The organism is Hellea balneolensis DSM 19091, assembly GCF_000428525.1.
In the GTDB taxonomy this organism is placed as follows: Bacteria; Pseudomonadota; Alphaproteobacteria; order Caulobacterales; family Maricaulaceae; genus Hellea; species Hellea balneolensis.
In genome coordinates this window covers 805,247-1,035,932 of the sequence record NZ_AUAC01000002.1, presented here as the reverse complement: position 1 = coordinate 1,035,932, position 230,686 = coordinate 805,247, and the positions used below count along the sequence as shown (strand labels likewise).

Annotated in this window: 216 protein-coding genes and 2 tRNA genes (2 of these 218 cut by a window edge); 117 read left to right on the top strand and 101 right to left on the bottom strand. The window is 48.8% G+C overall.

Annotation, left to right across the window (positions count from 1 at the left end):
* A protein-coding gene (locus F569_RS0105095; protein WP_026941322.1) for a sarcosine oxidase subunit alpha family protein crosses the window boundary here: on the top strand, nucleotides 1-1,385 show its end. The gene continues 1,576 nt to the left of window position 1, outside the view; only the last 1,385 of its 2,961 coding nucleotides appear in the window; the start codon falls outside the window, past its left edge; it ends in the stop codon at nucleotides 1,383-1,385.
* A complete protein-coding gene (locus F569_RS0105090; protein ID WP_034387229.1) occupies nucleotides 1,375-1,920 on the top strand; it encodes a sarcosine oxidase subunit gamma in 546 nt (181 codons plus the stop codon). Before F569_RS0105095 ends, F569_RS0105090 begins: the two co-directional genes overlap by 11 nt.
* A 25-nt stretch (nucleotides 1,921-1,945) precedes the next feature.
* Here F569_RS0105090 and F569_RS0105085 read toward each other — a convergent pair whose 3' ends face one another.
* The 5 genes from F569_RS0105085 to F569_RS16580 are packed head-to-tail and all read right to left on the bottom strand — an operon-like array spanning nucleotide 1,946 to nucleotide 6,211.
* Nucleotides 1,946-2,671: an SDR family NAD(P)-dependent oxidoreductase gene (locus F569_RS0105085; RefSeq protein ID WP_034387227.1), complete on the bottom strand. Its 726-nt coding sequence runs from the start codon at nucleotides 2,669-2,671 to the stop codon at nucleotides 1,946-1,948.
* Between the two features lie 7 nt (nucleotides 2,672-2,678).
* Complete coding sequence (locus F569_RS0105080; RefSeq protein ID WP_026941319.1) at nucleotides 2,679-3,422, bottom strand: SDR family NAD(P)-dependent oxidoreductase; 744 nt, start codon at nucleotides 3,420-3,422, stop codon at nucleotides 2,679-2,681.
* Nucleotides 3,415-4,257, bottom strand: coding sequence for a fumarylacetoacetate hydrolase family protein (locus F569_RS0105075; protein ID WP_026941318.1), 843 nt, complete (start codon nucleotides 4,255-4,257; stop codon nucleotides 3,415-3,417). The genes F569_RS0105080 and F569_RS0105075 overlap by 8 nt, the downstream gene beginning before the upstream one ends.
* Nucleotides 4,254-5,216, bottom strand: a complete 963-nt coding sequence (locus tag F569_RS0105070; RefSeq protein WP_026941317.1) for an NAD-dependent epimerase/dehydratase family protein — start codon at nucleotides 5,214-5,216, stop codon at nucleotides 4,254-4,256. The genes F569_RS0105075 and F569_RS0105070 overlap by 4 nt, the downstream gene beginning before the upstream one ends.
* A complete protein-coding gene (locus F569_RS16580; protein ID WP_233353597.1) occupies nucleotides 5,216-6,211 on the bottom strand; it encodes a hypothetical protein in 996 nt (331 codons plus the stop codon). Before F569_RS16580 ends, F569_RS0105070 begins: the two co-directional genes overlap by 1 nt.
* A 210-nt stretch (nucleotides 6,212-6,421) precedes the next feature.
* On the opposite strand from F569_RS16580, the gene F569_RS0105060 reads away from it, so the two are divergent.
* On the top strand, nucleotides 6,422-8,029 hold the full coding sequence (locus tag F569_RS0105060) for a BCCT family transporter (RefSeq protein WP_051279337.1): 1,608 nt from the start codon (nucleotides 6,422-6,424) through the stop codon (nucleotides 8,027-8,029).
* A 24-nt stretch (nucleotides 8,030-8,053) separates the two neighbouring features.
* Here F569_RS0105060 and F569_RS0105055 read toward each other — a convergent pair whose 3' ends face one another.
* Nucleotides 8,054-9,160, bottom strand: coding sequence for a dimethylsulfoniopropionate demethylase (locus tag F569_RS0105055; RefSeq protein WP_026941315.1), 1,107 nt, complete (start codon nucleotides 9,158-9,160; stop codon nucleotides 8,054-8,056).
* 140 nt (nucleotides 9,161-9,300) lie between these two features.
* Entirely contained in the window at nucleotides 9,301-10,650 is a 1,350-nt protein-coding gene (locus tag F569_RS0105050) for an NAD(P)/FAD-dependent oxidoreductase (RefSeq protein WP_026941314.1), read from the bottom strand.
* Nucleotides 10,651-10,860: 210 nt separating this feature from the next.
* On the opposite strand from F569_RS0105050, the gene F569_RS0105045 reads away from it, so the two are divergent.
* From F569_RS0105045 to F569_RS0105015, 7 genes are all read left to right on the top strand, one after another.
* On the top strand, nucleotides 10,861-11,823 hold the full coding sequence (locus F569_RS0105045) for a LysR family transcriptional regulator (RefSeq protein WP_034387223.1): 963 nt from the start codon (nucleotides 10,861-10,863) through the stop codon (nucleotides 11,821-11,823).
* A gap of 94 nt (nucleotides 11,824-11,917) precedes the next feature.
* A complete protein-coding gene (locus F569_RS0105040) occupies nucleotides 11,918-13,054 on the top strand; it encodes an aromatic ring-hydroxylating oxygenase subunit alpha (protein WP_026941312.1) in 1,137 nt (378 codons plus the stop codon).
* A gap of 70 nt (nucleotides 13,055-13,124) precedes the next feature.
* Nucleotides 13,125-13,604: an NADH-quinone oxidoreductase subunit NuoE family protein gene (locus tag F569_RS16575; RefSeq protein WP_034387221.1), complete on the top strand. Its 480-nt coding sequence runs from the start codon at nucleotides 13,125-13,127 to the stop codon at nucleotides 13,602-13,604.
* Nucleotides 13,601-15,145 (top strand): formate dehydrogenase beta subunit, encoded by a 1,545-nt coding sequence (locus F569_RS0105030; RefSeq protein WP_026941311.1) that lies wholly within the window; start codon nucleotides 13,601-13,603, stop codon nucleotides 15,143-15,145. The genes F569_RS16575 and F569_RS0105030 overlap by 4 nt, the downstream gene beginning before the upstream one ends.
* A gap of 4 nt (nucleotides 15,146-15,149) precedes the next feature.
* A complete protein-coding gene (fdhF, locus tag F569_RS0105025; protein ID WP_026941310.1) occupies nucleotides 15,150-17,987 on the top strand; it encodes a formate dehydrogenase subunit alpha in 2,838 nt (945 codons plus the stop codon).
* On the top strand, nucleotides 17,988-18,779 hold the full coding sequence (fdhD, locus tag F569_RS0105020) for a formate dehydrogenase accessory sulfurtransferase FdhD (protein ID WP_084168798.1): 792 nt from the start codon (nucleotides 17,988-17,990) through the stop codon (nucleotides 18,777-18,779). It begins immediately after the preceding gene.
* 121 nt (nucleotides 18,780-18,900) lie between these two features.
* Nucleotides 18,901-20,142, top strand: a complete 1,242-nt coding sequence (locus F569_RS0105015) for an MFS transporter (RefSeq protein ID WP_026941308.1) — start codon at nucleotides 18,901-18,903, stop codon at nucleotides 20,140-20,142.
* Here F569_RS0105015 and F569_RS0105010 read toward each other — a convergent pair.
* Both F569_RS0105010 and F569_RS0105005 read right to left on the bottom strand, forming a co-directional pair.
* Complete coding sequence (locus F569_RS0105010; protein WP_026941307.1) at nucleotides 20,137-21,096, bottom strand: GlxA family transcriptional regulator; 960 nt, start codon at nucleotides 21,094-21,096, stop codon at nucleotides 20,137-20,139. The two genes, F569_RS0105015 and F569_RS0105010, sit on opposite strands and share 6 nt — an antisense overlap.
* Before the next feature lie 42 nt (nucleotides 21,097-21,138).
* Nucleotides 21,139-22,488 carry a M24 family metallopeptidase gene (locus F569_RS0105005; protein WP_084168796.1) on the bottom strand — a complete coding sequence of 450 codons (1,350 nt, stop codon included), beginning with the start codon at nucleotides 22,486-22,488 and terminating at the stop codon, nucleotides 21,139-21,141.
* A 230-nt stretch (nucleotides 22,489-22,718) separates the two neighbouring features.
* Between F569_RS0105005 and F569_RS0104995 the strand changes: the two genes are divergently transcribed.
* Genes F569_RS0104995 through F569_RS0104960 form a run of 8 tightly spaced genes read left to right on the top strand, consistent with a single transcriptional unit; the run spans nucleotide 22,719 to nucleotide 30,136 of the window.
* Nucleotides 22,719-24,419, top strand: a complete 1,701-nt coding sequence (locus F569_RS0104995) for a formate--tetrahydrofolate ligase (protein WP_026941304.1) — start codon at nucleotides 22,719-22,721, stop codon at nucleotides 24,417-24,419.
* 25 nt (nucleotides 24,420-24,444) lie between these two features.
* The gene (locus tag F569_RS0104990; RefSeq protein ID WP_026941303.1) at nucleotides 24,445-25,134 is read left to right on the top strand and encodes a corrinoid protein; all 690 of its coding nucleotides are present in this window, start codon (nucleotides 24,445-24,447) and stop codon (nucleotides 25,132-25,134) included.
* A 6-nt stretch (nucleotides 25,135-25,140) separates the two neighbouring features.
* Entirely contained in the window at nucleotides 25,141-25,776 is a 636-nt protein-coding gene (locus F569_RS0104985; RefSeq protein WP_026941302.1) for a DUF1638 domain-containing protein, read from the top strand.
* Nucleotides 25,769-26,227: a methylenetetrahydrofolate reductase C-terminal domain-containing protein gene (locus F569_RS0104980; RefSeq protein ID WP_026941301.1), complete on the top strand. Its 459-nt coding sequence runs from the start codon at nucleotides 25,769-25,771 to the stop codon at nucleotides 26,225-26,227. The genes F569_RS0104985 and F569_RS0104980 overlap by 8 nt, the downstream gene beginning before the upstream one ends.
* Nucleotides 26,224-27,240 (top strand): methylenetetrahydrofolate reductase, encoded by a 1,017-nt coding sequence (locus F569_RS16570; protein WP_051279335.1) that lies wholly within the window; start codon nucleotides 26,224-26,226, stop codon nucleotides 27,238-27,240. Before F569_RS0104980 ends, F569_RS16570 begins: the two co-directional genes overlap by 4 nt.
* 9 nt (nucleotides 27,241-27,249) lie before the next feature.
* Nucleotides 27,250-28,155, top strand: coding sequence for a methyltetrahydrofolate--corrinoid methyltransferase (locus F569_RS0104970; protein WP_026941300.1), 906 nt, complete (start codon nucleotides 27,250-27,252; stop codon nucleotides 28,153-28,155).
* Entirely contained in the window at nucleotides 28,046-28,561 is a 516-nt protein-coding gene (locus tag F569_RS19960; RefSeq protein ID WP_084168794.1) for a GFA family protein, read from the top strand. The genes F569_RS0104970 and F569_RS19960 overlap by 110 nt, the downstream gene beginning before the upstream one ends.
* Before the next feature lie 39 nt (nucleotides 28,562-28,600).
* Nucleotides 28,601-30,136: a trimethylamine methyltransferase family protein gene (locus F569_RS0104960; protein ID WP_026941299.1), complete on the top strand. Its 1,536-nt coding sequence runs from the start codon at nucleotides 28,601-28,603 to the stop codon at nucleotides 30,134-30,136.
* Here the strand turns inward: F569_RS0104960 and F569_RS0104955 are convergent.
* The 4 genes from F569_RS0104955 to F569_RS0104940 are packed head-to-tail and all read right to left on the bottom strand — an operon-like array spanning nucleotide 30,129 to nucleotide 35,044.
* Nucleotides 30,129-30,698, bottom strand: coding sequence for a sarcosine oxidase subunit gamma (locus F569_RS0104955; protein ID WP_026941298.1), 570 nt, complete (start codon nucleotides 30,696-30,698; stop codon nucleotides 30,129-30,131). The genes F569_RS0104960 and F569_RS0104955 overlap by 8 nt on opposite strands.
* Nucleotides 30,691-33,519, bottom strand: a complete 2,829-nt coding sequence (locus F569_RS0104950; protein WP_026941297.1) for a 2Fe-2S iron-sulfur cluster-binding protein — start codon at nucleotides 33,517-33,519, stop codon at nucleotides 30,691-30,693. Before F569_RS0104950 ends, F569_RS0104955 begins: the two co-directional genes overlap by 8 nt.
* On the bottom strand, nucleotides 33,516-33,794 hold the full coding sequence (locus F569_RS0104945; protein ID WP_026941296.1) for a sarcosine oxidase subunit delta: 279 nt from the start codon (nucleotides 33,792-33,794) through the stop codon (nucleotides 33,516-33,518). The genes F569_RS0104950 and F569_RS0104945 overlap by 4 nt, the downstream gene beginning before the upstream one ends.
* Complete coding sequence (locus F569_RS0104940; RefSeq protein ID WP_026941295.1) at nucleotides 33,794-35,044, bottom strand: sarcosine oxidase subunit beta family protein; 1,251 nt, start codon at nucleotides 35,042-35,044, stop codon at nucleotides 33,794-33,796. Before F569_RS0104940 ends, F569_RS0104945 begins: the two co-directional genes overlap by 1 nt.
* A gap of 123 nt (nucleotides 35,045-35,167) precedes the next feature.
* Here F569_RS0104940 and F569_RS0104935 point away from each other — a divergent pair, with 123 nt between their 5' ends.
* The 4 genes from F569_RS0104935 to F569_RS0104920 are packed head-to-tail and all read left to right on the top strand — an operon-like array spanning nucleotide 35,168 to nucleotide 41,163.
* Entirely contained in the window at nucleotides 35,168-36,457 is a 1,290-nt protein-coding gene (locus tag F569_RS0104935) for an O-acetylhomoserine aminocarboxypropyltransferase/cysteine synthase family protein (protein ID WP_026941294.1), read from the top strand.
* Complete coding sequence (locus F569_RS0104930) at nucleotides 36,457-37,257, top strand: alpha/beta fold hydrolase (RefSeq protein ID WP_026941293.1); 801 nt, start codon at nucleotides 36,457-36,459, stop codon at nucleotides 37,255-37,257. The genes F569_RS0104935 and F569_RS0104930 overlap by 1 nt, the downstream gene beginning before the upstream one ends.
* A gap of 1 nt (nucleotide 37,258) precedes the next feature.
* Nucleotides 37,259-39,547, top strand: a complete 2,289-nt coding sequence (locus F569_RS0104925) for a 3-hydroxyacyl-CoA dehydrogenase/enoyl-CoA hydratase family protein (RefSeq protein ID WP_026941292.1) — start codon at nucleotides 37,259-37,261, stop codon at nucleotides 39,545-39,547.
* Nucleotides 39,547-41,163, top strand: coding sequence for a long-chain-fatty-acid--CoA ligase (locus F569_RS0104920; protein ID WP_026941291.1), 1,617 nt, complete (start codon nucleotides 39,547-39,549; stop codon nucleotides 41,161-41,163). The genes F569_RS0104925 and F569_RS0104920 overlap by 1 nt, the downstream gene beginning before the upstream one ends.
* Here the strand turns inward: F569_RS0104920 and F569_RS0104915 are convergent.
* Both F569_RS0104915 and F569_RS16560 read right to left on the bottom strand, forming a co-directional pair.
* Nucleotides 41,153-41,722: an HD domain-containing protein gene (locus tag F569_RS0104915; RefSeq protein WP_026941290.1), complete on the bottom strand. Its 570-nt coding sequence runs from the start codon at nucleotides 41,720-41,722 to the stop codon at nucleotides 41,153-41,155. The two genes, F569_RS0104920 and F569_RS0104915, sit on opposite strands and share 11 nt — an antisense overlap.
* Nucleotides 41,723-42,856, bottom strand: coding sequence for a TauD/TfdA family dioxygenase (locus F569_RS16560; RefSeq protein WP_051279331.1), 1,134 nt, complete (start codon nucleotides 42,854-42,856; stop codon nucleotides 41,723-41,725).
* A 130-nt stretch (nucleotides 42,857-42,986) separates the two neighbouring features.
* Here F569_RS16560 and F569_RS0104905 point away from each other — a divergent pair, with 130 nt between their 5' ends.
* The 3 genes from F569_RS0104905 to F569_RS0104895 all read left to right on the top strand — a co-directional run bounded on the left by F569_RS0104905 (nucleotide 42,987) and on the right by F569_RS0104895 (nucleotide 45,093).
* A complete protein-coding gene (locus F569_RS0104905; RefSeq protein WP_026941289.1) occupies nucleotides 42,987-43,901 on the top strand; it encodes an aminotransferase class IV in 915 nt (304 codons plus the stop codon).
* Nucleotides 43,898-44,611, top strand: a complete 714-nt coding sequence (locus F569_RS0104900; RefSeq protein WP_233353596.1) for a sulfotransferase-like domain-containing protein — start codon at nucleotides 43,898-43,900, stop codon at nucleotides 44,609-44,611. The genes F569_RS0104905 and F569_RS0104900 overlap by 4 nt, the downstream gene beginning before the upstream one ends.
* A 62-nt stretch (nucleotides 44,612-44,673) precedes the next feature.
* Nucleotides 44,674-45,093: a hypothetical protein gene (locus F569_RS0104895; RefSeq protein WP_026941287.1), complete on the top strand. Its 420-nt coding sequence runs from the start codon at nucleotides 44,674-44,676 to the stop codon at nucleotides 45,091-45,093.
* On the opposite strand, the gene F569_RS0104890 is transcribed toward F569_RS0104895, so the two are convergent.
* The 8 genes from F569_RS0104890 to ubiB are packed head-to-tail and all read right to left on the bottom strand — an operon-like array spanning nucleotide 45,090 to nucleotide 52,483.
* On the bottom strand, nucleotides 45,090-45,827 hold the full coding sequence (locus F569_RS0104890; protein WP_026941286.1) for a HesA/MoeB/ThiF family protein: 738 nt from the start codon (nucleotides 45,825-45,827) through the stop codon (nucleotides 45,090-45,092). The genes F569_RS0104895 and F569_RS0104890 overlap by 4 nt on opposite strands.
* Nucleotides 45,828-46,766, bottom strand: a complete 939-nt coding sequence (gene cysK, locus F569_RS0104885; RefSeq protein ID WP_026941285.1) for a cysteine synthase A — start codon at nucleotides 46,764-46,766, stop codon at nucleotides 45,828-45,830.
* 9 nt (nucleotides 46,767-46,775) lie between these two features.
* A complete protein-coding gene (kynA, locus tag F569_RS0104880) occupies nucleotides 46,776-47,570 on the bottom strand; it encodes a tryptophan 2,3-dioxygenase (RefSeq protein WP_026941284.1) in 795 nt (264 codons plus the stop codon).
* Nucleotides 47,567-48,547, bottom strand: a complete 981-nt coding sequence (locus F569_RS0104875; RefSeq protein WP_084168789.1) for a glycoside hydrolase family 5 protein — start codon at nucleotides 48,545-48,547, stop codon at nucleotides 47,567-47,569. The genes kynA and F569_RS0104875 overlap by 4 nt, the downstream gene beginning before the upstream one ends.
* Before the next feature lie 2 nt (nucleotides 48,548-48,549).
* A complete protein-coding gene (gene dut, locus F569_RS0104870; RefSeq protein WP_026941282.1) occupies nucleotides 48,550-49,011 on the bottom strand; it encodes a dUTP diphosphatase in 462 nt (153 codons plus the stop codon).
* Between the two features lie 3 nt (nucleotides 49,012-49,014).
* A complete protein-coding gene (locus F569_RS0104865) occupies nucleotides 49,015-49,695 on the bottom strand; it encodes a hypothetical protein (protein WP_154813641.1) in 681 nt (226 codons plus the stop codon).
* A gap of 8 nt (nucleotides 49,696-49,703) precedes the next feature.
* A complete protein-coding gene (coaBC, locus tag F569_RS0104860) occupies nucleotides 49,704-50,942 on the bottom strand; it encodes a bifunctional phosphopantothenoylcysteine decarboxylase/phosphopantothenate--cysteine ligase CoaBC (protein ID WP_051279329.1) in 1,239 nt (412 codons plus the stop codon).
* Nucleotides 50,921-52,483, bottom strand: a complete 1,563-nt coding sequence (gene ubiB / locus F569_RS16555) for a 2-polyprenylphenol 6-hydroxylase (RefSeq protein WP_233353594.1) — start codon at nucleotides 52,481-52,483, stop codon at nucleotides 50,921-50,923. The genes coaBC and ubiB overlap by 22 nt, the downstream gene beginning before the upstream one ends.
* Before the next feature lie 182 nt (nucleotides 52,484-52,665).
* Here ubiB and F569_RS0104850 point away from each other — a divergent pair, with 182 nt between their 5' ends.
* The gene (locus tag F569_RS0104850) at nucleotides 52,666-54,030 is read left to right on the top strand and encodes an aldehyde dehydrogenase family protein (RefSeq protein ID WP_026941279.1); all 1,365 of its coding nucleotides are present in this window, start codon (nucleotides 52,666-52,668) and stop codon (nucleotides 54,028-54,030) included.
* Here the strand turns inward: F569_RS0104850 and F569_RS0104845 are convergent.
* A complete protein-coding gene (locus F569_RS0104845; protein WP_026941278.1) occupies nucleotides 54,027-54,962 on the bottom strand; it encodes a GDP-L-fucose synthase family protein in 936 nt (311 codons plus the stop codon). The genes F569_RS0104850 and F569_RS0104845 overlap by 4 nt on opposite strands.
* A complete protein-coding gene (gene gmd, locus F569_RS0104840; RefSeq protein ID WP_026941277.1) occupies nucleotides 54,959-56,011 on the bottom strand; it encodes a GDP-mannose 4,6-dehydratase in 1,053 nt (350 codons plus the stop codon). Before gmd ends, F569_RS0104845 begins: the two co-directional genes overlap by 4 nt.
* A 300-nt stretch (nucleotides 56,012-56,311) precedes the next feature.
* On the opposite strand from gmd, the gene glmM reads away from it, so the two are divergent.
* Both glmM and F569_RS16550 read left to right on the top strand, forming a co-directional pair.
* Nucleotides 56,312-57,664, top strand: a complete 1,353-nt coding sequence (gene glmM, locus F569_RS0104835; RefSeq protein ID WP_026941276.1) for a phosphoglucosamine mutase — start codon at nucleotides 56,312-56,314, stop codon at nucleotides 57,662-57,664.
* Between the two features lie 100 nt (nucleotides 57,665-57,764).
* Nucleotides 57,765-60,203: a sensor histidine kinase gene (locus F569_RS16550; RefSeq protein WP_233353592.1), complete on the top strand. Its 2,439-nt coding sequence runs from the start codon at nucleotides 57,765-57,767 to the stop codon at nucleotides 60,201-60,203.
* A 3-nt stretch (nucleotides 60,204-60,206) separates the two neighbouring features.
* On the opposite strand, the gene F569_RS0104825 is transcribed toward F569_RS16550, so the two are convergent.
* Complete coding sequence (locus tag F569_RS0104825) at nucleotides 60,207-60,524, bottom strand: 2Fe-2S iron-sulfur cluster-binding protein (protein ID WP_026941275.1); 318 nt, start codon at nucleotides 60,522-60,524, stop codon at nucleotides 60,207-60,209.
* Between the two features lie 68 nt (nucleotides 60,525-60,592).
* Between F569_RS0104825 and tsaE the strand changes: the two genes are divergently transcribed.
* Genes tsaE through trxA form a run of 6 tightly spaced genes read left to right on the top strand, consistent with a single transcriptional unit; the run spans nucleotide 60,593 to nucleotide 69,621 of the window.
* On the top strand, nucleotides 60,593-61,027 hold the full coding sequence (gene tsaE, locus F569_RS0104820) for a tRNA (adenosine(37)-N6)-threonylcarbamoyltransferase complex ATPase subunit type 1 TsaE (RefSeq protein ID WP_051279327.1): 435 nt from the start codon (nucleotides 60,593-60,595) through the stop codon (nucleotides 61,025-61,027).
* A complete protein-coding gene (locus tag F569_RS0104815) occupies nucleotides 61,024-62,103 on the top strand; it encodes an aminoglycoside phosphotransferase family protein (protein ID WP_026941273.1) in 1,080 nt (359 codons plus the stop codon). Before tsaE ends, F569_RS0104815 begins: the two co-directional genes overlap by 4 nt.
* Nucleotides 62,100-62,810, top strand: a complete 711-nt coding sequence (locus F569_RS0104810; RefSeq protein WP_026941272.1) for a nucleotidyltransferase family protein — start codon at nucleotides 62,100-62,102, stop codon at nucleotides 62,808-62,810. Before F569_RS0104815 ends, F569_RS0104810 begins: the two co-directional genes overlap by 4 nt.
* The gene (locus F569_RS0104805; protein ID WP_026941271.1) at nucleotides 62,803-65,799 is read left to right on the top strand and encodes a PD-(D/E)XK nuclease family protein; all 2,997 of its coding nucleotides are present in this window, start codon (nucleotides 62,803-62,805) and stop codon (nucleotides 65,797-65,799) included. The genes F569_RS0104810 and F569_RS0104805 overlap by 8 nt, the downstream gene beginning before the upstream one ends.
* Entirely contained in the window at nucleotides 65,726-69,244 is a 3,519-nt protein-coding gene (addA, locus tag F569_RS0104800; RefSeq protein WP_051279325.1) for a double-strand break repair helicase AddA, read from the top strand. Before F569_RS0104805 ends, addA begins: the two co-directional genes overlap by 74 nt.
* 32 nt (nucleotides 69,245-69,276) lie before the next feature.
* On the top strand, nucleotides 69,277-69,621 hold the full coding sequence (gene trxA / locus F569_RS0104795) for a thioredoxin (protein WP_026941269.1): 345 nt from the start codon (nucleotides 69,277-69,279) through the stop codon (nucleotides 69,619-69,621).
* Between the two features lie 44 nt (nucleotides 69,622-69,665).
* Here trxA and F569_RS0104790 read toward each other — a convergent pair whose 3' ends face one another.
* The 4 genes from F569_RS0104790 to accD form a co-directional block, all read right to left on the bottom strand.
* The gene (locus F569_RS0104790; RefSeq protein WP_026941268.1) at nucleotides 69,666-70,292 is read right to left on the bottom strand and encodes a hypothetical protein; all 627 of its coding nucleotides are present in this window, start codon (nucleotides 70,290-70,292) and stop codon (nucleotides 69,666-69,668) included.
* The gene (locus tag F569_RS0104785; RefSeq protein WP_154813640.1) at nucleotides 70,289-70,927 is read right to left on the bottom strand and encodes a hypothetical protein; all 639 of its coding nucleotides are present in this window, start codon (nucleotides 70,925-70,927) and stop codon (nucleotides 70,289-70,291) included. The genes F569_RS0104790 and F569_RS0104785 overlap by 4 nt, the downstream gene beginning before the upstream one ends.
* A gap of 80 nt (nucleotides 70,928-71,007) precedes the next feature.
* The gene (locus F569_RS0104780) at nucleotides 71,008-72,318 is read right to left on the bottom strand and encodes a bifunctional folylpolyglutamate synthase/dihydrofolate synthase (RefSeq protein ID WP_026941266.1); all 1,311 of its coding nucleotides are present in this window, start codon (nucleotides 72,316-72,318) and stop codon (nucleotides 71,008-71,010) included.
* Nucleotides 72,311-73,183 carry an acetyl-CoA carboxylase, carboxyltransferase subunit beta gene (gene accD, locus F569_RS16545; protein WP_034387211.1) on the bottom strand — a complete coding sequence of 291 codons (873 nt, stop codon included), beginning with the start codon at nucleotides 73,181-73,183 and terminating at the stop codon, nucleotides 72,311-72,313. Before accD ends, F569_RS0104780 begins: the two co-directional genes overlap by 8 nt.
* A gap of 154 nt (nucleotides 73,184-73,337) precedes the next feature.
* Between accD and F569_RS0104770 the strand changes: the two genes are divergently transcribed.
* The gene (locus F569_RS0104770) at nucleotides 73,338-73,592 is read left to right on the top strand and encodes a GlsB/YeaQ/YmgE family stress response membrane protein (RefSeq protein WP_026941265.1); all 255 of its coding nucleotides are present in this window, start codon (nucleotides 73,338-73,340) and stop codon (nucleotides 73,590-73,592) included.
* A gap of 16 nt (nucleotides 73,593-73,608) precedes the next feature.
* Here the strand turns inward: F569_RS0104770 and F569_RS16540 are convergent, their stop codons facing one another.
* Genes F569_RS16540 through F569_RS0104750 form a run of 4 tightly spaced genes read right to left on the bottom strand, consistent with a single transcriptional unit; the run spans nucleotide 73,609 to nucleotide 76,890 of the window.
* A complete protein-coding gene (locus tag F569_RS16540; protein WP_026941264.1) occupies nucleotides 73,609-74,070 on the bottom strand; it encodes a hypothetical protein in 462 nt (153 codons plus the stop codon).
* A complete protein-coding gene (locus F569_RS16535) occupies nucleotides 74,067-74,429 on the bottom strand; it encodes a cytochrome c-type biogenesis protein (RefSeq protein WP_233353591.1) in 363 nt (120 codons plus the stop codon). Before F569_RS16535 ends, F569_RS16540 begins: the two co-directional genes overlap by 4 nt.
* A gap of 17 nt (nucleotides 74,430-74,446) precedes the next feature.
* Complete coding sequence (locus F569_RS0104755) at nucleotides 74,447-74,971, bottom strand: DsbE family thiol:disulfide interchange protein (protein WP_026941263.1); 525 nt, start codon at nucleotides 74,969-74,971, stop codon at nucleotides 74,447-74,449.
* The gene (locus F569_RS0104750) at nucleotides 74,971-76,890 is read right to left on the bottom strand and encodes a heme lyase CcmF/NrfE family subunit (RefSeq protein WP_026941262.1); all 1,920 of its coding nucleotides are present in this window, start codon (nucleotides 76,888-76,890) and stop codon (nucleotides 74,971-74,973) included. Before F569_RS0104750 ends, F569_RS0104755 begins: the two co-directional genes overlap by 1 nt.
* Before the next feature lie 86 nt (nucleotides 76,891-76,976).
* On the opposite strand from F569_RS0104750, the gene rfbA reads away from it, so the two are divergent.
* Nucleotides 76,977-77,861 (top strand): glucose-1-phosphate thymidylyltransferase RfbA, encoded by an 885-nt coding sequence (gene rfbA, locus F569_RS0104745; protein WP_026941261.1) that lies wholly within the window; start codon nucleotides 76,977-76,979, stop codon nucleotides 77,859-77,861.
* Between the two features lie 9 nt (nucleotides 77,862-77,870).
* On the opposite strand, the gene F569_RS0104740 is transcribed toward rfbA, so the two are convergent.
* Nucleotides 77,871-78,173 carry a YggT family protein gene (locus tag F569_RS0104740; protein WP_026941260.1) on the bottom strand — a complete coding sequence of 101 codons (303 nt, stop codon included), beginning with the start codon at nucleotides 78,171-78,173 and terminating at the stop codon, nucleotides 77,871-77,873.
* Between the two features lie 208 nt (nucleotides 78,174-78,381).
* On the opposite strand from F569_RS0104740, the gene F569_RS0104735 reads away from it, so the two are divergent.
* The 6 genes from F569_RS0104735 (at nucleotide 78,382) to F569_RS16520 (ending at nucleotide 83,145) form a co-directional block, all read left to right on the top strand.
* The gene (locus tag F569_RS0104735; RefSeq protein WP_026941259.1) at nucleotides 78,382-79,086 is read left to right on the top strand and encodes a response regulator transcription factor; all 705 of its coding nucleotides are present in this window, start codon (nucleotides 78,382-78,384) and stop codon (nucleotides 79,084-79,086) included.
* The gene (locus tag F569_RS16530; protein WP_051279321.1) at nucleotides 79,055-80,809 is read left to right on the top strand and encodes an ATP-binding protein; all 1,755 of its coding nucleotides are present in this window, start codon (nucleotides 79,055-79,057) and stop codon (nucleotides 80,807-80,809) included. Before F569_RS0104735 ends, F569_RS16530 begins: the two co-directional genes overlap by 32 nt.
* A 77-nt stretch (nucleotides 80,810-80,886) precedes the next feature.
* A complete protein-coding gene (locus F569_RS0104725; RefSeq protein WP_026941258.1) occupies nucleotides 80,887-81,291 on the top strand; it encodes a PTS sugar transporter subunit IIA in 405 nt (134 codons plus the stop codon).
* Nucleotides 81,288-81,578, top strand: a complete 291-nt coding sequence (locus F569_RS0104720; protein WP_026941257.1) for an HPr family phosphocarrier protein — start codon at nucleotides 81,288-81,290, stop codon at nucleotides 81,576-81,578. The genes F569_RS0104725 and F569_RS0104720 overlap by 4 nt, the downstream gene beginning before the upstream one ends.
* A complete protein-coding gene (locus F569_RS16525) occupies nucleotides 81,575-81,988 on the top strand; it encodes an energy transducer TonB (RefSeq protein WP_051279319.1) in 414 nt (137 codons plus the stop codon). Before F569_RS0104720 ends, F569_RS16525 begins: the two co-directional genes overlap by 4 nt.
* 80 nt (nucleotides 81,989-82,068) lie before the next feature.
* Complete coding sequence (locus F569_RS16520; RefSeq protein WP_051279317.1) at nucleotides 82,069-83,145, top strand: mannose-1-phosphate guanylyltransferase/mannose-6-phosphate isomerase; 1,077 nt, start codon at nucleotides 82,069-82,071, stop codon at nucleotides 83,143-83,145.
* Here the strand turns inward: F569_RS16520 and F569_RS0104705 are convergent, their stop codons facing one another.
* From F569_RS0104705 to F569_RS0104660, 10 genes are all read right to left on the bottom strand, one after another.
* The gene (locus F569_RS0104705; protein WP_026941256.1) at nucleotides 83,146-83,820 is read right to left on the bottom strand and encodes a DUF1523 family protein; all 675 of its coding nucleotides are present in this window, start codon (nucleotides 83,818-83,820) and stop codon (nucleotides 83,146-83,148) included.
* Nucleotides 83,821-83,831: 11 nt separating this feature from the next.
* Entirely contained in the window at nucleotides 83,832-84,098 is a 267-nt protein-coding gene (locus tag F569_RS0104700; protein WP_026941255.1) for a hypothetical protein, read from the bottom strand.
* On the bottom strand, nucleotides 84,095-85,606 hold the full coding sequence (locus tag F569_RS0104695) for a DUF6638 family protein (RefSeq protein ID WP_026941254.1): 1,512 nt from the start codon (nucleotides 85,604-85,606) through the stop codon (nucleotides 84,095-84,097). The genes F569_RS0104700 and F569_RS0104695 overlap by 4 nt, the downstream gene beginning before the upstream one ends.
* On the bottom strand, nucleotides 85,603-86,367 hold the full coding sequence (locus tag F569_RS0104690; RefSeq protein WP_026941253.1) for a hypothetical protein: 765 nt from the start codon (nucleotides 86,365-86,367) through the stop codon (nucleotides 85,603-85,605). The genes F569_RS0104695 and F569_RS0104690 overlap by 4 nt, the downstream gene beginning before the upstream one ends.
* 2 nt (nucleotides 86,368-86,369) lie before the next feature.
* Complete coding sequence (locus tag F569_RS0104685) at nucleotides 86,370-88,313, bottom strand: ATP-binding protein (protein ID WP_034387205.1); 1,944 nt, start codon at nucleotides 88,311-88,313, stop codon at nucleotides 86,370-86,372.
* 24 nt (nucleotides 88,314-88,337) lie between these two features.
* The gene (locus F569_RS0104680) at nucleotides 88,338-89,462 is read right to left on the bottom strand and encodes a hypothetical protein (protein ID WP_026941251.1); all 1,125 of its coding nucleotides are present in this window, start codon (nucleotides 89,460-89,462) and stop codon (nucleotides 88,338-88,340) included.
* A 10-nt stretch (nucleotides 89,463-89,472) separates the two neighbouring features.
* A complete protein-coding gene (locus F569_RS0104675) occupies nucleotides 89,473-90,561 on the bottom strand; it encodes a hypothetical protein (protein ID WP_026941250.1) in 1,089 nt (362 codons plus the stop codon).
* A 109-nt stretch (nucleotides 90,562-90,670) separates the two neighbouring features.
* Entirely contained in the window at nucleotides 90,671-92,059 is a 1,389-nt protein-coding gene (locus tag F569_RS0104670; protein WP_026941249.1) for an FAD-binding oxidoreductase, read from the bottom strand.
* A gap of 1 nt (nucleotide 92,060) precedes the next feature.
* A complete protein-coding gene (locus F569_RS16515; RefSeq protein ID WP_051279315.1) occupies nucleotides 92,061-92,630 on the bottom strand; it encodes an L-threonylcarbamoyladenylate synthase in 570 nt (189 codons plus the stop codon).
* A complete protein-coding gene (locus F569_RS0104660) occupies nucleotides 92,627-93,232 on the bottom strand; it encodes a YceI family protein (RefSeq protein ID WP_026941248.1) in 606 nt (201 codons plus the stop codon). Before F569_RS0104660 ends, F569_RS16515 begins: the two co-directional genes overlap by 4 nt.
* A gap of 73 nt (nucleotides 93,233-93,305) precedes the next feature.
* On the opposite strand from F569_RS0104660, the gene lepB reads away from it, so the two are divergent.
* Nucleotides 93,306-94,082, top strand: a complete 777-nt coding sequence (gene lepB / locus F569_RS0104655) for a signal peptidase I (RefSeq protein ID WP_051279312.1) — start codon at nucleotides 93,306-93,308, stop codon at nucleotides 94,080-94,082.
* On the opposite strand, the gene F569_RS16510 is transcribed toward lepB, so the two are convergent.
* Nucleotides 94,079-94,702, bottom strand: a complete 624-nt coding sequence (locus tag F569_RS16510) for a YceI family protein (RefSeq protein WP_051279310.1) — start codon at nucleotides 94,700-94,702, stop codon at nucleotides 94,079-94,081. The genes lepB and F569_RS16510 overlap by 4 nt on opposite strands.
* Nucleotides 94,703-94,825: 123 nt before the next feature.
* On the opposite strand from F569_RS16510, the gene F569_RS0104645 reads away from it, so the two are divergent.
* Genes F569_RS0104645 through mtgA form a run of 5 tightly spaced genes read left to right on the top strand, consistent with a single transcriptional unit; the run spans nucleotide 94,826 to nucleotide 97,986 of the window.
* Entirely contained in the window at nucleotides 94,826-95,194 is a 369-nt protein-coding gene (locus F569_RS0104645; RefSeq protein WP_026941246.1) for a DUF6249 domain-containing protein, read from the top strand.
* Nucleotides 95,195-95,197: 3 nt separating this feature from the next.
* On the top strand, nucleotides 95,198-95,686 hold the full coding sequence (locus F569_RS16505) for an RNA polymerase sigma factor (RefSeq protein WP_084168783.1): 489 nt from the start codon (nucleotides 95,198-95,200) through the stop codon (nucleotides 95,684-95,686).
* Entirely contained in the window at nucleotides 95,686-96,039 is a 354-nt protein-coding gene (locus F569_RS0104635) for a hypothetical protein (protein WP_026941245.1), read from the top strand. Before F569_RS16505 ends, F569_RS0104635 begins: the two co-directional genes overlap by 1 nt.
* Nucleotides 96,040-96,050: 11 nt before the next feature.
* Nucleotides 96,051-96,863 (top strand): PPK2 family polyphosphate kinase, encoded by an 813-nt coding sequence (locus F569_RS0104630; protein ID WP_026941244.1) that lies wholly within the window; start codon nucleotides 96,051-96,053, stop codon nucleotides 96,861-96,863.
* Between the two features lie 34 nt (nucleotides 96,864-96,897).
* Nucleotides 96,898-97,986: a monofunctional biosynthetic peptidoglycan transglycosylase gene (gene mtgA, locus F569_RS19310; protein ID WP_154813638.1), complete on the top strand. Its 1,089-nt coding sequence runs from the start codon at nucleotides 96,898-96,900 to the stop codon at nucleotides 97,984-97,986.
* Here mtgA and F569_RS0104620 read toward each other — a convergent pair.
* Nucleotides 97,983-99,176, bottom strand: coding sequence for an amino acid aminotransferase (locus tag F569_RS0104620; protein WP_026941243.1), 1,194 nt, complete (start codon nucleotides 99,174-99,176; stop codon nucleotides 97,983-97,985). The genes mtgA and F569_RS0104620 overlap by 4 nt on opposite strands.
* Nucleotides 99,177-99,312: 136 nt before the next feature.
* Here F569_RS0104620 and F569_RS0104615 point away from each other — a divergent pair, with 136 nt between their 5' ends.
* The 5 genes from F569_RS0104615 to F569_RS0104595 all read left to right on the top strand — a co-directional run bounded on the left by F569_RS0104615 (nucleotide 99,313) and on the right by F569_RS0104595 (nucleotide 104,532).
* Nucleotides 99,313-100,401 carry an alpha/beta hydrolase gene (locus tag F569_RS0104615; RefSeq protein ID WP_026941242.1) on the top strand — a complete coding sequence of 363 codons (1,089 nt, stop codon included), beginning with the start codon at nucleotides 99,313-99,315 and terminating at the stop codon, nucleotides 100,399-100,401.
* 161 nt (nucleotides 100,402-100,562) lie between these two features.
* Complete coding sequence (locus F569_RS18780; RefSeq protein WP_051279306.1) at nucleotides 100,563-101,228, top strand: glycine zipper 2TM domain-containing protein; 666 nt, start codon at nucleotides 100,563-100,565, stop codon at nucleotides 101,226-101,228.
* A 243-nt stretch (nucleotides 101,229-101,471) separates the two neighbouring features.
* Nucleotides 101,472-102,926 (top strand): hypothetical protein, encoded by a 1,455-nt coding sequence (locus F569_RS19485; protein ID WP_154813637.1) that lies wholly within the window; start codon nucleotides 101,472-101,474, stop codon nucleotides 102,924-102,926.
* A gap of 158 nt (nucleotides 102,927-103,084) precedes the next feature.
* A complete protein-coding gene (locus F569_RS18770; RefSeq protein ID WP_026941241.1) occupies nucleotides 103,085-103,672 on the top strand; it encodes a glycine zipper 2TM domain-containing protein in 588 nt (195 codons plus the stop codon).
* Between the two features lie 125 nt (nucleotides 103,673-103,797).
* Nucleotides 103,798-104,532 carry a hypothetical protein gene (locus F569_RS0104595; RefSeq protein WP_026941240.1) on the top strand — a complete coding sequence of 245 codons (735 nt, stop codon included), beginning with the start codon at nucleotides 103,798-103,800 and terminating at the stop codon, nucleotides 104,530-104,532.
* Nucleotide 104,533: 1 nt separating this feature from the next.
* Here F569_RS0104595 and F569_RS0104590 read toward each other — a convergent pair whose 3' ends face one another.
* The 6 genes from F569_RS0104590 to F569_RS0104565 are packed head-to-tail and all read right to left on the bottom strand — an operon-like array spanning nucleotide 104,534 to nucleotide 109,572.
* Nucleotides 104,534-105,256, bottom strand: coding sequence for a TlyA family RNA methyltransferase (locus F569_RS0104590; RefSeq protein WP_034387201.1), 723 nt, complete (start codon nucleotides 105,254-105,256; stop codon nucleotides 104,534-104,536).
* Nucleotides 105,253-105,903 carry a DUF6946 family protein gene (locus tag F569_RS16480; protein WP_051279302.1) on the bottom strand — a complete coding sequence of 217 codons (651 nt, stop codon included), beginning with the start codon at nucleotides 105,901-105,903 and terminating at the stop codon, nucleotides 105,253-105,255. The genes F569_RS0104590 and F569_RS16480 overlap by 4 nt, the downstream gene beginning before the upstream one ends.
* A gap of 1 nt (nucleotide 105,904) precedes the next feature.
* Nucleotides 105,905-107,815 carry a 1-deoxy-D-xylulose-5-phosphate synthase gene (gene dxs, locus F569_RS0104580; protein WP_026941238.1) on the bottom strand — a complete coding sequence of 637 codons (1,911 nt, stop codon included), beginning with the start codon at nucleotides 107,813-107,815 and terminating at the stop codon, nucleotides 105,905-105,907.
* Between the two features lie 27 nt (nucleotides 107,816-107,842).
* Nucleotides 107,843-108,757: a polyprenyl synthetase family protein gene (locus tag F569_RS0104575; protein ID WP_026941237.1), complete on the bottom strand. Its 915-nt coding sequence runs from the start codon at nucleotides 108,755-108,757 to the stop codon at nucleotides 107,843-107,845.
* A complete protein-coding gene (locus tag F569_RS0104570; protein WP_026941236.1) occupies nucleotides 108,747-108,986 on the bottom strand; it encodes an exodeoxyribonuclease VII small subunit in 240 nt (79 codons plus the stop codon). The genes F569_RS0104575 and F569_RS0104570 overlap by 11 nt, the downstream gene beginning before the upstream one ends.
* Before the next feature lies 1 nt (nucleotide 108,987).
* Complete coding sequence (locus F569_RS0104565) at nucleotides 108,988-109,572, bottom strand: histidine phosphatase family protein (RefSeq protein ID WP_026941235.1); 585 nt, start codon at nucleotides 109,570-109,572, stop codon at nucleotides 108,988-108,990.
* A gap of 78 nt (nucleotides 109,573-109,650) precedes the next feature.
* On the opposite strand from F569_RS0104565, the gene F569_RS18765 reads away from it, so the two are divergent.
* A complete protein-coding gene (locus tag F569_RS18765) occupies nucleotides 109,651-110,025 on the top strand; it encodes a lecithin retinol acyltransferase family protein (RefSeq protein ID WP_051279300.1) in 375 nt (124 codons plus the stop codon).
* 161 nt (nucleotides 110,026-110,186) lie between these two features.
* Nucleotides 110,187-111,551, top strand: a complete 1,365-nt coding sequence (locus F569_RS0104555; protein ID WP_026941234.1) for a pilus assembly protein TadG-related protein — start codon at nucleotides 110,187-110,189, stop codon at nucleotides 111,549-111,551.
* Nucleotides 111,552-111,555: 4 nt separating this feature from the next.
* Here the strand turns inward: F569_RS0104555 and F569_RS0104550 are convergent, their stop codons facing one another.
* On the bottom strand, nucleotides 111,556-113,358 hold the full coding sequence (locus F569_RS0104550) for an ABC-F family ATP-binding cassette domain-containing protein (RefSeq protein WP_026941233.1): 1,803 nt from the start codon (nucleotides 113,356-113,358) through the stop codon (nucleotides 111,556-111,558).
* Between the two features lie 226 nt (nucleotides 113,359-113,584).
* Between F569_RS0104550 and F569_RS0104545 the strand changes: the two genes are divergently transcribed.
* The 10 genes from F569_RS0104545 to F569_RS16460 all read left to right on the top strand — a co-directional run bounded on the left by F569_RS0104545 (nucleotide 113,585) and on the right by F569_RS16460 (nucleotide 128,710).
* Complete coding sequence (locus F569_RS0104545; RefSeq protein WP_026941232.1) at nucleotides 113,585-114,913, top strand: ABC1 kinase family protein; 1,329 nt, start codon at nucleotides 113,585-113,587, stop codon at nucleotides 114,911-114,913.
* Nucleotides 114,914-115,040: 127 nt separating this feature from the next.
* Entirely contained in the window at nucleotides 115,041-116,735 is a 1,695-nt protein-coding gene (locus F569_RS0104540) for a hypothetical protein (protein WP_026941231.1), read from the top strand.
* A gap of 271 nt (nucleotides 116,736-117,006) precedes the next feature.
* On the top strand, nucleotides 117,007-118,848 hold the full coding sequence (locus F569_RS0104535; RefSeq protein WP_233353590.1) for a long-chain-acyl-CoA synthetase: 1,842 nt from the start codon (nucleotides 117,007-117,009) through the stop codon (nucleotides 118,846-118,848).
* The gene (locus tag F569_RS0104530; protein ID WP_154813636.1) at nucleotides 118,842-119,387 is read left to right on the top strand and encodes a DUF924 family protein; all 546 of its coding nucleotides are present in this window, start codon (nucleotides 118,842-118,844) and stop codon (nucleotides 119,385-119,387) included. The genes F569_RS0104535 and F569_RS0104530 overlap by 7 nt, the downstream gene beginning before the upstream one ends.
* A gap of 63 nt (nucleotides 119,388-119,450) precedes the next feature.
* A complete protein-coding gene (locus tag F569_RS19480; RefSeq protein ID WP_051279298.1) occupies nucleotides 119,451-120,404 on the top strand; it encodes an alpha/beta hydrolase in 954 nt (317 codons plus the stop codon).
* 6 nt (nucleotides 120,405-120,410) lie between these two features.
* Nucleotides 120,411-121,757 carry a protein adenylyltransferase SelO family protein gene (locus F569_RS19475; RefSeq protein WP_026941228.1) on the top strand — a complete coding sequence of 449 codons (1,347 nt, stop codon included), beginning with the start codon at nucleotides 120,411-120,413 and terminating at the stop codon, nucleotides 121,755-121,757.
* A gap of 64 nt (nucleotides 121,758-121,821) precedes the next feature.
* Nucleotides 121,822-122,544 carry a YceI family protein gene (locus F569_RS19290; protein ID WP_162143739.1) on the top strand — a complete coding sequence of 241 codons (723 nt, stop codon included), beginning with the start codon at nucleotides 121,822-121,824 and terminating at the stop codon, nucleotides 122,542-122,544.
* Nucleotides 122,545-123,108 carry a cytochrome b gene (locus F569_RS0104510; protein WP_026941226.1) on the top strand — a complete coding sequence of 188 codons (564 nt, stop codon included), beginning with the start codon at nucleotides 122,545-122,547 and terminating at the stop codon, nucleotides 123,106-123,108.
* Nucleotides 123,109-123,277: 169 nt separating this feature from the next.
* The gene (locus F569_RS18760; RefSeq protein WP_051279296.1) at nucleotides 123,278-127,648 is read left to right on the top strand and encodes a M10 family metallopeptidase; all 4,371 of its coding nucleotides are present in this window, start codon (nucleotides 123,278-123,280) and stop codon (nucleotides 127,646-127,648) included.
* Nucleotides 127,649-127,771: 123 nt separating this feature from the next.
* Nucleotides 127,772-128,710: an ATP-grasp domain-containing protein gene (locus tag F569_RS16460; protein ID WP_162143738.1), complete on the top strand. Its 939-nt coding sequence runs from the start codon at nucleotides 127,772-127,774 to the stop codon at nucleotides 128,708-128,710.
* On the opposite strand, the gene F569_RS0104495 is transcribed toward F569_RS16460, so the two are convergent.
* The 4 genes from F569_RS0104495 to F569_RS0104480 all read right to left on the bottom strand — a co-directional run bounded on the left by F569_RS0104495 (nucleotide 128,700) and on the right by F569_RS0104480 (nucleotide 134,147).
* On the bottom strand, nucleotides 128,700-129,188 hold the full coding sequence (locus tag F569_RS0104495; RefSeq protein WP_026941225.1) for a MaoC family dehydratase: 489 nt from the start codon (nucleotides 129,186-129,188) through the stop codon (nucleotides 128,700-128,702). The two genes, F569_RS16460 and F569_RS0104495, sit on opposite strands and share 11 nt — an antisense overlap.
* Nucleotides 129,188-130,357 carry an isovaleryl-CoA dehydrogenase gene (locus F569_RS0104490; RefSeq protein ID WP_034387197.1) on the bottom strand — a complete coding sequence of 390 codons (1,170 nt, stop codon included), beginning with the start codon at nucleotides 130,355-130,357 and terminating at the stop codon, nucleotides 129,188-129,190. The genes F569_RS0104495 and F569_RS0104490 overlap by 1 nt, the downstream gene beginning before the upstream one ends.
* 161 nt (nucleotides 130,358-130,518) lie before the next feature.
* Nucleotides 130,519-132,555, bottom strand: coding sequence for an ATP-binding protein (locus tag F569_RS0104485; RefSeq protein WP_026941223.1), 2,037 nt, complete (start codon nucleotides 132,553-132,555; stop codon nucleotides 130,519-130,521).
* 2 nt (nucleotides 132,556-132,557) lie between these two features.
* On the bottom strand, nucleotides 132,558-134,147 hold the full coding sequence (locus F569_RS0104480) for a carboxyl transferase domain-containing protein (protein ID WP_026941222.1): 1,590 nt from the start codon (nucleotides 134,145-134,147) through the stop codon (nucleotides 132,558-132,560).
* Between the two features lie 86 nt (nucleotides 134,148-134,233).
* Here F569_RS0104480 and F569_RS16455 point away from each other — a divergent pair, with 86 nt between their 5' ends.
* The 4 genes from F569_RS16455 to F569_RS0104460 are packed head-to-tail and all read left to right on the top strand — an operon-like array spanning nucleotide 134,234 to nucleotide 137,357.
* Nucleotides 134,234-134,830, top strand: coding sequence for a TetR/AcrR family transcriptional regulator (locus tag F569_RS16455; RefSeq protein ID WP_051279292.1), 597 nt, complete (start codon nucleotides 134,234-134,236; stop codon nucleotides 134,828-134,830).
* A 2-nt stretch (nucleotides 134,831-134,832) separates the two neighbouring features.
* Nucleotides 134,833-135,531, top strand: a complete 699-nt coding sequence (locus tag F569_RS0104470; protein WP_026941221.1) for a CoA transferase subunit A — start codon at nucleotides 134,833-134,835, stop codon at nucleotides 135,529-135,531.
* On the top strand, nucleotides 135,531-136,169 hold the full coding sequence (locus F569_RS0104465) for a CoA transferase subunit B (protein ID WP_026941220.1): 639 nt from the start codon (nucleotides 135,531-135,533) through the stop codon (nucleotides 136,167-136,169). Before F569_RS0104470 ends, F569_RS0104465 begins: the two co-directional genes overlap by 1 nt.
* A 9-nt stretch (nucleotides 136,170-136,178) precedes the next feature.
* Nucleotides 136,179-137,357 carry a thiolase family protein gene (locus F569_RS0104460; RefSeq protein WP_026941219.1) on the top strand — a complete coding sequence of 393 codons (1,179 nt, stop codon included), beginning with the start codon at nucleotides 136,179-136,181 and terminating at the stop codon, nucleotides 137,355-137,357.
* Nucleotides 137,358-137,367: 10 nt separating this feature from the next.
* Here F569_RS0104460 and F569_RS16450 read toward each other — a convergent pair whose 3' ends face one another.
* The gene (locus tag F569_RS16450; protein WP_051279290.1) at nucleotides 137,368-137,814 is read right to left on the bottom strand and encodes a MarR family winged helix-turn-helix transcriptional regulator; all 447 of its coding nucleotides are present in this window, start codon (nucleotides 137,812-137,814) and stop codon (nucleotides 137,368-137,370) included.
* 843 nt (nucleotides 137,815-138,657) lie between these two features.
* Between F569_RS16450 and F569_RS0104445 the strand changes: the two genes are divergently transcribed.
* The gene (locus tag F569_RS0104445) at nucleotides 138,658-139,092 is read left to right on the top strand and encodes an endonuclease domain-containing protein (RefSeq protein ID WP_233353589.1); all 435 of its coding nucleotides are present in this window, start codon (nucleotides 138,658-138,660) and stop codon (nucleotides 139,090-139,092) included.
* A gap of 257 nt (nucleotides 139,093-139,349) precedes the next feature.
* Here F569_RS0104445 and F569_RS0104440 read toward each other — a convergent pair whose 3' ends face one another.
* The 3 genes from F569_RS0104440 to gap are packed head-to-tail and all read right to left on the bottom strand — an operon-like array spanning nucleotide 139,350 to nucleotide 142,606.
* A complete protein-coding gene (locus F569_RS0104440; protein WP_026941217.1) occupies nucleotides 139,350-140,390 on the bottom strand; it encodes a class I fructose-bisphosphate aldolase in 1,041 nt (346 codons plus the stop codon).
* An 8-nt stretch (nucleotides 140,391-140,398) separates the two neighbouring features.
* Nucleotides 140,399-141,589 (bottom strand): phosphoglycerate kinase, encoded by a 1,191-nt coding sequence (locus F569_RS0104435; RefSeq protein WP_026941216.1) that lies wholly within the window; start codon nucleotides 141,587-141,589, stop codon nucleotides 140,399-140,401.
* The gene (gene gap, locus F569_RS0104430; protein ID WP_026941215.1) at nucleotides 141,590-142,606 is read right to left on the bottom strand and encodes a type I glyceraldehyde-3-phosphate dehydrogenase; all 1,017 of its coding nucleotides are present in this window, start codon (nucleotides 142,604-142,606) and stop codon (nucleotides 141,590-141,592) included.
* A 150-nt stretch (nucleotides 142,607-142,756) separates the two neighbouring features.
* Here gap and F569_RS18755 point away from each other — a divergent pair, with 150 nt between their 5' ends.
* Nucleotides 142,757-143,053 (top strand): DUF4164 family protein, encoded by a 297-nt coding sequence (locus F569_RS18755; protein WP_051279288.1) that lies wholly within the window; start codon nucleotides 142,757-142,759, stop codon nucleotides 143,051-143,053.
* Between the two features lie 2 nt (nucleotides 143,054-143,055).
* Entirely contained in the window at nucleotides 143,056-143,421 is a 366-nt protein-coding gene (locus F569_RS0104415; RefSeq protein ID WP_026941214.1) for a cell division protein ZapA, read from the top strand.
* Nucleotides 143,422-143,682: 261 nt separating this feature from the next.
* Here F569_RS0104415 and F569_RS0104410 read toward each other — a convergent pair whose 3' ends face one another.
* Nucleotides 143,683-144,555 (bottom strand): LysR family transcriptional regulator, encoded by an 873-nt coding sequence (locus tag F569_RS0104410; protein ID WP_026941213.1) that lies wholly within the window; start codon nucleotides 144,553-144,555, stop codon nucleotides 143,683-143,685.
* Between the two features lie 104 nt (nucleotides 144,556-144,659).
* On the opposite strand from F569_RS0104410, the gene F569_RS0104405 reads away from it, so the two are divergent.
* The 3 genes from F569_RS0104405 (at nucleotide 144,660) to F569_RS0104395 (ending at nucleotide 147,420) form a co-directional block, all read left to right on the top strand.
* Nucleotides 144,660-145,532 carry a nuclear transport factor 2 family protein gene (locus F569_RS0104405; protein ID WP_026941212.1) on the top strand — a complete coding sequence of 291 codons (873 nt, stop codon included), beginning with the start codon at nucleotides 144,660-144,662 and terminating at the stop codon, nucleotides 145,530-145,532.
* 30 nt (nucleotides 145,533-145,562) lie between these two features.
* On the top strand, nucleotides 145,563-146,108 hold the full coding sequence (locus F569_RS0104400; RefSeq protein WP_233353588.1) for a nuclear transport factor 2 family protein: 546 nt from the start codon (nucleotides 145,563-145,565) through the stop codon (nucleotides 146,106-146,108).
* 244 nt (nucleotides 146,109-146,352) lie between these two features.
* Nucleotides 146,353-147,420 (top strand): MBL fold metallo-hydrolase, encoded by a 1,068-nt coding sequence (locus tag F569_RS0104395; protein ID WP_026941210.1) that lies wholly within the window; start codon nucleotides 146,353-146,355, stop codon nucleotides 147,418-147,420.
* A gap of 9 nt (nucleotides 147,421-147,429) precedes the next feature.
* On the opposite strand, the gene F569_RS16440 is transcribed toward F569_RS0104395, so the two are convergent.
* Nucleotides 147,430-148,836, bottom strand: coding sequence for a DUF2254 domain-containing protein (locus F569_RS16440; protein WP_051279286.1), 1,407 nt, complete (start codon nucleotides 148,834-148,836; stop codon nucleotides 147,430-147,432).
* A 53-nt stretch (nucleotides 148,837-148,889) separates the two neighbouring features.
* On the bottom strand, nucleotides 148,890-150,875 hold the full coding sequence (locus tag F569_RS0104385) for an alkyl/aryl-sulfatase (protein ID WP_026941209.1): 1,986 nt from the start codon (nucleotides 150,873-150,875) through the stop codon (nucleotides 148,890-148,892).
* Nucleotides 150,876-150,971: 96 nt separating this feature from the next.
* Between F569_RS0104385 and F569_RS16435 the strand changes: the two genes are divergently transcribed.
* The 6 genes from F569_RS16435 to F569_RS0104355 all read left to right on the top strand — a co-directional run bounded on the left by F569_RS16435 (nucleotide 150,972) and on the right by F569_RS0104355 (nucleotide 155,545).
* Nucleotides 150,972-151,532: a 5-formyltetrahydrofolate cyclo-ligase gene (locus tag F569_RS16435; protein ID WP_084168770.1), complete on the top strand. Its 561-nt coding sequence runs from the start codon at nucleotides 150,972-150,974 to the stop codon at nucleotides 151,530-151,532.
* A complete protein-coding gene (locus F569_RS0104375) occupies nucleotides 151,533-152,351 on the top strand; it encodes a TIGR00282 family metallophosphoesterase (protein WP_026941208.1) in 819 nt (272 codons plus the stop codon). It abuts the gene before it with no gap.
* 68 nt (nucleotides 152,352-152,419) lie between these two features.
* Nucleotides 152,420-153,211 carry a hypothetical protein gene (locus tag F569_RS0104370; protein WP_026941207.1) on the top strand — a complete coding sequence of 264 codons (792 nt, stop codon included), beginning with the start codon at nucleotides 152,420-152,422 and terminating at the stop codon, nucleotides 153,209-153,211.
* 58 nt (nucleotides 153,212-153,269) lie between these two features.
* Nucleotides 153,270-153,746 carry a CreA family protein gene (locus tag F569_RS0104365; RefSeq protein WP_026941206.1) on the top strand — a complete coding sequence of 159 codons (477 nt, stop codon included), beginning with the start codon at nucleotides 153,270-153,272 and terminating at the stop codon, nucleotides 153,744-153,746.
* A gap of 88 nt (nucleotides 153,747-153,834) precedes the next feature.
* Nucleotides 153,835-154,989 (top strand): pyridoxal phosphate-dependent aminotransferase, encoded by a 1,155-nt coding sequence (locus F569_RS0104360; RefSeq protein ID WP_084168847.1) that lies wholly within the window; start codon nucleotides 153,835-153,837, stop codon nucleotides 154,987-154,989.
* Between the two features lie 88 nt (nucleotides 154,990-155,077).
* Nucleotides 155,078-155,545 (top strand): Dps family protein, encoded by a 468-nt coding sequence (locus F569_RS0104355; RefSeq protein WP_026941204.1) that lies wholly within the window; start codon nucleotides 155,078-155,080, stop codon nucleotides 155,543-155,545.
* 40 nt (nucleotides 155,546-155,585) lie between these two features.
* Here the strand turns inward: F569_RS0104355 and F569_RS16430 are convergent, their stop codons facing one another.
* The 3 genes from F569_RS16430 to trxB all read right to left on the bottom strand — a co-directional run bounded on the left by F569_RS16430 (nucleotide 155,586) and on the right by trxB (nucleotide 160,237).
* Nucleotides 155,586-158,069: a PAS domain-containing hybrid sensor histidine kinase/response regulator gene (locus tag F569_RS16430; RefSeq protein WP_051279284.1), complete on the bottom strand. Its 2,484-nt coding sequence runs from the start codon at nucleotides 158,067-158,069 to the stop codon at nucleotides 155,586-155,588.
* A gap of 292 nt (nucleotides 158,070-158,361) precedes the next feature.
* Nucleotides 158,362-159,264 (bottom strand): LysR family transcriptional regulator, encoded by a 903-nt coding sequence (locus tag F569_RS0104345; RefSeq protein WP_034387194.1) that lies wholly within the window; start codon nucleotides 159,262-159,264, stop codon nucleotides 158,362-158,364.
* Between the two features lie 10 nt (nucleotides 159,265-159,274).
* Nucleotides 159,275-160,237 carry a thioredoxin-disulfide reductase gene (trxB, locus tag F569_RS0104340; RefSeq protein WP_026941202.1) on the bottom strand — a complete coding sequence of 321 codons (963 nt, stop codon included), beginning with the start codon at nucleotides 160,235-160,237 and terminating at the stop codon, nucleotides 159,275-159,277.
* 110 nt (nucleotides 160,238-160,347) lie between these two features.
* Here trxB and F569_RS16425 point away from each other — a divergent pair, with 110 nt between their 5' ends.
* Nucleotides 160,348-161,256, top strand: a complete 909-nt coding sequence (locus F569_RS16425) for a ThuA domain-containing protein (protein ID WP_051279281.1) — start codon at nucleotides 160,348-160,350, stop codon at nucleotides 161,254-161,256.
* On the opposite strand, the gene F569_RS0104330 is transcribed toward F569_RS16425, so the two are convergent.
* Nucleotides 161,249-162,229 (bottom strand): mitochondrial fission ELM1 family protein, encoded by a 981-nt coding sequence (locus F569_RS0104330; RefSeq protein ID WP_026941201.1) that lies wholly within the window; start codon nucleotides 162,227-162,229, stop codon nucleotides 161,249-161,251. The two genes, F569_RS16425 and F569_RS0104330, sit on opposite strands and share 8 nt — an antisense overlap.
* Nucleotides 162,230-162,703: a transcription elongation factor GreA gene (greA, locus tag F569_RS0104325; protein ID WP_026941200.1), complete on the bottom strand. Its 474-nt coding sequence runs from the start codon at nucleotides 162,701-162,703 to the stop codon at nucleotides 162,230-162,232. It lies immediately after the preceding gene.
* 293 nt (nucleotides 162,704-162,996) lie between these two features.
* On the opposite strand from greA, the gene F569_RS0104320 reads away from it, so the two are divergent.
* Entirely contained in the window at nucleotides 162,997-164,037 is a 1,041-nt protein-coding gene (locus F569_RS0104320; protein ID WP_026941199.1) for a TadE/TadG family type IV pilus assembly protein, read from the top strand.
* 2 nt (nucleotides 164,038-164,039) lie between these two features.
* Here the strand turns inward: F569_RS0104320 and carB are convergent, their stop codons facing one another.
* Nucleotides 164,040-167,336 carry a carbamoyl-phosphate synthase large subunit gene (gene carB / locus F569_RS0104315; RefSeq protein ID WP_026941198.1) on the bottom strand — a complete coding sequence of 1,099 codons (3,297 nt, stop codon included), beginning with the start codon at nucleotides 167,334-167,336 and terminating at the stop codon, nucleotides 164,040-164,042.
* 148 nt (nucleotides 167,337-167,484) lie between these two features.
* Between carB and F569_RS0104310 the strand changes: the two genes are divergently transcribed.
* From F569_RS0104310 to F569_RS0104295, 4 genes are all read left to right on the top strand, one after another.
* Nucleotides 167,485-168,345, top strand: a complete 861-nt coding sequence (locus tag F569_RS0104310; RefSeq protein WP_084168766.1) for a M48 family metallopeptidase — start codon at nucleotides 167,485-167,487, stop codon at nucleotides 168,343-168,345.
* Nucleotides 168,346-168,362: 17 nt separating this feature from the next.
* Entirely contained in the window at nucleotides 168,363-169,391 is a 1,029-nt protein-coding gene (locus F569_RS0104305; RefSeq protein WP_026941196.1) for an NAD-dependent epimerase/dehydratase family protein, read from the top strand.
* A gap of 79 nt (nucleotides 169,392-169,470) precedes the next feature.
* Entirely contained in the window at nucleotides 169,471-169,764 is a 294-nt protein-coding gene (locus tag F569_RS0104300; RefSeq protein ID WP_051279280.1) for a hypothetical protein, read from the top strand.
* Nucleotides 169,761-170,138, top strand: coding sequence for a type II toxin-antitoxin system death-on-curing family toxin (locus F569_RS0104295; RefSeq protein ID WP_026941194.1), 378 nt, complete (start codon nucleotides 169,761-169,763; stop codon nucleotides 170,136-170,138). Before F569_RS0104300 ends, F569_RS0104295 begins: the two co-directional genes overlap by 4 nt.
* Here the strand turns inward: F569_RS0104295 and carA are convergent.
* Nucleotides 170,135-171,313 (bottom strand): glutamine-hydrolyzing carbamoyl-phosphate synthase small subunit, encoded by a 1,179-nt coding sequence (carA, locus tag F569_RS0104290; RefSeq protein ID WP_026941193.1) that lies wholly within the window; start codon nucleotides 171,311-171,313, stop codon nucleotides 170,135-170,137. The two genes, F569_RS0104295 and carA, sit on opposite strands and share 4 nt — an antisense overlap.
* 219 nt (nucleotides 171,314-171,532) lie before the next feature.
* Between carA and F569_RS0104285 the strand changes: the two genes are divergently transcribed.
* Together F569_RS0104285 and F569_RS0104280 are read left to right on the top strand one after the other, a co-directional pair.
* Nucleotides 171,533-171,994: a GatB/YqeY domain-containing protein gene (locus tag F569_RS0104285; RefSeq protein WP_026941192.1), complete on the top strand. Its 462-nt coding sequence runs from the start codon at nucleotides 171,533-171,535 to the stop codon at nucleotides 171,992-171,994.
* A gap of 61 nt (nucleotides 171,995-172,055) precedes the next feature.
* Nucleotides 172,056-173,258, top strand: coding sequence for an endonuclease/exonuclease/phosphatase family protein (locus F569_RS0104280; RefSeq protein ID WP_026941191.1), 1,203 nt, complete (start codon nucleotides 172,056-172,058; stop codon nucleotides 173,256-173,258).
* Here F569_RS0104280 and clpB read toward each other — a convergent pair.
* Nucleotides 173,255-175,831 (bottom strand): ATP-dependent chaperone ClpB, encoded by a 2,577-nt coding sequence (gene clpB, locus F569_RS0104275; protein WP_026941190.1) that lies wholly within the window; start codon nucleotides 175,829-175,831, stop codon nucleotides 173,255-173,257. The genes F569_RS0104280 and clpB overlap by 4 nt on opposite strands.
* A 127-nt stretch (nucleotides 175,832-175,958) precedes the next feature.
* A complete protein-coding gene (locus F569_RS18750; protein WP_051279278.1) occupies nucleotides 175,959-176,705 on the bottom strand; it encodes a class I SAM-dependent methyltransferase in 747 nt (248 codons plus the stop codon).
* 120 nt (nucleotides 176,706-176,825) lie between these two features.
* Between F569_RS18750 and dnaG the strand changes: the two genes are divergently transcribed.
* From dnaG to F569_RS0104250, 4 genes are all read left to right on the top strand, one after another.
* Nucleotides 176,826-178,646 carry a DNA primase gene (gene dnaG, locus F569_RS0104265; RefSeq protein WP_026941189.1) on the top strand — a complete coding sequence of 607 codons (1,821 nt, stop codon included), beginning with the start codon at nucleotides 176,826-176,828 and terminating at the stop codon, nucleotides 178,644-178,646.
* Between the two features lie 284 nt (nucleotides 178,647-178,930).
* Nucleotides 178,931-180,880, top strand: a complete 1,950-nt coding sequence (rpoD, locus tag F569_RS16415) for an RNA polymerase sigma factor RpoD (RefSeq protein ID WP_233353608.1) — start codon at nucleotides 178,931-178,933, stop codon at nucleotides 180,878-180,880.
* On the top strand, nucleotides 180,881-181,435 hold the full coding sequence (locus tag F569_RS0104255) for a hypothetical protein (RefSeq protein WP_026941188.1): 555 nt from the start codon (nucleotides 180,881-180,883) through the stop codon (nucleotides 181,433-181,435).
* A 77-nt stretch (nucleotides 181,436-181,512) separates the two neighbouring features.
* The gene (locus F569_RS0104250; RefSeq protein WP_233353587.1) at nucleotides 181,513-182,175 is read left to right on the top strand and encodes a DUF2161 domain-containing phosphodiesterase; all 663 of its coding nucleotides are present in this window, start codon (nucleotides 181,513-181,515) and stop codon (nucleotides 182,173-182,175) included.
* Here the strand turns inward: F569_RS0104250 and F569_RS0104245 are convergent.
* From F569_RS0104245 to F569_RS0104225, 5 genes are all read right to left on the bottom strand, one after another.
* A complete protein-coding gene (locus F569_RS0104245) occupies nucleotides 182,172-183,578 on the bottom strand; it encodes a hypothetical protein (protein WP_026941186.1) in 1,407 nt (468 codons plus the stop codon). The genes F569_RS0104250 and F569_RS0104245 overlap by 4 nt on opposite strands.
* A gap of 28 nt (nucleotides 183,579-183,606) precedes the next feature.
* A complete protein-coding gene (locus F569_RS0104240; protein ID WP_026941185.1) occupies nucleotides 183,607-186,474 on the bottom strand; it encodes a M16 family metallopeptidase in 2,868 nt (955 codons plus the stop codon).
* Between the two features lie 78 nt (nucleotides 186,475-186,552).
* A complete protein-coding gene (locus tag F569_RS0104235) occupies nucleotides 186,553-187,041 on the bottom strand; it encodes an asparaginase domain-containing protein (protein WP_026941184.1) in 489 nt (162 codons plus the stop codon).
* A 17-nt stretch (nucleotides 187,042-187,058) separates the two neighbouring features.
* Nucleotides 187,059-187,775 (bottom strand): SIMPL domain-containing protein, encoded by a 717-nt coding sequence (locus F569_RS0104230; RefSeq protein WP_026941183.1) that lies wholly within the window; start codon nucleotides 187,773-187,775, stop codon nucleotides 187,059-187,061.
* A 25-nt stretch (nucleotides 187,776-187,800) separates the two neighbouring features.
* Nucleotides 187,801-188,691, bottom strand: coding sequence for an acyl-CoA thioesterase (locus tag F569_RS0104225; RefSeq protein WP_026941182.1), 891 nt, complete (start codon nucleotides 188,689-188,691; stop codon nucleotides 187,801-187,803).
* 83 nt (nucleotides 188,692-188,774) lie between these two features.
* Here F569_RS0104225 and F569_RS0104220 point away from each other — a divergent pair, with 83 nt between their 5' ends.
* Entirely contained in the window at nucleotides 188,775-190,289 is a 1,515-nt protein-coding gene (locus F569_RS0104220) for an acyl-CoA carboxylase subunit beta (RefSeq protein WP_034387189.1), read from the top strand.
* Between the two features lie 3 nt (nucleotides 190,290-190,292).
* On the opposite strand, the gene F569_RS0104215 is transcribed toward F569_RS0104220, so the two are convergent.
* Together F569_RS0104215 and glpK are read right to left on the bottom strand one after the other, a co-directional pair.
* Nucleotides 190,293-190,369 (bottom strand) — tRNA-Ile (locus tag F569_RS0104215).
* Nucleotides 190,370-190,426: 57 nt separating this feature from the next.
* On the bottom strand, nucleotides 190,427-191,905 hold the full coding sequence (glpK, locus tag F569_RS0104210) for a glycerol kinase GlpK (RefSeq protein WP_026941180.1): 1,479 nt from the start codon (nucleotides 191,903-191,905) through the stop codon (nucleotides 190,427-190,429).
* Between the two features lie 70 nt (nucleotides 191,906-191,975).
* On the opposite strand from glpK, the gene glpD reads away from it, so the two are divergent.
* Both glpD and F569_RS0104200 read left to right on the top strand, forming a co-directional pair.
* Complete coding sequence (glpD, locus tag F569_RS0104205) at nucleotides 191,976-193,466, top strand: glycerol-3-phosphate dehydrogenase (protein ID WP_034387668.1); 1,491 nt, start codon at nucleotides 191,976-191,978, stop codon at nucleotides 193,464-193,466.
* Between the two features lie 3 nt (nucleotides 193,467-193,469).
* On the top strand, nucleotides 193,470-194,222 hold the full coding sequence (locus tag F569_RS0104200) for a sterol desaturase family protein (RefSeq protein WP_034387187.1): 753 nt from the start codon (nucleotides 193,470-193,472) through the stop codon (nucleotides 194,220-194,222).
* A gap of 21 nt (nucleotides 194,223-194,243) precedes the next feature.
* Here F569_RS0104200 and F569_RS19285 read toward each other — a convergent pair whose 3' ends face one another.
* The 3 genes from F569_RS19285 to uvrB all read right to left on the bottom strand — a co-directional run bounded on the left by F569_RS19285 (nucleotide 194,244) and on the right by uvrB (nucleotide 197,383).
* Nucleotides 194,244-194,660 carry a GIY-YIG nuclease family protein gene (locus F569_RS19285; protein WP_154813634.1) on the bottom strand — a complete coding sequence of 139 codons (417 nt, stop codon included), beginning with the start codon at nucleotides 194,658-194,660 and terminating at the stop codon, nucleotides 194,244-194,246.
* A 225-nt stretch (nucleotides 194,661-194,885) separates the two neighbouring features.
* Nucleotides 194,886-195,260: a hypothetical protein gene (locus F569_RS0104190; RefSeq protein WP_026941177.1), complete on the bottom strand. Its 375-nt coding sequence runs from the start codon at nucleotides 195,258-195,260 to the stop codon at nucleotides 194,886-194,888.
* The gene (uvrB, locus tag F569_RS0104185; RefSeq protein ID WP_026941176.1) at nucleotides 195,257-197,383 is read right to left on the bottom strand and encodes an excinuclease ABC subunit UvrB; all 2,127 of its coding nucleotides are present in this window, start codon (nucleotides 197,381-197,383) and stop codon (nucleotides 195,257-195,259) included. The genes F569_RS0104190 and uvrB overlap by 4 nt, the downstream gene beginning before the upstream one ends.
* A 75-nt stretch (nucleotides 197,384-197,458) precedes the next feature.
* On the opposite strand from uvrB, the gene F569_RS0104180 reads away from it, so the two are divergent.
* Nucleotides 197,459-198,019, top strand: coding sequence for a hypothetical protein (locus F569_RS0104180; RefSeq protein ID WP_154813633.1), 561 nt, complete (start codon nucleotides 197,459-197,461; stop codon nucleotides 198,017-198,019).
* A gap of 5 nt (nucleotides 198,020-198,024) precedes the next feature.
* On the opposite strand, the gene F569_RS0104175 is transcribed toward F569_RS0104180, so the two are convergent.
* The gene (locus F569_RS0104175) at nucleotides 198,025-198,630 is read right to left on the bottom strand and encodes a ribonuclease HII (protein WP_034387185.1); all 606 of its coding nucleotides are present in this window, start codon (nucleotides 198,628-198,630) and stop codon (nucleotides 198,025-198,027) included.
* A 102-nt stretch (nucleotides 198,631-198,732) separates the two neighbouring features.
* Between F569_RS0104175 and F569_RS0104170 the strand changes: the two genes are divergently transcribed.
* The 3 genes from F569_RS0104170 (at nucleotide 198,733) to F569_RS0104160 (ending at nucleotide 200,450) form a co-directional block, all read left to right on the top strand.
* A complete protein-coding gene (locus F569_RS0104170) occupies nucleotides 198,733-199,107 on the top strand; it encodes a hypothetical protein (protein ID WP_026941173.1) in 375 nt (124 codons plus the stop codon).
* An 84-nt stretch (nucleotides 199,108-199,191) separates the two neighbouring features.
* On the top strand, nucleotides 199,192-199,869 hold the full coding sequence (locus tag F569_RS0104165) for a glycosyltransferase (RefSeq protein ID WP_026941172.1): 678 nt from the start codon (nucleotides 199,192-199,194) through the stop codon (nucleotides 199,867-199,869).
* The gene (locus tag F569_RS0104160; RefSeq protein WP_026941171.1) at nucleotides 199,866-200,450 is read left to right on the top strand and encodes a TIGR04282 family arsenosugar biosynthesis glycosyltransferase; all 585 of its coding nucleotides are present in this window, start codon (nucleotides 199,866-199,868) and stop codon (nucleotides 200,448-200,450) included. The genes F569_RS0104165 and F569_RS0104160 overlap by 4 nt, the downstream gene beginning before the upstream one ends.
* On the opposite strand, the gene bla is transcribed toward F569_RS0104160, so the two are convergent.
* The gene (gene bla / locus F569_RS16405) at nucleotides 200,404-201,231 is read right to left on the bottom strand and encodes a subclass B1 metallo-beta-lactamase (RefSeq protein WP_051279273.1); all 828 of its coding nucleotides are present in this window, start codon (nucleotides 201,229-201,231) and stop codon (nucleotides 200,404-200,406) included. The genes F569_RS0104160 and bla overlap by 47 nt on opposite strands.
* Before the next feature lie 132 nt (nucleotides 201,232-201,363).
* Here bla and ahr point away from each other — a divergent pair, with 132 nt between their 5' ends.
* On the top strand, nucleotides 201,364-202,368 hold the full coding sequence (gene ahr, locus F569_RS0104150) for an NADPH-dependent aldehyde reductase Ahr (protein WP_026941170.1): 1,005 nt from the start codon (nucleotides 201,364-201,366) through the stop codon (nucleotides 202,366-202,368).
* Here ahr and F569_RS16400 read toward each other — a convergent pair.
* From F569_RS16400 to radA, 4 genes are read right to left on the bottom strand one after another with little or no spacing between them, the layout of a single operon-like run.
* The gene (locus F569_RS16400; protein WP_034387182.1) at nucleotides 202,365-203,096 is read right to left on the bottom strand and encodes an SDR family NAD(P)-dependent oxidoreductase; all 732 of its coding nucleotides are present in this window, start codon (nucleotides 203,094-203,096) and stop codon (nucleotides 202,365-202,367) included. The two genes, ahr and F569_RS16400, sit on opposite strands and share 4 nt — an antisense overlap.
* A gap of 5 nt (nucleotides 203,097-203,101) precedes the next feature.
* A complete protein-coding gene (purF, locus tag F569_RS0104140; protein ID WP_051279271.1) occupies nucleotides 203,102-204,586 on the bottom strand; it encodes an amidophosphoribosyltransferase in 1,485 nt (494 codons plus the stop codon).
* Nucleotides 204,586-205,269 (bottom strand): CvpA family protein, encoded by a 684-nt coding sequence (locus F569_RS0104135; RefSeq protein WP_026941168.1) that lies wholly within the window; start codon nucleotides 205,267-205,269, stop codon nucleotides 204,586-204,588. Before F569_RS0104135 ends, purF begins: the two co-directional genes overlap by 1 nt.
* A 17-nt stretch (nucleotides 205,270-205,286) precedes the next feature.
* On the bottom strand, nucleotides 205,287-206,711 hold the full coding sequence (gene radA, locus F569_RS16395; RefSeq protein WP_051279269.1) for a DNA repair protein RadA: 1,425 nt from the start codon (nucleotides 206,709-206,711) through the stop codon (nucleotides 205,287-205,289).
* Nucleotides 206,712-207,048: 337 nt separating this feature from the next.
* Here radA and F569_RS0104125 point away from each other — a divergent pair, with 337 nt between their 5' ends.
* The 5 genes from F569_RS0104125 (at nucleotide 207,049) to F569_RS0104105 (ending at nucleotide 211,410) form a co-directional block, all read left to right on the top strand.
* Complete coding sequence (locus tag F569_RS0104125) at nucleotides 207,049-207,546, top strand: MarR family winged helix-turn-helix transcriptional regulator (protein WP_026941167.1); 498 nt, start codon at nucleotides 207,049-207,051, stop codon at nucleotides 207,544-207,546.
* Between the two features lie 191 nt (nucleotides 207,547-207,737).
* Nucleotides 207,738-208,463, top strand: coding sequence for a response regulator transcription factor (locus F569_RS20005; protein ID WP_051279267.1), 726 nt, complete (start codon nucleotides 207,738-207,740; stop codon nucleotides 208,461-208,463).
* A gap of 412 nt (nucleotides 208,464-208,875) precedes the next feature.
* The gene (locus F569_RS0104115; RefSeq protein WP_026941166.1) at nucleotides 208,876-209,643 is read left to right on the top strand and encodes a sulfite exporter TauE/SafE family protein; all 768 of its coding nucleotides are present in this window, start codon (nucleotides 208,876-208,878) and stop codon (nucleotides 209,641-209,643) included.
* A gap of 71 nt (nucleotides 209,644-209,714) precedes the next feature.
* The gene (locus tag F569_RS0104110) at nucleotides 209,715-210,914 is read left to right on the top strand and encodes an FAD-dependent monooxygenase (RefSeq protein ID WP_026941165.1); all 1,200 of its coding nucleotides are present in this window, start codon (nucleotides 209,715-209,717) and stop codon (nucleotides 210,912-210,914) included.
* A 148-nt stretch (nucleotides 210,915-211,062) separates the two neighbouring features.
* Nucleotides 211,063-211,410, top strand: coding sequence for a hypothetical protein (locus F569_RS0104105; RefSeq protein ID WP_154813632.1), 348 nt, complete (start codon nucleotides 211,063-211,065; stop codon nucleotides 211,408-211,410).
* Here the strand turns inward: F569_RS0104105 and F569_RS0104100 are convergent.
* The 5 genes from F569_RS0104100 to F569_RS0104080 form a co-directional block, all read right to left on the bottom strand.
* The gene (locus F569_RS0104100) at nucleotides 211,397-212,659 is read right to left on the bottom strand and encodes an ABC transporter permease (protein WP_026941163.1); all 1,263 of its coding nucleotides are present in this window, start codon (nucleotides 212,657-212,659) and stop codon (nucleotides 211,397-211,399) included. The two genes, F569_RS0104105 and F569_RS0104100, sit on opposite strands and share 14 nt — an antisense overlap.
* Nucleotides 212,660-212,664: 5 nt before the next feature.
* A complete protein-coding gene (locus tag F569_RS0104095) occupies nucleotides 212,665-213,366 on the bottom strand; it encodes an ABC transporter ATP-binding protein (RefSeq protein WP_026941162.1) in 702 nt (233 codons plus the stop codon).
* Nucleotides 213,356-214,006 carry a DUF3299 domain-containing protein gene (locus F569_RS18740; RefSeq protein WP_051279265.1) on the bottom strand — a complete coding sequence of 217 codons (651 nt, stop codon included), beginning with the start codon at nucleotides 214,004-214,006 and terminating at the stop codon, nucleotides 213,356-213,358. The genes F569_RS0104095 and F569_RS18740 overlap by 11 nt, the downstream gene beginning before the upstream one ends.
* Nucleotides 214,003-214,785: a DUF2796 domain-containing protein gene (locus F569_RS0104085; RefSeq protein WP_026941161.1), complete on the bottom strand. Its 783-nt coding sequence runs from the start codon at nucleotides 214,783-214,785 to the stop codon at nucleotides 214,003-214,005. The genes F569_RS18740 and F569_RS0104085 overlap by 4 nt, the downstream gene beginning before the upstream one ends.
* 236 nt (nucleotides 214,786-215,021) lie before the next feature.
* Nucleotides 215,022-215,097 (bottom strand) — tRNA-Asn (locus F569_RS0104080).
* A gap of 282 nt (nucleotides 215,098-215,379) precedes the next feature.
* Here F569_RS0104080 and F569_RS0104075 point away from each other — a divergent pair.
* Together F569_RS0104075 and F569_RS0104070 are read left to right on the top strand one after the other, a co-directional pair.
* Nucleotides 215,380-215,715: a DUF962 domain-containing protein gene (locus F569_RS0104075; RefSeq protein WP_026941160.1), complete on the top strand. Its 336-nt coding sequence runs from the start codon at nucleotides 215,380-215,382 to the stop codon at nucleotides 215,713-215,715.
* Between the two features lie 131 nt (nucleotides 215,716-215,846).
* Nucleotides 215,847-216,698 carry a hypothetical protein gene (locus F569_RS0104070; protein ID WP_154813631.1) on the top strand — a complete coding sequence of 284 codons (852 nt, stop codon included), beginning with the start codon at nucleotides 215,847-215,849 and terminating at the stop codon, nucleotides 216,696-216,698.
* Nucleotides 216,699-216,724: 26 nt separating this feature from the next.
* On the opposite strand, the gene F569_RS0104065 is transcribed toward F569_RS0104070, so the two are convergent.
* Both F569_RS0104065 and F569_RS19470 read right to left on the bottom strand, forming a co-directional pair.
* Complete coding sequence (locus F569_RS0104065) at nucleotides 216,725-218,140, bottom strand: TldD/PmbA family protein (RefSeq protein ID WP_026941158.1); 1,416 nt, start codon at nucleotides 218,138-218,140, stop codon at nucleotides 216,725-216,727.
* A gap of 1 nt (nucleotide 218,141) precedes the next feature.
* Nucleotides 218,142-218,291: a hypothetical protein gene (locus tag F569_RS19470; RefSeq protein WP_154813630.1), complete on the bottom strand. Its 150-nt coding sequence runs from the start codon at nucleotides 218,289-218,291 to the stop codon at nucleotides 218,142-218,144.
* A gap of 22 nt (nucleotides 218,292-218,313) precedes the next feature.
* On the opposite strand from F569_RS19470, the gene coxB reads away from it, so the two are divergent.
* The 3 genes from coxB to cyoE are packed head-to-tail and all read left to right on the top strand — an operon-like array spanning nucleotide 218,314 to nucleotide 221,778.
* Entirely contained in the window at nucleotides 218,314-219,150 is an 837-nt protein-coding gene (gene coxB, locus F569_RS16380) for a cytochrome c oxidase subunit II (protein ID WP_051279263.1), read from the top strand.
* 10 nt (nucleotides 219,151-219,160) lie between these two features.
* Complete coding sequence (ctaD, locus tag F569_RS0104050; RefSeq protein WP_026941157.1) at nucleotides 219,161-220,789, top strand: cytochrome c oxidase subunit I; 1,629 nt, start codon at nucleotides 219,161-219,163, stop codon at nucleotides 220,787-220,789.
* Nucleotides 220,790-220,815: 26 nt separating this feature from the next.
* Nucleotides 220,816-221,778, top strand: coding sequence for a heme o synthase (cyoE, locus tag F569_RS0104045; RefSeq protein WP_026941156.1), 963 nt, complete (start codon nucleotides 220,816-220,818; stop codon nucleotides 221,776-221,778).
* Here the strand turns inward: cyoE and F569_RS0104040 are convergent.
* On the bottom strand, nucleotides 221,775-223,610 hold the full coding sequence (locus F569_RS0104040; RefSeq protein WP_026941155.1) for a DUF885 domain-containing protein: 1,836 nt from the start codon (nucleotides 223,608-223,610) through the stop codon (nucleotides 221,775-221,777). The genes cyoE and F569_RS0104040 overlap by 4 nt on opposite strands.
* Before the next feature lie 209 nt (nucleotides 223,611-223,819).
* Here F569_RS0104040 and F569_RS0104030 point away from each other — a divergent pair, with 209 nt between their 5' ends.
* From F569_RS0104030 to F569_RS0104005, 6 genes are all read left to right on the top strand, one after another.
* Nucleotides 223,820-224,989, top strand: coding sequence for a tetratricopeptide repeat protein (locus tag F569_RS0104030; protein ID WP_026941154.1), 1,170 nt, complete (start codon nucleotides 223,820-223,822; stop codon nucleotides 224,987-224,989).
* Nucleotides 224,990-225,780: 791 nt separating this feature from the next.
* Nucleotides 225,781-225,951 carry a hypothetical protein gene (locus F569_RS19690; RefSeq protein WP_169697917.1) on the top strand — a complete coding sequence of 57 codons (171 nt, stop codon included), beginning with the start codon at nucleotides 225,781-225,783 and terminating at the stop codon, nucleotides 225,949-225,951.
* A complete protein-coding gene (locus tag F569_RS0104020; protein ID WP_034387180.1) occupies nucleotides 225,935-226,522 on the top strand; it encodes a cytochrome c oxidase assembly protein in 588 nt (195 codons plus the stop codon). Before F569_RS19690 ends, F569_RS0104020 begins: the two co-directional genes overlap by 17 nt.
* Before the next feature lie 152 nt (nucleotides 226,523-226,674).
* On the top strand, nucleotides 226,675-227,643 hold the full coding sequence (locus F569_RS0104015) for a cytochrome c oxidase subunit 3 (protein ID WP_026941152.1): 969 nt from the start codon (nucleotides 226,675-226,677) through the stop codon (nucleotides 227,641-227,643).
* A gap of 66 nt (nucleotides 227,644-227,709) precedes the next feature.
* Nucleotides 227,710-228,429 (top strand): SURF1 family protein, encoded by a 720-nt coding sequence (locus F569_RS0104010; protein ID WP_026941151.1) that lies wholly within the window; start codon nucleotides 227,710-227,712, stop codon nucleotides 228,427-228,429.
* On the top strand, nucleotides 228,426-228,998 hold the full coding sequence (locus F569_RS0104005) for a GNAT family N-acetyltransferase (RefSeq protein ID WP_051279261.1): 573 nt from the start codon (nucleotides 228,426-228,428) through the stop codon (nucleotides 228,996-228,998). The genes F569_RS0104010 and F569_RS0104005 overlap by 4 nt, the downstream gene beginning before the upstream one ends.
* Here F569_RS0104005 and F569_RS16375 read toward each other — a convergent pair.
* The 3 genes in view from F569_RS16375 to F569_RS0103990 are tightly spaced (at most 56 nt apart) and all read right to left on the bottom strand, a layout consistent with a single transcriptional unit that may run on beyond the window.
* Nucleotides 228,995-230,002: an alpha/beta hydrolase gene (locus F569_RS16375; RefSeq protein ID WP_051279259.1), complete on the bottom strand. Its 1,008-nt coding sequence runs from the start codon at nucleotides 230,000-230,002 to the stop codon at nucleotides 228,995-228,997. The genes F569_RS0104005 and F569_RS16375 overlap by 4 nt on opposite strands.
* A gap of 56 nt (nucleotides 230,003-230,058) precedes the next feature.
* Complete coding sequence (locus tag F569_RS18735; protein ID WP_051279257.1) at nucleotides 230,059-230,565, bottom strand: hypothetical protein; 507 nt, start codon at nucleotides 230,563-230,565, stop codon at nucleotides 230,059-230,061.
* A gap of 25 nt (nucleotides 230,566-230,590) precedes the next feature.
* Nucleotides 230,591-230,686, bottom strand: partial view of a YqgE/AlgH family protein gene (locus tag F569_RS0103990; protein ID WP_026941149.1) — the final stretch only. The gene runs 489 nt beyond the window's last position; 96 of the gene's 585 nt are visible here — the last part of the coding sequence; the start codon falls outside the window, past its right edge; the stop codon is at nucleotides 230,591-230,593.

Below are 230,686 nucleotides of genomic sequence, written 5' to 3'. Positions count from 1 at the left end.
TTAAATCTATCGAACATGTCAAGCGATACACGACGAATGGTATGGCGACTGACCAAGGTAAAACTTCCAATCTCAACGCTTTAGAAATCGCGTCTAAGGCAGTCGGTAAGCCGATTGAAAAAGTGGGCCTGACGACGTTTCGTCCGCCCTATACGCCGACAACATTTGGAACCTTCACAGGTTACCGTGATAATGAATTATTTGATCCCACGCGCAAGACACCGATTGACCCTTGGGCCGAAGCAAACGGAGCAGCTTTTGAGCCGGTCGGCCATTGGCGGCGAGCTTGGTATTTTCCAAAGGATGGCGAGGATATGCACGCCGCCGTCGCGCGGGAATGCAAAGCGACGCGCGAAAGCCTCGGGATTTTTGATGCCTCTACTTTAGGTAAGATTGAGGTTGTGGGCCCTGATGCGGCTAAATTTATGAATCTGATGTACACGAATCCATGGAGCAAGCTTCCAGCTCTTGGATGTCGTTATGGGCTGATGTGCCGAGAAGACGGTTATATATATGATGACGGTGTGGTTGGCCGCATGGCCGAAGATCGTTTTCATGTGACAACAACAACGGGCGGAGCGCCGCGTGTCTATCGCCATATGGAAGATTATCTCCAGACAGAGTTTCCTGAGCTTGATGTTTGGTTGACCTCGACGACGGAGCAGTGGGCTGTCATTGCGATTAACGGGCCTAACGCGCGAAAGCTCATTGAACCTTTCGTTGAAGGCATTGATCTGTCTCCTGAGGCTTTCCCGCATATGACATTGCGCGAAGGGAAGATTTGCGGTGTGCCCACGCGCCTCTTCCGCGTAAGCTTTACGGGCGAGCTTGGATTTGAAATCAATATTCCTGCTCATTATGGGCGTTTGGTTTGGGAAAATCTGTTCGAAGCGGGACAGCAATATAATATCTGTCCATACGGCACGGAAACCATGCATGTGCTGCGTGCGGAAAAAGGTTTCATTATTGTCGGGCAAGATACTGACGGAACAGTCACGGCACATGATGCAGGCATGTCTTGGGCAGTCTCTAAAAAGAAAAGAGATTTTGTCGGTAAACGATCACTCGCGCGCCCTGATTTGGTCGCGAAGGGACGAAAACAGCTCATCGGGCTTTTAACTGAAAATCCGAATGAGGTACTAGAAGAGGGCGCGCAAATTGTTGACGATCCCAATCAAGCTATTCCAATGGATATGCTAGGCCATGTGACGTCAAGCTATTGGAGTGAGCCTTTGGGCCGTTCAATTGCAATGGCGGTGGTGCGGGATGGTTTTGACCGTATGGACGAGACACTGAGTATTCCGATGCCGGGCAAAGTCATAAAGGCCAAAGTGGTAAAGCCGGTCTTTTATGATCCAAAGGGTGAGAGATTAAATGTCGTTTGATCAAGCCATTGATATCCCTGAAATTTTTGATGCAGATGATCTTCGTGTCACTCTGCTCAAGGAGAAAGCGCGCTATAGTTTGCGTCTCAAATCCCAAGATGTGACAGCCATTAAGAAAGCTAGTGGGTTAAAGCTTCCGGCCAAAATTATGGGATCCACACGGACTAAAGATATCATATGCGCCAAGCTCGGACCCGATGAATGGATCGTTATTGCTGATCCGACGCAAAAGGTAAAACTCGATAAGACTTTAGCAAAAGTCTCAAAAGAGTTTACCTGCAGCATTACGGAGATTTCGCACCGCAATGTTGGGTTTGAGATTTCAGGATCAGAGGCCGCACAGCTTATCAATGTGGGGTGTCCTATGGATTTGTCGTTAGATAAATTTCCCGTAGGAAAAGCCGTGCGCACCTTATTTGAGAGCGCCTCAATCCTGCTTATCCGCACTGACGAGCACAGCTTTCATCTTGAATGTTGGCGATCCTTTGGCCCTTACTTAAGGGACTTTTTCGCTAGGGTGATTAGCACGCGTTAATTAAGCTTTTGGCTTGGAGGCATTTTTAAACTGCCGTATAGCCGCCATCAACGGACAGAATAGTTCCTGTAATATGTCGTTCTTGGGCTAGAAATAATATAGCGCGGGCGACTTCTTGAGGTTCTGCGACACTTCCGATGGGAATACTGTCCTCATTACGCTCGACAACAGTCTCGGCTTGCTTTGGGTCGCTGTGTTTTGAAAACAACATGGGCGAGTTTATCGCGCCGGGAGCGACAGCATTGACTGTAATCTTGCGGGGGGCCAATTCAAGCGCCATTGATCGCGTCAATTGATCCAATGCGCCTTTGGAGGCGCAATAGGCGGCAAGTCCAGCAGCTCCGACCTGTCCGCAAGTTGAAGAAACGTTGATAATCGCGCCACCATCCATATTTTGACGCGCAAATTCACGGCTGAAATAAAACGGGCCGTTTACATTTACATCCATCACAAATTGCCAATCATCATCCTGCGTATCCCGAGCATCGCCGCGATGAATAGCCCCGGCATTATTGATAAGTATGTCAACTTTTCCGGCTTGCTTAAAAGCTCCAATGGCCGTTTGAGAATCTCTGACATCACCTGCAAAATAGGCATGGCCTGTGCTTTTTAGCTTGGCCTCCGTTCGCCCTACCAAAAATATCTTAGCGCCTTTTTCTGAAAATAGGCGAGCACATTCCAGCCCTACGCCGCTGCCACCTCCTGTGATGAGCACAGTTTTACCATCTAAACTTCGAGGATCGCCGGCCATCGTAATCCTATAATTTGGGAAGGGGGAGTTTTGCCATGCGGCCCCCCGCAACAATAATTTCCTGACCTGTTATGAAGCCAGCTTGCGGGCTTGCTAAATACAGGGCGGTATTGGCGATATCCTCTGGCAAGCCCAAGCGGCCAACGGGGTGAAGACTTTTAATTTCATCATCCACTTTCGCGCGGTTAGGATATTGATTGAGAAATTTTTCATTAAAAGGCGTATTGATCCAACCTGGCGCAATGGCGTTGCAACGAATACCGTGCGGCCCATATTCCAAGGCTGTGTTATGCGTGAAACTCGCAACAGCGCCTTTAGATGCGCCGTAAACACTGTGCTGTGGATTAGCACCCAAGCCTTCAATTGAGCTTATATTCACGATGGCAGGGCTTTCAGAAATTCCATTTGTCATAATCGAGAAGGCATGTTTTGTCATGAGAAAGACGCCTTTGACATTGATGTCCATCACGCGGTCCCATTGCTCTGTGGACATATCTTGAATGGGAACTTCGATACAGATCCCTGCATTATTGACAAGGACATCAAGCCGTCCAAAGTCTGACTCTATATGCGCCATTAAGCTTTTTACGCTAAATTCATCTGCGACATTAGTTTCGTGGAATATAAAATCACTATTTGTAGGTGGCTGTATATCAGCAATTATGACTTGCGCGCCTTCTGCGGCAAAGCCTTCGGCAATAGCCAAGCCTATATTTTGCGACCCCCCTGTGACGACAACGACTCTAGGCATAAGGGATGATCTTACTTTTTTGAGAGCCCAGACCTGCTATGGTGGGTTCCATAATATCGCCGGGTTTCATATAGAGTTGCGGTTTCATACCATATCCCACGCCGGGCGGCGTTCCCGTGAACATGATATCTCCAGCTTCCCAGCGAACATATTGCGAGATGTTTGAAACAAGTTCTGCAATGGTAAAAACCATATCACCCGTATTACTACTCTGGCGCCTTTCGCCGTTTATTTTGATCGAAATATCGAGATCATTCGGGTTTGGCACGTCTTCTTTGGTGACAAGCCAGGGGCCTATCGGTTTGAGCGTATCTGCGCTCTTACCCTTCGTCCATTGAGTGCCGCGTTCGAGTTGAAATTGCCGTTCTGAGACATCATTCCCTACGCAGTACCCCGCGACATGATCCATCGCGTCTTCGGCGGAAATATAGCTACCGCCTTTGCCCAGAACCACGACAAGCTCCGCTTCCCAATCTAGCTCGGTTGCGCCGCGCGGGATAATCACATCATCATAGGGGCCGTTAATGGCTGTTCGTGACGTTAGCATAAACATCGGTTCGCTGGGTGTTTCAAGCCCAGCTTCTTGGGCATGTTTGCCATAAGTAAGAGCGCAGCCAATAATTTTGCCGACATTCCCTATAGGCGGACCAAGGCGTGTTGAAGGATCAATAACAGGTAAGCCGGAAACATCTATTCCCGCCAGTAGTGTTTCGGCGGCACCTACAGTCTCTCCAGTCCAGTCGCTGACAAACGATGAAATATCTCGCCAAATATTTTCGCAGTCTATAACCCCGGGGTTTTCATTGCCCTTGGTTCCGAACCGAATAAGTTTCATATATTTTTCCCAATCAGTTGTGCAGCGCGTTCTGGCGTTAAAATATGTTTAGCGCGAGCCTTTTTAAAAACATCCAGAGTTTGCGCAATACCATCCCGCATAGACCTGTAAGGTACGACTTTAAGCAGAGCGTCCAAACGGCCATCATCCGGTGCGTGGGGGAAAGGCAGGGGGGCGCCTGTTAAGTGAATATCAGCGCCCTCAATTTGTTGTTTTATATCTATGAGCACATCCGCAATGTCCGCTTCAGTACCTTGCATGTCAAAGACTAAAGCATCTTCTATATCTAGTGAAATACCGGCAACAAATCTATCTGCCGCGTCTTCAACATGCACAAAGGCAACGGGCCCTGAAAAGGGTATAGTATAGCTTTGCTCAAACAGGGCGGCCAATATGGCCATGGTCGGCGCGGCGCTCATGCCTTGATCACGGCCTGGGCCGTAAATAACGCCAGGTCTTATGCAAAGACTGGGGACCTGCCAGTCCTGCCAATAGACCGCAGCCATTTGTTCACCGCAAACCTTATGTGCGCCGTAAAGCGTTGCCAAAAAGTCATTATCCCCCATGGCCGGGGACGCAATCGAGCTGGCATAAGTTATCCGCTTTATACCGAATTTTCTTGCCGCTTCAAAGATATGTGTGGTGCCGACGACATTGACTTTCACGCTTGTAATTGGATCCGCTTTGCAAAAAGGGACTTGCAGCGCCGCTAAATGGATGATGGCCGAGACATTATGTTTTTCAATCACGGTACAAAGACGTTCATAATCCGTAATATCACCCACTTCCCAGGTTACAGAGGCGGCATCGTCCATAATCAAATCAAGACGTTCACGATTATCCGTTAGATCAAAGACAATAGGTCTCGCGCCTTGCTCCATTAGTTTTTTAACGGCCCATGCCCCGATGCAACCTGCGGCTCCAGTTACGAGGACTGATTTGTTTGCAAGATCTGCCATTAGCTGCGCGGCCCCGCCATAGAGTTTCTGAATTTGAGAAGAGGCGCTAATGCGTCATCAAGCTGTTTGGTGAGGGCTTCAGGATCATCATGCAGACTTACTGACTTAACAAGCTCCTCAAGCCTTGCTGAGGCTCGCCATGCTTCATGGCGCGTTAATTCAGCGGGTAAGCCCGGATCATCCCAACCCAGCATATTAACAGAATTAGTGGCATCATCAGCCGTGGACGGCGTAACCACAAATGAAGGTATCATTGTAATGCGTTCCGCTTTTTGCTTGAGTCGGCAGGCGCGGTGAAAAATCATATTGCCTTGTTGCATGAATCCATAGCCCGCAGCTGGAAAAGGGACTGTGATCGTGCGGTCTGGCGGGAGTTCAGTATCAAGCCCTTCCTCTCCTTCAATGCCTAGTAATCTCTGCCCTTCCATTTTAGTGCCGTGAAAATATTGAAACTCCCCACCTTCAAGCAGTTGTGGATCGGATATCATCATCACAATATCAAAAGCGACGGAGTCAACGTGCCATGTGTCCACGGCTTTACGGATATCTTTAGGGGCATAATTCACGCCGCAAGCTACAGCCGGAACAGAGTGCCTTGCCAAGTGAACCCCTGCCATATTCGATAGATAGTCTGCAAGTTCTGGGCTATCACAAAAATCTTTGATAAATTGCGATCTATATCCGGCGCCGCGCACATAAGACCCAAGCCTGTTAAGGCCGGTCCCAATACTTACATTGCGGTTATCATACATGGTCATGCAGATTTCATGCATGGCCGCCACACCTTCGCGAGATAATATTCTAAAGGCAGTTGAAACACCAAAATCAGATGGGCAGGCTTTAACCTCTACTTCTGAATATCCAAGCTCGCCCAGAGTTGTGATCTTTTCAACAGGGCCCAAGGCAAGATGTTTGCTTGCCTCAAAAACCGGCTCTTTGCCTAGCTTGATATAGCTTGGTGGGCGTTGGTCTGGAAAAGGCAGTGTTGCAGTCATATGGCTAACTTACTTATTAAAAATATTCTGTCTTTGTTTCGCTGCGCATTCATAAGGTCAATGATTGAATTTCTATCATTAGCGAGCTTAATACTTGCATTTAAAACCGTGATTTAACAGCTCTCTTCTGTGTCTTTGCCCTTTTACCGTGGAAATCATTTGATGCGGCTCTGTGAGTCCCTCATAGATGTGCAAAAATAAAGGGAAGACATGTCCAATATCGACGAGAACGCTGCCAATGAAAGCCTCAGTCTAAAGACGGCCAGTTCCGGTTTTTATGCCGGCTTTAATCCCGTTGTTGCGATGGGGTCTAAAGCTCTGATTGGTCTTTTAATAGTCTGGGCAGGCCTGTTCCCTTCCGAAGCGGGTGCTGTGTTATTGAAAATCCAAAACTGGACGACTTCGGCGTTTGGCGGGTGGTATGTTTGGGTCACGGCTTTTTACGCGATCGTGTCTTTGGGAATAGCTTTCTGGCCCAAATCAGGCCGTATCAAGCTCGGTAAGCCAGATGAAAAGCCAGAGTTTTCCCGCTTCTCTTGGTTCTCAATGATGTTTGGCGCGGGGATTGGCGTGGGTATGCTTACCTATTCCACCGCAGAACCTATTTTTCATTTTGCCAATAATCCGGATGTTATTAAAGGTCTATCAGATGGGCAGAGTGCAAACAATGTGCGTAATGCCTATAAATGGGCAATGCTGCATTACGGCATAACCCCGTGGGCGTGTTACGGCATTGTCGGTATGGCGCTAGGTTATTTTGCTTATAATCGCAATCTACCTCTTTCTTTTCGCTCGTCCTTAAAACCGCTTTTCGGTAAAAAAATGGAAGGCGGGCTCGGCAATATAGTGGATATAGTCGCAATCCTCGCAACAGTTATCGGCGTGAGCGTTACGATTGGTTATGGCGTGTCTCAATTCGCGTCAGGTGTTTTTAACATAACAGGTTTTGAATGGATCAGCGCAGAGAACGGCAAGCCGACGCTGACGGCTCAGCTTTTAGCGCTACTTTTGATAATTGGCGCCTCTATATTCTCAGCAATTTCCGGCGTCGATAAAGGCATCAAATGGCTGTCCAATATCAATATGGGATTATCCTTTTTCTTACTTGCCTTCTTCGCTGTTTTCGGAGCTACGGTTTTTGCTTTTAAGCAGTTTTTTGTAACGCTCTGGGATTATTTCCTTGCGCTTCCAGCAATGTCTTTCACAGTTTGGCCCGAGGGTGAGCTCGCGAATTGGCAAGGGGCTTGGACAATTTTTTACTGGGCGTGGTGGATTGCCTTTGCGCCATTCGTGGGCTTCTTCCTAGCGCGGGTTTCGCGCGGACGGACGATACGCGAATATGTCTTAGGCGCAATGTTCGTGCCCGCGGCCATGGGGCTCGTCTGGTTTACATTGGTCGGCGGCACAGCGATTGATCTTGAACTGTCAGGCATTGCGCAAGGCAGTATTGTCAATGCTGATATTTCAGCCCAACTTTTCCAAACTATAAACCTTATCCTCACGCCGCTTATGGCCAAGATAATGTCTTTTGTGATTGTGATTTTACTGTTGACCTATCTCGTGACCTCAGCGGACTCGGCTATTCTTGTGATAAACACAATTACCTCTGCCGGAAACCGTGCGCGAGCTCATACGAAGCATATCATTATTTGGGGCGTAATTTATATTGCAGTTGTTGCGGCCTTACTCACGGCAGGTGGTATGGATGCATTGCGATCAGCGATGATCGTCGGGGCCTTACCCTTCTCAGTCGTCACAGCCCTGATGGCCATCTCCTTGATGAAAGCTTTGCTTGCGGTGCCTAAAGATAAAGCCTGAGTTTTGAGCTAAGCATAACTTAGCTTACTTGAATGGTAGCTTGCAAATCGTGGCCTCGCGGTCCCCATTTGGTGTTTTGACGGTCACGACATTTCCGATATCCCAATGCTCTCGCGTCACCATGCCGATAGCGACATTGGTGTTAAAATCAGGTGACCACGCGGCAGATGTGACTTGCCCGATTTCTGACGTACCGTTGGTGATCGTCCATGAGTCCGGGCAGGGAGGGACTGAGTCCCCCGAAATAGATAATCCGCGAATTTGCCGCTTAGGCCCGTTTTCTTGTTCTCTGCGTAAGGCCTCAGCGCCTATACAACCCGCCGCAGCAGGGCCTTTGCAAAACCGCCCTAATCCTGCCTCGTAAGGCGTATTTTCGATTGTCATGTCATTTCCATAAGACAGGAGCCCGCCTTCAATACGCTCAATCAAGTTCGGGCAACCAGCTCTGACATTCAGATCTTCCCCAGCTTCGAACAAAGCATCCCAAATCGCTTCGCCCTGATCTGACCCGTCAACATAGATTTCAAATCCGCCTTGAACCGAGTAACCTGAGCGCGCAATTGTATGCTCTTTCCCATTGAAAGAAATTTTGCGGTGCCGGAAAAACCTAAGATCAGGCACATCATCACCGAAAACCCGCGCCACCAGATCATCGGCTTTAGGCCCCTGTATGGCTAGGGGCGAGACATCCGGCTCGTGGATGGTCACGTTTAGGCCTTTCCCAGCCGCAAGGCCTTTTACCCAATAAATGAGGTCTGAATCCGCAATTGAAATCCACCAGCGATTTTCATCATGCTTCACCGCGACCGGGTCGTTAAGCATGCCGCCATTTTCATCCACAACAGGAATATAATAGCACTGGTCATCTTTCATCTTGGTAAGATCACGAGGGGTGAGCATCTGAATGAGTCTGGCAGCATCAGGGCCATTTAGTTCGACTTGCCGTTCAACGGCGACATCCCAGACTTGGACATGATTTTTAAGGTGATGATAATCAGCCTCGACACTGTCAAATACGGTAGGCAAAAGCATATGGTTATAGACGGTATAACCTTTGACACCATGAGCTGTATTTTTATCAGTCCAAGGTGTACGGCGCAGACGGCGCGAAATCGATAGAACAGGTTGCATAGAGTAATCCCCTTAAAAACTCTAATTTCCGCCTACAGGAAAATAATATTTTCTGTCACCAAAAATTTTCGCTTTACTGTTTTCTAATATTTAGAATTAGAACGGCGTAATATATCTGGTTTCAACTAAAATTACAGGTTTTAACTCCACGGAAAGGGACTGTTTGAGTTTGGGTGTAATTCGCCTTCTTCATAGCGGGCAAATCTGAAGGGTTTTAGAAGTTCTGACGTTTCCCCCATTATGTGTTCAGCCACCAGTTTCCCGACGCCGATCATCTTGTAACCATGGTTACTATCCGCCAGAATATAAGCATTCTCGCAAAATTCATCAAAAACGGGGAAGCTATCTGGTGTGAAGCACCCCACACCGCCTGACGGCTCCTTGTGATATGACCCCATCAAACCTTCAAAGCGTTTATGGCAATGGGCCAGAGCTGAAACCCACATATGGGCAAATTCAGGTGAGCTAACCCATTCTGGTGAGGCCGGGCCATAAGGATCGAGTTGCAGCTCATCCACTGGTGTTGTGACGGGGTAAGGCATTGCGCCGCCTTGGACGCCGCCAAAATGAAAGTCGGGTTTGTAATAAAGCCCCCAAATTTTATTCTGCTCAATTACAGACCCATCTACAGTCGAATAGAGCGTGGCATCTGTATCGACATGCATGACCGGGGGTTGTTTGCCCTCATTTGTCTTAAACATATCCGGATCAACATTCAGCACGCCTTCCTCAAGTTGCCAGAAGGTCCACATATCTATGCCATCATGTGTTTGGCCGTCTTTGCCTTTAATGCTGACAGTTTTGGGCAGTTCGAGCATATTCCAAAAATCACGTACCCACGGTCCTGCGCCAATGACAACATAATCGCACTCAATATTACCTTTCGACGTTTCAACGGCGCGGATAGCCGATGAGGCGACATTGGCACGTTTAAACCCTGTGACCTCAATGCCTGATATGATGCGAACACCTTCGGCCTCGGCTTTACCTGCTAATCCATACATGGATTTTGTATTATTCGCATATCCGCCTTTTTTTTCATGCAGGACAGAGGTGATATTTTGGGCCTGCCAATCCGCATAGATGTCTTTCATATAGCTATCGCAATCAGCTTCGCCTTCTATGAGCACCGAGTCATATCCGATGGCGCGCTGCTGTTCATAGATCTCGCTAATATCCTCATGCATGGATTCGCAGGAAATCTGCATATAGCCCACAGGATGATAGGAATAGGTCTCGGGGTCTGACTCCCAAACATCAACAGAATGTGCCATTAACTCACGCATAGCGGGTTGGTAGTAATTATTACGCACGACGCCGCAAGCAATGCCCGACGCGCCGGAAGCTATTCCGCTTTTATCCAAAATTACAATGTCTTCACCGCTACCTTTGCCCGCAGCTTTTAACTCCAAGGCCAGGTGATAAGCTGTAGACAATCCGTGAATGCCGGCTCCAATAATGACATATTTCGAAGATGCGGGGATTCCCATCTGACGCTCCTATTCGTTTATATATCGGTAGGCGTCTTGCTTTTCAGGAACAATAAAAGATGCTGCTATTCAACTATATTTATCCGCAAGCATTATGAATTATGATTATTCTGAGCCAATTATACCCAAAAATGGTATGTTTAAGGGGCTTTACTTAATTCTTACTAATGGTAATGGCGTTTTTATAAATATAGTTTGGGGGTTTGGGATATGAAAATTCCAAATAACTTTGACCTTAGGTCTTTGCAGGTTTTCGTCATTACAGCGGACCAAGGGGGTATGACCCAAAGCGCGAAAGTATTGCGCATGACCCAATCCGCGGTCTCCCAAATCATTGCAGGACTCGAAGACGCTGTCGGCGTCAAGCTTTTTGATCGTTCTGTTCGGCCAATAGTACTCACCTCTGCGGGGCGTATATTATTAGAGCGCGGACGGCAAATTCTGCGAGATACCAAAGAGGCTTTTCGGGAAACTCGGACATTAGAGCGCCGCCGATTAGCGTCTCTCACAGTTGCTATGACAGATAGCATGTCGGCGGTTCTAGGCTCTCACCTCTATGAAACAATGAATGAAGTCTCAAGCTATTGGAGGTTCTGGAGCGGTTTATCACCCTATCACCGCGAAGAATTTCTGACTCATAATATCGACCTTATCATAACGACGAGTGATGTGATGGAAGATGTTAGTGGGCTTAACCGTTATAAGGTTTTTCAAGAACCTTATGTTCTCATTTTCCCCAAGACGCATAAAGGTTCGACGAAACTCGAAGATGGGGAAAGAGATTTGCCATTTCTTAGATTTTCAATCCGCTCTGCGATGGGCCTTAGGATTGAACGGCAGCTTAACCGGCTCCGTCTGAAATTCCCTGATATTGCGGAATTTGACAGGGCCCCCGCACATACTCTGGCGGTTGCTAAGGGATTAGGTTGGGGCGTTACAACGCCTTTATGTCTACTCGAAAACCCTGAGTTGATACCGCATGTGGATATTCAACCCATTCAGCGCGGAAGCTTTAGTCGTCATTTTGACCTGCTATCTCGCGAGGATAATCTTGGAGATATACCAGAAAAAATTGCGATTGAATCAAGGCGTATTCTAAAAAAACACTGTCTTCCCAAGCTCTATGACCAAGTGCCTTGGCTTGAAGACATGATCTCTTTAAATGAGGATTAGAGAGTTTAATGCGGCTAATACTGGGTTATGGTTTTTTCTAATTGGTCAACACATACTCTTGCCACATGAGGCCTGACGCTTTTAGGGTTTTAGTATGAGCTTACAAAACGTCATAAAACCATTGGCTACCGCTCGCGGGCTCCCCAATGAGCACTATATTTCTGCGGATATGTATGCGCGAGAGCGTGAGGTGCTTTTCTTTAAAAATTGGTCGGCTGTTGCCTTTGAGAGCGACGTGAAAATACCTGGTGATGCGTTTCCTGTAGACTTTATGGGGGTTCCGCTTTTGCTCGTGCGGGCCAAGGATGGCGCGGTAAATGTCTTCCAGAATACGTGTCGCCACCGCGGTATGATATTAGTTGATGAGCCCACCCATCTAAAAGGCCCCATAAGATGTCCCTATCACAGTTGGTGCTATTCTCATGAAGGTAAATTGGTTCGAACGCCTTATGTGGGTGGAGTTGAGATAGATACGCATGAGGCCATAAAGCCTGCCGAGCTTAGCCTCTTCGCAATTAAAAGCCATATTTGGCACGGCGTTGTTTTCGTGAACATCTCTGGGGATGCGGCGCCTTTTGAGGAGGTCCATAAAGATCTTTTAAAGCGGTGGTCGGAATTTCAGCAGCCCTATCACCTTGGCGGTACGGCCAGCCGTTTTGATATGAAGGTGTCTGCGAATTGGAAGCTAGCAATTGAGAATTTTTGCGAGTCTTATCATCTGCCTTGGGTGCACCCTGAACTCAATGAAATATCGCCGATTAGTGTTCATTATCCGATCGATGATAGCTCGGGCTATGCAGGGCAGGGTAGCCGCAACTATAATCAACTTGTCGGCAAAGACGACAGGCGCTTTCCTGATTTTAAAAACTTATCACCCATATGGGAAAAGCAGGCTGAATATGTTTCATTTTTCCCGAATGTCCTCATGGGTGTTCACCGCGATCACACTTATGCCACCATTTTAATGCCACAAAGCTCTGAAGAAACATTTGAACGCGGCGCCTTATTTTATGCTGATAAGCATATTGATACGCCGCAATGGCAAGACCTACTCAAGGAAAATACACGTATTTGGCAAGATGTGTTTTCAGAGGATATCGGTGTTGTCGAGGGCATGCAAAAAGGCCGTAATGGTCCGATGTTTGATGGCGGTAAGTTTTCGCCTGTGATGGACGGCCCAACGCATGTTTTTCATAAGTGGGTCGCCCGTCAGATGCAGTCAAATGAATAGCTAATATTTCTAACTCTAATGATGCATTGCGCCTCTTGTTTTGTTAGAACTATCAGCAATAGGACGCATTATGGTTACTCTGCTTAATACCGTAGAAGATAAGTTTGCGCGTGAGGCTTGCCGCGCTCATGGCGATCAGGCTGATGAGCTGCTAGAAATATTGCACGATGTGCAGCATGAGAAAGGTCATCTCAGTGACAGTGCTTTGAGAACCATTGCCCAGGCCCTGAATATCTCACGCGCAGAAATCCATGGTGTTGTCAGTTTTTATCATGACTATAAGCGCGAGCCTGGCGCGAAACTCACCCTCCATATCTGCCGCGCCGAAGCTTGCAAGGCTGTTGGCGCAGATACGCTCATAACAGAGGCTGAAACTTTACTTGACGTAAAACTAGATGAAGGCGGGGCTGAGGTTGCTTTAGCTGCAGCCTATTGCCTTGGAAATTGTGCTTTGGGGCCCGCTATCATGGTCAATGACAAACTTTATGGCCGCGTTGATAGAGCTAAAATCAACGCCATCACCGCGAAACATATGGCGCAAATATCATGAGCGTAAAAATTTATATCCCGCGCGACTCCGCTGCCTTGTCTGTCGGGGCTTATGATGTGGCCGAAGAAATTAAGGCGCAGGGTGGAAATGATGTGGAGATTATCGCGACGGGCTCACGCGGCATGTTATGGCTTGAGCCCTTGGTTGAAGTTGAAACAGATGCCGGCCGCGTTGCTTATGGCCCCGTTCAGCCCGAAGATGTAAAAAGCCTTTTCGATGCTGGTTTTTTGAACGGCGGAGACCATAAGCTGTCGCACGGCCTGACCGAGGTTATCCCTTACTTTGCCAAACAAGACCGCCTGACCTTTGCACGTGTAGGCGTAATAGACCGCCTCAGCCTCGCAGACTATGAGGTGCATGGCGGATTAAAAGGATTGAAAAAGGCGCTTTCAATGCCGCCTGAAAGTATCGTGGAAGAAGTTCTCGAGTCAGGACTACGCGGGCGCGGCGGTGCAGGTTTCCCAACAGGCATAAAATGGAAAACTGCGCATGCGCAAACATCTGAGCAAAAATATATTTGCGCAAATGCTGATGAAGGCGATAGCGGAACCTTTGCCGACCGCATGCTTATGGAAGGCGACCCGTTTTCTCTTATTGAAGGTATGATTATTGGCGGCCGTGCTATTGGCGCCGAGACGGGATATGTCTATATCCGTTCAGAATACCCACATGCCATTCGGGTCATGCGCCGCGCAGTTAAAGCTATGGAAGATGCAGGATGGCTAGGCCAAAATATTGGTGGATCTGATACCCATTTTGATCTTCACATCCGTGTTGGCGCAGGAGCTTATATTTGCGGAGAAGAGAGCTCGATGCTGGAAAGTATTGAGGGTAAGCGCGGACAAGTTAAAGTCAAACCTCCCATCCCCGCGATTTCAGGTCTGTTTAACAAGCCCACTATTGTGAATAATGTTCTGACCCTTGCCACCGTGCCTTTTATTTTATCTGAAGGCGCGAAAACATATGCGGATTACGGACAGGGTCGGTCACGCGGAACACAACCTTTTCAGCTCGCAGGTGACGTGGCGCAAGGCGGGCTCATAGAAATGGCATTTGGCGTGACGATTGATGAAATCGTCAACGAGTTTGGCGGAGGCACACGTTCAGGGCGCCCTGTAAAAGCCGTTCAAATTGGTGGTCCCTTAGGCGGTTACCTCACACCTGGGCAGTTTGAGACGAGCCTTGGTTATGAAAGCCTTGCTGAAGCGGGAGGCATGATCGGACATGGCGGCATTGTCGTTTATAATGATACGACAAGCATGATGAAAATGGCGCGTTATGCGATGGAGTTTTGTGAGCTTGAATCTTGCGGTAAGTGTACGCCTTGCCGCATTGGCTCTGTTCGCGGGAAAGAAACGCTCGATAAAATTGCTGCGGGTGAAGATGTCGCCGCTAATCTAGATGTGCTAGAAGACTTATGCGACTTAATGGAAGAGGCTTCTCTTTGCGCGATGGGCGGCTTAACGCCTATGCCAGTGCGCACAGCAATGAAGGCTTTTCCAGAAGAATTTACGGGCCCTCTAGAAAAGGCTGCGGAGTAAGATAATGGCATTATTGCAGGAAACAGATTACGGTACGCCGCAGGTGAAATCGGATAAAACTGTCACCGTAGAAATTGACGGACATAATATCTCTGTCCCGGAAGGCACTTCTGTGATGCGCGCAGCTGCAGAAGCCGGTATTCCTATTCCTAAGCTCTGCGCCACAGATAGCCTCAACGCTTTTGGGTCTTGCCGATTATGTGTCTGTAAGGTCGAAGGCAAACGCGGCACGCCGGCCTCCTGCACGACCCTTGTTGAAGAGGGCATGAAAGTTACAACACAGGATGAGCATCTTGCGAAAATTCGCAAAGGCGTCATGGAACTCTACATCTCTGACCATCCGCTGGATTGCTTAACCTGTTCCGATAACGGCGATTGTGAATTACAGGATATGGCAGGAGCTGTTGGCTTGCGTGAAGTGCGTTACGGTCATGAAGGCGAAAATCATACGGATGCCCCAACAGACGACTCTAATCCTTATTTCAGCTTTGATGAGAGCAAATGTATTGTCTGTTCGCGCTGCGTCAGAGCCTGTGATGAGGTGCAAGGAACACTCGCTTTAACCGTTGAAGGCCGCGGCTTTAATTCAAAAATTTCTGCCTCTATGGGCGAGAATTTCATGGAGTCCGAATGCGTGTCTTGCGGGGCTTGTGTGCAGGCCTGCCCAACGGCGACGCTTCAGGAAAAATCCGTTATTGAGCACGGCGTGCCAGACCGCACCGTTTTAACGACCTGTGCTTATTGCGGGGTCGGCTGTTCTTTCAAGGCCGAGCTGAAAGGCGATCAAGTTATCCGTATGGTGCCTTATAAAGACGGCAAAGCTAATCACGGTCATAGCTGCGTAAAGGGACGTTTTGCCTTTGGCTATGCGACCCATAAAGACCGCATCACAACACCCATGATCCGCGAAAATATCACAGACCCATGGCGCGAAGTGTCCTGGGAAGAGGCTTATAGTTTCTCAGCGGAGCGGTTAAAGGCCGCCCAAAAAGACTATGGCATTAAAGCCATTGGAGGCATCACATCCAGCCGTTGCACTAATGAGGAAGTCTGGTTGGTTCAGCGTCTTATTCGGCAGGGCTTTGGCAATAATAATGTCGATACATGTGCGCGTGTTTGTCACTCGCCGACGGGTTATGGTCTTAAGCAAACTTTTGGTGAGAGCGCAGGCACTCAGAACTTCGACTCCGTTATGGAAGCGGATTGCATCATGGTTATCGGCTCGAACCCGACGGATGCCCATCCGGTCTTTGGGTCACAAATGAAACGCCGCCTGCGGCAAGGCGCGAAGCTAATTGTTGTGGATCCGCGCGGTATTGATCTCGTGCGTTCTCCTCACATTAAGGCAGATTATCATTTACAGCTTCAGCCTGGAACCAATGTCGCTTTGATTAACGGCCTAGCCCATGTGGCGGCTAAAGAGGGATTGCTCGATGAAGAGTTCATTAAAACGCGCACAGATACGGCGAGTTATAAAGAATGGAAAACGGCTATTTTGGACGAGGTGAACTCGCCAGAAAAAGTATCTGACATTACTGGCGTACCTGCAAAGGACATTATTGGCGCGGCGCGTTTATTTGCGGCTCATAAGAACTCTGCCATTTATTACGGACTGGGCGTAACGGAACATAGTCAGGGCTCAACCATGGTTATGGGCATGGCGAATTTTGCGATGGCGACAGGTAATATCGGACGCCCCGGCGTTGGGGTAAACCCCATGCGCGGGCAAAATAACGTACAAGGGTCCTGCGATATGGGGAGTTTCCCGCATGAGCTCTCAGGCTATCGCCCCGTTGGCGATGATGTCGCGCGGGGACTATTTGAAACAAAATGGGGCACAAAGCTTGATAACAAGCCGGGATATCGTATTCCGAATATGTTCGATGAAGCTTGCGCCGGAACGTATAAAGGCATGTATATTCAGGGTGAAGATGTAGCTCAGTCCGATCCGAATATTCAACATGTCGAGGCCGCTCTTAAAGCGCTAGATATCCTGATTGTACAGGATTTATTCCTGAATGAAACTGCGCGCTTTGCCCACGTCTTTCTACCGGGAACAAGCTTTCTTGAAAAAGACGGCACATTTATCAATGCTGAGCGCCGCATTAACCGAGTCCGTCCCGTCATGAAACCTGCAACGGGTAAGCATGAATGGGAAGTCACTCAGGATTTGGGCCGCGCTTTGGGTATTGATATGGGCTTTAACTCAGCGTCTGAAATTCTCGACGAAATCGCAGACCTAACGCCGCAATTTGCCAATGTAAGCTTTAAAGTATTGGACGAGGCGGGAAGCCTCCAATGGCCCGTCAATGATGAACATCCTGACGGAGCGGAAGTCATGCATGTCGGAGAATTTGTACGCGGTAAGGGACAATTCGTGCCAACTGAATATCAGCCAACACCTGAGCGCACGAACCGGAAGTTCCCGCTTATCCTGACGACGGGACGTATTTTATCCCAATATAATGTGGGCGCGCAAACTCGTAGAACTGAAAATAATCAATGGTGGGATGAAGACGTTCTTGAAATCCATCCCTCTGATGCTGAGGCGCAAGGCGTGAGGGATGGCCAGTGGGTCTCGCTCAAATCTCGTAAAGGTGAAATCACGCTTCGCGCGAAGCTATCAGACCGCATGGCGCCTGGCGTTGTTTACACGACTTTCCATCACCCTGATACAGGCGCAAATGTCGTTACAACAGATAATGTGGATTGGGCCACAAGCTGTCCTGAATATAAGGTCACAGCCGTTGCGGTTGCGCCGGCAAACCATAAATCTGATTGGCAGATGAATTATGAAGAAGAGCTCTCCGAATATCGGAAGATTTCTGAACCGGCTGAGTAAATGGTTTTCCCCGTAAAAGTTCACGGGGAACATCTTGCAGTCTCGCATTCCGTAAAGGCAGGGGACCAAGACTGGTTCATACCCGAAGAAGTCCCGATAGCCTTGGTCTTTAATCGGCGGAACTACGCTGTGATGATGGGAACGCCTCATGACTTAACAGATTTTGGTCTAGGCTTCGCCTTAACCGAAGAGGTTATTAAAACACCTAATGACGTCCTTTCCCTTGATATTTACATATCTGAAAAGGGGGCTGATCTAAGATTTAAGATCAAAAAGCACGCGCTTGAAAGACTTGATATCACGCAGCGTCGCCGTAACTTAGTTGGCTCGGCCAGCTGCGGATTATGCGGGCTTGAGAATGCCGATACACTTTTCAAGGTTTTGCCAAAGATCGCGCAAACCCCGATAGATTTATCGAAAGAGGCCATGGCCAAAGCGATGACATCCCTAAGGCAGCTACAACCTCTCAACGCTCAAACACATAGTGTCCATGCGGCGGCTTGGGTGACGCAGCAAGGCGATATTGAACTCAGCCGCGAAGATGTCGGTAGGCATAATGCGCTTGATAAGCTTTTAGGGGCGATGGCCCAAAAGAACACCAATGTAACAGAAGGTTTTGTCTTGATGTCGAGCCGCTGTTCTTATGAAATCGTGGAGAAAGCCGCCCGGCGCGGCGTTCAGGCGATACTCTCTATGTCTGGCCCGACAGCTTTTGCAACGCGTAAGGCGACAGAGGCAAATATGGCCCTTTATGCGCGCTTTGAAAATCAAGGCGTTAAAATAAGCGGATAACAATAAAGGTTTAAGTTATAGAGTTATGCGCCTTTTCTGGCTTGCTAAATTTTGAAAGCCGCCATAAGGCGAAATAAGAATTAAATGCGCGGCTTTAGACCGCCTAACAGGATGTAAGGCAATGCGGGCTGTTCTGAGCTCTATTGGGGCGCTGTTAATTTCAGCCGCAATCCTGCTTGCGGGCGGAGGTTTGCTCTCCACATTGATCGCTATTCGCGCGGAAGCCGAGGGCTTTCCTCTTGTCGCAATTGGGCTTTTAACTTCGGCATATTTTGCAGGCTTTATTGGAGGCTGTATTGGAACGCCTTATTTGGTTAAACGTGTTGGCCATGTCAGGGTTTTCGCCGCATTATCAGCTTTGACGGCGGCGGCCACACTGACTCATGTTTTGCTAATCAATGTCCCGACATGGCTGATTTTGCGGGTCATTACGGGTTTCAGCTTTGCTGGGCTGTATATGCTGATTGAGAGCTGGATCAACGAACAAGCCCCGAATGAAAAAAGAGGGCAGGTCTTAGCCGTTTACCGTATGGTTGACTTAGGCGCAGTGACAGCCGGGCAGTTCATGCTGACTTTAGCAGACCCCAAAGATTTCGTTTTGTTTTCAATCGTAGCGATTTGTATTTCGATGGCGATATTTCCTATTTCAGTCTCAACCTCCAAAGCGCCTGTAGCGGTTTCGCAAACTTCGCTTAACTTGAAAAAACTCATCAAAACCTCTCCGCTTGCGGTTGCCGGGTGTTTTGCTGTGGGCTTGTCTAATGGCTCTTTCTGGGGTGTTGCGCCTGTCTTTGTAAAGCAGCTCGGCCATCCGATAATTGTTGTTTCGACATTTATGAGCCTCGCCATTGCCGCTGGGGCCTTTTTGCAATGGCCGGTCGGAGTTCTTTCGGATAAATTTGGGCGCCGTATAATGATTATTGTCATGTCAGTTCTCAGCGTAGGGGCGGGCGTCTTTCTTTGGCAATATGCACCTAAATCTCAAATGATGCTGCTCCTAGGCGGAGCCCTTTACGGCGCATTTGCCATGCAGCTCTTTGGTCTTTCGGCAGCTTTGGCAAATGACTATGCTGAGCCTCATGAATTCGTTGCGATTAGCGGCGGTTTGTTTCTAATCTACGGAATTGGCTCTGTTGTAGGTCCTTCTATTGCGCCAGTTATCATGTCGCTATACACCGCTTCGGCCATGTTTGCTTTTACGGCTGCTGTGCATGCCGGATTGGTGGTTTATGCTCTTTACCGTACATCTCAACGTAAACCAGCAGAAGGCGGAGATTACGTCAATGTCGCGCGTCCGCGTTCCATGATGCTGATTTTGCGAACGGATCCACGTAACCTTCTAAAGCGGAAGAAAAAGTTATAAGCGCTCTTGGTGCGGTGAGTGACCGAATTGTGCTTTATAACAGCGTGAGAAATTTGAGGCTGAGTTAAATCCGCTTGCAAGTCCGATTTCCATGACTGACATGCCAGTTTGGCGCAGAAAATGCCGCGCCCGCTCAAGCCGTAAATTGAGGTAATATTTTCCCGGGGAGGTATTGAGCTGCGCTTTAAACAAGCGCTCTAACTGCCGCAATGATAGCTCTACTTTCTGAGCTAGCCTGACTAAAGATAGTGGCTCTTCTATATAAGCTTCCATATAGCCAATAGCTGCGAGGAGTTTGGGGTGATTGAGTCCAGTGCGGTGATCAATTGCCATGCGCTGATTATGATGAGGTTCTCGCACAAAATTATGCAGGAGTTGCTCAGCCACGTTTTGCGCCAGAGCATCACCATGATCAAGCCTTATAGAGTGTATCATCATGTCAATTGGGGCCGTCCCGCCCGAACATGTGTAACGTTTGCGATCAATTTCGAACAAGGTCGCTGTGATCTCAAGTGCCGGGTAAAGCTCTTTGAAAGTTTCAATATTCTCCCAATGTATGGTGCAGCGATGTCCTGTCAAAACGCCCGCATAAGCTAAGGCTTCTGAGCCTGTGCACACAGACCCAATCGGCATGCCTTTTCGATTAAACCGTCTTATTTCTGCACTTAATTGAGGCGTTAAAAAACGGCGGGGGCGCAAGCCTGCACAGATAAATATCACATCACAATCCGTGATATCAGAAGATGCATTATCGGGTGTTATTGTCACCTGATTGCTGGCTTTCACGGGCTGCCCGTCAAGGCTCAGGGCTTGCCAGTCATAAAGAGGTTTTCGGCTGAGGCGATTGGCAGTGCGCAAAGGTTCAATACAGGCCGTAAAGGCCATCATTGAAAAATCAGGTATCAGAATGAAACCGATTTTCTGGCTTCGATTATGTGGTCCTTGGCCAAACATTAATGTGAAACAAACTCTGTATAGCTGTGTTTGGGCGATGGGTTAGTGAGCATGATACAACAGCCGTTCTTCATAGGGATAGGGCGTTAGGTTTTCATATCCATCCTCGGTTATCAGGATTTGATTTTCAAGTTTCACGCCGTCAATGCCGCCGACTTTACCTATATAAGCCTCAACGCATAATGTCATACCAGGCTGTAATTCACCTTCAAATGCTCCTTCTATGAAGTGGTCTTCATAATAAATACTGGGATACTCATCGCATAATCCGACACCATGCATTTTCACACAATATTTTTGATCTTGAAACGCTTCAGGTAAAACATGACCTTTAAATGTGAGTTCATTAAATGAAATGCCCGGTTTTAGTAGGGTTGTATTTTCGTTGATGTGATCATAGGCTATTTGGTAACAATCTTTCTGCTCGGCTGTTCCGTTGCCATCGCCTACCAACCAGGTGCGCGACATGTCACAGCACATTCCGTAAAGCCCGATCAAGTCAGTATCAAAAGCCAAGAGCTCTCCGTCTTTTATGATCCGAGGGCCAGCTTCCTGCATCCAAGGATTTGTTCGGGGGCCGGAAGAAAGAATGCGCGTTTCTATCCATTCTCCGCCGCGCGCAATATTTTCATGGTGAAGCACCGCCCAAAGCTCAACTTCAGCAAGTCCCGGCTCTAAAGCTTCATGCATCTTCTTAACGGCAAGTTCGCAGGCTGCAGCCGCGCATTTCATGGCTTTTATCTCATCGGGGCCTTTGATTAGGCGCGCCTGTTCCATGATGGGTTGTCCCGGAACATAGTAGATATTTTTATCCTGAAAGCTTTGGGAGATAGCTATATCCATACGATCAATAGCGATGCGGCCTTCACAGCCATGTTGCGCCATCACATCTTTTATTTCTTGCGCGAACTTTGAGCCTTGAGAAGCTTCTTCTGCGCCATGTTCAAAATAGAAGGCTCCGGCCCCACTGCGTACTTCGTTTATTAAAGGCAGGTGCTTGGTCATATGCTCGCAATGCACAAAATCCCACAGCACAATATAACCCTCTGAGCTAATGAAGGCGGCGCGGGCGAGATTATGCAGGGTCCAGACTTGCATATTCATCGAATCTGTGGCGTAGCGAATATTGATAGGGTCAAATAATAACATCCCTCCAAGGCGGTGTTTTCGAAGTTCTGCCATGATGCGGCCTCTGCGATAGTGACGCATTTTCGCAAGATCAGGCAGAGATAACCCTAGTTCCGCTAGTTCTGTCATCGCTCGCAAGGTCGGGCCTATTTCGGGGCTATCAAATGAAGCGCGGCGGGCTTCTATATCCGCTTGAAATTGAGGTCCGATTTTACGGCGTAACTCTGATGGCGGTCTTGTCAAAGGCGTTTGCGAAAATCTCATAGCAAAGCAGATACAGCAATTGGCCATGGAGGCGTATAGCTGCTGTCTTGAATGAGAGAACCATTCAAATTTATTATTCCATTCATAAGTGCAGGTGCGATTTCAGGTGCTAAAGGCCTGTATGAGGAAAAATCGGCTACGTCGTTTTTTGTAAACTATTTGACGTTTATTGAAAAGTTATATGCTTTTTTTTCTCTAGTTTTAAATAAAATTACGATAGGCTTTCAGGCATGACACAACAGAACCTCCCGGCACCTGGTGCAGCAGATATTGATATTGCGCGCGCCGCTAAAATGAAGAGTCTCTTGCCTTTGGCGGAAGAAAAGCTTGGCATTCCCGCTGAAGCCCTCGTGCCTTATGGCCATTACAAAGCAAAGCTATCTTTAGATTATATTGACAGCCTAAAAGATAAGCCAAACGGGAAATTAGTGCTTGTAACAGCAGTAACGCCAACACCAGCTGGCGAGGGTAAAACGACAACCTCTGTTGGCCTGAATGACGGACTTAACCGTATCGGCGTTAAGTCTATGGTCTGCCTTAGAGAGCCTTCTTTGGGTCCTTGCTTTGGTATGAAGGGTGGGGCTGCGGGAGGCGGACGTGCTCAGGTTCTACCAATGGAAGATATTAATCTTCATTTCAACGGGGATTTTCACGCCATTACGTCTGCGCATTCTCTGATTTCAGCGATGCTGGATAATCACATGCAGTGGGGCAATGAGCTAGATATTGACCCGCGCCGTATCACGTGGCGCCGCGTCGTTGATATGAATGACCGCGCGCTTCGCCATATCGTGATGGGGCTTGGCGGTCCAACTCAGGGTATTGTTCGCGAAGGCGGGTTTGACATTACAGTCGCGTCAGAGATTATGGCGATTTTCTGTCTGGCGACGGATCTGAAAGATCTTCAAAAGCGCATTGGCGACATCATTGTGGCGAAGACGTCAAAGAAAAAACCCGTGACGGTGCGAGATATTGGCGCTGATGGCGCTGTTACTGTTCTGCTCAAAGATGCGTTTCAGCCAAATCTTGTGCAATCGATTGAGCATAATATGGCCTTTATACATGGCGGGCCTTTCGCCAATATCGCTCATGGCTGTAACTCAGTTGTGGCGACACAAACTGCGCTTAAGATGACAGATGTTGTTGTCACAGAAGCAGGATTTGGCGCTGATTTGGGCGCAGAGAAATTTCTCGATATTAAATGCCGTCAATCAGGTCTTCGTCCTGATGCCGTTGTTCTCGTTTGCACAATTCGAGCTATGAAGATGCAAGGCGGGGTTCCGAAAAATGAGTTAGGGCCACAAAACATTGAAGCTGTCCGTGAGGGTTGCGTCAATGTCGAGCGTCATATCCAAAACCTGAAGAAATTTGGTCTGACGCCTGTGGTATCAATCAATCACTTTATCCATGATACAGATGAGGAAATCGCCGTAGTCAAAGAAATTTGCGATCAAGAAAATGTTCCCATGGTGATAGCGCGTCATTGGGCCGAAGGCGGCGCGGGGGCTGAAGATCTTGCAAAAGCCGTTCAGGCAGAGCTTGAAAAACCCAAGCCATCTGTCACTCTGATGTATGATGATACTGACAAGCTTGCAGTTAAAGTCGAAAAAGTCGCAAAGGAAATCTACCGCGCTGAAAGTGTTGTGATTAGCGCTGCAGCCAAAACAACATTCCGCCAGGTTGAAAAAATGGGATTCGGTCACTTACCGATTTGTATTGCCAAGACACAATCCAGTTTTTCGACAGACCCTAAAAAACTAGGGGCAACATCAGGCCATACCGTCGAAGTTCGTGAGGCCACACTAAACGCAGGTGCGGGTTTCGTCGTGGCTATTTGTGGAACGATTATGCGCATGCCTGGTCTGCCGCGCCATCCCGCTGCATTGGATATTGGTCTTGATGAAGACGGACAAATCGTCGGCCTTGCATGATGAGATTCGGTAAAGGAGATTATTTATGAGCGATCAAGATGAAGAGATTATCCTAAAGGATTTGGACGACACTGAGCTCGTGGCTCAAATGATGGATGATCTCTATGATGGGATGATTCCAGAGGTCACAGAGGGCACGCAAATCCTGCTCGACCGCGGTTGGGATGCGAATATGGTTCTCAATGATGCTTTGGTTGAGGGGATGCGTATTGTCGGCGTTGACTTTAGAGACGGTATTCTTTTTGTGCCGGAGGTTCTACAAAGCGCCAATGCGATGAAGGGCGGGATGAACCTGCTGCGTCCTATCCTTGCGGCCAGTGAAAATAACTCTAGCGTTGGGAAATACGTTATCGGGACGGTTAAAGGTGATATTCACGATATCGGCAAAAACCTTGTCGGGATGATGCTTGAAGGCGCCGGTTTCGAGGTCATTGATTTGGGTATTAATACGCCAGTCGAAGAATATCTTGCCGCTATAGATGAACATGAGCCAAATATCCTAGGCATGTCAGCGCTTCTAACAACAACTATGCCTTACATGGGCGTTGTTATTGAAGAGCTGGATAAACGTGGTATTCTCAAAGAGTTACCTGTTATGGTGGGCGGCGCGCCGCTTAATCAAGAATTTGCAGATGCCATTAATGCCCACACTTATGGCCGCGATGCGGCGATGAGTTCTGAACTCGCCAAAGCCATTATGGGTAAGAACAGATAGTCCGTTGTGAGATCCGGCTCCCAACATAAGACACTTATTCTGGCTTGCGGTGCATTGGCCAAGGAGCTTGTTCATTTGTTAGGGCAAGTGAGCCAAGAAGCAGAGCTAAAATGTTTGCCGGCAGGTTATCACAATCATCCTGAAAAGATCGTTCCTGGTCTTAAAGCAATTTTGGACGAATGCGCAGCGCGGTACAACACTATTCTGATTGGCTATGGTGATTGCGGTACAGGCGGCGGTTTGGATAGGTTACTTAAAAGCTATCCAAATGCGACGCGTCTACCGGGCGCGCATTGCTATGCATTCTACTCCGGACTAAATAATTTCGATCATATGATGGAAGCAGAGTTAGGGACATTTTTCTTGACCGATTATTTGGTGCGTCATTTCGAGACTTTGATTATCAAGGGCATGGGCATAGACAGATACCCTAATCTGATTGACACTTATTTCGAGCATTATAAGAAATTGACTTATTTGGCGCAGACCGAGGATGAGGACTTGCAAGTTCAAGCCCAAGAGGCTGCCCATAAATTAGGCCTGTCTTATAACTATCATTTCACAGGTTATGGTGAGCTTGAGGCGGCTATCACATCATTTGGCTTAGAGGTCAAAAATCAAGAAAGCATGAGCCATGTATAAGGTGCGTCTTTGGTCTGTGCGTCGTTCACGCTTTATGGAAGGGCTCTATAATACTGTGAACCCAGCTATTATTGCCGTGTTAAAGGGCGTCACAAAAGTCTTTGGCAAAAAGTTAGATAAACCCATCACGGCGGCAGAAGCGGGACTGAAAGGTTTTCTGTTCGATTGCCAGATGTGCGGAAATTGCGCTTTATCCAAAACAGGCATGAGCTGTCCGATGAATTGCCCCAAAACTATTCGTAATGGACCCTGTGGAGGTGTTCGCCCTAATGGTATGTGCGAAGTCAAACCTGAGATGCGCTGTGTTTGGGTCGCGGCTTGGGATGGTGCCTCGCGAATGAAAGACGGAGATGCTATCAAATCCATCGATTTTGCAGTTGATCACCGTGAAAAAGGAACATCCACTTGGCTTAAATTAGCGCGTGAAGAACTCGCTGAGGACACCAAATGATAGAAGAAATTCCAAATGTTGAAACGCTTGGAACTAATCCTGGCGATCCGCTTCCGCAGCTTCCGGGGCATGTGTCGCATGGCCGCTTTGAGCGCGTTTTAAGAGCAGGGCATTTTGCTGTCACAACAGAGATTGCTCCGCCTGATTCAGCTGACCCTGATGAAGTCCTCACGCGGGCCTCTTTGTTTGATGGGTATGTTGACGCCATTAATGCGACGGATGGATCGGGCGCGCATTGTCATATGTCCAGTCTTGCTGTTTGCGCTATTCTTACGCGTGCGGGGTATTCTCCAATATTACAAATATCCTGTCGCGACAGAAATAGAATTGCGATTCAAGGTGATACATTGGGCGCTGCGGCATTGGGAGTTTGTAATGCTTTATGCCTTTCAGGTGATGATGTTGGTGCTGGCGATCATCCTGAGGCGAAACCCGTTTTTGATTTTGATAGTGTGTCGCTGACGCGAACCTTAAGAGTGTTACGTGATGAGTCGCGTTTTCTAAGTGGACGTAAACTTGATCTCGCGCCTAAATTATTTATCGGCTCGTCTATTAATCCTTTTGTGCCGCCTATCCCGAACAGAGTCGATCAACTCGCTAAAAAGATTGAGGCAGGAGCAGAATATATTCAATCACAATATTGTTTTGATATGGATATCCTTAAGGAGTTTATGAAGAAAGCCGTCGATATGGGGCTAACTGAGAAAGCCTATATTCTTATTGGCGTGGGTGTTTTACCTTCAGCCAGAACCGCAAAATGGATGCGCGCAAATGTACCGGGCGTCCATATTCCCGATGCGATCATTAAACGCCTCGAAGGCGCAGATAAGCCTTTGCGGGAAGGACGCAACATCTGCGTCGAAATCATGCAGCAGCTCAAAGAGACATCTGGCGTAAGCGGTGTTCACGTCATGGCTTACCGCCAAGAAAAATGGGTCAAAGATGTTGTAAAACGTTCAGGCGTTTTAGATGGACGCGTGCCATGGGCACCGGAAACAGCAGAGATTAATTAGGATTATAAAATGGCACGAACGATATTAGCGTCAGCGACCAAAGAACATGTGATCGGTTTTGATCAACCTTTCACGATGATTGGAGAGCGCATAAACCCGACGGGACGAAAGCTGTTTTCCAAAGAACTTAAAGAGTTTAACTATTGGCGCGTGAAGAAAGAGGCGCTCGCTCAAGTCGAAGCCGGCGCTCAAATTCTGGACGTCAATGTAGGTGTGCCTTTGGCTGATGAACCACTTATCATGTCAGAAGTTATTCCTTTGATTCAAAGCTTAACGGATGTACCTCTGTGTATTGATAGCTCCGTGATGGATGCTTTGGAAGCAGGCCTCAAAGTTTACAAAGGACGCCCGCTGCTAAACTCAACTACTGCGGAAGAAGAAGTGATGGAACGTATTTTGCCGCTTGTCGCAAAATACGATTGCGCCGTCGTCGCCATTTCAAATGATGATACAGGGATTTCAGAAGATCCTGATGTTCGCTTCGAAGTGGCCAAACGCATCGTCAACCGCGCGGCGGATTTCGGCATTAAACCCGAAGACGTGGTGGTTGATCCTTTGGTAATGCCAATTGGCGCAGTAAATAGTGCAGGCACAGATGTGTTTAAATTGGTTGGGCGTTTACGGTCCGAATTGGGCGTAAATACGACCTGTGGTGCATCTAATGTCGCCTTTGGTTTGCCAGAACGCCATGCAATTAATAATGCATTTTTACCCATGCTGGCTGCAACAGGCATGACATCAGCTATTGTTAATCCTCTTCATGAGGGCTTAGTGCCAGCTGTCAGAGCCGCAGACGTTTTAAACGGTGTTGACCCGAGCTGCGCGAACTGGATTAAAAATTATCGTCCTGCTCCTGCAGAAGGGACAGGCGAAGGCGCTCGCCGCGGTAGAGGAGGCCGTCGTCGCCGCGGTTAAGACATATACGGGTAAATGCCTTTGCGGCGCGGTTTCTTTTAGCGCTGAGGGACTGTCGGATATTTGGTATTGTCATTGTAAGCAATGCCAACATCTGACGGGCCTCTATATCGCGGCTGCTGGAGTGAAGCGGGATCATCTGACCATCAGTGGCGATGTGAATTGGCTCCCTATTTCCGAGGCCTCCAAATCTGGGCATTGCGGCTCATGCGGCAGTTATATGTTTTGGGATGAAGCGGCCCGCGATACTGTAAGTGTATTGGCAGGAAACCTAGATGATACTGAGGGCCTGTCCGTTAAAGGTCATATCTTTGTAAAAGATAAGGGGCCTTATTACGAAATCACTGACGGCTTGCCGCAATTTGAGGGGTTTCCGCCCCAAGGCACGCGCGGGGAAACATTATAATTAGCGCAGAAAAGACACGCGCTTATAGGGAGAAAAGATATGGCTAGACGCGCTAGATCAGGAGGCCGTGCCGGCCGTGCCGCTGCGAGAGGGGCTGAGGCTCCGCCTCGCGACCCTTATATTAAACGCAATATTCCAACTTATTCTGTCCTCAACGATACAGATCTTGCACAGCTTGAGCATAATGCGGATACGCTCCTCGAAGAGGTCGGACTTGAAATCCAAGAAGACCCCGAGTCTATTGATTACTTTGTCAAAGCGGGCGCAAAAGCGGATGGTGACCGCGTGCGCTTTCCAAGGGGTATGTGCCGCGAAATTATTCAAGCGACGGCTCCGAAAGAGTTTACCCAATTTGCGCGTAACCCCGCTAATAATGTTCAAATTGGAGGTAATAATACAGTTCTTGTTCCGGCTTACGGGCCGCCTTTTGTCTATTCAAAAGAGGGCGGGCGGCGTTACGCCAATATTGAAGATTTCCGCAATTTTGTGAAACTCGCCTATATGTCGCCTAATCTGCATCACAGCGGCGGGACGGTGTGTGAGCCCGTAGATTTGCCCGTGAACAAGCGTCATTTTGATATGAATTACAGTCATATCAAATATTCAGACAAAGCTTTTATGGGGTCTGTGACCCAGCCTGAGCGCGCGATCGATACAATTGATATGGCCAAGATTGTTTTTGGTGACGATTTCGTTGAAGAGAATTGCGTTTTGGTCAACCTCATCAACGCGAATTCACCCATGACATGGGACCGCGTTATGTTAGGCGCGCTGAAGAACTACGCACGATCAGGGCAATGCGCCATGCCAAGCCCTTTTGTGGTTTCAGGCGCGATGTCGCCAGTCACAGCCGCAGGTGTTGCGGCGCAAAGTTTGGCCGAAGGCTTAGCGGGTATGGCGCTGACGCAACTGGTTCGTCCTGGAGCGCCCGTGATCTACGGAAACTTTGTGACGTCTATGTCAATGCAAACAGGCGCGCCGACATTCGGGACACCAGAAGCGTCGCTGATTATCAATATGAGCGCTGCCTTGGCCCGGCGTTTGGGCGTGCCTTTCCGGTCTGCGGGCGGGTTTAATGCGTCCAAGATCCCTGACGCTCAAGCTGGTTATGAGGCCGCGAATTCCTTACAAACAGGCCTAATGGCAGGCGTGAACTTTATGCTACATACGGCGGGTTGGCTTGAGGGCGGTCTGGCTATGGGCTATGAGAAATTTATCATGGATGCTGACCAAGCTGGTATGATGGCGAAATTTGCGAAAGGCGTAGATATGTCAGCTAATGGTCAAGCCATGGACGCGATTGCCGAAGTCGGACCGGGACAGCATTTCCTAGGCTGTGAACATACCCAAAAGAATTTCAAAACAGCGTTTTATCAGTCCAATGTGTCAGACAATAGTAGCTTTGAGCAATGGGTCGAAGACGGCAGTCTGTCAGCTGAGGATCGCGCTGAGAAAGTTTATAAAACCATGTTGAATGAATATGTCGCGCCGGAGCTTGACCCTGATATTGATGCGCGTCTTTTAAAATACATGGAAGAGCGTAAGGCCAGCTTCCCTGATAGTAATATTAGCTAAGCACGTTTTCTGCGGTGTGAATGAGAGATTCTAAGAATGACCCTGCCGAGCTTCGCGGGGTCAAAAGCTGAATTTCAGTCTCGCTATATTTTATGACAATGACAGCGATATGATGCGCTGATGTACGGCTTGTAAAGCCCTCTGGAGCTTGCCGTAAATTAAGCGGAATAAAGCGCTCAAGCACATCATATAGAGCTGTGCTTTTGGAGGTCTTTGCCTTTATGTCAATTGAGGCCCAACCATCGCTTTGCAGCGTTGTATAAGCAGATGGGCCCATCTTCTTGGCGATATCTTTATCAGCATTTATATTCTCGCCCTCAAGCAAGATTAAATACTGTTCGAGGGAAGACCAGATCGCATAGCCGCCTTTAACGGCCATGAGCTGTGAAGGCTCAGGCGGGGCCTTGCCAAATGTCTTTTTAAAGGCGGTTTTAAAAGCGCTCTCTTCTTCACGGGCAATAGCCAAAGAGATAAGTTCCCCAATATAATGCTCTTCTATCGTCAAGCCAGGCCAGTGTTTTGAGAAACTCTCAAGGGGCAGAGTGGGTGATAATTTAGGCACGCAGACGCTCTCCCTTTGGATCAAAGAAATGCGGGCTTACAACTGTTACATCAACATGACTATTTCCCATAAGATGGCTGGCTTGAATAACTTCCCCAAGACGATTTTGTCCATTTTTGAGAAAACCTAATCCAATATAAGTCTTTAACATGGGGGACCATGCGACTGAACTCATATAGCCATGATCCGTTTCAGGGGAGGGGGCTGTTCCCTTGGGAATAAAGTGAGCCCCATTTGTTAATTTGTCTTTCGGGTTCACTGGAATAAAGCCGACCATTTGCAATGCCTCTTCAGAAACCAGTCCTTCACGCTGTGATAATACTTTTCCGATGCAGTCTTTCTTTTTAGAGACGAAGCCGCCAAGCCCTAGGGCATTGGCTGTCGTTGTTCCGTTTAATTCATTACCGGCGGCATGACCTTTCTCAATTCGCATAACACCGAGTGCTTCTGTGCCGTAGAGAACGGCGTCAAATGCTTCGCCTTGATGCATCATTTCGCGGATAAGCGTGTCGCCGTAACGGGCAGGAACGGAGATTTCATAAGCGAGTTCCCCTGAGAAAGAAAGACGGAAGAGACGCGCTCGTATGCCGCCGCAAATCGTAATTTCACCGCAAGCCATATAAGGGAAAGCTTCATTCGAAATATCAAATTTTGGATCAACGATTTTTTCTAGAAGTTTGCGCGAATTTGGACCGGCCACGGAGTATTGCGCCCATTGATCTGTCGTCGAAATTAGATGAACATCCATATCGGGATAAAGGCATTGCCGCACATATTCTAGATGCCTGAAGACGGGGCCCGCTTTGGCCGTGGTTGTCGTCATTACAAAATGCGTCTCTGAGAGCCGCGCTGTTGTGCCGTCATCCATGGCTATTCCGTCCTCGCGCAACATCAATCCGTAACGACATTTGCCGACTTTAAGAGTAGAGAATGTATTGACGTAAACCTTATTAAGAAACTTTCCTGCATCACGGCCCTGCACATCAATCTTACCGAGGGTCGTAACGTCACAAATACCAACAGAGTTGCGCGTCATGAGGACTTCACGATCAACGCTGTCGCGCCACCCTTTTTCACCTTCGCGGGCAAGCCATTGCGAACGTTTCCAATAACCTGCCTCAATAAAAGTTGCGCTATTTTCAGCGACATATTTATGGGAGGGCGTCAGCCTTGTTGGTTTGAAGTGTTGCCCGCGATGCGTCCCTGCAAAAGCGCCTATTGGAACAGGTGTATAGGGAGGCCGAAAAATCGTGGTCCCCGTTTCAGGAATACTCTGCCCGATGGCGTCCGCCAAGACGGCTAAGCCGACAACATTAGAGGTTTTGCCTTGATCTGTTGCCATACCTAATGTGGTGTAGCGTTTAACATGCTCAACAGACGAAAAGCCTTCTTGGTGCGCGAGGGTAATATCTTTGGCTGTCACATCATTTTGGAAATCGACCCAAGCCCGCTTTGTACCTTTGACATGCCAAAAAGCAGAAATCTTGACAGGCGCGTCTTCCGTTTGCGGAAGTTCTGATGCTTTCACCCCTAGCTTTTCACAGATGTCATTGGCGTCCATAAAGGCGCCATGGGTTGAGAACTTTCCATTGGCTGCCCCGATAACAGACATGTCAGATGGAAGCGTATGTGTATCTGGCACGAAACAGCTCAGGGCTTCATCCCATTTCGGGCGGCCTCGCTTATGGCAGGTCAAATGCACGTTAGGATTCCAGCCACCAGATACAGCCAGATGGTTGGCAGCAACATTTTCACCTGTGTTGAGCGTGACGGAACGCACGCCCTTTCGGCCCCCAACATCCATGACATAGTCGCCGTTGCGCGTGTCGAAAATATGCGCGGCATCTGTCCGTAATCCGTCATCATTATTCGTCAGAAGAGCCGTGTTTTCCAATTCAATGCCGAAGCGGTTTTTATAGCTCCGCACAGCACTCGCAAGCATGACGCCAGGACGGTCATTATTCGCAAAGGCGATAGGACGCTCAGTCGCTCCCGCCGCTAATATGGATGAGTTGGCATAGATGCGCCAAAGTATATGACGGGGCTTCGCGATGCCTATCTTATCCGTCGTGGTTTCAAGGCCACCATAAATGCCGTGATCATAAACCCCATAAATGGCGGTGCGAGGCATCAGGCGAACATTGGGGAGTGACTCTAGAGTTTTAAGTGTTTGCTCGACCCATGTCAGAGCAGGGGCGGCGTCAATCTCATAAGTTTCAGAGAGTAATCGTCCGCCCATGCGAAAATCATCATCCGCTAAAATAATATGCTTTCCTCCCAGACCAAGATTTAAAGCTGATTGCAGGCCAGCGGGCCCGGCCCCAATGATTAGAACATCGCAATGTAAAAACCCTTTATCATAACTGTCAGGGTCAACGGCTTTAGAGAGCGTTCCAAGTCCAGCTGCGCGGCGAATAACAGGCTCATAGAGCTTTTCCCAAAAAGCTTTGGGCCACATAAATGTCTTGTAGTAAAATCCTGACGCCAGAAAAGGATGCATAAAGTCATTAATGGCAAGCGCATCAAAATTAAGAGTCCCCATATGATTTTGGCTTCTAGCGTCTAGTCCCTCAAATAATTTAATGGTCGTTGCGCGGCGATTAGGCTCGCAGGTTCCCGCGCCATGAATTTCTACAAGCGCATTTGGCTCTTCGCTGCCTGCGCCCATAATGCCGCGTGGACGATGATATTTAAAGCTCCGGCCTACAATGCGAACCTTATTCCTAAGCAGGGCTGAGGCCAGCGTATCGCCTTCAAACCCTTGATAGGCCTTGCCATTAAAGGTGAAATTTAAAGTCTTTGTTGTATCAATGAGGCTCATTTTTGAGCCCTCGCAACATCACGCGCTAATTCAACTTTTGTTATGTCATGGGTCAGCGTGTTGCGTGTGACGACTAACCAAGATCTATCGCCTTGCTCGTGATACCAAAGTTCTCTGTGTTCACCCATCGGGTTGTCTCTTAAATATTGATAGCTGTAAAAGTCATCTGCCGCCGTTTCCGATTTAGGGTTGGGACGGTTCATAAGCGATGCATCGCCCAAATAGACAAATTCGGAGGCATCGCGAGGGCCAAGAAGAGGGTGGTGAATAATCATCAGTGAAGATTAGGCTGAGCGCCCTGCCCCTTTTCATCGATCATATAACCCCGTGCAAAACGATCCAGACGATAAGCTTTTGCTGTCTCGTGATAACTATCAGTTGCAAGCAAATGAGCAAAACTATAGCCGCTGGCCGGGGTCGCTTTGAAGCCGCCATAACACCAGCCGCCATTAAAATAGAGACCGTCAATATGGGTCTTATCTATAATGGGTGAGCCGTCCATAGACATATCCATAATACCGCCCCACATTCGAAGCATTCTGGCTTTTCCGATCATGGGCATTACGCTCATGCCGCCTTCGCAGACATCTTCGACAACGGGTAAGTTTCCGCGCTGTGCATAGGAATTATAGCCGTCAATATCCCCGCCAAAAACAAGACCGCCTTTATCGGATTGGCTGACATAAAAGTGACCTGCGCCATAAGTGATAACACCATCAAGCAAAGGTTTCAGGCCTTCACTGACAAAGGCTTGTAGGACGTGGCTTTCGATAGGTAGGCGCATGCCCGCCATGGCCATGACGCGCCCCGAATTTCCAGCAACAGCAACGCCGACTTTCTTTGCGCCGATGCGGCCGCGCGTTGTTTGGACGCCGTGGCACCGTCCTTCTTTGATATCAAATCCTGTCACTTCGCAATTTTCAATAATATCGACGCCTCTTTTATCAGCGGCATGAGCATAACCCCAAGCCACAGCATCATGACGGACCGTCCCGCCGCGCGGCTGTAAAAGCCCTCCGCGTATAGGAAAACGGGCATCGTCAAAATTAAGGAATGGGTACATTTTTCGCACGCCTTCTGCCGTAAGGAGTTGAGCGTCAGCGCCGTTTAAAAGCATGGCATTACCGCGCCGTATGTAGGCGTCGCGCTGAGGGTCTGTATGATAGAGGTTTAAAACGCCGCGCTGACTAACCATTGCATTATAATTGACGTCTTGCTCAAGCCCTTCCCAGAGCTTTAGTGAAAATTCGTAAAAGGCTTCATTTTCATGGAGCATATAATTTGAGCGGATTATGGTTGTATTCCGTCCAACATTTCCGCCGCCTATCCACCCTTTTTCCAATACGGCTATGCGTTTTTGATCAAATTTTGAGGCGAGATAATGGGCAGTGGCCAGTCCGTGTCCACCGCCGCCAACAATAACGATGTCATATTCAGGCAAAGGCTCAGCTTTGTGCCATACAGGTTTCCAGCCTTTATGACCCGTTATGGCCTCTTTTAAAATGCGAAATGCAGAATAACCCATTAGGAGAGCTTAACGATAATGGGCATCGCCTCAATCCGTGTTCCCACTAATAAGACTTATTAAGCCTTATAAATAAGGGATATCAATATTGGCATTGACGGCGTTTGGCTCTAAACGCCTGTTATGACAAATTCTTCTTATTTTAAGCCGGCCACAATTGCTTTGCATACGGGTTACACACCTGAAAGCGACTATGGCTCGCGTGCCGTTCCCATTTATCAAACCACCTCATACGCTTTTGACAGCGTTGAGAGTGCGTCGAGCCTGTTTAATGTTGAACAGGGCGGACATATTTACTCGCGAATCTCAAACCCGACGGTTGCTGTATTGGAGCAGAGATTGGCGGCACTGGAAGGCGGAGCGGGGGCGATATGTACGGCGTCTGGGATGTCGGCTTTATTTGCCACTTTTATTTCACTTTGCTCGGCAGGAGATCACATTGTGTCTTCAGAGCAGATATATGGCTCAACAGCGACCACGCTACGTTACACACTTAAGCGGTTTGGTATCACTACGGATTTCATCGATATCAATGATAGCAAAGCCCTTAAGGCCGCAATTAAACCTAATACGAAAATGGTCTTTTGCGAGTCGATTTCTAATCCTGGAATGCAGGTCTCGAACCTGCCCGAAATTTCCAAGGTGGCGAATGCGGCTGGTGTGCCTGTGGTGATAGACGCAACCTTTGCCACGCCCGCTCTGAACCGTCCTTTGGAACATGGCGCAAATATTGTGGTGCATTCTATCACCAAATGGATTGGCGGCCACGGGGCAGCTATTGGCGGCTGTATAATTGATGGCGGTAATTTTGATTGGGATAATGGCCGTTTCCCAGAAATGACAGAGCCTTATGCGCCGTTTCACGGAATGAAATTTTGGGAAGAATTTGGCCCCACAGCATTTGTAATGAAAATCCGTAGCGAAGCGATGAGGGATTTAGGCGCGGCCTTATCCCCACATAATGCTTTTCTGATTTTGCAAGGCGTAGAAACACTAGAATTGCGAATGCAAAAACATGTCGCCAATACGGCGATTTTGCGTGATTGGCTATCTGAACAGAAAGGCGTGACATGGGTAAGGCATCCTGAAATTGAAGCTGAGCCTCATGTGGCCGAGATGTTCCCGAAAGGCGCAGGATCTATGCTTTGCTTTGGCGTGACAGGGGGGCGCGAGGGCGGGGCGGCCTTTATTAACACAGTCTCCTTGGCGTCACATTTAGCTAATGTCGGTGATAGCCGCACATTAGTGCTGCACCCTGCCAGTACAACACATTCACGCCTGACCAAAGACGCGATGGAAGCGGCGGGCATCCCCGAAGATTTGATACGGGTTTCCGTAGGCTTAGAGGACTTTGCGGATATCAAAGCGGATTTTGCAAAAGGCCTTAAGGCCGCTTTACGGGCAGCGGGCTAATGGAAGTTACACTTAATAACGCGCCGGTTTATGTGGCGACAGGCGGCAAAGATTTCGACCCGAATTTACCAACTGTGTTGTTTTTGCACGGTAGCGGAGGTGATCATAGAACATGGGCGTTGCAAACGCGATGGTTTGCTTATCACGGCTATAGTGTTCTGGCGCCGGATCTTCCGGGACATAGTCTTTCGGGCGGCAAGGCTTTTACTTACATAGAGCAAAGCGGGCCATGGTTGGCAGAGTTTCTCGAAAAAACGGGCGTTAAACAAGCGCATATTGTTGGGCATAGCCAAGGGTTTTTAAGCGCTTTGGAGCTTTATAAAACAAAGCCTGATATGTGCACGTCCGTCTGCGCGATTGGGACGGCGGCCGCTATCCCCGTCAATCAAGCTTTGATTGACACCGCAAAGGAAAGTTCGGCCAAGGCCGCGCATATGATGTGCAATTGGGGATTTGGTCCCAGCGCGCATCAAGGCATCAGTTCCGTTCCGGGTATGCAGCCTATTGCGATTTCGCGCGCCATTATGAGCCAAAACCCACTTGCAGCTGACCTACAGGCTTGTGCAGATTATACAGGCGGTGACGATGTCGCGGCCAAGATTGATGTACCGCGCCATTGTATTCTGGCGAGCGCTGATAAAATGACGCCGCTGAGATCAGGCAAAGGCTTGGCCGAAAAAATGGGTGTTACTCCAACGGTCATTCAAGATTATGGCCATATGTTGCCACTCGAAGCGCCAAGACAAACTTTGGACGCACTTCGTAATTTTATTCAATCTGTTCAAGTTGAAAGCATTTAATATGAGTATTAAAAAAGTGGCCGTAATTGGCGCCGGAACAATGGGGGCAGGGATTGCCGGGCAAGCGGCAAATGCAGGGTGTGAGGTATTATTACTAGATTTGCCAAGCGAAGGTTCAGACGTAAATGCCTTAGCGCAAAAGGGTCTAGACCGCATTTCTAACCCTGCTGACCCTGGAATATTACATCCTGATATTGCGAGCCAGATCACCGTCGGAAATATCCGCGATGATTTTAACCGCTTGTCCGAATGTGACTGGATCGCCGAAGCTATTTTAGAACGTCTGGACCTTAAGAAAGGCCTTTATAAAAAGCTGGATGAGGTCTGCAAAGAGACAGCTATAGTCTCGTCCAACACATCAACCATACCCATTAAGTTATTGGTTGAAGATATGCCGCTTGCGTTCAGGAAACGCTTTGCGATTACTCACTTCTTCAACCCCGTTCGCTTTATGCCTTTGCTCGAACTCGTATCGGGTGAAGATACCGACCCTGAAATTATGCAAAAGCTTAATGAGTTTTGTGACAAAGATTTAGGCAAAGGTGTTGTAGTCTGCCGTGATACGCCGGGCTTTCTAGGCAATCGCGTTGGCTGTTATGCCATTCAAGCCGCGCTGCATACCGCCAATAATATGGGATTGTCTCCGCAAGAGGCCGACGCTGTTTTCGGACGTCCCATGGGCATTCCAAAAACAGGCGTCTTCGGCCTTTATGATCTCATTGGTATTGATTTGATGTCTGATGTCGCCAGCAGCCTTGTGTCTATCTTACCTGAAGGTGATGCGTTCCACGACGTTGGAAATAAATTGCCGCTCATGGAAAATATGATTGCCAATGGGCAGCGCGGACGCAAAACGGGGGCGGGATTCTACCGTATGCATCAAGGCGAAAAGCAAGTGATGGATTTACAGAGCGGAGAATACGCTCCGCTTAAAAAGATAGATATTCCCGTTGCGATGAAAGCGGAGAAAGAAGGCATTATCCATATGCTAGATGACGGCTCCAAGTACGGAGATTATGCTTGGCAAGTCATGTCTAATATTCTTGTTTATGCCGCTGGCCTTGTGCCTGAGGTTGGGGATAATGGTGTCGCTGTCGATGACGCTATGAAGATGGGGTATAATTGGATCAAAGGTCCTTTTGAATTGATTGACGAGATCGGTGCTGATTATTTAATTGCGCGCCTTGAATCTGAGCAGCGCGAAGTCCCAAAATTTCTACGAGAAGCGGCTGGGTCGTCCTTTTACGATGGCTTGAAAGCTCGGACACATGGCGGCGGATGGCAAGAAATTAAGCGCGCCGAAGGAACTTTAAGGTTTAATGATCGCCGAAAGACATTAACGGCATCCGGCTCTAATAGTGATGCAAGTTGGTATGAGATTGATGGTATCGCTCTGGTGGAGTTTCACTCCAAGGCTAACGCATTAGGCGCTGAATCAATGACTATCCTCGAGGCGGCTTTAGACGCTGTATCTGCCAATAATTTGAAAGGCCTCATCGTTCACAATGATGCCCAGCATTTTTCATGTGGCGTGAATTTGAACGTCGTGCGCTCTTTCTTTGAAGCTGAGAATTGGGACGGCCTTGATAAATTCTTAGCTCACTTCCAAAACACCGTTCATAGAATGGCGATCGCTGACTTCCCTGTCGTTGTTGCGCCTGTAGGCTTGTCCTTAGGAGGCGGGTTCGAAGTTGTGCTGCACGGTAAGCAGGTTATCTGTCATGCTAATTCCAATATGGGTCTTGTTGAATCCGGTGTGGGCGTAATCCCGGCAGGCGGCGGGTGTAAGGAAACACTTTACAGATGGATTGATAAAAAAGACGGCGACGTCGCGGCGGGCGCTTGGGAAGCTTTCATGTCACTTGGCTATGGTAAGACTGCAAGCTCGCCTTTGATAGCCGAAGAGATGGCGATGCTAAGAGAGAATGACCGCTTCGAGAATAATCGGGACCGCCTTTTGGGCGAAGCCATTGCGGCTGTTGAAAGCGGCGCGGAGCAAGCCGCTTTTACGCGCGATCCAATTGCCATGGCTGGACGGGACGAATTTGCTAAGATGGTCAAATGGGCCGAGGATATGCATGCCAAAGGCAAATTGTTTAAACACGATGTTTTCGTTTCAACACAAATTGCAGAGATCGTGACGGGCGGTGATATTGACCCTGGAACCCTATGGTCAGAGCAAGACCTATACGATGCGGAACGCCGCGCCTTTCTAAGGCTTGCGAAAACGCCGGAAACACAGGAGCGCATTCGAACACTTCTCGATAATGGTAAAGCAGTGAGGAATTGATGCCACAAGCTTATGACGATCTTCCCAAAACGGGCGCTAATTTTGTCCCATTAACGCCGCTGTCCTTTCTGGAGCGCACGGCTGATATTTACCCTGACCGTGAGGCCCTTGTCTATAATGACAGGCGGTATAATTGGCAGCAAGTTCGAGCGAGGTGCAGACGAGTCGCCTCCGGCCTGAATAAGCGCGGTATTGGCATGAATGATACGGTTTCTGTTCTGGCCTATAATACGCCTGAGATGTTTGAGCTTCAATTTGCCGTAGGAATGGCCGGGGCTGTACTTAACACAATTAACACACGCCTTGATGCAGCAACGATTGCTTACATTATTGATCACGCGGAAACGAAGTTATTTATTCTCGACCGTGAATTATGGCCCGTTGTTAGCGATGCTCTTGAGCAATGTCATGTATCGCCAGAGCTTGTCTTTATTGATGATAGTTCAGCCGCCGTGAAGCCTAACCTTCCAGATGACGTCGTGACTTATGAAGATCTAATAGCCCAGGGTGACCCTGACTATCGGGGCGAAACGCTGGCGGATGAATGGCAGGCCTTTTCTTTGAACTACACATCGGGCACAACTGGCCGTCCCAAAGGTGTTGTTTATCATCATCGCGGCGCGTATCTGATGGCTATGGGAACTGTCCCGTCTTGGGGACTTCCGCAGCATCCGCAATATCTTTACATCGTGCCCATGTTTCATTGCAATGGCTGGGGTCATGCTTGGACGATGACTTTACTTGCGGGAACGACAATCTGTCTTCGCGCCATCACCCCAAAGGCCGTGTTTGATTTAATCGAGCAGCATGATGTCACGCATTTTGGCGGCGCGCCTATCGTTCTAAACATGCTTGCAAATACGCCGGATGAAGAAAAGCCAAAGCTTGAAAGGCCCATTCAAGTCATGACGGCAGGCGCTCCGCCGCCGGCCAGTGTTTTAGAAGCCATGGCTAATATGAATTTTAATGTGCTACATGTTTACGGTTTGACGGAAACTTACGGCCATGTTCTGCAGGCCGCGCCGCAATCTGCGTGGAACGAGAGGTCCATAAAGGAGCAATCCGAGTTAAAGTCACGTCAAGGGGTTCGCTTTGCCAATACCGAAGCGGCAGATGTTTTGGACGAAGAGGGTAATTCTGTGCCCCATGATGGAAAGACGATGGGCGAGATTGTTATCCGCAGCAATGTTGTGATGAAAGGATATTTAAAAGATAAAGCGGCAACGGCTGAGGCTTTTAAGGATGATTGGTTTGTATCCGGTGATCTGGGCGTTATTTATCCGGATGGCTATATTCAGCTCAGAGATCGCGCAAAGGATATCATCATATCGGGCGGAGAAAATATATCCTCTGTCGAAGTTGAGAACACTTTATATAAACACCCCGCTGTAGATGTTGCGGCGGTTGTGGCTATGCCAGATCAAAAATGGGGTGAAGTCCCTTGCGCTTTTGTCGAGCTGAAAAGTGAGGCCACAGAAGCCGAACTCATCGATTTTTGCGGAGACAATATGGCAAGGTTTAAACGCCCCAAAAAAGTTGTCTTTGGCGAGTTACCTAAAACCGCAACAGGTAAAATTCAGAAAAAAGAGCTAAGGGATCGCGCGCTTAAGCTTTAATAAAAGCCTCATCCCAAGCTGGGCGGCGAAACACTTCTTCAAGCATAGGGCGGAAATGCTCTAAGTTTTCAGTTGGGTAATTGGGGTCAAATGAAGTTTGGTCCCAATCGCGGCAAAATTTTTCAGCGGCCTCAAAATAGGGGCTGTCTTTATATTTTTGACGTTCTTCGGGGTTAAGTCCGACCTTGTCGGCATAATATTTATACTGAAAAATACCGTGATGCTGTACCGTCCAAGAGCATTCCTCGCGGACATAAGGTTTGACAATCGCTGCGGCTAGGCTGTCATGATTATGGGGGGCGAGATCATCCCCCAAATCATGAATGAGCGCGCAGACAATCCAATCCACATCCGCGCCGTTCCGTTCTGCTCTCGTAGCAGTTTGAAGGCTGTGCTCGAGACGATCAATCTTATAACCTGATAAAGAGTTTTTAAGACCTGAAAGCCGCTTCATAATTCTGTTGGGGAGGTCATGTGCGAAGTCGGCTTCATGTTTAGCCAAAAACGCATAGTCGTCACGAGTGCCATCCTGCATTTTTGTAAAAGAAACGGTTTTCATCTAATCCTCACGTATCACAGACGTAACATTACGACCATTTGCTAGCATACGAAAGAGGCTAGCCGGACCGTCATGGTCAATATAACAGCCTTGCAAGTGGCGGTGCCCTTGCGCTCCGTTAAAAGCGGTTCGCCCATGCAACAAGCGATAATTATCCATCATCAACAGTGTACCCGATCTGAAAGGAAAACTAATTTGGAAGTCTTCGCTATTACTCATTTTATGAAGCCTGCTGCGTCCCGCATAAAAATGTGTGAGTGTCTCAATATCCAAAGCCGGAACGTAGTCCAACCGTGATGAGAGGCGAATATGCCGAATAATACCATCGTGATCTCTTTCAATTATAGGTCCGTGGTGTTCTAATATCGCGGATGGACCTTCATAGCGAAAGCGGACATCGACTTTTTCCAAGATATCAGCTTGCTGCGCATTTTCTTTCCGTAAGGCTTGCGCGATTGCCATGCCGTCGACCAATGTGGAAAGCCCGCCTGACACTTCATTTCTAAGACAATGCAGAAACTGAATACCCGGTACGGGCTTGCGATAAGGATTGTCCGTATGAGACGCTAAGGCTACATCTGTATAGGCGAGGTCTGAGGGGTTAGGTTTGGTTTCAACGTTGAAAAGCTCGCCGAAGTTAGTTTCTCTTAGGTATCCGAAACGTCTTGAAAGCCGTTTTAGACTATCCGTTTCAACAGGCGTGTTTTGAAAAATACAAAAGCCATATGTAAAATACGCATCCAGCGCTTTTCCAAATATATTTGCCTCATAAAGGTCAGGCCAATTAAACTCCGGCAGGTCTTTGAGATTAGCCGTCCAGCTTTTTGGTTTAGGCAAGCTTTCTGAATTTTCCTGCCAGGATATTTCTTTCAAAACCTCCGATAATGTGAGTTTTAATATCGGCCCGTCACTAAATTCAAGCTTTAGGCTTTCCTCATTTTGATCACCAATTTTATATATGCGTAAGTCCTGCGGTAGTTCGGCATGTTCGTAAAGACGTTGATGACTGATGGGGTCGAATATAGCAGGCCCGCTTACGCGCTCTCTGACCCAGAGAGGGTGCAAAATAATAGAAGTCCTATCACTTTGAAGTTTAAGTCCGCCGGACTCTTCATCAAGGGTAACATGGGTCATATAGCATGGCTCGCGAATAGACTATGACAATCATGAATTAGTCTAAAAAACTCTAATAATCTATAATTAGAAATCTGGGCGTTAGCTCTCGCGGGGCTTGTGTCTTTTGATAAGCCCGCTAGAAAAGCCTATGTCTTACGGTTCCCATGCTTATATTCCTGATCCGCGTAATGAAGGGGTCTTGTTCAACGTCAATGGTCAGTTATTGCCGCGTGATAAAGCGGTGGTGAATGTTTTTGACTCTGGTTTTATGCTGGGTGATGGAGTCTGGGAAGGGCTTCGGGTTCATGGCGGGAAAATCGCTTTTTTGAAGGATCATCTTGATCGTCTATGGGAAGGAGCCGCAGCGCTCGATATTGATATTGGGCTTAGCCAAGAACAGCTAACGGGCCGCCTTTATGAAACCCTTAGCGCGAACGATATGACAGAGGATGTACATATCCGCTTGATGTTGACGCGAGGTCTTCGCAGTACACCTTACCAAGACCCCCGTGTTGTGATTTCGGGCTCAACGATTGTTATCGCGCCTGAATTTAAAAAAGCGAATCCCAAAACAGCAGAAAACGCGCTCTCCCTTTACACAGTCTCAGTGCGGCGCGGGCGCGCTGATGTGCAGGACCCAGGGCTCAATTCTCACTCTAAAATAAATTGTATCACCGCTTGTATCCAAGCGATAAAAGCGGGCGCTGATGAAGGGCTTATGCTTGACCCGCAAGGCTTTGTCGCGACTTGTAATTCAACGCATTTCTTCATTGTTCGGGGCGGTGAGGTTTGGACGTCCAGCGGGGACTATTGCTTGGGCGGTATCACGCGGCGGAAAATTATTGATCTCTGCAAAGCCAATAACATTCCCGTTTTCGAGAAAAATTTCAGCCTTATGAAATGTTACAGCGCAGATGAAGCCTTTACGACGGGGACATTTGCAGGGCTCGCCCCCGTGGGGGAGATTGACGGGCGTAAGGTTGGCTTGGGTAAACGCGGCCCAATGGTGGAGCGCTTACAAGGGCTTTATCTGGACCTCATCCATAGGGAAGTCTCTGCGTGACAATCATCGCCATGTGGTCGGGGCCGCGTAATTTATCAACGGCGATGATGCGCAGTTTTGGTTCGCGAGACGATTGCAGCGTTATGGATGAACCTTTTTTTGCCCCTTATCTAAAAATCAGCGGAAAGCCGCACCCAGGACGAGAAGAGACTTTGGAACGCCATGAATGCGACCCGCAAAAAGTCAGCGAAATGTGCATGGCAAAAGGCGGTCCACGCTATAGTTTTCAAAAACATATGCCGCATCATATGCTAGACGGTTTTCCAATGGAGTGGGCACACGAAGCGAAGCATTTTTTTCTGATCAGAGATCCTGCTCGTGTCATCGCGTCTTATGTAAAGGGACGGGATAGTTTTGATATTGAGGATTTGGGCTTCGCGCCGCAACGGCGTTTATGGGAAACATTAGGCCGCCCCCCCGTGATTGACTCGCTTGATATTTTGCTGTGGCCAAGAACCATGTTGAGCCAGCTTTGTCATGCTATAGGTGTCCCTTTTGATAATGCGATGCTGTCATGGGAGAAAGGTTCGCGCCCAGAGGACGGGGCTTGGGCCCCTTATTGGTACGGATCAGTAGAAAATTCGACAGGGTTTACAGCTCCGCCTGATACACGCCCCGTTGTGCCGCCAAAATATCAGGATATGCTCAAAGCCTGTGAGGCGGATTATGCCATAATGGAGGCCCGAAAACTCACGCTCAAACTCGCCTAATGGGCGCAACACATGGATAATTGGTACGTCTCATGATATGCAGCACGTCATTGGAGTTAGTTATGCGCAATACAGCTATGTCGTTAATGGTTTTTGCCATGTTGGTTCCTGGAACGGCGATGGCCTGTCATCACGGGCAAGCCAGTTCAATAAATGTGAGCTGTGAGCAAGGCGTTCGCGTCTATCGCGCCGCACCAATGCCAGCTCCGGTAGCGCCTGTAGTTATCGTTAAAAAAAGTAATACTGATTTGGCGCAGCAGCGCGCAGCACTTCAAAGTGAACGCCTGGCGGCTCAGGCCGACCGCTTGGATGCCTTGGAAAGCCGTCTGGAACAGAGCCAGCGTCCTAAACGCCGCCGCAATGTTTATTCCGCGCCTGTTGGCGCCTTCGGGGCTGCACCATTTATAAATCGCCGAAGAGGTTTTAAAAGTCGCCGCAACTCGGGTATAAAAGTGCGTTATAATCGCCGTATTCGCAGTTAGGAACAGGCTGGACAATTTGGGTCTTGGGGCAAGGAAATTGTTCTTGCTTGAGCTTTCAGCCCGTCAAATAGCCATATTTTGCCGATCAACGGTTCTCCTGCACCCGTAATTATTTTGATAACTTCAAGCGCCATCATCGACCCAATAACGCCGGCCAAAGCTCCGACAACCCCGACTTGCGAGCAGGTCTCGGCATTGGGCGGAATTTGCGGAACAAAGCAACGATAACATGGCCCTTTTTTGTTGGAGAGAAATGCGCTGACTTGGCCCTCAAAGCGGCCTAATGCACCTGAAACCAACGGGATGCCTAGCGTAAGAGCTGCTTCATTGATGGCAAAGCGTGTTTCAAAATGATCGACACCGTCCAGAATAACATCATGCCCTTTTAGTAGTTCCTCTGCATTTCGTTTGTTCAATCGCCCCACATAGCCAATTGCCTTAACATCTGGATTTAGATCGTCCAATGTGTCCGCCATGACGGTGGACTTTTCCATACCGATATCAGTCGTTACAAACTGAACTTGGCGTTGGAGATTAGAAGCTTCCACAACATCATCGTCAATAATCGTAAGATGCCCGACTCCCGCCGCAGCTAAATAGAGTCCGGCAGGGCCGCCTAGCCCGCCAGCGCCAATAATTGCGACCTTGGCCGCGAGCAAGGCCTGTTGTCCTGCACCGCCAATTTCTTTCAGCACAAGGTGGCGGGCGTAACGATTAACGTAATCAGGGGTCACTTAGTCAAAAAGCGGCGTAGAAAGATAACGCTCCGCGAAGCTTGGTATGATTGTAACGACTCGCTTGCCTTTCATTTCAGGCCTGGCCCCGACGAGCAGGCTTGCGGCGACGGCTGCACCTGAGCTTATACCAATAGGTACGCCGTCTTCCGCCGCGACATGTTTTGCGGTGCCAAAGGCAGCGTCATTATCAATTGTCACGACATCGTCTATAAGATCCGTACTTAAGACATCAGGGAGGAAACCTGCCCCTATACCCTGTATTTTATGAGGGCCTTTTTCGCCTTTTGAAATCATTGGAGAGCCTACAGGTTCAACAGCAATGATTTGGCAGTCAGGGTTTTTCTCTTTGAGGAATTTCCCTGCGCCTGAGAGTGTGCCGCCCGTACCTACACCTGCGATGAAAGCATCAACTTGACCGTTGCAATCATTCCAGATTTCAGGACCAGTCGTTTTATAATGAATAGCAGGATTAGCAGGATTGACGAACTGTCCGGCTTGCACTGCGCCGGCTGTATTCGCGCATATCTCATCAGCTTTGGCGATGGCACCGGGGATGCCGCCTGCTGCCTCAGTAAGGACTAGCTCAGCCCCTAAGAGTTTCATCATTTTCCGGCGCTCAATACTCATTTGCTCCGGCATGACAAGGATGGCTTTATAGCCTTTTGCCGCCGCCGCGAAAGCTACACCTATACCCGTATTACCAGATGTTGGTTCAACAATTGTACCGCCGGGTTTGAGTTTGCCGGAAGCTTCTAGGTCTTCAATCATGGCAATGCCAATACGGTCTTTAACCGACGCGATAGGGTTGAAAAACTCAAGCTTGTAACACAGATCAGCTGGGACGCCCTCTGTGATGCGAGGGAAGCGCACAAGCGGCGTATTGCCCATTGTTTGCATGATATTGTCGTAAATTTTACCACGAAGCAGATCGGTCATAAGAGTCTCCTAAAGTTCGGTTCTTATGTCCCATAATTCGGGGAAGAGAACAACATCGAGCATTGCTTTTAAATAATTAACGCCTGAACTGCCGCCGCTGCCACGTTTAAAGCCGATGACTCGTTGAACAGTCGTGACGTGATTAAACCGCCAACGGCGAAAATAATCCTCAAAATCAACGAGCTTTTCAGCCAGTTCAAAAAGCCCCCAATAGTTTTTGGGGTGTTGATAGACTGTCAGCCAAGCGTCCCGAACGCTCTTATTTTGGTGGTAAGGCAGAGTTACGTCTCGTGTTAAATGATCAGAGTCAATTTCAAAACTGTTGCGGGATAAAAGAGCAATTGCTTCATCATAGAGGCTGGGAGCCTTAAGAGCTGACTCCAAGCGGGCATAGGTCTGCGTGTCTTTGTGAGTCTCAAGATGACGGGCGGCTTTATTGCCTGCCAAAAATTCGATTTCTCTATATTGCCAACTTTGAAAACCGGATGCCGCGCCAAAGGCATCGCGGAAAGTGGTATATTCATCGGGAGTTAGAGTTCTCAGTACATCCCAGGCAGCATTTAATTGCTCGAAAATACGAGAGACGCGGGCGAGCATTTTCATGGCGGATGATAAGTCGTCTTGGCTAATGGCATGTTTCGCAGAGATCAGTTCGTGTACGGCCAGTTTCATCCATAACTCGGATGTCTGGTGCTGAATTATAAAGAGCAGCTCGTCATGTTTGTCCGTTAAGGGGTGTTGGGAGTCAAGAATACGCTCTAAGTTCAGGTAGCTCCCGTAAGAAAATTTTGACGTTCCGCTCACCAATTCCTCATTATTTCTCGTGCTAAACGTCCTGACACGGTAAGGTCTTTTTCCTGCCAACCCCCATGGGAAGAAGCTCCGGGCTTAAGCATTGAGGCTGTTTCATCTTTATCGCTGACCGCCCAGTTCAGGTGGGTTAAGCCGTGTTTTTTGGCAAACTTCATCCACTCAATGGAAGACTCTATATCAATATACCCATCACCGCTATAGGTCACGCTGCCCCATTCTGAGATAATGAGCGGCAGACCTTTTTTAATAGCATATTCAGCCTTTTCCCTGACAAATTCCTTATGCGTGGCGGCGTAAAAATGCAGAGCGTAAAGAATATTCTTTTGCCCTCTAATAGGGTCGTCAGCGGCTTTATCAACTTCGGTTGCCCAGCTCTGCGTTCCCACAATGATAAGATTATCAGGATCAACCTGCCGGATAGTTTTAATCATAACTTCCGCATAGGGTTTTATCACCCATTTCCAATCTGTTGTGTCCAGCGGCTCATTGTAAATTTCATAAATAATGTTGGGGTTATGACCATATCTTTTGGCAATGTGTGTAAAGAAGGCTTGCGCTTCCTTAACGTCATTTTCTGCTTGATGAGAATGCCAATCGACAATGACATAAAGCCCGTTATCAATGGCGGCTTCAATGACGGTTTGAGCGCGTTTCAGATTCCCGCGCCGGTCTTTGAGGATGCTTCCATCATTTTGCGCGCCAACTGCGACTCGCACGATTCCCGCTCTCCAGTCTTTCGCAAAAGTTTCTACCGCGCCTCGCGTATAGAAACGGTCTTGGCCCCACCCCGTATTGCTCCAGAAAAAGCTCGGCCCTGCTAGCGATGTCACAGCTCCGTTTTTATCGATGACATGCTTGCCGGAAATGCGTAAATCGCCATGCTTTTGGACGGGTGTCTGGGCTTGGGCAGAACAGGCGGTTAGGCAGAAAGCGAGCAGCGTAAAAACAAAAAAACGAATATAGCGCATATTTACTGTGTTCCTGTACTCCCAAAGCCGCCCGCACCGCGCACAGTCTCTGATAATTCTGTCACAGCCTCAAAATCTGGCTGCGTTATGGGTGCGATGACCATTTGTGCGATGCGTTCACCGCGATTGATTGTGAAAGCAGTATCGCCGTGATTAATCAGTAAAACTTTCACTTCACCTCGATAATCTGCATCAATCGTGCCAGGTGTGTTCAGGCATGTGATACCGTGCTTATACGCAAGGCCTGAACGTGGCCGGATTTGCGCTTCATATCCTGCGGGGAGGGCCATAGCCATACCAGTCGGGACAAGAGCGCGAGCGCCAGGTTGCAAAACCACCGGGGCGTGTTCCGGGACAGCGGCGCGAATATCTGCGCCCGCTGCTAATACTGTTTCATATTTAGGAAGTTCAAGGTCGCCAAAATGTGCGAGCTGTTTAATTTCTACGGTGAGTGACATGGACAGGCCTTATTTTACGTCTTCGGGCTCCTCTGGCGTTTCGGCCTCTGTAGAAGCCTCTGTCTTGTCCTCAGATTCGGACGCCATGTCATTGCTGCTCATATCTTCTTCTGTGGATTCTTCTTTGATTATGTCCTCTGTTAAGGTTTCTACTTCTGAGGTTTTCTCCTCTGAGGGCTTTTCTACTAATAGATCTTGGCTTGTCTCTTCTGCCGATTTCGCCAACATAGCTTTTTCTTTTTCTGCCAGATCATTAGGCTGTAAGTTAAAGACCTCAAGCCGGTCTTTCATTTTCGCCTCTGTTTCGCCCGCTAGGTCTGGTCCTTTATAGTCGGTGCGAAATTCGCCGTCTTTAAAGTAGATGGTGGTCAGGCCCGTTTGTGTACTGTCAAAATTTTGGGAAATCATAAAAGGCGTGCCTGTGGCGATTATTGGGAAATCACGTAATGATGGAACAACGCTTTTCCGCTCACACATCACTGCGCGAATGGGAAGGCCGTCAATCTCCCTTAGCACTTCGGTTTCGTCGTCATAGATGCTGGCAATGAAATCTGCGGCAGGGCGAAAGCTCGCGACTTCAGCTGTGCCTTCAACGCCTTCTTGCTCAATTTTTTCCATCAAGACGACTTCGCAGCCAGCAATGTTATCTGCAAAAGCAGGTGAGGCGATAGAGAGAAGTACTGCTGTCATTAAAATTCTCATGCAAAATGCTCCGCAATCTTAGCAGCCAAACGTTTGGCGCTGTCTTGTTTGGACAGGCGAGGCCATTCGTCGGCACCGTCTTCCGTTACAAGGATCATCTTATTATGATCCCCGCCCATGACGTCGCCTGATACATCATTCGCGACAATCCAGTCACATGTTTTACGCAGTCGTTTCGCAGTGGCGTGTTTAATGACGTCATTGGTCTCGGCGGCAAAGCCGACGACGAGTGAGGGACGATTTTCAGCGGTACTAAGTGTTTTCAGGATGTCAGGATTTTCCTCCAAGATGAGCGGTGCAGGAGAATCACCGTTTTTCTTGATTTTTTTGGCGCCGCATTCTGCAGGTCGCCAATCCGCAACGGCTGCGACAGAGACAAAGACATCTGAAGGTAGGGCTGCTTTGCAGGCGGCCAGCATTTCAACTGCAGTCTCGATTTTCACCAAATTTACATTGGCTGGAGGTCTGATGGATACGGGGCCTGAAATAAGCGTTACATCCGCGCCTAAATCGGCAAGAGCGCCCGCAATGGCATAGCCTTGCTTGCCGGAACTGTGATTGGACAGATAGCGCACTGGATCAATCGGTTCACGCGTTGGGCCAGCGGTGACGAGGGCGGATTTGCCGTTCAGCGGTTTTGGGCCTTTCAGGCCGTCCAAAGTCGTCACACCTCTAAGTGCGGCCTCAATCGCATCCGCAATCTCTTCGGGTTCCGCCATACGGCCTTCCCCAAATTCCCCGCAGGCCATCGCGCCGGCATCCGGGCCAATGAATAGCGCACCATCTTTTTTAAGCGTCTCAATATTGCGCTGTGTCGCCGCGGCCTCCCACATGCGCACATTCATGGCGGGCGCATAAAGCACGCGCTTATCCGTGGCGAGAAGGGTTGTGGTAGCGAGATCATTGGCAATGCCATGGGCGGCTTTAGCCATGATATCGGCGGTGGCGGGCGCAACGACAACAAGGTCAGCAGAGCGCGAGAGTTCAATATGCCCCATCTCGGCTTCGTCGGTCAGGTCCCATAAATCAGAATAAACGTTATCACCCGATAAGGCGCCCGCAGATAAAGGCGTTACAAATTCCGTCCCGCCCCGCGTGATAATAACCCGAGAGGCAATCCCGCGCTTAGCCAGCACACGAATAAGGAAGAGCGATTTATAAGCAGCAATGCCGCCACCGATAATTAAGAGTATGCGTTTGTTCAAAACGGTACCTAAAGCTGCGTTGCGGCCCATACGCCGCCTAGAGCTAATACCGCGCCTGTGCCGGCATAAGCAATAGGTTTCCATGGTGAGGGCTTAGTCGTGGTTTGCGTATTTAGGGGGCCTTTGGAGAGGTCCACTTCGCCGTCTGCCCAAGCCTTCGCCAGTGCGGCGATGTTTTCCGTCGCATCGGGCAGGCGCTCTAGGGTACGGCGGGCTTTATCTAATCCTGTGAGGAGATCATTCACGCGGCCTTCCACGCCAAGCTCGCGGCGCATGGAGGCTTCGACAATTGGGCGGCTAATTTCCCACATATCGAAATTCGGATCGAGGCGTCGGCAAACACCTTCGGTCTGCATCATAGTTTTTTGTAGCATGATTAATTGCGGCTGCATTTCCATGTCAAAGATTTCGGTGATCTCGAAAAGCTGCACAAGGACTTTGGTCATGGCGACATTCTCAGCTGTCTGGCCAAAGATAGGTTCGCCCACGGAACGTAAGGCGCTGGCGAAATCTTCAATAGTATGATGGGCAGGAACATAGCCTGCTTCGAAATGGACTTCGGCAATACGCTGATAATCGCGCATTAAAAAGCCATAGAGAATTTCCGCGTGGAAGCGTTGTTCTTTGGGGGCCAGGCGGCCCAGAATGCCAAAATCAATGAGCCACAAGGTGCCATCATCACTAACAATCATATTGCCTTCATGCATATCTGCGTGAAAGACCCCATAATCAAAAGAGCATGCAAGAAAACTCTGCATCACTTTGCGGGCAATTTCTGTGCGTTCGGTCTGAGGTCGGCTTAGGATGGAGTCGTCCGATAGCGCCGTGCCGTCAATCCATTGCGTGACCATGACGTTTTTTCCGCCGAGGCTCCAATGGATGTCCGGGACTTTATACAAGCCCGTATCAGCGGCCGCTTCGGAGAGTTCGGAACAGGCGGCGGCCTCAAGGCGTAGATCAAGTTCCAACATCACGGCGCGGTCTGCGGTTTCTACAAATTTCTTGGGGCCGAGACGTTTGGAGTCTGGCACGAAAAACTCGGCTAAAGCAGAGACCATTTTCAGCACATCCATGTCATTTCGCATGCGCCGCTGAATATTGGGCCGAAGGATTTTAACGGCGACCGTTTCGCCAGTTTTCAGCTCGCCTTTATGAACCTGCGCCACAGAGGCTGCGGCGATGGGCTCCGATAGGCTTGTCATTTTTTCTTGCCACGGCACACCCCATTCGGCTTTCAGCGCCTCTTCAGCCTTGGCCATAGGAAAGGGCGGGACTTTATCCTTTAAGCGCGAAAGGCCTTTGACAAAGACAGGGTCAAGCATGTCGCCGCGAGTAGAGAGGATTTGCCCGAATTTGATATAAGCGGGTCCAAGCTTTTCCAGCGCATTGGCAAAGCGTTCCCCGGGATTTGTAGCCCGACCTCTAATCGCAAAAATTCGAGAGACACCGCCCAAAAGCTTTACGGGAAACGGAACAACGCCCGCATATTCACGCGGGACTAAGGCGTCGTGGCGGGTCAGTACCCACCCCGTGCGCAGCATACGCAAAAATGTCGAAATGCGTTTCATCATAGCGGCCTTATAGGGGCCTAAGCTTTAAGGGTATATGGATAAATGCGCACAGGACCTATGTTATATTAGCAGAGGCATAATTTTCCTCCTGAATAAGCATAATTCACTTTGACATTCTTTCGAGAAACGAAAAGGCTCCTTATGCATTAGATAATGACCAATAAACGTGAGGCAAAAGAGATATGGCTATTCAAACCCAAAACCCGGCGACTGAAGAGATTATAAAAACATTTGAACCTCACAGTGATGCCCAGGTTGATCTGGCTATTGCGAAGTCTGTTGTCGCCCATCAAGAACTGCGCAACTGGCCGATTGAGGAGCGCGCAAAACATATGCGGGCCGCCGCAAAAATTCTTCGCGACGAGGCTGAAGGCCTTGCTAAAATCATCACATTGGAAATGGGGAAAACATATCTTGCGGCCATAGCAGAGGTTAAAAAATGCGCAGTTGGTGCAGAGTATTACGCGGACAAAGCTTCTGAGCATCTCTCCGATGAAATTGTAAAGACAGAGGCTAAAAAATCTTATCGAAAATATTTGCCCCTAGGGCCGGTACTTGCGGTTATGCCTTGGAATTATCCCATATGGCAGGTCATACGCTTTGCGGCTCCTGCATTGATGGCGGGAAATACAGGCCTTTTGAAACATGCCTCGAACGTCCCACAATGTGCGCTTTATATTGAAGACATATTTAAACGCGCCGGCTTCCCTGACGGGGCTTTTCAAACATTACTTGTCGGCGGAGCAAAGGTAGAGCGCATTTTGCGTGATGAGCGGGTAAGAGCGGCGACGCTGACAGGTTCTGAACCGGCGGGCGCATCTGTTGCCTCTATTTGCGGTGAGGAAATTAAGCCCACGGTCTTGGAATTGGGCGGCTCTGACGCTTTCATCATTATGCCCTCAGCGGATATCGAAAAGGCTGTTGAAACTGGGACAACGGCGCGCACACAAAATAATGGTCAGAGCTGTATCGCCGCGAAACGTTTTTTTGTTCACACCGATATTTATGAGGATGTCAAAGCCCGTATGAAAGCTAGCTTTGAAGCGCTCAAAGTCGGCGATCCGATGAAGAAAGATACGGATATAGGCCCGCTCGTGAATAAAGGCAGCTATGAAGAGATTTCAGCTCAGGTTGACAATGCTCTAAAAGACGGCGCTATTCGCGTTACGGGGGCTGAAAAACGTGGCGGTAAAGGGTTCTTTTTCACGCCAGGAATACTCGAAAACATTTCAAAGGACTCGAAGGCTTATCATGAAGAAATTTTCGGGCCCGTCGCGCTTTTATTTAAAGTCCAAAATTTGGACGAAGCTATCACCATTGCGAATAGCTCGCCATTTGGTTTGAGCTCCGCCATTTTTACAAATGAGGCTGACGAGCAAGAAAAAGCCATAAACGAGCTTGAAGCAGGCGGGACCTTTGTAAATGCGATGTCGGGCTCTAATCCGCATTTGCCCTTTGGTGGCATCAAGCGCTCTGGTTATGGCCGGGAATTAGCGGCAGAAGGCATTCGTGCGTTTTGTAACATAAAGACAGTTTATATCGCTTAGGCATTTGCTTTAAAATCAGCATAAGCTGCAGATAGGCCGTCGGGTAGATTAATTTTTGGCGACCAATTCATGGCCTGTAATTTTGCGCCGCTCATTAATTTGCGCGGGGTACCGTCTGGTTTTGACGTGTCAAAGTGGAGTTCGCCCTCAAAACCGACAACCTTGCAAATAGTTGTCGCCAATTCCGCGATGGTCATATCAGTTCCGCTCCCGATATTGATAGTCTCAGAGTCAGAATAATTCTTCATGACATGGACAAGCGCGTCGGCACAATCATCGGCATTGAGAAATTCTCGCCGCGGGGTTCCGCTGCCCCAAACTGAAAGCGATTTTGCCTCACTGATTTTAGCTTCATGAGCGCGGCGTATTAGTCCCGGAATAACATGGGAATTTTCTGGGTGGTAATTATCCCCCGGCCCATAAAGGTTTGTCGGCATGGCCGAAATAAAGTCAGCGCCATATTCACGCCGATATGTCTCGCACAAATAAATGCCTGAAATTTTGGCCATCGCATAGGCTGCATTTGTCGGCTCTAATGGCCCTGTCATCAAGCTGTCTTCGCTGATAGGTTGAGGGGCCATCTTTGGATAAATACAAGAGGAGCCGAGAAAGAGGAGTTTTTCAACGCCCGCTTGCCAAGACGCCTCAATCACATTCGCCGCCATCATCAAATTGTCATAGAGAAATTGCGCTGGATAGGTGTTATTGGCGTGTATCCCGCCTACTTTAGCTGCCGCCATGAACACGGCTTCGGGTTTGTTCTTGGCAATCCAGTTCTGCGTTGCCGACTGGTTTCTGAGATCCAAATTTCTTGAAGAGACAGTGAGTATATCAGAAGGGTTTTCGGCATCCAATCGTCTTATAATGGCGCTACCCACCATGCCATTTCCGCCTGCAACCCAGACTTTTTTTCCAGCAAGACTATAGCTCATTTAGCGGCCTCTTTTTTCGCCTCGGCCATGTCATGTTCCATCATCTCTCTCACAAGATTATCAAAATGCGTCGTGGCTTCCCAGCCCAGGACGCGTTTGGCCTTTGATGGGTCCGCTAATAAGAGCTCGACTTCAGCGGGGCGGAAATAGCGCGGGTCAATTCTGACTACTGTCTTACCGCTAGTGTTATCAATACCGACTTCATCTGTGCCTTCACCTGACCATTCGATAGTCATATCTACATGTTTGAAAGCGCTCTGGACGAAGTCACGCACGCTGTGAAGCTCGCCCGTGCCAAGCACGAAATCATCGGCTGTGTCCTGCTGAACAATTCGCCACATGCCTTCAACATAATCGCGGGCATGCCCCCAATCGCGCTTGGCATCCAGATTGCCCAGATAGAGCACATTTTCGAGACCCTGTTTAATGCGAGAGGCGGCGCGGGTAATTTTTCGCGTGACAAAAGTCTCCCCGCGCATCGGGCTTTCATGATTAAATAAAATACCGTTCGAGGCATGAATACCGTAAGCTTCGCGGTAATTAACTGTAATCCAATACGCATAAAGCTTTGCTGCGCCGTATGGACTACGGGGATAAAAAGGCGTTGTCTCAGATTGAGGTGTTTCAACGACTTTACCGTAAAGCTCAGATGTAGAGGCTTGGTAAAATTTTGATGTTTTCTCCAATCCCAAAATGCGGATGGCTTCCAGGATTCGTAGCGTGCCCACGGCGTCTGAATTAGCCGTATATTCAGGCGTCTCAAAACTGACTTGGACATGGCTTTGCGCGCCCAGATTATAGATTTCATCCGGCTGCGTTTCTTGGACTATACGGATTAAATTTGTACTATCCGTCAGGTCGCCATAATGAAGAAAGAATTTTGCGCCGTCCACATGCGGATCAACGTAGAGAGGGTCAATACGAGAGGTGTTAAAGCTTGACGCTCTACGCTTCACGCCATGTACGATATAGCCTTTTTCCAGCAATAGCCGCGCGAGATAGGCGCCGTCTTGACCGGTTACGCCTGTAATGAGTGCTGTTTTTGTCATATTATCAAGCGAGTCCTAAATGCATTTCAGGTAGTTTTGCGGTAAAATGTGACGCATGTCACATCTAATGGTATAAATCCAGATGTAGTCACGAGGTTGAAACTGTATAAAAACTGGCAGGAACTGTAAAAGGTCAGCACGATAGCATTGATTTTTTAACAATTTTTTGTCATGAAACATACCGCATTATCGTCTTTCAGGGGTGAAAAACATAATGTGGACATATTTGGTTCATACCAAATATGACACTTATTTTATTGCAAAGCACAAGAAATTGTGTGGGTGGGACCCAAGATGAGTATGAAAAAACAGTTCTTTGGAACGGACGGAATCCGCGGCCGTGCAAATGTCGGGAAAATGACACCTGACAATGTCATGCGGTTTGGTATGGCTGCGGGAAAATATTTTTTGAATGGCGATAATAAACGTCATTCCGTCGTGATTGGAAAAGATACGCGGCTATCCGGTTATATGATCGAACCTGCTCTGGTAGCTGGTTTTGCGTCTGTTGGTATGGATGTCAAGTTATGCGGGCCCATCCCAACATCGGGTGTCGCGCTCATGACGACGCGCCTCCGTGCTGATTTGGGCGTAATGATCACCGCCTCCCATAATGAGTTTTCTGATAATGGTATTAAGCTCTTCGGTCCTGACGGGCGTAAGCTGTCAGACGAAGCTGAACTTCGAATAGAATCCTTTATGGATCAGAAGTGGAAAGAGGGTCTTGCCGTCTCGGAAAAGCTAGGCCGTGTTCGCCGATATGAGGATTTTCAAGCAAGATATATAGAAATTGTCAAATCGACCTTCCCGAAAAACATGCGCCTTGAGGGTCTTAAAATTGTAATCGATTGCGCCAATGGCGCAGCTTATAAGACGGCTCCAGACACGCTTTGGGAGCTAGGCGCAGATGAAGTTATTCCCATAGGCGTTGAGCCGAATGGCATGAACATCAATGCAGAATGCGGCTCAACCTGCACAGATACACTCTCGCAGAAAGTTTTGGAATCAGGCGCAGATATTGGTATTGCTTTAGATGGTGATGCTGACCGCCTTATTATGTGCGATGAAAAGGGTCAGGTTATAGATGGCGATCAATTGCTAGCGCTTATCGGCACAGGATGGCAGGCCAATGGGCAGCTTTCAAAGCCAGGTATTGTCGCGACCGTGATGTCAAATTTGGGCCTTGAGCGCTTTATACAAGATCAGAATCTCACATTTATTAGAACGGCTGTGGGGGACAGGCATGTCGCCGCACGTATGCGTCTTGACGGATATAACGTCGGAGGTGAACAATCGGGCCATCTTTTAATGACGGATTTTTCGCCGACAGGTGACGGTACAGTGGCTGCGCTTCAAGTTTTGGCGGAAATTATTCGCAGCGGTAAGCCCGCTAGTGAGGTTCTCAAATTATTTGATCCCGTTCCGCAGTTACTTAAAAATGTACGCTACTCAGGTGCTTCGCCCATGGATCACCCTGATGTCTTATCTGCTATTGAAGATGCACAATCTATGTTTGGTAATTCAGGCCGAGTTTTGGTGCGGGCGTCAGGCACGGAGCCGCTCATTCGCGTTATGACTGAGGGTGACGACGGTGCGCAAGTTGAGAAAATTACTAATGATTTAGCCAAATTTATCGAAAATATTGCAGCATAGGCTGTTATTCATTCAACGACAGCCCTTTCTCTTGCATTCTAAGCTTTTCATGACTCAGTCTTTTGGCTAAGCCAAGACGGAACTCATGAGGGAAGTGGTGTTGACTGAAACACTCGATATCAACTTAATTGTCACAGCGGGCGCTGTTTTATTAGCTGTGCTAGCCTCTCTCTTTGCCTTCCGTGCGCGTATGGACGGGAATGGGGCAGCCGCAGGCTGGAAACAAAAATGTGCGGAACTGGATCAGCAGATCGGGCAATTAGACTCCGTCTTTGGCGCTTATCCTGGCCTTATCTTGGTATGGGAAGAAGCAAAGCCTGACGTGCAATCAGATTGGGGGAAGCCACGCGTTTATGGCTCGCCGGCAGCCTTGGCTTCAATGATGCGCTTTGCGGAAGCCGGTAAACCCAAAGAAATGGCAGAGCGGGTGCTTAACGGTTTGGCGGATTTGAATACCATTAGCGAGTCAGATGAAACCGAGTCCTTGCGAACAAATATTGCAAACTTGCGCAGTAAAGGTGAGCCATTTTCCATTACAATCGTCCTGCCCGAGGGTAATGTTATTGAGGCTGACGGTCGTGTTGCCGGGCGTCAAGTCGTGCTTTGGCTCGAAGATGCCTCTATTCGGGGGGAGGATGAACGCACAGCTATTTCAAGATTTGAGAATAACCGCATCACAGCGGAAGTTGACCCTGTAGCTTTTATTGAGATGATGAGCCGTGCGCCATTCCCGCTCTGGCGTATGACCGGGGCTGGACGCATTAACTGGGTAAATGATGCTTATGTCGATGCTGTTGGGGCGAAAAATGTGCGCGATGTATTGGATAAACAAACCCATCTAGATGATCAGGCCTCACTTCAGGCAAAACGAGTTTTAACGACGAATGAGCGCGTTGAAGATATGCGCAATATCGTTTTGGGCGGGCAGAATAAATCAACATCAGTGACGCTCTTTCCTGTGTCAGGCGGCGTTGCAGGCATAGCTATGGATGCCACAGAAGCTGAGTCTTTGCGGGAAACTTTGACACGTCATATTCGGGCCCATGACGAAATGCTAAATGCAATGGATGAGGCTATTGTTATTTTTGGTGCTGATAAACGCATGAGTTTCCATAATAAAGCTTTTGCGTCTTTATTCGATATTGATGCGGGGTGGTTCAAAGACAGACCTGCCCATAGTGACTGGCTTGATCATATGCGCGAGCGCGATTCGCTTCCGGCGCAATCAGATTATGCTGAGTGGAAGCGAGGTGAATTAGCTCTTTATACTGAGTGGCCCGAAGAGATGCCGGATGAGCTTTGGGCGCTCCCAGATAGCCGCACATTGCGTCTCGTGCGAATGCGTGACCCTCATGGAGGGATATCTTTGCTCTTCTCGGATATGACGGACTCAATGATGCTGAAGAGTCAGCTTGGCACGCTTATCAATGTGCAAAAGGCGACCTTGGATAAGCTCTCCGAGGGTATCACAGTGTTTGGAACAGATGGCCGATTAAAAATCCATAATGCTGCTTTTGCTCGGATGTGGAATTTGGAAGAAGATAGTCTTAAAGATAATCCGCGTTTCTCTAAAATTATCGAAGCCAGTTTACCGCTTCATCATGATACAGAGTTCTGGAAGTCCCTAAAAGCGCGGGCGACCGATCCCAATCCAGAAGTACGGCGCCATGTGGACGGCGAGATCACGCTCTCTGATAACAGAATGCTGACATGGTTATCGCGTCCTCTTCCTGATGGCGCAACGCTTGTCGCATGGGATGATGTGACGAACTCAAGGCGCGCCGAAGCAGCGCTAATTGAACGGGCTGAAGCTCTTGAGGAGGCTGACCGAATGAAATCAGAATTTGTTGGTCATGTGAGCTATCAATTGCGCACGCCTCTGACAACGATTTCAGGCTACTCCGACTTCCTCCAAAATGGCGGGGCGGGGGAAATGAATGACAAGCAGAGCGAGTATGTTTTTGCCATTCAAAGCGCGTCAGAGGATTTGGCAAAAACGATTGATGATATTCTCGACATTGCCGCGATAGAAGCCAATGTTTTGGATCTCGAATTAGGAGATGTTGATATTTACGGTGTTCTGGAACACTCGCTCGATTATGTCGCGACCAAGGCTGAAGACACGCGCATTAGTTTGGATTTAAAATGCGATAAGGGTGTTGGCATCATCCGTGCGGATGAAACACGCTTAAAGCAAGTTGTTTATAACTTACTCTCAAATGCACTTCGCTTTACCAAACCAGGGGGCCGTATTGAGCTCGGCGGCAGAGCGGCAGAGGGCGGAGGCGTTATGATTTGGGTGAAAGATGACGGCGTAGGCATTCCAACTGAACGCCAACCACAAGTCTTCGGTTCTTTTGAAAGTAGCCGGGGCGGCGCAGGACTAGGGTTAGCCCTAGTGCAGCGTTTTGTTGAACGCCACGGCGGATGGGTCGAGCTCGAATCTGAAGAAAATGAGGGCACTCACGTGACAGTTTATCTGCCAAAAGAAGCGCCGACAGACGCAGGGCACCCAGAATTATTTGATAAGATCGCGTAAAGCCTACTGACTCTCAGGCGTACTAACTGTGATGCCGTCAAGCTCGTCATTCATCAAAATTTGGCAAGACAAGCGGGAATTATCCTGAACGTCTTCTGCAAAGTCCAACATAGAATCTTCCATATCGTCCTTGGCTTTGAGCTTTTCTGTCCAACCTTCAGCCACATAGACGTGGCAGGTTGCGCAAGCGCAAGCGCCGCCGCAATCCGCGTCAATGCCGGGTATCATGTTTTGAACGGCTGCCTCCATTATGGACGTTCCGTTTTTGGTTTCTACTTCACGTGAAGTACCTTGGGCATCAACAAAATTGATTTTTGGCATAGTCAGTTTCCTGTAAATCGTTCCATTTGTTATGTAAGGGCTTGCGATGATTTTGCAAGCGCGTATCAATGCGGCATATGCAAAGCTTTTCCATAATAGGTGAGTCCCAAATGCTGCGATTTGGGGCGCGGCTTATCGCACAACTTTCCGCGGGACAGGTGGTTTGCCTGACAGGAGATTTGGGAGCGGGTAAAACAACTTTGGTACGCGGCATGATACAATCTTTGCTGGGCCCAATAGATGTGCCGTCACCTACTTATACCCTGGTCCAGACATATGAGGGTCCTGAATTTGAACTTTGGCATTGTGATGTGTATCGCCTAGAAAAACCCGAAGACGGATATGAGCTAGGCCTCATTGAGGCTTTTGAAGACGCGCTCTGCTTGATCGAATGGCCGGATAAAATTGAGCCGCTTATTCCTGAAGATGCCCTGCATATAAATATCGCATTTGAGGGAGAAGGGCGTAAGCTGACTATGACGGGATTTAAAGGCATTACATGAGCCGAAAAGTTGACATAGATGCGTTTCTTCAAGGGGCCAATTGGGGCGCGGCTCATCGCATAGCTGTGCCCGGTGATGCGTCAACGCGGCGTTATGAACGGCTGACATTAGGAAAAGATAAATCTGTTCTTATGGATGCGCCCAAAGGCGTTGAAGCTCCTAGCGAACCCGAGGGCGCGAGCGTGAAGGACAGGGTGTCCCTAGGCTATAATGCGCTTGCGCGATTGGCGGGACCGAATCCCGAAGCTTTTACCTGCATTGCAAATGAGCTTTCAAAAAGAGGGTTTTCGTCTCCGAAAATTATTGCGGCTGACATGGATAAAGGTTTCATCTTACTCGAAGATTTGGGTGACGGCCTCTATGCTGAAATCATTGCAAAAGATGGGGCTATGGAACAGCTCCTCTACGAAGCGGCGATAGATACGCTTGCCGCCATTTACCGCTCAACCTTTCCGTCCCAAATGAACTTTCAAGACATAGCATGGCGTGTGCGGGAATATGATGCAGCGGCTTTGCAAGCCGAAGCTGATCTGTTTCTCGACTGGTATGCCAAGGATTTTGGGTACGATATTCAAGGCCATTTAAGGGATGAATGGCATAGAATTTGGTCAGACTTATTTGAGTGCCTGAGCTCACATGCGCCAGGATTAGCCCTGCGGGATTTTCATGCCGAGAATATATTCTGGCTACCCGAGCGCCAAGCGGTGTCCCGTGTGGGGCTTATTGACTTTCAAGACGCTCTTTTTGCGCATCCCTCCTATGATTTGGTAAGCCTGATTGAAGATGCAAGGCGGGACGTCTCACCTGATTTGGCAGAGCCGCTGATTGAACGGTTTTGTGAGAAAGCCGGTATCAAATACGATGATAGTTTCAAAACGGCTTATGCTGCTATGGGCGCGCAGCGTAATGCTAAAATTCTGGGTATATTTGTGCGTCTTGCGCAGCGTGATGGGAAGCCACATTACCGCGACCTTATTCCGCGTGTTGCAGCTCATTTTCAAGGCAACCTCGAGGACCTAAAATGTGCTGAGTTGAAAAGTTGGATTTCAACGCATTTACCTAAGGCTTTGACATGATAAAAACAGCCATGGTGATGGCGGCGGGCCATGGAACGCGTATGCGCCCACTTACAAATGACCGTTCAAAAGCCATGGTTGAAGTCGGGGGCAAGCCTTTGATTGAACACATGCTGGATAGGCTGGAGGAGGTGGATGTTGAACGGGCAGTGGTTAATGTTCACGCACATGCAGATCATTTAGAAGCCCACCTAAAGAGTCGCAAACCCGGACTTGAAATTATTATTTCCGATGAACGTGAAGCGCTTTTGGAAACAGGCGGCGGTGTTGTGAAGGCTCTACCTCTCTTGGGAATAAGTCCGGTTTTTATCTGTAACATTGATGCTATTTGGCAGCCTTTCGAACCCGTCTTGGAAAGGCTGATTGAAGCGTGGGAGCCCGGCGTCATGGATGAGCTGTTACTCTGTGCAAGAGCGGACTGGGCATTGGGCTATGCTGGCAAAGGTGATTTTAATATCCATAGTGACGCCAGATTGACACGGCGGGACGGAGACAGTGCAGATCACGTTTACGCCGGCGTTCAAATCTTCAAACCTGACTTGGCTAAGCCGTTTAAAGAAGAGCGTTTCTCCCGCAATAAAATTTGGGATGAGACTCTGAAACGCCAAAAATTATTTGGCGTCGAATTGCCCGGATATTGGATGCATGTCGGCGACCCCCGCGCCGTCATGGCGGCAGAAGCTGTGTTGAAAGAAGCTCATGGATAAGCCGTCCGTTTTTAATATGCCATCGGGTGCAGCTTTTCTGCCGTCACTCGCCAAGGGCTTGCGCGAAATTTATAGCGAGCGTTTAAACGATGCGCTTATCCTTCTGCCAACACGCCGCGCTGTTCGGGCGCTGGGCGAGGCCTTTGTCGGCGAGAGCGGGGCCAGCCTTTTACCGCGCATGCGGCCTTTGGCGGATATCAATCCCGAAGAGCCTCCTTTCGAACCTGGTGAGCTTGCAGGTCTTGTCAAACCTGCCATTGATCCAATGCAGCGCCGCTTTGAAATGGCGCGTCTTATTTTTCACTATCACAAAGCGATATCGGAGTTGCCCCTCGACCCTGCGGGGGCTTTGGCACTCGCCGACCCTCTTATAGCTATCCTTGATGATGCCGCGATGGAAGAAGCGGATATTTCCAAAATAACAGACCTGAAAGAAATTCAAGAGTTTGCGGCAGAGCATTTCAAATATGCGATCACCCTTTACGAAATCGTGCAGGATTATTGGCCCAAACGCCTTGCGCCCAATGAACTCGATTTGATGGAACCTATGCAGCGCCGCGTAGCTCTCTTGAATGCACTGACAGATATTTGGGAGGTCACCCCGCCTGATTATCCAGTGATTGTGGCGGGCTCGACAGGGACATTAGGGGCCTCAGCACGATTGATGAAATGTGTGGCTTATATGGATGACGGTATGATTGTGCTTCCCGGTCTTAATAATACTGTGCCGGATGACGCTTGGAAGGATGTAGGGCCGCAACATCCGCAAAACTCGCTTAAAAATCTGATTGAGATTATAGGTGTTGAACGGGGTGAGGTGAAAAACTGGCCCTATCTTGAGGGTCATACCCCCAAAGAGTTGGATGCCCGCCGCCGTGTCATATCGGAAAGTCTTGTTCCCATAGAAGCAACAGGGGATTGGCCAAGCCGCATCGCGAATATTAAAAAAGGGGCCGCGAAAGGGACGGAGCCCTTTTCCGAAGCCCTAAAAGGCTTATCGATTATCGAGGCGGATAATGACGAAGAGGAGGCTCTTGCGATCGCGACAATCCTGCGCGAGACCCTAGAGCCAGATAGCGGCATAGGAACCGCCGCCTTGGTCACGCCCGATCCGGCATTAGCCCGGCGCGTAAAATCAAGGCTGAGGCGCTGGAATGTCGAAGTGGATTACTCACAAGGCGAACCCTTGGAAGAGACACCTTTAGGCGGTTTTCTGACAGCGATTATGGATCTCGTACAAGATCCCGAAAACGCGCATATGATATCTGTTCTGTGTAAACATCCCTTAAGCACGGCAGGGCTTACACCAGGACAGTTAAAAACAGAATGGAGCTCGCACGAATATCACATGAGAGCTGACAGAGATCCGCCATCTTTGGCGTCATTTAAGGCGTTTTCGCGGGTGGAAAACATGTTTAAGCCTCTTAGAGATCTTAGTGAAAGTTCTGCGAGTGATTGGGCAAAAGGTCTGGTGGAAACAGCAGAGGCTTTGGCCGCAACTGATGAAACCCCTGGCGCGCCGCGTCTATGGGTCGAGGATGCCGGAGAAAAAGCGGCAAGCTTGATCGAGGATTTAATGGTCCATGGGGATACGCTTCCTATTATCGACGCGGAAGCTTTTGCAAAGCTTCTTGGCGCATTGATGCGAAGCCGCGTCGTGCGGCCCCGTTATGGAACAGATCCTAGATTGGCAATTTTAGGTCCTCTCGAAGCTCGTATGCTAGATTATGACAAAGTAATATTAGGCGGATTAAATGAAGGTATATGGCCGTCCGCGCCTTCTATTGAGCCGTTCTTATCGCGGGGTATGCGTAAGACCTTAGGGTTGTCCCTACCTGAACGGCGTTTTGGTTTATCTGCGCATGACTTTGCCGAATTATCCGCTAATGCAGATGTTATCTTAACGCGGTCCAAGCGCTCTGATGATGGCCCCAAAGTTGCCTCTCGATGGCTTTGGCGTCTGCAAACATTAATGAAAGGAGCCTTGGGCGAGGCGGCAGCTATGAGCGGCCTTTCCGATGCAGATAAATATCTTCGTTGGGCCCGCAATATGGACTATGTGGCACCTAAAGACGTAGAGATTGCCAAGCGCCCTGAGCCGCGTCCACCCGTTGATGCGCGTTGGCCGAAAGCGCGCAAGCTGTCTATCACTCAAATAAAAACATGGATACGTGATCCCTATTCCATTTATGCACGGCATGTACTTGGGCTGACCCCACTTGCGGATTTACAGGCCCCGCTTGATGTGCGTGATTATGGTAATGCCATTCACACGGGGCTTGAAAATTTCACAAATGATTATCCAAAAGAGCTTCCAAAGGATGCTGAGATAAGGTTGATAGATTATTTTAAAGCCGCTTTTGCGGCGTGTAATTATCCTGATTATGAGATCGTGAAAGAGCGAGCGCGGTTGGAAAAAATTTCAACGCAGATCATTGAGTGGATGAGAGAGCGCCGGGCCCAAGGCTGGGCCATGCGAAAAACCGAAGCCCGCATAGATTACATATTAGAGCCGCAAAAATTTACCTTAACCGGATATGCGGACCTCATTGAAAAAGGCCCGCTAGGATATGCTGTCACAGATTATAAAACTGGCGCGCCTTCGACCTTGAAAGTCGTCCAAGCCGGGTTTGACCCTCAGCTGCCTCTTACGGCATATATCCTGGCGCAAGGCGGGGTCAAAGGGCAGGGCGCGGATAAAGTTGATGCGCTGAATTATGTCCGCATAAAGGGCTCAGGCAATAGTCATGATTTGGTCCATCCATTGACGCCCCCTGCCAAAGACGGGTGGCCCGCAACTGACTATGCCGCCGAGGCGCATAAAGCTTTAACGGAATTGATCGCGGCCTTCGATCAGCTTGAAACACCTTATTCGTCTCAACCCCGGGCGCAATACACCCATGATTATGGGGATTATGATCATCTCGCGCGGCGCGATGAATGGGCCAGGTTGGGCAGTGCTTCTGGCGAAGGCGGCAGTGATGGATAGTCCTGAATATATCGCAGCCGTTAAGGCCCAAGGCCAAGCGGCGAATCCTTCTTCAACACGTTTGGCTTCTGCTAATGCCGGGTCAGGCAAAACTCGTGTTTTGGTAAACCGTGTTTCCCGCATATTATTGGGCGGAGCTGCGCCTGAAACTATTCTGTGCCTGACATATACAAAAGCTGCGGCGTCGGAAATGCAAAGCCGTCTTTTCGAAACTTTGGGTGAGTGGTCTATTTTAGAGGACGCAAAATTACGTATCGAACTAAATGAATTGGTAGGAACGGAGCAGCATAACTTCTCTCTTAAAAAAGCACGTCAGCTCTTTGCTAAAGCCCTTGAAACCCCAGAAGGCCTCAAGGTCCAAACCATTCATGCCTTTTGCGAACGTATATTATCGCGTTTTCCCATTGAAGCCGGAATTTTACCGGGTTTTGAGCCACTCGATGAGGCAGAGACAGCCGCCATTTTAGCAGAGGTTCGCGAACGGGTTTATCAATCTGCAGCAGATGAGTCCGACGGTGAGCTGTCCCGAGCTTTACGCATTCTGACAAGCCACATGGCGGATATGACAATTGAGGGATTGTTTAAGTGGATGTCTCATTCCGGCGATAAGATAGAGCGCTGGGAAGCAAGCGGCGGTGTTGCGCCTCTTGCGAAGATAATGAGCATTGCTGAAGATGCCCGAGAAGAGGCTATATTAGCGAACGCCTGGAACGACACACCTCACGATCAAATCCGGCAAATTGCCGGAGCTTTGCTTGAAAGCCCGTCTGTGGGTGATCGCAAAAAAGCAGATGTAATTCTGCGGGCTTTGGATATGAATGATGCGGTGAAGGCTTTCACGCTATATGTCTCGGCCTTTTTAACGTCCGATATGTCAGCGCCTCTGAAGAATATTATTACAAAAAAAGGGGCGCCATCTGCCGTGGCCATGTTCGGCCATAAATCAGATGATCCGACTCAAGAGCTCGCGCGGATAATGCTAGCTTGGGAGCAAGCCCGCGCTGCAAATTGTCTGTCCATGACGCGGGCCGTTTTCACAATGGCGAAAGCCTTTACGGTAGACTTTAAGCGGGCGAAAAATACACGCCGCGGCCTTGATTTTAACGATCAGGTTCTTTTGGTGCGCAATCTTTTAAGCCGTAGTGAGGTGTCGGATTGGGTGCGCTATAAATTAGATGGCGGCATCGAACATATTTTGTTGGATGAAGCCCAAGATACGGCGCCCGCGCAATGGGATATTATAGATGCACTTGCCGAAGAATTTGTTCAAGAGCAGCGAGACGTGCCGCAAAATCGGACGCTATTTGCCGTGGGCGATGAGAAGCAATCCATCTATTCATTCCAAGGGGCTGAGCCGGAACAGTTTCTCAAGAAGATACAGAAATATACGGGCGGCGAAGCAGCACTCTCGCCGCATATGCGTATGTCATTTCGGTCAGCCCCTGAAATTTTGAGTTTTGTGGATCAGGTCTTTGTTGATGATAAAGCCATTCAGCGTATGTTTGATGCAGCGGATTATCCGCCTGCTTCAGACCTTGTCCGCCACACAGCCCATAGGGAAGATGGGGGCCAAGTCGATCTTTGGCCGCCCGTTGAAAAACCCGAAGCGGAGGATGATAAAGCGCCTTGGGATACAACACCTGTTGATGCTCTACGCGAAGGGGATGCACGCGAGCAGTTAGCGCTGGAAATTGCGAAACAAATTCAGACCTGGATAAACACTAAAGAGCCAATTTTTGATAGAAAATTAGGGCATACACGCCCAATGCAGGCGGGTGATATTCTTATTCTCGTGAGACAGCGTAACGATTTTTTTGATGCTGTTATTCGCAATCTGAAAGGCTGCGGCGTCGCTGTTGCAGGCGCTGACAGGCTTAAACTCAAAGACTCTATTGCCGTCAAAGATATGCTCTCTTTGGCAAAGTTCACCTTGTTGCAAAAAGATGACTTGTCTTTGGCTGAAGTTCTCAAAAGTCCTTTATTTAATTACTCCGTTGAGGCGCTGTTCGAAGTGTCTTCGCGCAGAGAAAGCTCGCTGTGGGAAGCCGTCAATTCGCGCCGTCCCGACACAGCTGAGATACTGACTCAGATATTATCTCATGCCCGCCGCTATGCGCCTTATGAGTTTTTCACCCGCGTCCTGGATATGACGGGCCCGAGCGGGACAAGTATGATACGACAAATCTACAAACGCTTGGGATTAGAAAGTAAAGACGCCATCGAAGCCTTTCTTGCAAGGGCGTTGTCGCATCAGCGTTTAGGGTCCCCATCATTGGCGCATTTTGTGCGAAGTTTCGCCGCCGATGATCAAGAATTGAAGCGGGAAATGGATAGTGGTTCCGGTGAAGTTCGCGTGATGACAGTTCATGGTTCCAAAGGCTTAGAAGCGCCTGTCGTGTTCCTTCCGGATACAACGCAACTCCCGACAAAGGCTGGTCCCGTCATTCGCCTTGATGCCGGATTTGCTATTCCTACTAGTTCCAAGAGCATGCCGACTGCACTTATGCCTTATAAAGAGGCCATGAAAGCAAAGAGGGAGCAGGAATATTTACGTCTTCTCTATGTGGCTATGACCCGCGCGGAATCCCGTCTTATTATTTGCGGATATAAACATGGGCGCGGCAAAGGCTCAATTAGTAAGAAAAGCTGGTATGAGGATATGGCGCGTGCTTTTGAGGGCCTGCAGACGTGTAAAATAAAGACTCCATTTGGTGACGGACTGTCTTTTGGCCGAGGAGCAGAGCCAATAAGCGCCAAAAAGGTGGTTGATAAAGAAAGCAATGATGATTTGCCGTCCTGGATATATGCGCCAGCTAATCCTGCTAAAGCGCCTCGCCGCCAAGTTACGCCCTCGCATCTCCTCGCCCCGCCGCCACATAGAGATATGCCTGTGCGCTCGCCATTGACACAAGCTACAGAGACACGCTTCATGCGTGGTAACCTCATTCACAAACTTCTTGAAATTTTGCCTGAGTTTGACCCTATCAGACGGCAGGATATCGCGGAAAAAATGCTCTCAACCTACAAGGCGCTGAGCCTCGAGCAAAAAGATCACATTATATCCGAGGTTTTTGCGGTTCTAAATGCACCGGAATTTGCTGAAATTTTTGCTCCGGGTAGCCGCGCTGAAATTTCGCTTGCGGGTACTGCTAAAGGTCTCCCTGCAGAGCTTTATCTCAATGCTCAAATTGACCGTATTAGCGTAACACAGGATAAAGTCTTTATTGTCGATTATAAATCCAACCGCCCGCCGCCTCTCTCTCAAAACGGTGTGGCTGACATATATTGGGGGCAAATGGCGGCGTATCGCGAACTCGCGAAAGAGATTTATCCGCAGCACGACATAATATGTGCTCTGCTTTGGACGGATGGGCCGCGCCTTATGATTTTGGAAGATAGTCGCCTTGACGCGGCCTTGACGCAGATAGCTGCGCTTCCTACCTAAGTCTCAAGAAAGAATCTATTAAGGAGCCTAACATGGCCACTGTAAAAGTCTCAGACGCAAGCTTTAAAGCGGATGTCATAGAATCGGAAACACCTGTCCTCGTTGATTTTTGGGCAGAATGGTGCGGGCCATGTAAGCAGATTGGTCCGGCCCTTGAGGATATTTCCGAAGAAATGGGTGATAAAATCAAAATCGCTAAGGTCAATATAGATGACGACCCGGAAACGCCGGCCAAGTTTCACGTGCGCGGAATTCCAACACTCATGATTTTTAAAGGCGGACAAGTCGTAGCAACAAAAGTCGGCGCGATGACAAAAACCAAACTTGCCGAATGGGTGGGTGAGCACACAGATAGCGGCAACGCCGACGTCGCGTAAATGCTAATTAAATTATGACAAAGCCCTGCCTCGAGTGGGGTTTTTTATTCCGGGAAATTATTCTGATTATCTGGATCAATATGGACAGCAACAATTATTTCCTTTGTTCCCGGGGTTTTACTGCCAATAGGCAGTAAATTTATGTCAATAGGGTTTGGATAAATATCTAATAATGATCCATCGATTGCGTCAATTGTTGTTAAGGGAACTGCAAAAAAAACGGTTAGAGTAGCTGAAGTAAAAACAGCTCCGGCTGTTGTAAATGGAAGCGCAGATCCACCTGCTGTCAGAAAGTAACCTGTTGCTCCTGCAGAACCGCCTGCGACAGTTCCAACAGCAGCCTTTTTTGCTGTTTTTGTCATAGCTTGAGAGCGAACTGTGACATGAACGGGGATAAAACCTGTTTTTTCAATTTTAGCAATAAAAGTAGATCTACGTGGAACTATAATTTCACAAGGTGTCGCTGGACAGCCATAAGTAACTTTTTCGAGGTTAGGGTCTTTGCGACGAGCTTTCTCACTTTGAGCTGTTTCTTCGGTGGTTGTTACGACCGCGCCTTCAGGACTTGTCTTGACGATAAAGGGTTGTTGCGTGCCTCTTACGATAGTTGCACAACTTGCTTGCATTAAAATTAAGCCAAGTAATGATATCTGTGATAAGAGCGTTTTCATTTACCAGAAGTTTTGTTTTTCTGCCTACGCTTCTCGAGTATTTTTTCTACTTTTGGGTCGGGTTCAAAAGTTTTTCCCTTAGGGGGTAATACTAAAAATATTGGATTGGGATTAAGGTTCTGCATAGCGCCTGAAGCCGCATCAACGCCTATACTAATAAGACCAACACCCCCGGCTACTGTCGCTGCCGCAGCTGCGGTACCGGCTACTGCCGCGCCCCCCGTCATAAAACCGCCTGAGGCTAAGGCGGCAGTTATAGCTCCGACGCCAGCCCCTGCGAGAACGCCTGTTCCCGCTGACCCTGCAAGGTTGGCGTTTAGGCTCTCCTTGTGTAAGCTATGATCAATGCCAAGTTTAACAGGCTCATACCCTTCCGCTGAAATTGTCATAATAAATTCTGAACGGCGTGACATTTCAAATTCGCAAGGCGTAGCCGGACAACCATGATAAACGGGTTCAGCCGCTGGATTATTTTTCCGTAATTTTCGGCTTTGTTTTGTCTCAATGTCTGTTGCGACAACAGCGCCTGGGGGCTGTGTGTCCACAACCATATCTACATTCGGTCCGCGCGCGAGTGTGGCACAGCCACTTAGGAAAAAGCCTATAACAATTAAAGTTAATAAGTGTCGTGACATAAAATACTCTCCCGCCACAGACATGAAAGAGTTTAGAAGTGTTCTCAAATCAGCTTACGTTTCAGAGAATTACAGCAGAACTAGAGTTTCAGAACTTCACCAGCAAGGTAAAGCGACCCGCAAATCAATATACGCGGGGGTACGATGGGTTCGGCGCTCGTCTGACGTGAAAGAGCTTCGCCTGTATTTATGGCTCTTTGAACAGCGTCGATAATATTTCCCGCAACTTGCCCTAACATGCCGCGAGATTTCGCTATTTCGATCAGGGTTTCAGGCGCGAGTGATGGATGACCCGGAATATCAACGCCAATTACCGCGCTGGCGAGGCCTTCAAAAGCATCCAGAAAGCCGCCTATATCCTTATTGGCCAATATGCCTGTGATTAGGATAAGCGGCCGGGGTGTTTTAGCTTCAAGTTCGGCAATCGCATTTGCCACGGCGCGGGCTGCATGAGGATTATGCCCGCCGTCTAGCCATAATTCTCCACCACTCTCAGCAACCATATCCGCCAGGCCACCTGTGGTCAGGTTTTGCATTCGCGCGGGCCAAGACACAGTTTGCAGACCCTCTTCAATGGCTTTTTCGGGAATTTGCATCTGCTTGGCGATTGCAATCGCAGTTCCCGCATTCATCACTTGATGATCTCCTAGGAGCGCCGGCAAAGGTAGATCAAGAAGCTGGCCGTCATCTTCAAAAACAAGCCGTCCATGTTGGCGGTAAGCCCGAAATGCTTCGCCCCAAAACTTTGCATCTGCGCGAGCTTTATTTGCTTCAGCGTCTAAGACAGCTCGCACTAAATCTGATTGAGGCCCAATAATAACAGGCGTATGCGCCTTCATAATACCAGCTTTTTCACGGGCAATCCCGGCGAGGTCACGGCCCAAAAATTCAGCATGATCCATGTCTATGGGCGTGATACCGCAGCAGGCTGGCGTGATGACATTTGTGGCATCATATCGTCCGCCAAGGCCGACTTCGATAATACATATATCGGCAGGGCTTTCAGAAAAGGCTAAAAAAGCTGCTGCAGTCGTGGCCTCAAAAAATGACAAAGGTTCACCTGCATTTGCGCTGCGAACCCGCGAAAGCACATCGACAAGCGTGTCGTCTGATATTTCTTCTGAACCGACAACGATACGTTCTCTGAAATGTACAAGATGCGGGGAAGTATAAACATGAGCCTTTAGCCCCGCCGCTTCTGCAAAGGCCCGTAAATAGGCTACGGTTGAGCCTTTTCCGTTAGTTCCCGCGATGTGAATGGTGGGCGGAAGTTTATATTGTGGATTTCCAAGCGCTTTCAGAACCCGCTCAATACGTTCAAGACCCAGATCAATTTTCTTGGGATGAAGTGCTTTTAAAGTCTCGAGTGCGTCTTGAACCGTTTCACGCATCTTCTAGTAATTTTTCGTAATCTGTCTTTAGAAGAACTGACAGAATTTGCGCTAAGGTCTGACGCATATCTTTCCGAGCAACAACGCGGTCTATCATGCCTTTTTCTTCAAGAAACTCTGCACGCTGAAATCCTTCTGGTAGTTTTTCTCGGATGGTTTCCTCAATCACGCGCGGGCCTGCAAAACAAATAAGTGCGCCGGGTTCAGCCAGGTGAATATCACCCAACATAGCGTAACTCGCGGTTACGCCGCCTGTTGTTGGATCGCAAAGCACAACGATATAGGGCAGGCCGGCTTCTCGGAGTTCTTGAACAGCGATAGTTGTACGAGGCATTTGCATAAGGCTGAGCGCGCCTTCTTGCATTCTAGCGCCTCCGGCGGCCGTGAAGACGATTAAGGGCAGTTTATTCGCTACCGCATATTCAGCGGCTTGGATAAAGCCTTCACCGGCGGCCATACCTAGAGAGCCGCCCATAAAAGAGAAATTTTGAACTAATATCACAGTTTCTATGCCATGGATTTTTCCAACGCCTATATTCATAGCATCTTGATCACCGGTCTTGGCGCGCGCCTTTTTCAGCCTGTCCGTATATTTTTGATCGTCTTTAAATTTAAGAGGGTCTTTGGCAACAGCAGGAATGTCGACATTTTTATATTCACTTTTATCAAAGGTGTAATCCATGCGCATTTTCGGACCAATACGTAAGTGGTGACCTGCGGGTGTAACATGGAGGAGGCCAGGTAAATCTGCCGAAAAAACCATCTCATTTGATTTAGGACATTTCATCCAGAGGTTATCCGGCGTGTCTTTTTTAGAGAAGATGTCTTTGACGCCGGGCGGCGTTAATTTTGTGAGCCAATTCATAAGCGGCTTTTGCCCGAATTCGGAGGGAGGGGCAACAGATTAGATGCAGTCAGCGTAGCTTTCACAAGAGGGCTAGTTTAATTTATCCGCCTTCGGAACCGAAATTAAGAACACGCGTTAATGTGTTGTTACTTATAAAAAAAAGGAAAATAACATGGGACTGGAAAGTTTACTTATATTCTTACTTATCGGTGGTGTCGCAGGGTGGTTAGCTTCGCTCATTGTACGGGGTGCGGGTTTTGGCCTGATCGGTGATATTATCGTCGGTATCATCGGCGCGGTTATAGCTGGATACGTGCTGCCGGCTGTCGGCACCTCAATCGGCGGCGGTATCATCGGATCGATTATTCACGCGACCATAGGAGCAGTTATATTGCTGTTACTGATTAAGCTTATCAAACGCGCTTGATAAATATGCAGAACAACTATTGAGCAGATTGCATAATCGCCTCGATAACATCAGGACGATCTTTAAAGACAAGCTTCATGCGGGCAATATCCGCTTGGAGCTTTTCTGTTTGTCCCAGCACTTTTCGGGCACGAAGCAGCCTTTGCCACCCTTGAGGATCATTTGGCTCTTCTTCCAAGCGCATCGCTAACCCCTCAACCATGGCTGTAATCATTTCCGTACGCTCTTCAGGACTCATTTGCTGAGCGGCTTGCACCTGTTCAGCTGACGGGCCTCGCGGGGCCTCGTAAGGTTTTAGCGCGCCGTCTTTGAGCAAGTCAGAGCGCCCGATAAGCGCATAAGTGCCGAGCGAGCTAGCTAAGAAGGCGGCAAAGAGAATGCTCATATAAATTTTAGAAGAGTGCCCGCCCCGTAAAAGCGGCGCTGTAAGCCATAACAGCACGATGAGTGTTATTATCGTCAGGAAAATCCAAATCATCGCTCATCCTCACGACGTCCCGAATTTACGAAAAACCATCCTAATCCCGCCAACAGCAATATGAAGGGTGTAAGCCACAAAATATAAGTATTTCTCTGTACCGGGGGCTTTAACAAGACATAGTCCCCATATCGTTCTCTCATATATGAAATCACTTCTGTATTGCTGTCGCCGTCTCTAAGGCGGTCCCTTACGAGTTCTCTCATATCCATGGCAAGGGGGGCGTCAGACTCATCGATGGATTGGTTTTGGCAGACAACGCAACGCAGTGAACGCCCGACCTCTTTAGCGCGCATCTCAATTTCCGCTTCTGAGGGTTGCCCGATAGCGCCTGTTGAAAAACTGAGGACCATAAACATAAAGAGCAGCCAGCGCATCACTCTGCCTTCAGTGTTTCGACCAACGGGAGCAAAGTCTCTTGCCAGACTTTGGGCGTAATAACGCCGACATGTTTGTAACGAATATGACCCGATTTATCCGTTATAAAGCTCTCAGGCGCGCCGGAAACCCCGAGTTTAATTGCAAGGACACTCTCATTATCGAAGATAATTTGACGATAGGGATTGCCGCCTTTTTCTAGCCAAGCCTTTGCCTTTGGGCGTGTATCTCGCCAATCGACTCCAATGAGATTGACATCACCGCGTTTTGAAATTTCCATTAATACTGGATGCTCAACATTACAGGCCACACACCAAGATCCGAAAACATTAATCAGCGAGACCTTACCTTTAAACATCTCTTGGGTGAGGGTTTCAGTTTCATCATAAAGCTCTGATAACGTGAATTTCGGGACAGGTTTATTGAGCAACTCGGAGGGCAATAATTTAGGGTCCTTCGTGAGGCCAACCGCAAAGGCTAAACCCATCAATAAGAACAGTGCTATAGGAATTAGGGCGCGCATTAGATGACGTCCTCACGAAATCTCAATCGCCTGTCAAACAGCGAGATGAAGCCCGCAAGTGACATCAAAAAGGCCCCGATCCAAATCCAGGTGACGTAAGGATGATAATTGGCGCGAACGATCCAGCCATCTTGAGAATTCCCTTCACTGATAGCCGTGAAGATTGTGGGGCCCAAAGTAAAGTGAAACCCAGCTTCCGTTGTCACCATATTTCTAACCGGGTAAAATCTCTGTTCTGTGCTGAGAGTTTTGATAGCTTTTCCATTTTTCTCGACATTTACTTTGGCGTTGAGATATTGGTAATTCTCTCGCTGTCCAGGGGCGACTTTGTCGAGTGTAAAGCTATATCCAGCGACATTGAGACTCTCTCCGATTTTCAGGCGTCCAATATCATCTTCGGCCCAGACTGACATTGCGACAGCGCCAGCCGTGAAAATAGCGACGCCCAGATGCGCCAAAACAAAACCATATGTTCCCGCGGCTTGCCGGGAGAGGTTTTTGAAATTCTGTGTTTTCTTCGCAAAAGCCAAAATAGTACCGATAGCCAGATAAGCTGCAATTGCCAGTCCTATACCGCCCAACACTGATTTCCCAAAAAATGCGACCAATATGATAATAAGAATAGTAATCGGAAGAGCAAATATGGAGAGGCGTTTAAGACTACTTAGCGTATCTTTACGCCATTTCAGCAGAGGGGCCGCGCCCATAAATAAAAGCAGAATTAACATGATGGGTGCAAATGTCAGGTCAAAATAGGGCTTTCCTACGCTTATTTTATCGCCCGTAATCGCGTCCATGAAAAGAGGATAAAAAGTGCCAAGAAAAACTGTGGCGCAAGCTGTGATAAGCAAAAGGTTGTTCAGAATGAGGCCGCCTTCACGGGAGATAGGCTCGAACTCTCCTGTCCCTTTTAGCGTTTTTGCTTTCAGGGCATAAAGCGTTAGCGCCGCCCCGGTAGCTAGCATTAGCAACAGCAATATGAATACACCCCGCTCTGGGTCAGTGGCGAAAGAATGCACTGAAACCAGCACGCCTGAGCGCACAACAAATGTTCCCACAAGGCTTAGGGAAAACGTACTGATACCTAATAAAATTGTCCAATTGGCAAGCTTATGCCGCGTACCCAGTACCATAATCGAATGAAGTAATGCCGTCCCGGCAAGCCAAGGCATGAAGCTAACATTTTCTACGGGGTCCCACATCCACCAACCGCCCCAGCCTAGTTCGTAATAAGCCCAAAGCGACCCAAGCATAATACCTAGGGTCAGAAAGCTCCAAGCGGCTAAGACCCATGGCCTAAGCCATTGCGCCCACAGCGAGTCTACTTTTCCCTCCAATAGTGCGGCAACAGAAAAAGAGAACGCGACTGAAAATCCGACGTATCCCATGTAAAGCATAGGCGGATGGATCGCGAGGCCGGGGTCTTGCAGCAAGGGGTTTAAACCTAGCCCATCTGCAGGAACAGGGTTGAGCCGTTCAAAAGGGTTTGACGTAAAAAGAATGAATGCTAAAAATCCGAAAGCGAGAAGGCCTTGAACGCCAATAGCCCGCGCCTTCAGTGTTTTAGGCAGATGGCTCCCAAAAACAGGAATAAGGGCAGCATATAGCGCTAGCATGAGCGTCCAGAGCAAGATGGAGCCTTCATGATTGCCCCAAACGCCGGATATTTTATATAAAAATGGTTTCATGGAATGGGAGTGCGAAGCGGCCAATTTTACGCTGAAATCAGATGTTATAAATGTCGCTGTAAGTGCTATGAATGACAGCAAAATGAGGACGAAAAGGACTTGCGTCGCGCGGTCGCCAAACAGCATCAATTTTTCAGCATTTTTATGCGCCCCAAAAAGTGGGAGTGAGCCTTGCGCTAGCGCTGTGAATAGCGCCAGAATTAGCAGGTAATGTCCGAACTCGGCAATCATGACTAGGCCATAGCCTTGATTTCAGTGACTCGCAATCACTGCTGTGTCGCACTTGCACCGCTTGGGCAAGTCTCTAAAAGAAAGCCATGACATCTTCTGTACGCAAAGGTATTATATTGGCTGGGGGTACGGGCACACGGTTGCATCCGTCCACTATTGCGATCTCTAAGCAGCTCATGCCGGTTTATGATAAGCCTATGATCTACTATCCGCTTTCTGTGCTTATGGAAGCGGGCATCAATGAGATCATGATTATTACGACGCCGCATGATCAAGCGGCGTTCAAAACGCTATTGGGTGACGGGGTTAAATGGGGGCTTTCGCTGACCTATGCCGTTCAAGATGCGCCGCGCGGTATTGCGGAAGCTTTGATCATTGCAGAAGAGTTTTTGTGCGGAGGCCCATCCGTTCTGATTTTGGGTGACAATCTCTTTTTTGGCGAAACATTTTCGCAAGGCTTAGAGGCCGCAATGTCTCGTACCCAAGGCGCCAGTGTTTTTGGCTATCGTGTTAATGATCCTCAGCGTTACGGCGTGGTTGAATTTGATGAGAGCGGTAAAGTGCTTTCGATTGAAGAAAAGCCCATCGCGCCGAAGTCAAATTATGCGGTGACGGGTCTGTATTTTTATGACTCCCATGCCCCGGCCTATGCAAAGGAAATCAAACCTTCAGAACGTCAGGAACTGGAAATTACCGCCTTAAACCAAGTTTACTTGTCCAAAGGCGATTTGCATGTAGAACTCTTAGGCGGCGGGACAACGTGGCTTGATACAGGCACGCATAAATCTCTGTTTGAGGCGGCGCAATTTGTAAATGTTGTGCAGTCCCGTCAAGGCATTCGAATTTGTTGTCCTGAGGTCCTTGCTTATCAAAAAGGCTGGATTTCCAGAGATGCTCTCATAAGACAAGCAGAAAAACTTAAGAAAAGCGGTTACGGGAATTACCTTATGGATGTAGCTGGGCTGTTATAGGCTCGTTATTTACCCAAGCCCATTATAGAGCATAGGTACGACATAGCCGCGTATCCAGCTTAAGCCTAAGACGACCACTAAAAACGCCATATCCAATCCGCCTAGCGGAGGTATGACCTTGCGAATAGGATCCAATATAGGATCGCAAATACGGCGAATGACTCCGTATATTTGCGCCATAGCGGGATTTCGTAGATTGATAATGTTGAAGGCAATCAACCATGAAAAAATCATATAGGCGACAAATATCCAAAACAGCAGACCCAAAAGAGGGGCTAGCAGATATACTATAAGGGATTGCATCAATGTCATAACTCTCTCCGTCATCCGCTCTCTAAGCGGTAAATTCTGTAAGGGCAATACGGCTTATGTCTGAAATAAGGCAGTTTTCCGTCAAAGCCTTGCCACATTGGTCCGCTATCTCTTTATGCATCAAACAAATGCAAAGGGTTGAGACATGCAAACAATGAGCTTAGTAAGAGACAAGACTTATTCACCAAGACGCGCTGGGGAGCGAACAATGGCTAAAATTTATCTTGTCGATGATGATGAAAACATCCTGACATCCGTCTCTATGTTTCTCGAAGCCGAAGGCTATGAAGTTCGCAAATTTCATGATGGCGTGACAGCTCTTGAGGCGCTCAAGAAATCACCGCCGGATTTAGCCGTTTTTGACGTAAAGATGCCGCGTATGGACGGTCTCGAGCTTCTCCGGCGTCTGCGCCAGACATCAAATTTACCCGTTATTTTTCTGACGTCTAAGGATGATGAATTTGACGAAGCCATTGGTTTTAATATGGGCGCGGATGATTATATTACCAAGCCTTTTAGTCAGCGCCTTTTAGGCGAGCGTATTAAAGCCGTTCTCCGCCGGGCTTCGCTGACGTCTATTGAGATGCCTGTGCCGCAAGAAGGCGATGATAAGGTCATTCGTCGCGGTCAACTCTTACTGGATCCCAATCGTCATGCGTGTTCATGGAATGGTGAACCTGTGCGCTTGACGGTGACAGAGTTTTTAATCTTGGAAAGCCTCGCAAAACGTCCGGGTTACGTTAAGTCTCGCGACCAACTTATGGACGCAGCTTATGACGATCAGGTCTATGTGGATGACCGCACAATTGACTCTCATATCAAACGGCTTCGTAAAAAGTTCCGCAAGACGGATAAGAGCTTCGATGGTATAGAGACCCTCTATGGTGTCGGATACAAATACAAAGAAGCATAAGCCGCGCGTGAGTAAAGCGCCCTCCGGCAGGGTAAAAATCCGTGATAGACGCTTGGGCGCGCGGCGCTCACTGCTGACATCACGGCTTACGCGTAATATTTTCTTTTCTAACCTCATTGGCCTGATCATTTTAGTCGGCGGCTCTTTGGCGATGGAGCGCTTTCAGAACGGGCTTATAGAAGCCAAAATTGAAAATCTGGAATCATTAGCCTCAACAATTACGACGGTTATGGGAGAAGATGCGACAGGTTATGGCTCTGCTGCGAGGCTTGATATTCAGAATGCACGGCAAGTTTTGCGCGGCGTCTCTGTACCGGACCGCTGGAGAGTTCGGCTGCACGACCGGGCCGGTCAAATACTTGTTGACACAGAGTCTTTGGACGACACGATTGATGTCGGCATTTTGGACCCCATTGTGACGGAAATTCCGGAACTGCCCCGGCAAGAGGTGTTCAAGGAAAAAGTAACATTCTGGATAAGCGACAAAGCCCATAACCTGCCATGGCGGAAACGCCGCCGAGACAGTCTGCGCAGGGATTTAAAGGCTGATATTCGCACTGCCTTGCAGGGCGACTCAATGTTTGGTCAACGTTATGATGATGAAGACAAGTTAATTGTAACCGTCAGCTTGCCGGTGAAACGCGTTCAACAAGTCTTGGGCGTGGTTACAGTCGAAAGCTCTGATGTTGACAGCATTGTTAACGCTGAGCGCAAGGCTTTAGCGCCTATCATTGGTCTGGCTTTTCTGGCCACCCTCCTATCTTCAATGGCTCTAACTCTGTTTATCACGCTACCTATGCGCAAGCTTGCGAGAGCTGCTGAGCTCGTCACGCGATCAAGCCGAAAGCGCGGCGCTATACCCGACCTTTCAAATAGGCGCGATGAAATTGGAGACTTATCCTCGGTCATGCGTGAAATGACCGAAGGCCTTTATGCCCGTATCGATGATATTGCTAATTTTGCGGCGGATGTGGCGCATGAGATTAAGAACCCTCTGACCTCTCTGCGCTCCGCCTCTGATACCTTGCGCGTGGCCAAAACCGATGAGCAGCGCGAGAAACTTATTTCGATTATTCAGCAGGATGTCTCGCGTATGGACCGCTTGATAACGGATATTTCCAAAGCCTCTAAGGTTGACGCTAACCTTGCGCGCGATACGGCGCAAACATTGGACGTTGTCGAAATCATCGAAAATATAGTTGATTTTTATGCGCAAACTTCAAGTGGAGATGGGCCGCAAGTCAAAAATATTACAACCATTTCTGGAGAAGACCCAATCTTCATTCGTGCTTTTGAAAGCCCCTTTGCACAGGTGCTTAGGAATCTGATTGATAATGCTTTGACCTTTTCCCCTGCGGATGGAGAAGTCAGAGTTCAAGCCACCTTATCGCAGCGCGGCGATAGAGAAAATGTCGTCATCACTGTTGATGATGACGGGCCGGGTATACCCAAAGATAATCTCGACGCCGTCTTTGATCGTTTTTACACCGAACGGCCCAAAGGCGCGCAATTCGGCTCTCACTCCGGCTTAGGCTTGGCGATTTGCCGCCAGATTATGACAGCTCATAAAGGGCGTATCCATGCAGAAAACCGAATGTCTACCGATGGCGATAATATTCTTGGTGCACGCTTTGTTGTTGAAATTCCGCGTCAAACAAAAGGTGGAGGCCCGCAAATATCAAAACGTAAGCAAAAGAAAATAGATGCGAAAAAGGCCGCATAAAAGGCTTCCCATTCCATACAAATCTTGATTAACTATGTATTCGGGTAAAATCGCCCACGGGTATAAAAGGTTTGTCCATGATTGGACTTGTAATTGTAACGCACGGACAGCTCGCCACTGAATTAAAGCGGGCTGCAGAGCATGTTGTGGGACCGCAAGAAAATTTAGAGACTGTCTGTATAGGTCCTGATGATGACATGGAACGCCGCCGCGATGATATTCGCGCCGCGGTAAAGCGGCTAGATGCTAAAAATGGCGTTATCTTGCTTACTGATATGTTTGGCGGCACGCCTTCAAATCTTGCGATTTCGATGCTGAGCGAAGGCAAGGTCGAAGTCCTTGCCGGTGTTAATTTACCCATGCTGATTAAACTCGCCGAAGCCCGTCAAACAGCCTCGCTTGATGAGGCCGCTGAAAAAGCCAAAGAGGCAGGTCAACGTTACATCGCGATTGCATCAAAAATTCTAGCAGGCGTCACTTGAGCAACACGGCAACAGCAACCGTTAGGCTTATCAATAAGCGCGGACTTCATGCGCGGGCCTCCAATAAATTTATGGAATGCGTGATGCGCTTTGATGCCCAGGTTTTGGTGCGAAGCCATAATGATGTGTGCGCGGAAACGGTAGTTGCAGACTCCGTGATGGAGCTCCTATTGCTCGGCTCAGCTTGCGGTGAAGAGATCACTATTTCTGCGACGGGCCAAGAGGCCGAGCCGGCCATAAGCGCTTTAGTGGATTTGGTTGAAGGTCGTTTCGGAGAAAGCGAATGAAGTTTTCTTGCCTATGTCTAATTGTTTTAATCCTGAGCGGCTGCGCAACCAAGGATGTTTTCAAGCCCAAGAGTCAATATCCGCCTGACCCTTGGGTAAAGGGCTATTCCAATCCTGATGATTGTTTGGGCGGTGAAAAACTCGCGGCCAGAAGATTTGATTTGCCGGCTTATCCGAGAAGGTCTTTTAATTCGGGCCGCCAAGGGTGGACGATTATCAGGCTTGATGTCTCCGAAAGTGGGGATACTGAAAATGTGGATGTTGAGCGCTCAGTACCCGACGGATTATTTGATAGCGCGTCACTCTCTGCCGTAAGGAAATGGCAATTTGAGCCGCCGAAAGACGGCGCACTCAAAAAATGCCGCGTCCTCTTAAGGTACAGAGCCGGAGAGGTGACCTTAGGTGGTTAGGTGCTTTTGAACTGTTATTAAACCCTTCTTAAGTGTTCGATTTAAGAGGATTTAAAGGGTTATTGTGATAACCACTACTTATGATGCGTGACGTGAAAATTATACCTGTAATAATGTCTGGCGGGGCAGGAAGTCGGCTATGGCCGGCCTCAAGACAAGCAATGCCTAAACAATTGCTGCCACTCGTGACTGAACAAACAATGGTGCAGGAAACGGCTGAGAGGTTGAGCGGCGACCTTTTCCATCCGCCTGTATTTATCTGCAATGCCGCACATGCAGAGCCTATTCGTACGCAAATGGCCGCGATCGATATGGCGATAGGTGCGATTATCGTTGAACCTATGGGCCGCAATACAGCGCCATGCGCGGTTATTGCAGCGCTTCACGCCAAGATTAGCGATCCTAAGGCACTTATCTTGCTCGCGCCTGCCGACCACCATGTGACTAAGCCGGATGCTTTTCGCCGTTCCGTTGCGGCGGCTATGACGGCGGCTAAGAATGGCAATCTTGTGACATTTGGGATTACCCCAGATGGGCCTGAGACGGGCTATGGCTATATTGAACAAGGCGACCCGCTTTCGCCCGGCGCCTTTGAAGTCAATGCTTTTAAAGAAAAGCCGGACCGCGAAACAGCGCAAAGCTATTTGGATAAAGGCGGCTATTTTTGGAATGCAGGTATATTCCTCTTCTCGCCTGAAACGCTTTTAACGGAAATGCGGAAATTTCATCCCGAAATCGTCAAACAGGCGAGCTTGGCTTACGGCCATGCGGGATTAGTCTCGGGCCAAGTCAATTTGGATGAAGAGAGTTTCGCGGCCTGTCCGTCAGAGTCCATTGACTATGCCGTAATGGAACCGACGGATAAAGCCGCAATTGTTCCGGCAAATATAGGGTGGAATGATATTGGGTCTTTCACCTCACTACATGCTCTTAAAAAAGGCGAAGAGGGTAATGCAGTCAAAGGGGATGTTATCGCCTATAATACGCAAAATAGCCTCATTGAAACAGATGGGCCACTGGTCACAACGGTTGGCATTGATGGCTTGGCCGTGATCGTTAAAGATGGATCGATCCTTGTGGCGAAGTTAGACGCCGCGCAGGATGTTAAGAAAATTGTCGAAACGCTGAAAGCCGAAAAGCGCAACGACAAACTCTAATTATTTAGAAGATCCAAACCAGCGGCGCATAAATTTACGAAACCCTGAGCGCTTTTCGTTCAGCTCTTGACCTGCTTTTCCGGCATGTCCGCGTACGGTATCTGCAACCTCGTCCAACTCATCGCCAATTTTATCCGTAATCGGATCGACATTTTTCTTTTTCCAGCGGCGGATTGTTCGCCATATCCAAAACAGAATAAGGAAGACAAAGAATAAAAAGACAATGTTAAACCAGGGAATGAGGAAGACATCCGGGCCGCTGACTTGTTTGACCTTGGTTGCATTGGGGAAGATAGAAAATAATCTGATGCGCCAGCCGTAATGTGTGACCGCGACCCAAGTGTCGTCTTTATTGGCAAGATTTTGGGCTTTTGCGGAAAGATCGCTACTGTCAAATTTCAAGTAAAACGGGAATGACCAACCTGTATCTTCATTCCGGTAAACGCGCGTTTTATCATTTTTATTGACCGTATAGATAAAGCGCACATCGCGTGTTTCCTGTTGGTCTGTGCCCGCATCCGGGCGATCCCAAAAGGGTGAGCCTTTACTGATATCCATGCGTTTTACGTCGGTATTAACGACCTGCACAATATCGCGTTGCGGCAGATAGTAATGAATGAGAACGACCGTAATCAGCGCGAGCAAGAATATGAATATGCGTTTAATCGTTTTCATAGTATCGTCCTTTACGAATATTGCGCCAGATAGCCGAGAAGTAAAATCACGGCGAGAGGAAAGAGATAAACGCCAATAAATAATTTGGGTTTTAATGAGCGCTCATATTTTTGCATACCGTTGGCGATAAATTCGTCTTCAGGTGTTTCAGTTTTAGCCGTTGTGTAATCGAGCTTTAGGCGTTGCCGTTTACGCAGACGCGAGACGGTCGACATGGCGAGATAAATAATTGTCAGGACAAATAGAATTAGAACGATATTGCGAACCCAGATAATCATCTCTTGCGGCCCTTTTTATTTTTACCTCTATATTTCTTTTTATCCCACTCTAATTCTTCTCGCAGGCCTCGGCCTTTACGGCGTGGGTGACGTTTTCTGTTATCGTCATCATCATCATGGGGTTTCACATAGACGACACCGTCTTTAATCAGCGGCACACCCCAAGGGCTTTTTATCTCGCGCTTCTTTTTCGTCTCGCTGTAATCCTCAGCGCTGTAGAGTGTTTCAGGCTCTTCCATTGTAGGTTCTTCACCAAATAGAGCTTCCCGCGCACCAACTTTATCCATGGCATATTCTGCGGCGAGGAATTTGGAGACATAGTCTTTTTTCGGCTCGGACCAACTCCGATAGGCGGCATAGAATAGCGGCTTGTGACAAATAAAGAGTTGCCGAAAATCCATGCGCGAGAGGTCAGAGAGCAGCATATTGACGAGGTCTCTGTCTTCATGCTGGCTAGAGCGCAAGGCATAGAAAAAGGCGGGATGCTCAGGGCCGATCTTTGGTACGCCCCCGCCCAGGCTCGCCCAGCGATACACATCCATCAATCCGCTAAATTCTGGCGGCATCTCATTGGCATAGCGCCGTTCAAGCATACGCATATTGCGCCGCGTCACGCCTTTCAGGTCGTGGCCCAAATTAGCCGCTGTTGTAATCGTGATGAAATCTATCTTTTGTTTGATAATCGCCGCCGTGCTCTCATTGGGGCGCTGCACAATTAATTCTGACAAGCCTTCATCGCGCAGAAATTTGGCAATCTCTTCGCGGTTTTCAAAGGTAAGAATATTCTCGATGGAGAGCCCGTCCAGACCGTCAATCATCTCCCGTGCAATGACGGTCGGCGTCTGGGTATCGCGAAAGACATAGACCCCGCCAAAATGAGATGTGTAATAATTGCCCTGCGTATAGCTCTGCGTTTTCAGCTCCACGGGATTACGCTGAATATTGCCGGTGCGTTTGGCAAGTTCTATCATTTCCGCAATCAACACATCATCCCACCACGCATCGTCCTCGGTCATAAAGCGTTCAATATGCCCGCCCAAAAGGTTGGCTTCGGCGACATGTTCTTGGATGGTGTCGGCCTCAATGTCGATTTGGTTGATATGCAAAAGGTCTTGCGGGTCATCCATCGCAAAGACGGAATTCATCAACTCCCCCGCCACAGCTTCACGCGCGGTCAGGGCAAAGAGCTGGTTCTCATTCTTTTCAATATAATGCCGCAGAATAGAGCGCGAGGTCGAGAATTGCGAGTTCAGCAAAGGCGCCGTTTTCTGATCCGTCGAGAGCAGAATAAACATCTGATTACAGCCTTTGGGATTCAGGTATAAGTCATCGCCAAACTCATGGCCGATTTCAGGGGAGTAACCCGCAATATCAATATGAAACTCGGTGAGTTCGGTGGTCTTGCCAATAAGGTGATCAAGCGCGCGATTATAGCGCTCGACCAAGGCCACCGACTTAACCTCGACAAGATTGCCAAACATGAGCCCATTTTTGACGAGCCGCATCATGAGGGTAGTTCCTCGATAGGGATAAAGCTAATCAATTCTGGCGCTAGAGGTTTCTCGATGTAGAAATCAAACTCACGATTTATGTCATATCTTTTTTCGGGGTCGAGATAATTTGCAAGAATAGCTTCGCTTGCGCTATATGCTTGTTTAATCATTTCGATTGGAACAGTTGCTTCGATTACTTTTGCATTGCCAATTTGTTGCAATTTAGTTTTTAAAGTCTCATCGTGAATCCAAAAATATGCGACTTCTCCCCCCCAGTGATTAAGCAAAAGTTCTACACGTCCATCATTAAAAGGAAATTTCTTTGAAACGAACCAAAATTTACCTTCTCTGGATTTTCTCTGTTGCTCATTCTGTAAAGGAGAGTTTTCAGTTATTGATTTTTTTTCTGAGGCAGACAACATTCCCGATTCAACTAATGTTGTTAAACGTGTTTCCAGAAAGTTTGATGACGATGGAATGATACCCTCAATTTTTATAATATTACGCTCATTTTCAGTTAATCGCGTAAAGTGCCAACCAAAAATAGACTGTTTTTTGACCATGCTAAGAAGTTTAGTTTCTAAAAAATTTGAATATTCTGAAGAGTATTTATTTCTCATGCATAAATAGTCGAGATTACCTTTTAAACGTGATTGTAACGCTTCAGCCTCTGAGTCCTGGTATGCGAAAAATAATTCGCTGTTCTCATTCATCAACCCTACAAGAGCATCTGGGTAAGAGTCAGGATTATTGATATCTATAGCCGCAACAGACACCTTTACTTCTTACCCTTCAAATACCGCTTCTTAGCTTTTTCTTGCCGTCCAAAGTCGCGCACCATATTCTCAATCGCGACTTCATCTGACTTATCAGCATAACGAAACTCTGAGTCCGCATATCTGTTGATTTCCTGCATGACCATATCGACTGTGATGGGGACGGAGAGGTCGGCAATCATATCTTTCTTTGTGTCATAATCTTTGAGCAGGAAGAGGTCAGGTTTTTCCATCCATTCATCGGGGAGTTCGAAATCCATGGCGCGGACTTTAATGGCGTCTGTGATGTTTTTAATCGCGCGGCCTGTAAAGCGCTCATCGACATTTTGGATGTTATTTAAATAAGTTCCGATTTTTGCGAGCGTATCTAGCTTGCCGATTTTTTTGGTTGTCTGTTCATAAACTTTTATCAGCCCGTCTTCTTGCGGCTTACTATGGGCTTCGAAACTACGGGCCACAGCTTTTTTAATTTGCTGCGTTTCAAACAGCTTATGATCTCCGACAGGAATGTTATGGTTCTTGCCCATTAAGATGTGCAGAATATCAATATAGTCTTCGCGCGTTTGCGGCCCATCAACTAAGAACCTCGCGCCCGCGCGTTGGCGCAGCGCATCATCGACATTTTCAGGATAGTTAGAAAACATCCCAAAGGTACAATTGCCGCGCACAACGGTATTCGCGCCTGCAAAGCTTTCCATCAACACGGCGGTAATCTCAAGCTGCCCCGCAGAGCTTTGGCGGTCACCGCGTTTGCCCGCAAGTTGGTCAATATCATCAATCGTGCCAAAGCCGATGACATTGGGGTCAATCAGATTATTAAAAAAGGCCTTGGCATTTTGCGCCGATTTACCCTGATAACTATCAATGCTTTCCGTAGACAGGTTTTGATAACGAAAGGGGTATCCCGCATTCTGGCAATAATCATGTATGAGGCCTGCCATCATCTGAATAAGGATGGTCTTACCTGTGCCCGGCTTACCGTCGCCCATAAAAGTGAAGATGAACCCGCCTAAATCCACAAAGGGGTTGAGCTTACGATCAAAATCATAAGCCATAATCATTTTTGCGAGCTTCATCGCTTGATATTTAGCGATGTGGTTGCCGACAATTTCATTGGGTTTTTTGAAACTCATGGTCAGTTTCGTACTGCTCCCACGGCCCGACGGCGTAAAACCATTGATGTTAAAGTCATCATCCTCGACGCGGTAATTAACCGAGGTGAAAGCCTCAAGGCGCGCCATGTTGGAGGCGCGAAGACCGACTTTTTCCATGAGCTGTTCGAGGAAAGCCGTCACCGTTGGGATAAGCTTATCTTCGCTGGTCGCGAAAATAGCGAGGTCTTGGTCAAGTTCCCAAAGCGCGCCCGTCAGCGCGAGATGAGAATTATCCGTCAGCACTTCTTCGACTTCACCGACTTCGACGTTTACGTCCGAGGCATCAGTATGGGCGTTGGCGAGCAGGAAGCTCGCCATATTGGCAAAGACATGAAGGCTTATGACGGATGAGGCCGCGAGCAGTTCCGTAAACTCAGACTTACGCGAGGCGGCCAAGCTGCCTTCAAGGTTATCTTTGAGGAGTTGGGAGAGCCCCGTATGATCGGCAAATTGATCGGCGACCACCATTGAAGTGGCGAGGGCGCGGCGCAGGCTATGCAGGACATTGGCCTGCATTGGGCTCATCAGGATTTCACTGTCATCATTTTCCTGTACGCGGTTAATGATATGCACGCCTTCGGCGCGAGCCGTTGATTTAGTGACAAGGCCCGGTGTGGTTGAGCGGAACCGGCGTCGCGTGCCTATGCCGGGCGATTTTTCTTTGGCGGGAGCTGCGCCTGATTTGGGCTTGGCTAAACGCGGTGTATGATCAAAACCATCCAGTAAGCTTTCGGCCGCCGTATATTTCTCGCGGATGAGCTCTTCTTTAATTTCCATCAAGTCGTTTGACATGGGCGTCCTATTTGTAACGTGTTATTATTTGTAGCTCAGGATTTTATTATTTCCGCCGACGACATATTTTCGTACGCCATCGAAATCGGCTTTATTTTTTTCTTCCAGCACTTGGTAAGCGCGGTGGGGCAGGATGAGTGAGCGGCGAATTTCGGTTGCGCCGCTATCGGCCATTTTGAAATCCATTTTATTAAGTGCATAAACCTGCCGTTCTGCATGTTTGAAGATGCCAACTTTTTCTTTGGTGGTGGTCTCAGCGACGAGACTTTCAACCGTCCAAGCCAGAGCCCAGTCAAGACCCGGTTCTCCATCGGCTCCGGCCAGAACATTGCGAAGCGGCCCATGTTGCTCTGTAAAGCTATGACTGTGCATTGGGCCAAGATGAAAACGCCGCAAAAGCTTGGGATGCAGATCGTTAAAGTCCTGGTCGAATCCCTTGGCAATGGTGAGGAGTTTCAGGCTCGACACGGCTTGCGCCATAAGATGACTTTGCACACGCGGCCAGCGGCGCTCATCATGGGGCAGGGCGCGGTGTGAGGTGTCTTCGAGTTCCATCATATAGATAGATGGTAAATTGGTCTGGCTGTCATAGCTCGCCCAGTGGACGAGGTAATTCCGGCGGCCCGCTTTCATGTCTTTACCCACCCAAATAATCTGCGGGTGGTTTTGCGAGAGAAATAGATCTTTCTCAGCTAAATATTCATAATAAATACGCTGGCTCAGGGCATATTGTAATTGGCTCGGCGCAGATTGCTCCGTCAGGATATGCGTGATCATATCTTTCTTCAGGCGTTCTTGGCTCGGTAGAGATTTTAAATGCTTCTTTGCCTGCGTCGCATCGGATGCCATTTGCATCAGTTCGCGGAATATTGGAAAGCCGCTCTCAGTCTTATCAATGCTAAAATTCAGATCCGCCTGCTTTTGCACGCGGTGCGCCATTAAGAACTTATAAGACAGAGCCGTGAAGGTGTTAGATAGCGCCTCTAAATATTCCTTGAGCATCTTGGCCTCAGGCGAGGTGATGAGGAGTTCTGATTTAGACAGATCCACCACCTCGGTAAGATGTACTATGATGCGTTCAAATTTTGCAAAATAGCGCCGGGTGGCTTTGGCGCTATCAAGGACTTTGTGGTCGAAAGTTAAGTCCACCTAAGTTACCCTAACCCAGCGAGCCTTCGCCGTAAGCATTCTTGTCATGCATTTCGACAATCTTCTCGAAACGGCGGGCAAAGCGTTCATCGGCTTTGACTTTCTCCTCAAGCACTTTGCGGGCAAAGACGATATGATCTTCATGGGATTCCATCATTTCCGCCATACGCGTATTGGTCGCCGCGCCGATCGCGGCCATGGCAACTTGCGCTTCTTTATCCGTGGCGACGCCAATCTCATTGATTTGGTGGGCCACATCTTGCTGTTGCGCAGTCTTTAATGATTTGGACAGAGCATCATAAAGGACAACACGTTGTTTGGTGTCTGTTTGTAGCTTATTGAGTAGCACCATCTGCGTCGCCATTTGGTTCTGTAGTGAATCCAGCCACGTTTTGCCTTTCTCGACATAGCGCTCTAGCGTCTGCGAGCCGCCTAATTTGACTTGTTCTAATTGGACAAGCTCGTTGTAACGGGCGTTTACCGTCGCCAATTCTGACTCTAGCTTGGAGCGGTCATTCGCGTTTGTCGCAACAGCCAGCTTGCCTTCAAGCTCAATCACCTGCGGGTCGAGAGCTTTAAGCTCGTCGCGTATTATCGTGAGCTCTTCAAGAGTCGTTCCGCGTTCGGCCAACGTATTTTGCAGATTGGTTTCCACCTGATTTTTATGGCGGCCGAGTTCGTCGAGTTGATCCTGCAACATGGCGCCAATCGTATTGGATTTGCCAATAAGATCCTGCAGCTTGTCCTCAATAGAGGCGACACGGATACGTTCTTGGCGCATCATTTCAGAACGCTTTTTTGAAAATATTCCCACGAATTTTTCCCACCCCGTTTTTGACCGCATAGAGTCAAAATCTTTGGAGAACCCTGCCGTGACATCATCCAAGCCTAAAATAAGCTCGGCGATATTGGCATTCATCATATCAGAATGCGCGTGAACATCCTCAAGTGATGCATTTTCGATGTCTAATGTAATATCAGTTCCTTGCGCCATTTTACTGCGCGCGGTCTCAATCTTACCGGATAATTCTGTAATTTTAGATTGCGCTTCGGCAACCTCTTTTCGAGACTTCGCGATCTGAGCTTCGAAACTGGACATATATCGTCTCCCCTATTTGTGTCCAATATACATAGGGAGTTTTGGACGATTTACAATTGTGATTCGTCCGATTTTCACGAAAATCGGATAGGGGGCAATAATTGAGAGTTCAAATCATAACCCGTGGATTCATTATGTTGTCGGGGTCGAGTGCCTGCTTTATCGACCGCATCATTGCCATTTTCACAGGGTCGGCGCGCTTTGCGAGATCCGTTTTTTTCATGATGCCGATGCCGTGTTCGGCAGAAATAGACCCGCCAAACTCGCCGACAATATCAAAAACGATTTCAGAGACGGATTGCCATTGATTGAGAAACTCTTCTTTATCCATGCCGACAGGCTGGGCGATATTGTAATGAATATTGCCGTCGCCAAAATGCCCAAAGCCAACAGGGCGGGAGCCAGGAATCTGAGCTTCCATTGCGGCATCGGCTTTTTTGAAAAAGGCGGGAATCGTATTGAGCGGGACGGTGATGTCGAACTTGATTGAGCCGCCTAAGAACTTTTGTCCTGCCGACATGTTCTCGCGCAGGGACATAATTTGCGCGGCTTGGGTTTCGTTTTGCGCAATGACGGCATCGCGGATGAGGTCTTTTTCAAACGCAGAGCTTAAGAGCTTCTCCGCTAATGCTGATCCTTCGGCCTCGGTTTCAAAGTCCCAATCAATGATGACATACCAAGTGTAAGACGTTTCAAACGGGTCTCTCTGGTCGGGGATGTTACTTACGACAGCGTTGAACCCAATCTGGGGCATCACTTCAAACATGCCGAGCCGTCCGCTTGCACGGCAATGCTCCAGCAGGTCGAGCGCTTTGGCGGGACTTTCCACGGTCGTGATGACGCGCTGTGTGTAGCTGGCTTTTGGGAAGAGTTTCAGGCTTGCTGCCGTGATAATGCCAAGCGTGCCTTCTGCACCGAGGAATAGGCGCGATAAATCATAGCCCGTATTATCTTTTCGAAGGCTCGTCAGGCCATTGTATATCTCCCCGCTGGCTAGTACGGCTTCAACACCGAAAACTAAGTCTTTGGTCGTGCCATATTTCAGAACATGGTTCCCGCCCGCATTAGTCGAAAGATTGCCGCCAATGGTGCAAGAGCCTTGCGAGGCGAGGAAGAGCGGAAATTTCCTGTTGGCTTTATCGGCGGCGTCATGCACAGATTGCAGAGTCGCGCCTGCTTCGGCGGTCATAGCATTATTGACAGCGTCCACAGCGCGAATGGTGGTCATTTTTTTAAGGGAGAATAGAACCTCGCCTTGGGGTGTTTGCCCGCCCACCAATCCTGTATTGCCGCCTTGCGGAACAATCTTGAGCCCATGCGCCGCGCAGACTTTCACCGCCTCTGAGACTTCTGCCGTTGAGCGTGGGGTGAGCATGAGTGGTGTTTTGCCAAAATATTTATCCCGCCATTCCACAAGGTGCGGCGCGATAATATCCGCGTCCTGCGTCCACGCCGCAGCGGGCAAGGCGGATTTCAGGGCCTTAAGTCCGTCTAGCATTCTACCACTCTATATCGAAAGCGGCCAGAGCAGCCGCATTTAAGGCCCCCTCGCGAAGACATTTAATTGCACCATCTTGAACCATAAGAATAGTGGACGGAATTTTCTCACGGCTCGGCCCCGTATCGAGTACGGCATCCACATCTAAGTCCGACTGAGCAGTAGTTGCGGCAGGCTCGCCGGACTTATTGGCGCTGGTCAGGGCGAGGGGCTGTTTAAAATGTTCGCGCCAAGCAATGTCGGGACAGCGCAGAGCTATGGTGTTGCCTTGGTAACAGCGACTATCTAGTTTTTTGTTTTCCACAGGTAGGACGAGCGTCAAAGGTCCAGGCCAAAACTCATTGGCAAGCTGCAATGCTGTTTTGTCAAATTTTGCAAGAGTTTTGGCAGTCTTTATGTCTCGCACACAAACGGCTAAGGGTTTATCAAAGTCACGGCCTTTAATGGCATAAACGCGGTCAATGGCTCGGGAATTATCTGCGAGGCAGGCAACACCATAAACGGTTTCAGTGGGTAGGACACAAACTCCGCATTCACTTATCACAGTTATGATTTTAGACAAAGACGTCATTGCGCTTCGTTAAATTCCGTCTCAATGCGAAGGGCCACTTCATCGCCGATCCCGAACGAAACAAGGTGCCCCATATTAAAGTCTGAGCGCAGGAATTTGGTTGATGCGGAAAAGCCGAGTGTCTTTCCGGGATTGCCGAAGGATTTACCCGCGCCGTTAAATGTCACGTCCAATGTCACAGGCTTGGTTACGCCTTTTAGGGTGAGATCGCCTGTTATGAGTCCCATTGCTTCGCCCGTCAGTTTAATACCGGTCGAAACAAAACGAATTTCAGGGAATGTATTGGCATCAAAATAATTACCGCTTGCCGCGAGCTCCTCGTCAAATTTAGGTAATCCGGTTGAAACACTCTTGGGGTCAATACGGATATCGACTGTGCTATTCTGCGGTGCTGCGGAGTCAAAATCCAGCACTCCTGAAATATCATCAAATCGTGCCGTGTAATTGGACAATCCCGCATGAGAGAGCGACCACGTTACGCTGGCATGAGTGGGGTCGAGTATATAATTACCAGTTGGCGCCGCCGCAGGTTCGAGAACAGGCGGTGTGGCACAAGCGGATAAAAGCCCAAAGGCGAGAGAAACTGTAAGTGCACGCATCATGGCTCTATTATAGTTACGCAAATGACAGAATGAAACACTTGATAATGCGGCCATATCGCGGCATTGGCGGGTTATGACGAATGACACATCTATTGAGACCGACGCGAGCGAGACTGAAAAACCCTCTATAGGCCAACGTATTCTGGCTGAAGTAAAATTTTTTGCGGGCTTGGCTGTTGTTATGCTGGCCTTTCTGACATTTGTTTGGGGGCATTATAAAATACCGTCAGAGTCGATGCAGCCCACTCTTGAAGTAGGCGATCATCTTTATGTGTCGAAATTTGCCTATGGATATTCACGCCACTCAGCTCCGTTTAACCTGCATAAATTGCCCTTTCTCAAAGACGGCAAAATATTCAGCAAATTACCCAAGCGAGGCGATGTTGCTGTTTTTCGCAATCCGAAATCTGGTATTGTTATGATTAAGCGCGTGGTTGGGCTGCCGGGTGACACGATCCGCATGCATCGCGGTAGGTTGTTTATAAATGACGTTTTAGTTCCCCGCGAAAATATTGATAACTTTCTATACAGACAACATTTGGGCAGCGTTGTCGGGGTGGATGTGTTCGAAGAAACGCTTCCCGATATGGACGGCACAAATATAATCTACGAGCAAACAGATGGCGGTAATCTTGATACGACTGAAAAGTTTCTTGTGCCCCAAGGACACGTCTTTTTCATGGGGGATAACAGAGATAACTCCACCGACAGCCGTGCGAACTTAGGGCCAGGATACGTGCCGCTCGATCACCTTATTGGTCGGGCCGACCTTATGATGTTCTCGTTTAAACGCTGTAAGGACGAAGAGAACATGTATTGCCCGCCTTTCCGGGCGATGAAGAAGCTTTAATTCGGGTTCTCTGCCGAAATTTTTATATCCACTACGACTTTTGTACTGACCCATTCATCTGTTGCCCATGAGCCAGCGCCTACATTCCATAGAGTGCGGTCCAGCGTAAGCTCGGCGTCCATTTCAGCTTTTGAGCCTGTAATATCGAGCGTGAAAGGCAGGGTAAGGGGCTGCGAAGTGTCTTTCATGGAAAGGGTTCCGCGCGCTTCGTAACGCTTATCGCCTGTCTTGATGAAATCGTCCGACCTAAATACCGCTTTTGGGATGCTTTTTACATTAAACCAATCTGTCCCGATAAGTGTGCTATCGCGTTCTTCGTCACCTGTGCTGATAGACGACACATCAATTTCGGCCACCACACTGGCCGCGTCGATAGCGTCTTCGTTAAAATTAATCAGCACATCATAGTTTTCAAATTCGCCTGTAAAGCCTTTGCCTTGCTGGGTGGCTGTGAACTTAATATGGCTGTCAGCCTTTACGACAATCCAGTTTCCAATCGGTTTCATGTCAAGAGCTGGGCTAGAGATTGTGGGCTGTGAAGATGACGTGGGTTCTGCCGCTTGGCTGCAGGCCGAGACCGTGAGGAATGTGGCCGTAATAGGTAATGCAAAATATCTCATAATAATATCCTTTACTTCATTATACGCATGAAAAGGAAAATTGCAGAAATTTTTTACACTGCTGCATCCAAATGAATAAGTTGTAACGTCTTAAGGGTATAATCAGATGAAAAGGAGACGATTATGTCAGATGAAATTGTAGGTGTTGTTTTATTCGCAAGTATACCGGCGGCGATTTGGGCTGTTAGTGCTTATCGGCACAAAACCCAAAAAGCCGCAACTGAAGTGATGAAAGCAATGGTTGATAAAGGAGAGGCTCTGACGCCTGAAACTATTCGGGCTTTGGGTATTCGGCCTAAACGTAAGCATGGTGATTTGCGCACAGGCTTGATTTTGATTGCCTTGGCTATTGCAACAATAATCCTAGGAAGTGCCATTCCTGAGAAAGAGGCCCAGCAAGTCTTTGGCGGCTTCGCCATGTTCCCCCTCTTGGTTGGCTTGGCTTATATTGGTCTTTGGACATTCATCAGCCGCAAGAATCCTGAAGATTAAACGATCACGTCTGGGGACACATTTGAACCGCTCATTCGCGCCCATCAGGGCGCGATACGGGCCTTCCTGCGGCGGCTCACGAGAGAGACCGCTTTGGCAGATGACTTGGCGCAAATATGTTTCATGAAAGCTTATGAGCAGCGACACGGCTTAAGAGAGAGCAAGGCTGCAAAGTCATGGCTTTTTCAAATTGCTTATCGCAGTTTTATCGATCACCAACGCAAAGAGGCGAGGCGGCGCGGCTTGGCTAAAAGTCATATCGATGAGGATCCCTTAGAGGCGCCTGCGGGACTCAAAATGGATATTGAGGCGGCCATGAATAGCCTTCCCACTGAATGCCGCGCTGTTGTGATACTTTGTTTATCCTATGGCATGAGCCATAGCGAGGCTGCATTGGCTACGGATTTGCCGCTTGGCACGGTGAAATCTCACGTCTCGCGAGGTAAAGACAAACTCAGGACTTTCCTTAGCGCCTATGAAAAGGTACATTAATGATGATGCAAGATCCAAATGATAACCTCTTCAAAGATGTATTGGCCAATTATACTGCGCCTGTCCCAGAGGATGGGTTTACGCAAAACCTAATGGCTCAAATTGAAGTGAAGTCTAAGCGTCAAGAGCGCATTCGCCGCGTGTCCATTTATGGGGCGTCATTTGCCGGCGGGCTTATTGCGGCTAGTCAGTTTCCGGCTCTTTTAAATATGATAGCAAAAATACAAGTCGCGATTCCGTCATGGCCTCAAGCAGAAGCACTCCCCTTTTCAGTATGGAGTATTGCGGGTCTTGTCCTTTTAAGCTTTGTTCTTTGGGCGGCCTTTGATAGGAAAGCTTCTGATATTTTCTAATCGGAGCCGATATGCCAAACACCTATGCCGACAAATTCATTGCCGAGGGCGGGGCAAAATTTGAATTGTCAAAATGCCCTACAGAGGTTGATATCTTCTCAGGTAAGTCCTCCGCCCGCGCGGCGATTAAGGATCATGCCAAAGCGATACAGCCTTTGGCGCATAAGCTTTATGGTGAAGCTGACCGGTCATTACTCATCGTTTTGCAAGGAATGGACACCTCGGGTAAGGACGGCACCACGGCGGCTATACTGCACCGCACGCCGCCGCTTAATGTAAAGGTCGCAAGCTTTAAAGCGCCCACCAAACGTGAACTTGCTCAAGACTACCTCTGGCGCATTCATAATGTCTGCCCCGGTAAAGGTGAAATTACAGTCTTTAACCGCAGTCATTATGAAGATGTTCTGGTTGTCAAAGTTAGAAACTTTGCCCCCGCCGCGAAAATTGAGCAGCGCTATGAGCAAATCAATAATTTTGAGCGGCACCTGACGGAAAATGGCACAAGGATTTTAAAATTCATGCTGCATATTAGTCATGAAACGCAAGGTGAGCGGTTGAGGGAGCGCTTGGAAGAGCCGCACAAGCGGTGGAAGTTTAATCCTGGTGACCTTGAGGATCGCAAATTATGGCCTGATTTTATGCAGGCTTATGAGACCATGGTGCAGCGCACCAGTACTGATCACGCGCCTTGGCATATCATTCCCTCAGACAGTCGTTCAACGCGCGGGGCTATTATCAGCGGTATTGTTAAAGACACACTGGAGCAGATGAACCCGGAATACCCTGACCCAGGTTACCGTCCGAGTGATTTTAAGATTGACTGATAAGTCTTTAAAAATAAGGCGCCGGTCTTTTGCCATGTGGCTCGGCAATTTTGTTCGTTTAGCTTTACTCATATTTCTCGCTGTGAACCTTTATGCAGTGGCTTTGCGCTTTTTTCCTGTTCCGACAACTATATTGATGATGCAGCGCGGCCTTAGCGGGGAAGATATAAAGCGTGACTGGACACGGTTGGAGGACATCTCGCCTTTTGTAGTTGAAGCCGTGATGGGCGGCGAAGATAGCCGTTTTTGTGAACATGAAGGTATTGACTGGGAGGCTATTGAACAAGCTTTTGAGGACAATCAAGAAGGCGGGCGGCGGCGCGGCGGCTCAACCATTACGCAGCAAACGGCGAAAAATGTCTTCTTCTGGAATGGAGGTGGTTATGTTCGCAAAGCAGGTGAAGCGTGGTTCGCTAGCTTGATTGATTTCGCTTGGGGTAAGCCGCGCGTTATGGAGGTTTATCTAAATGTTGCCGAATGGGGGGACGGAGTTTTTGGTATTGAAGCCGCTGCTCAAGCCCGTTTCGGTAAATCGGCAAATAAATTATCACAACAAGAAGCGGCCCTGTTGGCAGCTGTGCTTCCCAGTCCTAATAAGTGGCGATTGGACCCGCCGACAAAATTCGTGAGGGGGCGGGCAGGAACTTTGCGAAAACGAATGGCGGTAATTCGGAACTCAAATTACGCGTCATGCGTTGTTGAACTGAGGCCTATTGAAATAGCGCCAGAAAGCTCCGCGCCGCAAACACCCAATGCCGAAGCTGATACGGCCCCGGCACCAGCACCAGAAACAAAGGTGACATTGGAGGAGGTTTTAGACGCGGCAAAGCAAAGCCTCCCGCAAGATTCTGCCAAAGAGAAGGACGATATTGATATGACCAAGACTGATATGACTGACACATCGCTTCAAAGCCAAACGCCCCAACCGCAACTTCTGGGACAGACACCGCCTGTTGAAATCCCGCCCATTGACCCGGCAACCATACCAAAGACACCGAATGAAATAGCGCCTGACGTAACTCCCGAAGCGCCGCGTGATATTCCGCAAGAAATCCCTGTGCAGAACCCGCCCGCAGAGATACCTCAACGTATCGACACGCCGCGCGTGCCGCCCGAAGATTAATGAACAGCCAAAATAGCTTCGGCTAGTCTGGGAATGTTGCTGGCATTCGCGCCGGCAATGTTAATACGGCCGGACGGCATCAAATAGACAGCATGCTCATCGCGCAGTCGTTCCGTATGCTCAGGACTGAGCGGTAAAGTCGAAAACATCCCATTTTGGTTTTTGATAGCCGCCGCCATAGCCTCGCCGCCTTGAACATTCAGGGCTTCGGAAAGAAGTTGGCGCAGACCTAGCACACGCTCTCTCATTTCGGCCAATTCTTCGACCCAGATTTTGCGTAAGGACTCGTCACGTAAAATGCGCGTCACAAGCGCGGCGCCATGATCTGGCGGCATTGAAATCAATTTCCGCTGAATAGCGCCAAACTGACTTTTTAGTACTTTTGCTTTTTCGGATGATTGCGTGATCGCGGCAATCAAGCCTGTCCGTTCTCTATACAGGGCGAAATTTTTTGAACAACTAGCCGCGAGCAGAACTTCCGGGCATGTCTGAACGACCTTGCGAAGCCCATAAGTATCTTCTTTCATACCGCGCCCCAAGCCGAAATAAGCTAGATCGATAAAAGGAAACAAACCGCGTTCTTCCATAAAGGGCGCGAGGCGGTCCCACTGCTCTGGTGATAAATCAGCGCCTGTCGGGTTATGGCAACAGCCATGAAGTAAAATGATATCCCCGCGTTTGGCATGTCCATCCAAGTAGGTGAGCATATCCTCAAAATCTACGCCCAGCGTCTCTCTGTTATAATAAGGGTAGCTACCCATGCGCATTCCTGCGTCAGAGATCAACGGAATATGATTGGCCCATGTCGGTGTTGAGGCCCAAACAGTCGCATTGGGGGCGGCGACTTTTAAAAGCTCTGCGCCGAGACGTAAGGCTCCTGACCCGCCCGCCGTTTGCGCCGCGCCGATACGGCCTTCTTTGAGGGCTTGGCTGTCAGCGCCTAGCATAAGCTCAAGCATATCCTTACAAAAATCTTGGTTCCCTACTGTGCCGACATAGGTTTTGGTCGTCTCTTCCCGGTTCCACATTTCCTCCGCGAGCTTGACGGATTTAAGGATAGTCGTAATTCCGCTTGAGTCCTTATAGACACCAACGCCGAGATCAATTTTCTCAGGCCGCGTGTCAGCTTTACATTTTTCCATAACAACCATAATCGGATCATTCGGACGGGGAGCAACTGACTCAAACATAATAGCCTCAAAAGGTATGAATTTCAGGGCCACGCGTTAGCGGAATTAACGGGGGTTGGAAAGCCTCAATTCGTGCATGGTTTACTTTTGCCGCGTGCCCAGATACGGACTGTTTTATAGTTATAAAGGATTAGATATGCTTTTCGCCATTCCTGCCATAGGGCTGCCTGTCATAGGTTTTTTCCTTTATACCCACAAAGTCTTGGGCGGTGAAAATCTCTCTAAATATGATCGTGATGAGGCTCCCACATTTGAAGTCCCCGAAAACCCAGAAGGCATAGACCGCCTAAACGCTTATCTGAATGAGGCGTTTGGTATGCACGGGCAGTCCGCCACGGCGTCCACGGGATGGTCTGCCAAGCGTGAGCGTTTTGATGCAGCAGGACTTGCAAGGGACCATGATTGTGAATTTCGCAAAGATAGTTTTGAAGCTAATGGCGTAACCATTGACGGGGCCTGGACATTGGTCGAGGGCGCTGACCCAGATAGGCGTATCCTGTATCTTCACGGGGGAGCCATGACAGTTGGCAGCGATATTAGCCATAGACCTTTGACCTATAATATAGCGAAGCGCACAGGCTGTGCGGTCTTTGCTGCGAATTACCGCTTGATGCCGGAAAACTCTCGACAAGCGACGATTGATGATAGCCGCGCAGCTTATGCTTGGATTTTGGAAAACGGTCCAGACGGGGCTGCTCCCGCGCAAGCTGTCGGTGTTGCGGGTGATTCTGCAGGCGGAAACCTGACACTGATGGTGAGCCATTGGACGCGTAAGGCGGGCCTTAAAAGACCGGATGCTATTGTCGCTCTATCGCCCAACACTGATTCAACGATTTCCAGCCCGTCAATGAAAGAGAATTTACATACGGATCTGATGCTGACGCCACTATTGAAAGATGTGCTGAAAGCGCCCCGAACATTATTACTATGGGGATTGCGTAAGGCTTACGGGTTCAATCCTTCCAACCCTGTGATCTCTCCAATTTTTGATGATCTTTCCGATTTGCCGCCAACCCTCCTACAGGCCAGCAGCTCTGAAATGCTTTTTGATGATAGTGTGCGTTACGCGGCTAAAGCCAACTTGCAGGGGTCTGATGTTAAGTTTCAGAGCTGGAATAACTTACCGCATGTCTGGCAAATTTTTGATGATTATCTGAAAGAGGCACACGACGCCTTGGACGAAATTGGAGTATTTTTCCGTGAAAATGGATTAGATGGAAAATAAATAAGTAAATTAAAACAATATCTTAATGTGTTTATTTTGCCTTCAAAGCTTTTCTGAATGGAAAATGAAAGCTAATATCAGAGAGAGTTCAGACCTTCTTAGCTAAACCTGTTTTATCGGTCGGGCATATTCCCTTCCGGAGCCAAAACAGGAGAAACACCATGGCAAAATTAAATGCTAAAAAAACTCTCGCTGCTGTAGCTCTGGCTGCGGCGACATTCGCTACTCCAGCTCTCGCACATGCGGGGAATTATTCAACGACCTCATATAATGATGACTGCCGCACAAACACCCAAGACCAAGCTGTTGCCGGTGCTATTGGTGCCGTATTAGGCGGTGTTCTGGGGTCTCAAGTATCCGGTAATGGGGCGCGCACAGAAGGCTCTGTCTTGGGCGCGGTTCTAGGCGGCGCTGCAGGCGCTGCGATTGCTGACGGCAACAATGATTGCGATAAAATTCGCAGTCGTTCTACATATCGCGCAACAACGACAAGCCGAAATTATAATAGAGCTCCCGTTGTGACAACGGTGCGTCACGATAATCGCGGATATAATCGAGGTTACAGAACGACGACGCGCAGTTACGATCGTGGAGTCCGCAGCTATGATCGTGGTTACAGAAATGACCCTGTTGATCGTATTAATCGTCGCATGGATTATCTTCGTAAGCAGAGGGCTGAACTCAAGCGTGAGCAGAGCTATTATGGTTACAGCCGCAGAATTGATCGCCGTTTATATGATATTTCATGTGAATTGGACGAATTAAAGAAGCGTAAGCGCCGCGTCAAAAAGGTCGAACGCCGCCGCGCGGAACGTCACTATCACTAATATAATCTCTGATAGAGTGCATATGATGTAAGCTAATATTTAAAGGCCCGGCTCTGTTCGGGTTTTTTGCTATCTATGGTTAGTGTAAAAATAGCTCGCCTAAAAGGCGAGTGCTTTTGTTTTAAGATGCCGAGAATGTTAGAAATTCCTTAACTGGCGTGAGGCTTGCATGAAAATTGCGATAAGCGCCAAGCCCATGGGGGTAAGCGGGTGTTTGACCTATATTCGGCGGAGGAGCCAAAAATGAAATTTCTTATGACAACGGCGGCTATTGCCGCCATGGCCTTAGTGCCGCAAGCCGCGCAAGCACAGCTTTTTGGCGGCTTGGATAATGGAACGCTTTTGGGCGGCACAGTTGGTGCCGGTCTTGGCGGTGCAATCGGGTCAAACCTTGCTGGTTCTGGTCAGCGCGATGAGGGCACGGCGATAGGGGCTGTTGTTGGCGGACTTGCTGGGGCCGCTTATGCCAATAGCCGCAGTAACTATTATGGTAACCCTTATGCGGGTCAATTTAATCCTGGATTTAACGGTAGAAACCTTATCGGTGCCGGTGTCGGTGCAGGTCTTGGCGGCGTTATCGGCTCTAACCTTGCCGGAACAGGTGTTCAGCAAGAGGGTACAGCAATTGGGGCTTTGTTGGGCGGCGCCGCGGGTTATGCCTTGGCAAATCGCGGATCTTCACGCTACGGGAATCTTGGTCCGCAAGGAGGATTTGGTCCCGGCCCGATTGGCGGCAGTTTTGGTCCTGTAGGCCCCGGATTTAACGGCGGCCCTGTTCCGGTCGGTCCGGGTTTCTCCGGCGGCCCGGCATTCGGAGCGCCCAGTTTTGGAGCTCCGGCTTTCGGCGCGCCTTCTTTCGGAGCTCCGGGTTTCGGCGGCCCTGCTATGCCTAGTGCGCCTATCATGAGCGGTCCTCAGTTCATTAATTCAGGACAATTTATTTCAGGCCCGATTATCCCTGTAACACGCTATGTTCAGCCTGCGCCGCAGCCTATCATAATGTCTCAACCCCGCACGGTTTATACAGCACCTGTCTCAACGAGTGTAACATATGCTGCGCCGAATATGAGACTTGCGGGACCACCTATTCGTCCGACTGTTATTCGCCGCACCATCACGGTAGAGCCAGCCCCAACCGTGCGTGCCCAGCGCGTCGTAGCTGAACCTGCAAATTGCCCTTCAGGGACAACTTTGCAAAGTGATGGGTCTTGCCTTGAGCAAACAATTACTTACGCCACGCCGGAACCTGCCTACACACCTCCGGCGCCGGTTATCGCAGACCCCTATGTCGCGCCTCAAATGGCCGATTGTCCGGCAGGAACTACACAGCAATCAGACGGAACATGCATGGAGCAAAGCGTGACTTATTCAGCGCCGGCTCCAACTTACACGGCTCCCGCTCCGACATATGCAGCCCCGCAAATGGCGGGATGTCCCTCGGGAACAACAGCGCAATCTGATGGAACGTGCCTGTCTTCAGCTGTCACGAGCTATGCGCCGTCTTACAACAATTCGTCTTCGGTCACGACCTCGTACCGTGCACCAACGGTATATTCTGAGCCGACGCAGATGTATCAGGCTCCGAGTAGCCAGTCACATTCCGGTGGTGAGTATTGTTATGCAGGCGGTTCCAAGCGCTATGATAGCTTGGGCAGGGAGATCAAAAAGGGTGATCATGATCACTGCCGTAACCACTAAACGTGGTTAATAATTCCTTAAAAGCGGCCTTTTGAGCCGCTTTTTTTGTGTTTTAGCCACTGAGTCTAGTTTTTGCTTTTCAGGAACCATTCAGCTACGCAAGGGTACAGAGAGAACATAGCATCGGGGAACGGTGCGCTTTAACATAGGAGTTTCCCATGAATTTCAAACTCGGATTTGCCATTGCAGCCGTTATCACAGTTGCAGCCGCGCCTGTCGCCTCTGCGCATGATAACGGATACAACCATTCACATCAAAGCCGCTCCAACGGTGATCAACAGCTAGTCGGCGGTGCTGTCGGGGCTGTTCTAGGCGGTGTTTTGGGCTCACAGGTCGCAGGTAGCGGCGCACGTACCGAAGGCTCTGTCTTAGGTGCCGTCATTGGCGGCGTAGCAGGAGCCGCGATCGCAGGTAACGGAAATGATGGCCGCCGTCACTATGGCGGAAACGGCTACTACAATAGCAATACCGGCTATTATGGCGGTCATAATAGCGGGCACAGCCACAGTTATGGTCACAGCTATCCAAGGACCTACACGACAACGACGTATAGTCGTCCTGTTTATCACAGTTATCCAAGCACATATTATGGGAATAGCGGATATTATTCTCGTCCGCGCACAAGCCTAAGCATCAATATTGGTTCAGGTGGATATTATGGCGGCCGTGGCTACTACACACGTCCCCACTATACGCGGCCGCGTCACCGCGCATATAGACGCGTTCATCATCGCCGCAGACACTAATTTATATAAATAATTCAAACCCCGCTCTTCTTGCGTTTTGTAAAACGCTAGGGCGGGGTTTTTTATTTGCGGGCGACATATTTGTCTCTATAGAGCTAATAGGAATCTAAAAGAGTGTCATAAATATGTTTAAGCGTCTTTCTATTTTTTGTAGTTTTCTGGCGCTTAGTGCCTGTGAGACTATTCCTGTTACACCAGAAGATGTTTCCTTGATCAATAATCAAGAAAAGTCGGTTATACTTGCATCTTACTATTCGGAAAAAGAAGACGTTTGTTATCATGGTTATTTGAATCTGATGAATGTTGATACGCGTAAAGTTTATAGCTTGGGAAGTTTCAGAGGGTCGAATATTGTTAAGCCAACGCCTGGACGAATAGCAGTAGCGCCCGGTACTTATAGAATAGCTTCAGGCACCTGCGTTGGTTATCAAGTTTCTGCAAATCTGCCCTTAATTCAAACGTGGTTTGAAGACTTCGAAATAAATCCCGGGGAGGTCGTCAATATTGGTCGTCTGAAACCTGTTGATTTTGACTTAAAATCTTTACCTAAAAGTCAGCTTGGACGCGCCGTAAATGTGCTCTTTTCATTGGGTAGCCGTGCGAATGAGACTACATATGTTACTTATAGCTTTGACGCTGAAAATGAGTCTTATGTCAAAGCCCTTTTGGACAAAAAGTATCCAGAAATTCAAACGAAACATGTCACGCGATTGCCTAAATTGAGGTTCAGCGAAGATGAGTTTAAAGCAGTCTTAATAAAAGCTCATGAAGCAAATTCGGATGGTGAAATGCCGACCTCAGAACAGGCGCGTGAACGTGTTGCTGCGGGACTTAGCGAATTTATGGAACAGCGAAAGTAATCTAATTCTTGCGGGCGTGCAGCAAATATTCCGTGTTTCCCGACCCGCCCTTTATCGGAGATGTACAGGTCGCGGTCACATGCCAGCCTTGCGCTGTCACCCAAGCGGAGACATCAGATAAGGCTTGAAGTGCCAGGCTTTCTGATTTGACGAGGCCGCCGCGTCCAATACCCGCTTTGCCGACTTCAAATTGTGGTTTGACGAGGGTGATAAGATCAGCTGATGTTGCCGCGAGGGTGAGGGGTGTTTCCAAAACTTTCATCGCGGAAATAAAACTGGCATCACAGACGATAAGCTGTGGAGTGATGTCAAAATGTTCCGCGGTCAATTCCCTCGCATCCTGCCCTTCCATAGAGATGATTTCAGCAACGTCGTGCAAGCTCGCATGAAGCTGTCCGTGCCCGACATCGACCGCATAAACCCGCGCCGCGCCTTTTTGACGAAGCACATCCGAAAACCCGCCCGTAGAGGCCCCGACATCCAAACAAATTTTGTTCTCAACTGAGACTTTGAATTCTTTCAATGCATAAGCGAGTTTCAGCCCACCGCGAGAGACCCAAGGGTGCTCGGCTTTGGCGCTTATGTCGTTAAGGTCAGAGAGTTTTTCAGACGCCTTCTTCAGGCGTTTGCCATCCACTTTGACGAGACCAGCTTTAATGGCGGCCTGCGCCCGCGCGCGGGATTCGTAATAGCCGTTGGAGACGAGATAGAGGTCAGCTCTCATGGCAGAGGCGGACTGGACCACCCAAGTAACAGTGATGCGCCATGTTTCGTCTTTCCTAGGGTATCTAGTCTGAGACCCATAGTTGTCGCAAACGCTTCTAAATCTTCTTTCCACAGAGCTTCGGGATGAAAAGATTGCACAATCATTGCGGCAGCGTGGGCATCAAAATTCTTGGCCTCAATAATCGCGGAGGCGGTACGATGTAGTAATTGGTATCGTAAATGTTCTATGTCTGCAGACAGACCCAATAATGTTTTCAAATATTCAATTCGTATTTTTTTACCGTCCGAAGCGTTTACTAACCACTCTCCTACTGTAGGGCCAAAAGGTTCAGCAACTTTGGCTTCAATCGCGCAGACAATTAGGCCTTCAGTTGATTTTACGAGGGCGAAAACATCGGTTTGACTTTCTCTTCGGCCACCCGGCAGTGGCGTTTTCCATTCAGGTATGGCTAGAAGAAGCTCTGGACTATTCAATCCTGACTTATTGAGGATACCCTCTATATCTGAAGGCAGACCTTTGGACTTTTCCCAATGGACAGCTGCAGATTTTGCAGAATAGCCATCGCGCCACTGTTTTTCTGGGTCAGCTAGAAACCTTTGCCAATCTTTGGGGGCGTCCGTCGGAATAAAAACTTGGCCCTTCACTTTAAGCTAAATTCGCCCGTGTCGCTAATTCTTGTCCTAGCGCTTTAAACACAGTCTCGACAATCGCGTCCGCATCCAGTCCCGCCTGTTTATACATTTCCGCAGGGGTATCTTGATCGATGAACGTATCCGGTAGTGTCATGGTGCGGATTTTCAGGCCGTTATCCAGGCGTCCATTTTTGGCCAGATTATGCAATACGAATGCGCCAAATCCGCCAACCGAGCCTTCCTCGATGGTAATCAGGACTTCATGCTCATCGGCGAGGCGGCAGACGAGTTCGCTATCAAGCGGCTTGGCAAAACGCGCATCAGCGACAGTAGCAGAGAGGCCGAGTGTTTCGAGCTGTTCCGCCGCCATCATCGCTTCGCCGAGGCGCGTGCCATAGGATAGAAGCGCGATACGCGTGCCTTCGCGCAAAATACGGCCTTTGCCGATATTCAGCACTTCAGGGTTTTCAGGAATGTCTATGCCCGTCGCTTCGCCTCGCGCGTAGCGGAAACCTAACGGCCCTTCATTATAGGCGACGGATGTGGCGACCATGCGGGCGAGGTCGGCTTCGTCTGCGGCGGCCATCAGCACCATATTGGGCAGGCAGCCGAGATAGGCGATATCAAAGGCACCTGCATGGGTCGGGCCGTCTGCACCGACAAGACCTGCGCGGTCCATCGCGAAACGCACGGGCAGGTTCTGTATACAAACGTCATGGACAACTTGGTCATAACCGCGTTGCAGAAATGTGGAGTAAATCGCGCAGAAGGGTTTAAATCCATCCGCCGCTAATCCTGCCGCGAAAGTTACGGCGTGTTGTTCGGCAATGCCGACATCAAACATGCGGTCCGGGAAGGCTTTACCGAAAATATTCATCCCCGTTCCGCCCGGCATAGCGGCGGTGATTCCTACAATTTTGTCATCCGTTTCAGCTTGTTTGACCAGTTGATGGCCAAAGACAGAGGTATAGCTTGGCGCATTTGGAATGGACTTACTCTGCTCGCCTGTGACGACATTGAATTTGGACACGCCGTGATATTTATCAGCGGAATTTTCGGCAGGGGCATAGCCTTTGCCTTTTTGCGTGACCACGTGGATTAAGACGGGGCCGTCTTTCATCTTTTTCACGTTCTCAAGGACAGGGATGAGCGCGTCGAGATCGTGCCCATCGACAGGCCCGACATAGTAAAAGCCGAGCTCTTCAAACCAAGTGCCGCCCATAAACATGCCGCGCGTATATTCTTCGGCTTTTCGGGCTGTGGATTTAATTGGGCGAGGGGCATCTTTGACCATAGCTTTGCCTGCGCCGCGTAGTTTTTGATATCCGCCAGAGCTAACCATTTTCGCCAGCATATGACTCATGGCACCAACTGGGGGCGCGATGGACATATCATTATCATTGAGGATAACAATTTGGCGGGAGTCTGTCGCCCCGGCATTATTCATAGCCTCATAGGCCATCCCGGCTGTGATGGAGCCATCGCCGATGACGGAGATCACGTGACCATCGCGCCCATCCAAATCACGCGCTGTGGCAAAGCCCATCCCCGCAGAAATAGAGGTTGAGCTATGAGCGGCCCCGAAGGGATCATATTCGCTCTCGGCGCGTTTAGTAAATCCAGAAAGCCCGCCGCCTTTACGAATTGTGCGCATGCGCTCGCGACGACCCGTCAAAACCTTGTGCGGATAACATTGATGGCCGACATCCCAGATAAGCTTATCTTCAGGCGTGTTAAAGACGTGATGGATCGCCACGGTCAGTTCAACGACACCCAGACCTGCGCCTAAATGGCCGCCTGTCACGGAAACAGCGTCGATAACCTCCGTGCGGACTTCATCGGCAAGCTGCTTAATCTGCTCGCGCGAAAAATCCCGCATATCAGCAGGGAATTTGACTGTGTCTAAAAGGGGCGTGTCCACCATGCGTTTATCTCTTTTTATTCCGCCCCCTTAATGGGAACGGTTTAGCACAAAATCTACTGTATCACAGAGGGTTTGTGCAGAATTTCCAAAAGGTTCAAGGTGACTCTTTGCCCTTTTGCCCAATTCAGCGGCTTTTTCTCTTGCGCCTTCAAGGCCGAGAATTGACACAAATGTGGCTTTCCCAAGGTTTTCGTCTTTTCCGACGGCTTTGCCGAGCGTTTCGGCGACGCCTTCAACGTCAAGGATGTCGTCTTTGATCTGAAACGCGAGACCCATATCCTGAGCGTAATCTTCCAAAGCAAAGAATTGAGCTCCGCTCGCGCCTGCCAGTATTGCTCCTGCTTTCACAGCATATTCAATTAACGCGCCTGTCTTGAGGTCTTGAAGCTGCGTAATAAGCTCTTCATCTCGGTCGGATTCTGAGACCGATATATCAATCACTTGTCCGCCAATCATGCCATGGGTACCGCCTGCTTGTGCGAGGCCGAATACTAAATCAAGACGTTTCGCGGGGTTGGGGTGGACGTCCTCCCGTGTGAGGAGTTCAAAGCTGTGTGTTAGCAATCCATCGCCTGCAAGAACCGCTAGGGCTTCGTCATAGGCTTTGTGTACTGTCGGCTTACCTCTCCGCAGATCGTCATCATCCATGCAGGGAAGGTCATCATGGACGAGAGAATAGACATGGAGGCATTCAAGGGCCGCCGCCGCGATGCAAACACCTTTATCTGAGTAGCCGAGCATCCGCGCGGTCTCGATCATTAGGAATGGCCGCAAACGTTTTCCACCGCCAAGAGTCGCGTAGCGCATAGCTTCCATAATGACCGATTGGTGGCCTGAGGGGACAGGGAGAACAGCGGCGAGTGTGGCTTCCATCTGCTCCGCGACAGAGGCGAGGCGCGTTGGGAAGTCATCCGACATAGTAGCGATTGAACTAGCCAGCATCAAAAGGCGCCGTGCCGTTTGCATTGCCATTACCGTCCAGAACAATTTTCTCGACCTTTAACTGAGCATCTTTCAGCTTGCCTTCGCAATGCGCTTTCAGCTTCGCCCCACGCTCATAGATGGAAATGCTTTCTTCAAGCGGAGCTTCGCCGCGTTCTAGTTTTGCGACAATGCCTTCAAGCTCTTTCAGCGCGTCTTCAAAACTCATATCCTTAATGGCGTCTGCCATATTACTCTCCATATCCGGTGGGGCGTTCAAAACGGCGATGGCTCCAATGCAAATCGCCATTTTGGCTAACACATTTCCAGCCGCGTTTTTTTAGCGAACCCTTTAGCATGCGGTTAAACCATCCATGTGCAGAGACGTAAACAATTTTTCCGCCTTTTGCATGACTCGCCAACACATCGCACATTGCATTCGCGCGGGCGCGGGCATCGCCGTGGCTTTCCATACCATCAGGCCATCCCCAGTACCAAACAATACGTGACCATGTCCCCCAAGTTTTGGGACGGAATTTCATTTGACCTAGATGCGGGGGTGGCAGCGCCGCTTCGATTAAGTCATCATAAACGAAATCAGGATTACGCCCCGAAGCAAGCTCAGCTGATTCTCTTGCTCTTCGTAATGAGCTTGAAATCACCACATCGGCTTTTTCGGCCCAAGCGCGCAGTTTTTTAGGAATTTTTTGTTTCTCAGCCAATCCGCCAATGTCGTATTGTTTCCACCAGTCGCGATATTCGCGCCATGTCAGTTGAACCTTACGGGACAAAGCCGGTTTTCCGTGGCGGGCAATTATGATTGTATCAACGCTCATGTAATGCGGCTTTTGCCCTTAAACGGCCTTCAGAGTCTATAGGCTTTATTTTAACAGCTTTATGACTATATCGGTATTATGACGCCATTTCCTTTTGAAGCCGCACATCCTGTTTATCCCGCTGGAACAATCGTGATGATCCGTGTTTTTGGCGGTATTAAGCATTACGGCATCTGCACAGGCTACGGCACAATTATTCATACGTCGCGCCGCTTTGGACGTGTGGCAGAGTCGGATTTTGATATCTTTTGTCACGGTCGCCGCGCTGTGGTCGTGCCGCACAGTTCGCCCATTGATGGAAGCGCGCTCGTTGCGCGGGCTCGCTCCCGTAAGGGACAGCGCTACAACGTTCTGAACAATAATTGTGAGCATTTCGTGACGTGGGTTGTCGAAGGAAAGGGACGAAGCGCGCAGCTCGGCCCTGTCGATGCGCGGCGACTTTCCAAGGATTAGACATTTGAGCCAAAACAGCTTTACGCAATATGTCGCTCGGGAAGTATAAATTTACACTCTGATAACTATGTCATTTAGCGAAGCTTTAAATGGTTAATGCTAGTTAATTGGAAGGCGGGTTAATTTTATCTCGCATTCACATATGTATCTAGGGTTCATCTATGCCTTCCATTTGGCGCAAATATCTAGGCAATACACGCGGTCACTTTGCCGTTCAGTTTGCCCTGTTGGGGCTACCTTTGGTCGTTGCAACTACATTTGTAACGGATTATTCCAAAGCCGAAACTGAGAAAGTTAATGTAAAATCGGCGCTAGACGCGGCAGTTGTGGCGGCTGTTAATAATAACTCACTCTCACTGCCTCAGAAAGAGGCTTATGCCAGAACACATTTTATCGAAAATTACGATGGTAAAATTGACTTTGAACTAACCCCTAAAGCCGAGAATAACCGTGTTGAAATGTCAGCCTTTGGTGTTTCTCCTGTTTCTGTCGCTGAGACGCTTGGGATTAACGGCATTGAACTTTTTGAAAAAAGCGCTGCTGTACAAACCTCTGAAAATGTTATTTGCGCCTTATCGCTTGCCACCGATAAAGCTGACGCCATTACGTTTAAAGGTAATTCGACCTTTACTGCGCCAACCTGTTCTGTGCATGCAAATTCAATTAGCCCTGATGCAATGCGGGTTGTCGGCAATGCGCAAGCCAGAGCCAAGAATTTTTGTGCAGTCGGCGGTGGCCGCGGACTTTTCCAACCATATGTTAAGAGCGACTGCGCCGTAGTGGATGATCCCTATAAATATGTACAAGCGCCCGAAGCCGGACCCTGCAAAGTTGAAGCAAATATAAGGGACATACGAGCAGAAATATTGGCCGCCGAAGAGCAAATAGACAGTGCCGCCTCTGCCCTTTTGGCGCGCTTTGGCGGAAATCCTGCAGATGGTGCAGGAACAGCCCAATGGCTAGCTAGCTTATTTGAAAATGTTACAGGCAGCAACCGAACATTACAGCCGGGCACTTATTGCGGAGGCCTCACAGTGGATGGACGAAATGTCCGTTTTGCGCCGGGAAATCATATCATATTAGGTGGGCCGCTTGTTTTTAAAAACGGAGCGCAAGCGATAGGAGAGGACGTTACTTTTGTTATGAAAGGTCTTCCGTCAGTTCTTCGAATTGAAAGCGGCGCAAATGTAAATATCAAGGCGCCTTCAACTGGCGAACTAGCAGGACTAGCCTTTTTCCAAGATGTTCAAAGAGAGCTTGGCGTCGAGGGCATTTTTCCGAATGGTGAGAACCTTCTCAGCAGCGGCGGTTCTTTAAACGTAACGGGGACAGTCTATTTCCCAACGCAATCTGTGAAAGTTGTAAGTGATTCTGTGTTCGGGGCTGAAGCACCCGCAACATCATTCGTAGCTTATGATCTTAGTTTTGCCGGTAATGCCGATATCCGCGTGGCCGTGGATCATCAAGAAGCGGGCCTGCCGCCGATCATGCCGCGTACCGAAGATGGCGCGCGCCTCGTTGAGTAAAGAACTACCCTGCTTCTTCTTTAAGCATTTCAAGCTCTAGCCATTCTTCTTCACAAGTTTCGAGTTTCGTTTTCACTGCGTCTAAATCTGATATGGCTTTGTTAAACTTATCAGGATCGGATGAGAAGAGATTCGCATCCACCAGAATAGCTTCAATTTTTTTTATGTCCGCTTCATGCTTAGCCATTTCTCCGGGCAGTTGTTCCAAACGGAATTTATGTTTGTAAGACAGTTTGCCCTTTTGCGGAGCCGCCGCTGCAGTGTCATTTTTCGATTTGTGTCTTTGTTCCTTCTCAGCCTTTTTGCGCTGTTGAACACCATGGCCGCGCTGGTTGATCATGTCGGTATAACCGCCCGCATAGCTCTGCCATTTGGCATCGCCTTCAAAACCGATAGTGCGCGTGACGGTGCGGTCAAGGAAATCTCTGTCATGAGAGACCACAACAACAGTGCCGTTATAATCCGCGACAAGTTCTTGCAAGAGATCCAAGGTTTCTAAGTCTAAATCATTGGTCGGTTCATCTAGTACAAGGAAGTTACTCGGCAGACGCAGCCCTCTCGCGAGCTGTAATCGCCCGCGTTCTCCGCCTGACAGTGCGTGAAGGGGTGTTCGCGCTTGTTCGGGAAGAAACAAAAAATCTTTCATATATCGAATGACGTGAACAGAGCGGTCGCCGACTATGACTTTATCACCGCCATTATCGGTCATGGCTTCGGATAATGTCCATTCAGGATTAAGGCTTTCACGTTTTTGATCCACGACAAGAGGCTCGAGATTAACGCCGAGGTCAATGCGCCCGCTATCGGGTTCTATCTCGCCCATCATAAGCTTTAACAAAGTGGTCTTGCCCGACCCGTTAGGGCCAACAATGCCGATACGTTCTCCGCGAGTGATTTTGATGGAAAAATCATCGATAATCACCTTGCCATCATACGCTTTGCTGACATTTTCAAGCTTAGCTACGGACTTACCAGATTTTTGGCCTTCCGTGACAGAGATATTCGCGCCTCCAACAACTTGTTTCTGATCGCGCACTTGCTGACGCAGCGCCCCTAAATCTTTGAGGCGTTTGACATTACGCTTGCGGCGGCCGGAAACCCCGTGAATAACCCAGTGCTGTTCTCTGTGAATTTTGCGCTCCAGCTTATGACGGTCGAGTTCTTCCTGCTCTAGAAATGCATCACGCCAATCCTCGAAATGAGCAAAGCTCTTTTCAAGCAAGCGGGTCTCACCCCTATCCATCCATAATGTTTTTCGAGATAAATTTTCCAGGAACCTTCGGTCATGTGAGATTAACAATATGGCTGAGCTCATTTGCTTTAGCTCACCCTCAAGCCATTCAATGGCGGGTAGGTCTAAATGGTTTGTCGGCTCATCCAGCATTAAAATATCAGGCGAGGGGGCTAAAGTTCGAGCCAAGGCTGCGCGGCGCTGCTCTCCGCCCGACATAACGGCCGGATCTTCATCCCCAGTAAGGCCCAAGGCATCTAGCAAATAAGGAATGCGAAATCCGTCATCTGCGCCGACCAGGCCGGCTTCGATATAAGCGCGTGATGTCTTAAAAACTGAGAGATCAGGCTCTTGCGGCAGATAGCGCATGGTTATGCCTGGTTTCAGAAAGCGCTCGCCTTTATCCTGCTCCACCATTCCTGCTGCAATTTTCAGCAAAGTCGATTTACCAGATCCATTTCGACCAACTAAGCAAAGGCGCTCACGCGGCATCACGGTGAGCTCAGCTCCCTCTAATAATGGAGTCGTGCCAAATGTCAGATGGATATCTGATAATGTCAAAAGAGGCGGAGCCATACTATCTTTCTTAAAACTACCGCGCCCCTATCCCGTATTAAGAGAGCAAGTTCAAGCTATTGCCTCTCCTAGAATTTGTATTTCTCAATATGACCGAGAGGATAGTAAAGGCAGTCATATTGAGAGCTAATTATCATGAAGGATAATGTGGGTATAGCGCTTGCATATTTCTGCCTTCCTTACACAAGAAATAAGGTATAGCGCTGTAGTCGGAGCTAAGGATTTCATGAAAAATAAGTTTGAAGGAAAAACCGGGCGTGCTGTTCCGTCGAGGCGTTTATCGCGTCTTGCCGGATTGGGCGGCATGGCGGTCAATATTGCCGGCGGTATGGCTGCTGGTGGTGTAAAGCAGCTCGCATCCGGCAAGCGGCCCAAAGTCTCAGATCTGTTCATGACGCCGTCTAATGCGCGAAAACTCACTCGTCAGCTCTCAAGTATGCGCGGCGCGGCTATGAAAATCGGCCAGATGATTTCTATGGATAGCGGCGACTTCTTGCCAAGAGAGTTTGCCGATATTTTAGCGCGTCTTCGCGCAGATGCGCAGCACATGCCGCGGGCGCAGCTCAATAAGGTCTTGAAAGCAGAATGGGGTGAGGGCTGGCAAATGAACTTTGCAGAGTTTGATTATCGTCCAATTGCGGCGGCCTCTATCGGGCAGGTTCATAAAGCCAAAATAAAAGGCGGGGATTATGTGGCGATTAAAGTGCAATATCCTGGCGTAAGAGACAGTATCGATAGCGATGTTAAAAATGTTGCGGGGCTTTTGAAAATGTCCGGCATGGTTCCGGCTTCACTGGATATAAATCCGATAATAGAAGAAGGCCGACAGCAACTTCATCAAGAAGCTGATTATGTCAGAGAAGCCGATTATCTTTGCCGTTTTGGCGAGCTTTTGTCAGGCGAGGATAGCTTTGAGGTTCCAGGCTTTTATCCCGAATTCTCTACGGATAAGATATTGACTATGTCCTTTAGTGACAGCCGCCCGATTGAGGATATGGCCGATGCACCGCAAGGCACCCGCGACAAAATTATGCGGCGGCTTATGGATTTGACGTTACGTGAATTATTTGCATTCAAGCTTATGCAAACCGATCCCAATTTTGCCAATTATCGATATGATATGAAAACTGACCAGTTAGTGCTTTTGGATTTTGGGGCTAGCCGCCAAATTGATGACACCTTGAGCGGTGATTATAAACGTCTTTTGCGAACCCTTTTATCGGGCACGGCAAAGGACACTTTTGACGCTGCCACTGAAATGGGGTTGTTGCCCGCGAACATGAAACCGAAAGAGGCTAATGCGGTTGTAGAGATCATTGATCTTGCCATGGCGCCTCTGGGCCAAGATGGCCCGTTTGATTTTGGGGGTAATGGCCTTGCGGCAGATCTGCGGGATAAGGCCATGAGCCTGGCGGGAAATCGAGAGCTTTGGCATGTTCCGCCCGCCCATATGGTCTTTACGCAACGTAAACTCGGGGGTGTCTATATGCTAGCCTCACGGTTGAAAGCGCGGGTTAATGTGCGGGAATTGCTGGAAACCTATGTTGCGGAATAAAGAATTTGGGATCATTTGAGGGCCTAAACTTAATCATGGGCTTAACATGACTCTCTATCCACATAGCTGAACAATATGTTAATGGCGCTTTCAGCTTGGCCTAAGTTTTGCTATTGTATAAAGCATCATGACATATTTTTCCCATATTCGCGCGGGCCTGATTTCGACAGCTTTGCTCCTGACCACAGCTCTTGCGAGCCCTGCCTTTGCGGAAAGCCTGCCTGAAATTTCTCCGCGTCAAATCGCAAGTGATGTGGAAGTAAGATATAATCCGCAATCAGGCGTAAAGGAATATATAGCGCCAAGCTTTGACCCATTTGAAGAGGATCGCAGTATGGCCGGTACGGCAAGTCTGCGGTCTGTCTCCAATGCGACCACGATTGACGGTCAGTCTGTGCGCGGCGGGGCCTTATTGGATATGACTTTCTATTATAACTCTGCCAGTAACGACCCCTATGATACACGCGGGTATGAAGATGCTGTTTATCTTTCAGGTGAATATGCACCAGTCACGCTGCGTAATAACCGAATTCTCGAATGTAATGAGCAGGTTCAAGACGTGGTCTATTACCATGAGGATTATTATCGCCCGTCACTTTATGTGAATTTATTCCGGCCTTATCGCCACTATCGCGGTCATTACCGTTATGACCGATTTGGAGACCGGGGCTTTGGCCGTGCTTATGGCTATTCCCGTGGGTATCGCGGTTATCGTGGTCGCAATGGATATCGTGGACGGCTAGACAGGCATGATCGCCGTAGCAACCGCAATCGCCGCGGGAGTACGACAGATCAAATTATAGATCGATCCGTTGATCGCGCCCGCCGCACTGTTACGCAGCGAGAAGAACGTGCCGCTACGGGTCGCCGCATGGACAGAACGCCTTCTGCAAGACGGGATAGCCGCAATGAAAATCGCCGGGAAACCCGCAGAAATCCAAGCCGCGACCGTATTGATACACGGTTCGGAGGCCGCGATGGCTTCTTAGGTGGCCCGCGCCGCTTTGGCAGTAATTCCGGTGCCGCCGGACGGAGGTCAACGTCTTCAAGTGCTCCCGCGCCTCGTGCAACGACCTCACGAGCTTCCACGCCCCGCGTGCGTAATGAAAGCCTTGCAGGAGCTTCCGCAAGACGAGCCGCGCCTCGCGAAGACAGAGCTGTTCGCCGGGAACGTGCACCAAGGGCCATTCCGCGCCAAGCCGCGCCCCGGGCAGCAGCACCTGCACCCAGAGCGCAACGTGCTGCACCAGCGCCTCGGCCGCAAAGAGCAGCCCCAGCCCCGCGTCCTCAGCGAGCAGAGCGCAGCAGACCTGCACGCCTCGATCGTGCTGTGCGTCGCGCCCGTGAAATTAAATCCAGTAATGCACCAAGACGCGGATTGGGCCGCAAGGGGGCTAAGCTAAAAATGATGGGTTTCTTACCAATGGCCTCGTCTTGGTCGCGTAACGTTGTGCGCAATGTTGATACGCAATGCGCGCGTGAGGAAATGCTCACAGTTCACATTCCTCAGGACCGCTTGGATGCCTCTCGCTTTGATGGCTTAACCGTTTTGGTCTTGGATCGTACAGGTCAGGAAATACCGGTCTATGTGCCGCCTAATTATATTGAAGGCTTCCGCCAAGCCGTGAGCGGACGTGTGACGCCAGATGTATCTTATCAGGCCCCGCGCCAGACGTCTCCAGTTACGCGCGAGCCTATCTATCAAGAACAGCGCCCTTACAGTATCGAGTCAGCACCCTGTCCTGCCGGTACAACGAAGCAAAATGACGGAACATGCCTTCAAGGCGGCTCTGTCACACTGGGCGGATATCCGACCCGCTAGGCTTCATTGTATAATATTGGCACAGATATTGTGCCAATATGCGTAATCTTAGGAAGCTTATGTCTGAGTGCCGCGCGTTATGGCCATATAAGGCATAAAAAACTGGCACGCATTCTGCAACATCATATTCGAATGCAGAGGACCACTTCCTTACTTCCTCCTCATTCCCACGTTGCGGCTTAATGCTCCCACTGAGAGCCGCTACTATGTTAGTTTAAAAAACCTCGCTCTATTCAGGGCGGGGTTTTTTGTTATTCGCCAAAGCCGCCGCTTGACCCTGAAAACAAGCCCTATATGTTGCGAAAAAATTACATCAGGTATTCTCATGCTCACAGCTATTAAACGCGAAACGAAATATATTCTGGGCCTGCTACGCATGCTCAAATCCATCAAAGATGTGGACGCGGAAAGTGACCGCCTGATTGCGGATGAGCTTGAAAAACGAGTCGATAAATTCGGGCCAAACCTTGCCTTTATTGAGGATGAAAAACGCCTGACATATGATGATATGGAAAGCTATGCCAATAAGGTTGCCGCATGGGCTTTATCCGAAGGCTGTAAAAAGGGTGATACGGTCGCAGTTTTTGTCCGAAACCGGGCTGAATATGTCCCGCTTTGGTTTGGACTGTCAAAAGTCGGCGTTATACCGGCGCTGCTCAATTTTCAGCTGACAGGCTCTGCGCTTGCGCATTGCATCAATATTTCAGAAGCAAAAATTGTCCTCATAGATCATGAAATGGCAGAGCAATATGAGTCTGCCAAAGGCGATATCAAGTTAAAGCTCAAGGCCTTTAGTGCTTATGGCGATATGGAAGGTTATCCGAGCTTTGATGTAGCTATGTCTAAAGAAGCTCCAAACCGTCCCGCAAAATCCATGCGCGAAGGTATCAAGGCTGGTGATCAATGCATGAAGATGTTTACCTCCGGCACGACTGGTCTGCCGAAGGCGGCGAAGGTCACACATGTCCGGGCACAAAATTATATGCGCGGTATGGGGGCAGGGGCTAAAGCCGGACCTAAAGACCGTATGATGATGGTTCTACCTATGTATCACGCCACAGGCGGGCTTGTTGGCATGGGCACAGTTATTACGTATGGCGGCGCGCTGATTGTTAGGCCTAAGTTCTCTGCGACAAAGTTTTGGGATGACGCTGTCAAATATGAGGCGACCATGTTCACCTATGTTGGAGAGCTTTGCCGCTTCCTACTGACTACGCCGACACATCCGTTAGAGCGTGAGCATAAGATCCGTTGGATGCTAGGGAATGGCTTACGTCCCGAAGTATGGGAAGGCTTTGTCGGACGCTTTAACATTCCTCACGTCATTGAATTTTATGGCGCGACTGAGGGGAATGCCAGTCTTATAAATTTAGACGGCCCTGTTGGCGCGGTAGGGCGCGTTCCGAATTATTTAAAGTTCAAATTTAATCTCGATATCATTCGCTACGATGTTGACAGTAACTTAAATCCACGCGGATCGGACGGATTTTGTATTCGCGCGGATGATAATGAGGTTGGCGAGCTTATTGCCGAAATTCGGAATGACGATGCACGCTTTCGCTTTGAAGGCTATGAGACCAAAGAAGCCACGCAAAAGAAAATCCTGCGTGATGTTTTTACCAAAGATGATGCATGGTTTCGGACGGGCGATCTTTTGAAGAAAGATAAGCTCGGCTATTTCTACTTTATGGACCGTGTTGGCGATACTTATCGTTGGAAAGCTGAGAATGTGGCAACAGGAGAGGTCGCGGCGGCTCTGTCTAAATTTGGCGGGATAACGCAAGCCAATGTTTACGGCGTCGAAGTCCCAGGCTATGACGGACGTGCAGGCATGGGCGCCATAGTGGCCGAAGGTGCGCCGGATATGAAAGCGCTTAAAGCCCACATCGAAGCCAACCTGCCGCACTATGCACGGCCCGTATTCCTGCGGTTATCAAAAGAATCTGACACGACAAGCACGTTCAAATTTAAGAAAACAAATTTGGTCAAAGCAGGGTTTGATCCCGCCAATATTTCTGAACCGCTTTTCTATGCTAATCCTGCAAGCGGGGCGTATGAAAAAATTACGCCAGCTGTTTTCAAAAAAATATGCTCAGGCGAGATTAGATTATAGTTAAGCCTGAAGACATTTTAGATTTTTGGTTTGTCCAGTCAGGGCCCAAGCGTTGGTTTAAAAAATCTGATGCTTTTGACGCAGAAATTCGCCTGAGGTTTGAAGATACAACACTCTCTCTTGCGACCAACATTGCGGAATGGGATACACAGCCCGAGAGCTCTTTGGCGCTAATAATCGCGCTAGATCAATTTCCTCGCAATATGTATCGCGCCACTAAAGCTGCTTTTGCCTTTGATGAGGCCGCGCTGCAGCACGCAAAGGTGATGACGGATAGAGGATGGGATTTGAAAATAGATCAATCCCGCCGTGCTTTCGTTTATATGCCTTTCATGCATGCCGAAAATATGACGGCGCAAAATGAGTCTGTCCGTTTAATAGATATGCGGCTAGAGGATGCCAATACTCTGCACCACGCCAAGGAGCACCGCAAAGTCATAGAGCGCTTTGGCCGTTTTCCGCACCGCAATGCTATATTGGGGCGCGAAAGCACTGCAGAGGAAATAGCTTTTTTAAAGAGCGGCGGCTATGCCCCCTAAGCGTGATGAGTTGACGTTTCGCTGATAACGCCCCACATCGGATTCGCAATTAAGGCTAAGAGTATGAGAAAATCACAAAAATACACGCGTGAATTTGCGGATGAAATCAGCTCAAAAATGCGGGCTCAACTTGAAAAATGGAAGTTTGAACCATCTCAAATTGCCGATATTCATGGCAACTTGCGACGTATGACAAACCAGTTCGATACGCCCGGACCTGAGATGCGAAAAATTCATGACTTTAATGTCCCGAATGAAGACTTTCCTGTGCCTGTCCGCCTTTATGTCCCCCACAATGCGAGTGAAGAGCCAGGGCCGACTTTCATCTATTTTCATGGCGGCGGTTTTGTAACAGGCTCGATAGAGAGTCATGAAGGCATAACGCGCCGTATCGCCTCCGGAACTGGTTACCGCGTTTTGTCTGTGGAATATCGCTTGGCTCCTCAATTTGCCTATCCAGCCGGGCCGGATGATTGCGAGATTGTATTGAATTGGGCCATAGAGGGTTATGGGCAAGATGAGTGGGGCATTGACCGTCATAACATATCGATTGGTGGGGACAGCGCGGGAGGTAATATGGCCGCTTATCTGGCGCAGAAATACCGCGACAAATTAAAAGCTCAAATTTTGTTCTATCCACTTATGCAGCTCGTTGATTTCAAACCCCCAAAGCCAGGGCCGCAAGATTGGCTGCAACTTGGATTTATGGCGCTCAAATTTATTGATGAACACTATGTCAATGGGTCTGACCCTCAGGAGACGCGTTTATCTCCCTTATTTGAGAAAAATCTCAAACAATTACCGCCAGCCTATATTTTGACCTGCGGTTTGGATCCTCTGCGTGATGAAGGAAAGCTCTATGCTGATAAGTTATCTTCAAATGGTGTCCCCACTGAATATTGGCACGAAAAAATGATGCCGCATGGCTTTTTAAATTTTGCGAAGATGTTCCCAAAGGGACGGAAAATACCGCTAGATGCCGCTGATTTTCTGCGTAAACATATGGAAGTTGCCTAAACTCTTATGGCTTATGACCCTGCGCCTAAAATTTATGAGCTAGGAGAGGATTTTTACGATCCTGTTCAAGCGGCGAATTTTCCCAATACCAAACTGCGTTATCGAGACGATAAATCAGCAGCTGCTGTGGGGCTTGACTTAAGCAATACTGAATGGGTTGAACATTTTGGTCGGTTTAAGCCCTTAGTTGATAACCTTAAAGAGCCTCTCGCGCTTTGCTATCACGGACATCAGTTTCAGCATTATAACCCGGACCTTGGCGATGGGCGCGGATTTTTATTTGCGCAACTTCGCGGGCCTGACGGAAGACTTATGGATTTGGGCACCAAAGGGTCAGGACAAACGCCGTGGTCACGGGCAGGGGACGGACGGCTGACATTACTCGGCGGCGTACGCGAAGTTATGGCGACGCGCTATCTTGAGCATCTTGGCGTCAATACGTCGAAGACCTTTTCGCTCATTGAAACGGGTGAAGATTTGCACCGCAATGATGAACCGTCTCCAACCCGTTCAGCCGTTATGGTTAGGCTTTCACACTCTCATATCCGCTTCGGGACATTTCAGCGTCAGGCGTTTTTTAATGACACGAATAATCTGGAAAAACTGACGGATTATTGTCTGCGGCATTACCATAGCGACGCAGAAGGCCCTGATGGCCTGCTGAGAGCGGCGGCGGTTAAGTCAGCCGATATGGTCGCCTCATGGATGGCGGCAGGCTTTGTTCATGGCGTGATGAATACAGATAATATGAACATCACCGGAGAGAGCTTTGATTACGGGCCATACCGTTTCTTACCAACACTTCGCTCAGATTACACAGCGGCCTATTTTGATCATAACAATCTCTACGCTTTCGCGAAACAACCCGAGATTATGTATTGGAATTTGGGACAACTTGCGCAAAGCCTTTCACCTATTTGCGAAGATGAAAAACTTTTGGCGGCGCTAGAAGACTTCGCGCCAGCTTATCGTGATTCACTTCGAGCTCACATGTTCAGGCGTTTTGCAATTGAGCCTAAAAATGCAGAAGATGATATTGAGTTCATCATGCAAACCTTTCGATTTTTAGAAAATAGTCAATGCTCATGGCCGCAATTTTGGCATGATTGGCAGGGCGGCGCGGGACAGTTGGTGCGCGCCAAGGCCTCGCCAAACTCTGAATTTTATACGGGAGAGGCTTTCGCGGACTGGCTCACGGCCTATGGGCAATATGAGCCTGCGGGCAAAGCGCCCGATGGGGATGTGCCTGTGAGCTTGCTTTATGATGAAATTGGCGAATTATGGAAACCGATTGATGAGCAGGATGATTGGGCGGCCTTTGAGGATAAATTACGAACTTTCCAAAGAGCCTAATCTTCACAAATTTATGAGTCGTATTAAGCGTTTTAGCGCTTATAATACGTCAACGGAGGACATTATGAAATTATCACACCTAACGACATCTATTCTCGCGGGAGGTCTGCTTATGGGATGCGCCCAAGCCGAAAATGCTGCCGAAACGGTAGCCGCGAAAACCAGTGAGGCTGCACAAAAGACAACGGATAAAATGAAAGAGACGGTCAAAGACGCTGCAGAAACAGCTAAGGCGATGAAGCCTTCTGCACCCGGCGTAGATATCAGCGCAGCTCCGTCCGGCACCTACACGGCTGAAAGTACCCATGCCTATATTGCATTTTCTTATTCGCATCAGGGCTATTCAAACCCTATACTGCGCTGGGGAAAATTTGACGGGACTCTGGAGTTGGACAGCGAAAATCCCGAAAACTCCACACTAGACATCAGTATTCCAGCGGCTTCAATTGATAGCGGCGTTCCCGCTTTTGATGAGCATTTAATTAGCGCTGATTTTTTTGACGCGGAAAACCATCCAACAATTACATTTAAAAGCACGGATATGGATCAAATCGTAACGGGAACCGGGCGCGTTACGGGTGATCTTACAATAAAAGGGGTTACAAAACCCATTACACTTGATGTAAAATTGAACAAAGTCGGCAAGCATTTCAGAAGCGGGAAGGACATGTTTGGCATTTCCGCAACAGGCAACCTTAAACGGTCTGAGCACGGCGTAGATAAATACGCGCCTATGGGTGATGATGTGAAGCTCATGATTGAAGTCGAATTTCAAAAGGCCGATTAAGTGACAGCTGATACAATGCGTTATTCAAAAGTTGCGATAGGCCTGCATTGGCTTATCGCGCTTATGATTATCGGGCTTATCATATTTGGGATATTGATGACAAATCCTGATACGCCCAACCGCTTTGCGCTATATCAGCTTCATAAAAGCTTCGGGATTTGTGTCTTGATACTGTCCGTTCTGCGATTGATATGGCGCTTGGGGCATAAGCCGCCGGCATTACCTCAGGGTATGAAGGCGTGGGAAGTCGCAGCGGCAAAACTTACCCATGTCGCCTTTTATGTGATTATGATTGGGATGCCTTTATTGGGCTGGGCGATGATTTCATCAAGTGAGACTGTCATTCCGACAAAGATATTTAACACACTTCCATGGCCCGATATTCCAGGGTTACCCCGTGATAAGGCCATATCTGATATTTTCAAAAATCTGCATCACTGGATAGGCAAAGGCACTATCGTGCTGATTTTGCTTCACGTTGGCGCAGCCTTAAAGCATCATATCGTGAATAAAGATAATGTGCTGGCCAGGATGCTTCCTTTTCTCAGGAAAAGCCGCCTTTAATTCAAGCGGCCACCCATAATGCTTGGTTTTTAAAAGTCAGGCGTAATTCTGACATCACAATTTGTAGCAGTTATGCCCCTTTGGCTTGACGTGAGCTGTATTCTTCGCAATTAACAACACTAATAATAAGTTAACGCCCGTATAGGGTTTAAGAACGCAGAGTAATATTATGAGACAATTTGGCTTGGACACAGTCTATGCGGGTTTAACAATCGACCGTGAAGGGGAAGTTGCGACTTTCGATTTCAGTCCAGCTCAAATAGACACAGCCTCGATGTCCATTTTTGATATTGCGACTCAGGGTTATGGACATGACAAAGCGCTCTCAGCTTATGTCTCACTCGCCTACGACGCTATGCTTGAAAATATAACAGAGCGTGGCTCGATTGACATTGAGACGGACGATACGCTCTTCTGCTGTGCCTGCGCGGCGTGTTCAGGAGAGCAAGAAGCAGGCCCCGTTATAATTGACGGCTTTGCGACCCTTGCAAGCTTGATGCAATCTGATCTGGGCGATACGACATCCGAAACTTATCTCGGTGACATCCTTGAAGATGTTTACGGCATAGATACCGCCGACGCAGCACAATATCTTTTCAACCCGGTAACTGGTGAATTTGTCCTTGTTGAAGGTTTCGACGGAACTTTGACAAAAGGTGCAACACTCCAATTGCAAGACGATGGGACGGGTATCGTAAATGCGGGCGGCGCTAGCACAACGGCAACAGCTGCTACGACAGGTGATCAACGCATTGATGCTGTTATTAATGGCGATTATTGGTCCGGTAATTCTATTTCCTATGCCTTCTCTTTATCTGCGGCGCCATATAATTATGCGGGAACAGGCAATGAGGCCATGCCAGATAACTTCAATGATGTTATTTCTGCTATGCAAGAGGCGTCAGCTCACTTTGCTCTAAGTTCTACTGAGGGCGTCGCGGCTGCTGTCGGTTTCTCTGTTGAGGGCTTTACAAATCTAGATATTAACTTCCTTGGTAATGTCGATAGCACGACGGCAGAAATCCGTTTTGCGGAAACATCTGACCCAGGGACAGGTACAGCTCGGGTAGCGGACTTCCCAGGCGGTCAGGTTACGTCCAGCCCCAATGATGATGGAGATATATGGTTCGGCACGGCGAATAACTTCCGCATTGCTGAAGCAGGTAACTATCAGTGGATGACAATGATCCATGAAATTGGCCATGCATTGGGTCTTAAGCATGGTCACCAAAATTATAATTTCGGTGTCCTTCCATCTGAGACCGACTCTACTGAATATTCGATTATGACGTACCGAAGCTATATCGGGCAAAACCCGAATGGCGGCGCGACCAACGAACAATGGGGATTTCCTCAGACATTCATGATGTATGATATTGCGACCTTGCAATATTTCTATGGTGCAGATTTTACCGTCAATTCAGGAGACACAGTCTATACTTGGACACCGGGGTCAGGGGATACCGTTATTGACGGAAACGTCGCCATCAGCCCAGGTGGAAACCGTATTTACGCCACGATTTGGGATGGTGACGGTGTCGATACATATGACCTTTCAGCCTACGCGACGGGCGTGTCTGTTGATTTGTCGCCCGGCGGATTTTCAGTCTTTTCAGCCGCGCAGCAAGCCTCCATTGGCGGCGGAAATTTTGCGCGCGGTAACATCTTTAACGCTTTGCAATATCAAGGTGACGCGCGCTCTCTGATCGAGAATGCTATTGGCGGTGCGGGAGATGATACATTTGTTGGTAACGCCGCGGATAACAGCTTCACAGGTGGCGCAGGTGCAGATACGGCTGATTATTCAGCTATTACGGACGATTTAAGTGTTTCTTTAGAGGCTACTGGCGGTGCGTCCAGTACAGAAGCCGGTACCGATCTTTTCGACAGTATTGAAAACTTCAATAGCGGTAGCGGGAATGACAATATAGGCGGCTCACTTGAGGACAATGTCATCAAAGGCGGTGCCGGCAACGATACAATATCAGGGATGGATGGAAATGATACCCTTTGGGGTGAAGTTGGCGATGATATGCTCTTTGGCGGTATGGGCGATGATATCCTACGCGGCGGTAATAATCTAGGGTTTTCGGGGCCGGGCTTTGGGGACGGAATGATTACGCGTGCTGCAGGCGCCGGAAACGATTCTATTGCTAATGCGCTCAATATTGATGATGAGTATTCTCAAGCCCCGAATGCCGATGTTTTGGATGCTGAAACCATACCCTATGTCAGTGTTTCGGCAACGGGCGATGGAACCGCCCATTTTTACGCCTTTACGACCTATAGTGACGGTGACGCTGTTACGCTTGATATTGACTATGGTGATACGGGCGGTGTCGGTAGCTTTAACAGTTATCTTGAACTCTACGATGCGAATGGAAATCTGCTCGCATCAAATGACTTCTTTCCTTTCGTAGGTGGTGCGGGTGGTTCCACGTCCAATGATGATGCTATAATCAATGCCACGATTGCGGCCGCAGGGACATATTATATCGCTGTCATGGAAAGCGGTGGTGGCGGAGTGCCAGTGGATGCCACCTATCAGCTTCAAGTCTCTGTGCAGAACCAAACAATGACAGACCCTGATACAGGGGATGACACACTAATGGGCGGCATGGGCGATGATATGCTCTTTGGCGGCGCTGGAACAGATTACGCGCAGTTTTCCGGTGTTCAAGCCAATTACACCGTTACGGACAATATGGACGGGACCTACCTTGTTATCGACAATGTCGGAACTGACGGAACGGATACGCTAGATAATATAGAGTTCTTGATTTTCTCTGACGTGACGGTTGATATCGTAACTGCAGCGGCCCCTGGCGGGGGCGGTCCTGTCTTTACCGAAGGTAATGACAACGAAGTCGGCACGGCAGGCGATGATGTTCTCAATGGTCTAGGCGGTAATGATATTATTGACGGTCTTGGCGGGGACGACACGATCAATGGCGGCGACGGCGCTGACCGCTTAATAGGCGGTGAGGGTGCGGACGCGCTAAACGGCGATGCTGGTTTTGACAGTGTTGATTATCGCGGCGCAACGTCTCGTGTGGCGTTTAATGTAGATACAGGCGGAACAGTTGGTGAGGCGAATGGGGATACCTTCTCAGGTATTGAGCGTTATTATCTTTCCGATTTCAACGATACCGTTACGGGTTCGAACGCAAATGAGTTCTTCTATGGCGAAGACGGGAATGACACGATCAACGCAGGAGGGGGTATTGACCGCCTCTATGGCGGCAACGGGAATGATATTCAGCGCGGCCAAGATGGCAATGACCAGCTTTATGGTTCGGTGGGTGCGGACCAACTTAATGGCGGTGCAGGATTCGATATCGCGAATTACTCGCTTGCGACTGCGGCTGTCATTGTGAACATGCTTTCTGGCGGCACAGGTGGTGACGCTGCGGGCGACACTTATTTTGGGATTGAAGCTGTTTATGGCTCCAATTTTGATGATAGCCTCACGGGTAATAATAGTGCCAATGAACTACGCGGTGGTGATGGCGATGACGCGCTCTTTGGTCTTGGCGGAAACGACCGCTTCTTTGGCGGTGAAGGCGCCGACAGTTTTGATGGTGGTACGGGTATTGATATTGTGAATTATACGCTCGCTACAGGCTTTGTTTGGGTTAACCTGACGACTGGCGGTACATTTAACGAAACTTCTGGCGATAGCTATACATCTATTGAGTGGGTTTTTGGTTCCAACTTTGGCGATAGAATCACTGGTGATGCAGCAAATAATCGTCTTGAGGGTCGTGACGGGGACGATGACCTTGACGGGGGAGCAGGTAATGACCGTCTGCTTGGCGGTGATGGTAATGACTTTATCCAAGGTGGTGACGGTATTGATACAATCTTCGGCGGTAATGGCGATGACATGATGTTAGGCGGAGATGGAAATGATTTTTTCTTTGGCGGTGCAGGTGCAGACTCGCATGATGGAGATGCAGGTATCGATACAGTCTCTTATTTGGCGTCTTCTATGGGTTTGACTGTAAACATGTCAGGTATGGGTTCGGCCTCCACAGGCGATGCCGCTGGTGATGAATTCTTTGGTATTGAACGGATATTTGGGTCAGGTTTTGATGACACTCTTATAGGGGGAGCGGACGCGGTTACTCTATTTGGTAATGGCGGTAATGATTACCTGCAAGGCGGCGATGAAAACGACACCTTGATTGGCGGGGCTGGAGTTGACAGTTATGGATATGATGTCAATGGTCCGTCAGCTGACGTTATAATCGGCTTCACAACCAATGAAGTCATTTATCTTCTTGGGAATACACCAGACTTTGACACATGGGCGGAAGTTCAAGCTGTTGGTACAGACGCAGGGTCTAATGTTATTTTTGACTTCGGTTTCGGAAGTACACTCACAATCGTTGGTCATAGTCTGGCCGACCTTGATGCGTCCAACTTCGACTTTGGCGGCGCCCCATCCGCACCACCTCCTGCAAGTCAAGCGCCTGCAGACACAAACGCTTTCGCAGCAGACCCCGCAGACGTCTTCGATATGGATGCGCTGATCTAGGGTTCATCACATCAACACATAGAAGCCGGGCTTTAAGCTCGGCTTTTTTGTGCCTCTCGGCGTTCTCACAAAATTCTCACTTGCCAATTTCTTGTAAAAATCTACATCAAGTCCATGGGCATATTGGGTCACTTTAAAGGGGTAAGGGTAAAAAAGGGCGTCGCCCATTTCCCGCACACGGGCGCGGAAATTCCGCTCAATGCAACCTTTTTCAAAAGCGCCATTCCTATTGTTCTGTTCAATAGCTATCTCTTGTTGAAGAAGTATGCACGAACATATACCGGCCAACCCGTTATCGCGACCTTGGCTTTTCACCCGCAACCATCTGGGCCGTGGTATAATGCTTGGCTTGCAGCTCGTATGGCAGGGATCGACATCATAAAAGACCCGTATTCAGCTGATATTGTCTTTGTCTTTGACGATAAAACAGAATCTAATATGGGCGAAGTATTGGACTCTTCGCTCAAAGCTAAAGCTATTAATCTGCATATTGAGGACATTTCCAAAACGCATGTGGCCAAAACTTTTGCGCAGGTTTTTGGCTATGACATTGAAATTGACCCACTCACATATAAGGGCAAGGCCGTTCAAAAGTCAGACATAAACGGCACGCATGATGGTATTGTCATTGACTGTCCGCTCAGCCCCGACGCCGTAAAGCCCGGCTGCGCTTATCAAAGACTGGTGGACAGCACCTTTTCCGATAGAGGTTCAGAAGATCTGCGCATGGCCTATATTGGCGGTGAAATTCCTGTGGTGTTTCACAAATATAAAGCGTTGGATAAGCGTTTTGGGACGGATTACGCCCATGTCGATATCTGGAACGCGGATCAGGCCTTTTCAGAAGATGAGCAGCGCAAACTCATAGAATTTTGCGAAGCAATGGGGCTGGATTTCGGAGCTGTTGACGTCATGCGGGACAAGCATGACGGGCGCATCTATGTGGTGGATGTCAATAAGACCTGTATGCCCGTGCTCAGTCTTAGTCAAAAAGAGCAACGTCGTGCGTTTCGCTTGATTGCAGATGCCCTGACCAATCTTATAGAACGGGTTAAGGCGTAGATTTATTTTTTTGTGCCGCCTTGTGCTGCAATCCCTTGCGCTGAACCTTACAGACGAGTTCATTTATTTGATTAAAGGCGCGATGCTCAAACGTCACAATGCCTTGGGTCGGGCGGGACTTGCTCTCCCGCAAAGCGATAATCTCCGTTTCTACGCGAATAGTATCGCCGGGGAAGAGCGGTTTGGGGAAGACCGCTTCATCAATGGACAAATTCGCCACTGCCGTACCGAGCGTTGTGTCCCCGACAGAAATACCCACGACCAATCCCATAGTGAACATAGAGTTTATAAGCACGCCGCCAAATTCCGTCTCATTTTTGCAATACTCGGCGTCCAGATGAAGCTGCGCGGGGTTATGCGTCATGGTCGTAAAGAGCAGATTATCTGTCTCTGTCAAAGTGCGGCGAAGCGCATGTTTAAAGACTTGCCCGACTTCTAATTCATCAAACCACTTACCACTAACTATTGTATTTGGCATTAGGCTGTCTCCCCAAAGAGCTCGCGGCCAATCAGCCAACGGCGAATTTCCGATGTTCCTGCGCCAATTTCCATCAGCTTTGCATCACGCCATAAGCGTCCCGTCGGGTAGTCATTGATATAACCATTCCCGCCTAGCATTTGAATCGCATCAGAGGCCATCAGCGTCGCTTTCTCGGCGGCATAGAGGATGCATCCCGCCGCGTCCTTACGGGTCGTCTCGCCGCGATCACAAGCGGCGGCCACGGCATAGACATAAGACCGCGCGGTGGAGAGCGTGACATACATATCGGCGAGCTTACCCTGCATCAATTGGAACTCTCCAATGGATTTGCCAAATTGTTTTCGCTCATGAATATAGGGCAGCACAACATCCAAACAGGCCTGCATGATGCCAACGGAAAGTCCCGACAGCACGACCCGCTCATAATCCAAACCGCTCATCAAAATCTCTGCACCTTGCCCAATTTCGCCAACGACATTTTCATCTGAGACAAAGCAATCTTCAAAGACCAGTTCACAAGTATCAGAGCCGCGCATGCCCAGCTTGTCGAGCTTTTGCGCGGTCGAGAACCCTTCCATTTCAGGGGTGATGATAAAGGCGGTAATGCCTTTAGACCTGCCCGACGGGTCGGTCTTGGCATAGACTAAAAGCGTGTTCGCTTCGGGCGCATTTGTAATCCACATTTTATTGCCGTTGAGCAAATAACCGCCCTGCGCCGCATCTGCGCGAAGCTTCATGGAAACCACATCAGAGCCCGCATTGGGTTCACTCATAGCAAGGGAGCCGACATGCTCACCGCTCATAAGTTTCGGGAGGTATTTCGCCTTTTGCTCGGCATTCCCCCAACGGCGGAGTTGATTGATACAAAGGTTAGAATGCGCGCCATATGACAGCCCAACAGAACCGCTCGCGCGGCTAACCTCTTCAATCGCAATCGTATGCTCCAAATAGCCCAAGCCCGTCCCGCCATCCTCGATGGGGACGGTAATGCCGTGCAAACCAAGTTCACCCATCATCGGCCAGAGGTGGCGGGGAAATTGATTGCTCGAGTCAATCTCGGCGGCAATCGGCGCAATATGTTCTTGGGCGAAGCCATGAACCGTCTCGCGGATCATTTGCGTCGTGTCTGAGTGCCCAAATTGAAGGGTAGGGTATGTCGTGGTCATTATTTCTTTCCTTTATTTTCCTTCTCCCATGGGGAGAAGGTGTCGCGAAGCGACGGATGAGGGGTCAGATGTAAAAGTTGCAGTCCGAAAGCTACGTCAAATTCGGACCCCTCACCCACCCTTCGGGCACCCTCTCCCTATGGGAGAGGGAGTCTGTTTAACTACTTCTCTTTCTCTATCGGCTCCAACGCCAACAACATCTCGCCGTCACTCACCAGCGCATCAACCGCCGCGCTGACCTCGGCGACAACCCCGTCGCGCGGCGTCTCAAGCGTCATTTCCATTTTCATCGCTTCCATAATGATAAGCGGCTCACCCGCTTTAACAGCATCGCCAGCCTTGGCATTCACAGCGATAATTTTACCGGGCATGGGCGCGGTGAGGGCGTTAGAGGATGCAGAACTCAATTCTAATGGCGGAGATTTCGTGAGTTTAAGCGTTACCCCTTCAACGGCACGCACACCATTTTGATCTATTCCACTCCAACAGACTGCCTCTTCACTAGCATAAATTAAATCATCTAAAGTCGTTGCATCTTCCAAGTGGCTTTCGCGGAGTTTTAATCCGTTAATTAAATAGGTCCAATTATGCGGTGTCTGGGTGACTTTAACCTCATATGGTCTTCCATCGACATAGTATCCCAATACGGTTTCTGCAGAAGAATTAAGACGCCAAGAAATTTTGTATTTATGATCGTTAGACCTAAAGCCGCCATAGGCCTTATAACTATCATAAAGCTTGTCTAAATCTCTGACGGTCGCTCCCATAACAACATCTAAGTCCCGCTGTTCTTGTCTGGACTCGATAGTCTCAATGATTGAAACATGATTTTCTGCGAGAAAAACAGTTGATACATTACCTGCTAAAAACTCGTCAATCTGACAAACACGGTAAAGATAAGCCGCGTTAGTTTTAATAGGCTCGACGGTTAGTGAATATAGGTGAACAGCGAGTTCCCCTATGGCTTTCTTGCGTTCATCACAATGTGTAATTACTTTTGCAATCATTGGGTCATAAAACTGACTTACGCGTGCAGTTCTATTAGCATCAACTCTGTCATAGCTTTCATAGGCACTATCGACGCGATTATCTGTACCTAGATATAGCGTATTAATGCGCCCCACACTCGGCAAAAAGTCATTAGCAGGGTCTTCCGCATAGAGCCGTGCCTCAACGGCATGGCCTTCCATCTTAATCTCGCCCTGCTTCGGCAGCTTCTCACCCTGCGCCACACGTATCTGCAGCTCCACCAAATCCAGCCCTGTAATCATCTCCGTTACGGGATGCTCGACCTGCAATCTTGTATTCATTTCCATGAACCAGAAGCCGTCTTTGCGGAGTTTACCTGAGCCGTCCACGATGAATTCCACCGTGCCTGCGCCGACATAATCCACGGCTTTGGCGGCTTTGACGGCCGCCTCTGTCATGGCTTTGCGCACCGCCTCGGTCATGCCGGGGGCGGGAGCTTCTTCTATGACTTTTTGGTGGCGACGTTGGAGGGAACAATCGCGCTCAAACATATGCACGACATTGCCATGTGTATCGCCAAAGACCTGCACCTCGATATGGCGCGGGCTTTGGATGTATTTTTCAATCAAAACGTCGTCATTGCCGAAACTAGATTTGGCTTCGCGTTGGCAGGAGGCGAGCATCGCATCGAAATCCGCTTCCGCTTCGACCTTGCGCATCCCCTTACCGCCCCCGCCGGCTACGGCTTTGATAAGGACAGGATAACCAATCATTCCCGCTTTAGCTTTAAGGAGCTTCGCGTCTTGGTCTTTGCCGTGATAGCCGGGGGTAATCGGCACGCCTGCTTCGTCCATCAATTTCTTGGCCGCATCTTTCAGGCCCATGGCTTCCATGCTCTCCGCGCTCGGCCCGATAAAGGTGATGCCTGCTTTTTCGCAAGCCCGTACAAAGTCAGGGTTTTCCGAGAGGAAGCCATAACCGGGATGGATGGCGTCCGCCCCAGTCTCGGTGGCGGCGGCTATGATTTTATCAACAACGAGATAGCTCTCAATTGCAGGGGACGCGCCGATATGCACCGCTTCATCCGCCATGCGCACATGAAGCGCCTTGCGGTCAGCATCGGAATAAACCGCGACAGTAGCAATGCCCATTTTCCGTGCAGTCTTTATCACGCGGCAAGCAATTTCGCCCCGATTGGCGATGAGAATTTTTGTAATCTGTTTTGTCATCATTACATCCTAAACACGCCAAATTTAGTTTCCTCTACAGGCGCATTGGCCGCCATGGCCAACCCTAACCCAAGCACTCGCCGAGTATCTGTTGGCGCGATAATGCCGTCATCCCAAATTCTAGCGCTCGCGAAATAAGGATGGCCCTCTTTTTCAAAACGCTCAATGATGGGTTTCTTAAAGGCCTCGCGCTCCGCGTCCGTCCATGTCGCGGCGTTACGGTTGACCGTCGCGAGCACATCCGCCGCTTGCTCGCCGCCCATGACGGCGATGCGCGCATTGGGCCACATAAACATGAGGCGCGGATTATAGGCGCGGCCGCACATGCCGTAATTGCCCGCCCCGTAAGAACCGCCCACGATGATGGTGAATTTCGGCACTTTCGCGCAAGCCACAGCATGCACCATCTTAGCGCCATTCTTAGCAATGCCGCCCGCTTCGGCTTTGGAGCCGACCATAAAGCCTGTGATGTTTTGGAGGAAGACGAGCGGGATATTGCGCTGTCCGCAAAGCTCGACGAAATGCGCGCCTTTCAGGGCGGCTTCGGAAAACAGCACGCCATTATTGCCGAGGATGCCGACTTGATAACCGTGAATTTTTGCAAAGCCGCAAATCAGCGTATTACCATATTCTTTCTTAAACTCATGAAAGCGAGAGCCGTCGGTGATACGCGCAATAATCTCGCGGCAATCATAGGGTTGGCGCGCATCATGCGGGACGATACCGTTAAGCTCGTCCTCGTCATAGGCGGGGGGCTCGCTATCATCGGGGAGGTAAGCGTAATTCGCCTTGCCGAGCGTCGCGACGCTATCTCGCGCAATTTGCAGGGCATGGGCATCATTACTGGCAAGGTGGTCGACGACGCCAGAAGTCTTGGCGTGGAGCAAACCTCCGCCCAAGCTCTCGGCGTCAATGTCTTCACCCGTCGCGGATTTCACGAGGGGCGGGCCAGCGAGGAATATGGTACCTTGATTGGCGACGATGATGGACTCGTCCGCCATAGCGGGGACATAGGCACCGCCCGCTGTGCAACTGCCCATTACGACAGCGATTTGCGGGATGCCTTCGGCGCTCATATTGGCTTGGTTATAGAAGCAGCTCCCGAAATCATCTTTGCCCGGGAAAATTTCAGCTTGGTTGGGTAGGTTCGCGCCGCCGCTATCAACGAGGTAGAGGCAGGGGAGCTTGTTTTGCCGCGCAATCTCTTGCGCGCGAGACTGTTTTTGGCACGTGATGGGGTAATAGGTGCCGCCTTTGACCGTGGCGTCATTGCAGATAATCATGACTTCACGCCCGGCCACGCGGCCAATACCAGTAATCATGCCCGCGCTAGGGACTTCGTCATTATACATGCCGTAAGCGGCCATTTGCGAGAGTTCAAGGAAGGGCGTGCCGGGGTCGAGCAGGCGCTCTACTCGCTCGCGAGGGAGGAGTTTGCCACGTCCGATATGGCGTTCTCGCGAGCGCTCAGACCCGCCAAGCGCAATTTTGCCAACCTTCTCACGCAAATCCGCGACAAGCGATTCCATCGCCTCCGCATTGTTACGAAAGGCAGGGCTGTCAGGATTTATCTTGCTAATCATTTTTGGCATAGACGTCGCGCTCTTGATAATTTCGACTATTAATACATAAATTTGACTCTTGAGTCAAATTTATTAGAATGCTACACACCACAATTATGACAGCCTTGCTAAAAGATACCTTCGATAGAAAAAAGCAATTTGCGTCAAAGCGGCAGGCCGTAATTGTTGAAGCGGGCCAAGCCTTTCGCCGCCGCGGATATCACAACGCCTCTATGACCGAGATTGCCGCTAATCTGGGCCTCACAAAAGCTGCGCTCTATTATTATGTCCGCAACAAAGAAGAGGTGCTCTATGAATGTCATCTCATGGCTTATGATGCGATGGACCGGATATTAAAGGCTAAGTATAACGGCGTGACAGCTCTGGATAAACTTGAAGCGCTTTTTGTGGAATTTGTGAAAATGCTGACGGCCTCTGGTGTTTCGCTTTTGACGGATGTGAATAGTTTGGGCGCAGAGAATAAAGCTGATGTTTTAGCGCGGCGCGGTAAGATTGAACGCAAAATTATCCGTCTCGTGAGAGAGGGTCAAAAAGATGGCTCTATCCGCGACGGGGATGCCAGATTACATGTCTTCTTCTTTATGGGGGCGCTGAACTGGCTTAACGCATGGTATGATGCGTCGGGCCGCCTAAATGGGGAAGATATTGCCGCGCATTTTGCGCTACAGATGCGTGCGGGAATTGGGAGCTAAGAATGGGAAAAGTTTATCAAACAGCTGTTAAAGCTCTGGAGGGTTTGTGCCGCGATGGTATGACCGTTATGAGCAGCGGCTTTGGCCTTTGTGGTATTCCGGAAAACCTTATTGCCGCCTTACATGATAGCGGCGCAAAAAATCTGACAGCTATTTCTAATAATTGCGGCGTCGATGGTTTTGGCCTCGGTCAGCTTTTAGATACGCGGCAGATCAGCAAGATGCTCTCCTCCTATGTCGGGGAAAATAAAGAATTTGAACGTCAATATCTGGGCGGGGAGTTAGAGTTGGAATTTAACCCCCAAGGAACCTTGGCTGAACGCATTCGCGCCGGCGGGTCCGGTATCCCGGCCTTTTATACAAAGACAGGCGTCGGCACCGTCATCGCGGAGGGCAAAGAGCATAAGGATTTTGATGGAGAGACATATCTTATGGAAACTGGCCTCAAAGCCGACCTTTCCATTATCAAAGCGTGGAAAGGCGATGCGGAAGGTAACCTGATTTTCAAAGCCACATCGCGAACCTTCAGCCCCGCTATGGCGATGGCCGGACAAGTCACAGTTGCTGAAGTGGATGAACTCGTACCTGTTGGCACGCTAGACCCGAATTTCATCCATACGCCGGGTATTTTTGTGCAGCGCATTGTCGAAGCAGAGTGTGAGAAACGAATTGAAAAACTGACGACGCGGGAGAAAGTATAATGGCTTGGACGCGCGATGAAATGGCGGCTCGTGCAGCGCAGGAGCTTGAAGATGGGTTCTATGTGAATCTTGGCATTGGGATTCCGACCCTTGTGGCCAACCACATTCCGGATGGGATGAATGTGACTCTGCAATCTGAAAACGGGATGCTCGGCATGGGGCCTTTCCCTTATCCCGGAGAGGAAGACGCTGACCTGATCAATGCGGGAAAGCAAACCATCACCACACTGCCGAAATCCAGTTTCTTTGACAGCGCGACAAGCTTTGCCATGATACGTGGCGGTCATATCGATTTGACAATTCTGGGCGCGATGGAAGTCTCTGAACATGGTGACATTGCCAATTGGATGATTCCCGGCAAGATGGTCAAAGGTATGGGCGGTGCAATGGATTTGGTTGCCGGCGTAAAGCGCTGTATTGCACTTTTTGATCATACCAATAAACGCGGAGAGAGTAAGTTTCTCAAGGAATGCTCTTTGCCGTTGACGGGTCAGAACTGCATCCAAATGATTATAACAGATTTGGGCGTCTTTGATCGTGGCCAAGATAAAGCGCGGTTCCGCCTGACAGAAATGGCGCCGGGTGTGACACTTGATGAAATTAAAGCTAAAACTGAAGCCGATATTATTTTTGAATAGGAATAAATTATGTCTGACCCCGTTGTTATTGTAGGTCTCGCTCGCACCCCCATGGGAGCCTTCCAAGGTGCCTTTAGTTCTGTCTCTGCGCCGCATCTTGGCGCCGCTGCGATTAAAGCCGCTTTGGATGAGTCCGGTGTTGCGGCTGACAAGGTTGAACAAACCGTGATGGGCTGCGTACTGCCTGCGGGTCAAGGTCAAGCGCCTGCGCGTCAAGCCGCGATCTATGCCGGGCTTGGAGAGCACTGCGAAGCCACGACCGTGAACAAGATGTGCGGTAGCGGCATGCAAGCCGCGATTATGGCGCATGATGCGATTAAAGCGGGGTCTGTCAATATCGCCGTAGCTGGGGGTATGGAAAACATGACCCGCGCGCCATACCTCATGCCAAGCGCCAGAAATGGTGCCCGTATGGGGGACGCCAAGATGATCGATTCTATGATGTTTGACGGGCTGACTGATGCCTATGAAGGTGGAGCCATGGGGGTCTTCGCCGATATGATCGCCAAGGAATATCAATTCACGCGAGAGCAACAAGACGCCTATGCCATCGAATCTGTGCGCCGCGCTAAAGCGGCGCAAGATGCGGGTGACTTTGACCGCGAGGTTACACCTGTCACAGTCAAAACCCGCAAAGGTCACACTGTCGTGGCTGAAGATGAGGGCCCGAAAAATGCCCGCCCTGAAAAAATCCCAAGCCTTCGTGCTGTCTTTACCAAAGATGGCACTGTAACGGCGGCCAATGCCAGCTCTATCAATGATGGCGCTGCGGCCCTTGTCATGATGACAAAGTCCCAAGCCGATAAAGCGGGGCATAAGATCCTCGCGGAAATCGTTTCCCATGCGGCCCATGCCCATGCCCCGGCTTATTTCACAACGGCCCCCGTCCATGCGATGAAGAAAGCCCTTAAGAAAGCTGACTGGAATGCAGCTGATGTTGACTTGTGGGAAATCAACGAAGCCTTTGCCGTTGTCCCCATGATTGCGATGCAAGAACTTGGTCTTGATCATGAGCAAGTCAACGTCAATGGCGGCGGCTGTGTTCTGGGTCACCCTATTGGTGCGTCGGGCGCGAGAATTATGGCTACGTTGATAGCCGCAATGGAAAAGAGGGACGCCAAAACGGGTGTGGCGAGCCTTTGCATTGGCGGCGGTGAAGCCACAGCGATCTGCCTAAAACGCGCTTAAGCGATGGCGCTCATTGCGCATTAAACGCATCGAAAGCCTCTTTAACTTTCATAAGCACAGAAATGGTCGTGAGGACATCTTCGCGCGATATATCAGGACGGTGCTCATTTGAAAGTTGTATGCCTTCGGTCATGATTTTCTCCCTGAGGGTGATACCTTCGGGCGTTATGAAGACATATCTTTTACGATCATCACCAGAGCCCTTGCGCCGGGTCACCAATCCAGCCTTCTCCATTTTTTGAATCACCTGAGACGCGACGCTCTCGCTCATACTGGCTTGCTCTGCAATGTCACTTTGTGTGTTGCCATCTTCCTCCCAGAGCAATCTTAAAATATAGAATTGCGAGACTGGTAAATTCATCGTGGTCAGATAACGCGCCAAAGCGGTTTCAAATCCGCGAAAAGCGCCCCTGATATGATAAGGAAGTGAGTTTTCAGGATTATTGACCATCGTCATACTGCCTGCTCATAGGGATCTCCTTAGACATTCGTTTAGACCCCTTATTCTATCTGTTTCTACGATACAGCCTCTGTGAATAATACTATTATATGTCTTTATACTTACTGTTGGGCAACAGTTATTCATGTCACGTTCATAAAAAACTATTATCTCGTTGTGTCGTGATTTGCTTGGGGGTAAATCATTGGAAATCATTTTGTGGGATGATTTATTACATCAACATTGCGCCCCGTTGATGTGGTAAGGCCCGGTGTCATTCGTGACATCGGGTTTTCTTTTTCTGGGCTTATTCGTTACCTTTCCATGCGCTTTTTGCGGCTGCCCATCATGTGGCAGCTCAGAGTTTACTCACCAAACTCATCCTGCCCGAAGGGCTTGCGGATTGGGTTGGTGGGCGGCAATCCGCCACTAAAAAGTGGACGTCCGCGGGGGGGCATGCACTGAGGCACACCTGGGAAACTAATAAACACAGGGATGACCCCCGCGGCGGTGTTTTTATCTGCGCGTAAAACGCCCGCAGAGACCCGGCCTTTTCGTGCTCGTTTAGCACGCCGCCTTGGCCACACCGTCTCGCAGGGCAGTAAGTAACGTCTTACCTGTCCAATGTGTCTTTTGGTGAAACAAAAAACACAAACCCCGCGAAAACATATTTCAGATCAAGCCATAAGGCTCCTTTTGTCAAAAACATCAGGGCCTATCCCTGACCTGTGTAAACCCAAGCCAACGTCTCGGCCCGCATTTACAAGATTGAATATAGGGGCAGGTGAGGGGACCAAGGATACGATTGTTTGGGAGTGCAGTACGAGCGGAGATTTTTGGGTGATTTAGCGAGGATTTGGAATGTTGCAAGGTGACGGAGGGCGAACGGAAAGCCTCTATTTGCCTATAAGGCACTTCACTGTTACCCCTAGAGCTATGCGCGAAGTCGAATGGAAATCCCGAAAACACGTCTCGACCCTGCGGCGCAATCTAACGACGGCTGAAGCCAAACTTTGGCAAGATTTACGCAGTCGCCGCTTGCAAGGCTATAAATTCAGACGCCAACACCCTATAGAAGACTATGTCGCTGACTTCGTTTGCCTCAGCGTAAAGCTCGTCATTGAAATTGACGGAGCCACCCACAGCACCAATGAAGAACTAGCTTATGATGCACAGCGCACAGAAGTGTTGGAGGGTTTAGGATGGCGAGTCATAAGGTTCACAAATGATGAAGTTTACGGTGATGTGGACGGCGTCATTGAAGCCATATGGGACGCGTTAAAGAACCAAGTTTAAGAAACGCACTCGCTCGCCCCACTCACGGGGGAGCTGTCACGCAGTGACTGAGGGGGGAGCGCATCACACCAAACCCATTGATTTTTGCTCCTTCCAGAAATAACGGCTTAAGCGGGCAAAGGTATTCTATCAAAGGTCGCCACCTGCCGCTCCCCCCATCCCCCACTGCGTGGGTACTTCCCCCGTAAACGGGGGAAGGAGGCATCCCTAATTTGAAACTTGGTCGTCCTGTCCCAGCGTTTTAGGGAAACGCTTTCCTAACCAGCAGCATCTAACCCTTCACTCCACTCACCTTTACTCGCGAGGCCATTCATCTTCGCTCTATGGTTAAACGCCGCTTGGGCCGCATCATAATTCTCTGCTTTGCCTTTCCAGGCGAAGAGGGCGCTTTGTTGTAGGGCGCGGCCGTAGGAGTAGGTGAGTTTCCATGGGAAGCCGCCGATTTTATTCATCATGTCGAGGTTGCGGGTGGCTTCTTCATTGTCTTGGCCGCCTGATAGGAAGGCTATGCCTGGCACGGCGGCGGGGACGGTATCTTTGAGGACTTTAATGGTGCGCTCGGCGATTTCTTCGCGAGAGGGCTGGAGCGTGCATTTTTTACCCGCGACAACCATATTGGGTTTTAGGATTGTGCCTTCAAGTTTGACACCTTGCTCGTAAAGCTCGGTAAAGAGGGAGTTGAGCACATTCTCTGTGACTTCGTGACATCGCGCGACATTGTGATGGCCGCCCATCAGGACTTCAGGCTCAACAATGGGTACGATGCCCGCTTCTTGGCAGAGCGCCGCGTAACGTCCGAGCGCATGGGTGTTGGCTTTGATGCCGCCAATGGTCGGGGTCATGCCGACATATTGATCAGGGTGAGAGATTTCGATGACAGCGCGCCATTTCGCAAAGCGTGCGCCGAGCTCGTAATACTCTTTAAGGCGGTCTCGCAGACCATCTAGGCCTTCGGTGATGGTCTCGCCGGGGCGCCCCGCAAGCGGTTTTGCGCCTGTATCGACTTTGATGCCGGGGATCGCGCCGCTATCTTGGATCAGCTTGACCAGTGATGTGCCGTCCGCCGCGTCTTGGCGGATGGTCTCGTCAAAGAGAATAACGCCCGAGATGTGGTTTTCCATAGCGGGCTGTGTACGAAAGAGCATTTCGCGCCAATCGCGGCGCTTTTCAAAGGTGCTTTCCGTGCCAATAGAGTCGAACCGCTTGCCAATTGTTCCGGTGGACTCATCCGCTGCGAGGATGCCCTTGCCGGGCTCGACCATTTTAACGGCAATGTCGTTGAGGGCTTGAATATCCATGACTGTTCCTACTTCTGCTTCTTCTTTAAAATCTCGACACCAGGCAATGGCTTGCCTTCCATCCATTCGAGGAAAGCGCCGCCCGCTGTGCTAATGAATGTGAAATCATCAGCCGCGCCCGCATGTTTCAGGGCCGCGACCGTATCACCGCCGCCCGCCACAGAGACAAGCTTACCTTTTTTCGTCAGCTTAGCCGCATATTTGGCCGCCTCGACAGTGGAGGTATCAAAGGGGGTGAGTTCAAATGCCCCTAATGGCCCGTTCCAGATGAGGGTCTTGGCAGCGTCCATCGCGTCCATGAGCTCTTCTACACTGGCGCTGCCGCAATCTAATATCATCTCTTTGGCTTTGACATCATCCAGTCCGCATTGACGGTGGTCAGCATTGGCTTTGAAGTCTTTGGCAACCACAACATCGGTGGGCAGGATGATTTTGCACTTTTCCTTTTTAGCATTTTTCATAATCTCAAGCGCTGTGTCTTTGAAATCAGTTTCACAAAGAGAGGCGCCGACCTTGTGGCCCTGCGCATAGAGAAATGTATTGGCCATGCCGCCGCCAATGGCGAGGATGTCGAGCTTGGAGACGAGGTTTTTCAGTAGGTCAATCTTGGTTGAGACTTTCGCCCCGCCGACGACGCCCATGACAGGGGATTTCGGGTTAATGAGGGCTTGAGAAATATGATCGAGCTCGCGCTCCATGGCGAGGCCTGCAAAAGAGGGGAGGATCTCTCCGATAACGGCGGAAGACGCGTGATTGCGGTGCGCCGCTGAGAATGCGTCTTGGATGAAAATATCGCCAAGCGCGGCAAACTCTTGGGCGAGCTCTTTATCGCCTTCGGTTTCGCCTTTGTGAAAGCGGGTGTTTTCCATCAGCATGACGCCGCCAGGCTCCAACACAGTCACCACTTGAGTGTTTAAGTTTGGGCTGAACATAACTTCACTGTCCAAGGCCTCGGCTAGAGCCGGTACGATGAAGCGCAGCGACAGGGCCTCATCCGGCTTACCTTTGGGGCGTCCGAAATGTGACAGGAGAATGGTCTTTGCGCCAGACTTTTGTAGATGCTTGATCGTCGGCAAAGCTGCTTGTAAGCGCGTGTCATCAGAGATGGAACCGTCTTTGTTGCGCGGCACGTTAAAGTCCACACGGACAATGACGGTCTTACCTTTGAGGCGGGTTCCTTTGAGGCGGTTAAAGTCCATTTATTTATCCTTTAGATGTTTGCCCATTTCGCGGGAGACATCGATCATACGGTTGGCAAAACCCCATTCATTATCATACCAGGCAATGACCTTAACCAGATGACCATCTAAGACTTTGGTTAGCGGGCTTGCAAAGGTCGCGGAGTTCGGGTCATGGTTCAAATCAGATGAAACGAGCGCGTTTTCACTATAACATATCACGCCTTTCATCTCGCCTTTTGCCGCCGCTTTCATGGCGGCGTTGAGGTCTTCGGCGGTTGTTTGCATTTCGGGTTGGAAGGCGAGGTCGATCATTGAGACATTGGCCGTTGGCACGCGTACGGCAGAGCCTGAAAGTTTCCCTTCAAGCTCTGGCAAGACAAGGCTGACGGCTTTGGCTGCCCCTGTGCTGGTGGGGATCATGTTAAGCCCCGCAGCGCGAGCGCGGTAAAGGTCTTTATGGGAATTATCGAGGATGCGTTGGTCTTGGGTATAGCTGTGAACGGTTGTCATAAAGCCCCTGCGAATACCGACGGCGTTCATGATGACTTTGGCAATCGGCGCGAGGCAATTGGTTGTGCAGGACGCGCAAGATACGACGATATCATCGGGGCCTAAATCTTTGTGGTTTACGCCGTAAACAATCGTCTTATCCACATTCTGTCCGGGGGCAGAGATCAAAACAGCTTTTGCACCCGCCTCAAGATGAGGCTGTACAGTTTCTTTAGAGCGGAAAATACCTGTACATTCCATGACGACATCAACATCTAAATCACCCCAGGCTATCTTGGATGGGTCGCGCTCATGAGTCATGCGAACCTTGCCGCGTCCATACTCTATCCAGCCATCACCTTCAGTAACTGTAACGCCAAACCGGCCGTGAACAGAATCGTAGCGCAATAAATGAGCGGACGTTGCGGCGGCTCCGGGCGAGTTAATCGCGACAAGCTCTACATCTTGAATGTCATATTCTGAGAGGGCGCGGGCAACGAGGCGGCCAATGCGGCCAAAGCCGTTAATGCCAATGCGAATAGCCATTCAAATGCTCCTGCTACAGCGTAGCTTTAGTCATGTTAATAAGCCCGCCCGCAATGGCGGAGGGGCTATTTCAAGTCAACAGATTATAGCTTGTTGAACCGCAATTATTGCGCCATTCTATGGGGATTAGGTAAAGATTCGGGAAACAAAATGAATGACAGCGCTGACATAAAAACGGCCGCTGACAGATTGCAGTCTGCATTGCAATCATTAGAGGGCGCGCTAACTCCACTGCTAGACAAAGTGAGTCGTTTGGAAGTCCAAGCGAAAGAGGTCGAGACAATGGGCGCGGACCGAACGGCCCTAGCGGCTAAGCTTGATGAGAGCAAAGCCAAAGAGGAAGCCTTTAGCGCGCGGGAGAAAGAGTTTAATGCTTTGGCCGATGAAACCACGCAAGAGCTTGATCGCGTTATAAGCCAAGTTCGTAATGCGTTAGGGGAGGCTTAGCCATGGCCAAAGTCAGTCTTAACATAAATGGCCGAAAATATGCTTTGGGCTGTGATGACGGAGAAGAAGAGCGCCTCATGCGCCTTGGTCAAAAACTGGATGACCGAGTCAATAATATGGCGAACCAATTCGGCCAAATCGGAGACCTGCGGCTTCTTGTTATGGCCGGAATTACGATGCTGGACGAGCTAGAGGATATGGATAAATCCGTCGATAATGAAGTTGATAAGCGTATCGGAAATTTGCGCAAAGAAACAACCGCCGCGACGCAATTGGCAGAACGTACAGAACTCAAAGCCGCTGATAGTCTCTTAGATGCTGCTATGCGCATCGAGCGCTTAGCAGAACGTTTATCGGATAAGGGATAGTCTAGGTGCTATCATTGCACTTCAAGGCGGCGGGATAGCAAACTTTATATGCTTGCTAATTGCTTGCGCAGCCCCCACATAAAACCAGACGGTTACTGCGGGTTTCGTGAGAGGCACTAATCCAGCGGACCTTAATTAACTCCTCGGGAGTTGGCTCTGTGCAGACCGTGGTCTGTTTAATTCCGACACCCACTTGAACCTTAGGTTCACGAGGATTCTTAAGCCTCCACGGACCAAGTGGGGCCGTCACTTTTGCTCCTTCTAGCTCATAAAATTTATGAATTCGCGCGTAGCCAAGCTTAGATCCGCATTCGAAATCCACACCAAATAGATGGGAAGCTTTTTTGGGTCATGCCAGTCTGGTAAAATTCGAATTAAACGCTGTGCTTCCAAATCTCTTTTGACAAGGTGATAAGGCAAGGCGCCTAAACCTAAGCCAGCGGCACAAAGCGCTCGGACAGACTGAGCTGAACTACCTTTAGCAATAACGGTTCCCCAAATATTTTCGCTTACCAATTTCTCTTTATGCAGCACCATATAATCAGGGACTAATGAGAAACTTACAAAGTCCCAATCAGAGACATCTTGAGGCGTTTGAGGTCTTGTTTTTTTGTTAGCATAGGAGGGCGCGCAAACAAGAATGCGTTCATCCTCTCCTATACGTTTGGATTTTAGATCTGAGTCTTTAAAATGCCCCATGCGTATAGCCACATCATGGCCTTCATTGATAAGGCTTTGTTGATGATCGGTTGACATTAAGTTCAATCGAATGCCCGTATGGTTTTTGACAAAGTCAGAAATTCTGTCGATAATCGGGTTTGTTGATAAGGTATCCGGCATTGCGACACGAAGTTCAGTAAGGTGGATGTTGGCTTGGCTTGCAAATTGTCCCAATCCGTCGTTAGCAGCGCTTATCATAGCCTTAGCCGCAGGATAAAAAGCTTTGCCATCTTGAGTGAGCCTTATTCTGCGCGTCGAGCGGTATAGTAGTGGCGCGCCAATTTGTTCCTCTAATTTTTTTACATGAAGACTGACAATAGCCGGGGAAATAGCCAATTTCTTAGCCGCGCCTCTGAAGGAACCTTCGTCAACAACAGCGGCAAAAATAGCCATTGATTTCAATTTATCTATCATGGAGTCTCGTTGTTTAATATTCTGAATAGTATTGTTAATTAAATGATATATATTTTATTCGTCTCCATCGCTAGTAGAATGTCAATTCAACAGAGGAGCTGAAGATGAACACAATTTTTAAATCCATTTTCTTAGCAGGGACTATGTCCGCCATCGCAGCATGCACAGCTATACCCGATACGAACCCCGATATATCTTCAAAAGAGGTGTCAATGACAACAAATACTGAAAAAGCTATTGCACTTCTCAATAGTTTTAATACTGGCGATCAAACACCAATTGCCTACATCAACCCAAACAAATATATTCAACATAATCTTGACGTTGCGGATGGATTGGCGGGGTTTGGTGCCATCATGCAAAACGCGCCGCCACAGGGTTTCAGCGCAAAAATACACAGGGCCTTTGCGGATGGGGATTATGTTGTGACTCATACCGAATATGATTTTTTCGGCCCCAAAGCAGGTTTTGATGTCTTCCGTTTTGAAAATGGTCTCATCGTAGAACATTGGGATAATTTGGCTGATATTACGCCGCCAAATCCAAGCGGTCACACCCAGTTTGATGGCCCCACAGTCATTACTGACCTTGAGAAGACTGATACGAATAAGAAGGTCGTTACAGACTTTATCAATAATGTCTTACTGGGCGGCCAAATGGATAAAATCACCAATTACATAAACCCAACACAATATATACAGCATAATTCCGCTGTTGCAGATGGCCTTGACGGTTTTGGGGCGGCGATGAAATATTTCGCGGATAATGGTCTGGTTATGCAATATGACACGCTTCACAAGGTCTTAGGCCAAGGAAACTTTGTTCTCTCAATGAGTGAAGGGAAGTTTGGCAAAGGTGACCATGTTGCATTTTATGACCTCTTTCGTCTCGAAGATGGCCTGATCGTTGAGCATTGGGACGTCATTCAACCCATCCCACCAAAATCTGATTGGAAAAATCAGAATGGTAAATTTTAAGACCTCATAATAAAATCAGGAGAGATAAATATGAAATCGATTAGTAAATTAACTATCATGAGCGTTGCAGCATTCGGGCTTATTGCCTGCGGGGCTTCAAGCTCTGACTCAGAGAGCTCGGCATCAGTCGTCAAAGCGGCGACTAGTTTGCCAGCAAATTATGCGCAAAGCCAAAAGACCTTAAAGATCGCACAATCATTCTTGGAGGCTGCAGGTTCAGGTGATATGGCGACAATGAGCAATTTGATGGCCGATGATTTTGTCTGGCATAATGAAGGGGACAGCTCAGTGCCTTGGATTGGAAACTGGGAAGGCAAAGAGACGGTTTTAAACAAATTTTTGCCTAGTTTTGGCGGCGGGTTGAAAACAACAAGTTGGACAACAGATTATAGTTTTTCGAATGGCGACCAAGCTGTTTTCATGGGTACAATGAGCGCTGTAGCCAATAACTCAGGTGTGAATACAGGAAAGTTCAGTTGGGCCGTTAGAGTCAATGTAGATGAAGGTAAGGTCAAAAGTTGGAATTGGTTTGAAGACAGCTTTGCAGTGTCTCAAGCCTATCACGGATCAAAGTAACATAATCCTTATCTTATTAGTTATTTTGTAAAGCTTCCTTTTGGAGGCTTTATTTTTGACAATTTCTCATTTTGCTTCGCCCTATATGCTTAGTCTTTTGTTATATCTAATGCAGAGCCATGTCTCTTTTCTTTTAGGCTCTATTGGAGGCTTCATGTAGCTAACTGTTGGAAATTATTATTTCCATTATGGAGCTTTGCGTGGCATCTGTCTTTTTGGGCACGTCGTTTTGAGGGGACATAACGTGAAAAAGCTGATTATAATTATTTTAGTAGGGTTTGTTATTTTGGCCGGAGCGCGGCAGCTTCTTCTCCCAAAAATGGTCGAGAGAGGCTATGAGAAGTTGACTCTCGAGAATGTAGGCGTGGACAGAGCGGCTGAGCTCGCCGACGGCCTCCATGTTTATATTTGCGGGGCGGGCTCGCCTTTGCCTGACCCCAAACGCAGCGGCCCTTGCATCGGTGTTCTGGCTGGAGATCAGGCATTCATTTTTGATACCGGTACGGGCGGGGCCCGAAATCTTGGGCCTATGGGCTTCCCAGTGGGGCGCATCGAGACCATATTCCTTACGCATTTACATTCAGATCATTTGGACGGATTAGGTGAAATGTTGTTGGGACGTTGGATCAATGGCGGCCGCTCTGAACCTACACCCGTGAGGGGGCCGCATGGAACAGCCAAAATTGTTGATGGCTTTAACATGGCCTATCAACTAGACAGCACTTACCGCACAGCGCATCACGGCGAGGTGATTGCAAACCCGTCAGGTTTTGGCGGCAAGGGCTCAGAGATAGAGATGACCGACGACAGCGTGACTGTTTTTGAACAAGGCGGCGTGAAAATAACGGCCTTTCGCGTCAGCCATGAGCCAGTTTCACCGGCTTTTGGATATCGCGTAGATTACAAAGATAGATCGATTTCGATTTCGGGTGATACCGCTTATGACCTCAATGTAGCTAAGGCTTCAGAAGGCGTTGATGTTTTGTTGCATGAGGCGTTGAACATGGAGATGGTAAAAACCTTGGAGAATAGCGCCAAGGCTAATGGCGCGGATCGTTTGGCACAAATTTTCAATGATATTCGAGATTATCACACTTCGCCTGTTGATGCCGCTAAGACTGCGAAAGCGGCGCAGGCTCAAGCGCTCGTACTTTATCACATCGTGCCTATGTTACCTAATGATGCTCTGATCCCCCTCTTCGTGAAGGGAGCTGATGCGCATTTTGACCGGAGAATTACCGTTAGTGAAGACGGGACAATTATTCGTCTTCCATCGGCTTCTGAAGATATTATTTACGAATACGGGCTTTGATAGTTTTCTTTATGAGCGTCCGCCGATCCAGCCTTCGCCGCTGAGAACTTCTTCATAATACTCAGGGTTTGCGATCATGCGTTCGGATTGATCAAAATAGATCTCTAAGTTTTTACGTTCAAATTCTGATTGAGGATTGTCTTTCACTGAGAGCCTCAAATTTTTGATCTGTTTTGTAAGAATTTCGCGGTGACCTTTCCTATTGGCCTCAGCGCTTAGTTCCGTGAGTATCGTCAGCATTTTAAGGGCTGCATTGCGGTCTGCCGCGATATAGGGTCGGCTTTGGTCACAAATAACGCTCACAAAGCGTTCAAACGAAACCGGATGGGCGATAACCCTTAAATCACCCTTTTCGTCTCTGCGGTAAGGAGAGGGGATTTTCACAAGCATCATGGTTTTCAAGGCACTATGAAACCAGTTGATACAATTGATTGCGGTGAAAGGATCATTGATGCCGGGCGACAGGGCGCGAACTAATATTTCAACGAGCTCGTCAGCAAGGAAGAGGATGTTTTGGTGGGCCGTGCGCTGCTGTCCCATTGCGAAGCTATTTCGGGGTGTTTCAAGGTTCTTGTTGGCCTCACCTGATTGGTTACCCTTTTTCAGCCAGATACGCATAAGGGCATTGCCCTTAATCGCGAAGTCTCCGGGACGATAATAAAGCCGCACAATGGCATCATTATCGTGGGCCCAATTTAGAATAGCCTCTTCATTGACGGCTTGTATGTAGCCTTCCGCTTTTGCATGCAGATCAAAGCTCTCATAGTTTTTAAAAAGCGATGAGTCTATTTCTGGGGCTGTTGTGTTTTCTTCATCACCAATATCGTCTGGAAACATCTTCTTTATATCGTTGCGGAGTTTGCGCCCAACCTTACCTGTGATATTTCCAACGTTGAGTGTTTCGGGAATGTGATGGATGAAATATATCATCACGCCGACACTGAACATTGTCATCAACATGGCCACTAAAAGTGATACATTCGGAACAAATTCCGAAACTGCGTTCTCAACGCCGTTTGAATCACCTGTTCGAGCCACTCGTAGGATCAACAAACAATAGACGAATGTCGAGGTAAAGGTACCAAGCGTTACTTGATTGGCACGGTCACGCATGAAGTTACCGATGAGGCGCGGCCCATATTGCCCGGCTGCAGACGTTACAGCGACCATTGTGATAGAAAATGTCACGGCGGCGACGGTCATCATTGATCCGGCAATGGTTGTGAGGATGGCCCGCGCGCCATCTGCCTTATTAGAATAAAACCAACCCAATTTTTCAGATATTTCGAATTCCAGCGTTTTGTCTATGTGGCTGGTTAGTACCGCCAGAAGAATAGCTCCCAGAGCCATTAATCCTGGAATGAAATAATAACTGCTTTGAAGATCATTCCAAAATTTGATGAGGCGCGCATTCATACCTATAGCTATGTCATCAACCGCCTAAAGGTTCCATCCTTTACAAGTTTAATTTAGGGCCGCACGATTTCAAACCAATATTCTGGGTCTTCTATGAGGTCGAAAAACGCTTTTATTTTCAGCGGATTTCCGCTCATTGTAACTGCGCCTTCTTTGCGTAATTCTGCCACCGATTTTTGTTTCAGGTTAAGCGCATCCAATCCTGAGCGGGTTATATTCAGCGTCGGAATATCGTCTTTGGTAGTATCCATGCGGTGATGCAGGGCGCCGCCTGATAGGAATAGATGCGCTTTCTGATCGGTGTCCGTGATTACAAAGTTCAGTTCCAAATCTTTCTTGGCGGCTTTCTTACCATCAATTTTTACTGCGAGTAAGTCGAAGTATAAGTTCATTGGAATTGATCTTATCATATCTGGGCTGGCCGTATTCGGGCGTGGCAAATCCATCACCCCTTGGGTCAATTCTTGAGCGCCTGTGAGATAAAAATTCCGCCAAGATCCAGACTCGGATTGATAAGCAAGCTGTCTATAGACTTGCGCTAATAAATTTCGGGCCGTTTCATTTTCGGGCTCGGCAAAGATAAGATGATTTAACGCTGTGGCCGCAAAGCGAAATTCACCCGCTTCGTAATCAGCCTCGGCTTTCTCAAGCAATGCCTTAGCGCCGCCCACATAGTCCACAAATTTCTTTGCTTCTTTTGTGGGGGGCAATGGATTAAGATTTGCGGGATTGCCGTCAAAATACCCAAAATAAAGTTGATACTGAGCTTTGGAGTTGTGACTTAGCGTCCCGTAATAACCACGATTTGCAAAACTTGAGGCAAGACTGTCCGGCAACTCAAGCCGTTCAGGAATTTCGTGCATGGTATAGCCCTCATTTGCCAATCGGACAGTTTGATCATGAATGTAGCGGTAAAGGTCGCGCTGCCCGATCCAAAGCTCGTTGACGTCTTCTTTGCCCCAGACCGGCCAGTGATGGCTGCCAAAGCTGACATCTGTTTTATCCGCATATTTTTGAATGGCTTGATCAATATAAACTGACCATACTTTGCCGTCCCGCACTTTGGCACCGCGCGGAGTGTAGAGATTATGAAGCGTATGATTGATAATTTCTGCCTGACAAAAGGCGCGTTGTTCGGGCATGTAAAACATAAATTCAGTCGGAGCTTCGGCCCCAAGCGTGAGCATGAACTCAATTGGAATGCCATCTACCTCAAAGCTCTCAAAATCCTGAGTAATTTCACGGGTAGGATAGAGAAGTCCAGGCTCTCCGCTTGATATGGCTTGGCCGAGCCCAACACCTACTTGGCCTTGGGGATTGCGCGGGAGAAGACCGCCAAACATATAGCTCGCGCGGCGGCTCATGGCGTTGCCTGCCAAGATATTCTCGCTGACTGTTTCTAGAACGAAGCCCTCTGGTGTAATGATCTCAAAATCTGCCGCTTCAATCTGCTCTTCAGTAAATAGACCGCGTATGCCGCCATAATGGTCAATGTGACTATGGGTGATAAGTACGGCGCTTACGGGTTTCTCGCCCAGTTCACGATCAACTAAGGCTTTAGCGCGAATAGCGGCTTCTTTACTTATGAGCGGATCGACGACAATCCAACCTGTGTCCCCTTGTATGAAGGTAATGTTGGACAGATCAAAGCTTCGAACTTGGTAGATGCCTTTACTGACCTCGAAGAGCCCATGTTTGGCCAGTAATTTACTCTGCCGCCAGAGACTTGGATTAACGGTATCAGGGGCCTTGCCTGTTATGAAGTCATACTGGGTCGGGTCATAGGCGGCAATGCCATCATCAAAGCTTGCAATAAAACCTCTTTCGGCTCGGTCAAAGTCGCGGCGGTCTGAAAAATCGAGTGCTTTGACAGAATTCTTATTTGCGGCAATCGTTGCGGGGTGAACCTTGGCTTTTAAGGCTTCATTTTGTTGCATTATGGAGTGCTGCGTAGCATCTAATTTTTTGGGTGCTTCGACAGCACAAGCGCTCAATAGAAGTGATACTCCAAATCCAAACACTAATTTTTTCATCATCATTACCCAACATTATAGTTTTAGATGGCATATCTTCCATAGGCTTCGACGTCGAGAAATTTGTTTCCCTTCTAACGCTTTGCGTGGCACTTAGGCGGCATGGATATCAAGACACAGAAAACTCGTGCGCGGCTTCAAGCCAAAAAGACGAGAGCCGCAGCTAATCATAGTTTTGGTCAAGTACAGATTTTGGAGCATGTACCCGCGGATATTTTCAAAGGGCATGTCATTGGCGGCTATTGGCCTTTGCCAGGGGAGTTGGATATTCGTCCGCTTTTAGAGGCGTGTTATGGACAGGGGCATAAGCTGGCCTTGCCCTGTACGCCGCGAAAAGGGAAGCCTCTGACATTTCGCGCGTGGTCGCCGTCAGATGTATTGAAAGCCGGGCCTTATGGGACACGGGAGCCTTTTCCCGAGAAACCCGAAATGCAGCCTTCGCTTGTTCTCGTACCGTTATTGGCCTTTACGAAGCACGGAGAACGACTTGGCTATGGCGGCGGGTTTTATGATCGTACATTGGCGCGGCTGAAAGAACATGGCGAGGTTTTTGCTTGCGGTATAGCTTATGCTGGGCAAGAAGCGGCGAGCCTGCCTGTAGATGAATATGATTATCTTCTCGACGGCATTTTGACTGACCAATATTTTAAGGCTATTAATTAGATGAGATTTGCTTTTTTTGGAGACGTTGTCGGACGAGCTGGACGGCAAGCGGCAGTCAAGCATTTGCCGCGCCTACGCTCTGATTTGAAACTGGATGCCGTTGTGATAAATGCAGAGAATGCTGCGGGTGGATTTGGTATCACGCGCGCCACGGCGGATGAACTCTTTGAGGCAGGCGCAGACGTGCTAACCCTCGGTAATCATAGTTTTGATAACCCGCAAGGTATTAGCGTGATAGAAAATGAACAGCGCCTCTTGCGTCCTTGTAACTACCCGCCCAACACAGCTACGGGGCGCGGGGCAGGGCTTTATGATATTGGCGGGTTTCAGCTCTTAGTCATTAATGTTCTAGGACGTGTCTTTATGGACGCGCTTGATGATCCCTTCCACGCCGTTGAACGGGAATTATCAGCCGCGCCTTTGGGCGACGTGGCCGATGCTGTCATAGTTGACATCCACGCTGAAGCGACGTCTGAGAAACAAGCTATGGGACATTTTTGCGATGGACGCGCCAGTCTGGTTGTAGGCACGCATCAACATGTTCCAACAGCTGATACGCGTATTCTTGTATCCGGCACAGCCTACCAAACAGATGCAGGCATGTGCGGCGATTATAATTCTGTTATCGGCATGGAAAAAGAAGAACCGCTTCACCGTTTCACAACGCGGATGCGAGGCGGCCGCTTTACCCCTGCATCGGGTGAGGGAACGCTTTGCGGAGTATTTGTAGAGACGGACAATAAAACAGGCCTTGCCGTTAGGGCTGAACCCATCCGAGTTGGCGGGAAAATGCTTTCGCCTCATGTCCCTCAACTCTAGGCACAGGCCCACTGCCAATTAAGGCCTTTTAATTTGAGTTGAGCGCTTGCGCATAATACTTGCCTCTCATGAGACACCTATTTACAGCCCTCACTCTTATCTTAATCTCAGTTCCCGCAGCTCAAGCGCAGAGCCTAAAATCACTCATTGAGCAGAGAGCCGCTGTCACGCGCCCGGCGCCGCCATTACTCAACCCTTATAATTACACGCTTGATATCGTGATGTCAGAGAAAGAGGGAAGAGATGGGGCTGAGCCTTTTTCCGCCAGATTACGGATAGACCCGTCTGCGGTGCCTGATAGCCGTGTTGCGATCATTTCAACATCCGAAGAGGATTATCCAGATGAGTTTAGATCCTTTCTGAAAGAGACCCGCGATTTAGAAAAAAGTACTGAGGATATTTCAAAGGAATTTTGGTGTGAAGATGATGATGGTGCCTTGCTGACCAATTCCGAGCAAATCGAAGATAATTTTACCATCTTGTCTGAAACGGAAACTCAAGCTGTTATAAAGCCCAATCTTGCTCTTATGGCGAAGATTATGATGGAGGGCGATGCGGATGAGGATATGTCAAAATCCGAGCGCAAGATGATGAAGAAAATGATGGAGCGCTTAGACGGCGAATTTATCATATCTAAACCAGACCTAACGTTAAGGTCCATGCAGATATGGCTTACTCGCCCCTTGACCATGGCCGTTGTTGCTAAAATCAAAGAGATGGAAATTACACAGAGCTGCGCTATTGCGCCGAATGGTTTTGCTTATACCGACACTATGACTATGCGCGTAAAAGCTAAAGCTTTAGGCATCGGTATGGAGCAAAATATGGATATCCGGATATCGGAACTGACTTTGCGCTAGATCTGGGAACGTCTCGCTGTTTTATGCGTAAGCTATGTGAACAGAGAGAGGCTTACTCATGAAATACTATCTATTACTCCTTTCCGCCTTGGGTCTTGTGGGCTGCGGTGGCAGCGGTGTTGGTGAGGTCGCTGAAATCAACAATGATTGGACGGGTAATGAGATCAAAATTGAATCCTTTGAGGACGAAGACATAAAAGGCGTCACTTGCCATATGGCGCATTTTGACAGAGGTGTTATTGACCGCCTGTCTAAAGGGGATTGGTTTGAAAATCCTTCAAACGGATCTATCTCTTGCGGGATAACAGGGCCTGTCACGATTGGAGATATCAGCCTAAAAAAAGGCGGCGAGGAAGTCTTTAAGCAGCGCCAGAGTATAGTCTTCAAGAAACTTGCCGTTCGACGTGTTTATGACGCCGAGGCCGAGACATTGATTTATCTGGTTTACAGCAAAAAGATTGTTGATGGCTCAGCCAAGATGAGCTTGGCCACAGTGCCTCTTCACGGCGCAGATGTAACGTGGACATCACGCTAAAGCCGTTTTAACAGGGTCGCTTAACAGGAGGCTATCTGTGACATTTTCTATTTCTGATAACCTATCGCGCGTCGCGCCTTCGGCCACTATGGCGGTAACGCAAGCCGCCCGCGAGATGAAGGCATCGGGTATAGATGTAATAGGGTTGGGCGCAGGAGAACCCGACTTTGATACGCCAGATCACATTAAACAGGCTGCGATAGAGGCCATTCACTCCGGTAAAACAAATTACACAAATGTTGATGGTATCCCTGAGTTGAAATCAGCCATTATAGATAAATTTAAGCGTGATAATTCGCTTGCTTATAAGACCTCACAAATAAATGTCTCGCCGGGCGGCAAACCCGTGATTTTTAATGCCTTTATGGCAACTTTGAATAAAGGTGATGAGGTTATCGTGCCCGCGCCCTGTTGGGTTTCTTATCCAGAAATGGTTAAATTATGCGGCGGAACACCAATAGTTATCCCTTGTGATATGGATAGTGGGTTTAAATTGACGGCTGAACAATTAGAGTCCGTCATAAACCCGCAGACGCGCTGGCTGATCCTGAATTCCCCGTCCAACCCGACAGGATCAGCTTATAGTGCGGCAGACCTGAAGGTACTCTCTGAGGTGCTTTTAAAGCATCCAAAAGTCATGGTCCTAACAGACGATATGTACGAACATCTTGTCTATGATGGATTTCAATTTGCGACAATAGCGCAGGTAGAACCTGCTCTCTATGAACGAACACTCACAATGAACGGACTGTCCAAAGCTTACGCTATGACGGGGTGGCGTATCGGCTATGCGGGCGGGCCAGAATGGATGATAAAAGCTATGGCCAAAGTCATGAGCCAGTCCACGTCCAACCCCAGCTCTATATCGCAATGGGCCGGAGTTACAGCGCTAAACGGGCCGCATGAATTTATTGAGGAGCGAAATATAGCTTTTACGGCTAGACGTAATGCTGTTGTGACAGGACTTAATGCGGCTGAGGGTATTAGTTGTGCTAAGCCTGATGGAGCATTCTATGTTTATCCAAATTGTGCCGGTTTAATAGGCCGCAGATCTGCAGGTGGGCAGCTCATTAGCAATGACATTGAATTTGCTTCTGCACTTTTGAAGGAGGCGCATGTCGCTGTTGTCCCGGGTGGGGCGTTTCATGGGTCACCTAACTTCAGAATTTCCTACGCAACATCGATGGAACAACTAAAAGAAGCTTGCAGCCGCATTCAAGAGTTTTGCTCTAGGGTAAAATAGGCAGAAACTATTTAAGTCATAGAAATATTCGAATTTACCTATCATTATGATCTGTCTATGTAAAAACTAAATTCTTAGGAGACTAAAAATGGACATTGATATTGGCATTAAAAAAGAAGACCGCAAAAAATCTGCTGACGCTATTTCGCGGCTTCTGGCTGACACCTATACGCTTTATTTGAAAACTCATGGATATCATTGGAACGTGGAGGGGCCTCATTTTCAGCAGTTACATACTCAATTCATGGATCAATATACTGAAATGTGGACGGCTGTTGACGAGTTAGCTGAGCGGGTTCGCGCACTCGGATATTATGCTCCAGCCTCTTATTCTGAAATGTCGAAACTTTCGACTATCAAAGAAGAATCTGGCGAGCCTGATTGGGAAGCTATGGTCAAAAATTTAGCAAAGGGACACGAACAAGTCGCTAAAACAGCGCGGGATGTACTTCGCATTGCAGAGGACGCGGGTGATGATGCAACGGCGGATGTTATTGCACCGCGTGTTACGCTTCACGAAAAAACAGCTTGGATGCTGCGCGCAACTGCAAGCTAGGTAAATTAATCAACTGAACAGGAATGAATTTAAAACATGGTCAAGCTGATAAAGCTTGATCCTCAGCCTTGTATTCAGCGCCTGTCCAATAAGCGATTTTTTCGAGTAATTCGGACTGTTTAACAGGTTTTGTGAGATAGTCACACATTCCAGCTTCCAGACACTCATTACGGTCATTTTTCAAGGCGTGTCCGGTCAAAGCAATGATCGGTGTAGGCACCAATTCATGGGTGTGTTCAAAAGCTTGTATTTCTTTTGTGGCTTGATGTCCGTCCATTATCGGCATGGAAACATCCATGATAATGACAGGGAAGCGGTTCGGATCCGTTTTGTAAAGCTCAAGGGCTTCTTGGCCATTATTAGCAAATATTGGTATGTAGTCTGTTTCAGAGAGCATAAGCCTGACGACATCTTGATTAAGTGCAAAGTCCTCTGCGACTAAAATTTCGGTTTTAGAAGGTAAAGGTTTTGAAGGCGTTTGCGAACCTTCATCTTCGTCCACGATGAACCGATTTGGGCTTTTCGCTGAAGACAGGACGTGAACAATAGCGTCATAGAGACGGGACTCACGTGCAGGCTTGACCAAATATTTATTGATCCCGATGGATTGTAATTGCTGACTTGAAATAGGCTGATCACAGGATGACAACATAACAATGGGTATGTTTGGCAGTTCGGTCATATTCGTAATGACTTGTGCAAATTCACGCCCATTCATACCTGGCATGAGGAAGTCGAGCAGTATTAAATCATAATATTCTCCTCGTGAGGCCATGTCTTTGATGTGATTAAGTGCTTCAACGCCATCTTCTACGCTGTCTGATTTTATGTCCCAACTTGCTAATTGTTCAGTTAAGACGGATCTGTTTGCCTTTATATCGTCAATAATAAGCGCGCGCTTGCCTGATAACGTCGATGTATCATAGATGACAGCATCGGCTTGTTCATCGATTTGTAAGGGTATTCGCGCTGTAAATGTAGACCCTTTTCCAAGAGTTGACTGGACACTTATTCTTCCGCCCATCATTTCTACAATTGCTCTGGATATAGACAATCCGAGGCCTGTGCCGCCATATACGCGGGTTGTACTACTGTCGGCCTGTGTGAACTTATGGAATACCTTTTTAAGCTTTTCTGGTTCAATGCCGATACCTGTATCTGAAATACTAATCGTAACCAGAGCTGCACGGTTTTTAAACTCACTGATGTCAATATCTGCAATGACGTGGCCGTTTTCTGTAAATTTGATCGCATTACCCATGAGGTTGGTAATAACCTGACGCAATCGGCCTCCGTCGCCAATAAAGTTAGATTTAAATCTAGCGGAATAATTGACAATAATTTCTAAGCCTTTGTCTTGCGCATGAGAGGCGAGCATCGAAGCAACATCGTTGACGGCATCTTTAAGGTCAAAGGGCATGGGATCCATTTCAAGTGCGCCGGCCTCGATTTTTGAAAAATCCAGAATGTCATTTATGATTGTTAAAAGAGCTGTTGCTGAGTTATTTATAACATTCACAAATTCTCTTTGACGGTCATCAATACTGGAATTTGCTAGCAGTTCGGCCATCCCTAAAATACCATTCATAGGTGTTCTGATTTCGTGGCTCATATTCGCTAAGAATTCTGATTTCGCATGAGAAGCTGCAACGGCTTCATCTTTGGCCCGCAATAGTTCGGCTTCATGCCGTCTTTCTTTTTCAGTATTTACAACGAAAGCGCGGATTTTGATGGGCTTACCATTAATATCGCGAACAATATCTCCAACTGTTTTACCCCAAACATATGAGCCACTGCGTGTCAAAGCCCGCGCGGCATATTGGAATTTATCTTTGTTAGCCGCCGCATTTTTTAGCGCCTTTGTGGCTGCATCGCGGTCCTCAGGATGTATCAGCGCAAACATGCCGCCTTTTTTGAGCATATCGATGTGATCTTTCGGCAAAACGGACTTAAAGGTCGAGCTGAGCTCATAAGATTTTGTCACAAGATCAGCGATCCAATATCCCGCACCGCCTAGGTCCAAAGCTTCATTTAACAGGCGGTCTTTTTCTGTTAGTTCGGTGATATCCTGCGCCATTGAAACGGTATGGCCAGTTGGCAGAGATTTGCGAACAAATTTATAAGTAGCACCATTCCCTAGTGTCATAATAGACGGAGCATTATTCTCTTGAGTACTTAATCGCTGCTCTAAATCTTGATGAGATAATTTATTCTGTTCAATCAGTTCAGGTGTTAGCATGCCGTTATCGAGCATGAGTTGATGACATTTAGACAAGGGGTCGCCTATATGTAGATCTTTGGTGCTTAGATTTAGATCCCGATAAACTGCGTCGCTGATAAATTTGTAATCGAGATTTTTATCAAAAATACTTACGCCAACGTCTAACGCGCTACACAGCATTTTGAGATACTCTATCTCTTGGCCTTGGGTAATTTTGTCACGATAAGAGCCTGAATCTGCAAACTCTACTGTCTCAATATCCGGCTCTATATTGTGTTCTTGGTTTTGATTTTCAGGACTCACGGGCGCTCACAGCATTATTGTTTATTCTTCCCACGAGGCTAATTAGGGGGTTTGGGTTAATAAATAACGAAAAAAACCGGGCTCTCGGAATAATCCGGGCCCGGTTAAAGTCTTCGCAAAATATTCGGGGAGAATTATTCGCGGTATCAAAAGACAGGAAACTAAAAGGGGAGGACGCTGCCTGTCTTGTGAACTCTAAATAGGCCCATGGCACGCGGATAAGAAGAGATAGAACAGCAGGGTGGCTATGCATATATGCATAGCTCTAGATTTACTCGGATACGTGTAGAGCCTAGTCCTCAGACTGCCAGTTCTTCGTCACCCGCATTAGAAATTCTCTGAATACCTTCGCTTTGACTGAGCCGCGAAGCTCAGTGGGGTAAACAAAAAACACGTCAAAGGGGTCACCTTTAACTTGGGGCAATACTCTGACGAGGCGCCGGGAAAGGGCTGTCATATAATCGGGTATTCCGGCGAGGCCTATACCAGCCTCAGTCGCACGCATAATGCCGTGAAGGTTATTTACACATAATACTGGCTCGCGCGCGGGGCCGGCACGGCCTTCCTTCAGGACCCAATTTGCGCTGTGAAGTCGTGTTGGGATCAACTCACCAAATGCAATGATTTTATGATTATCCAGGTCTTCAGCGGAAATAGGTGCGCCATATTTTGCCAGGTAAGCGTGAGACGCATATAGGCTTTGTGAAATTGTACCCAGTTTGCGTTCAATCACGTCACCTTGCGTTGAAGGCCAGGGCCGAAGCGCACAATCAACTTCAAAGGTTGAGAGATCATGTTCTTCATCCTCTAAAATAAGCTGGACATCTATTTCAGGGTAAGCTTCGATGAATTCAGGCAGGACGGATGTCAGCCAATTTGCGCCGAGTGAAATTGGTGTTGAGACGCGAAGTGTGCCTTGCGGCTTATTTCGGCTGTCAATGACTGAGGCTTGGGCGAGCGCAACCTTATGGGCCATATCATGGGCTGTATTATATAATATGCGCCCCTGTTCAGTGAGAGTAAGACCTCTGGCATGGCGGTGAAAAAGAGGCGTATCGAGACTGTCCTCAAGCGCTGTGATTTGACGCGAGACTGCGGATTGGGAAATTTTCAACAATTCAGCCGCCGCGGTGAGAGACCCTGTCTCTGCTGCGGCATGAAAAGTTTTGAGCTTATCCCAATCAAGTGTGTCCATCAGCCAAGCACTATTCCGCGGCTTCCGCCAATGCGGCTTGCTCCGTCAAAAAGCGTTCGGATTCAAGCGCGCCCATACAGCCTAGTCCTGCCGCTGTTACGGCTTGGCGATATGTTTCGTCAGACACATCGCCCGTTGCAAAAATACCGGGCACATTTGTCGCCGTACTGTCAGGAGCTGTTGTAATATATCCGCCTTCATTCATGTCCACATGACCCTTAAACACTTCGGTGGCAGGTTTATGTCCGATTGCAATAAAGACACCATGCGTTTCGCGGTCATAGACGTCGCCTGACTTAACGTTTTTCAAGCGAACCCCTGTTACGCCTAACGGAGTCTCATCACCGAGAATTTCTTCCAGTGTTGTGTCCCAAAGCACTTCGACTTTGTCGTGATTTAAAAGGCGGTGCTGTAGGATTTTCTCCGCGCGAAGACTATCCCTACGGTGAACTAGCGTCACGCGTGAGGCAAAATTGGTCAGAAAAAGCGCTTCCTCGACCGCTGTATTTCCGCCGCCGACAACCACGACTTCTTTATTGCGATAGAAGAAACCATCACAGGTGGCGCAAGCTGAGACGCCAAAGCCTTGGTATTTATCTTCAGATGGCAGGCCGAGCCATTTCGCTTGAGCCCCCGTTGCGATAATGACTGCATCAGATGTATACGTCTTGCCACTATCCCCTTTCATCTGGAAAGGACGGACTGAGAAATCCACATCAATAATTGTATCCTCATAGAAACTCGTCCCAAATTTCAGGGCATGTTCCTTGAATTTTTCCATAAGCTCCGGGCCTTGAATCTCGGGAAAGCCCGGATAGTTCTCGACCTCAGTCGTGATTGTCAACTGCCCGCCGGGTTGAAGTCCTGCAATAATAGCGGGTTCAAGCATGGCGCGCGCGGCATAGACAGCGGCTGTATAACCCGCTGGCCCTGAACCGATAATGATAACTTTGTGGTGAATAGTGTCAGACATGAAGGTTCTCGTAAATTTTTCGTCTCTCACACATAGGGATAGCCATACAGATTCGCAACAAGCCGTGAACACAACATTGTGTATGATATAAAGCTGGGTTAAGAACTGTTATGAAATATTTATCGCTCCTCTCATCTATTATTCTAGCCGCCTGTTCAGCCTCGACATCTGCTGATACCGCCCAATTGCAACCTGCCAAATCTGAGACTGTGGAAGCAATAGCTACATATGAAGCGCCGCCCACGACAGGGCGTTACTTTAGCTATGTGCCCACGCCGTCTATTTTAATTTTCTCTGAAACGCGGGATTGGCGTCATGAGGAGGGTATTGTCGGCGCAGATCTTGCCATAATGAAGGCTGCAAAAGATATGGGCCTTGGGTATTTTACGACAGAGCATAGTGCAATTTTCAACGCGGAAGAGCTCGCTAAATTTGATGTTGTCGTTTTTAATAACATGACAGGTGATGCCTTAACGCCCGTGCAGGAAGCGGCTTTTGAAACGTGGTTGGCGCAAGGAAAAGGCGCGGTTTTAATTCACGGGGCGGGCGATGCCTCTCATCAGGATTGGAGCTTTTATCACAATGAGATGTTAGGCGCGACCTTCGTCAGCCATCCAATGGCCCCGCAATTTCAAGAGGCCAGAGTCGAAGTCTTAAATACATCTCATCCCGTCATGCAAGGCATAGGCAAAGAGTTCATGGCTATCGATGAATGGTATACATTTGAAGCGCCTCCAGGAGATGACTTCATTGTTTTGGCCGGATTGGATGAGAGCACCTATAGTCCTGTAAATACTGTCTATGGCGATCGTTCTGATTTGCGGATGGGCCCCAAGCCATCCGATCATCCAATTATCTGGGCCAGATGCTTGGGTGATAATCAATCAAGGATCGTCTATACGGCCCAAGGTCATCGTCATGAGACTTATGAGGCTAAAGAGGCGACACTGATTTTACAAAATGCTTTAAATTGGACCGCAAGAAAGACTGATAGTGAAGGGCGCGGCTGCGTTAATTGATGGCGGCTGTACGGGCCTCATAATGCGCCCATAAACGCTCTGCTATGCGCTGCGTTTCTTTGAGTGGCGTGTAGGGTTCTGCCGTCAAAGTGCCGTCATAAGGGCGTATATTACACCGGGCCTCCAAACTCTGATATAAGTGTTTAAATTTTCCGGCTTTCCCGTGCATGGGTAGCGTTAAAACTATTTTTCCCGTACTGGCCGCTTCAGTCAGCATATTCGTACTATCCTCAGTCACAAGCAGAATTTCAGCCCCTCCCAGAAAAGCAAAATAAGGGTTAGGGCCATCGCCAAAATACCCCCAAACATTATCATGATCTGATGCGAGCTTTCTATAGTCTTTAATCGCCCAATCAGGCGTTCTGCGAGAGGTCGTAATCATTAAAGAGTAGCCCTGCGTAATAATTTTGTCCGCAGCTTCCATATGAATTCTATGAACCTCTTTATCCAGATTATGCGTTTTGGAGACTCCGCCAATCAGCATAGCGGCCCGCGGCATTGGGAGCTTATTCAGCTCTTTTTTAAAGCTAAGGGTTTGACCGGCAATCTCGGCTTTCGTGACGCGGTTAGGCGAACCTAGCATCGTTTCAACATTGGGGCCGGATATATTGTCGTGCTTAGGTGCTATGACTAAATCAAAGCGGTCCGTGTCCATGCGCGGGTCTTGCACATAGATGGCAAATGTTTCGGGGTCCTGTTTTTTTAGCGCAAGTAGCGGCGCGATGGCTTGGCGACCACAGCCAATGGCGATTTGAGGCGGAATACCTGTCAGGCCGTAATCAGAAGGCTTGGATTTCATCGCAAATTGAAGGGTGGGTGAGGCCGCTTTGAAAGCTGCGCCGTTTTCAATTTTATGCGTGACAATATCGAGTGGATGAATCTGTCCCGCTGCTTCCGCTAGCCCCAATGCTTGATTTTCTATCCCGCGCCGTCCGTCACTTATGACGAAACAGGTAAGGGCGTCATCGGTCATTTACTTGTAGGTGACTTCCAGGATTTCATAGCCCTTGGAGCCGCCCGGCGCGATCACTTCGAACGTGTCTCCAATTTCCTTGGAAATCATGGCACGTGCAATCGGGGAGGTAATGGAGACTTTGCCGTCCTTGACGCTAGCTTCATCTTCACCCACGATTTGGTAAGTGCTTTCCTCATCCGTATCCTCATTAACGATTTTAACAATCGCGCCGAATTTCACAGTATCTCCATCCATTTTTGACGTATCGATGATTTGGGCCAATGATAATTTGGACTCTAATTCTTGAATACGGCCTTCGATAAAGCCCTGCTTCTCTTTGGCGGCATGATATTCCGCGTTCTCAGACAGATCGCCATGCTCACGCGCTACGGAAATGGCGTTGATGATGTAAGGCCGTTCGACGGACTTTAAGTTTTTCAATTCAGCTTCAAGAGCGGCATGGCCGCCAACTGTCATCGGATATTTTTGCATGGTTCATGTTCCAAAATTCTTAAGCCGCGAAGAGATAAGGATATTTCATACATAATCAACCCTTAATGGAAAATGAAAAACGGCAGGGGTGCCACCCTGCCGTTTAGAATGTCCATTGCTCATTCACGAAAGGAGACGATAAAAAAGTAAGGACTCTTGAATGTTGCAAAATTGTGACACAAGAGTCAAGTCTGGGAAAGTGTCTAAGACATGTGTTGTTCCATAAGCCTACACGAAACAGTTTTTTAATAAAAATATGATAACATAAAACTTCGTGATTAATGGGGTTGATTATGTTGCGATCATTCAAAAGCGATGAAAAAGGTAATGTCGCTATTCTATTTTCCGTAGTCCTGATGGTGTTATTGGGCGGTGTGGGTTTAGCCGTGGATGTCTCTCAGATGCTGTCAAACCAGCAGAAAGTTGCTGACATTGCAGATAGCACTGCATTAGCGGCAGCGCTTGTTGCGCGAGAGACAAATGGCGTAAGAATGGAAAAATCAAAAGAGCACTTTGATGAAAATGTTTTGCAAAAAGGAAACAAAATTGAAGTTCGAGATAATGTCAGTATTGTTTTCGACGACAGTGCCAAAGAAGTTACAGTTACTGTCGCGGCTAAGACAGACTACTTTCTTATGCATATTTTCGGGCATAAGGAGACCGACGTTACAGCTTCATCTACCGTTGGCTACGCGATTGATTATGTTCCGCCTATATCGATCGCATTTGCGTTCGATACGTCTGGATCTATGGGTCTGACGACAACCGATGGTCAGATTAAAATTGAAGCTTTGGAACAGGCCACAGGAGATCTATTTCAAGCTATGTTCGACGCTTCTGAAAACCCAACTCTTCTTAGTGCGGCTTTGACGACGTCATTTTCGACTTATAACACCGATATTATCATAAATGATACGGATCGCCCAGGTTATCAGCATATTTTGAATACGATGAGTTCTGATCCGCTTTTTGTAGCGTTCGGAGGCACTAATTCAACGCCATCAGTACGCTTCGCAATAAATGAACTTATTGCCAAGGATACCACCAAGACAGATGATAAATGGTCGGGTCATTTAATCTTTATGACAGATGGAGATAATAACGATCCTCAATCCGACATTGATACCATTGATTTCTGCGAGGACGCAAAAGATAGGGGCTATACTATATATACGGTAGCCTTTGCAGCTCCAAAAAAGGGTGAAGATCTGTTAGAAGACTGTGCATCTGAAAAGAAACTCGCTTTCAAAAGTAAAAATGCGAAAAAACTTAAAGAGAATTTCGAGGTTATAGGCCAACAACTCGGAGAAGCGACCGTAAGGATCAAGCGCTAATTTTACCCCGCTGCAATGCTCTGTAAACTCTCCACATCGTAATCGCCTTTGGCGAGTTCTTTAATCGCCTCGACACTGGCGCGGGCGGCGGCGGCTGTTGTGAAATAGGGAATTTTCTGCGTGAGGGCTGTGCGGCGAAGGCTGAAACTGTCTTTGAGCGATTGCTTGCCGCTCGTGGTGTTAAAGACCAAGGCGACCTCACCATTCTTCATTGCATCAATGATGTTGGGGCGGCCTTCGTGATATTTTTTGACATATTCTACCTCCAAGCCCTGCGCGCGGAGATATTTTGTTGTCCCGCCTGTGGCTAAGATTGAGAAGCCGAGATCAATCAGCTCTTTTGCGAGCTTTGCCATAATGGGTTTATGGGCCTCTCTTACAGAGATGAAGACCTTTCCGCTCTCAGGAAGTGTCACTCCGCCACCAAGCTGGCTCTTGGCAAAGGCCATACCAAAACTTTCAGCCAGGCCCATAACCTCGCCTGTTGAGCGCATTTCGGGGCCAAGCACCGTGTCCACGCCGGGGAAGCGCGCAAAAGGGAAGACGGCCTCTTTGACAGCGATATGTTTCTGCGGTTTCACGGACAAATCAAATTCAGACAGCTTCATCCCGGCCATAACTTTGGCGGCAATATTAGCGATAGGCTGCCCAATGGCTTTGGCCACAAAGGGGACGGTGCGTGACGCCCTCGGATTAACTTCGATCAGGTAAACAATATCATCCTTAACCGCAAATTGGGTGTTCATAAGGCCGACAACGCCGAGTTCTAATGCGAGGAGTTTGGCTTGGCGGCCAAGCTCAGCCACGATGTCCTCAGAAAGCGTATAGGGCGGCAGAGAACAGGCCGAGTCTCCGGAATGCACACCGGCTTCTTCGATGTGTTCCATGATGCCGGCAACATAGACTTCTTCGCCGTCACATATAACGTCCACATCCACTTCGATTGCGTCTCGCAAATATTGATCAATCAGGAGCGGGGATTTACCTGAGACTTTGACAGCCTCGTTGATATAGCGGTTAAGCTCTGTATCGTTATCTACAATTTCCATGCCGCGTCCGCCCAGAACATTAGACGGGCGAAGAACGAGCGGATAGCCAACAGTCTTAGAGGCTTGGGCGGATTCTTTGGCATTACGTGCAATGGCATTATTTGGTTGTTTTAAGCCCAGCTTCTCAACCAAAGCCTTAAAACGTTCGCGGTCTTCGGCACGGTCGAGTGCGTCGCGCTTTGTACCAAGCAGCGGAATGCCGTTAGCTTCCAGCGCCTCGGCGAGTTTTAGCGGTGTTTGACCGCCAAATTGAACGATGACTCCCTTAAGGTTGCCAGACTGTTTCTCAGTCATGATGAGTTCAAGCACATCTTCTTCTGTCAACGGTTCAAAATACAAACGGTCAGAGGTGTCATAATCCGTAGAGACTGTCTCAGGATTACAATTGACCATAATACTCTCAATATCGATATCATCCAGCGCATAAGCCGCGTGGCAGCAGCAATAGTCAAATTCAATACCTTGGCCGATACGGTTCGGCCCGCCGCCGAGGATAATCACTTTATCACGGCTTGAGACCCGCGATTCGCACTCAACTTTTCCGCCAAAACTTGGCACTTCATAGGTGGAATACATATAAGGTGTTTTGGCTTGGAACTCCGCCGCGCAGGTATCAACGCGTTTATAGACAGGCCGAATGCCAGATGCGTGACGTGCTTTGCGCACGGCAGCTTCAGTTTTTCCAGTCAATTCTGCTATGCGGGCATCTGCAAAACCATCGGATTTAATAGCCCGCCATTCAGCTTCGTTTTTAGGGAGACCGTTCTCTTTCAGCCAGTCTTCAGCTTTTACGAGGTCACGAATTTGGCGCAGGAACCAGGGGTCAATACCTGTATATTGGAAAATCTTTTTAAGTTTAAAGCCTTGGCGGAAAGCTTGCGCGATCACTAAAAGCCGGTCGGGCGCAAGGATGGAAAGCCGTGCTTTCATGGCATTTTTAAGCTCGTCCTCAGACATGGTGCCTTCTGGATCGAGAATAATATCGTTTAATCCTGTCAGGTCAGTTTCAAGAGAGCGTAGGGCTTTTTGCAGGCTTTCTGAAAATGTGCGTCCAATGGCCATGGCTTCTCCCACAGAGCGCATAGCGGTCGTTAATACAGGTTCTGCACCCGGGAATTTTTCAAAAGCAAAGCGCGGGATTTTTGTGACGACATAGTCAATCGTCGGTTCAAAGGCGGCAGGTGTTGCGCCTGTGATATCATTGTCCAGCTCGTCCAATGTGTAACCTACGGCGAGTTTCGCTGCGATCTTAGCAATAGGAAAACCTGTAGCTTTGGACGCCAGAGCCGATGAACGGGATACACGCGGGTTCTTTTCAATGACGACCATGCGGCCATCTTTGGGGTTCATCCCGAATTGCACATTAGAGCCGCCCGTCTCCACACCAATTTCGCGCAGCACGGCAATAGAGGCGTCCCGCATGACTTGATATTCTTTATCCGTCAGTGTGAGGGCAGGGGCAACAGTGATGGAGTCGCCAGTATGCACACCCATAGGGTCAATATTCTCAATTGCGCAGATGATAATGCAGTTATCAGCTTTGTCGCGAACAACCTCCATCTCATATTCTTTCCATCCTAAGAGGCTCTCATCGACAAGAACCTCATTCGTAGGAGAGGCGGCCAAACCTGAGCGGACAATTTCTTCGAACTCTTCTTGATTATAGGCGACGCCGCCGCCTGTTCCGCCCATCGTAAAGGCGGGGCGGATAATGGCGGGTAGCCCAGTTTCAGGGAGTTTACGCACGGCCTCAGCCACACCCTCAGCGATATTGGCCTCGCCATTCTCGTCTACCGGAGCTGTGATAATTGTGGCGCGCGGGTTTTCAAGGCCGATTTTCGTCATGGCCGCAGCAAAGCGCTCACGGCTCTCAGCTTTGTCAATCACATCCGCTTTGGCGCCAATCATCTCGACGCCGTATTTTTCAAGAACGCCCATTTGCTCAAGGGCTAAGGCCGTATTGAGCGCTGTCTGCCCGCCCATTGTCGGTAGCAGAGCATCAGGTTTTTCAATCGCGATAATTTTTTCGACGATTTCGGGGGTTATCGGCTCAACATAGGTCGCATCAGCCATGCCAGGATCAGTCATAATTGTGGCGGGGTTGGAATTTACGAGGATGACGCGGTAGCCTTCATCTTTCAGGGCTTTACACGCTTGGACCCCTGAATAGTCAAATTCGCAGGCTTGCCCAATAACAATAGGCCCCGCCCCGATAATAAGAATTGATTGGATATCGGTTCTTTTTGGCATGCGAAAGGGCCTCAAATAGCTGCGAAACATGTTCGAATCTGGCCAGAAAAGCCAAATTGTCCCCCCCTATAGTTTTGGAGATGAAAATGCAACTATTCCCACTCAAAGAATCTGTGTTATGCTTAAAGAAAATTCCAGAGGGTGAAACATGGTTTATCGTACGATGAATAGACGTACAGGGGGAATACGAAGACGGCGTGGGGGCTTTCGCTGGCAACTCATGTTGGTGTTTGCTGTGGGCGCTGCGATTTATTATTTCGCCAATCAAAAAACAGTGCCTTACACAGGTCGTAAGCAGCTAAGAACTATGAAACCTGCGGCTGAAATGCAGTTAGGACTACAAAGTTATCAGCAAATCCTAAGTGATAATCGCCAAAACCTCGTGACAAGCGGACCCGTGCTTGACGCTGTTCGTGAAATTGGTGTGCGCATTGCAAGAGCTGCGTCAGACTCTGATCCGGGCTTTGACTGGCAATTCAATGTTATTGAGTCAGAGCAAGCTAATGCCTTTGCGCTGCCGGGGGGCTATACTGCCGTTTATACGGGGCTTATTCCTATTGCCGAAAATGAAGACGGTCTGGCTGTTGTTATGGGCCACGAAGTCGCGCACGCATTGGCTCATCATGGCGCAGAGCGTATGGCGCAGCAAAATATGCAGCGTATTGTCGGTGCAGGTGTGTCGATGGGTGCAGGGGGGATGGATATCGGGGCCCAGCGCGCGGTTATGGGCGTCTTTGGCGGTATCAGCCAATATGGCTTTGCATTGCCGTTTTCGCGCAAACATGAATCCGAGGCGGATTATATTGGTCTCGTGCTGATGGCGCGGGCCTGTTATGACCCCCGTGAAGCGCCAAAGCTTTGGGAGCGTATGGGCGCGGCTGGCGGCGCAACGCCTCCAGAATTTCAATCCACTCACCCATCACCTGAAACGCGCGTCAATGATTTCAAAAACCGGATGCCTGAGGCGATAGAGATTTATAATAAATCCTGTCCGAATAAAATCAGATAACACATAAAGGGATTTCTATGACAGATCGCGTCCTCGTTACAGGAGTATCCGGCTTTATCGGCTCGCATGTTGCAGAGCGATTGCTTGCCAAAGGCTATGCCGTTCGGGGGACGGTACGCAACAAGGTCAAAGGGCAAAAGATTGTCGATGCGCTAGAGGCGAATGGCGCTGATGTCTCGCGGCTAGAACTTGTCGAAGCTGATCTCGGCGCAGATACGGGTTGGGCAGATGCCGTAAAAGATTGCCGCTATATTCAGCATATCGCCTCTCCCTTGCCACATGAGGCCCCCAAAGAGCGTGAGGCTTTGGTCCCCGAGGCACGTGCCGGAGCACAACGTGTCTTGGAGCGCGGCTTTTCTGCGGGGGCAGAACGCATTGTACTGACCTCGTCAATAGCCGCGATGATGGGGCAACCGGGTAAGGGCGCTAAAATGATTTTGACCGAGGATGATTGGTCGGATCCGGATTGGAAACCCATGACGTCCTATCCTATTTCTAAAACGCGCGCGGAAAAATCTGCTTGGGCTTATGTAGAGGCGCAAGGCCTTAAAGAAAAACTTACTACGATTTGTCCCGGGGTCGTATTCGGACCTGATACCTATGGTAATGCAGGGGCGTCGCTTGGTCTGCTAAAGGCTATGATGATTGGAAAGTTTCCCCGCGTACCCAAAGTGGGCGTGCCTTTGATAGATGTGCGCGATTGCGCCGCCATTCATGTGGCTGCGATGACTTCAAAAGAGGCGGGAGGACGCAGATTATTTGCTACAGGAGAATCGCTTTGGTTCAAAGATATTGCAGCTACTTTAAGGGCTGAATATCCTGACTTAAAAGGCTTGCCAAAAGGCGAGATGCCGAGCTTTGTATTGCGGATAATCGCGTTGTTTGACGACTCTGTTAAAGCTCTGCTTGCGGAGCTTGGAACTTTCCACGAGGCGGATGCTGCCTATGTCAGCACGATGACGCATGTTCTGCCGCGACCCGCGAGGGAGGCTATCTTAGCGGGTTCTGAGAGCTTGATTGCCAGCGGATCTGTGCGGCTTAACTAGATAACAGCTAGTTTTGTCATGATAATTCTTGACAAAAGGTGATATTATACTTTAAGATGTAGTCCGAAAGGATTATGCCATGACTGATCGTGACTATAAACAAACTGCCACACCTGCAAAACAGGCAAAAGAATCTGCTGTGCCTTTTGCACATGAACGCCAAAAATTTGCCACGCAGATGGATGCGGATTTGCTCCGCCGATTGCGAGAATATGCTAAATCGGAAGGCCGTCAGATTCAATCTGTCCTCGAAGAAGCGGTCGAGATGATGCTCAAAGAGAAACAAGGCTATGTCATGCGGCCTGAGGTTAAGGCGGCTCAAGACCGGATTCTCAAGAAATATGCAAAAACCTTTGAAGCCCTCGCAAAATGAGCCGATGGTATCCGGAGATTGATGATGTTCTGGCCTTGCACGATATGCAGTTACGATTATTCGGCGGTGCGCCAGGTATTCGCGATATGGGTCAACTTGAATCCGCGCTTTTTAGACCGCAAACAGGATACTATAAAGATATAATCGAAGAAGCCGCCGCGCTGTGGGAAAGTTTTATGCAAAACCATCCTTTTGTTGATGGGAATAAAAGGACGGCGCTTAACGTCACGCTTCTGTTTCTTGACGTAAACGGGATTGAGTGTAGCGCCACGGATGATCAGACGACAGATTTTATTTATGGCCTGTTTGATGCGAATGATGTCACTTTCAAAAATCTCGACGCATGGTTGCGCGAAAATACCCGCGTAATCTAAAGCGCGTCAGCAAATCTCTCAAACAGATAGAAACTATCCTGCGGGCCGGGGCTGGCTTCAGGGTGGTGTTGGACGGAGAAGACGGGTTTGCCTTTCAGGCGGATGCCGCAATTAGAGCCGTCAAACAGGCTAACATGGGTTTCCTCAACCGTGTCGGGCAGACTTTTCTGATCCACTGCAAAGCCGTGATTCATCGAGACAATTTCGACTTTATTGGTCGTGTAGTCTTTAACAGGATGGTTCGCGCCGTGATGGCCTTGTTCCATTTTCACTGTCTTCGCGCCGAGGGCCAGAGCCAGCATTTGATGGCCGAGGCAGATACCGAGAACAGGCTTATCTGCCGCGACCAACTTTTGTATCACTGGTATCGCATATTCGCCCGTTGCCGCAGGGTCACCCGGGCCATTGGATAGGACTACGCCGTCAGGATTAAGGGCGAGGATATCATCAGCCGCTGTGGTTGGCGGCACGACTGTAACTTTCATACCTGCGGTGACGAGATTTCTTAGAATGTTCCGTTTCACGCCGTAATCAATGACCACAACCGACTTGATGCCGTCTTTATTTTCATACCCTTCAGGCCAAACCCAGCGAGCCTCGCGCCAGTCGAAACTTTCTTCTGTTGCCACAGCTTTGGCTAGGTCCGCGCCGACCAGACCATTCCAACCGCGCGCTTTGGCGGCGAGGGCATCTATATCGAACTTCCCGTCAGGCGCATGAGTAATCACGCCATTGGGCATACCATTATCACGGATAAAGGCGGTGAGCGCGCGTGTATCGATACCTGACAGCCCGATAATGCCGCGCGTTTTCAGCCAATCACCAAGTTCATTTTCAGAACGCCAGCTAGAGGAGGGTGTAATGGGCGCTTTAAATATCGCGCCACGCGCCGCATTCTCAGCGCGTTTTGTAGAAGCCTCCTCGTCTTCGCTATTCGTGCCAGTATTGCCGATATGCGGAAAGGTGAAGCATATAATCTGGTCTGTATAGGAGGGGTCTGTCAGAATTTCCTGATAGCCCGTCATGGCTGTATTAAAGCAAACCTCGCCAACAGCCTCGCCAATTGCACCGCAGCCTTGACCGTAAAAGACATCTCCTGTGGCTAAAATCAGTGCACCAGTGGCGAGCTGTGTTTCTTTGGCATTAAGGCCTTGATTTTCGGTTTTCACAGTCATAAATCCCCGTCCTCGCTCTCTAAATAAGCCGGTTGGATAGCTGAACGGTCTTTTAGCGAGGGCAATAAAGGATACAAGAGGCAAATAGCACAGAGTCTTGGCAATAGGCCTTTTTTCCGTCTATAGACGTCTAATTCCTTACCGACAGTCCCGGGGGTGACTGTTTGTTTCGGGCCAATAGCGTATAATCGCTGCGGCCATAACTTATGGGACGAACATATGGCCTTACGTGATTCTATCATGGAGAGCACAAAAACAGCGATGAAGGCCGGAGACAAAATCCGTGTTTCGACACTGCGATTAGTCTCTGCCGCTATCAAAGATCGTGACATCGCCGCCCGCGCAGAAGATCGCTGTAAAGGGATTGAGGACAGCGAAATCCTCAGCCTACTCCAAAAAATGGTCAAACAGCGCGAGGAAAGCGCCAAAACCTATGAAGATAATGGCCGCCCTGAACTCGCGGAGCGTGAGCGAACTGAAATTGAAATCGTCCGAGAATTCATGCCTCAACCGCTCTCAGAAGAGGATATGAAGGCCGCTGTAGCCAAAGTCATCGAAGAGAGCGGCGCGACAGGCTTGAAAGATATGGGCAAAGTCATGGGCCGCTTAAAGAGCGATTATGCGGGACGTTTGGATATGGGTAAGGTCGGCGCGGTCGTTAAAGGGCATTTGTGTAGCTAGGGCACCTATCTTTCACGTCTAAAGTGTGTTATGTGATGCGCTCACTTAAGCGGGGGCGTTTATGGCACAATATTGGAAGTTACGGACGATCAATAATAAAGATCACCGCGTTCATGTGGCCGAACGGCTAAAAGCCCTGCGTGAGCAATTAAAGTCCGAAGTTAGTGACCAGACCGATGAACATGACCTACGGCTTGCGACATGGAACTTAATGCATTTTGGAGGTAGTGGTGCGTCATGGCGAAATACTGACGCTATGCTCTACATTGCGGAAATTATAGATCATTTCGATTTGGTTGCGGTACAAGAAGTCAAAACTGACATGACTCAACTCGAAGATTTGGTGGACGACTATCTGGGTGATGAATGGGATTATATCGTTACGGATAGTTCAGGTGACGGACTGGGTAATAGTGAGCGTATGGCCTTCCTATACCGGAAAGGCAAAGTTCGTTTCTCGCGCCTCGCAGGGGAGATTGTGTTGCCGGATGGTCAGACCATTGTCGGCGCAGCAAAGCTAGACCACGTTGATGTCTTTGACCGCCATCAACAATTTGCGCGTTCTCCTTTTTTAGTTGGTTTTCAATGCGGTTGGTTTCAATTTAAACTCTGCACCGTGCATATTTATTTCGGCGATGATCCCAAGAAACCTGACGATATGACCGAGGCTGACTTTGATGAGATTAAAGGCACTTATATGGATCTGCGCCGCGCGGAAATTGCCGAACTCGCCAAATTTTTCAAAAAGCGGCAAGATAAAGAGCGCCGCGAGGAAAAGAAAAGACTGCGCGATAAGGGCTGGGATACGGTTCCGAGCGCGGCTAATTACATACTCCTCGGTGATTTCAATATTGTTTCACCCGAGCACGAGACGATGAAGGCCTTGCTCGATAACGGTTTCAAAGTCCCTGATAATATTAAAGACCTGCCAACGACCTTGGGCAAAACTGTGGGTTATTACGACCAAATCGCGCACCGCTTAAAAGATGAGCGTATAGAGCATCGCGTCAGTAATGCTTTTAACTTTAGAAAATCTGTCTTCCGCCCCGAAGATGCCGACCATTATATTGATGTGGTCAAAGACGGTTATGTAAATGGCAAAATAAAGAAAAAGACCCGCAGTCGAGATCAAATGCGGGCCTATTTCAATCGTTATCGGTTTAAAAACCAGATGTCAGATCATCAGCTGCTATGGTCGTCCTTCAAAGTCGATTTGGCAGAAGATTATCTCGACACTATCCAAGAAGAAGCACTTACCAGTTAGGAGCTGGTCAGCTTTATCTTACCCTTCTCAACATTCACTTTAATCTTTGCGCCATCCTGCACACGTCCCGCCAAAATCTCCCTCGCCAGCTCATCCTGCACATTTTTCTGAATGACGCGTTTGAGCGGACGTGCACCATAAGACGGATCATAGCCTTGCTCGCCAATCCATGTGCGGGCGGCATCTGTGAGCTCTAGGACGATTTGCTTGTCTTTCAGCCAGCCTTGCAGGCGTTTCATCTGAATATCGACAATCGCGCCCATATGTTCGGGCTTTAGCCGCTCGAACAGCAGGATTTCGTCGAGGCGGTTTAAGAACTCAGGGCGGAAATGCGCGTTGACTTCGGCCATCACGCCGACCCGCGCCGCATTGACATTATCACCATCCGCGAGGTTGAGCAGATGCTGCGCCCCGATATTAGATGTCATAATGATGAGCGTATTACGAAAATCCACGGTGCGGCCTTGGCCGTCTGTCAGGCGGCCATCATCGAGCACTTGCAGCAACACATTAAACACATCTGGATGCGCTTTTTCGATCTCGTCAAAGAGTACGACTTGATAGGGGCGGCGGCGGACAGCCTCGGTCAGCGCCCCGCCTTCATCATAGCCGACATAACCAGGAGGAGCCCCGATGAGGCGAGCCACGGAATGTTTCTCCATATATTCGGACATGTCCATGCGGGTGATGGCGCTATCATCATCAAACATAAATGAGGCGAGGGCTTTGGTCAGCTCAGTCTTACCCACACCTGTTGGCCCGAGGAACATGAAGCTGCCAATGGGCCGCGCAGGATCGCGCAGACCTGCGCGTGCGCGGCGAACGGCATCGGACACAGCGGTCACGGCCTTTTCCTGCCCGACCACACGCGCACCTAAAACCTCCTCCATAGAGAGGAGCTTTTCGCGCTCACCTTCGAGCATTTTCTCAACAGGCACGCCTGTCCAGCGCGAGACGACGGCGGCGATAGTTTCCGAGGTGACGGTTTCGGACGCCAAAGAGGAGGCGTCATCATTGGCGTCTTCCAACTTTTCCATCTGCTCTTCCATGGCGGGGATATCTTCATGCTGAAGCTTTCCAGCGAGGGCATAATCCCCGCGCCGCACCGCATCTTGGAGTTCAAAACGGGCTTGTTCGAGCTTTTCTTTGACGTCCGTTGCGCCTGCGAGCTTGGCTTTTTCTGCTTGCCATTCCGCCGTCATTTCAGAAGACTGACCTTCCAGATCTTCAATCTCGGCATTGCGCTTTTTCAGGCGCTCTTTGGAGGCTTTGTCTTTTTCCTTTTTCAGGGCTTCGACTTCGATTTTTAGCTGCACGAGGCGACGGTCAATTTCGTCGAGGGCTTCGGGTTTACTATCCACTTGCATACGCAGGCGGCTGGCCGCTTCGTCCATTAAATCGATAGCTTTATCGGGCAGAAAACGATCGGTGATATAACGGTTAGAGAGCTGCGCGGCAGACACAATCGCGCCGTCGGAAATCCGAATGCCGTGATGGACTTCGTATTTTTCCTTTAACCCGCGCAAGATAGACACCGTGTCTTCGACGGTGGGTTCGGTGACAAAAACGGTCAGGAAACGGCGGGCCAAGGCCGCGTCTTTTTCCAAATGCTTGCGATATTCATCCAATGTGGTTGCGCCGACACAGTGAAGCTCACCCCGCGCAAGGGCAGGCTTAAGCAGGTTGGCGGCATCCATCGCGCCGTCGCCTTTACCCGCCCCGACAAGGGTGTGGATTTCGTCAATAAAGAGAATAATTTCGCCATTAGCGGTCTCAATTTCTTTCAGCACCGCTTTCAAGCGTTCCTCAAATTCGCCGCGATATTTCGCGCCCGCAATTAACGCGCCCATATCCAGTGCAAGCAAGCGTTTACCCTTGATAGACTCCGGTACATCACCCGACACAATTCGGTTGGCGAGACCTTCGGCAATGGCGGTTTTACCCACGCCCGGTTCCCCGATGAGGAGCGGGTTATTCTTGGAGCGGCGTGAGAGCACCTGCATAGTGCGGCGGATTTCCTCATCCCGTCCAATGACAGGGTCGAGCTTACCCGCTCGCGCCGCCTCGGTCAGGTCACGCGCATATTTGGACAGCGCCTCATATTGATCCTCGGCAGAATCAGAGGTGACAGGGCCTTCCGTACGCACGGACTTAATGGCGTCGGTGAGGCGGAACTCGTCGAGGCCAATGCTGCTCAGAACAGCTTTCAATTCTTTATCCGCGTTCAAAACAGTCGCCAGCAGCAAGCGCTCAGTCGTGACAAAGGCGTCACCTGCGGCCTTGGCGGATTTCTCCACATTGGCAAATGTCTTGGCCGCAGAGGTAGAGAGCGTTAAGCCCGATCCGCCCTCAACTTTAGGAAGCTTACCGAGCGCCGTCTCAAGCGTCCCGTCTAGCGCCGCAATATTCGCGCCCGCCATCTGCATCAATTTCACAGGCAAGCCGCCATCTTCCGCCGTCAAGCCTGACATAATATGCAGGGATGTCAGCTGTTGATGGTCACGCGTGACCGCCTCGGATTGCGCGCCTTGAATAACGCTGCGCGCGCGTTGCGTATAAGATTGAATATCCAAGATATCCCTCCTAGAATTTTAATCAGAGCTAGTTTTGCTCAAGGTCAAAACCCCAGATAGGAATTTATTCCCCGTGTTCAAGGGGGCAAGGCTGCACAGGAATTTATCTACAGGCGCGACTTGGGGTTTAATCTATCCGCGCCGCGAAAATGCTGAGCGGCAGAGAGATGGTAATCTTTTGATCGTCAAAACGCTTTAAAAAATCATCTCTAAGTTTTTTAAGCCCTTCTGCATGACAATCCTCTCGTGCACGAAGATGGGCCGACCAACTTTGCGCGAAATCTGCGAGTTGCAGTGCAGTCCATTCATAGTCAGCATTTAGGTTGGGTGTCTCAATTTCAGTTAAGGGACAATTTAAATTTTCTGCATCATAACCGGCCATGCAAATGCGGTTACCTCTCGCCCAATAAGGGTCAATGAGATCAAAGACAGGTGTCAGAAAATCTCGCATAATATCAGTCGCAGCAATAGGGAGTTGATAGGTCCATGCGCAAAATAAGCCGCCAGACTTTGCCACCCGCATCACTTCTTCCCAAAACTGTTGATTTGCGAACCAGTGCACAGCTGTTGCCGCAGTAATAGCGTCTGCCCAATTACCCGGTAAGCCACTTTCATGCGCCTCCGCCGCAGAATACTCAATGTTCGGATGAGCTGGTGTTGCTTGAATTTGAGCGTCTGAAATGTCAGTGGCATGTACCCGTTCAAAATAGTTTGCAAGGCTTAGTGTGGCTTGACCTGACCCGCATCCTACATCCCAGACAGTTTGCCTGTCGGGGCTGTTTTTAACGACCCAATCATAAAGGGAAGATGGATAGCCGGGTCGGCCTTTGGCATAGGTAGCGGACTGCTTCCCAAAACTCGTTGCATTACTCATACAGGTTCATAACAAAACTATGCCATTACGGGAAGTGATTGCTCCGGGTAGCAGCTATGCACAAGACTTTATCCACAGGCGCGACTCGCTAATCGCCATCTTAACCCCTACATAGGGCCTATGCGGTTTGGTGAAAATTTCATGGACGAGATTAAGACCCGCGTTCGAGTGTCGGACGTGGTGGGTCGCCATGTGAAATTAAAGCGTCAGGGCCGTGAATTTGCGGGGCTCTCGCCTTTTACGAATGAAAAGACGCCAAGCTTTTTCGTCAATGATGAGAAGGGCTTTTATCACTGCTTTTCCAGCGGCAAACATGGCGACGCAATTTCCTTTTTTATGGAAGTCGAAGGCCTGTCTTTCCCCGAAGCGGTGGAGCGCCTCGCCGAGATGGCGGGCGTTGAAATGCCTAAGGCCGACCCGAAGGCGGAAGAGCGGGCCAAGCGGAATAAAAAAACCATAAGCTGGATGGAACAGGCACAGATTTTCTTTGAAAAATCGCTCTACCGCGATGTCGGCGGCGCGGCGAGAGACTATCTTAAAGGGCGCGGCCTGACCAAGACAGCGGCGGAAAATTTCGGCATGGGCTTTGCGCCCAATCATTTTAGCGCCTTGAAAGATGAGCTGATGCAGCAAGGGGCCTCAGCTAAGATGCTGATTGAGGCGGGGCTTATTGTGGAGCCCGAAGATAAAGGCCGCGAGCCTTGGGATCGTTTCCGTGACCGCATCATCTTCCCTATCCATGATGCCCGAGGGCGTTTGGTGGCGTTTGGCGGTCGGGCGATGGATAAGGAGGCTAAGGCGAAATATCTGAACTCGCCCGAAACGCCGATATTCCAAAAGGGTCAGCTGCTCTATAATTATCACCGTGCGCGTAAGGCGATTTCCAACCCGCAAAACGGGGCGCGGGGTATGATTGTCGCCGAAGGCTATATGGACGTGATTGCGCTCTCCCGCGCAGGGTTTGAACATGCTGTAGCGCCGATGGGCACCGCGTTGACGGAGGACCAGCTCGCACTCCTCTGGCGGGCGGGGCCTGAACCTATTCTCTGTTTTGATGGCGATAAAGCGGGGCAACGCGCGGCGTTTCGCTCCGTAGAACGCGCTTTGCCGCTTATCCGCCCGGGTCAAACTTTGCGTTTCGCCATGCTGCCGGATGGGCAAGACCCTGATGATCTGATCAAAGCCAAAGGGCGAGGGGCGATGGAAGAGGTGCTGAACCGCGCAATTCCGCTCGTGGATATGGTGTGGGAGCGCGAGCTGCAAGCCGAACCGCTTAATTCGCCTGAGGCCAAAGCTGGGCTAAAGTCTCGCATCTTTGCGGCGCTTAAAGAGATTCAGCATGACGATGTAAGGTCACAATATCAGACTGTCCTACTTGATCGTTTCGATGCTGAATTTGGGCGGCAAAGAAAACCTTATGGCGGCAATAATTGGAACAAGGCACCCGTTCGCAAGGCGTCACCTGCGCTTAAAGCGACGATGCAGTCCGGCGCGATAGAAGCCGCACGTGAAAAACGCTTGATTGGAGCGATTTTGGAGTGGCCGGGGCTCTTAGAACGTGTGGATGAGACACTTTTTGAGCTGCAATTGGCTTCGCCTCAAGCCGCGCAAATGCAACGCGCACTGCTCTCTTATTGGCGAGTCACAAAAGCGGTTGAAAAGTCGGCGCTGAATGCCCATATAACTGCCGAAGGTTTGGAAACACTTCACCGCGAATTCGCGCGTGACCGTCTGTTGATCAGGGCGGCCATGGGCGGCACAGACGCGCAGCTGGATACACGCACGGCACTCTGGATGAAAGAGGCCGACGCCCTGACCGGGCAAGACCAGACTGGCGACGGCAGCGATGAGGCCAGAACTTTGATGGCAGACGCCATCCGCAGTGATAATAGCGACGCGTTAAAGCGCCGCATGCGGGCCTCGCGAGGGGACCGGAAGTAGATTCAGGCCTTCTGCCTCGCAGATATTTCTTTAGGGAAATATTAGCTATAGGCAGTGGGCTAAACGTATTTTTAAAGGGTTGGGCTTAGATCTGTCCTTTAGCCGGAGTAATACATATGGCCAAAGCCGCCACTAAGACGACTGCAAAAACGACAGCCGCAAAGAAACCGACAAAACGTAAAACTGCAAAACAGAAAGCCGAAGAGCTTGCTGAAGCAGAACGGGAGCTTGCGCTGAAAGAAGCCGAAGCCGCCAAGCCGCGCGTTTTAACGCACAAGCTTGATATGACGCATATCGAGACCAAGCGCATGCTGGCGGTTGCGCGAAAGTCCGGTTTGTTGACCACGGAAGAGCTTGGTAAGCACATTAAGATTGACGGTATTTCTGCAGAGGATATCGAAGTTGCATTGGCGCAGCTTTCTGACCTTGGTATTTCAGTGATCGAAGAGGTTGAGGAAGAAACCCTCGGCTCCAAAACCCTCGCGCGCAAGGAAACAGCGGCCGTTAAGGGCGGGAATTCCAAAGAAGAACTTGACCGTACAGACGACCCGGTTCGCATGTATCTGCGCGAAATGGGCGTTGTTGAACTGCTCTCACGTGAGGGCGAAATCGCGATTGCCAAACGGATTGAGGCCGGCCGCGATACGATGATCAAAGGGCTTTGCGAGTCTGCGCTAACCTTTGAAGCGATTATGGTCTGGCGCGAAGAACTCGAAGAAGGCCGTATTCTGCTTCGCGATATTATTGATCTGGACACGACATATAACCGTGCCATCGGTAATATCCAAGAAGACCGTTCTCAAGCGGCTGTTCGCCGCGAGAAAATTGAAAAAGGTGAGCTTGAAGCGACCGAGGAAGATCTCGCGCAAAAATTCGATAATGGTAAAACCAAAATCGAAATTAACCGCAATTATAAAGAGGGCGAGAAGCCCATTGATGATGATGAGGATGAAGAAGAGGATAAAACAAACCTCTCTATGGCCAATATGGAAGCGGCGCTCCGCGAAGACATCATGGCCAAGCTCGACCGGATTTCTCAAGATTTCGGGCGGTTCCAAAAACTCCAGCAAATGCTTATCCGTGCACGCCTGAACGGAAAAAAGCTGCGCAAACCGCAAGCCGAAGAATATGATCAAATCCAAACGGAAATTATTGAAGAGATTAAAGCGCTCCATCTGAATAATGCCCGTATCGATGCGCTAATTGACCAGCTCTATGCGATTAATAAGCGCTTTATAAGCCTTGAAGGCCGCCTCATGCGTTTGGCCGATGGTAATGGTGTTCCGCGTGTTGAATTCCTTCATAGCTATTTAGGGTCTGAACTGAACCCGAATTGGCTCGAAGAAATGGCCGATACGTCAGACGCTTGGAATCGTTTTGCCAAGCGCGAGAAGGTTTCTATCGAGAAAATTCGTGCAGAAATTGGGGAACTTGCTCAAGAAACGGGTGTGCCAGTCGATGAGTTTCGCCGTATTGTTCAAACCGTACAAAAGGGTGAGCGCGAAGCGCGTCAGGCCAAAAAAGAAATGGTCGAAGCGAATTTGCGCCTCGTGATTTCAATCGCCAAGAAATATACGAATCGCGGCCTGCAATTCCTTGATCTCATTCAAGAAGGCAATATTGGCCTCATGAAAGCGGTAGATAAATTTGAATATCGCCGCGGTTATAAATTTTCGACCTATGCGACGTGGTGGATTCGCCAAGCGATTACGCGCTCTATCGCAGACCAGGCCCGTACTATTCGTATTCCAGTGCATATGATTGAGACGATCAACAAGATTGTCCGCACATCGCGCCAAATCCTCCACGAAATTGGCCGAGAGCCGACACCAGAAGAGCTCTCCGCGAAACTTTCCATGCCGCTTGAAAAAGTGCGTAAGGTCATGAAAATCGCCAAAGAGCCTATCTCACTCGAAACGCCGATTGGTGATGAGGAAGATAGCCAACTTGGTGACTTTATCGAAGATAATAACGCTATTTTGCCGATTGATGCGGCCATACAATCCAACCTGCGCGAGACAACTACGCGCGTCCTCGCGTCACTCACGCCGCGCGAAGAACGTGTCCTGCGCATGCGCTTTGGTATCGGTATGAATACGGACCACACGCTCGAAGAAGTCGGTCAGCAGTTTTCGGTTACGCGGGAACGGATTAGGCAGATTGAAGCGAAGGCCCTGCGCAAGCTCAAGCACCCAAGCCGGAGTAGAAAGCTGCGGAGCTTCTTGGATCAGTAAATGGTTTTTGGGTTTAAAGGGAAAAAAGATATCAAATCAGAAGTTGATGTTGGAATTCCTTTATCAAAATTAAAGCCCGTTGAAGGACTAAGACATATGGATTGGGGAGCGCCAGCCCCATTAATTCTTGCTAGTGAACATAAGCTTTCTATTGCCTACTATCTTGAATCGGAAGGTGATTGGGATGGCGAAATTACACGTCTTAGAAATCCAAAAGCAGATATTGATGAAATGGCAGTTTTCTATGTCACTGGATTAAGTTCATTTAGCCAAAGAGTTACTTCGCAACCAGACCATCTATGTCCATTTTTCAATTACTCACTAAATGAATATCCTCCAAATGAATATCCATCACATGGAGTTTGGAAGGTTGAAGGGCCTCTAAAACAGTCTACTTTGGAAAATCAATTTGCGTTTCCAAAAGATATTAGATTGATTTTTTCGTTTCATGATACTGCCATCGACTGTTTTTGTAGCAAATTTGAATATGAAGTTATCGTCTCATCGGGGGCGAATGTTCTTGAAAAAATGGGATCTTTTATTTTTCCTGAATAGTAACTTAAACACAACTGTAACTAAATGAGGGCCAACTCATCGCCACTCCCCTAAAAGAAACCCAGCTCTATGCCCCCGTGAAAGCCTATTTCACGGCGCTGGGTTATGAGGTTAAGGGCGAGGTTGGCGCGGCGGATTTGGTGGCTGTTCCTCGTGGCGCTTCAGAAGAATGTGAGCCTGTTATTGTAGAGCTTAAGACGGGCTTTACACTCTCACTCTTTCATCAGGCGATTAATCGTCAATCTATGTCAGATCAGGTTTATATTGCTGTGCCGCGCAAAACGGGGAAAGCGGCGATGGTGGCTATTCGGCGCAATAAGATGCTCTGTCGCCGCCTTGGGATTGGTCTTATCACGGTCAAGCTGCCTGAGGGCAAAGTCGTCGTGCATTGCGAGCCTGCGCCTTTTGTGCCGCGCAAAATCAAGAAACGAAAAATCAAATTACTCTCTGAATTTGAGCGGCGTCATGGCGATCCGAATGAGGGCGGGATGACCTCTGTCGGCCAGATGACATCTTATCGCCAAGGCGCGCTGCGCTGTGCGAAAGTTCTGCATGATGAGGGCGCGTGTAAGGGCTCTTATGTCAAGAAAATGGCAGGGGTTGAGACCGCGACAACCCTCATGCGGAATAACCATTATGGCTGGTTTGAGCGGATTGAGAGCGGGATTTATGGCCTGACCCGCGAAGGGGCTAAGGCGCTCGAAGACAATGCCGAAGCTGTGAAGTCAATGATGGGCTAACCCGCACCCGCTTGGGCAATAAAGTTCTGCAATTTCATCACGGCCGGCATAGCATTATTGCGCAGGCGTTTCATGATGGCGCGTTTCTCTGTTTCATCTGCACCAATTTCTGACACCATTTTCGAGAAGCCATCGAGGCGATTATTGAGCAGCCAATTGCTAATTTCGGAATTCTGGCTCCATTTATATTGGTTCATCATATTAGCGGCCGTCATTTTCATATAATCCATATCGGCATTGGGCAGAGGCACGACGCCGCAAACATCATTCTTCTTAGTGTTATCATCGGGGAACGTTGCTTCAACATGAGCAATAAGGCTGGCGCTAAATATTGGTTGATATGAGCGCACCATTTGAGGCGTGATAACATCGCTGTCAAAGATGAGGGTCGGTTTCAGATCGGCTTTCAAAGCGCTGGCCGAGCAATCAATATGCACCGTTCCGGGCGTGCTTGGCACCGATCCCTTCTTGAGCGTAATTAGATGAGGCTCTATTTTTGTAACATGGCCAAGCCTTACAATATTCTTTATTTGGCGAAGCGCGATAAGCTCCGCTTGGCTTATGGTTGCCCCGTGGAACATTTCAGGGCGGACATTTTTGTCGATGCGTACAAAATAGCCAGAAGCTTCGAGACGGTCGAACATATCTTCCACGGATTCGGCATTAGCGATGGATTCGAATTGCGCCGCTTGCGCGCCCATGGTCGAGCTGAAAAATTCTGCAGTCGGTTGGGTGTTTTGGCGGTCGAGCAGCCAGGCATCACGCGAGATCACCCATTGAATTTTATCTGGATTAACGCCCATTTCCAAAAGCCAGAGCAGGGCGTCTATGCCCGTCTTTCCGCCGCCAATGACGTTAAACATATCTGGTGCTTGGGTAAGTTTGGGTAAATCATTAAGCGGCATGAAGGTCACGCCCTCTGTAATCTCAAAATTAGGCGTATGGGTTGAAGGCACATGCGTCTTTAAATAAGTACAATCGACAAGCTTTTTATAGCTGACTTCAAAGGTCTCGCCGCTCAGCTTGTTCTTGAATTTGCCGCCGCCCTTATAATCGCACATCGGGAAATATTGCACGCGGCCTGAGGGCAGGAATTGATGGCGCATCACATCGTCATAATAGCGCAAAACATCTTGCCCGGATGCCAGATCATTTAGTCCTTTGTTCAATCCGACTTGATCCTTCAATCCTTGGCTCAATTCCCGCGAACTGACGCCATAAAAAGTTGAAGGTTGATGCAAGGTCACAAAAGGATAAGCCACATTCCAATGCCCCCCGGGCTTGGCGAACCTATCAACGATGATAATATTGGCCTTTGTTTCCGTCAACAGCGTGTCGGCAAAGGCCATGCCCATGGCCCCGCTTCCGATAATAAGGTAGTCGGAGGAGAGTGATTTACTCATAGAAATACCTTCTTATTCATACAATGGATTATTTACCGTCTTCATTGAGCATAATTGGTTCACCATAACCCAAATCTGAAAGTCCTGCGGCTTGACTATCGGCATCGCCTACGACCAAATAATTCATAGCATCGGGGCGAAAATATTTGGCGGCTAAGGATTTAAAATCCTCCAAGGTCATGGCTTCAATTGCTTTGGCGTTTTGAGCGCGGTAATCATCAGCGTAACCATAGGCACTGACCTCACCAAGCATGCTGAGCTTGTCAGATAAAGTTTCATTTTTGAGAGCCTGACCGCGTAGTAACGCCCCTTTCATGATATCGAGTTCTTCCTGCGTAAAGTCTTTACCGTAATTGCCAACAATATCTCGTATAAGTTCAATCGAGTCTTTGGTAACATTAGTACGAACTGACGAGCGGACGTTAAAGGTTCCGCGATCCTCAGAGCCGTTAAAGCTCGAACGGATTCCGTAAGTATATCCTTTTTCGACGCGCAATTTCGACATCAATTTAGATGTATAGATGGCGCCTAGAGGGAAGTTTATGGCTTCCGCTAGCGGATAATCTTCATCAGTCGCCGTGAGGGACGGGCGTTCAATACGCAAAACTGATTGCTTGGCGCCCGGTACATCGTAAAAATATATCCTTGACTCTGTCACAGGGCGCGCAAGGCCCGGTATCGTTTTTGTGCCGCTCCCTGAAGCTGCGGTGCCATCCCCAAATAATCTCTTTACATCACCCGGTGCATAGTCGCCAACGATACGCAGTTTGGCATCACTCAGTTGGTAATAGTTACTGTGGAAGGTTTTCAAATCGTCAAGTGTGACGCCTTCTAGTTTTTCTTTGGGACCGTAATTAGTGTAATGATAAATGTTATCCGCCGGGTAATTTAGCTTCGCATTTTCGCGAGCGGATATAGCGTTGGGATTGCCTTCGGCTTGTGTGATATTTTGTAGCGTCTTGGCTTTAAGAAGTGCGAACTCTTCTGCATCCCAGCGCGGTTCATTGAGCATTTCCATGACGAGGCTGACTGTCTCTTCGAAATTGCGTTTTAGGGTCGTGCCGCTGACAAAGGTTCCGCTATTGCCACTGGAAACTGATATAGAGGAGCCCAAGGATTTAATAGCATCTTCCATTTCGGCCGTGGTCTTATTGACCGTGCCCTTTTCAAGCATGTCTGCCGTTAAAGCAGCGATGGCAGGTTTTTCTACAGAGCCATATTGGCGTCCGGCGTCAAGCCGCAGAGAGAAGTTAATAAGAGGGGTTTCGTTAGATTGAATGCCATATACTTGCAGACCATTGCCAAATGTATCGCGCCAAATGACAGCGCTGGGTAGATCATAGGCCTCGCCAAAACCGGGCTCAATCGTGCGGTCAAAGGATGAAGGTGTTGTTTCGCTAAGAATGCGCGCCGCCGGATCAAAGTCAGGTGCAGCGCCTTCACCTGCCACGATTTTTTCTTCGACGACATTGGCTTTTACGGCGCCCTCTAAGGCAAGTTCAGGTTGACCCATGGGTGTAAAGCTAACGGCAATACTCGGCTTATCTTTGATGTAGTTGTTGTAGACTCGCATAACCTCATCAGTTGTTACAGCTTGGATGCTTGCAATGTCTTTTTTGTAGAAGCCGGGGTTGTCGGTATAGACATTATACTCGGCCAGTTGAATGGCTTTGCCTAAGGCGCTCTGAACATTACCGTAAAAATCAACTTCTATCCCTGCTTTAATGCGGTTCAAATCTTCTTGTGAAATGCCGTTTTCCTCAAAGCGCGCAAAGCCTTTGGCTAGGGATGGCATCAAGCCGTCAATATCTTCGCCCTCATTGGGAGAGATAAAAAGATAAAGTTCACCAGCAATTTCTTTGGTATAGTTAAAGCCAGAAACATCTGATGTGACTTTGTCCTCGTCAACCATGACTTCATTCAGCGGAGCGCGCTTTCCTTCTGTTAGGTAACTGAGCAAAATATCAAGCGCGTAAGCATCCGGGTGATATTGCTCAACGGCAGGCCAGGTGAGAGAAAGCTGCGGGACCGTAGCGAAATTATCTTCATGATAAAAATTCAGGCTCTCAGAGAGTGATCCCGGCTTAGCATCATAAGGGGGGATATCGTCTCCGCCCGGAATTTCGCCAAAATATTTTTCAACCATGGCTTTGGCTTCCGATTTATCGAAATCGCCGGAAATTGTGACAGTCACATTATTAGGAACATACCATTTTTTATAAAAATCTTTTACATCTTGAAGCGTGGCTGCATCCAGATCTGCCAAAGACCCAATGACCTGCCAATTATAGGGATGTCCTTCAGGATAAAGGGCTTTGGACACGATGTAGAGGTTATGGCCATAAGGCTGATTATCCACGCGTTGCCGTTTTTCATTTTTGACAACTTGTTTTTCATTATCCACGACATCCTGAGAAACAGTGTTGATAAACCAACCGAGCTTATCGGCTTCCGCCCATATGATTTTTTCAAGTGCGTCTTTCGGGACAGCTTGGAAATATTGGGTCATGTCATTCGTGGTGAACCCATTTGTACCTTCGCCGCCAATACGCGTATTCATTTCATCGAGACCGCCATAGCCAAGGTTTTCTGAGTCCAAGAAAAGAAGGTGTTCAAATAAATGCGCAAAGCCCGTACGCCCCGGCGTCTCGCGGCCTGAACCGACATGGGCAGCTAAGTTAATCGCGACGACTGGATCAGATCGATCAATGTGAAAAATAACGTCCAATCCATTATCCAGCGTAAATTTCTCATAGCTAATATCAAGTGCTGCTTCGGCCCTTAGCGTTGATGTGGCCGTATCGTTACTTTTAGAAGATTCTCCGTTATTGTCTGAGCAAGCTATAACTGCGAGCGCACTCGCGGCTAAAGAAAGATTACGGATGAAAGAGGACATAGTGGCACCTATCTATTTTTTACTATCCGTAATGTGAAACAGATAGGGCCTTTTGTCTATGGCAGACTGGACCAGGATCTAGATATCAAAGCGCCCAAGCTTTGTATCCTTACGAACGTCATTGGCCTTAAAAACGCGGCCATTCATGACAGCATAGACGCCTTTGCCTAATGTTTGCGCGGCTATGATAGCCCCGCCGAGATTAAATCCCGCATCTGATTTTCCGAGGGATTGAGGGCGCATGGCCCCCGTGAGAACCAAAGTTTTATCGCCAACTTTGCCGTCCAGATATTTTGCCGTCAGCTCCATCGTGCCTGTGCCGTGGGTGAGAATAATACGGTCTTGGGGCGCGTCTAGAACAGCCTGTAAAATCAGGGCGCGGTCTTCATCTGTCATATCGAGGCTGTCTTTTTGCATTAAGACTTTCAATCGCGGGTGATCTGTGCGTCCAGTCTTAAGAATATTGGACACACGGCTTTTACCTCCGCCGCCAAAGACGAGGCTTTCGGTAACAGTGTCATGCACCTTATCCAAGGTGCCGCCAGTTATGAGGATAAGAATGTCCATGGCCGAAAGCTTATCGCTTAGTCAATTATATCATAGCTCATATTGACGGTGACGCTTATGGTTTGCTCACCAGCAGACACAGGCGTTGAAGCGCCGGCTGAGCGTGCCTCCATAGCATAAGCGACGGGGCGCGGGTTGAAATTGCCGCCGCTTTCCGAGAGTGATTTTAGCTTTCCAAGCTTGACGCCAGCTGCAGCTGCCATGCTTTCGGCCTTTTCGCGCGCCTCAAGGATGGCTTCTTCCCGGGCTTTATCACGTGCGGCTTTGGAGTCTTTAATCGAGAACTGCACACCATTTATATTATTCACGCCGGCTTTGACTAAAGCATCAAGCATAGCGCCGACACTGTCTAAATCATACGTCTTGGCAGAGACCGTATTACGGGCCTCATAGCCGTCAATTCTGGGGGCTTGGCGGTTTTGGTAATTATATTTGGGCTGTAATGAGAGCTGTGACGTCGTGATATATTTTTTCTCTATTCCGGCGGCTTCAAGCTCTTCAAAAACGCGGGTCATTTTAGTGGCATTGCCAAACATAGCTTCGCGCGCCGTTTTGCCTTGAGTGACTACGCCGGCTGAAACTGTCGCCATATCAGGGGCCATATTTGATGTGCCTGTGGCCGAGACTTGAATTTTAGCCATAGGGGCCTCTCCTGTGGTGATATATGTAGGCGCGCCTGAATTGCAGCTTGCAAGTGCTAAAACGCTTAATGTGTATATCAGAATTTTTTTCATAACAGGCTCCTTAAACCAACCCATATCATGCAGGGTCTTTCGGGACAATGCGAATGAGACCTTCTTGTGCCGTGGAGGCGATAAGCTCGCCTTTTTGCGTGTAAAAACTTCCGCGTCCAAAATCACGTGCGCGGGCCGCGCGAGGGCTGTCGATGTGATAATAGATCCATTGATTGACCCGAATTTCAGAATGAAACCACATGGCGTGATCAAGGCTTGCGCCTATCATGCGGTGGGTCTCACGGTTCCACATATGCGGCATCATACCGACGGACATCAGGGCTTTGTCTGAAATAAAGGCAAGGAGCGTGCGGTGCGTAATTGGGTCATCGCCAATCGCATCATTGAACTTAAACCAAAAGCCAAATTCAGGATCATATTCACCGGGTTTGACCACCTTGCGTAAATCCGGCGTACGAATATCAATGACATCCTGCTTAAAAAGCAAACTTCTGCGTTTGAGGGTCTCGACCGAAATGGCAGGGTCTTTTTCTGCCAAAGCTTTGACATGCTCAATATCAGGTAAGATGTTTTCTGGCCCGTTAATCCCCCTTGGCATATCGATTTGATGGCTAAGTCCACCTTCCATAATTTGAAAAGAAATAGACGCGTTGAAAATAGCTTTACCGCGCTGTTTGGCCACTACGCGGCGCGTTGAAAAACTGCGCCCGTCTCGAATGGGGTCAACTTCATATATAATAGGGCGCGTTAAATCCCCTGGACGCAGAAAATAAGCATGGAGCGAATGTGGTCGGCGTTCCGGATCAACCGTACGCACAGCAGCATTAAGGGCTTGTCCGAGAACCTGTCCGCCAAAAACGCGGGGCAGGCCCATTTGCAGAGCTTCACCGCTAAAGAGTAGAGAGTCGATTTCCTCGACATGCATTTTGGACAAGAATTCTTCGAGCGTAAACATAAGGCCGATATTCCTGTTTTGCCGCTCAAATACAAGCCTCACTTTTGCATGGACGTCTTGCAGCCTGTTTGCAACAAAGCGGTATGACAGAAAATTGGAAATCAGAACTGGATGAACTCGCAAAGCGGCAAAAGCTCGCCCTGAAAATGGGCGGGGCTGCGAAGCTGAAACGCCAAAAAGACCGGGGTAAGCTTAACGTAAGAGAGCGCATGGACATGTTACTTGATCAAGGCTCTTTTCGGGAAATAGGGAAAATTGCGGGTAAAGGGACGTATGATTCCAAAGGTGATCTTGAAGACTTTGCACCGAGTAATTTTATCTTCGGGCGCGGGGATATTGCAGGCCGTCCTGTTGTTGCGACAGCAGATGATTTCACTGTGCGCGGAGGCGCAGCGGATGCGGCCATCCACCGTAAATTTACACAAGCCGAACAGATGGCCCATGAATTACGTCTGCCGCTTATTCGTATGATTGACGGCACGGGCGGAGGAGGGTCGGTGAAGATGATTGAAGATATGGGCTTTACCTATGTGCCATTTGTGCCGGGCTGGGATCATGTTGTGAAAAACCTTGATACCGTGCCAGTCGTGGCATTGGCTCTTGGGCCTACGGCAGGGCTTGGCGCAGCGCGGGCTGTGGCCAGTCATTACTCAGTTATGGTCAAAGGTCTTTCGCAGATATTCACAGCAGGACCTCAGGTCGTGGCGGCGCTTGGCGAGACACAGAATAAAGAAAGCCTGGGCGGTTCTATCATTCATACCCGTAACGGCGTCATAGACGATGAGGCTAAAGATGAGGCTGAAGCTTTTTCTATGGCCAAGCAATTTCTGTCATTTTTGCCGAGCTATATCGGAGCAGACCTAACACGGACTGAAAATAACGACCCGGTGGACCGCGCTGAAGAAACGCTTTTGTCCATCGTTCCGCGCGATAAGTCCAAGGCCTATAATATGCGCCGGATTGTTCAGAGCGTGGCTGATAAAGGCAGTGTTTTTGAAATGGGCCGGCGTTGGGGGCGCGGCGTCATTACAGCATTTGCAAGATTTGATGGCTGGCCTGTCGCGGTACTAGCGTCTGATCCAACATTTCTGGGCGGCTCCTGGACGGCGGATACGGCGGAAAAAGCCAAGCGCTTCACATCCTTGGCTGAGCAATTCGGGATGCCTGTTATCCATCTGGTTGATAACCCCGGTTTTATGATCGGACTTGAGGCTGAACGCACAGCCACCATAAGGCGCGGCGTGGAGACAATGAATGCGATCTATAAGTCCACCGTGCCTTGGGCAAATGTAATTATCCGCAAAGCCTATGGGGTCGCGGGCGCCGCGATGTCTGATCACACGCGGTTCCAATACCGTTTTGCTTGGCCAAGCGGGGATTGGGGAAGCCTACCGATAGAAGGCGGCGTCGAAGTCGCTTATCAAGCTGAGCTTAAAGCCTCGAAAAACCCGGAAAAGAAACTCACTGAGATCAAAGGCAGGCTCGCCAAGGTTACATCACCGTTCCGAACGGCGGAGCATTTCGCGGTTGAAGACATTATTGATCCGCGCATAACACGAAAACTGCTCTGCGAATTTGTAAATTTGGCGATGCGATGAAAATGGTAGGGGGAGAGAGACTTGAACTCCCGACCAACCCGTTATGAGCGGGTGGCTCTAACCAACTGAGCTATCCCCCCATTGGTATGAGCGCGTCTATAGCGCGAGTTAAGGATGAGGCAAAGCCTGAATTTACACTAAGTCAGAACTTTTTTCACGGCACTGTCCCATCCTTTTAACAAGGTTTGCCTTTTGCTGGCCTCTATTGCCGGCTTAAAATGTTTATCGCGTTGCCAATTGGCTTTTACGTCTTCGAGCGAACTGTAGAGCCCAGCTTGAAGGCCTGCGAGATAGGCCGCGCCAAGAGCCGTGGTTTCCAAAACTTTTGGACGATCAACGGGAATGTCTAATACGCCCGCAAGATGTTGTACCATCCAGCTATTATAAACCATGCCGCCATCAACGCGCAAAGAGGTCGGGGTGACGCCGTCATCGCTCATCGCTTTAAACAGATCATAAGTTTGATAGCAGACAGATTCGACAGTAGCGCGGGCGATTTCGGCACGGCCCGTATCGCGAGTGAGGCCAAAGATGGCTCCCCTCGCATCAGGATCCCAATGCGGCGCACCCAGACCCGTAAAGGCAGGAACCAGATAAACGCCTTTATTGGATTCAAGGCCTTCGCACATGGCTTCGGTTTCAGCAGCATCTTTGATGATTTGAATACCATCGCGTAGCCATTGCACAGCGGCACCCGCAATGAAAATCGATCCTTCAAGGGCATAAGTCGTTTTGCCGTTTAAGCGGTAACAGACAGTAGAGAGTAAGCGGTTTCTTGAAGTTATGCACTCATCTCCAGTATTTAAGATCACAAAGCAGCCCGTACCATATGTGCTTTTTATGTCGCCTTTGGCAAAGCAGCTCTGACCAATTGCGGCGGCTTGCTGATCACCCGCTACACCCAAAATCGGAATCGGTTCACCAAGAATATCGCCATCGATGGCGCCGTAATTATCCGCGCAGTCTTTCACCTCAGGTAGGACGCTAGCGGGTACATTAAAGAGGCGTAAGAGATCTTGGTCCCAGTCTTGTCTGTGAATATTGAAAAGATTGGTGCGGCTTGCATTTGTCGCATCCGTCGCGTGGGTCTTGCCGCCCGTTAAGCGCCAGATGAGAAAACTATCTACGGTGCCAAAAGCTAGCTCACCATTTTTGGCGCGGGTCCTCGCGCCTTCGACATGATCTAAAATCCACGCCGCTTTAGTTGCGCTGAAATAGGGATCCAACAGCAGACCTGTTTTCGCAGTTAAATCTGCCTCATTATAATTTGCCTTTATATCACGGCAGGTTTCAGCTGTTCGGCGATCTTGCCAGACGATCGCATTATAAATGGCTTTCCCTGTTTTTCGCTCCCAGACGAGGGCGGTTTCGCGTTGATTGGTAATGCCGAGCCCGACTATTTCGGCTTTTTCGTCACGCGCATAACGATAGGCTTTGCGCAGCGTTTTGAGAGTTGTCTCCCAAATCGCCTCGGGGTCGTGTTCGACCCATCCATCTGCGGGATAGATTTGCGGAAACTCTTCTTGGGCGGTAAATAACACATCGCCTTGAGGAGAAAAAACAAGCGTCCGCGAGCTTGTGGTGCCTTGATCGATAGAAAGAATAACATTTGTCATATTGCTTTTTAAGCGTGAGTAGTGGATAGCGTCAATTCCTAAAATGTTCGAAAACGAAAATGAGCGTATTATGGCGGATTATGATCTTCTAATTATTGGCGGCGGGATTAACGGGACAGCTATCGCGCGCGATGCGGCGGGACGGGGCCTGAAAGTTTTGCTCTGCGAGCGGGATGATCTTGCAAATCATACGAGCTCAAGCTCCACCAAGCTCATTCATGGTGGCTTACGTTACCTCGAATATTACGAATTTAAACTCGTGCGCCATGCCCTGATCGAGCGGGAAGTGCTCCTGCGTGCAGCCCCACATATTATTTGGCCCATGCGCTTTGTACTACCATATGATAAAGGTCTCCGCCCGAAATGGATGTTGCGGGCTGGGCTGTTCTTGTATGATAGCCTTGGTGGGCGGGAGAAACTGCCTGGGACAAAGACTGTGAAATTAAACAAGCCGCCTCACCAAGGCGTGCTCGAGTCGCGATTAACGCAAGGCTTTGAATATTCAGATTGCTGGGTCGAAGATGCAAGGCTTGTTGTACTAAATGCCCTGGACGCCGCCAATCGTGGGGCTGACATCCGCACACGCACCGAAGTGCTTAGCATTGAAGCCGATGGAAGTGGATATAAAGCCGAAATAAAAACAAATGGCACAACAGCAACAGTGACGGCCAAAGGGTGCATCAACTCAGCCGGGCCGTGGGTGGATGAAGTGCTGAAGAAAATTCAGCGAACCAAAAATGATAAATCAGTCCGCCTTGTTAAAGGCAGTCATATTGTGACCAAGCGCCTCTTTGAGGGCGATCATGCTTATATTTTCCAGAACGCTGATAACCGTATCATTTTTGCTATTCCTTATGAGCGGGACTACACACTTATCGGGACAACGGATAAGCCTTATGACCCGTCGGAAGGCAAGGTGAAGATCAGTCAGGAAGAGATTGATTACCTTTGCGGCGCGGCGAGTGAGTATTTTGAAAATGATATCACGCCAGAAGATGTAACCTGGACCTATAGCGGCGTGCGTCCGCTTTATGATGATAAATCCGAGGATGCATCCGCTGTCACGCGAGATTATGTTTTGGAGCTTGATGAATTTACCAAAGATGCCCCTTTCATGTCGATCTATGGCGGTAAAATCACGACGTCCCGAAAACTTGCAGAGCATGTTATGGAACAGCTTCACCCTTTTTATGACTATAAAAAGAAGGGCTGGACAGAAACGGCGGGCTTGCCCGGCGGCGATATTGCAGATGCAGATTTTGACGCCTTTTATGAGAAGATGCGCAAACGATACCGGGCTATGGAGGCAAAGGTTCTTCTTAGGCTTTGTCATGGTTATGGGACGCGCGTCACGCTTATTTTGGGCGATGGCGATACGGCCCCGGAATTGGGTCAGCATTTCGGGCAAGGGCTTTATGAGGCTGAAGCACGCTATCTCATCAACCACGAATGGGCGACATCAGCGGATGATATTATATGGCGCAGAACAAAGCTTGGTGTTCATTTGTCGACGTCCGAAAAAGACGCATTTACGGAATGGTTTAATTCGTTAAACAGCTAACCTATGGAAGGTTGGCCTATACCGCTTGGACAAACGCTCGTGACGTATATTGCGTTTACCGCAATTATTATTGCCCGCTATTTTTTGATTGTTTGGCCTATCCATTGGGCGCTGTGGAAGCGGCCGGCTTATAAAGTTAGGGCGCGGCGTTTGTCAAAACGTGAGCCGACGGCTTTGACAATCCGCAATGAAATCAAGCTCTCAACTATCTCCGCCTTTATCTATGCCGCGCCCGCTGCCATTGTTTTGGAAATGTGGAAAGCCGGCAGTACGTCGATGTATGCGGGAATGCCCGAAGGTGTTGGCGGATGGGGTTGGATTTTCGTCAGCGCCTTTATCTATCTCTTCGCGCAGGACACATGGTTTTATTGGACGCACCGCATCATGCATCACCGCAAATTATTTAAATGGACACACGAAGGCCATCACCGCTCCGTCCAGCCTACCCCTTGGGCGAGCTTTTCTTTTGACGCGATAGAGGCCATCAGCGCGGCTTGGCTCCTCCCTGTCATGGCACTCTTCATTCCTATCCATGTTGGCACAGCGTTAGCGCTCCTGATGATTATGACGATAAATGCGGTCTTCAATCACGCGGGTTGGGAAGTCTATCCAGACAAATGGGTGAAAGGGTGGTGGGGCCGACATATTATCACGGCCAGCCACCACAATCTCCACCACACGAAATTCAAAGGGAATTATGGGCTGTATTTTAGGTTCTGGGATAAGGTATGCGGAACGGATAAGGGGTTGGTTTAAGCCCTCTTTCCTTATGTCCGCTCATCCCTGCGCAGGCAGGGGTAGGGACATATCCAATTTAGTGCGGCAAATATGAGGCGGCTTTCCAATAGGTATTCGAGCCTCATGATAGGCCTTTGCACGTAAATCGTCGAATAAATCACCCTCTGGCAGAGGCCAAGTGGGACAGGCCATAATATCGAGCCATTCGGGATTGGAAGATTCGATAAGATTTAATTTCCAGTCTCGTTTCCATTTCTTAATACGGCGCTCACGTTTAAAGGCTGCATCACGGGATTCATGTTCTTCATACAAGAGTAAGTACTGGCAATGATGCTTTGCTGCATAACCGGGAAATATTTTGTAACGATGTTGTTCCATGCGCTGTACGAGGTCTTCTGTGTGACCTGTGTAGAGCTTCCCCTTGTAGCGGTTCGTAATGATATAGGTATAGAACATTATGTGAACATAACTAAGTGTGAACTCAAAATCAACTAAGTCCTAATCCCTGCCTGCGCAGGGATGAGCGGAAAGGAGGGAAGGTGGTTGGTATTTAACTGAGCCTTGTCAGGACAAACTAACCTCAAACCCCGCTCACCCCTGCGTAGGCAGGGGTAGTGACATAGGCTTATCTAGGATAAGGTTTGTAGTGCGGACATTTGGCGCGTTTGAGTTCTCATTTACTTAATATGTAGAAACGACCCAAACGCGCTTGCCGGTTATAAGCTCTAAATCTGATGCTAGTTTGTAAGCTAAGTCCTCAAAAGAAGACTCTGAAACATGAATGATAGCTTTCTCGATTGGCAAATCATCTTTGTTTTCTTTCAAAAACGTTTTGATTTTGGGGATATTATATATTTTCTCGTTCAGAATTAATTCGTTTTCATTTGAGAGCTCAATATAAATTACATCATTTTTTTGAGGTGGTTCTAGTTGTTTTGCCGAATTGAAACTTTCATTTACTCGCGCCTTATCATCAATCTCTTTGGATGTTTTCTGTTCACATCCGCTGAATAGAAAGCAGAGACTAATTAAGACTATAACGTTACTAATCTTCACTCTGTCCCTTTCAACCGCTGCATCTCATCCCTCAACCGCGCAGCTTCCTCAAATTCTAAATTCTCGGCGGCTTCGAACATACGCTTCTCTAAATCTGCCAGAACCGTAATAATGTTATCTCCGCCGACAAATTCGGCTTGGTCTTCTGCGGCTTCGAGATATTTCTTTTTGAGCTGGCCGCTTGGGGTGTAGCGGTCGGCATTGTCTTTGATTTTTTGCGCGTCTTCGCTATCGCCGACCATATCGGCGACGCCGCGTAGGACGGTTTTGGGTGTTATGCCGTGTAGTTCATTATGCGCGACTTGGCGGGCGCGGCGGCGATCTGTTTCATCCATCGCGCGCTGCATGGAACCTGTGACACGGTCAGCATAGAGCACGACATTGGCTTCGCTGTTCCGCGCGGCGCGGCCAATGGTTTGGACTAATGAGGTTTCGCTGCGCAGGAAGCCTTCCTTATCGGCATCCAAAATGCCAACAAAAGCACATTCTGGAATATCGAGACCTTCGCGAAGCAAGTTAATTCCGATCAGCACATCAAATTTTCCGAGCCGTAGATCGCGGATAATGTCGATACGTTCCAGCGTGTCGATATCACTATGCATGTAACGCACGCGAATGCCTTGATCATGCATATATTCTGTAAGGTCTTCCGCCATTTTCTTTGTGAGAGTGGTGACGAGCGAGCGATACCCTCGCGCCGCGACATTACGCACTTCGTCAATGACATCATCAACTTGGCTCGCGCCATCTAATGATACAGGTCGAATTTCTACGGGTGGATCGATAAGCCCGGTAGGCCGAATGACTTGCTCTACGAAGACGCCGCCTGTGCGCTCCATTTCCCAATTACCGGGTGTCGCTGAGACATGCACGGTTTGGGGCCGCATCGCATCCCATTCCTCAAATTTCAGCGGACGGTTATCAATACAGCTGGGCAAACGAAAGCCATGTTCAGATAGCGTACCTTTACGGTTTGCATCACCTTTGCTCATCGCGCCAATTTGTGGGACTGTGACATGGCTTTCATCGGTAAAGAGGAGCGCATTTTCGGGGAGGTATTCGAAAAGTGTGGGCGGCGGCTCGCCGGGTTTACGGCCTGTAAGGTAACGCGAATAGTTTTCAATGCCCGTGCAAAATCCCTGCGCGGCCATCATTTCTAAATCAAATTCTGTGCGCTGGGCGATGCGTTGGGCTTCGAGTAATTTTCCTTCAGATTCAAACTGAGCCAATCGCTGTTTCAATTCTGCTTTAATGCCTTTCATGGCGGATTGAACCGTTGGACGCGGGGTCACATAATGTGAATTGGCATAAACCCGTACCGACTCTATATCCCTGATGCGCTTTCCTGTGAGTGGATCAAAGGCGGTTATGGTATCGATTTCATCACCGAAGAAATCAAAGCGCCACGCCGTGTCATCATAATGGGCCGGGAAGAGTTCAACTGTGTCGCCGCGCACACGAAATGTTCCGCGCTGAAAAGCTAAGTCATTACGCGAATATTGTAGTTGCACGAGTTGCGCCATCAATTCGCGTGGGTCGATATTTTGGCCTTTATGCAGATCAATTGTCATGGCTGTATAGGTTTCAACAGAACCAATACCGTAAATACAGGACACTGAAGCCACGATGATACAATCATCCCGTTCTAATATAGCGCGCGTAGCCGCATGGCGCAGGCGGTCAATTTGTTCATTTACCGAGCTGTCTTTTTCGATAAATGTATCGGTGCGCGGAACATAGGCTTCGGGCTGATAATAATCATAATAAGAGACGAAATATTCTACCGCATTATCGGGGAAAAAGCTTTTAAACTCAGAGTAAAGTTGCGCCGCGAGTGTTTTATTGGGCGCCATGATCAAGGCAGGGCGCTGGGTCTGTTCGATTACTTTCGCCATGGTAAAGGTCTTACCTGACCCCGTCACGCCGAGCAGAACTTGGTCGCGGTCTATAGAATTGAGCCCTTCGCAAAGCTCTTTAATCGCCGCGGGTTGATCGCCTTTGGGTTCAAATTCGCTGACGAGACGAAAACGTTTACCACCTTCCGATTTCTCAGGCCGCTCTGGTCGATGGGGTTGCCACATCGACATGTTTTTATTGGGATGGATTTGGGTGACATTCGCCATGGTATTAAACTATGTATGGTCAGGAATGAATACAAGCAATATGATAATATGAAGCTTAAATGGAAGGGGATTTTGATGACAACTGGAAGCACGCGCCTTGGGGCTGTAAAAATGCTCTTGGAAGATGAGGCTGGCCGTCGCGTTAGAGAAAACTGGGAGTCAATTTTTTCAGATAAAAGCCTAACCCCTGAAACTCAGACAGCTGAATTTGAACAGCATTTATATGACTTGCTAATAACTGAAATGGAGGAGGGTTACCGCCGTAAAGAAGTCTTACAAAAAGAAAAACGAAAAAGAACGGGGCGTTCAAGCGGTTATATCCCGCCGCAAATGCGAGTGTCCCCGGATATTGGCCGTTTTATTTTTGCCTGCTTTAAATGGCACGGATTTTCAGAAGGCCAAACAACCGCTAATGTCGAGGTCAAAGGACTGGAAGACCTTGCCGAGGCGTTTAATTTTAAAATTGATCCGATGGAAAATAAACGCCAATTCATATCTGGTGATGAACGTAAAACGGCCATCGAAAAGGAAGAGAGTGCGTCTTATAACCTTCGTATTTGGGGATTGATTATCGGTGGACTATTTATCACATTTGCTATTGTCATCAGGTATCTCATGCGAAGAAATGGGATGTAAAACGATTATTTTACCCTCGCCAAACGCACAGGCTTAAAGCTGCGGCGATGTATGGGGGATGGGCCTAGCGTTTTGACAGCTTCGATATGGGCCTTGGTGGGGTAACCTTTATGTCCTGCCAATCCATATCCGGGATAACGCGCATCCGCCTCAACCATCAGTCTGTCCCGCGTGACTTTGGCCACTATGGACGCCGCTGCGATAGAGAGGCTGCGCGAGTCGCCTTTCACGATAGCTTGCGCCTTACACGGCAAATCGGGGAGTTTATTTCCATCAATTAAGGCCATGTCGGGCAGGGATGGGAGCGCTAAAACCGCCCGCTGCATCGCGATAAGGGTTGCGCCCAATATATTGACGCGATCAATTTCCTCAGGCTCTGAAATACCTATGCCAATAAGTGCATTTTTCTCTATCGCGTTCAGCAAGAGTTCACGTTGTTTGGGGGATAAGGCCTTACTGTCATTCAGACCTTCCGGGATTCTGGCTGGCGTCAATAAGACCGCAGCGGCCACAACAGGGCCAGCCAGCGGACCGCGTCCGGCTTCGTCAACGCCGCAAACCGGGCCGAAACATTGGCGCTCGAAAGAAAAATCGGGAGTGAATTTTGACATCTTAATCCTGTGGCCCGAATCCTGCATTTTTAATGCTATTAGGGCTTTTTAGGGCAAACCCGGTCTGATAAAAGACCGTAAATGGAAATATTGGAGTGAACCATGGGTAAATTACGTTTGGCAGCTACCGCTGCCGCATTGACCGTCGCAGCTTTTGCGGCTCCGGCCTTCGCGCAGGTCTCATCTGCGGCTGATTGCGATTATGAAGGTGGAGAAGTCTTTAACGTGCAGGGCGCAACTGTTTGCCTCGTACAAATCCGTCCGGAAGAGTATCGTGACAACGAAGCTTATGATGGGCAACAACTCGGCGTCAGCGAATGTAATGGCGATACATTGTCTAACGGCACATTTTGTAAAATTACATTAGTGCCGGCTCCGCCAAAGCCTGAAGCTACAATGCCTGTTGAACCAGTTGAGGTCGAAGGCACTGAAGCTGTCATGGACGGTGCGGATGCTATGATGGAAGAGTCTAATTAACCTTTCACATATTTGTTTACGAAAACCCGGCTTTAAGGCCGGGTTTTTTATTGCCCTGTCGTTATGTGCGGGGTCTAAGGGAGCATGTTGTGCGTTATCATACCCACGCGAAACGCGGCCGATGACCTCTCTAATGTTCTTGCGCAGTTGGATGGGGCGAACCGCATTGTTGTGGCCGATGGCGGCTCAACAGACGACACTCTAAAAGTCGCTGTAAAAAGGGCAGTCATTGCGGCTGGCGCAAAAGGGCGGGGTCAACAACTGGCCTTGGGGGCGCGGTATTGCGCAGATGCAGATTGGCTCCTTTTTCTTCATGCCGATAACCGTCTTCCCGATAGTTGGGAGCAAGATGTTGAGCACCATATCGCAAAGCACCCAAATGCTGTCGGTTACTTTAGATACCGCGCAAATGCTAAAGGCTTCTGGCCGCGCTTTATGAGTTTCTGGGTCGGCATGCGCTGCCAATGGTGGGGCTTGCCTTACGGCGATCAAGGGCTTCTGATTTCAAAAAAAATGTACGATGCGGTCGGCGGATATCCTGAGCAAAGTTTGTTTGAAGACGTTGCAATTATTGACGCTATAAAGAAAAAATTCACCCGCACGGCTCTACGGCCCCTCAAGAGTCATATCCATGTTGATATCTCTAAATATACACAAGATGGTATATGGGTGAGAGGGCGTAAGAATTTAAAGCTCCTCAAGGCTTATCGGCAAGGTGAGTCCGCCGAAGCTTTGGCACAACGTTATCGGAACGGTTCATGAGACCTCGCCTTTATATTTTTGCGAAAGCGCCTGCCATGGGCAAAGCTAAAACACGCTTGGCAGCAGATATTGGCAAGGTTCATGCGCATCGCCTTTACCGCGCTATGCTCTCCAAGGTTATACGGCAAGTGCAAGACCCGCGTTGGGACACGATTGTCATGGCAACACCCAAACGCGCTATTGGGAAGGTGCCTGAATGGGACGGCGTGCCTCAACACCCTCAGGCTAGCGGTTCTCTTTCGCCAAGACTCTTAGCGGCTTTCAACGGGCGAGGCCCTGTCGTTGTGATTGGAACCGATTGTCCGCAAGTGATGTCATCAGATATAGCGGATGGGTTTGATGCCCTCAAAAAACACTCAGCCGTTTTTGGTCCTGCGGATGATGGTGGATTTTGGCTCATGGGTATGAATGGGCCTGTAAAACCAACTATTTTCGATAATGTGCGTTGGTCACATGAAGATACACTCAGCGATGTTGAGGCGAATATTGACGGATCTGTTAAACACTTACGGACCTTAATTGACGTTGATGATCTTAAGGCTTTGCGGGCGCTTCGTTCTCTTTCTCCGCGGCAGCTTTAAGGGCGTCTTTCTCCGCATTGACCTTCTTGGCTATCATGGCGAGGGTTCGGTCAATTAAGCGCAAATCTGAGCCTTTGCCATGGCCGGGCACGATAGTTTGCGTTTCAGGGTATGTCGCTTTCACCCAGTTTAAGGTCGCGGGCCACGCTTTAATGTCAGCATCCTCCAGATTGCCGAGCGCAGTCGCCTCAGCCCCCTTTACAGCGCAGCCACTATATAGAATCTTTTCGGAGGACACATAAACAATAAGGTTTTCTTGCGCGTGAGCTGCACCGGGATAAGCGATTTCCACGGGGCCAACTTTGGTTCTGGATTTGGCGTCTTTCAGCGCGGCGACGGATGTATTGGGAACGGGATACCCCGCATTGGCGGCTTTGACGGGAGTAAGGGGGTGGGTAAACACTTCGGCACCAGCAAACTCCATGAGGTCCACACCTGAAATTTTATCCAAGTGGTGATGCGTGATAATGAGTTTTGTAACAGGCTTTCCAATCTCTGATTTAATAGTTTCCAGAAGAGATTCTGTAGCCTTTTCACCCCAGGCCGTATCAACCATGATTAGGTTGTCACCATCTTCTACAATTAAACCGTTAGACGGTATGGGTTTGCGTCCAGGAACCGTATAATTTGACGTGTGGACCCAGACGCCTTCCGCAATTTTTTGTAGCGCGATAGGATAGTTGTTAGATAATGAACTCGGCGTTTCGGGCGTCTCAGGGGCCTCATTACAAGCTGATACTGACAAAATGGCAGCGAGTAAAAAAGGGGTCAAGCGTCTCATCACATATCTCCATGAGGTTACGAGCTTATATAGTTTTATCTCTCCGCGGCTTGCAAGATTTAAGCCTTAAAAAGATGAAACCTTTCTGGTCATTGAGGGTTGAATAGGAGATAAAAACAAAAAGGAAAAATCATGCCAGATATTAAAGCCTATGCCGCGATGGAAGCGGGAGCAGACCTACAGCCCTATGAGTATGACCCCGGAGATCTCGCGCATAATCAAGTTGAAATAGCGGTAGAGGCCTGCGGGGTTTGTCATTCCGATTTGTCTATGATTGATAATGATTGGCGCGCTAGCTCATATCCCCTCATTGCTGGTCATGAAGCTGTAGGAAAAATTACGGCCAGTGGTAGTCATGTGAAGAATTTAAAAGTCGGGCAAATGGTCGGAGTCGGCTGGAATTCCGAAAGCTGCTTGCATTGCTCGCCCTGCTTGTCGGGCAGTCATCAGCGCTGCACAAAAGGCGTTACAACTATTCGCGGCCATGGCGGATTTGCGGACCGAATGCGTGTGCAGGATATTTGGGCCGTACCCCTTCCTGACGGAATGGATGCCCGATCTGCAGGGCCGCTCTTTTGCGGGGGTATTACGGTCTTTGCGCCTATGATGGATCATGATCTGAAACCGACTGACCGCATTGGTATTGTCGGGATTGGCGGGCTTGGGCATCTGGCCGTTCAATTTGCTAGAGCTTGGGGCTGCGAAGTCACGGCGTTTACGACCAGTATGGATAAAGAGGCGGAGCTTAGAGAGTTAGGCGCGCATCATGTCGTGAACTCGAAAGATCAAGATGCGCTCAAGGCTCTGCGGGGCAATTTTGATATGGTGCTTTCGACGGTCAATGTGACCTTACCATGGCACCGCTATATGAGCGCTCTTGCGCCCGAGGGCCGGTTGATAACCGTCGGTATGGTTGGTGAACCCATGGGCATATCTGCGGGGCAGTTGATAGCGGGCGGAAAATCCGTTGGTGGTTCTGATACGGGCGCGCCGCACATGGTGTCTAAAATGTTGGAATTTTGTGTGCGTCACAACATCAAACCGATGGTCGATTATTTTCCCATGAGCGATATAAATAAAGCCATAGCTCATCTTAAAGAAGGAAAAGCCCGTTACAGGGTGATCCTTGAGAATTAAGCTTTGAAGTATACGGTTTCTCTGAAAGTGACGATCGTATCATTCGCTTTATAAACCGGAGAGAGCATCTCAACAATAAGAGGCGCTAAATCCGAGGGGTTAGGCAAAGCCTTCGGGTCTTCGCCTGGCATGGCCTTGGCGCGCATGGCCGTGCGTGTCGCGCCAGGATTTAACAAATTGACCTTTAGGTTTGTGACCTCCGCTTCTTTAGCATAGCAAGAGACAAATGCTTCCAGGGCGGCCTTGGAGGCAGCATAAGCCCCCCAATAGGCGCGGTGCGTTTGCGCGACACCAGACGTTAAAAACACCGCGCGGCCAGCATCTGCGGCCCGAAGAAGTGGGTCTAAGGATCTGATGAAGCGGTAATTGGCCGTCAGGTTAATCGTCATCACATCTTCCCATGTTTTGGGCGTGGTGTGCGGGGCAGGGGTGATTTCACCTAGCGTGCCGGCATTGGCTAAAAAGCCGTCAAGCTTGCCCCATCGTTCGTGAATGATTTTGCCGAGCTGATCTATACCGTCGCCATTTTTCAAATCCATAGGCACAAGAGTGCACTCGCCGCCCTCAGCTTTGATAGCATCATCAAGGTCTTCAAGCCCGCCTTGGGTGCGAGCTGTTGCAATGATATGAGATCCTGCTTTTGCGAGGGCGAGGGCGGCCTGATAGCCAATGCCGCGTGAAGCGCCTGTCACTAATGTGACGCGTCCGTCTAAAGCTTTGTTTGACATTTTGCCTAAGCCACTTCCACAAGGAATGAGAGTTGTTTGGACCCATCCAGTAGTTTTCTGTCCCGATCAATGAGTGGTGTCGGATATTCGCCTGTAAAGCAATGATCCGTATATTGTGGACAGTCCTCTGAACGATAGTCCTCGCCCATGGCCCAATAAAGGCCTTCAACTGAGAGGAAGCCGAGGCTGTCCACTTCGAGCATTTCTGTCATGGCTTTAAGCGAATAATTCGCCGCAATAAGTTTTTCCTTTGTCGGCATATCAATGCCGTAATGATCAGGGTGTTTTATGGGCGGGGAGGCGGAGCGGAAGTGAACTTCTTTTGCGCCGGCGGCTTTAATCATGCGTACAATTTTTGTGGAAGTCGTTCCGCGTACAATTGAGTCGTCAACGAGCAATACACGCTTGCCTTCAATCATGGCGCGGTTAGCGGAGTGTTTAAGCCGCACGCCCATATCTCGAATTTGCTGTGTGGGCTGTATAAAGGTTCGTCCGACATAGTGATTGCGGATAATGCCAAGCTCGAAAGGAATACCTGTTTCTTGGGAAAAGCCGAGGGCTGCGGGTACACCGCTATCGGGAACAGGAATAATAACATCCACCTCGGCAGGTGTTTCTTGTGCAAGGCGCTGTCCCATGCGTTTACGCACCTCATAAACGGACTTGCCGCTAACGATACTGTCAGGCCGTGCGAAATAAACAAATTCAAAAATGCAAGGCCGCGATTCTGCTTTCGGGAAGGCGCGGAATGAGCGAATACCATCTACATTAATGGCGACGACTTCGCCCGGTTCAACCTCGCGCACAAACTCCGCAGAAATCATATCAAGCGCAACGGTCTCGGAGGCCAGAACATAGCTGTCGCCCAAGCGGCCAATTAGTAGAGGCCGAATGCCGAGGCGGTCTCTTGCACCGACGAGTGTATCCTTCGTCATGCCCACAAAGGCATAACCGCCCTCAACTTGGCGAATGGCCGAAATAAAGCGGTCAATAAATTCGCCACTTTTAGCCCGCGCTATCAGGTGCAAGACGACTTCGGTATCGGATGTACTTTGGAACAATGCGCCCGCTTCGTTTAGCTGATCCCGGATCGTATAGGCATTGGTAATGTGACCATTATGCGCAAGAGCAAATCCGCCAGTATGAAGCTCAGCATAGAGGGGCTGCACGTTCCTTAAGGTTTTTTGCCCGCCAGCAGTGGAGTATCGATTATGTCCAATGGAGACGAAACCTGGAAGGCGTTCAGATGGGTCGTCCCCTGTAAAATTATCGCCCACTAATCCAAAGTGCCGTTCCGTGTGGAATGTGTCTCCGTCACTTGTGGCAATACCGCAAGCCTCTTGGCCGCGATGTTGTAAGGCATGTAGGCCGAGCGCTGTCATTGAGGCTGCATTTTCAATCCCAAAAATTCCAAAGACGCCGCATTCTTCTTTAATTTTATCTTCATCAGGGTCAAATTCGCAGACAGGGTTTTGGATATTATCGGTCATCACTTTAACTCCTCACCAATCTGGTTCACAGCGCCTTCAACATCACCTTCTCTTAAGCGATCAGCATATGAGCGCGCTTTGGCGTAGGGCAAGGCTTGTATGCCCGTCCCGATTTTTGCCAATAGAGGGTAAAAGGTCGAGCCTTCTAGCATAGCTGGCAACTTAGCAGGCGGAGCTTCCATTTGCTCGCGCATGCCGCGCGGCATTTTTTCTAGCATTTCTGGTGAAAACTGTTCCTGATTTTCAGCCATGTAATCCTTAAACTCCTGTGCTTCCTGTGACTCGCGATATTGCGAAGTTAAGAGCAAAACACCCAGAGCGGCGACCACTAGCCCGCGCGCAACCCCAAAACCTGCGCCAAAGAGTCTGTCTATAAGACCGATCTCTTTGCCCTTAAGTTTTTTGACAATTCCGCTGAGCAAGAACACCATAATCATGTAAGCAAGCGCGAAAACGCCAAGGCCAAGAGCTCCATCAGCAAGCCATGAAGGCGATATTAAATCCTGCGCGGCAAAGCGATACCGCCCATAAGCGAAAAGCGCGACCGACGCAGCGATAAAAAGTGCTAATATAGACGTGAGCTCACGCATCAAGCCGCGGTTTGCCGCATAAAGCAAAGAAATCAAAAGTATCAGAAGAACGACAATATCAAAGCCGTTAAAGTCCCAAGGGCCTATACTCATATGTGGCGCTCACCATTTTAGGCGGCTTTTACGGAAGACCCCCAAGCAGAATCGTCTTCCAAGCCGCGTTCTGAGCTGGCTTCTACACGGCTAATCAAGTCAGGCAAAGCCTTGATTGCAACGATTGGCAGGGCAAAATTATCATTTTTAGTAGATTTTTTTGATGGAGTTGCCGTGATCGCTGTCTTGAAGCCAAGTTTCGCAGCTTCTTTCAAGCGGGCATCTGAGCGCCCGACCGGACGGACATCACCTGACAGGCTGATTTCGCCGAAAACAACGCTATCTTTAGGTAAAGGGACGTCAAAAGCAGAAGAGGCTATCGCTGCGGCCACAGCCAAGTCTGCTGCGGGCTCATTGATGCGCAATCCGCCCGCTACATTTAGGTACACGTCTTTACCAGCGAAGCTGACGCCGCAACGCGCTTCTAGCACAGCAAGAACCATGGCGAGGCGCCCGCTATCCCATCCGACAACAGCGCGGCGCGGCGTTCCAAAAGCTGCTGGGGCCACAAGGGCCTGTATCTCGGTCAAGACGGGGCGCGTGCCTTCCAGCCCAGCAAAAACAGCCGCGCCGGATGATGCTTCGCCGCGGCCATCGAGAAAGAGGGCAGAGGGGTTAGGCACTTCGGAGAGGCCTGTATCGCGCATCTCAAAAACGCCAATTTCATCTGTTGGACCAAACCGGTTTTTATGCGCCCTTAGGATTCGGAATTGATGCGCGCGATCACCTTCAAAATAAAGCACGGCATCTACCATATGTTCAACAACACGAGGCCCTGCGATTTGCCCGTCTTTGGTCACATGGCCCACAAGAATAACACAGGCCCCGCGCTTTTTAGCAAAGCGGGTGAGTTCTTGAGCGCAAGCTCTGACTTGCGCCACAGTTCCTGGGGCGGCGCCAAGCTGATCTGTCCAAAGTGTTTGTATAGAGTCTATGATAACCACATCGGGACGTTCCGCCATTAAGCCGTCTAATATCGGCCCAAGGGATGTCTCTGAAGCCAGTGATACGGGGGCATCCGAGACGCCCAAACGTTTTGCACGGCGGCGGACTTGCCCCGCTGATTCCTCGCCTGAAATATAAGCTGTCTTGAGGCCGGACTTCGCAAGCTTCCCGACCGCTTGCAGAAGTAATGTGGATTTACCAATACCCGGATCTCCGCCAACAAGAAGCGCAGATCCCGGCACTAAGCCTCCGCCCGTGACGCGGTCAAGTTCTGCAATATTTGTTTTAAGGCGAGGGACATCTGCGCTTTCGCCGCCAAGGTCGATAAAATCTATGCCTCTACCTTTTTTGCCACCTTTACGCGGAGAATTTGAATGCTGGCTTGTAATTTCTTCGACAAGGACATTCCATTCACCGCAACTATCACAGCGTCCGGCCCATTTAGAATGCACAGACCCGCAGGATTGACATACAAAGCAAGATGAAGGTTTGGGCATGTATGTCTCCGTTTCGTAAGTATATTATCTTTCGAGGTCTGTATGTCAACAAATGTTTATGCTTTGTTCCGTTTCGGCTCCGATCTGAATGCAGATATGTCTTAAATATCTCAGACAGAATGTTAGATATTCAATAGGCCTTAGCGAATTTAACTTGAACGGAACACGTCATAAGATTCTTTAATTGTAATGTCTAAAATTAGGCGTAGGCGAGTTAAGTGACATGCATAAACTACGTTTATACTATAAGAGCGCGAAAAAAATAGAATTGAATGTGGGCTTTTCTTTAAACAAAACTGCTTTCCGGTTGTGAATTGCTTTTTGTTGCGTCCGCAGAATGACAATGGATTTTAATGTGAATGCGGATACCACCAAAGCCTCTTTTTTAGACTACCAGATACGATCTCTGTATCTGGAAACGGAACGTAAGTTGCCATGCTTATTAGATGATAGCGGATGCAACTTATCTGAATTTTATATATTGCGTGCACATTGGGACAAAGGATCTTTGAGTTTTACAGAACTATCGGCTCACGCTGATCTAAGTGATGAAAGTGCCACTAAAGCAATTGCGTCGCTCATCCAAAAAGGCCTCTTGGCAGACATTAAAGGCAAAGGCATTAACCCGTTATCTTCCTTTAAGCTGACGCCTTTGGGTTCAAAGACACGTCAGAATACCATGGCCAAATATGACCGGTTTATAGCTGAGTTATATGCAGGATTATCAGAGCAAGATATAGAACACGCACTTCGCGTCATGATGACACTACATCAAAACTTGCAACTAGATTCTGTCCAGACGGGTGAAAACAGCACCGTTACGTCTATATTTTAATATATAAGCGCCAAATTTGTTTAATTGACACTTGCACTTCAAAGCAAAACGCCTCAATAAATTTACTGTGGGACTAAATAGAATACTCATTCAAGTCGTTCTAAGTTGTAAGTTAGAACGAAACGGGCTCATAAATCACTAAATGTCGGGCCCGGTGTTACGGTAATCAAGCTGTGACCGGAGGGGACGTTATGACAGTGTACGCTTCACTAGATCAGGCGCTGGACACAATTGAGAAATCGTCAACGGAAGGCGATATCTGGACCACGCTATTCAGTTATTTAAAACTGTGCCGTGCGAGAGCTGTGCAGTATCACCACTTGCCATCGGCTGGAGCGGCTGATTTTGCGAAAAAGTCGTCCTTGAAACATTTCTTTGACACAACCGACGATGACATCAAAGAGACCATGAATAACCTCTTTTCTAAGCTATCCCCTGAAAAAATCGCCTTAGGGGCAATGAAAGATCATCAGTGGAGTTTTGCGAATGGCACACTCACGCCAGTGGTGCAAACTAGGGTTATAGCCCCCAAAGCTGATCAGCTTAGTGGAATTAGCTTTACTGTTCACGGCCCATTGGGACGCTCAGGGTATTTTACATTGGTGAGCGGTATTGGAGGAGAGGATTTCAGCGACGATGAAATTCGCCTTATGAAATGGGTATGTCAAAACACGCATCAAGCGCTTTGCAAAATCAAGGTTCGGGCTCTTCAGGAGAGCATAAGCCTGACTGAGCGCGAAATAGAGATTCTATCTTGGATAGCGCGCGGTAAAAGTAATAGCGTCATCGCTGAAATCCTGGGGATTTCGCCGCACACAGTAAATACTTATGTCCGCCGCATTTTTCTTAAGACAGGCACGAATGATAGAACTTCGGCCTGTTTGTATGGAATCAGTAATGGTTTGGTCAGCCTTTAATATTATCTGCTTTGACGGCTAATCTTAATACTGACGTCACCTGATCGAGCTACTCTCATTCATCTACATAGGCCAAGTTATTTTAGAACGCTCAGTTATGTGTATTGATGATTCTCCAAGCAATTGGAATGTTCTTCTTATGCATATAGTTTCGATAGATTATTGTCGCCCACAGGTCTTGAAAAATTAACAATCACAAAGAAATTTGTGACCATGCCTAGGATAACTTGGAAAGGCCTTCACAGCAGCTTTATCCCACAGTATCGCTGATTGTGGAGGCCTTTTTTCAATTCAATCCTAAAGCATAATTAAGCTTCGCTAGAATTAAATCTAAGGAATAGCGCCTTATTGCCTGGTTTCTTTTCAGCCAGGCTATCGCTATCGCATCCAATAGGCTTTAAAGCCAGTCACAATGCCTGGCTATTTACTAATTCTGTTTTTCGTAATTGCTGTCTTCTATGCCGCTGTAGGGTTTGGCGGAGGCTCTACCTATAATGCCCTTTTGGTTCTGAACGGGACTGATTACCGTGTCTTGCCGGCCATTGCTTTGGCTTGCAATATCATCGTGGTTTCAGGCGGGTTATGGAGATTTTCTAAAGCGGGGCTTGTTGCGCCCAAAGCCCTCTTGCCGTTTATGTTGGCTTCTGTACCTGCAGCTTGGATTGGCGGTAGATTGCCTATTTCAGAAACGCTCTTCATAGCTCTATTGGGCGTGTCTTTATTGTTAAGTGGTCTGAGGTTGTTGTGGCAGCGGGATGTCGTAGTTGCGCCTGATGAGAAACTCTCTACCACATTAGTAATATCGCTTCTGTCAGGGGGGGGTATTGGTTTAATTTCTGGGCTTGTCGGTATTGGCGGCGGAATATTTCTTGCCCCAGTTCTTTACGCGCTACGCTGGGACACACCTCGCAAAATCGCGGCAGCCTGTAGTCTTTTTATTCTAGTCAATTCAATATCAGGCCTGACGGGTCAGATCATGAAGCTCTCAGGCCATGACCTCCTAGGTCTTGCTGCGCCTTATTGGCCATTGCTTATCGCCGTCTTTTTAGGTGGCCAAATAGGATCTTGGATGGCTTCACAACGTCTTGAGCCTCTTATCCTTAAACGGCTTACAGCTATACTAATTTTATACGTCGCCATGCGTTTAATCTTGAAATGGATGAATATAGTTATGTTTTAGATCTGCCGCCGACTTAACTATGCGGTGATAAGAGCGTGGTCATAATCGTCTAAATCCTATAGACACGGCTCATGAGAGTTATAATCGCAGGCGCAGGTATTGGCGGACTTACAGCTGCATTATGCTGTCTTCATTTTGGCCATGAGGTGATTATTTTTGAGCAAGCCTCAGAGCTCAGCGAAGTTGGTGCCGGGATACAGCTCCCGCCAAATGCTATGAAGGTTTTTAAGGCCTTGAGTATAGATGCGCTTATCAGCCAAACCGCTTTCAGGCCTGAAGCTCTAGAAGCACGCATGGGCGAGAGCGGGCGCCGCATTTTTAACGTTCCCCTAGATGAAAAATCTCTTGAAAGATGGGGGGCATCCTATCTTCACATCCACCGCGCTGATTATGTTACCGCCCTGAAGACGGCCTTAATCGCGCGTTCCCCAAAGAGCCTGAAGTTAGGAGTCGGCATTGAGGATTATAAACTTAGCAAGAAGGGCGTTACCATTCAGCTCTCAGATGGCCGCAAGGTAACTGCGGATGTCTTGATAGCAGCGGATGGAATTAAATCAAAGATCCGCGCGAAGATGTTGAGGCCTGACACGCCCAGATTTACGGGAAATATCGCGTGGCGGGCTGTCGTGCCCCTTGAGGCATTGGGAGAAAACGCGCCCGCCTCAACGGCATGCGTTTGGATGGGGCGGAAGCGCCATGCCGTAACCTACCGCATTCGCAGTGGAGAATTGGTGAATTTTGTTGGCGTTGTTGAGACAGATAAATGGTCAGATGAAAGCTGGTTACAGAAAGGGAATAAAGAGGAGGCTCTTAGTGATTTTTCGGGCTGGGACCCCATAATAAAGTCGATTTTGAAATGCGCTTCGCCCGACTCATTTTACCGCTGGGCGCTATTTGATCGTGACCCTTTAAGCTGTTGGGTTGACGGTTCTGCCGCTTTGCTGGGCGATGCCGCACATCCTATGTTACCTTTTATGGCACAAGGCGCGGCCATGGCGGTTGAAGATGGTTGGGTCATCGCGCGCGAGCTCTCGAAAAATGGAAGGTCTGTTCAGGCCTCTTTGAAAGCTTATGAAAATTTACGCTTACCGCGAACGCAAAAAGCGCAACAGGCCTCGCGAAGCAATATGAATACTTTTCATCAAGCCACTGTTCTCAGGCAAATAGCAACCTATTCTCCCATGTGGCTCGCGGGGCATATATTGCCGAACCTTATAAAAAAACGCCTTGATTGGCTTTACAGCTTCGATGTCACTAAGTCGCCATTGTGAAGGGTTTGAACTATTGCTGGGTATCGAATTCAGACTGATTTTTCGATTGTTTCTGGGAAAGATAGCTGTTGCCCTGTCATCATTCTCTCTCATTAACGTGATGGCGCGTCGCATTGACGATAATATGAATTTCTGCAATATAATTCTCATGAAAAAATCAATTTTAGCATCTTCAATACTTCTAGCGTCACTCGCATTGAGCGGCGCGGCAAATGCTTGTGATATGCATGGCGGCGGATTTGGATTTGGCATGCGTAATGCGCCTTGGCAAACTTACACGCCAAAAGTGTCAACGACCGACCCTGCTCTGATGCAAGATGACAAGCTAAGTAAGTTAGCTACTGATAAAGTCCCGTTGATTAAACCTAGGCCGAGTTTTTCTAATGCTGCAAATCTAGCCGCTATGAAAGCCAAGGCAAAACTCGCGAGTAAAGACCGAGGCGAGTCATCCGCTGACAAGCCTGAAATGAAAAAGACTGCTTCTAAACGCGGATAGTTAATCCATCAGAGAGTGAACGCTTCAAGGCTATAAGCGCGGGGATGAGACCCAAGACAGCCGCTGACACTGTTACGAAGATTACGACCCCTATATCAAATTGACCTGGCCAAAGCCGCAATGCACTTATACTGAAACGCGCTTCCAGCAATGGCCGGAAAACCCACAGCACCCCATAGAGTATTGTAAGGCCTAATGCACTGCCGATAAAGGCTAGAAGAGCCGCTTCGCTTACTAAAAGTCCGATGATATGCTGACCTCGCGCGCCCATAGCGCGCAAGATAGCCATTTCGCGGCGACGTTCATTTAATGAGGTCAATATTGAGGTCAATATCCCGATGAGGCCTACCGCAATTACGAACCCGGATACAAGCGCCAGAGCTCTTTCGACAACAGACATCACATTCCAGAGTTGGCTTAATGCGACCCCGGGAATAACGGCCTGCAAGGGTTCGGCTTCATATGTATTAAGGTCTCGTTGTAGCCCTAGGCTTCGCACGCGTGATGTCGCACCAACCAACATGGCCGTAACATTTTCAGGGGTTAGTTTTTTTTCGCGCAATTGGTCTGGTGTATTTAGTCGGCTCATCGGGGTAGGCGTCCCGCTTCGCCATCCCATATGAATTGCTTCAATGGCCCCCAAACTTACGAAAACAGATCTGTCAACTGGCGTACCCGTTGGGCTCAAAATACCTGTGACGGTAAATGGCAGATTATCATGATTGACAAAGCTCGTTCCGCCTAGCCCATGCGCAAGGGTAATTTTCGAATTCAATTCATAGTCTAACTCACGGGCAACTTGCGCACCGAGAACAACATCGAACAGATCCGTGAAAACCTGTCCTTCACGAAATGATAGCGATTGAGAGTCTGCGAATTTGTAATGCTTGAAGTAATCCGGCGTTGTCCCAACAACACGAAATCCGCGATGTGAGTCGCCCAATGTGATTGGCACAACCCAGGCCACATCTCTGCGCGCTTTAATCTCTTCATAAGTTTCCCAGGTAACATTATTTGTTGGGTCTCCGATCTGGAAGACAGAATAGAGTACAAGATTTATTGGGCTAGACCGTGCGCCCACAATGACATCTGTATCACTTATAGTGCGTTCAAAACTGGTTCGCGCGCCTTGGCGTAAATTCTCGACAGCTACAAATAACAGAACCGCCGCCGCAATCGAAACCACGGTTAAAATTGCCGTTATTTTGCGCGCCCATAAAGACCGCATGGCGAGTGAAAGAACAGCCATATTCTTCATGCAGCCACTCTCTGGTTTAATTCTGTCAATGATACAGCGCGGTCAAAGTGGGAGGCCAAGGTCTGATCATGGCTTACGAATAAAAGGCTACTGCCAAATTTTTCGCGGCTTTGATTAAGTAGCTCAATAAAACGATCACGATTATCATGATCAAGAGCTGAGGTCGGCTCATCCGCGATGATCAAATCAGGCCCGCCAATAAGCGCACGTGCTACGGCGACGCGTTGTTGTTGCCCGACACTAAGCTCTCCAACCTTACGCTTTAGGTCTTCATCTGTAAGGCCAAGCCCGCTGGTAAGTGCTTCAGCTTCGGCTTCGACAGAATGACTTGACCTTAAGGCGCGATTACGCCGACTAGCTGAAAAGCGGCAGGGCAATATGCAGTTTTGAATAACACCTATATAAGGCAAGAGATTAAATTGTTGGAATATGATACCCAGATGGTCTGCTCGAATTTTATCGCGTTGCCCGGAGGAAATTTCCGTGAGTTCCTTACCGCAGATTGAAATTTTACCCGATTGTGGTGTGAGAACACCTCCAATAAGTCCGAGCAAAGTGCTTTTTCCGGAACCGCTTGGTCCTCTCAAAAAGACGCTTTCTCCAGCCTTAATTTCGAAATGCGGGATATCAATAAGGTTCGGGCCCAGCGAATAGCCAAATTGCAAATCTGTCAGGGTTAGAACTGAATCAGTACTCATAAGGTTCGAGTTTTGATAAGGTAAGTTCATAAGCACTATTGCCCAAATCAGACCCGAACTGACCTGTTTTCATCGTGCCTTCAACCCAAACAGGCTCGTTTATATTAGCGACTTTTGTCGCCGGTGACGATTTAACGAATACGATTTGATTAGGCGGCGGCGGCGGTGTATGTAGGCAGGCTCCGAAATATGGCACCAACAAGAATTCTTCATACTCGAAATTCGCATTAAAATCTAGCGGTACAACATATCCCGGAAGGCGTATTTTTGCGCCGTTTAAATCATCAACAACATTGTATGTGCCAATTTGATCCATCGTATCCTGAGCGCTACCTTCATCAATCATGCTCATGAGATCCCCTGTCTCTTTGGCGGCTTGTGAGAGTGTCAATTGCTCACGAAATTTGCGTTCCTGCTCTTCATAAAATTCAGAGTAAAGTTCCGCCAGTCGCGCATCTTCGCCCTCTGGCATAAGATCTTCCCAAACTAATAACTCCGCGTTGGATTGAACTGACTGAGAGGTCTCTTGATTTTGCGCCGTTTCGGTTTGCGAGGCTGAATTAGTGGCGGGTTTTTCACCACATGCTCCAAAGGATAATGCCACTAAGAGGCATGGAATAATCAGTTTTGAGGCTGTCATCGTGATAAATCCATTTCCGTGCTTTTAGGTGTCAAGTTGACCTGTTTTTGAGTCGAAGGACCCAGATAAGTAACATCTATATCACTCAAGTCTTCAAAAAACCGAAATATATTTATGTTCACATTTGAAAGAGAAGAAGGGGTCATACAGACGAACTCATAGTTAAGTAGAACATCCTTATGGGTGTCTTCGTCATGAAATTCATGATCACTGTGTTCATCCTCCTCAGCGTGATCTTCATGATCACTATGCTCTTTATCATGATCATGGTCTTCTTCCTGGTGATGATCGTCATGAGTTGTATTATGTTCGTGCTCGTTAAAGAGTTTTACAGCCATATCTTCTGATGTTGTTTTACAACCTGCCTCATCATTAAACTCAAAGAGTTCTGCGCCTCGGCTAAGCTGTGACTCTGCCCGCTTTACAGTTTTACGCTGTGCGTCTGACTCTGGTGAGTGTTCGAACCCTAAAATGTTATAAAGTGGGGATTCGAATTCAATCGTCACTGTGCCGTCTTCCAAGACGATGCCAAGTTCTGCATCACCATGCGCATGTTTGTCGGCTGAGCGGGTCACGCGAGCCGCACCGTCATTGATAGTTTTCTTAGCCGCAGTGTCAGTCTCATCTGTTGTGTTGCGCTCTAGGTTGTCATCGCTCTTCACGGATATAGGGTCTTGATGGAGGTGATCTGTAGAAACAGTATCATTGCTCTCGGAACAAGCCGCAAATAAACCCGCTATTAAAATTTGAGTGATTTTAAAAAAGGGCAATTGTTTCATGTTTCCAACCTAATAAAACTCTCATGGTGTTATTAAATTACAGTTTTGACGCCAGATGACAAGACGCTCGTTTTTCAATTTAAAAAGGGAGAATATTGATACATGCACAGCAGATTAATCGATTGGTACTGCCGCTATTGAATAAGTTTAGAGGTCTAAAGTATAGATGAAATTACTTGAGAGTATTCGATGTCCACCCTTAAAAGATGAGAACGACCTATAACTTGCTCGAAAAATGGCTCCGCAAGCAGGACTCGAACCTGCGACAAGCTGATTAACAGTCAGCTGCTCTACCAACTGAGCTATTGCGGAATAGACCATTCTAGGTAGGCGCGCCTCATAACAGAGTTTTGGTCGTGGCTACAAGCCTAATTTCGTTCTTTTTCACAAAAATGTTAGCGGCGTTAAGGGGCTGCGATTTCGCAAGAAAAAAGGGAGCTACAAGAGCTCCCGAAGGTATTAGGTGAATGGTGGGTGTCTTCTAGAGGAGACATCACTTATATTAACGAATAGGGTAAATTAATCGTTAATATCCGTGCTTTAATTTGAAATCTGTTAAGGAATGCGTTTAGATTGCCGTAAAAGGAGCAAAATATGCGCGAAATTACAACATATGCAGAGTTTTGGACCCATTATTTGCGCGAGCATAGCCATCCGGCAACGCGGGGTTGGCATTATCTCGGAACCGCATTGGCGCTACTAACCCTACTCCTGGTCATATTAAAAGGCGCTTGGCTGTTTTTGCCATTGGCTTTTGTTTGCGGCTATTTTTTTGCCTGGGTCAGTCACGGTATAATTGAGAAAAACAAACCTGCGACATTCACTTATCCGCTTTGGTCACTTTGCTCTGATTTTAAAATGCTATTCTGTTTCCTGACTGGACGAATGGGGACCGAGCTTGAAAAAGCGGGCGTGACCCGCCGCGCATGATACCTCATAAATCCTGGAATGGCCTCCAAGCCCTTAGGCTAAATAATTACGTCGCCCGCGTTATGCCTGGGTCATGCGCTTCTTTAGGGCGGCTCCCAAAGGGCCCGCGCGCAAGTGAAGGGGCCTGCCTTATGACAGTCGGTACCCGAATTGATGTCGATATTCGACAACCCGCCGTGGATGCAGGTGGAAATCTCATCACGCGCCGCAAAGACTGGGCCTTTAAGCGCGGAGAGCATGTCAAAAGTGGTAAGGCGCAGACGGTTGGGGGTGTATTGAACGGATTTAAGCCTGACGGCACGCTGCAAGACGGCATTTATTACGGCTTTATCGCCACGACCGAGAAGCCTGACGAAAGAGGGCTTGTCCTGGAAGAGAGCGTGCATCTCTACCTCTCAAAATACTTTATTGGCGGCGGCGTAGGATCATCTGCGACAGGTGTTGGTGTTAATAAACGCCCCAGAAACATCCGCTATTTCCGTCCGCATCCGGCGTGTTGGAGGGTGCAGGGCGGGAAGCTTGTACCCTGGCTTGCCTTGGGCGAGGGCCATACCGTTAAAATGTTTTATCAATTTGCGGATTGGCAGCCCTATAAATCAGCCCGCATAGGCGGCGTAAAATTTCGGGCGAATGGGCACAAATTCTATGATCCTAATAATGCTGTGGTTCTGGAACCCGGCATGCTTCATGGCCGAGATGATGGCACGCCGCATGAGCAATGGCTCAGTTTTTCAGGCGTGTTGCCGCAGACGCATAAAAATATGGTTCTGCAGATCGAATATGACGGGCAGGGCGAAATTTACAACAGTTGCAGCAAGCTACGCGGGCAATTAGTGGCGGTCGCAAACGGGCCTGGAGTTGCTAGGTTCGAAACCATGACCGGTAGCGATATTACGGGGCGGGGAATAAAACTCACCCTGCTAGGACCTGTAAGTGTCAAACGTGTCTATATGCTAAGCTGCACCTCGCAACAGCCGATGTAAGTGAGTAGATGATTGCTTTCTACTTTCTAAACCGCGCTTCCGCCCACCGTTAGGTTTTCGACATATAGGCTAGGCTGCCCCACGCCTACGGGGACGCCTTGGCCGGCTTTGCCGCAAACGCCTATGCCGGGGTCGAGTTTCATGTCATTTCCAATGTGCTTGATTTGATTGAGCACTGTGGGGCCATCGCCTATGAGGGTGACGCCTTTTAGGGGCTCCTCTACTTTGCCGCCGCGGACTCTATAGGCTTCTGTGCATTGGAAGACGAATTTACCGCTGGTAATATCGACTTGTCCGCCGCCAAAATTCGTGGCGTAGATCCCGTCTTTCAATCCCGAAAGCATCTCTTCTGGGTCAGCCTCTCCGCCTAGCATAAATGTATTGGTCATGCGGGGCATGGGCGTATGCGCGAAGGATTCTCTCCGGCCATTGCCTGTTGCGTCCACGCCTAGCAAGCGCGCATTCATGCGATCTTGCATAAACCCGACCAAGATACCGTCTTCAATCAAAGTCGTGCGGGAGGTCGGGGTGCCCTCATCATCAATCGTCAGGGAGCCGCGCAGCGCGGGAAGAGTACCGTCATCCACGATTGTGACGCCTTTGCTGGCCACCCGCTCGCCAAGCATGCCTGCAAAAGCCGAAGTGCCTTTGCGAATGAAATCACCCTCAAGCCCGTGGCCCATGGCTTCGTGGAGAAGAACGCCGGGCCAGCCGGGGCCAAGAACAACATCCATCTGGCCAGCCGGAGCAGGGACAGACTCAAGATTGACCTTGGCGCCGCGCAGGGCTTCTTGGGCCAATGGTTTCCAAAAAGCGGGATCCACATAGCTATCATAGCTTTGCCGTCCGCCTGCACCCGCATAGCCATTTTCGCGGCGTCCGTCTTTTTCAGCAGTGATAGAGATGTTAAGGCGGACGAGGGGACGAATGTCATCATAGCGGTCGCCGCCCGCCCTCATAATCGACACTGCACGGCGATTCCCGCTCATTGTGACGCTGACCTGCACGACGCTTGGGTCGAGGGAACGGCAATAGGCGTCTATCTCTTGGAGCAGTTCAACCTTCACGCCAAAACTCGGTGAGGCGATGGGATCAATATCTGGGTATAGCTGTGTATTTGTTCGGCGTGGGGCGGGGGCGGCAGTGCCGTTATGCCCATCTTTGGCCATCACTACAGCCTTTGCCGCGCGTGATAGCGCACCGGGCGTAAGTTCCGTGCTTTGAGCAAAGCCGCTCATTTCGCCGGCGACGCAACGCAGCCCAAACCCGCGTGATGTATCAAAGCTGGCTGTTTTTAATCGGCCATCATCAAATGTGAGCGACTCTGATGCTGAGCGCTCAATGAAGAGTTCACCGTCATCAGCTTTGTGCATGACCTGATCGATCTCATCTTGAGCGATTTCAGGGGTTAGGTCGCAGTCTTGGAAGACAAAGTCTGTCATATCAAAGGGCTTTTTTATAATTGAGCACTTTATCTAGGGATGTTGCCGCGATAGACAAGGCATATTCTGCGACAATCCGCGCGGCATTTGCACTGCCATTTGAGCGTATGTTGTTTATAAACCGATGAAAATGGCGGGGTGAGTCTGTCATAAATTTAGCAATGAGATGTCATATGCGTCTAAAACGCCTTATTCTAGCTAGCTCCACTGCATTTTTTGCAATGTCGTGCGCGGCATTCGCGGCAAAACCCACAGAGGGTGGTTATTGGCTCCAAGAGGCCGCAACGCCTGTTATGGAAGAGTTGATTTGGCTTCATAACTTTGTGAGCTGGATTATTTTGGGAATCACGCTCTTTGTCATGGTGCTTATGGGCTACATCATGTTCCGTTTTTCTGCCAAGCGAAACCCGGTGCCATCGAAAACAACACATCACGTCGGACTCGAAGTCGCTTGGACTCTTATCCCTGTTATAATTTTGCTTGTGATGGTTGTCCCGTCCATGCGTCTTTTATACTTTCAAGACAAATTGCCTGAAACTGAAATGACGGTAAAAGTCGTCGGAAACACATGGAACTGGGAATATGTTTATCCCGATTTCGAAAATGTAGAGAGCTTTATTTCCAACCCGCTTGAAAAAGAAGAGGCTGAGGCCGCAGGTGTACCATATTTATTGGCGACTGACGCTCCGCTCGTTGTGCCAGTCGATACTAAAGTCAAAGTACTCGTGACATCGTCAAATAATTTGCACAGCTTTGCGATGCCGGCTTTTGGCGTCAAAATGGATGCTGTGCCTGGACGTATTAACGAAACGTGGTTTGAGGTCCTTCCAGGCAAGGAAGGCACATATTACGGGCAGTGCTCGGAAATTTGCGGTATTAAACATTATAAAATGCCGATTGAAATTAAAGTCGTCAGTAAAGACGCGTTCAAACAATGGGTCGCCAATGACGGCGCATTCACAACTACAGTAGCTTCTGTTGGCGGCGGTATGACCGCGGCGCAGGAATAGGAGAAAGAGCATGGTAGCGATTCCTCATGGAGACGATCACGGTGCCTATGGCGACGATAAGCCGGGCTTCTTTGCACGTTGGTTTTATTCGACAAACCATAAAGATATCGGAACACTTTATCTGATTTTTGGTATCATTTCTGGCCTGATTGGTGGCTATTTGTCATTCATGATGCGCATGGAACTCGCCGCGCCAGGTATCAGCGTTTTTAATTCTGAACACGATTACTTGGTCTTTGCCTCTATGCATGGCCTTATCATGATTTTCTTTATGGTGATGCCCGCTTTGATTGGCGGTTTCGGGAACTGGTTCGTGCCGATTATGATTGGCGCGCCGGATATGGCATTCCCGCGTATGAATAACCTTTCATTCTGGTTGCTTCCAACGGCTCTTATCTGCCTTTTGATTAGTTTCTTAGTCCCTGGATCTGCTTCGGGGGATGGCTTTGGCGGCGGTTGGGTGATGTATCCGCCGCTCTCGACAAGCGGCTCGCCGGGACCTGCCTTTGATTTCATCATCATCGGCCTCTTAGCGGCAGGTTTCTCGTCAATTTTCGGCGCGATCAATTTCATTACGACAATCTTGAACATGCGTGCCCCTGGCATGACAATGCATAAGATGCCGCTCTTTGCTTGGGCTGTTTTGGTCACAGCATTCTTGCTTCTTCTTGCGCTCCCTGTTCTGGCGGCATCGCTCTTTATGCTCTTCACAGACCGTATTGATGGCGGTACAGGCTTCTTCGATCCAGCCATGGGCGGTGACCCTGAAATGTTCCAGCATTTATTCTGGTTCTTCGGCCATCCTGAAGTTTACATCATGATCTTACCTGCCTTTGGTATTGTCTCTCACGTTGTTTCAACCTTCTCTAAGAAGCCAGTCTTTGGCTATCTCGGCATGGCCTATGCGATGGTCGCGATTGGTGTTGTTGGCTTCGTCGTATGGGCTCACCATATGTATACAGTGGGCATGGATGTTGACCTAAAAGCATACTTCCTTGCGGCCACACTCGTAATTGCCGTGCCAACAGGCGTGAAAATCTTCTCATGGCTGGCCACGATGTGGGGCGGGTCCATCACCTACACAATTCCGATGCAGTGGGCACTCGCCTTTATCTTCCTCTTTGTGGTTGGCGGCGTAACAGGTGTTATGCTTGCTAATGCGGGTGTAGATGTGGCGCTTCATGACACATATTATGTTGTGGCTCACTTCCATTACGTGCTGTCTATGGGCGCTGTCTTTGGTATCTTCTGCGGCTTCTATTACTGGTTCGGTAAAATGTCCGGCTATCTCTATAATAAGTGGTTGGCGGCAGCTCACTTCTGGCTGTTCTTCATCGGCGTTAATGTGATCTTCTTCCCGCAGCACTTCCTCGGGCTGAACTCTATGCCGCGCCGTTATATTGACTATCCTGCTGAATTTGAACTTTGGAACCAAGTCTCCTCAGCCGGCGCACTCATCACCCTTGCAGGTGTGGCCGCTTTCTTTGTGATGCTTATCGAAGCCTTCATTCGTAAGCGCCCGGCCTCTGACAGCTATTGGGGCGAAGGCGCAACTACGCTTGAGTGGACATTGCCGTCACCACCGCCTTATCACCAATTCAATACGCTACCGCGTATCGAAGATACTGATGAGCATTAGTGGACAGCGCTTCACATAACACTGATATAAAGGCTGCATCCTCGGGTGCAGCCTTTAATCCATCCGGTCTTAGTCTTGCTGAGCCGTCGGATTTCTTCGCGCTGATGAAACCGCGTGTCATGAGCCTTGTGGTGTTTACAGCATGGGCGGGCCTTGTTCTCGCGCCAGGCGTAATGCCGCTTTGGGCCGCCATTGCCTCCATCATTTGTATCGCCGCAGGGGCGGGGGCCTCAGGCGCGCTAAATATGTGGTATGATGCAGATATTGACGCGCAGATGTCGCGCACCAAAAAACGGCCAATTCCTCAAGGCAAGATGAGCCCCCGCGCCGCTCTAGGTTTTGGCACGGTTATCAGCGTCGCCTCAGTTTGGATGCTTTATATTGCCTCCAATGTAGTTGCTGCGGCATTGCTTGCTTTCACGATTTTCTTTTATCTTGTCATTTACACCATGTGGCTGAAACGCTCCACGCCGCAAAATATTGTTATTGGCGGCGCGGCAGGGGCCTTTCCGCCTATGATCGGCTGGGCGGCTGTGACAGGCGATATCACGGTCAATTCCGTCCTGCTCTTTATGGTTATCTTTATCTGGACGCCGCCTCATTTCTGGGCGCTAGCGCTTTATAAGACAGGCGATTACGGCAAAGTTGGGATTCCAATGATGCCCAATGTAAAGGGACCGAAATCGACGCGTAATCAGATTATGGCCTATTCGGTTCTTCTCGCGGTCATAGCTATTGCCCCCATATTTACAGGATTGGCAGGGAACCTCTACGCCGCCTTCGCCGTGCTACTCAATATCGGCTTTCTTGCTCTAGCTTTCAAAGTCTGGAAATCCCGCGCAGGAGAAATCGCGGAAAGTGCTGACGAAGCTTCGCTCTATGAAGTCAAATCTGGTGATCGCGCCGCGCGTAACCTCTTCGCCTATTCAATCATCTATCTCTTCGCGACATTCGGGGTTCTGGCAGCTGAGGCCTTGTTAGCCGCCTAACCTGCATCCCGCGCAATGTAATCATCGATAATGCGGCCAAGCACTGTCATAGGCACACTGCCGCCCAGCACCACGGCGTCATTAAAGCGGCGGAAGTCATAATTCTCGCCGAGTTCGGCCTTAGCTTTATCGCGTAGGTTATTTATCGCCGAATGTCCGACTTTATAGCCCAAAGCCTGTCCCGGCCAGGCGCAGTAACGGTCAATCTCGCCGCGCACTTCATCGGGGTTAGAACCGTTATTAGTCACAAACCACTGAATGGCTTCCTCGCGAGTCCATCTCTTCGCATGTAGCCCCGTATCCACCACAAGACGGCAGGCGCGGAAGGCCAGTGATTGCAGATAACCCAAACGCCCCACAGGGAAGTCATCATAAACGCCTAGCTCATCCGCGATTTGCTGCGCATAAAGCGCCCAACCTTCCGAATAGGCATTAAACGCCAAGAGCGATCGAATAAGCGGTTGCTTGAATGTATATTCGCCCTGCCAGACATGGCCCGGAATAGCTTCGTGATAGGTCAGATCAGCAAGGGTGAATTTATTATGCAGATCGGTGGAGCGCAGGTTAATCCAGAAATGCCCCGGCTTGGTTCCGTCGATTGAGCCCGCCCCGCCATAAGCGCCCGGCGCGCCCGCTTCGACCTCGGGAGCAATGCGCGTGACCTCCAAGAATCCCGGCACAAGCGTCTCAAAGGCTTGCGGCATACGCCCACGAATATCTTCCACGGCGTCATTGATAAAATCCATAATTTCAGCGCGGCCGGGATCTCCGTCTTTGAATTTATAACGCTCATCCGCGCCAAGCGCTGTCATCCGCGCGCCCACCGTGCCCTGCGTATAGCCAATAGATTGTAAGATAGGCTCCATACGGGCTTGTAAGCTTGCGAGCTCATCTAGGCCCATTTGGTGCACCTCATCGGGCGTCATAGTTGTCGTCGTGCCCGCGCGAAGCGCCCAATCATAATAGGAGTCACCTTGCGGTTTGGCCCAAACTCCTGCATCCGAATTGGCTTTGGGCGCGAGGGCTTCATGCACGGCGACCTGGCGGTCAATAGCGGGGCCGATTTTCTCGGTAGCAATGGCCGCGGCTTTATCCGCATATTTCCCGTCCAGCCTAGAGGAGAGAGAGCCGACAATACCCCAACTCTCTGGCGCCTTAGCGCGTGCGCCGCGTAACTGCCCTAAAGTTTTTTCCATCAAAAAGTCAGGCAGGATAACGCCTTGATCGCCCGCGATACGGGTGCGCTCTGTCTCTCCGTCGAGCTGCGCGGCATAGGCGGACATACGCTCTAAATAGCTATCTGCATCCTCAGCTGTATTAAGACTGTGGGAACTATCCATAAAACTCGGAATTTCGACAAAAGCTCCGGTGTTTTGCGCCACCGTATAAGGACTGTTACGATAAGACCAGTTGGAATTGAGCAAAGCCATATCACCATAAGGCTGGTCAAACCCTTTGGCCGAACTGTCAAAAACAGACCGCACCACCTCAACATTCAGCGCCGCATCAGCGGGCAGGGAAGAGAGGTCAATCTTATTAAGCTTAGTAAGCATATCCCGCACATCGCTTTCAATTTTGGCTTGCCCCTCTGGCGAGCGGTCCGTCAGGCGAGATTTCAGCCCCGCATATTTGCCCTTATCAATCCCTGCGCTCGACGCACTCTCAGGATAGGCATTCAGCATAAGGTCCGTGGCTTGGCCGAGCAAAGCCTGGGCAGAAAGCGCTGCAGCTGAAGGCGCCGCTATGTTCTCAGCACATCCGGAAATGCCAATAGCGGTGCTCGCGGCTGCGGCGGCAGATGTTTGAAGAAGTGTACGACGGGAAACAGTCATGGCGGGCGTCCTTATTATGAAGAGACTAGATGCCACGGGTTTAGGAGATTGGCAAATGGGGGGCGATTTATTCTCATTGGGGACATTAGCCGATAGGCAGTTGTCGCCCAAAATAGGACGCTCGTTCATGTTGATTTTTCATATTGGGATATGGATACTTATTATGATATAAGTCGAGTATGATAAGAAGTTTACTAATATCATTGTTAATGATTTTTGCCATTAGCGATGCATTTGCTAATGAATCGAGCCTTAAATTTAGTAAGCAACTTAAAGAAATTATCAACCTTCTTCAAAACGATTCACGTGACGAGGCTCTCAATCAGTTGCAGCTTCAAGAGAGCGATTTGGTCTCGTCTGTCCGTGAATCGAAAGATTCAGAAGCCTACATGCTATTGGGTAATGTATATTTCTTCGCCGAAATGGACTCGAAGGCGATGGAAGCGTTCAAATCGGCTTTGCAATTTGACGCCTCTCTGTCAGATGCTCATTTTTTTATTGGTCGCATTCACGGATATGCCAATAATCTTGAAGATGCAGAAAAGTCTTTTCAGGATGCCATATCGCTAAATAATAGTGAGGAGAAATATTTCATAGAGCTAGGGCTAAATTTTGAAAAGAGGGGCGATAAAACTTCTGCGTCATCAGCTTACAAAACCGCGCTAGCTCTCAATGGAAAAAACCATTTTGTAAATTCTAATTTAGCGACAATTTATGCCACGGAAGGCGATACTGATAATGCAGTAAAGCACTATCTAGCGGCTATCGAGCAAGAACCAAATGATTTAACAAATCATTATAATTTGGGCCAACTTTATCAGAATGCCAAACAACATGAATTAGCCCTTAAGCAGTTTGAAAAGGTCGTCAAACTGGACCCAAACGAATGGCAAGCTATCCAAAAGCTTGTGCAAGAGAATGAGGCGTTGAACAATTTTTCTGCTCGAGATTCCGCTATTGAGAGTATTTATGAGCTTTGGCGTGAGAATGAAAATAAGGAATTGCGAGAGCAAAATTTTTTTATAAGAGAGCAAAGTGAGTTAGAAAACGGAAAACTCTTTGTCTTAGAATACTTTGAACTTAGTGGCGAACGAGCGAGAAAATTTGTTTTCAAACTACAGGACGAGCAGACAGGGGATATTTTGTTTGATGTGTCGCTTGGCTCCTACGACAGCACAACTGCAGTCTCAAGAGCTTTAGGCGAAATAGGAGCCGATGAAAGAATCTATCACCTCGACGGATATAGCCCGAATGGCTCTCACTACACATATGCATTTTTTGACGCCATGCCAACTTATGAGGTGGTTAAAGAGATGGCGCTAAAGAAGCTGGCAAATGAAAACAAATCAATCTCCAGCACAATTCCTTCTAAAGAGTGATTAACAGCAATTTGAGCGTCGTAAAATCGCCTCACTTAAGACACTCGCTGACGTCCGCTTAGCCCCCACACCGCCCAAAGCCACTGCTGTGGCCTTATTCGACTAAAATCGATTCCCCCTCTGGCGCGAACAGAATCGATTTTTGGGCTTTTCCCACCGTCTTCTAAGCCCCCCTAAACAGTCCTCATCAAACCCAATCCTAATATTGTGAGCTCCCATCCCTAAACAATTTCAGACTCTTACGCAAAAACACAGAGATAAATCCTCGCTCTTCCATTTAGCCCTATGTTTATAAGTGTTGAAGTTCAGGGATTGGCTCTGGACGTTTTGAAAGGAACTATATCTGAACTGAAACATGTTCTCTTAGGATTTGGACAGGTAAGACGTCACTTGCTATTTTGAGAGACGATGAGATTGAGCATCACGGTATGACATCCGTGACTGTGCCGGATCTTTGTGAGGCGTTAGGCCCAAGCCGTGCCGTCAGATAGCGACAGCTATCATACCGCGGTAACTCGGCGATTAAGAGGCCCTCACACAAAAATCATCGCCGCGAGGTTTATGCCTTGTAAAATTATTAAAATCTTTGGTGTCCATCAGGGCATCGACCTCGCAGACGTCCAAATTTAGGGCAACGCAATTTTTAATTGGCTTGGCAATTTGTCGTCCTAGTCCTCCAAGGATGGCGGTTGACTTATCTATGTATAAGCGACATTCCGCCCTATGTGATTGGCTATACACTGTCCTATCTGATACGTATAAAGTAAGACGTTCAATAATATGGCAGAGCTATGACAGAATATCGTGATAAACCGACTGAGTTTCATGCGCCCACGCCAGCGGAGCTTAAGGCGCGGAATAAACGCAATATTGCCATTGCTGTCGCTTTGGCCGTCTTTATGATTTTTGTCTTTGTGACGATGGTTTCTAGAGGGATCATTCCTGATGTCCACTCATCGTAAAACCGTTCTTATATTGACGGGCGTAGGCCTGTCTATGCTCGCGCTTGGGTTCGCGTCCAAGCCGCTCTACGATACGTTTTGTAAAGTTACGGGTTATGGCGGAACGACGCGGGTGGCTGAGGACAATTTATCCGAAGTATTAGACCGCAAAGTCCAGGTAAGTTTTGATGCGAATGTCAATGGCTTGCCGTGGAAATTTGCGCCCGAGCAGCGCGCTATGACTGTGCAGCTTGGCCAAACGGGGCTCGCCTACTACAAAGTCAAAAATGAGAGCGATAAGCCAATGGTGGGAACGGCAACATTTAATGTAACGCCGATAAAAGCCGCGCCGTTTTTCATCAAAACAGAGTGCTTCTGCTTTACCGAACAGCGCGTAGAACCAGGACAGGAAATATCTATGCCTGTGCTGTATTTTGTGGATCCGCAATTGGATGAAGATAAGCGTCTTGAGGATGTCACGGATATTACGCTGTCTTATACCTTTTTCGAGGTCGAAAATCCGACAGAGCCTCAAGCAATTTCGTCCGTGACACCCAAAGGCGCAAGAAAAGCGCCGGATGCGACGCCTTAAGGTCTGTATTGTGGTATTTTTGGGTGTGCGACCTTGCGCCGCGAGGTCATAATCGGGCACTTTCCGATGTTGCAGGGACGGACTGGCTTGTTTATAGCCAATGAGAAATATCAGATGACGACTCGTCATCCACTGACTCTTGTGAGGGACTTATGGCCGGACACGCCGTCGAACATGACTATCATCTAATACCGCCTAGCCCGTGGCCGTTCTTATCCGGTGTGGCCTGTTTGGTTTGGGGCCTAGGTATGGTTACATTCTTTGCGGGTCTTGTGGACCGCACAGGCGAAGCCCCCATGATGGAATGGTTTTTCGGTAATGGTCTGGATACGCTTAAATCCTCTATCGTTGGCGACGGTTCTGTTTCTGGGGGGTGGTTCTTCCTCTTAATCGGTTCACTCTTCGCCGCATATGTCATGTATGGTTGGTGGAAAGATGTTGCCGCTGAATCCGAAGCGGGTGATCATACCCCTGTGGTTGATATTGGCCTTCGCTACGGCATGATCATGTTCATCATGCAGGAAGCCATGTTCTTTGTCGGTTGGTTCTGGATGTTCTTTGAATTGGGTCTTTTCCATAAAGTCCGCGCAACGTGGAATCCCGATATTCTAGAAAATGCCTCTGAATATGCCACCTCTATGGCGCCTGGTGTGACCTCCGTGGATGCTTGGCATTTACCGCTGATGAATACGCTTATTCTTTTACTTTCTGGTACCACCATTACATGGGCTCACCATGCCTTAATGCATGGCGACCGAAAGGGCGCGAAATGGGGACTGTTCCTGACGATCGCTTTGGGCATTCTTTTCACATTCGTCCAGATGTACGAATATGCTGAACTTTATCACTACAGCGCAGAAGGCGGCCATCCTTGGATTGGCGCGGATGCTTATGGCTCTGCCTTCTTTATGGCGACAGGTTTCCACGGTCTTCATGTGTTGATCGGGACGATCTTCTTGGTCGTGTGTTACGCGCGTCTTCTGAGAGGCGGCTTTAGACCTGAGAAGCATTTTGGCTTCGAAGCGGCGGCTTGGTATTGGCATTTTGTTGATGTTGTCTGGCTCTTCCTTTTTGCCTTTGTGTATGTGGTCTTTGCCCTCAATGGCGGCGGTGCGCATTAACAAAACAAAGCGCTTGGCGCGGAGATATATCGCGGCCAGGATAAGACCGCGTGATATAGGTCTTTAATGAAACTACACTTTAAACCCATGCCGTGGTTGACGGTGAGTGTTGCAATTTGTTTGGCAATACTGATCAGCCTCGGCACGTGGCAATATCAACGTTTGCAATGGAAAACGGCGTATTTAGCGGATGTCGATGCGGCCGTAAGCGCTCCGCCTCTGATGTCTTGGGCGCAGCTTCGGTCCGAGATTGAGCAGGATAAACCGGTGGATTTTCGCCGCGCTGATATTCCGGCTCAGGCCGTTATAGGTGCTCCGGCCTATTTCGTTTATCAGCCCCGCAAAGGCGGTATTTATTGGCGCTATTTTCAGCAAGTCACAGAAGAGGGCCGCCGGTTCTTTGCTGCAACTGAGTCGGTACCGGATGCAGACAAAACCAGTTTTGAGACCCCGAACCAAACAGCTCAGATGAGATTGACGGGCTATGTGCGTAAAAATGAGCCGATGGGGTTTGTTGAAAGCCTCGTCAAATCAAAAGCTTCACCTGCTCAAAACAGATATTTCAAGTTTGACCAAACGGATGCTTGGGGCAGGGACGGCGCTGCGACAGATTATTATATTGATGTCGTATCGGTAAACGGCGCAGCCTCTGATTTACCTGTTAAACGTCCTGAAATCAGAAATAACCATCTGGATTATATGCTGACATGGTATAGTTTTGCGGTAATCCTTTTGATTATCTATTTTATTCTACACTACCGGGCAGGGCGCTTAAAATTTTCATGAGTAAAGCCGATACCAATACGGTGCTAACTGGGATCGCGGCGGGAGGGTCTGTTATCTTGCGTCATCCGCGTTGGTCTGATTACGAGGCTTGGAAAGAGCTGCGTAAAGAGAATAAAGCCTATTTGACGCCGTGGGAGCCGGAATGGGATGCGCGGCACCTCACACGCCTGACCTACCGCTCAAGATTGGCGAAGTTTAAAAAGATGGTCGCTAATGATGAGGCTTATCCTTTTCATATCTTTCGCGCCTCGGATGACCGCCTTATTGGCGCCTGTAACATTACGCATATTCAGCGTCAGGTGGCGCAGACAGCTCAGCTCGGCTATTGGGTCGGGGAGCATTATGCCAGGCAGGGCTTTGCACGCGCTTCTGTTTCCGCGGCAGTCAAGTTTTGCTTTGAAACGTTGGGGCTACACCGCGTCGAAGCAGGGGTTCAAGCTGACAATGCCGCCTCAATAAAAGTTTTGACTGCCATGGGATTTATTCGCGAAGGCACAGCCAGAGGCTATCTAAAAATAAATGGCCGGTGGGAAGATCACGATATCTATGCCAAGCTGAGCAGTGACTAATCGTTTGTGACGAAAGACCTAATGCTCTCCAGTATTTCAGGCGCAATAGGTAGGTCAGGATTTTTATAAGTCATCATGTTGCCGATACGGTTGGCCGGCGAATCCTTTAGGACGTGGTTCATGCCGTCAATAATGACGAGCTCTCCGCCTGTTGAAGCGGCTAAAAGTTCTGCGTCAGTTTCTTTGACTTGAATATCATGTGATCCTTGAACGATGAGCGTCGGCTTGGCCGCCTCTTTCGCGACTTGGGCCGGATCTTTGGCCATCACAGATATCAGAAAGTCTTGCACAGCCGGATAAAATAGCGGCTTTAGCGCCGGATGCATATTTTCAGTATCAACATGCTCTCCGCCCTCCAAAGTTTCAATGGCAGCAAAGGCAGGTTTTATAATTATAATATTTGCCGGATTTGCTTTAAGTTGCTCCCGCAGGATGTCTCCAAAAGGGCGTCCAGGTGCTGAAACAAGGATTAGGCCGCACACATTGATATTCTCAATTGCTGCCGCAGACACCATGATACCGCCCTCGGAATGGCCTAGCATGTAAACACATGACCGTCCCGTCTGTGTGATTATGGTTTCGGCCCAATCTTTGTAATCCTGAGCATAAATATCGACAGTCACGGCGTTTGCGTCGCCTGCACCGCTGCTGGAAAACATACCCCGCTTATCTACGCGAACCGTTGAAATGCCTTTTGCCGCAAGTCCCTCTGCGAGTAATTTATAACTATTGGCTGTCACGTCCATTGGATTATTGCCGTCTAAATCCGTCGGGCCTGAACCAGGAACAATCAGCACCACAGGGCTTAGGTTACCGGCATCAATCCAGAGGCCGTTTAAATCGCCTGATGATATTGGGCGATCCGTGAATACAGCTTTATGTGTTGGTTTAGGCAGCGCCAGGGTTTCTTCTTTCACGGTTGGTTGATGGTTGATTTCACTACCTCCGCATGCACTGACTAGTAATCCGGAAAGAATTGAAATGATAAGATGCTGTGTTTTCATTTTGAGGCTCAATTTCAATTATATGGGCTTGGTCTGAATGGATATTTAAGCGCGTATTAGGATTTTCGTAGATTAAAGTTTAAGACAACACGTGTATCTGTGTCTGTCTGGACGGTTCCATAATGGGGTTCATTATCAAAAATTATCATTTGATTAGCAAGAGAGGGCACAACTGTGCCGCCGATCACCGTTTCCCCATTACATGTGTTTATATGAAAGACAGCTGTTCTAAATTTATCGGACACACCTGAGTCAAGTGGTATATCAACATGAATAGGGTGATGAATTTTCTTGCCTTGATTTGTATACAATACGGCTCTTATTCTGCTCACCCCCATAAAGTCCTCTTTCAATAAGAGTTGATGAATGATTCCGCGAACAGGTTCGAAATAACGTTGATTTATAACTTTCCCGTCGTCCATAAATGTATGTGCAAACATAAAATGTTGTTCAGTAGAGACGACACGGTCTGTGAAGAACCATGGAATTACATTTGTCATGAAAAGTTTTTGGATCTCAGTAAAGTGGGCTTTCGGAAGGAAATCCTTATAGATATCTGCCATTATTGTCTTTCATATTCAGTACATATCATGCCGACCCACCATGCCGGGACAGCATTTCAGGCTTTATCCCAAGACTGGCCAGAGCTTTTGTCCATTTGCCATTAAGGTTGGGATCGAAAAT

Bases quoted from the DNA above. Each gene is read 5' to 3' on its own strand.
- F569_RS0105060 (WP_051279337.1), top strand. From the start codon at position 6,422: ATGTCCAATATCGACGAGAACGCTGCCAATGAAAGCCTCAGTCTAAAG.
- F569_RS0104365 (WP_026941206.1), top strand. From the start codon at position 153,270: ATGAAATACTATCTATTACTCCTTTCCGCCTTGGGTCTTGTGGGCTGC.
- F569_RS18735 (WP_051279257.1), bottom strand. From the start codon at position 230,565: ATGGCAGATATCTATAAGGATTTCCTTCCGAAAGCCCACTTTACTGAG.
- F569_RS0104945 (WP_026941296.1), bottom strand. From the start codon at position 33,794: ATGATTATTCACCACCCTCTTCTTGGCCCTCGCGATGCCTCCGAATTT.
- ctaD (WP_026941157.1), top strand. From the start codon at position 219,161: ATGGTAGCGATTCCTCATGGAGACGATCACGGTGCCTATGGCGACGAT.
- F569_RS16560 (WP_051279331.1), bottom strand. From the start codon at position 42,856: ATGACCCATGTTACCCTTGATGAAGAGTCCGGCGGACTTAAACTTCAA.
- F569_RS0104805 (WP_026941271.1), top strand. From the start codon at position 62,803: ATGGATAAGCCGTCCGTTTTTAATATGCCATCGGGTGCAGCTTTTCTG.
- dxs (WP_026941238.1), bottom strand. From the start codon at position 107,815: ATGGTGGACACGCCCCTTTTAGACACAGTCAAATTCCCTGCTGATATG.
- F569_RS18750 (WP_051279278.1), bottom strand. From the start codon at position 176,705: ATGAGTAATGCAACGAGTTTTGGGAAGCAGTCCGCTACCTATGCCAAA.
- F569_RS0104070 (WP_154813631.1), top strand. From the start codon at position 215,847: ATGACAGTCGGTACCCGAATTGATGTCGATATTCGACAACCCGCCGTG.
- addA (WP_051279325.1), top strand. From the start codon at position 65,726: ATGATCATCTCGCGCGGCGCGATGAATGGGCCAGGTTGGGCAGTGCTT.
- F569_RS0104815 (WP_026941273.1), top strand. From the start codon at position 61,024: ATGAGCCGAAAAGTTGACATAGATGCGTTTCTTCAAGGGGCCAATTGG.
- F569_RS0104115 (WP_026941166.1), top strand. From the start codon at position 208,876: ATGCCTGGCTATTTACTAATTCTGTTTTTCGTAATTGCTGTCTTCTAT.
- F569_RS0104810 (WP_026941272.1), top strand. From the start codon at position 62,100: ATGATAAAAACAGCCATGGTGATGGCGGCGGGCCATGGAACGCGTATG.
- F569_RS0104750 (WP_026941262.1), bottom strand. From the start codon at position 76,890: ATGATTGCCGAGTTCGGACATTACCTGCTAATTCTGGCGCTATTCACA.
- F569_RS16375 (WP_051279259.1), bottom strand. From the start codon at position 230,002: ATGAAAACACAGCATCTTATCATTTCAATTCTTTCCGGATTACTAGTC.
- F569_RS18770 (WP_026941241.1), top strand. From the start codon at position 103,085: ATGAATTTCAAACTCGGATTTGCCATTGCAGCCGTTATCACAGTTGCA.
- F569_RS0104410 (WP_026941213.1), bottom strand. From the start codon at position 144,555: ATGATAGATAAATTGAAATCAATGGCTATTTTTGCCGCTGTTGTTGAC.
- F569_RS0104100 (WP_026941163.1), bottom strand. From the start codon at position 212,659: ATGGCTGTTCTTTCACTCGCCATGCGGTCTTTATGGGCGCGCAAAATA.
- F569_RS0104085 (WP_026941161.1), bottom strand. From the start codon at position 214,785: ATGAAACAATTGCCCTTTTTTAAAATCACTCAAATTTTAATAGCGGGT.
- F569_RS0104160 (WP_026941171.1), top strand. From the start codon at position 199,866: ATGAGACCTCGCCTTTATATTTTTGCGAAAGCGCCTGCCATGGGCAAA.
- F569_RS19470 (WP_154813630.1), bottom strand. From the start codon at position 218,291: ATGACAGACTCACCCCGCCATTTTCATCGGTTTATAAACAACATACGC.
- F569_RS0105075 (WP_026941318.1), bottom strand. From the start codon at position 4,257: ATGAAACTTATTCGGTTCGGAACCAAGGGCAATGAAAACCCCGGGGTT.
- F569_RS0104305 (WP_026941196.1), top strand. From the start codon at position 168,363: ATGACAGATCGCGTCCTCGTTACAGGAGTATCCGGCTTTATCGGCTCG.
- F569_RS0104255 (WP_026941188.1), top strand. From the start codon at position 180,881: ATGGTTTTTGGGTTTAAAGGGAAAAAAGATATCAAATCAGAAGTTGAT.
- F569_RS0104300 (WP_051279280.1), top strand. From the start codon at position 169,471: ATGACTGATCGTGACTATAAACAAACTGCCACACCTGCAAAACAGGCA.
- greA (WP_026941200.1), bottom strand. From the start codon at position 162,703: ATGCAAAAATATCCGATGACAGTTGGCGGCCATGCCGCTCTTGAAGCT.
- F569_RS0104400 (WP_233353588.1), top strand. From the start codon at position 145,563: ATGAAATCGATTAGTAAATTAACTATCATGAGCGTTGCAGCATTCGGG.
- F569_RS0104200 (WP_034387187.1), top strand. From the start codon at position 193,470: ATGGAAGGTTGGCCTATACCGCTTGGACAAACGCTCGTGACGTATATT.
- F569_RS0104485 (WP_026941223.1), bottom strand. From the start codon at position 132,555: ATGACAAAACAGATTACAAAAATTCTCATCGCCAATCGGGGCGAAATT.
- F569_RS16540 (WP_026941264.1), bottom strand. From the start codon at position 74,070: ATGATTTGGATTTTCCTGACGATAATAACACTCATCGTGCTGTTATGG.
- F569_RS0105070 (WP_026941317.1), bottom strand. From the start codon at position 5,216: ATGGCAGATCTTGCAAACAAATCAGTCCTCGTAACTGGAGCCGCAGGT.
- F569_RS0105045 (WP_034387223.1), top strand. From the start codon at position 10,861: ATGAAAATTCCAAATAACTTTGACCTTAGGTCTTTGCAGGTTTTCGTC.
- uvrB (WP_026941176.1), bottom strand. From the start codon at position 197,383: ATGGCGAATGTCACCCAAATCCATCCCAATAAAAACATGTCGATGTGG.
- F569_RS0104415 (WP_026941214.1), top strand. From the start codon at position 143,056: ATGGCCAAAGTCAGTCTTAACATAAATGGCCGAAAATATGCTTTGGGC.
- F569_RS0104550 (WP_026941233.1), bottom strand. From the start codon at position 113,358: ATGGCTCCGCCTCTTTTGACATTATCAGATATCCATCTGACATTTGGC.
- F569_RS0104280 (WP_026941191.1), top strand. From the start codon at position 172,056: ATGGCACAATATTGGAAGTTACGGACGATCAATAATAAAGATCACCGC.
- F569_RS0104950 (WP_026941297.1), bottom strand. From the start codon at position 33,519: ATGAGCCTCATTGATACAACAAAGACTTTAAATTTCACCTTTAATGGC.
- F569_RS0104595 (WP_026941240.1), top strand. From the start codon at position 103,798: ATGTTTAAGCGTCTTTCTATTTTTTGTAGTTTTCTGGCGCTTAGTGCC.
- glmM (WP_026941276.1), top strand. From the start codon at position 56,312: ATGAAAAAACAGTTCTTTGGAACGGACGGAATCCGCGGCCGTGCAAAT.
- F569_RS0104230 (WP_026941183.1), bottom strand. From the start codon at position 187,775: ATGAAAAAAATTCTGATATACACATTAAGCGTTTTAGCACTTGCAAGC.
- F569_RS0104245 (WP_026941186.1), bottom strand. From the start codon at position 183,578: ATGAGTAAATCACTCTCCTCCGACTACCTTATTATCGGAAGCGGGGCC.
- coaBC (WP_051279329.1), bottom strand. From the start codon at position 50,942: ATGGGCCGCAACGCAGCTTTAGGTACCGTTTTGAACAAACGCATACTC.
- F569_RS0104755 (WP_026941263.1), bottom strand. From the start codon at position 74,971: ATGCGCGCCCTAATTCCTATAGCACTGTTCTTATTGATGGGTTTAGCC.
- F569_RS0104385 (WP_026941209.1), bottom strand. From the start codon at position 150,875: ATGATGATGAAAAAATTAGTGTTTGGATTTGGAGTATCACTTCTATTG.
- F569_RS0104575 (WP_026941237.1), bottom strand. From the start codon at position 108,757: ATGCTGGCTAGTTCAATCGCTACTATGTCGGATGACTTCCCAACGCGC.
- F569_RS0104930 (WP_026941293.1), top strand. From the start codon at position 36,457: ATGGAAGTTACACTTAATAACGCGCCGGTTTATGTGGCGACAGGCGGC.
- F569_RS0104295 (WP_026941194.1), top strand. From the start codon at position 169,761: ATGAGCCGATGGTATCCGGAGATTGATGATGTTCTGGCCTTGCACGAT.
- F569_RS19485 (WP_154813637.1), top strand. From the start codon at position 101,472: ATGAAATTTCTTATGACAACGGCGGCTATTGCCGCCATGGCCTTAGTG.
- F569_RS0104095 (WP_026941162.1), bottom strand. From the start codon at position 213,366: ATGAGTACTGATTCAGTTCTAACCCTGACAGATTTGCAATTTGGCTAT.
- F569_RS0105090 (WP_034387229.1), top strand. From the start codon at position 1,375: ATGTCGTTTGATCAAGCCATTGATATCCCTGAAATTTTTGATGCAGAT.
- F569_RS0104590 (WP_034387201.1), bottom strand. From the start codon at position 105,256: ATGAGAGCTGACCTCTATCTCGTCTCCAACGGCTATTACGAATCCCGC.
- F569_RS0104010 (WP_026941151.1), top strand. From the start codon at position 227,710: ATGAAACTACACTTTAAACCCATGCCGTGGTTGACGGTGAGTGTTGCA.
- F569_RS0104465 (WP_026941220.1), top strand. From the start codon at position 135,531: ATGGCTTGGACGCGCGATGAAATGGCGGCTCGTGCAGCGCAGGAGCTT.
- ahr (WP_026941170.1), top strand. From the start codon at position 201,364: ATGCCAGATATTAAAGCCTATGCCGCGATGGAAGCGGGAGCAGACCTA.
- F569_RS0104670 (WP_026941249.1), bottom strand. From the start codon at position 92,059: ATGCTAGACGGACTTAAGGCCCTGAAATCCGCCTTGCCCGCTGCGGCG.
- dnaG (WP_026941189.1), top strand. From the start codon at position 176,826: ATGCGGTTTGGTGAAAATTTCATGGACGAGATTAAGACCCGCGTTCGA.
- F569_RS0105080 (WP_026941319.1), bottom strand. From the start codon at position 3,422: ATGCCTAGAGTCGTTGTCGTCACAGGGGGGTCGCAAAATATAGGCTTG.
- ubiB (WP_233353594.1), bottom strand. From the start codon at position 52,483: ATGATGAAACGCATTTCGACATTTTTGCGTATGCTGCGCACGGGGTGG.
- F569_RS0104705 (WP_026941256.1), bottom strand. From the start codon at position 83,820: ATGAAAACGATTAAACGCATATTCATATTCTTGCTCGCGCTGATTACG.
- F569_RS0104825 (WP_026941275.1), bottom strand. From the start codon at position 60,524: ATGCCAAAAATCAATTTTGTTGATGCCCAAGGTACTTCACGTGAAGTA.
- F569_RS0104445 (WP_233353589.1), top strand. From the start codon at position 138,658: ATGTTGCAAGGTGACGGAGGGCGAACGGAAAGCCTCTATTTGCCTATA.
- F569_RS16440 (WP_051279286.1), bottom strand. From the start codon at position 148,836: ATGAATGCGCGCCTCATCAAATTTTGGAATGATCTTCAAAGCAGTTAT.
- F569_RS16520 (WP_051279317.1), top strand. From the start codon at position 82,069: ATGATGCGTGACGTGAAAATTATACCTGTAATAATGTCTGGCGGGGCA.
- F569_RS0104770 (WP_026941265.1), top strand. From the start codon at position 73,338: ATGGGACTGGAAAGTTTACTTATATTCTTACTTATCGGTGGTGTCGCA.
- glpD (WP_034387668.1), top strand. From the start codon at position 191,976: ATGGCGGATTATGATCTTCTAATTATTGGCGGCGGGATTAACGGGACA.
- F569_RS0104075 (WP_026941160.1), top strand. From the start codon at position 215,380: ATGCGCGAAATTACAACATATGCAGAGTTTTGGACCCATTATTTGCGC.
- accD (WP_034387211.1), bottom strand. From the start codon at position 73,183: ATGAATTGGCTCACAAAATTAACGCCGCCCGGCGTCAAAGACATCTTC.
- purF (WP_051279271.1), bottom strand. From the start codon at position 204,586: ATGACCGATAATATCCAAAACCCTGTCTGCGAATTTGACCCTGATGAA.
- F569_RS0104635 (WP_026941245.1), top strand. From the start codon at position 95,686: ATGATGATGCAAGATCCAAATGATAACCTCTTCAAAGATGTATTGGCC.
- F569_RS0104030 (WP_026941154.1), top strand. From the start codon at position 223,820: ATGATTTTTGCCATTAGCGATGCATTTGCTAATGAATCGAGCCTTAAA.
- F569_RS0104925 (WP_026941292.1), top strand. From the start codon at position 37,259: ATGAGTATTAAAAAAGTGGCCGTAATTGGCGCCGGAACAATGGGGGCA.
- F569_RS0104905 (WP_026941289.1), top strand. From the start codon at position 42,987: ATGTCTTACGGTTCCCATGCTTATATTCCTGATCCGCGTAATGAAGGG.
- carB (WP_026941198.1), bottom strand. From the start codon at position 167,336: ATGCCAAAAAGAACCGATATCCAATCAATTCTTATTATCGGGGCGGGG.
- rfbA (WP_026941261.1), top strand. From the start codon at position 76,977: ATGACATCTTCTGTACGCAAAGGTATTATATTGGCTGGGGGTACGGGC.
- F569_RS0104165 (WP_026941172.1), top strand. From the start codon at position 199,192: ATGTTGTGCGTTATCATACCCACGCGAAACGCGGCCGATGACCTCTCT.
- F569_RS0104375 (WP_026941208.1), top strand. From the start codon at position 151,533: ATGAGATTTGCTTTTTTTGGAGACGTTGTCGGACGAGCTGGACGGCAA.
- trxB (WP_026941202.1), bottom strand. From the start codon at position 160,237: ATGTCTGACACTATTCACCACAAAGTTATCATTATCGGTTCAGGGCCA.
- F569_RS0104660 (WP_026941248.1), bottom strand. From the start codon at position 93,232: ATGATGCGTGCACTTACAGTTTCTCTCGCCTTTGGGCTTTTATCCGCT.
- tsaE (WP_051279327.1), top strand. From the start codon at position 60,593: ATGCGGCATATGCAAAGCTTTTCCATAATAGGTGAGTCCCAAATGCTG.
- gmd (WP_026941277.1), bottom strand. From the start codon at position 56,011: ATGACAAAAACAGCACTCATTACAGGCGTAACCGGTCAAGACGGCGCC.
- carA (WP_026941193.1), bottom strand. From the start codon at position 171,313: ATGACTGTGAAAACCGAAAATCAAGGCCTTAATGCCAAAGAAACACAG.
- F569_RS0104555 (WP_026941234.1), top strand. From the start codon at position 110,187: ATGCCTTCCATTTGGCGCAAATATCTAGGCAATACACGCGGTCACTTT.
- F569_RS0105005 (WP_084168796.1), bottom strand. From the start codon at position 22,488: ATGAGATTTTCGCAAACGCCTTTGACAAGACCGCCATCAGAGTTACGC.
- F569_RS0104310 (WP_084168766.1), top strand. From the start codon at position 167,485: ATGGTTTATCGTACGATGAATAGACGTACAGGGGGAATACGAAGACGG.
- F569_RS0104675 (WP_026941250.1), bottom strand. From the start codon at position 90,561: ATGTCCAGTTTCGAAGCTCAGATCGCGAAGTCTCGAAAAGAGGTTGCC.
- F569_RS18780 (WP_051279306.1), top strand. From the start codon at position 100,563: ATGGCAAAATTAAATGCTAAAAAAACTCTCGCTGCTGTAGCTCTGGCT.
- F569_RS0104175 (WP_034387185.1), bottom strand. From the start codon at position 198,630: ATGTCAAAATTCACTCCCGATTTTTCTTTCGAGCGCCAATGTTTCGGC.
- rpoD (WP_233353608.1), top strand. From the start codon at position 178,931: ATGACGCATATCGAGACCAAGCGCATGCTGGCGGTTGCGCGAAAGTCC.
- F569_RS16535 (WP_233353591.1), bottom strand. From the start codon at position 74,429: ATGTTTATGGTCCTCAGTTTTTCAACAGGCGCTATCGGGCAACCCTCA.
- F569_RS0104785 (WP_154813640.1), bottom strand. From the start codon at position 70,927: ATGTCACGACACTTATTAACTTTAATTGTTATAGGCTTTTTCCTAAGT.
- F569_RS0104845 (WP_026941278.1), bottom strand. From the start codon at position 54,962: ATGAGCTATAGTCTTGCTGGAAAAAAAGTCTGGGTTGCAGGCGGAAAT.
- F569_RS19475 (WP_026941228.1), top strand. From the start codon at position 120,411: ATGGCTTATGACCCTGCGCCTAAAATTTATGAGCTAGGAGAGGATTTT.
- F569_RS0104780 (WP_026941266.1), bottom strand. From the start codon at position 72,318: ATGCGTGAAACGGTTCAAGACGCACTCGAGACTTTAAAAGCACTTCAT.
- F569_RS0104620 (WP_026941243.1), bottom strand. From the start codon at position 99,176: ATGTTTGAGTCAGTTGCTCCCCGTCCGAATGATCCGATTATGGTTGTT.
- F569_RS0104225 (WP_026941182.1), bottom strand. From the start codon at position 188,691: ATGTTTACGCTCGAAGAATTCTTGTCCAAAATGCATGTCGAGGAAATC.
- F569_RS18765 (WP_051279300.1), top strand. From the start codon at position 109,651: ATGACGCCATTTCCTTTTGAAGCCGCACATCCTGTTTATCCCGCTGGA.
- F569_RS0104345 (WP_034387194.1), bottom strand. From the start codon at position 159,264: ATGGACACACTTGATTGGGATAAGCTCAAAACTTTTCATGCCGCAGCA.
- F569_RS0104005 (WP_051279261.1), top strand. From the start codon at position 228,426: ATGAGTAAAGCCGATACCAATACGGTGCTAACTGGGATCGCGGCGGGA.
- F569_RS16435 (WP_084168770.1), top strand. From the start codon at position 150,972: ATGGATATCAAGACACAGAAAACTCGTGCGCGGCTTCAAGCCAAAAAG.
- F569_RS0104970 (WP_026941300.1), top strand. From the start codon at position 27,250: ATGGCACGAACGATATTAGCGTCAGCGACCAAAGAACATGTGATCGGT.
- F569_RS0104220 (WP_034387189.1), top strand. From the start codon at position 188,775: ATGACAGAAAATTGGAAATCAGAACTGGATGAACTCGCAAAGCGGCAA.
- fdhD (WP_084168798.1), top strand. From the start codon at position 17,988: ATGGTTTTCCCCGTAAAAGTTCACGGGGAACATCTTGCAGTCTCGCAT.
- F569_RS0104960 (WP_026941299.1), top strand. From the start codon at position 28,601: ATGGCTAGACGCGCTAGATCAGGAGGCCGTGCCGGCCGTGCCGCTGCG.
- F569_RS0104490 (WP_034387197.1), bottom strand. From the start codon at position 130,357: ATGACCACGACATACCCTACCCTTCAATTTGGGCACTCAGACACGACG.
- F569_RS0105010 (WP_026941307.1), bottom strand. From the start codon at position 21,096: ATGTTTGGCCAAGGACCACATAATCGAAGCCAGAAAATCGGTTTCATT.
- glpK (WP_026941180.1), bottom strand. From the start codon at position 191,905: ATGACAAATGTTATTCTTTCTATCGATCAAGGCACCACAAGCTCGCGG.
- F569_RS0104370 (WP_026941207.1), top strand. From the start codon at position 152,420: ATGAGACACCTATTTACAGCCCTCACTCTTATCTTAATCTCAGTTCCC.
- F569_RS16570 (WP_051279335.1), top strand. From the start codon at position 26,224: ATGATAGAAGAAATTCCAAATGTTGAAACGCTTGGAACTAATCCTGGC.
- F569_RS19480 (WP_051279298.1), top strand. From the start codon at position 119,451: ATGAGAAAATCACAAAAATACACGCGTGAATTTGCGGATGAAATCAGC.
- F569_RS0104700 (WP_026941255.1), bottom strand. From the start codon at position 84,098: ATGATTATCTGGGTTCGCAATATCGTTCTAATTCTATTTGTCCTGACA.
- F569_RS18740 (WP_051279265.1), bottom strand. From the start codon at position 214,006: ATGACAGCCTCAAAACTGATTATTCCATGCCTCTTAGTGGCATTATCC.
- F569_RS0104040 (WP_026941155.1), bottom strand. From the start codon at position 223,610: ATGACTGTTTCCCGTCGTACACTTCTTCAAACATCTGCCGCCGCAGCC.
- F569_RS18760 (WP_051279296.1), top strand. From the start codon at position 123,278: ATGAGACAATTTGGCTTGGACACAGTCTATGCGGGTTTAACAATCGAC.
- coxB (WP_051279263.1), top strand. From the start codon at position 218,314: ATGCGTCTAAAACGCCTTATTCTAGCTAGCTCCACTGCATTTTTTGCA.
- F569_RS0104740 (WP_026941260.1), bottom strand. From the start codon at position 78,173: ATGACATTGATGCAATCCCTTATAGTATATCTGCTAGCCCCTCTTTTG.
- mtgA (WP_154813638.1), top strand. From the start codon at position 96,898: ATGTGGCTCGGCAATTTTGTTCGTTTAGCTTTACTCATATTTCTCGCT.
- F569_RS0104240 (WP_026941185.1), bottom strand. From the start codon at position 186,474: ATGTCCTCTTTCATCCGTAATCTTTCTTTAGCCGCGAGTGCGCTCGCA.
- bla (WP_051279273.1), bottom strand. From the start codon at position 201,231: ATGAGACGCTTGACCCCTTTTTTACTCGCTGCCATTTTGTCAGTATCA.
- F569_RS0104540 (WP_026941231.1), top strand. From the start codon at position 115,041: ATGACATATTTTTCCCATATTCGCGCGGGCCTGATTTCGACAGCTTTG.
- F569_RS0104850 (WP_026941279.1), top strand. From the start codon at position 52,666: ATGGCTATTCAAACCCAAAACCCGGCGACTGAAGAGATTATAAAAACA.
- F569_RS0104725 (WP_026941258.1), top strand. From the start codon at position 80,887: ATGATTGGACTTGTAATTGTAACGCACGGACAGCTCGCCACTGAATTA.
- radA (WP_051279269.1), bottom strand. From the start codon at position 206,711: ATGCCCAAACCTTCATCTTGCTTTGTATGTCAATCCTGCGGGTCTGTG.
- F569_RS0104285 (WP_026941192.1), top strand. From the start codon at position 171,533: ATGGCCTTACGTGATTCTATCATGGAGAGCACAAAAACAGCGATGAAG.
- trxA (WP_026941269.1), top strand. From the start codon at position 69,277: ATGGCCACTGTAAAAGTCTCAGACGCAAGCTTTAAAGCGGATGTCATA.
- F569_RS0105050 (WP_026941314.1), bottom strand. From the start codon at position 10,650: ATGGGAATCCCCGCATCTTCGAAATATGTCATTATTGGAGCCGGCATT.
- F569_RS16525 (WP_051279319.1), top strand. From the start codon at position 81,575: ATGAAGTTTTCTTGCCTATGTCTAATTGTTTTAATCCTGAGCGGCTGC.
- F569_RS0104105 (WP_154813632.1), top strand. From the start codon at position 211,063: ATGAAAAAATCAATTTTAGCATCTTCAATACTTCTAGCGTCACTCGCA.
- F569_RS0104895 (WP_026941287.1), top strand. From the start codon at position 44,674: ATGCGCAATACAGCTATGTCGTTAATGGTTTTTGCCATGTTGGTTCCT.
- F569_RS18755 (WP_051279288.1), top strand. From the start codon at position 142,757: ATGAATGACAGCGCTGACATAAAAACGGCCGCTGACAGATTGCAGTCT.
- F569_RS19290 (WP_162143739.1), top strand. From the start codon at position 121,822: ATGAAATTATCACACCTAACGACATCTATTCTCGCGGGAGGTCTGCTT.
- F569_RS0104790 (WP_026941268.1), bottom strand. From the start codon at position 70,292: ATGAAAACGCTCTTATCACAGATATCATTACTTGGCTTAATTTTAATG.
- F569_RS0104865 (WP_154813641.1), bottom strand. From the start codon at position 49,695: ATGACAGCAGTACTTCTCTCTATCGCCTCACCTGCTTTTGCAGATAAC.
- F569_RS0104360 (WP_084168847.1), top strand. From the start codon at position 153,835: ATGGCGGTAACGCAAGCCGCCCGCGAGATGAAGGCATCGGGTATAGAT.
- F569_RS0104940 (WP_026941295.1), bottom strand. From the start codon at position 35,044: ATGGGTTATTCTGCATTTCGCATTTTAAAAGAGGCCATAACGGGTCAT.
- F569_RS16510 (WP_051279310.1), bottom strand. From the start codon at position 94,702: ATGAGATATTTTGCATTACCTATTACGGCCACATTCCTCACGGTCTCG.
- F569_RS16580 (WP_233353597.1), bottom strand. From the start codon at position 6,211: ATGACTGCAACACTGCCTTTTCCAGACCAACGCCCACCAAGCTATATC.
- F569_RS0104405 (WP_026941212.1), top strand. From the start codon at position 144,660: ATGAACACAATTTTTAAATCCATTTTCTTAGCAGGGACTATGTCCGCC.
- F569_RS0105030 (WP_026941311.1), top strand. From the start codon at position 13,601: ATGAGCGTAAAAATTTATATCCCGCGCGACTCCGCTGCCTTGTCTGTC.
- gap (WP_026941215.1), bottom strand. From the start codon at position 142,606: ATGGCTATTCGCATTGGCATTAACGGCTTTGGCCGCATTGGCCGCCTC.
- F569_RS0105015 (WP_026941308.1), top strand. From the start codon at position 18,901: ATGCGGGCTGTTCTGAGCTCTATTGGGGCGCTGTTAATTTCAGCCGCA.
- F569_RS16450 (WP_051279290.1), bottom strand. From the start codon at position 137,814: ATGACGATGGTCAATAATCCTGAAAACTCACTTCCTTATCATATCAGG.
- F569_RS0104460 (WP_026941219.1), top strand. From the start codon at position 136,179: ATGTCTGACCCCGTTGTTATTGTAGGTCTCGCTCGCACCCCCATGGGA.
- F569_RS0104495 (WP_026941225.1), bottom strand. From the start codon at position 129,188: ATGCCAAATACAATAGTTAGTGGTAAGTGGTTTGATGAATTAGAAGTC.
- F569_RS0104570 (WP_026941236.1), bottom strand. From the start codon at position 108,986: ATGGCAGACGCCATTAAGGATATGAGTTTTGAAGACGCGCTGAAAGAG.
- F569_RS0104915 (WP_026941290.1), bottom strand. From the start codon at position 41,722: ATGAAAACCGTTTCTTTTACAAAAATGCAGGATGGCACTCGTGACGAC.
- fdhF (WP_026941310.1), top strand. From the start codon at position 15,150: ATGGCATTATTGCAGGAAACAGATTACGGTACGCCGCAGGTGAAATCG.
- F569_RS0104875 (WP_084168789.1), bottom strand. From the start codon at position 48,547: ATGCGCTATATTCGTTTTTTTGTTTTTACGCTGCTCGCTTTCTGCCTA.
- F569_RS0104020 (WP_034387180.1), top strand. From the start codon at position 225,935: ATGTCCACTCATCGTAAAACCGTTCTTATATTGACGGGCGTAGGCCTG.
- F569_RS0104920 (WP_026941291.1), top strand. From the start codon at position 39,547: ATGCCACAAGCTTATGACGATCTTCCCAAAACGGGCGCTAATTTTGTC.
- F569_RS0104615 (WP_026941242.1), top strand. From the start codon at position 99,313: ATGCTTTTCGCCATTCCTGCCATAGGGCTGCCTGTCATAGGTTTTTTC.
- F569_RS0104110 (WP_026941165.1), top strand. From the start codon at position 209,715: ATGAGAGTTATAATCGCAGGCGCAGGTATTGGCGGACTTACAGCTGCA.
- cysK (WP_026941285.1), bottom strand. From the start codon at position 46,766: ATGACCGATCTGCTTCGTGGTAAAATTTACGACAATATCATGCAAACA.
- F569_RS0104320 (WP_026941199.1), top strand. From the start codon at position 162,997: ATGTTGCGATCATTCAAAAGCGATGAAAAAGGTAATGTCGCTATTCTA.
- F569_RS0104565 (WP_026941235.1), bottom strand. From the start codon at position 109,572: ATGAGCGTTGATACAATCATAATTGCCCGCCACGGAAAACCGGCTTTG.
- F569_RS0104435 (WP_026941216.1), bottom strand. From the start codon at position 141,589: ATGGACTTTAACCGCCTCAAAGGAACCCGCCTCAAAGGTAAGACCGTC.
- F569_RS0104065 (WP_026941158.1), bottom strand. From the start codon at position 218,140: ATGACAGACTTTGTCTTCCAAGACTGCGACCTAACCCCTGAAATCGCT.
- F569_RS19690 (WP_169697917.1), top strand. From the start codon at position 225,781: ATGACAGAATATCGTGATAAACCGACTGAGTTTCATGCGCCCACGCCA.
- F569_RS16400 (WP_034387182.1), bottom strand. From the start codon at position 203,096: ATGTCAAACAAAGCTTTAGACGGACGCGTCACATTAGTGACAGGCGCT.
- F569_RS0104645 (WP_026941246.1), top strand. From the start codon at position 94,826: ATGTCAGATGAAATTGTAGGTGTTGTTTTATTCGCAAGTATACCGGCG.
- F569_RS0104995 (WP_026941304.1), top strand. From the start codon at position 22,719: ATGACACAACAGAACCTCCCGGCACCTGGTGCAGCAGATATTGATATT.
- F569_RS16425 (WP_051279281.1), top strand. From the start codon at position 160,348: ATGAAATATTTATCGCTCCTCTCATCTATTATTCTAGCCGCCTGTTCA.
- F569_RS0104935 (WP_026941294.1), top strand. From the start codon at position 35,168: ATGACAAATTCTTCTTATTTTAAGCCGGCCACAATTGCTTTGCATACG.
- F569_RS0104440 (WP_026941217.1), bottom strand. From the start codon at position 140,390: ATGGATATTCAAGCCCTCAACGACATTGCCGTTAAAATGGTCGAGCCC.
- F569_RS0104980 (WP_026941301.1), top strand. From the start codon at position 25,769: ATGTATAAGGTGCGTCTTTGGTCTGTGCGTCGTTCACGCTTTATGGAA.
- F569_RS19285 (WP_154813634.1), bottom strand. From the start codon at position 194,660: ATGTTCTATACCTATATCATTACGAACCGCTACAAGGGGAAGCTCTAC.
- F569_RS16515 (WP_051279315.1), bottom strand. From the start codon at position 92,630: ATGACGTCTTTGTCTAAAATCATAACTGTGATAAGTGAATGCGGAGTT.
- F569_RS0104480 (WP_026941222.1), bottom strand. From the start codon at position 134,147: ATGCCAAAAATGATTAGCAAGATAAATCCTGACAGCCCTGCCTTTCGT.
- F569_RS0104330 (WP_026941201.1), bottom strand. From the start codon at position 162,229: ATGACCGATGACGCCCTTACCTGTTTCGTCATAAGTGACGGACGGCGC.
- F569_RS0104470 (WP_026941221.1), top strand. From the start codon at position 134,833: ATGGGAAAAGTTTATCAAACAGCTGTTAAAGCTCTGGAGGGTTTGTGC.
- F569_RS0104125 (WP_026941167.1), top strand. From the start codon at position 207,049: ATGACAATGGATTTTAATGTGAATGCGGATACCACCAAAGCCTCTTTT.
- F569_RS0104545 (WP_026941232.1), top strand. From the start codon at position 113,585: ATGAAAAATAAGTTTGAAGGAAAAACCGGGCGTGCTGTTCCGTCGAGG.
- F569_RS0104685 (WP_034387205.1), bottom strand. From the start codon at position 88,313: ATGTCAAACGACTTGATGGAAATTAAAGAAGAGCTCATCCGCGAGAAA.
- F569_RS0105055 (WP_026941315.1), bottom strand. From the start codon at position 9,160: ATGCAACCTGTTCTATCGATTTCGCGCCGTCTGCGCCGTACACCTTGG.
- F569_RS16455 (WP_051279292.1), top strand. From the start codon at position 134,234: ATGACAGCCTTGCTAAAAGATACCTTCGATAGAAAAAAGCAATTTGCG.
- F569_RS20005 (WP_051279267.1), top strand. From the start codon at position 207,738: ATGACAGTGTACGCTTCACTAGATCAGGCGCTGGACACAATTGAGAAA.
- F569_RS0104180 (WP_154813633.1), top strand. From the start codon at position 197,459: ATGACAACTGGAAGCACGCGCCTTGGGGCTGTAAAAATGCTCTTGGAA.
- F569_RS0104630 (WP_026941244.1), top strand. From the start codon at position 96,051: ATGCCAAACACCTATGCCGACAAATTCATTGCCGAGGGCGGGGCAAAA.
- F569_RS0105040 (WP_026941312.1), top strand. From the start codon at position 11,918: ATGAGCTTACAAAACGTCATAAAACCATTGGCTACCGCTCGCGGGCTC.
- F569_RS0104355 (WP_026941204.1), top strand. From the start codon at position 155,078: ATGGACATTGATATTGGCATTAAAAAAGAAGACCGCAAAAAATCTGCT.
- F569_RS16575 (WP_034387221.1), top strand. From the start codon at position 13,125: ATGGTTACTCTGCTTAATACCGTAGAAGATAAGTTTGCGCGTGAGGCT.
- F569_RS0104735 (WP_026941259.1), top strand. From the start codon at position 78,382: ATGGCTAAAATTTATCTTGTCGATGATGATGAAAACATCCTGACATCC.
- F569_RS0104015 (WP_026941152.1), top strand. From the start codon at position 226,675: ATGGCCGGACACGCCGTCGAACATGACTATCATCTAATACCGCCTAGC.
- F569_RS0104235 (WP_026941184.1), bottom strand. From the start codon at position 187,041: ATGGACATTCTTATCCTCATAACTGGCGGCACCTTGGATAAGGTGCAT.
- F569_RS0105085 (WP_034387227.1), bottom strand. From the start codon at position 2,671: ATGGCCGGCGATCCTCGAAGTTTAGATGGTAAAACTGTGCTCATCACA.
- F569_RS0104990 (WP_026941303.1), top strand. From the start codon at position 24,445: ATGAGCGATCAAGATGAAGAGATTATCCTAAAGGATTTGGACGACACT.
- F569_RS0104135 (WP_026941168.1), bottom strand. From the start codon at position 205,269: ATGAGTATAGGCCCTTGGGACTTTAACGGCTTTGATATTGTCGTTCTT.
- F569_RS0104695 (WP_026941254.1), bottom strand. From the start codon at position 85,606: ATGATGCGGCTCGTCAAAAATGGGCTCATGTTTGGCAATCTTGTCGAG.
- F569_RS16530 (WP_051279321.1), top strand. From the start codon at position 79,055: ATGGTGTCGGATACAAATACAAAGAAGCATAAGCCGCGCGTGAGTAAA.
- lepB (WP_051279312.1), top strand. From the start codon at position 93,306: ATGACGAATGACACATCTATTGAGACCGACGCGAGCGAGACTGAAAAA.
- F569_RS0104170 (WP_026941173.1), top strand. From the start codon at position 198,733: ATGGGTAAATTACGTTTGGCAGCTACCGCTGCCGCATTGACCGTCGCA.